The organism is Variovorax sp. GW821-FHT09D07 (assembly GCF_059416345.1).
The window spans coordinates 1-223398 of sequence record NZ_JBWKOY010000002.1 but is presented as its reverse complement, the minus strand read 5'-3'; the positions used below and the strand labels follow the sequence as shown (position 1 = coordinate 223398).

Annotated in this window: 224 protein-coding genes, 1 tRNA gene and 1 pseudogene (1 of these 226 only partly in view); 112 read left to right on the top strand and 114 right to left on the bottom strand. The window is 68.7% G+C overall.

Features of this window, described 5'->3' with window-relative positions:
- The 4 genes from AC07OX_RS07330 to trhA all read left to right on the top strand — a co-directional run.
- A protein-coding gene (locus AC07OX_RS07330) for an SURF1 family protein (protein WP_495260772.1) crosses the window boundary here: on the top strand, positions 1-38 show its 3' portion. Its footprint begins 787 nt before the window's first position; only the last 38 of its 825 coding nucleotides appear in the window; the start codon falls outside the window, past its left edge; it ends in the stop codon at positions 36-38.
- Entirely contained in the window at positions 22-1416 is a 1395-nt protein-coding gene (locus tag AC07OX_RS07325; protein ID WP_492685820.1) for an ATP-binding protein, read from the top strand. Before AC07OX_RS07330 ends, AC07OX_RS07325 begins: the two co-directional genes overlap by 17 nt.
- Positions 1413-1976, top strand: coding sequence for a response regulator transcription factor (locus AC07OX_RS07320; protein WP_062469084.1), 564 nt, complete (start codon positions 1413-1415; stop codon positions 1974-1976). Before AC07OX_RS07325 ends, AC07OX_RS07320 begins: the two co-directional genes overlap by 4 nt.
- 63 nt (positions 1977-2039) lie before the next feature.
- Entirely contained in the window at positions 2040-2747 is a 708-nt protein-coding gene (gene trhA, locus AC07OX_RS07315) for a PAQR family membrane homeostasis protein TrhA (protein ID WP_495260773.1), read from the top strand.
- A gap of 10 nt (positions 2748-2757) precedes the next feature.
- Here trhA and AC07OX_RS07310 read toward each other — a convergent pair whose 3' ends face one another.
- The 4 genes from AC07OX_RS07310 to AC07OX_RS07295 are packed head-to-tail and all read right to left on the bottom strand — an operon-like array spanning position 2758 to position 5270.
- Entirely contained in the window at positions 2758-2982 is a 225-nt protein-coding gene (locus AC07OX_RS07310) for a SlyX family protein (RefSeq protein ID WP_495260774.1), read from the bottom strand.
- 48 nt (positions 2983-3030) lie between these two features.
- On the bottom strand, positions 3031-3924 hold the full coding sequence (locus tag AC07OX_RS07305; protein WP_495260775.1) for an SDR family NAD(P)-dependent oxidoreductase: 894 nt from the start codon (positions 3922-3924) through the stop codon (positions 3031-3033).
- Between the two features lie 50 nt (positions 3925-3974).
- Positions 3975-4475 carry a DUF1097 domain-containing protein gene (locus AC07OX_RS07300; RefSeq protein WP_495260776.1) on the bottom strand — a complete coding sequence of 167 codons (501 nt, stop codon included), beginning with the start codon at positions 4473-4475 and terminating at the stop codon, positions 3975-3977.
- A 36-nt stretch (positions 4476-4511) separates the two neighbouring features.
- Positions 4512-5270 carry an SDR family oxidoreductase gene (locus AC07OX_RS07295; RefSeq protein ID WP_492694142.1) on the bottom strand — a complete coding sequence of 253 codons (759 nt, stop codon included), beginning with the start codon at positions 5268-5270 and terminating at the stop codon, positions 4512-4514.
- Between the two features lie 125 nt (positions 5271-5395).
- On the opposite strand from AC07OX_RS07295, the gene AC07OX_RS07290 reads away from it, so the two are divergent.
- Complete coding sequence (locus AC07OX_RS07290) at positions 5396-6295, top strand: LysR family transcriptional regulator (protein WP_492685815.1); 900 nt, start codon at positions 5396-5398, stop codon at positions 6293-6295.
- Between the two features lie 7 nt (positions 6296-6302).
- On the opposite strand, the gene AC07OX_RS07285 is transcribed toward AC07OX_RS07290, so the two are convergent.
- On the bottom strand, positions 6303-8258 hold the full coding sequence (locus AC07OX_RS07285; protein ID WP_495260777.1) for a bifunctional metallophosphatase/5'-nucleotidase: 1956 nt from the start codon (positions 8256-8258) through the stop codon (positions 6303-6305).
- Positions 8259-8333: 75 nt separating this feature from the next.
- Positions 8334-9878: an MFS transporter gene (locus AC07OX_RS07280; RefSeq protein ID WP_495260778.1), complete on the bottom strand. Its 1545-nt coding sequence runs from the start codon at positions 9876-9878 to the stop codon at positions 8334-8336.
- A gap of 125 nt (positions 9879-10003) precedes the next feature.
- Here AC07OX_RS07280 and AC07OX_RS07275 point away from each other — a divergent pair, with 125 nt between their 5' ends.
- The 3 genes from AC07OX_RS07275 to AC07OX_RS07265 are packed head-to-tail and all read left to right on the top strand — an operon-like array spanning position 10004 to position 11543.
- Positions 10004-10906 (top strand): LysR family transcriptional regulator, encoded by a 903-nt coding sequence (locus AC07OX_RS07275; protein WP_495260895.1) that lies wholly within the window; start codon positions 10004-10006, stop codon positions 10904-10906.
- 44 nt (positions 10907-10950) lie between these two features.
- Positions 10951-11223, top strand: coding sequence for a type II toxin-antitoxin system Phd/YefM family antitoxin (locus tag AC07OX_RS07270; protein WP_070061494.1), 273 nt, complete (start codon positions 10951-10953; stop codon positions 11221-11223).
- On the top strand, positions 11220-11543 hold the full coding sequence (locus AC07OX_RS07265; protein ID WP_495260779.1) for a type II toxin-antitoxin system RelE/ParE family toxin: 324 nt from the start codon (positions 11220-11222) through the stop codon (positions 11541-11543). Before AC07OX_RS07270 ends, AC07OX_RS07265 begins: the two co-directional genes overlap by 4 nt.
- A gap of 16 nt (positions 11544-11559) precedes the next feature.
- Here the strand turns inward: AC07OX_RS07265 and AC07OX_RS07260 are convergent, their stop codons facing one another.
- From AC07OX_RS07260 to selD, 3 genes are all read right to left on the bottom strand, one after another.
- Positions 11560-13026, bottom strand: a complete 1467-nt coding sequence (locus AC07OX_RS07260; RefSeq protein ID WP_495260780.1) for an AAA family ATPase — start codon at positions 13024-13026, stop codon at positions 11560-11562.
- 106 nt (positions 13027-13132) lie between these two features.
- Entirely contained in the window at positions 13133-15649 is a 2517-nt protein-coding gene (locus AC07OX_RS07255; RefSeq protein ID WP_495260781.1) for an ABC transporter permease, read from the bottom strand.
- 157 nt (positions 15650-15806) lie between these two features.
- Complete coding sequence (selD, locus tag AC07OX_RS07250) at positions 15807-16886, bottom strand: selenide, water dikinase SelD (protein WP_062469051.1); 1080 nt, start codon at positions 16884-16886, stop codon at positions 15807-15809.
- A gap of 111 nt (positions 16887-16997) precedes the next feature.
- Between selD and AC07OX_RS07245 the strand changes: the two genes are divergently transcribed.
- Genes AC07OX_RS07245 through mnmH form a run of 5 tightly spaced genes read left to right on the top strand, consistent with a single transcriptional unit; the run spans position 16998 to position 21429 of the window.
- Entirely contained in the window at positions 16998-17861 is an 864-nt protein-coding gene (locus AC07OX_RS07245; RefSeq protein WP_062469048.1) for a putative selenate ABC transporter substrate-binding protein, read from the top strand.
- Positions 17862-17874: 13 nt separating this feature from the next.
- On the top strand, positions 17875-18699 hold the full coding sequence (locus AC07OX_RS07240; protein ID WP_495260782.1) for a phosphonate ABC transporter ATP-binding protein: 825 nt from the start codon (positions 17875-17877) through the stop codon (positions 18697-18699).
- Positions 18696-19532, top strand: coding sequence for a PhnE/PtxC family ABC transporter permease (locus tag AC07OX_RS07235; protein WP_495260783.1), 837 nt, complete (start codon positions 18696-18698; stop codon positions 19530-19532). Before AC07OX_RS07240 ends, AC07OX_RS07235 begins: the two co-directional genes overlap by 4 nt.
- Positions 19529-20326, top strand: a complete 798-nt coding sequence (gene phnE / locus AC07OX_RS07230) for a phosphonate ABC transporter, permease protein PhnE (protein WP_495260784.1) — start codon at positions 19529-19531, stop codon at positions 20324-20326. Before AC07OX_RS07235 ends, phnE begins: the two co-directional genes overlap by 4 nt.
- A gap of 35 nt (positions 20327-20361) precedes the next feature.
- Entirely contained in the window at positions 20362-21429 is a 1068-nt protein-coding gene (gene mnmH / locus AC07OX_RS07225) for a tRNA 2-selenouridine(34) synthase MnmH (RefSeq protein WP_495260785.1), read from the top strand.
- Here mnmH and fdhD read toward each other — a convergent pair.
- From fdhD to modB, 6 genes are all read right to left on the bottom strand, one after another.
- On the bottom strand, positions 21366-22271 hold the full coding sequence (fdhD, locus tag AC07OX_RS07220; protein ID WP_495260786.1) for a formate dehydrogenase accessory sulfurtransferase FdhD: 906 nt from the start codon (positions 22269-22271) through the stop codon (positions 21366-21368). The two genes, mnmH and fdhD, sit on opposite strands and share 64 nt — an antisense overlap.
- A 19-nt stretch (positions 22272-22290) precedes the next feature.
- The gene (locus AC07OX_RS07215) at positions 22291-22581 is read right to left on the bottom strand and encodes a hypothetical protein (protein WP_495260787.1); all 291 of its coding nucleotides are present in this window, start codon (positions 22579-22581) and stop codon (positions 22291-22293) included.
- The gene (locus tag AC07OX_RS07210) at positions 22578-24920 is read right to left on the bottom strand and encodes an FdhF/YdeP family oxidoreductase (protein WP_495260788.1); all 2343 of its coding nucleotides are present in this window, start codon (positions 24918-24920) and stop codon (positions 22578-22580) included. The genes AC07OX_RS07215 and AC07OX_RS07210 overlap by 4 nt, the downstream gene beginning before the upstream one ends.
- A 92-nt stretch (positions 24921-25012) precedes the next feature.
- The gene (locus AC07OX_RS07205; protein WP_495260789.1) at positions 25013-25804 is read right to left on the bottom strand and encodes an ABC transporter ATP-binding protein; all 792 of its coding nucleotides are present in this window, start codon (positions 25802-25804) and stop codon (positions 25013-25015) included.
- Positions 25801-26550: a molybdate ABC transporter substrate-binding protein gene (gene modA / locus AC07OX_RS07200; protein WP_495260790.1), complete on the bottom strand. Its 750-nt coding sequence runs from the start codon at positions 26548-26550 to the stop codon at positions 25801-25803. The genes AC07OX_RS07205 and modA overlap by 4 nt, the downstream gene beginning before the upstream one ends.
- Before the next feature lie 28 nt (positions 26551-26578).
- On the bottom strand, positions 26579-27268 hold the full coding sequence (gene modB / locus AC07OX_RS07195) for a molybdate ABC transporter permease subunit (protein WP_070061481.1): 690 nt from the start codon (positions 27266-27268) through the stop codon (positions 26579-26581).
- 115 nt (positions 27269-27383) lie between these two features.
- On the opposite strand from modB, the gene AC07OX_RS07190 reads away from it, so the two are divergent.
- On the top strand, positions 27384-27623 hold the full coding sequence (locus AC07OX_RS07190) for a hypothetical protein (RefSeq protein WP_062478998.1): 240 nt from the start codon (positions 27384-27386) through the stop codon (positions 27621-27623).
- The gene (locus AC07OX_RS07185) at positions 27620-28303 is read left to right on the top strand and encodes a nitroreductase family protein (protein WP_495260791.1); all 684 of its coding nucleotides are present in this window, start codon (positions 27620-27622) and stop codon (positions 28301-28303) included. The genes AC07OX_RS07190 and AC07OX_RS07185 overlap by 4 nt, the downstream gene beginning before the upstream one ends.
- On the opposite strand, the gene tsaA is transcribed toward AC07OX_RS07185, so the two are convergent.
- The 4 genes from tsaA to apbC all read right to left on the bottom strand — a co-directional run bounded on the left by tsaA (position 28264) and on the right by apbC (position 31274).
- The gene (gene tsaA, locus AC07OX_RS07180) at positions 28264-28716 is read right to left on the bottom strand and encodes a tRNA (N6-threonylcarbamoyladenosine(37)-N6)-methyltransferase TrmO (protein WP_495260896.1); all 453 of its coding nucleotides are present in this window, start codon (positions 28714-28716) and stop codon (positions 28264-28266) included. The genes AC07OX_RS07185 and tsaA overlap by 40 nt on opposite strands.
- A gap of 39 nt (positions 28717-28755) precedes the next feature.
- On the bottom strand, positions 28756-29103 hold the full coding sequence (locus AC07OX_RS07175) for a winged helix-turn-helix domain-containing protein (RefSeq protein ID WP_062478989.1): 348 nt from the start codon (positions 29101-29103) through the stop codon (positions 28756-28758).
- 52 nt (positions 29104-29155) lie between these two features.
- Positions 29156-30106, bottom strand: coding sequence for a LysR family transcriptional regulator (locus AC07OX_RS07170; RefSeq protein ID WP_139700229.1), 951 nt, complete (start codon positions 30104-30106; stop codon positions 29156-29158).
- Between the two features lie 76 nt (positions 30107-30182).
- Positions 30183-31274, bottom strand: coding sequence for an iron-sulfur cluster carrier protein ApbC (gene apbC / locus AC07OX_RS07165; protein ID WP_062478984.1), 1092 nt, complete (start codon positions 31272-31274; stop codon positions 30183-30185).
- 107 nt (positions 31275-31381) lie between these two features.
- Here apbC and AC07OX_RS07160 point away from each other — a divergent pair, with 107 nt between their 5' ends.
- A complete protein-coding gene (locus AC07OX_RS07160) occupies positions 31382-32587 on the top strand; it encodes a patatin-like phospholipase family protein (protein WP_495260792.1) in 1206 nt (401 codons plus the stop codon).
- A gap of 31 nt (positions 32588-32618) precedes the next feature.
- On the opposite strand, the gene AC07OX_RS07155 is transcribed toward AC07OX_RS07160, so the two are convergent.
- The 3 genes and pseudogenes from AC07OX_RS07155 to AC07OX_RS07145 form a co-directional block, all read right to left on the bottom strand.
- Positions 32619-33824 carry a M20 family metallo-hydrolase gene (locus AC07OX_RS07155; RefSeq protein WP_495260897.1) on the bottom strand — a complete coding sequence of 402 codons (1206 nt, stop codon included), beginning with the start codon at positions 33822-33824 and terminating at the stop codon, positions 32619-32621.
- 66 nt (positions 33825-33890) lie between these two features.
- A pseudogene (locus AC07OX_RS07150) lies at positions 33891-35063 on the bottom strand (diaminopropionate ammonia-lyase); the annotation flags it as partial.
- A 28-nt stretch (positions 35064-35091) separates the two neighbouring features.
- Entirely contained in the window at positions 35092-36273 is a 1182-nt protein-coding gene (locus AC07OX_RS07145; RefSeq protein WP_495260793.1) for a M20 aminoacylase family protein, read from the bottom strand.
- An 88-nt stretch (positions 36274-36361) separates the two neighbouring features.
- Between AC07OX_RS07145 and AC07OX_RS07140 the strand changes: the two genes are divergently transcribed.
- On the top strand, positions 36362-36835 hold the full coding sequence (locus tag AC07OX_RS07140; protein ID WP_354343049.1) for an Lrp/AsnC family transcriptional regulator: 474 nt from the start codon (positions 36362-36364) through the stop codon (positions 36833-36835).
- A 6-nt stretch (positions 36836-36841) separates the two neighbouring features.
- On the opposite strand, the gene AC07OX_RS07135 is transcribed toward AC07OX_RS07140, so the two are convergent.
- The 4 genes from AC07OX_RS07135 to AC07OX_RS07120 form a co-directional block, all read right to left on the bottom strand.
- Entirely contained in the window at positions 36842-37297 is a 456-nt protein-coding gene (locus AC07OX_RS07135; protein WP_495260794.1) for a hypothetical protein, read from the bottom strand.
- A gap of 83 nt (positions 37298-37380) precedes the next feature.
- Positions 37381-38073: a YceH family protein gene (locus tag AC07OX_RS07130; RefSeq protein WP_495260795.1), complete on the bottom strand. Its 693-nt coding sequence runs from the start codon at positions 38071-38073 to the stop codon at positions 37381-37383.
- Between the two features lie 41 nt (positions 38074-38114).
- Entirely contained in the window at positions 38115-38840 is a 726-nt protein-coding gene (locus AC07OX_RS07125) for a phosphodiester glycosidase family protein (protein WP_495260796.1), read from the bottom strand.
- Between the two features lie 28 nt (positions 38841-38868).
- Positions 38869-39900, bottom strand: coding sequence for an isocitrate/isopropylmalate dehydrogenase family protein (locus AC07OX_RS07120; RefSeq protein WP_495260797.1), 1032 nt, complete (start codon positions 39898-39900; stop codon positions 38869-38871).
- A gap of 226 nt (positions 39901-40126) precedes the next feature.
- Here AC07OX_RS07120 and metG point away from each other — a divergent pair, with 226 nt between their 5' ends.
- On the top strand, positions 40127-42223 hold the full coding sequence (gene metG / locus AC07OX_RS07115; protein ID WP_495260798.1) for a methionine--tRNA ligase: 2097 nt from the start codon (positions 40127-40129) through the stop codon (positions 42221-42223).
- Positions 42224-42243: 20 nt separating this feature from the next.
- Here metG and AC07OX_RS07110 read toward each other — a convergent pair whose 3' ends face one another.
- Complete coding sequence (locus AC07OX_RS07110) at positions 42244-42915, bottom strand: GntR family transcriptional regulator (protein WP_062478945.1); 672 nt, start codon at positions 42913-42915, stop codon at positions 42244-42246.
- Positions 42916-42973: 58 nt separating this feature from the next.
- Here AC07OX_RS07110 and AC07OX_RS07105 point away from each other — a divergent pair, with 58 nt between their 5' ends.
- Genes AC07OX_RS07105 through AC07OX_RS07090 form a run of 4 tightly spaced genes read left to right on the top strand, consistent with a single transcriptional unit; the run spans position 42974 to position 46154 of the window.
- On the top strand, positions 42974-43729 hold the full coding sequence (locus AC07OX_RS07105; protein WP_495260799.1) for an enoyl-CoA hydratase/isomerase family protein: 756 nt from the start codon (positions 42974-42976) through the stop codon (positions 43727-43729).
- A 43-nt stretch (positions 43730-43772) separates the two neighbouring features.
- The gene (locus tag AC07OX_RS07100; RefSeq protein ID WP_062478940.1) at positions 43773-44747 is read left to right on the top strand and encodes a Bug family tripartite tricarboxylate transporter substrate binding protein; all 975 of its coding nucleotides are present in this window, start codon (positions 43773-43775) and stop codon (positions 44745-44747) included.
- Complete coding sequence (locus tag AC07OX_RS07095) at positions 44744-45943, top strand: CaiB/BaiF CoA transferase family protein (RefSeq protein ID WP_495260800.1); 1200 nt, start codon at positions 44744-44746, stop codon at positions 45941-45943. The genes AC07OX_RS07100 and AC07OX_RS07095 overlap by 4 nt, the downstream gene beginning before the upstream one ends.
- On the top strand, positions 45930-46154 hold the full coding sequence (locus AC07OX_RS07090) for a hypothetical protein (protein WP_495260801.1): 225 nt from the start codon (positions 45930-45932) through the stop codon (positions 46152-46154). Before AC07OX_RS07095 ends, AC07OX_RS07090 begins: the two co-directional genes overlap by 14 nt.
- A 7-nt stretch (positions 46155-46161) precedes the next feature.
- Here AC07OX_RS07090 and AC07OX_RS07085 read toward each other — a convergent pair whose 3' ends face one another.
- Positions 46162-47874, bottom strand: coding sequence for a hydrogenase maturation protein (locus tag AC07OX_RS07085; RefSeq protein WP_495260802.1), 1713 nt, complete (start codon positions 47872-47874; stop codon positions 46162-46164).
- Positions 47875-48007: 133 nt separating this feature from the next.
- On the opposite strand from AC07OX_RS07085, the gene AC07OX_RS07080 reads away from it, so the two are divergent.
- Positions 48008-49687 carry a SulP family inorganic anion transporter gene (locus tag AC07OX_RS07080; RefSeq protein ID WP_495260803.1) on the top strand — a complete coding sequence of 560 codons (1680 nt, stop codon included), beginning with the start codon at positions 48008-48010 and terminating at the stop codon, positions 49685-49687.
- Positions 49688-49690: 3 nt separating this feature from the next.
- On the opposite strand, the gene AC07OX_RS07075 is transcribed toward AC07OX_RS07080, so the two are convergent.
- A complete protein-coding gene (locus tag AC07OX_RS07075; RefSeq protein ID WP_095743942.1) occupies positions 49691-50194 on the bottom strand; it encodes an outer membrane protein assembly factor BamE in 504 nt (167 codons plus the stop codon).
- A 39-nt stretch (positions 50195-50233) separates the two neighbouring features.
- On the opposite strand from AC07OX_RS07075, the gene AC07OX_RS07070 reads away from it, so the two are divergent.
- The 7 genes from AC07OX_RS07070 to AC07OX_RS07040 all read left to right on the top strand — a co-directional run bounded on the left by AC07OX_RS07070 (position 50234) and on the right by AC07OX_RS07040 (position 55827).
- Positions 50234-50440 (top strand): DUF3460 family protein, encoded by a 207-nt coding sequence (locus AC07OX_RS07070; RefSeq protein WP_070061458.1) that lies wholly within the window; start codon positions 50234-50236, stop codon positions 50438-50440.
- Between the two features lie 68 nt (positions 50441-50508).
- Complete coding sequence (locus AC07OX_RS07065) at positions 50509-51345, top strand: segregation and condensation protein A (protein ID WP_056578351.1); 837 nt, start codon at positions 50509-50511, stop codon at positions 51343-51345.
- A 20-nt stretch (positions 51346-51365) separates the two neighbouring features.
- Positions 51366-52949, top strand: coding sequence for an L-aspartate oxidase (gene nadB / locus AC07OX_RS07060; RefSeq protein WP_495260804.1), 1584 nt, complete (start codon positions 51366-51368; stop codon positions 52947-52949).
- Positions 52950-53021: 72 nt separating this feature from the next.
- Complete coding sequence (gene panB / locus AC07OX_RS07055; RefSeq protein WP_307637121.1) at positions 53022-53927, top strand: 3-methyl-2-oxobutanoate hydroxymethyltransferase; 906 nt, start codon at positions 53022-53024, stop codon at positions 53925-53927.
- Positions 53928-53946: 19 nt separating this feature from the next.
- Positions 53947-54789: a pantoate--beta-alanine ligase gene (gene panC / locus AC07OX_RS07050; protein WP_495260805.1), complete on the top strand. Its 843-nt coding sequence runs from the start codon at positions 53947-53949 to the stop codon at positions 54787-54789.
- Positions 54786-55424, top strand: coding sequence for a 7-carboxy-7-deazaguanine synthase (gene queE / locus AC07OX_RS07045; protein WP_495260806.1), 639 nt, complete (start codon positions 54786-54788; stop codon positions 55422-55424). The genes panC and queE overlap by 4 nt, the downstream gene beginning before the upstream one ends.
- A gap of 40 nt (positions 55425-55464) precedes the next feature.
- The gene (locus tag AC07OX_RS07040; protein ID WP_495260807.1) at positions 55465-55827 is read left to right on the top strand and encodes a 6-carboxytetrahydropterin synthase; all 363 of its coding nucleotides are present in this window, start codon (positions 55465-55467) and stop codon (positions 55825-55827) included.
- Between the two features lie 116 nt (positions 55828-55943).
- On the opposite strand, the gene nadA is transcribed toward AC07OX_RS07040, so the two are convergent.
- The 6 genes from nadA to AC07OX_RS07010 all read right to left on the bottom strand — a co-directional run bounded on the left by nadA (position 55944) and on the right by AC07OX_RS07010 (position 60297).
- Entirely contained in the window at positions 55944-57059 is a 1116-nt protein-coding gene (nadA, locus tag AC07OX_RS07035) for a quinolinate synthase NadA (RefSeq protein ID WP_369631694.1), read from the bottom strand.
- 6 nt (positions 57060-57065) lie between these two features.
- Positions 57066-57944, bottom strand: coding sequence for a carboxylating nicotinate-nucleotide diphosphorylase (gene nadC / locus AC07OX_RS07030; RefSeq protein WP_495260808.1), 879 nt, complete (start codon positions 57942-57944; stop codon positions 57066-57068).
- 23 nt (positions 57945-57967) lie between these two features.
- Entirely contained in the window at positions 57968-59011 is a 1044-nt protein-coding gene (locus AC07OX_RS07025) for an NAD(P)H-dependent glycerol-3-phosphate dehydrogenase (protein WP_495260809.1), read from the bottom strand.
- A 28-nt stretch (positions 59012-59039) separates the two neighbouring features.
- Positions 59040-59504 (bottom strand): protein-export chaperone SecB, encoded by a 465-nt coding sequence (secB, locus tag AC07OX_RS07020; protein ID WP_056578332.1) that lies wholly within the window; start codon positions 59502-59504, stop codon positions 59040-59042.
- Positions 59505-59632: 128 nt separating this feature from the next.
- Positions 59633-59893, bottom strand: coding sequence for a glutaredoxin 3 (gene grxC, locus AC07OX_RS07015; RefSeq protein WP_062477087.1), 261 nt, complete (start codon positions 59891-59893; stop codon positions 59633-59635).
- Positions 59894-59913: 20 nt separating this feature from the next.
- Positions 59914-60297 carry a rhodanese-like domain-containing protein gene (locus AC07OX_RS07010; protein WP_370681259.1) on the bottom strand — a complete coding sequence of 128 codons (384 nt, stop codon included), beginning with the start codon at positions 60295-60297 and terminating at the stop codon, positions 59914-59916.
- Between the two features lie 105 nt (positions 60298-60402).
- Here AC07OX_RS07010 and gpmA point away from each other — a divergent pair, with 105 nt between their 5' ends.
- The 3 genes from gpmA (at position 60403) to AC07OX_RS06995 (ending at position 63559) form a co-directional block, all read left to right on the top strand.
- Positions 60403-61146, top strand: coding sequence for a 2,3-diphosphoglycerate-dependent phosphoglycerate mutase (gene gpmA, locus AC07OX_RS07005; protein WP_013543140.1), 744 nt, complete (start codon positions 60403-60405; stop codon positions 61144-61146).
- 123 nt (positions 61147-61269) lie between these two features.
- Positions 61270-62712: a S41 family peptidase gene (locus tag AC07OX_RS07000; protein ID WP_062477129.1), complete on the top strand. Its 1443-nt coding sequence runs from the start codon at positions 61270-61272 to the stop codon at positions 62710-62712.
- A gap of 82 nt (positions 62713-62794) precedes the next feature.
- The gene (locus AC07OX_RS06995) at positions 62795-63559 is read left to right on the top strand and encodes a HesA/MoeB/ThiF family protein (protein ID WP_495260810.1); all 765 of its coding nucleotides are present in this window, start codon (positions 62795-62797) and stop codon (positions 63557-63559) included.
- Positions 63560-63578: 19 nt separating this feature from the next.
- Here AC07OX_RS06995 and AC07OX_RS06990 read toward each other — a convergent pair whose 3' ends face one another.
- Positions 63579-65600: an AsmA family protein gene (locus AC07OX_RS06990; protein WP_495260811.1), complete on the bottom strand. Its 2022-nt coding sequence runs from the start codon at positions 65598-65600 to the stop codon at positions 63579-63581.
- Positions 65601-65857: 257 nt separating this feature from the next.
- Between AC07OX_RS06990 and AC07OX_RS06985 the strand changes: the two genes are divergently transcribed.
- Positions 65858-66262, top strand: coding sequence for a response regulator (locus AC07OX_RS06985; protein ID WP_062477080.1), 405 nt, complete (start codon positions 65858-65860; stop codon positions 66260-66262).
- Positions 66263-66269: 7 nt separating this feature from the next.
- Here the strand turns inward: AC07OX_RS06985 and AC07OX_RS06980 are convergent, their stop codons facing one another.
- Positions 66270-66902: a response regulator gene (locus AC07OX_RS06980; RefSeq protein WP_007837167.1), complete on the bottom strand. Its 633-nt coding sequence runs from the start codon at positions 66900-66902 to the stop codon at positions 66270-66272.
- A gap of 130 nt (positions 66903-67032) precedes the next feature.
- Here AC07OX_RS06980 and AC07OX_RS06975 point away from each other — a divergent pair, with 130 nt between their 5' ends.
- The 5 genes from AC07OX_RS06975 to AC07OX_RS06955 all read left to right on the top strand — a co-directional run bounded on the left by AC07OX_RS06975 (position 67033) and on the right by AC07OX_RS06955 (position 70133).
- Positions 67033-68403 (top strand): CHASE3 domain-containing protein, encoded by a 1371-nt coding sequence (locus AC07OX_RS06975; protein ID WP_495260812.1) that lies wholly within the window; start codon positions 67033-67035, stop codon positions 68401-68403.
- A gap of 204 nt (positions 68404-68607) precedes the next feature.
- Positions 68608-68772 (top strand): DUF1328 domain-containing protein, encoded by a 165-nt coding sequence (locus AC07OX_RS06970; RefSeq protein ID WP_070063586.1) that lies wholly within the window; start codon positions 68608-68610, stop codon positions 68770-68772.
- Between the two features lie 54 nt (positions 68773-68826).
- The gene (locus AC07OX_RS06965; protein ID WP_062477074.1) at positions 68827-69201 is read left to right on the top strand and encodes a hypothetical protein; all 375 of its coding nucleotides are present in this window, start codon (positions 68827-68829) and stop codon (positions 69199-69201) included.
- Between the two features lie 49 nt (positions 69202-69250).
- Positions 69251-69634, top strand: a complete 384-nt coding sequence (locus AC07OX_RS06960; protein ID WP_062477071.1) for a hypothetical protein — start codon at positions 69251-69253, stop codon at positions 69632-69634.
- Positions 69621-70133, top strand: coding sequence for a hypothetical protein (locus AC07OX_RS06955; protein ID WP_495260813.1), 513 nt, complete (start codon positions 69621-69623; stop codon positions 70131-70133). The genes AC07OX_RS06960 and AC07OX_RS06955 overlap by 14 nt, the downstream gene beginning before the upstream one ends.
- Positions 70134-70213: 80 nt before the next feature.
- On the opposite strand, the gene AC07OX_RS06950 is transcribed toward AC07OX_RS06955, so the two are convergent.
- From AC07OX_RS06950 to AC07OX_RS06865, 18 genes are all read right to left on the bottom strand, one after another.
- Entirely contained in the window at positions 70214-70708 is a 495-nt protein-coding gene (locus AC07OX_RS06950) for a BON domain-containing protein (protein WP_062477068.1), read from the bottom strand.
- Between the two features lie 135 nt (positions 70709-70843).
- On the bottom strand, positions 70844-71668 hold the full coding sequence (locus AC07OX_RS06945; protein ID WP_495260814.1) for a DUF429 domain-containing protein: 825 nt from the start codon (positions 71666-71668) through the stop codon (positions 70844-70846).
- Between the two features lie 13 nt (positions 71669-71681).
- On the bottom strand, positions 71682-72563 hold the full coding sequence (locus AC07OX_RS06940; protein WP_495260815.1) for a DMT family transporter: 882 nt from the start codon (positions 72561-72563) through the stop codon (positions 71682-71684).
- Positions 72564-72579: 16 nt separating this feature from the next.
- Positions 72580-73002 carry a BLUF domain-containing protein gene (locus AC07OX_RS06935; RefSeq protein ID WP_062477059.1) on the bottom strand — a complete coding sequence of 141 codons (423 nt, stop codon included), beginning with the start codon at positions 73000-73002 and terminating at the stop codon, positions 72580-72582.
- A 3-nt stretch (positions 73003-73005) separates the two neighbouring features.
- Entirely contained in the window at positions 73006-73737 is a 732-nt protein-coding gene (gene folE, locus AC07OX_RS06930) for a GTP cyclohydrolase I (RefSeq protein ID WP_062477056.1), read from the bottom strand.
- A 73-nt stretch (positions 73738-73810) separates the two neighbouring features.
- Positions 73811-74584 carry an endonuclease/exonuclease/phosphatase family protein gene (locus AC07OX_RS06925; protein WP_487847824.1) on the bottom strand — a complete coding sequence of 258 codons (774 nt, stop codon included), beginning with the start codon at positions 74582-74584 and terminating at the stop codon, positions 73811-73813.
- Complete coding sequence (gene nudB, locus AC07OX_RS06920; RefSeq protein WP_495260816.1) at positions 74581-75042, bottom strand: dihydroneopterin triphosphate diphosphatase; 462 nt, start codon at positions 75040-75042, stop codon at positions 74581-74583. Before nudB ends, AC07OX_RS06925 begins: the two co-directional genes overlap by 4 nt.
- 12 nt (positions 75043-75054) lie before the next feature.
- Positions 75055-75372 carry a CcdB family protein gene (locus tag AC07OX_RS06915; RefSeq protein ID WP_495260817.1) on the bottom strand — a complete coding sequence of 106 codons (318 nt, stop codon included), beginning with the start codon at positions 75370-75372 and terminating at the stop codon, positions 75055-75057.
- 6 nt (positions 75373-75378) lie between these two features.
- Positions 75379-75648 (bottom strand): type II toxin-antitoxin system prevent-host-death family antitoxin, encoded by a 270-nt coding sequence (locus AC07OX_RS06910; RefSeq protein ID WP_307584105.1) that lies wholly within the window; start codon positions 75646-75648, stop codon positions 75379-75381.
- 64 nt (positions 75649-75712) lie between these two features.
- Positions 75713-77521, bottom strand: a complete 1809-nt coding sequence (aspS, locus tag AC07OX_RS06905) for an aspartate--tRNA ligase (RefSeq protein WP_307696262.1) — start codon at positions 77519-77521, stop codon at positions 75713-75715.
- Between the two features lie 37 nt (positions 77522-77558).
- Complete coding sequence (locus AC07OX_RS06900; RefSeq protein WP_062477045.1) at positions 77559-78191, bottom strand: DUF502 domain-containing protein; 633 nt, start codon at positions 78189-78191, stop codon at positions 77559-77561.
- A 14-nt stretch (positions 78192-78205) separates the two neighbouring features.
- Entirely contained in the window at positions 78206-78547 is a 342-nt protein-coding gene (locus tag AC07OX_RS06895) for an FmdB family zinc ribbon protein (protein ID WP_062477042.1), read from the bottom strand.
- Positions 78548-78652: 105 nt separating this feature from the next.
- Positions 78653-80101, bottom strand: a complete 1449-nt coding sequence (locus tag AC07OX_RS06890; RefSeq protein ID WP_495260818.1) for a high affinity choline transporter 1 — start codon at positions 80099-80101, stop codon at positions 78653-78655.
- A 19-nt stretch (positions 80102-80120) separates the two neighbouring features.
- Entirely contained in the window at positions 80121-81686 is a 1566-nt protein-coding gene (gene ubiB / locus AC07OX_RS06885; RefSeq protein WP_062477035.1) for a ubiquinone biosynthesis regulatory protein kinase UbiB, read from the bottom strand.
- Positions 81683-82240 (bottom strand): ubiquinone biosynthesis accessory factor UbiJ, encoded by a 558-nt coding sequence (locus AC07OX_RS06880; protein WP_487847827.1) that lies wholly within the window; start codon positions 82238-82240, stop codon positions 81683-81685. The genes ubiB and AC07OX_RS06880 overlap by 4 nt, the downstream gene beginning before the upstream one ends.
- 57 nt (positions 82241-82297) lie before the next feature.
- A complete protein-coding gene (locus tag AC07OX_RS06875) occupies positions 82298-83302 on the bottom strand; it encodes a Tim44 domain-containing protein (protein ID WP_139700159.1) in 1005 nt (334 codons plus the stop codon).
- A 41-nt stretch (positions 83303-83343) separates the two neighbouring features.
- Positions 83344-84075, bottom strand: a complete 732-nt coding sequence (gene ubiE, locus AC07OX_RS06870) for a bifunctional demethylmenaquinone methyltransferase/2-methoxy-6-polyprenyl-1,4-benzoquinol methylase UbiE (protein WP_056578284.1) — start codon at positions 84073-84075, stop codon at positions 83344-83346.
- A 172-nt stretch (positions 84076-84247) separates the two neighbouring features.
- Positions 84248-84661, bottom strand: coding sequence for a gamma-butyrobetaine hydroxylase family protein (locus AC07OX_RS06865; RefSeq protein ID WP_062477026.1), 414 nt, complete (start codon positions 84659-84661; stop codon positions 84248-84250).
- A 105-nt stretch (positions 84662-84766) separates the two neighbouring features.
- On the opposite strand from AC07OX_RS06865, the gene AC07OX_RS06860 reads away from it, so the two are divergent.
- The gene (locus AC07OX_RS06860; RefSeq protein WP_495260819.1) at positions 84767-85558 is read left to right on the top strand and encodes a hypothetical protein; all 792 of its coding nucleotides are present in this window, start codon (positions 84767-84769) and stop codon (positions 85556-85558) included.
- Between the two features lie 15 nt (positions 85559-85573).
- On the opposite strand, the gene AC07OX_RS06855 is transcribed toward AC07OX_RS06860, so the two are convergent.
- From AC07OX_RS06855 to serA, 3 genes are all read right to left on the bottom strand, one after another.
- On the bottom strand, positions 85574-86011 hold the full coding sequence (locus AC07OX_RS06855; RefSeq protein ID WP_062474473.1) for an HIT family protein: 438 nt from the start codon (positions 86009-86011) through the stop codon (positions 85574-85576).
- Complete coding sequence (locus AC07OX_RS06850; RefSeq protein WP_495260820.1) at positions 86008-89886, bottom strand: DUF3683 domain-containing protein; 3879 nt, start codon at positions 89884-89886, stop codon at positions 86008-86010. The genes AC07OX_RS06855 and AC07OX_RS06850 overlap by 4 nt, the downstream gene beginning before the upstream one ends.
- 129 nt (positions 89887-90015) lie before the next feature.
- The gene (gene serA, locus AC07OX_RS06845; RefSeq protein WP_070063599.1) at positions 90016-91248 is read right to left on the bottom strand and encodes a phosphoglycerate dehydrogenase; all 1233 of its coding nucleotides are present in this window, start codon (positions 91246-91248) and stop codon (positions 90016-90018) included.
- 227 nt (positions 91249-91475) lie between these two features.
- Between serA and ugpB the strand changes: the two genes are divergently transcribed.
- The 6 genes from ugpB to AC07OX_RS06815 all read left to right on the top strand — a co-directional run bounded on the left by ugpB (position 91476) and on the right by AC07OX_RS06815 (position 99111).
- On the top strand, positions 91476-92786 hold the full coding sequence (gene ugpB, locus AC07OX_RS06840) for a sn-glycerol-3-phosphate ABC transporter substrate-binding protein UgpB (protein ID WP_159274955.1): 1311 nt from the start codon (positions 91476-91478) through the stop codon (positions 92784-92786).
- 98 nt (positions 92787-92884) lie between these two features.
- Complete coding sequence (gene ugpA, locus AC07OX_RS06835; RefSeq protein WP_062474481.1) at positions 92885-93766, top strand: sn-glycerol-3-phosphate ABC transporter permease UgpA; 882 nt, start codon at positions 92885-92887, stop codon at positions 93764-93766.
- 39 nt (positions 93767-93805) lie between these two features.
- Entirely contained in the window at positions 93806-94657 is an 852-nt protein-coding gene (gene ugpE / locus AC07OX_RS06830) for a sn-glycerol-3-phosphate ABC transporter permease UgpE (RefSeq protein ID WP_062474482.1), read from the top strand.
- Positions 94658-94797: 140 nt separating this feature from the next.
- A complete protein-coding gene (gene ugpC, locus AC07OX_RS06825; protein ID WP_062474484.1) occupies positions 94798-95805 on the top strand; it encodes a sn-glycerol-3-phosphate ABC transporter ATP-binding protein UgpC in 1008 nt (335 codons plus the stop codon).
- Between the two features lie 3 nt (positions 95806-95808).
- Positions 95809-96555: a glycerophosphodiester phosphodiesterase gene (ugpQ, locus tag AC07OX_RS06820; protein ID WP_495260821.1), complete on the top strand. Its 747-nt coding sequence runs from the start codon at positions 95809-95811 to the stop codon at positions 96553-96555.
- A gap of 51 nt (positions 96556-96606) precedes the next feature.
- Entirely contained in the window at positions 96607-99111 is a 2505-nt protein-coding gene (locus tag AC07OX_RS06815; RefSeq protein WP_495260822.1) for a DUF3772 domain-containing protein, read from the top strand.
- Between the two features lie 13 nt (positions 99112-99124).
- Here AC07OX_RS06815 and AC07OX_RS06810 read toward each other — a convergent pair whose 3' ends face one another.
- Positions 99125-99595, bottom strand: a complete 471-nt coding sequence (locus AC07OX_RS06810) for an Lrp/AsnC family transcriptional regulator (RefSeq protein WP_056578260.1) — start codon at positions 99593-99595, stop codon at positions 99125-99127.
- Positions 99596-99818: 223 nt separating this feature from the next.
- On the opposite strand from AC07OX_RS06810, the gene AC07OX_RS06805 reads away from it, so the two are divergent.
- The 4 genes from AC07OX_RS06805 (at position 99819) to AC07OX_RS06790 (ending at position 103085) form a co-directional block, all read left to right on the top strand.
- Positions 99819-100796, top strand: a complete 978-nt coding sequence (locus AC07OX_RS06805) for an ABC transporter substrate-binding protein (protein WP_172438392.1) — start codon at positions 99819-99821, stop codon at positions 100794-100796.
- An 80-nt stretch (positions 100797-100876) separates the two neighbouring features.
- The gene (locus AC07OX_RS06800) at positions 100877-101773 is read left to right on the top strand and encodes an ABC transporter permease (RefSeq protein WP_062474491.1); all 897 of its coding nucleotides are present in this window, start codon (positions 100877-100879) and stop codon (positions 101771-101773) included.
- On the top strand, positions 101773-102567 hold the full coding sequence (locus AC07OX_RS06795) for an ABC transporter ATP-binding protein (RefSeq protein WP_062474493.1): 795 nt from the start codon (positions 101773-101775) through the stop codon (positions 102565-102567). The genes AC07OX_RS06800 and AC07OX_RS06795 overlap by 1 nt, the downstream gene beginning before the upstream one ends.
- Complete coding sequence (locus tag AC07OX_RS06790) at positions 102567-103085, top strand: GNAT family N-acetyltransferase (RefSeq protein ID WP_495260823.1); 519 nt, start codon at positions 102567-102569, stop codon at positions 103083-103085. The genes AC07OX_RS06795 and AC07OX_RS06790 overlap by 1 nt, the downstream gene beginning before the upstream one ends.
- Before the next feature lie 7 nt (positions 103086-103092).
- On the opposite strand, the gene AC07OX_RS06785 is transcribed toward AC07OX_RS06790, so the two are convergent.
- The gene (locus AC07OX_RS06785) at positions 103093-103371 is read right to left on the bottom strand and encodes a hypothetical protein (protein WP_495260824.1); all 279 of its coding nucleotides are present in this window, start codon (positions 103369-103371) and stop codon (positions 103093-103095) included.
- Positions 103372-103482: 111 nt separating this feature from the next.
- On the opposite strand from AC07OX_RS06785, the gene hemA reads away from it, so the two are divergent.
- From hemA to paeA, 5 genes are all read left to right on the top strand, one after another.
- Positions 103483-104754, top strand: a complete 1272-nt coding sequence (hemA, locus tag AC07OX_RS06780; protein WP_487847834.1) for a glutamyl-tRNA reductase — start codon at positions 103483-103485, stop codon at positions 104752-104754.
- 105 nt (positions 104755-104859) lie between these two features.
- Positions 104860-105948: a peptide chain release factor 1 gene (prfA, locus tag AC07OX_RS06775; protein WP_492728664.1), complete on the top strand. Its 1089-nt coding sequence runs from the start codon at positions 104860-104862 to the stop codon at positions 105946-105948.
- Complete coding sequence (gene prmC / locus AC07OX_RS06770) at positions 105948-106796, top strand: peptide chain release factor N(5)-glutamine methyltransferase (RefSeq protein ID WP_495260825.1); 849 nt, start codon at positions 105948-105950, stop codon at positions 106794-106796. The genes prfA and prmC overlap by 1 nt, the downstream gene beginning before the upstream one ends.
- Positions 106797-106828: 32 nt before the next feature.
- Positions 106829-107158: a Grx4 family monothiol glutaredoxin gene (gene grxD / locus AC07OX_RS06765; protein WP_062474501.1), complete on the top strand. Its 330-nt coding sequence runs from the start codon at positions 106829-106831 to the stop codon at positions 107156-107158.
- 92 nt (positions 107159-107250) lie between these two features.
- Positions 107251-108570: a polyamine export protein PaeA gene (gene paeA, locus AC07OX_RS06760; RefSeq protein WP_062474502.1), complete on the top strand. Its 1320-nt coding sequence runs from the start codon at positions 107251-107253 to the stop codon at positions 108568-108570.
- Positions 108571-108586: 16 nt separating this feature from the next.
- Here the strand turns inward: paeA and AC07OX_RS06755 are convergent, their stop codons facing one another.
- Both AC07OX_RS06755 and AC07OX_RS06750 read right to left on the bottom strand, forming a co-directional pair.
- Positions 108587-109249 carry a lytic transglycosylase domain-containing protein gene (locus AC07OX_RS06755; RefSeq protein ID WP_495260826.1) on the bottom strand — a complete coding sequence of 221 codons (663 nt, stop codon included), beginning with the start codon at positions 109247-109249 and terminating at the stop codon, positions 108587-108589.
- A complete protein-coding gene (locus AC07OX_RS06750) occupies positions 109246-110991 on the bottom strand; it encodes a proline--tRNA ligase (protein WP_495260827.1) in 1746 nt (581 codons plus the stop codon). Before AC07OX_RS06750 ends, AC07OX_RS06755 begins: the two co-directional genes overlap by 4 nt.
- 135 nt (positions 110992-111126) lie before the next feature.
- Here AC07OX_RS06750 and AC07OX_RS06745 point away from each other — a divergent pair, with 135 nt between their 5' ends.
- Both AC07OX_RS06745 and AC07OX_RS06740 read left to right on the top strand, forming a co-directional pair.
- Positions 111127-111795, top strand: a complete 669-nt coding sequence (locus AC07OX_RS06745; RefSeq protein ID WP_062474507.1) for an RNA pyrophosphohydrolase — start codon at positions 111127-111129, stop codon at positions 111793-111795.
- Complete coding sequence (locus AC07OX_RS06740; protein WP_095949371.1) at positions 111743-112336, top strand: CNP1-like family protein; 594 nt, start codon at positions 111743-111745, stop codon at positions 112334-112336. The genes AC07OX_RS06745 and AC07OX_RS06740 overlap by 53 nt, the downstream gene beginning before the upstream one ends.
- A 34-nt stretch (positions 112337-112370) precedes the next feature.
- Here AC07OX_RS06740 and proB read toward each other — a convergent pair whose 3' ends face one another.
- The 4 genes from proB to rplU all read right to left on the bottom strand — a co-directional run bounded on the left by proB (position 112371) and on the right by rplU (position 115324).
- On the bottom strand, positions 112371-113510 hold the full coding sequence (gene proB, locus AC07OX_RS06735; RefSeq protein ID WP_062474510.1) for a glutamate 5-kinase: 1140 nt from the start codon (positions 113508-113510) through the stop codon (positions 112371-112373).
- Positions 113511-113590: 80 nt separating this feature from the next.
- The gene (gene cgtA, locus AC07OX_RS06730) at positions 113591-114667 is read right to left on the bottom strand and encodes an Obg family GTPase CgtA (RefSeq protein ID WP_307696280.1); all 1077 of its coding nucleotides are present in this window, start codon (positions 114665-114667) and stop codon (positions 113591-113593) included.
- A gap of 72 nt (positions 114668-114739) precedes the next feature.
- The gene (gene rpmA, locus AC07OX_RS06725; protein ID WP_013543198.1) at positions 114740-115000 is read right to left on the bottom strand and encodes a 50S ribosomal protein L27; all 261 of its coding nucleotides are present in this window, start codon (positions 114998-115000) and stop codon (positions 114740-114742) included.
- 12 nt (positions 115001-115012) lie between these two features.
- Complete coding sequence (gene rplU, locus AC07OX_RS06720; protein WP_062474515.1) at positions 115013-115324, bottom strand: 50S ribosomal protein L21; 312 nt, start codon at positions 115322-115324, stop codon at positions 115013-115015.
- A 182-nt stretch (positions 115325-115506) separates the two neighbouring features.
- On the opposite strand from rplU, the gene AC07OX_RS06715 reads away from it, so the two are divergent.
- From AC07OX_RS06715 to AC07OX_RS06670, 10 genes are all read left to right on the top strand, one after another.
- Complete coding sequence (locus AC07OX_RS06715) at positions 115507-116499, top strand: polyprenyl synthetase family protein (protein WP_070063612.1); 993 nt, start codon at positions 115507-115509, stop codon at positions 116497-116499.
- 52 nt (positions 116500-116551) lie between these two features.
- Positions 116552-116628, top strand: a tRNA-Pro gene (locus tag AC07OX_RS06710).
- A gap of 115 nt (positions 116629-116743) precedes the next feature.
- Positions 116744-118477 (top strand): type IV-A pilus assembly ATPase PilB, encoded by a 1734-nt coding sequence (gene pilB / locus AC07OX_RS06705; RefSeq protein ID WP_495260828.1) that lies wholly within the window; start codon positions 116744-116746, stop codon positions 118475-118477.
- Between the two features lie 26 nt (positions 118478-118503).
- Positions 118504-119733: a type II secretion system F family protein gene (locus tag AC07OX_RS06700; protein ID WP_495260829.1), complete on the top strand. Its 1230-nt coding sequence runs from the start codon at positions 118504-118506 to the stop codon at positions 119731-119733.
- Complete coding sequence (locus tag AC07OX_RS06695) at positions 119733-120698, top strand: prepilin peptidase (RefSeq protein ID WP_495260830.1); 966 nt, start codon at positions 119733-119735, stop codon at positions 120696-120698. The genes AC07OX_RS06700 and AC07OX_RS06695 overlap by 1 nt, the downstream gene beginning before the upstream one ends.
- A gap of 13 nt (positions 120699-120711) precedes the next feature.
- Entirely contained in the window at positions 120712-121323 is a 612-nt protein-coding gene (coaE, locus tag AC07OX_RS06690) for a dephospho-CoA kinase (protein WP_495260831.1), read from the top strand.
- A gap of 76 nt (positions 121324-121399) precedes the next feature.
- A complete protein-coding gene (locus AC07OX_RS06685; protein ID WP_495260832.1) occupies positions 121400-122893 on the top strand; it encodes an MBOAT family O-acyltransferase in 1494 nt (497 codons plus the stop codon).
- Positions 122894-122899: 6 nt separating this feature from the next.
- On the top strand, positions 122900-123931 hold the full coding sequence (locus AC07OX_RS06680; protein WP_062474527.1) for an alginate O-acetyltransferase AlgX-related protein: 1032 nt from the start codon (positions 122900-122902) through the stop codon (positions 123929-123931).
- 36 nt (positions 123932-123967) lie between these two features.
- A complete protein-coding gene (zapD, locus tag AC07OX_RS06675; protein WP_070063618.1) occupies positions 123968-124723 on the top strand; it encodes a cell division protein ZapD in 756 nt (251 codons plus the stop codon).
- 8 nt (positions 124724-124731) lie between these two features.
- Positions 124732-124941: a DNA gyrase inhibitor YacG gene (locus AC07OX_RS06670; protein ID WP_062474531.1), complete on the top strand. Its 210-nt coding sequence runs from the start codon at positions 124732-124734 to the stop codon at positions 124939-124941.
- Positions 124942-124984: 43 nt separating this feature from the next.
- Here the strand turns inward: AC07OX_RS06670 and AC07OX_RS06665 are convergent, their stop codons facing one another.
- From AC07OX_RS06665 to secA, 5 genes are read right to left on the bottom strand one after another with little or no spacing between them, the layout of a single operon-like run.
- The gene (locus AC07OX_RS06665) at positions 124985-126949 is read right to left on the bottom strand and encodes an acyltransferase family protein (protein WP_495260833.1); all 1965 of its coding nucleotides are present in this window, start codon (positions 126947-126949) and stop codon (positions 124985-124987) included.
- Between the two features lie 37 nt (positions 126950-126986).
- Positions 126987-127445, bottom strand: a complete 459-nt coding sequence (locus AC07OX_RS06660; protein WP_070063620.1) for an NUDIX domain-containing protein — start codon at positions 127443-127445, stop codon at positions 126987-126989.
- A complete protein-coding gene (locus tag AC07OX_RS06655) occupies positions 127442-128317 on the bottom strand; it encodes an ATP-binding protein (protein WP_062474537.1) in 876 nt (291 codons plus the stop codon). The genes AC07OX_RS06660 and AC07OX_RS06655 overlap by 4 nt, the downstream gene beginning before the upstream one ends.
- The gene (argJ, locus tag AC07OX_RS06650; RefSeq protein ID WP_495260834.1) at positions 128314-129543 is read right to left on the bottom strand and encodes a bifunctional glutamate N-acetyltransferase/amino-acid acetyltransferase ArgJ; all 1230 of its coding nucleotides are present in this window, start codon (positions 129541-129543) and stop codon (positions 128314-128316) included. Before argJ ends, AC07OX_RS06655 begins: the two co-directional genes overlap by 4 nt.
- Before the next feature lie 35 nt (positions 129544-129578).
- Entirely contained in the window at positions 129579-132365 is a 2787-nt protein-coding gene (gene secA / locus AC07OX_RS06645) for a preprotein translocase subunit SecA (RefSeq protein ID WP_495260835.1), read from the bottom strand.
- 204 nt (positions 132366-132569) lie between these two features.
- On the opposite strand from secA, the gene AC07OX_RS06640 reads away from it, so the two are divergent.
- Complete coding sequence (locus tag AC07OX_RS06640) at positions 132570-132878, top strand: DciA family protein (RefSeq protein ID WP_062474543.1); 309 nt, start codon at positions 132570-132572, stop codon at positions 132876-132878.
- A 21-nt stretch (positions 132879-132899) separates the two neighbouring features.
- Here AC07OX_RS06640 and AC07OX_RS06635 read toward each other — a convergent pair whose 3' ends face one another.
- The 4 genes from AC07OX_RS06635 to AC07OX_RS06620 form a co-directional block, all read right to left on the bottom strand.
- Positions 132900-134135: a pyridoxal-phosphate dependent enzyme gene (locus AC07OX_RS06635; RefSeq protein ID WP_495260836.1), complete on the bottom strand. Its 1236-nt coding sequence runs from the start codon at positions 134133-134135 to the stop codon at positions 132900-132902.
- Between the two features lie 104 nt (positions 134136-134239).
- Positions 134240-134932 (bottom strand): PA4824 family protein, encoded by a 693-nt coding sequence (locus AC07OX_RS06630; RefSeq protein WP_495260837.1) that lies wholly within the window; start codon positions 134930-134932, stop codon positions 134240-134242.
- A gap of 84 nt (positions 134933-135016) precedes the next feature.
- Entirely contained in the window at positions 135017-136048 is a 1032-nt protein-coding gene (locus AC07OX_RS06625) for a response regulator (protein ID WP_495260838.1), read from the bottom strand.
- Positions 136045-139671: a hybrid sensor histidine kinase/response regulator gene (locus AC07OX_RS06620; RefSeq protein WP_495260898.1), complete on the bottom strand. Its 3627-nt coding sequence runs from the start codon at positions 139669-139671 to the stop codon at positions 136045-136047. Before AC07OX_RS06620 ends, AC07OX_RS06625 begins: the two co-directional genes overlap by 4 nt.
- Positions 139672-139773: 102 nt before the next feature.
- Here AC07OX_RS06620 and AC07OX_RS06615 point away from each other — a divergent pair, with 102 nt between their 5' ends.
- From AC07OX_RS06615 to ureC, 4 genes are read left to right on the top strand one after another with little or no spacing between them, the layout of a single operon-like run.
- Positions 139774-140076 carry an urease subunit gamma gene (locus AC07OX_RS06615; RefSeq protein ID WP_062474548.1) on the top strand — a complete coding sequence of 101 codons (303 nt, stop codon included), beginning with the start codon at positions 139774-139776 and terminating at the stop codon, positions 140074-140076.
- A 29-nt stretch (positions 140077-140105) separates the two neighbouring features.
- Positions 140106-140702: a HupE/UreJ family protein gene (locus AC07OX_RS06610; protein ID WP_495260839.1), complete on the top strand. Its 597-nt coding sequence runs from the start codon at positions 140106-140108 to the stop codon at positions 140700-140702.
- Positions 140703-140709: 7 nt separating this feature from the next.
- Positions 140710-141015 carry an urease subunit beta gene (locus AC07OX_RS06605; RefSeq protein ID WP_495260840.1) on the top strand — a complete coding sequence of 102 codons (306 nt, stop codon included), beginning with the start codon at positions 140710-140712 and terminating at the stop codon, positions 141013-141015.
- 3 nt (positions 141016-141018) lie between these two features.
- The gene (gene ureC / locus AC07OX_RS06600) at positions 141019-142737 is read left to right on the top strand and encodes an urease subunit alpha (RefSeq protein ID WP_062482937.1); all 1719 of its coding nucleotides are present in this window, start codon (positions 141019-141021) and stop codon (positions 142735-142737) included.
- A gap of 30 nt (positions 142738-142767) precedes the next feature.
- Here ureC and AC07OX_RS06595 read toward each other — a convergent pair whose 3' ends face one another.
- The 4 genes from AC07OX_RS06595 to AC07OX_RS06580 form a co-directional block, all read right to left on the bottom strand.
- The gene (locus tag AC07OX_RS06595) at positions 142768-144168 is read right to left on the bottom strand and encodes an amidase (RefSeq protein WP_495260841.1); all 1401 of its coding nucleotides are present in this window, start codon (positions 144166-144168) and stop codon (positions 142768-142770) included.
- Between the two features lie 153 nt (positions 144169-144321).
- Entirely contained in the window at positions 144322-145260 is a 939-nt protein-coding gene (locus AC07OX_RS06590; protein ID WP_495260842.1) for an AraC-like ligand-binding domain-containing protein, read from the bottom strand.
- Between the two features lie 133 nt (positions 145261-145393).
- Entirely contained in the window at positions 145394-145798 is a 405-nt protein-coding gene (locus tag AC07OX_RS06585; RefSeq protein WP_495260843.1) for a type II toxin-antitoxin system death-on-curing family toxin, read from the bottom strand.
- Positions 145795-146022 carry an AbrB/MazE/SpoVT family DNA-binding domain-containing protein gene (locus tag AC07OX_RS06580; RefSeq protein ID WP_095743901.1) on the bottom strand — a complete coding sequence of 76 codons (228 nt, stop codon included), beginning with the start codon at positions 146020-146022 and terminating at the stop codon, positions 145795-145797. Before AC07OX_RS06580 ends, AC07OX_RS06585 begins: the two co-directional genes overlap by 4 nt.
- Before the next feature lie 71 nt (positions 146023-146093).
- On the opposite strand from AC07OX_RS06580, the gene ureE reads away from it, so the two are divergent.
- From ureE to ureG, 3 genes are all read left to right on the top strand, one after another.
- Entirely contained in the window at positions 146094-146699 is a 606-nt protein-coding gene (gene ureE, locus AC07OX_RS06575; RefSeq protein WP_495260844.1) for an urease accessory protein UreE, read from the top strand.
- 143 nt (positions 146700-146842) lie between these two features.
- A complete protein-coding gene (locus tag AC07OX_RS06570; RefSeq protein ID WP_495260845.1) occupies positions 146843-147514 on the top strand; it encodes an urease accessory protein UreF in 672 nt (223 codons plus the stop codon).
- Positions 147515-147535: 21 nt separating this feature from the next.
- Positions 147536-148186 carry an urease accessory protein UreG gene (gene ureG, locus AC07OX_RS06565; RefSeq protein WP_369644510.1) on the top strand — a complete coding sequence of 217 codons (651 nt, stop codon included), beginning with the start codon at positions 147536-147538 and terminating at the stop codon, positions 148184-148186.
- 27 nt (positions 148187-148213) lie between these two features.
- Here the strand turns inward: ureG and AC07OX_RS06560 are convergent, their stop codons facing one another.
- Positions 148214-149092 (bottom strand): pirin family protein, encoded by an 879-nt coding sequence (locus AC07OX_RS06560; protein ID WP_495260846.1) that lies wholly within the window; start codon positions 149090-149092, stop codon positions 148214-148216.
- Between the two features lie 149 nt (positions 149093-149241).
- Between AC07OX_RS06560 and AC07OX_RS06555 the strand changes: the two genes are divergently transcribed.
- Positions 149242-150198, top strand: coding sequence for a LysR family transcriptional regulator (locus tag AC07OX_RS06555; protein WP_139700107.1), 957 nt, complete (start codon positions 149242-149244; stop codon positions 150196-150198).
- Here AC07OX_RS06555 and AC07OX_RS06550 read toward each other — a convergent pair.
- From AC07OX_RS06550 to AC07OX_RS06540, 3 genes are all read right to left on the bottom strand, one after another.
- Positions 150187-150795, bottom strand: a complete 609-nt coding sequence (locus tag AC07OX_RS06550) for an ATP-binding protein (protein WP_495260847.1) — start codon at positions 150793-150795, stop codon at positions 150187-150189. The two genes, AC07OX_RS06555 and AC07OX_RS06550, sit on opposite strands and share 12 nt — an antisense overlap.
- 270 nt (positions 150796-151065) lie before the next feature.
- On the bottom strand, positions 151066-152226 hold the full coding sequence (locus AC07OX_RS06545) for a porin (protein ID WP_095743896.1): 1161 nt from the start codon (positions 152224-152226) through the stop codon (positions 151066-151068).
- Positions 152227-152384: 158 nt separating this feature from the next.
- Positions 152385-153392, bottom strand: a complete 1008-nt coding sequence (locus AC07OX_RS06540; RefSeq protein ID WP_495260848.1) for a bile acid:sodium symporter family protein — start codon at positions 153390-153392, stop codon at positions 152385-152387.
- A gap of 70 nt (positions 153393-153462) precedes the next feature.
- On the opposite strand from AC07OX_RS06540, the gene AC07OX_RS06535 reads away from it, so the two are divergent.
- A complete protein-coding gene (locus AC07OX_RS06535) occupies positions 153463-154389 on the top strand; it encodes a LysR family transcriptional regulator (RefSeq protein ID WP_495260849.1) in 927 nt (308 codons plus the stop codon).
- On the opposite strand, the gene AC07OX_RS06530 is transcribed toward AC07OX_RS06535, so the two are convergent.
- Complete coding sequence (locus tag AC07OX_RS06530) at positions 154349-154771, bottom strand: response regulator (RefSeq protein ID WP_495260850.1); 423 nt, start codon at positions 154769-154771, stop codon at positions 154349-154351. The genes AC07OX_RS06535 and AC07OX_RS06530 overlap by 41 nt on opposite strands.
- Before the next feature lie 110 nt (positions 154772-154881).
- Entirely contained in the window at positions 154882-155868 is a 987-nt protein-coding gene (locus tag AC07OX_RS06525; protein ID WP_495260851.1) for a quinone oxidoreductase family protein, read from the bottom strand.
- A 109-nt stretch (positions 155869-155977) separates the two neighbouring features.
- Between AC07OX_RS06525 and AC07OX_RS06520 the strand changes: the two genes are divergently transcribed.
- On the top strand, positions 155978-156889 hold the full coding sequence (locus AC07OX_RS06520; RefSeq protein ID WP_495260852.1) for a DMT family transporter: 912 nt from the start codon (positions 155978-155980) through the stop codon (positions 156887-156889).
- 19 nt (positions 156890-156908) lie between these two features.
- Here AC07OX_RS06520 and AC07OX_RS06515 read toward each other — a convergent pair whose 3' ends face one another.
- The 4 genes from AC07OX_RS06515 to AC07OX_RS06500 are packed head-to-tail and all read right to left on the bottom strand — an operon-like array spanning position 156909 to position 161316.
- Positions 156909-157700 (bottom strand): SDR family oxidoreductase, encoded by a 792-nt coding sequence (locus AC07OX_RS06515; protein ID WP_495260853.1) that lies wholly within the window; start codon positions 157698-157700, stop codon positions 156909-156911.
- A gap of 40 nt (positions 157701-157740) precedes the next feature.
- Positions 157741-158694 (bottom strand): DMT family transporter, encoded by a 954-nt coding sequence (locus AC07OX_RS06510; protein ID WP_070063637.1) that lies wholly within the window; start codon positions 158692-158694, stop codon positions 157741-157743.
- A gap of 21 nt (positions 158695-158715) precedes the next feature.
- On the bottom strand, positions 158716-160329 hold the full coding sequence (locus tag AC07OX_RS06505; RefSeq protein WP_495260854.1) for a gamma-glutamyltransferase family protein: 1614 nt from the start codon (positions 160327-160329) through the stop codon (positions 158716-158718).
- A 15-nt stretch (positions 160330-160344) separates the two neighbouring features.
- Positions 160345-161316, bottom strand: a complete 972-nt coding sequence (locus AC07OX_RS06500; protein ID WP_070063639.1) for a tripartite tricarboxylate transporter substrate binding protein — start codon at positions 161314-161316, stop codon at positions 160345-160347.
- Positions 161317-161679: 363 nt separating this feature from the next.
- Between AC07OX_RS06500 and AC07OX_RS06495 the strand changes: the two genes are divergently transcribed.
- Both AC07OX_RS06495 and AC07OX_RS06490 read left to right on the top strand, forming a co-directional pair.
- Positions 161680-162957 (top strand): porin, encoded by a 1278-nt coding sequence (locus AC07OX_RS06495; RefSeq protein ID WP_495260899.1) that lies wholly within the window; start codon positions 161680-161682, stop codon positions 162955-162957.
- Between the two features lie 32 nt (positions 162958-162989).
- Positions 162990-164327, top strand: a complete 1338-nt coding sequence (locus tag AC07OX_RS06490; protein WP_495260855.1) for an amidohydrolase — start codon at positions 162990-162992, stop codon at positions 164325-164327.
- 71 nt (positions 164328-164398) lie between these two features.
- Here the strand turns inward: AC07OX_RS06490 and AC07OX_RS06485 are convergent, their stop codons facing one another.
- From AC07OX_RS06485 to AC07OX_RS06455, 7 genes are all read right to left on the bottom strand, one after another.
- On the bottom strand, positions 164399-165910 hold the full coding sequence (locus tag AC07OX_RS06485; protein ID WP_062479412.1) for a tripartite tricarboxylate transporter permease: 1512 nt from the start codon (positions 165908-165910) through the stop codon (positions 164399-164401).
- Between the two features lie 18 nt (positions 165911-165928).
- On the bottom strand, positions 165929-166414 hold the full coding sequence (locus AC07OX_RS06480) for a tripartite tricarboxylate transporter TctB family protein (protein WP_062479410.1): 486 nt from the start codon (positions 166412-166414) through the stop codon (positions 165929-165931).
- Positions 166415-166631: 217 nt separating this feature from the next.
- Positions 166632-168422, bottom strand: coding sequence for a type IV pilus assembly ATPase TfpB (tfpB, locus tag AC07OX_RS06475; RefSeq protein WP_495260856.1), 1791 nt, complete (start codon positions 168420-168422; stop codon positions 166632-166634).
- A gap of 18 nt (positions 168423-168440) precedes the next feature.
- Positions 168441-169223, bottom strand: a complete 783-nt coding sequence (locus tag AC07OX_RS06470; protein WP_495260857.1) for a class I SAM-dependent methyltransferase — start codon at positions 169221-169223, stop codon at positions 168441-168443.
- A complete protein-coding gene (locus AC07OX_RS06465) occupies positions 169223-169765 on the bottom strand; it encodes a DNA-deoxyinosine glycosylase (protein WP_495260858.1) in 543 nt (180 codons plus the stop codon). The genes AC07OX_RS06470 and AC07OX_RS06465 overlap by 1 nt, the downstream gene beginning before the upstream one ends.
- A 105-nt stretch (positions 169766-169870) precedes the next feature.
- Positions 169871-170356, bottom strand: a complete 486-nt coding sequence (locus AC07OX_RS06460; RefSeq protein WP_062479399.1) for a hypothetical protein — start codon at positions 170354-170356, stop codon at positions 169871-169873.
- A gap of 130 nt (positions 170357-170486) precedes the next feature.
- Positions 170487-171347, bottom strand: a complete 861-nt coding sequence (locus tag AC07OX_RS06455; protein WP_495260859.1) for a TatD family hydrolase — start codon at positions 171345-171347, stop codon at positions 170487-170489.
- An 89-nt stretch (positions 171348-171436) separates the two neighbouring features.
- On the opposite strand from AC07OX_RS06455, the gene AC07OX_RS06450 reads away from it, so the two are divergent.
- From AC07OX_RS06450 to AC07OX_RS06435, 4 genes are read left to right on the top strand one after another with little or no spacing between them, the layout of a single operon-like run.
- Complete coding sequence (locus AC07OX_RS06450) at positions 171437-172435, top strand: S1C family serine protease (RefSeq protein WP_070063643.1); 999 nt, start codon at positions 171437-171439, stop codon at positions 172433-172435.
- Between the two features lie 20 nt (positions 172436-172455).
- Positions 172456-173481 (top strand): AAA family ATPase, encoded by a 1026-nt coding sequence (locus tag AC07OX_RS06445; protein ID WP_070063644.1) that lies wholly within the window; start codon positions 172456-172458, stop codon positions 173479-173481.
- Positions 173462-174457, top strand: a complete 996-nt coding sequence (locus AC07OX_RS06440) for a DUF58 domain-containing protein (protein ID WP_070063645.1) — start codon at positions 173462-173464, stop codon at positions 174455-174457. The genes AC07OX_RS06445 and AC07OX_RS06440 overlap by 20 nt, the downstream gene beginning before the upstream one ends.
- Positions 174454-175491: a VWA domain-containing protein gene (locus AC07OX_RS06435; RefSeq protein ID WP_062478619.1), complete on the top strand. Its 1038-nt coding sequence runs from the start codon at positions 174454-174456 to the stop codon at positions 175489-175491. Before AC07OX_RS06440 ends, AC07OX_RS06435 begins: the two co-directional genes overlap by 4 nt.
- On the opposite strand, the gene AC07OX_RS06430 is transcribed toward AC07OX_RS06435, so the two are convergent.
- The gene (locus AC07OX_RS06430; protein ID WP_062478622.1) at positions 175475-176110 is read right to left on the bottom strand and encodes a TetR/AcrR family transcriptional regulator; all 636 of its coding nucleotides are present in this window, start codon (positions 176108-176110) and stop codon (positions 175475-175477) included. The genes AC07OX_RS06435 and AC07OX_RS06430 overlap by 17 nt on opposite strands.
- A 71-nt stretch (positions 176111-176181) precedes the next feature.
- On the bottom strand, positions 176182-176784 hold the full coding sequence (locus tag AC07OX_RS06425) for a phenylacetic acid degradation protein PaaY (RefSeq protein ID WP_095743881.1): 603 nt from the start codon (positions 176782-176784) through the stop codon (positions 176182-176184).
- A gap of 150 nt (positions 176785-176934) precedes the next feature.
- Between AC07OX_RS06425 and AC07OX_RS06420 the strand changes: the two genes are divergently transcribed.
- The 15 genes from AC07OX_RS06420 to AC07OX_RS06350 all read left to right on the top strand — a co-directional run bounded on the left by AC07OX_RS06420 (position 176935) and on the right by AC07OX_RS06350 (position 191722).
- Entirely contained in the window at positions 176935-177738 is an 804-nt protein-coding gene (locus AC07OX_RS06420; protein ID WP_495260860.1) for an enoyl-CoA hydratase-related protein, read from the top strand.
- 1 nt (position 177739) lies between these two features.
- Complete coding sequence (gene paaI / locus AC07OX_RS06415) at positions 177740-178186, top strand: hydroxyphenylacetyl-CoA thioesterase PaaI (protein ID WP_062478628.1); 447 nt, start codon at positions 177740-177742, stop codon at positions 178184-178186.
- A gap of 14 nt (positions 178187-178200) precedes the next feature.
- Positions 178201-179511 (top strand): phenylacetate--CoA ligase PaaK, encoded by a 1311-nt coding sequence (gene paaK / locus AC07OX_RS06410; protein WP_495260861.1) that lies wholly within the window; start codon positions 178201-178203, stop codon positions 179509-179511.
- Between the two features lie 40 nt (positions 179512-179551).
- Positions 179552-180562 carry a 1,2-phenylacetyl-CoA epoxidase subunit PaaA gene (gene paaA / locus AC07OX_RS06405; protein ID WP_369631630.1) on the top strand — a complete coding sequence of 337 codons (1011 nt, stop codon included), beginning with the start codon at positions 179552-179554 and terminating at the stop codon, positions 180560-180562.
- Positions 180559-180855 (top strand): 1,2-phenylacetyl-CoA epoxidase subunit PaaB, encoded by a 297-nt coding sequence (gene paaB / locus AC07OX_RS06400; protein ID WP_062478634.1) that lies wholly within the window; start codon positions 180559-180561, stop codon positions 180853-180855. The genes paaA and paaB overlap by 4 nt, the downstream gene beginning before the upstream one ends.
- Before the next feature lie 14 nt (positions 180856-180869).
- Positions 180870-181649, top strand: coding sequence for a 1,2-phenylacetyl-CoA epoxidase subunit PaaC (gene paaC, locus AC07OX_RS06395; RefSeq protein ID WP_095949436.1), 780 nt, complete (start codon positions 180870-180872; stop codon positions 181647-181649).
- Entirely contained in the window at positions 181643-182173 is a 531-nt protein-coding gene (paaD, locus tag AC07OX_RS06390; protein ID WP_495260862.1) for a 1,2-phenylacetyl-CoA epoxidase subunit PaaD, read from the top strand. The genes paaC and paaD overlap by 7 nt, the downstream gene beginning before the upstream one ends.
- A 12-nt stretch (positions 182174-182185) precedes the next feature.
- The gene (paaE, locus tag AC07OX_RS06385) at positions 182186-183271 is read left to right on the top strand and encodes a 1,2-phenylacetyl-CoA epoxidase subunit PaaE (RefSeq protein ID WP_062478643.1); all 1086 of its coding nucleotides are present in this window, start codon (positions 182186-182188) and stop codon (positions 183269-183271) included.
- A gap of 53 nt (positions 183272-183324) precedes the next feature.
- On the top strand, positions 183325-184470 hold the full coding sequence (locus AC07OX_RS06380; RefSeq protein ID WP_487847869.1) for an ABC transporter substrate-binding protein: 1146 nt from the start codon (positions 183325-183327) through the stop codon (positions 184468-184470).
- A gap of 128 nt (positions 184471-184598) precedes the next feature.
- Positions 184599-185627, top strand: a complete 1029-nt coding sequence (locus tag AC07OX_RS06375; RefSeq protein WP_062478648.1) for a branched-chain amino acid ABC transporter permease — start codon at positions 184599-184601, stop codon at positions 185625-185627.
- Positions 185624-187525, top strand: a complete 1902-nt coding sequence (locus AC07OX_RS06370) for a branched-chain amino acid ABC transporter ATP-binding protein/permease (RefSeq protein WP_447741527.1) — start codon at positions 185624-185626, stop codon at positions 187523-187525. The genes AC07OX_RS06375 and AC07OX_RS06370 overlap by 4 nt, the downstream gene beginning before the upstream one ends.
- On the top strand, positions 187522-188253 hold the full coding sequence (locus AC07OX_RS06365) for an ABC transporter ATP-binding protein (protein WP_307584167.1): 732 nt from the start codon (positions 187522-187524) through the stop codon (positions 188251-188253). Before AC07OX_RS06370 ends, AC07OX_RS06365 begins: the two co-directional genes overlap by 4 nt.
- Positions 188254-188311: 58 nt before the next feature.
- Positions 188312-190363 (top strand): phenylacetic acid degradation bifunctional protein PaaZ, encoded by a 2052-nt coding sequence (paaZ, locus tag AC07OX_RS06360; RefSeq protein WP_495260863.1) that lies wholly within the window; start codon positions 188312-188314, stop codon positions 190361-190363.
- A 10-nt stretch (positions 190364-190373) separates the two neighbouring features.
- Positions 190374-191132: an SDR family NAD(P)-dependent oxidoreductase gene (locus tag AC07OX_RS06355; RefSeq protein ID WP_495260864.1), complete on the top strand. Its 759-nt coding sequence runs from the start codon at positions 190374-190376 to the stop codon at positions 191130-191132.
- Between the two features lie 29 nt (positions 191133-191161).
- Entirely contained in the window at positions 191162-191722 is a 561-nt protein-coding gene (locus tag AC07OX_RS06350; protein WP_095949416.1) for a methyltransferase family protein, read from the top strand.
- Here the strand turns inward: AC07OX_RS06350 and AC07OX_RS06345 are convergent.
- The 5 genes from AC07OX_RS06345 to AC07OX_RS06325 form a co-directional block, all read right to left on the bottom strand.
- A complete protein-coding gene (locus AC07OX_RS06345) occupies positions 191703-192122 on the bottom strand; it encodes a hypothetical protein (RefSeq protein WP_495260865.1) in 420 nt (139 codons plus the stop codon). The genes AC07OX_RS06350 and AC07OX_RS06345 overlap by 20 nt on opposite strands.
- Positions 192123-192127: 5 nt before the next feature.
- Entirely contained in the window at positions 192128-192736 is a 609-nt protein-coding gene (locus AC07OX_RS06340) for a flavin reductase family protein (protein WP_495260866.1), read from the bottom strand.
- 92 nt (positions 192737-192828) lie between these two features.
- On the bottom strand, positions 192829-193305 hold the full coding sequence (locus tag AC07OX_RS06335) for a hypothetical protein (RefSeq protein ID WP_062478668.1): 477 nt from the start codon (positions 193303-193305) through the stop codon (positions 192829-192831).
- Positions 193306-193352: 47 nt separating this feature from the next.
- Positions 193353-194078 carry a hypothetical protein gene (locus AC07OX_RS06330; RefSeq protein ID WP_095949419.1) on the bottom strand — a complete coding sequence of 242 codons (726 nt, stop codon included), beginning with the start codon at positions 194076-194078 and terminating at the stop codon, positions 193353-193355.
- 257 nt (positions 194079-194335) lie between these two features.
- A complete protein-coding gene (locus AC07OX_RS06325) occupies positions 194336-195295 on the bottom strand; it encodes an AraC-like ligand-binding domain-containing protein (RefSeq protein ID WP_095949420.1) in 960 nt (319 codons plus the stop codon).
- Positions 195296-195507: 212 nt separating this feature from the next.
- Between AC07OX_RS06325 and AC07OX_RS06320 the strand changes: the two genes are divergently transcribed.
- From AC07OX_RS06320 to AC07OX_RS06295, 6 genes are read left to right on the top strand one after another with little or no spacing between them, the layout of a single operon-like run.
- On the top strand, positions 195508-196698 hold the full coding sequence (locus AC07OX_RS06320) for an amino acid ABC transporter substrate-binding protein (RefSeq protein ID WP_159275014.1): 1191 nt from the start codon (positions 195508-195510) through the stop codon (positions 196696-196698).
- A gap of 4 nt (positions 196699-196702) precedes the next feature.
- Entirely contained in the window at positions 196703-197581 is an 879-nt protein-coding gene (locus tag AC07OX_RS06315) for a branched-chain amino acid ABC transporter permease (protein ID WP_487847876.1), read from the top strand.
- On the top strand, positions 197578-198510 hold the full coding sequence (locus AC07OX_RS06310; RefSeq protein ID WP_495260867.1) for a branched-chain amino acid ABC transporter permease: 933 nt from the start codon (positions 197578-197580) through the stop codon (positions 198508-198510). Before AC07OX_RS06315 ends, AC07OX_RS06310 begins: the two co-directional genes overlap by 4 nt.
- Entirely contained in the window at positions 198507-199256 is a 750-nt protein-coding gene (locus tag AC07OX_RS06305; protein ID WP_495260868.1) for an ABC transporter ATP-binding protein, read from the top strand. Before AC07OX_RS06310 ends, AC07OX_RS06305 begins: the two co-directional genes overlap by 4 nt.
- On the top strand, positions 199253-199963 hold the full coding sequence (locus tag AC07OX_RS06300; RefSeq protein WP_307584179.1) for an ABC transporter ATP-binding protein: 711 nt from the start codon (positions 199253-199255) through the stop codon (positions 199961-199963). Before AC07OX_RS06305 ends, AC07OX_RS06300 begins: the two co-directional genes overlap by 4 nt.
- Positions 199964-200001: 38 nt before the next feature.
- Positions 200002-201453 carry an aldehyde dehydrogenase gene (locus tag AC07OX_RS06295; RefSeq protein WP_495260869.1) on the top strand — a complete coding sequence of 484 codons (1452 nt, stop codon included), beginning with the start codon at positions 200002-200004 and terminating at the stop codon, positions 201451-201453.
- A gap of 49 nt (positions 201454-201502) precedes the next feature.
- Here AC07OX_RS06295 and AC07OX_RS06290 read toward each other — a convergent pair whose 3' ends face one another.
- The 4 genes from AC07OX_RS06290 to AC07OX_RS06275 all read right to left on the bottom strand — a co-directional run bounded on the left by AC07OX_RS06290 (position 201503) and on the right by AC07OX_RS06275 (position 209088).
- Positions 201503-202750, bottom strand: coding sequence for a hypothetical protein (locus AC07OX_RS06290; protein WP_495260870.1), 1248 nt, complete (start codon positions 202748-202750; stop codon positions 201503-201505).
- A gap of 9 nt (positions 202751-202759) precedes the next feature.
- Positions 202760-204913: a T6SS effector phospholipase Tle3 domain-containing protein gene (locus tag AC07OX_RS06285; protein WP_495260871.1), complete on the bottom strand. Its 2154-nt coding sequence runs from the start codon at positions 204911-204913 to the stop codon at positions 202760-202762.
- Complete coding sequence (locus AC07OX_RS06280; protein ID WP_495260872.1) at positions 204910-208086, bottom strand: type VI secretion system Vgr family protein; 3177 nt, start codon at positions 208084-208086, stop codon at positions 204910-204912. Before AC07OX_RS06280 ends, AC07OX_RS06285 begins: the two co-directional genes overlap by 4 nt.
- 123 nt (positions 208087-208209) lie before the next feature.
- Complete coding sequence (locus AC07OX_RS06275; protein ID WP_495260900.1) at positions 208210-209088, bottom strand: LysR family transcriptional regulator; 879 nt, start codon at positions 209086-209088, stop codon at positions 208210-208212.
- Between the two features lie 103 nt (positions 209089-209191).
- Here AC07OX_RS06275 and AC07OX_RS06270 point away from each other — a divergent pair, with 103 nt between their 5' ends.
- From AC07OX_RS06270 to AC07OX_RS06255, 4 genes are read left to right on the top strand one after another with little or no spacing between them, the layout of a single operon-like run.
- Positions 209192-209794 carry a DUF6306 domain-containing protein gene (locus tag AC07OX_RS06270; RefSeq protein ID WP_495260873.1) on the top strand — a complete coding sequence of 201 codons (603 nt, stop codon included), beginning with the start codon at positions 209192-209194 and terminating at the stop codon, positions 209792-209794.
- 57 nt (positions 209795-209851) lie between these two features.
- Positions 209852-210547 carry an RNA polymerase sigma factor gene (locus AC07OX_RS06265; RefSeq protein ID WP_495260874.1) on the top strand — a complete coding sequence of 232 codons (696 nt, stop codon included), beginning with the start codon at positions 209852-209854 and terminating at the stop codon, positions 210545-210547.
- Positions 210548-210584: 37 nt separating this feature from the next.
- Entirely contained in the window at positions 210585-211154 is a 570-nt protein-coding gene (locus AC07OX_RS06260) for a ferritin-like domain-containing protein (RefSeq protein WP_495260875.1), read from the top strand.
- A gap of 29 nt (positions 211155-211183) precedes the next feature.
- Positions 211184-211558 carry a c-type cytochrome gene (locus AC07OX_RS06255; RefSeq protein ID WP_495260901.1) on the top strand — a complete coding sequence of 125 codons (375 nt, stop codon included), beginning with the start codon at positions 211184-211186 and terminating at the stop codon, positions 211556-211558.
- Here the strand turns inward: AC07OX_RS06255 and AC07OX_RS06250 are convergent.
- Positions 211545-212858 carry an aminotransferase class V-fold PLP-dependent enzyme gene (locus tag AC07OX_RS06250; protein WP_495260876.1) on the bottom strand — a complete coding sequence of 438 codons (1314 nt, stop codon included), beginning with the start codon at positions 212856-212858 and terminating at the stop codon, positions 211545-211547. The genes AC07OX_RS06255 and AC07OX_RS06250 overlap by 14 nt on opposite strands.
- Positions 212859-212862: 4 nt before the next feature.
- On the bottom strand, positions 212863-213756 hold the full coding sequence (locus AC07OX_RS06245; RefSeq protein WP_495260877.1) for an amino acid ABC transporter substrate-binding protein: 894 nt from the start codon (positions 213754-213756) through the stop codon (positions 212863-212865).
- A 133-nt stretch (positions 213757-213889) separates the two neighbouring features.
- On the opposite strand from AC07OX_RS06245, the gene AC07OX_RS06240 reads away from it, so the two are divergent.
- The 3 genes from AC07OX_RS06240 (at position 213890) to AC07OX_RS06230 (ending at position 217913) form a co-directional block, all read left to right on the top strand.
- Entirely contained in the window at positions 213890-214828 is a 939-nt protein-coding gene (locus AC07OX_RS06240; RefSeq protein WP_369631599.1) for a LysR family transcriptional regulator, read from the top strand.
- Between the two features lie 274 nt (positions 214829-215102).
- Positions 215103-216635, top strand: a complete 1533-nt coding sequence (locus AC07OX_RS06235; RefSeq protein WP_495260878.1) for an FAD-binding oxidoreductase — start codon at positions 215103-215105, stop codon at positions 216633-216635.
- An 18-nt stretch (positions 216636-216653) separates the two neighbouring features.
- The gene (locus tag AC07OX_RS06230; RefSeq protein ID WP_495260879.1) at positions 216654-217913 is read left to right on the top strand and encodes a lactonase family protein; all 1260 of its coding nucleotides are present in this window, start codon (positions 216654-216656) and stop codon (positions 217911-217913) included.
- Between the two features lie 3 nt (positions 217914-217916).
- On the opposite strand, the gene AC07OX_RS06225 is transcribed toward AC07OX_RS06230, so the two are convergent.
- The 5 genes from AC07OX_RS06225 to AC07OX_RS06205 form a co-directional block, all read right to left on the bottom strand.
- Complete coding sequence (locus tag AC07OX_RS06225) at positions 217917-219386, bottom strand: N-acyl-D-amino-acid deacylase family protein (protein WP_495260880.1); 1470 nt, start codon at positions 219384-219386, stop codon at positions 217917-217919.
- Entirely contained in the window at positions 219383-220300 is a 918-nt protein-coding gene (locus tag AC07OX_RS06220; RefSeq protein WP_159279704.1) for a MurR/RpiR family transcriptional regulator, read from the bottom strand. Before AC07OX_RS06220 ends, AC07OX_RS06225 begins: the two co-directional genes overlap by 4 nt.
- Before the next feature lie 10 nt (positions 220301-220310).
- The gene (locus tag AC07OX_RS06215) at positions 220311-221618 is read right to left on the bottom strand and encodes an amino acid deaminase (RefSeq protein ID WP_495260881.1); all 1308 of its coding nucleotides are present in this window, start codon (positions 221616-221618) and stop codon (positions 220311-220313) included.
- On the bottom strand, positions 221615-222622 hold the full coding sequence (locus AC07OX_RS06210) for an ABC transporter ATP-binding protein (protein ID WP_495260882.1): 1008 nt from the start codon (positions 222620-222622) through the stop codon (positions 221615-221617). Before AC07OX_RS06210 ends, AC07OX_RS06215 begins: the two co-directional genes overlap by 4 nt.
- On the bottom strand, positions 222619-223398 hold a 780-nt coding region (locus AC07OX_RS06205), incomplete at its 5' end, for an ABC transporter ATP-binding protein (RefSeq protein ID WP_495260883.1). The genes AC07OX_RS06205 and AC07OX_RS06210, both read right to left, overlap by 4 nt.

Sequence of the window (223398 nt, the reverse complement as noted above, 5' to 3'; positions counted from 1 at the left end):
CCGCACGCCCCGACCCCGCCGATGCCCGCCGCGACTGACAAGCTCGTCGCGGTGGCCGGCGAGCTGCACGCCCCGCGCGCGGGCGTCGCGAGCCTGGACAACGCCATCGGCCACCAGAACATGCAGCAGCTGATCCAGCTGCGCTGGTTCGCCGTGGTCGGGCAGGTGGCCACCATCCTCGTGGTGCACTACGGCTTCGGCATCCGCCTGCCGTTGAACCACATGCTGCAGGTGCTCACCTGCCTCGCGCTGTTCAACATGGTGAGCCTGCTGCGCCTGCGCATCCACGGCCGCGTGACCAACGAAGAGCTGTTCGTCGCGCTGCTGGTCGACGTGGCCACGCTCACGGCCCAGCTGTACCTCAGCGGCGGCGCCACCAACCCCTTCGTCTTTCTGTACCTGCTGCAGGTGATCCTGGGCGCGGTGCTGCTCAAGGCCTGGTCGACCTGGACCATCGTGGTCATCACCGGCCTGTGCTTCGCGGGCCTGGCGCTGTTCTCGCGCCCGCTGCCGCTGCCGCTGGACCACGACCGCGGCCTGTGGAGCCCCTACGTGCAGGGCATGCTGGTGTGCTTTGCGCTCAACGCGGCGCTGCTGGTGGTCTTCATCACGCGCATCAGCCGCAACCTGCGCGTGCGCGACGCGCGGCTGGCCGACCTGCGCCAGCGCGCCTCCGAAGAAGAACACATCGTGCGCATGGGCCTCTTGGCCTCGGGCGCGGCGCACGAGCTGGGCACGCCGCTGGCCACGCTGGCCGTGATCCTGGGCGACTGGCGCCGGCTGCCGCACTTCAGCTCCGACCCCGAGCTGCTGCAGGAAGTGGCCGAGATGGAAGTGCAGATCCAGCGCTGCAAGAGCATCGTGAGCGGCATCCTGCTGTCGGCCGGCGAGACGCGCGGCGAGTCGTCCGAAGAGACCACGGTGCGCACCTTCCTGGACGACCTGGTCGAAGAATGGCGCACCACGCGCCCGGTCGAGGAGTTCGACTACGAGAACCTGTTCGGGCAGGACCTGCCCATGGTGTCCGACTCGGCCATCAAGCAGATGGTGTGCAACGTGCTCGACAACGCACTCGAGGCCTCGCCGCACTGGCTGCGCCTGGAAGCCACGCACGACGCCGACGCGCTCACCATCACCGTCACCGACGCGGGCCCCGGCTTCATGCCGGCCATCCTCGCGGAGTTCGGCAAGCCCTACCAGTCGAGCAAGGGCCGCCCCGGCGGCGGGCTGGGCCTGTTCCTGGTCGTGAACGTGGCGCGCACCCTGGGCGGACGCGTCGCCGTGCGCAACCGCCCCGAGGGCGGCGCCATCGTGACCATCACGCTGCCGCTGGCGGCCATCGTGCTCGAAGAGGACGACGAAGCAGCCGCCCCCCTCGCGGACAACGCCGCCCCCCAAGCCCCGAGCAGCCCATGACCCACACACCCGACACCGCCGAAGTCCGCCAGCTGCTCATCGTCGAGGACGACGAGGCCTTCGCGCGCACGCTCGCGCGCTCCTTCGAGCGGCGCGGCTACGTGGTGGTGCATGCGCGCAACCTCGAGGAGGTGGAAGCGCTGCTCGAGGAAGGCGACGGCCCCTCGCCCGGCTACGCCGTGGTCGACCTGAAGCTCAACGGCGAGGCCTCGGGCCTGGCCTGCGTGCAGATGCTGCACCGGCACGACGCCGAGATGCTGATCGTGGTGCTCACCGGCTTCGCGAGCATCGCCACCGCCGTCGAGGCCATCAAGCTCGGCGCCTGCCACTACCTGGCCAAGCCCTCGAACACCGACGACATCGAGGCCGCCTTCGGCCGCGCCGCCGGCACCACCGAGGTCGAACTGACCAACCGCTCCACCTCGATCAAGACGCTGGAGTGGGAGCGCATCCACGAGATGCTGGCCGAGACCGGCTTCAACATCTCGGAAACCGCGCGCCGGCTCGGCATGCATCGGCGCACATTGGCACGCAAACTCGGCAAACAGCAGGTCAAGTAACATGATCTGCCGGTTTCGCGAATTCTTGCGGAACCAACACCGATCCCGGAGGCTCTGTTCCTGATGACGAATAGCCCGCCGCTGCAGCTGCAGCCCGCCCGTTCCACCGATCTGCAGAAAAAGCAGGCGTCCGCCGCGCGCGACCAGACCGCGATGGAAGAGCTCTTCAACGCCCTGAGCCACGGCCTGGGCCTGTTGCTGGCGATCGCCTCGCTGCCGATCCTGGTCTACAGCGCCGCCCAGAAGGGCCAGGCCGCGGCCGTGGTGGGCGCGTCGCTCTTCGCGGGCACGGCCATCGTGCTGTACCTGATCTCCACGCTGTACCACGCGCTGCCCATCGGCCGCGCCAAGGCCTGGTTCAACCGGCTCGACCACGCGGCCATCTACCTGTTCATTGCGGGCAGCTACATGCCCTTCCTGTTCGGCGTGCTGCGCGGGCCCTGGGGCTGGGCGCTGTTCGGCGCCATCACCGCCGCCGCCGTGCTGGGCGTGAGCGCCAAGCTGTTCAATCGCCTACAGCACCCGCTGTGGTCCACCGGCCTGTACGTGGCGATGGGCTGGATGGCGCTGATGGCGGCGGTGCCGCTGTACGAGCGCATGTCATCGGCGGGGCTGGCCTGGCTCGTGGCCGGCGGGCTGTTCTATACGGCCGGGGCCGTGGTGTTCCTGTTCGACAACAAGGTGCGCTACGCGCATTCGGTGTGGCACCTGTTCGTGCTCGCGGGCAGCACCTGCCATTTCTTTGCCGTGCTCTGGCACGCGCACGGCTGAGCGATCTTCCTCAATAGTGGGGTGGGAGTTCGTCGCGCAGGTTGCGCGTCGCCCCGTCCTGCCCCGAGTTCTGGCTCTGCAGCCGCAGCTGCGCGACCTGCAGGATCAGGCTGTCGATCTGTTGCTGTTGCCGATAGATCGTCATGTTCAGCTGCTCGAGCAGGTCTTCGGCGTAGCTCGACTTGATCTCGAGGTCGTTCAGGCGCTCTGTCACGTCGTTCGGTGAATGTTCCATGCCGCTATTGGACAGGAAGAACCACCGCTTTTCTTGACAGCGCCCCGCTCAGCGCCGGACCTTCGCCTCGAGCAGGTCGCCCATGCCGATGCGCCGGGCGAAGTCGATGCGCACGCGCTCCGACACCTCGAAGACCTCGGCCGCACCGTCGCCCACGAAGTCGATCAGCGAACGCATCGGCCGCGTGCCGGCCGGCAGGCCCACGATGCGCACGATGTCATCGGCCACGGCCTGCGGATCGGCGTGCTCGGGCGTGAGGGCGGACAGGCGCTCGCCGATGCGGTCCATCACGCCGTCGTAGCGGCCGTAGGCGGCGGCAATGGCCGCATCGGAGGGCCTGCCCGCACTCGGAAAGTGATCGGTGCCCCGGGTGAACGCACCCGGCACGACGATCGAGGTCTCGATGCCGAAGCGCGCGATCTCGTAGGCCAGCGTCACCGCCAGCGAATCCATGGCCGCCTTGGCCGCGCCGTACGGGCCCATGAACGGCGGAAAGCCGCCCTTGGTGGTCGTGCTGCTGATCCACAGCATCAGCCCCGACTCCTGCTGGCGCAGGTACGGCAGCACCGCGCGGTTCACGCGCTGGGCGCCGAGCACGTTGGTGTCGAACACCCGGGCGATGTCTTCCGGCGTGAAAGCCTCGGTCGGCCCGACCACGAGATGGCCCGCGTTCTGCATCACCACATCGAGGCGGCCCTGCGCCTGGACGATGGTCGCCGCGGCAGCGTCGGCGGAGGCCTGCGACAGCACATCGAGTTCGAGCGGATGCAGCTGAAGCCCCTGGGCCGCGGCCAGCGCGCGCAGTTCGGCCGCGCGCGCCTCGTTGCGGCCTGCGATGTCGCGCATGGAGGCATAGACGATGTGGCCCGCTTCGGCGAGCGCCTGCGCGCTGAGCTTGCCGATGCCGGAGCCGGCGCCAGTGACGAGGATGACGGATTGCATGATGGAACGCCTTGAATGAAGGTGAGAGGGAAGAAAGGAAAGTCCGGTGGTCAGTGCACGCGGCGCTGCAGCAGGTGGGCCACCCACGCCGCCATCGATCCGAGTGCCGCCGCGCCGGCCAGCGTGGCGAACAGCGACAGCGAAGGGGGCTGGTGGACCGCGAAGAACGCGATCAGCCCGAGGAAGTAGCACAGCAGGTTGTTCAGTCGCGGCACGCTGCGCATCGACACCACGAGGAGCGCCACGAACAGCACCACCACCGGCAGCGCCGCGGCGCCCGCGATCGGGGCCAGCGCGGCGATGGCCAAGGCCGCACCCTTGCCGATCAGCAGGCCCAGGCTCACGCAGACGAGGTTGAACACGCCGTCGCGTGCGGTGACGCCGCGGGTGTAGAACGCCACCCAGCCGACGAACATCGCCCACACGGGCAGTTCGAGCACGAGCGCCATCGCCGAGGCGACGGCGGCCACCACCGCAGCGGCGGCCGTGAACGCCGTGTAGGCGAGGCTGAAGAAGCGCGGGGTGGCCGCGCGGGGTGAAGGCGGGTGCATGGTGCGTGCTCCGTGGATGTCGTGGGAAGCCACCGCTCAGGCCACGCCGCCATTGGCCCGCAGCACCTGCCCGTTGACCCATCCCGCGTCCGGCCCCGCCAGGAACGACACCACCGAGGCGATGTCTTCCGGCTGGCCCAGGCGCTGCAGCGGCGGCATCTGGGCGAAGGCCTGGATCTGCTCGTCGGTCTTGCCGTCCAGGAACAGCGAGGTCGCGACCGGCCCCGGCGCCACGGCGTTCACCGTGATGCGTCGGCCGCGCAGCTCCTTGGCGAAGACGTGCGTGAAGGCCTCGACCGCCGCCTTGGTGGCGTTGTAGATCGCGTAGCCCGGCATGTGCAGGGCGAGCGTGGTGCTCGAGAAGTTGACGATGCGCCCGCCCTCGGCGAGGCGGGTCGCGGCCTCGCGCAGGGTGTTGAAGGTGCCGCGCACGTTGATGTCGAAGGTCTGGTCGTACAGCGCGTCGCTGTGCGCGGCCAGCGGCGCGGTCTGGAGCACGCCAGCGTTGTTGACCAGCACGTCGACCGGGCCGAGCTGCGCTTCGACGGTGTCGAACATCGCGCGCACCGCGTCGGCGCTCGCCACGTCGGCCTGCACCGCGAGGGCGCGCGCGCCCGCGGCCTTCAGTTCGGCGACCAGCGCTTCGGCCGGCGCGGCGCCCGCGGCGTAGTTGACGGCAATGGCGAAACCGTCGGCGGCGAGCCGGCGGGCGATGGCGGCGCCGATGCCGCGCGAGGCGCCGGTGACGAGGGCGACGCGGGTGGGCAGCGAAGCAGAAGTGGCGGTGGTGTTCATGGCGCGAATCCTTGGGGTGGTGAGTGGATGAAGCGAATGGTCGGTCATTCCACCCAAAAGATAATCAGCACCCATTCGTCAATAAAATTCCATTTACTTAAACAATAGGCACGAAGGGCAACCCCATGGACCGCTTCCAGGAAATGCAGGCCTTCGTGCGCATCGCCGAACGCCAGAGCTTCACGCAGGCCTCGGACGACCTGCAGATTCCGCGCGCCACCCTCACCACGCTGATCCAGCGGCTCGAATCGCGCCTGGGCGCCCGGCTGCTCGAGCGCACCACGCGCACCGTGCGCCTCACGCAGGACGGCGAGGCCCACTACCAGCGCTGCGTGCGGCTGCTGGCGGACGTGGAAGAGGCCGAGGGCGCGTTCACCCACGCCGCGCCCCAGGGCCTGCTGCGCGTGAACCTGCAGGGCACGCTGGCGCGGCACTTCGTGGTGCCGGCGCTGCCCGCCTTCCTCGCCCGCCATCCGGGCCTGCAGCTGCACATCGGCGAGGACGACCGGCTGGTCGACCTGGTGCGCGAAGGCGTCGACTGCGTGCTGCGCGCCGGCCCGCTGCAGGACTCGTCGCTGGTCGCGCAGCGCGTGGCGCTGCTGCCGCAGGTGACGGTCGCGAGCCCCGGCTACCTCGCGGCGCACGGCGAGCCCGCCGACCTCGCGGCGCTGGCCTCGCACCGCGCGGTGCACTACGTGTCGAGCAGCACGGGCAAGGCGCTGCCGCTCGAGTTCACGGTCGACGGTCAGGTCCGGCCCGTGCAGCTGGCCGCCACCGTGTCGGTGACCGGCGCCGACCTTTACACGGGCGCCGCCGTCGTGGGCCTCGGGTTGGTGCAGGTGCCGCGCTACCGCGTGGCGGCCGAGCTGGCGGACGGGCGCCTGCAGGCGGTGCTTCCGGGCTTTGCGCCGCCGCCGATGCCGGTCTCTGTGCTGTATCCGCAGAACCGGCAGCTGTCGTCGCGCGTGCGCGTGTTCACGCAGTGGCTGCGCGGCCTCTTCGCAGAAGACACCGCGCAGGCCTGAGCACGACTCAAGGCGCCTTGTACGACTTGGTGCTGTACAGCTCGACCGGCAGCTTCTGCAACAGCGACAGGCCCGAGCCCACATCCTTGGGCTTGGACTCGATGTAGTTGAAGAACACATCGGCATCGAGCACGCCGATGTCCAGGCGCCGCGCCGCGGGCACGGCGGCCAGCGTCTTGTAGCCGTCGCCGCCGCTGGCGTTGAAGCTCAGCACGAACAGCTTGTAGGTCTTGTCCAGGTCGAGCGGGCCCCACACGCCGGTGCCGGGCGCGCGCACCTCGATGTTGCTGGCGCGCTGGCCGTTGGCCTGCGTGGCGTCGACGTCGAAGCGCAGGCCGCCGGTGTAGGGGTACGGGCCGGTGGAGCCGCCCGGGCCGTACACGGCCTGCAGGCCGTCTTCGAGCATGCCCTTGACCTCGCGGCCGGTGATGTCGAGGCGGAACAGCATGTTGCCGAAGGGCAGCACCTGGATCACGCTCGCCGCCGTGACGTTGCCCGGCACCAGCGGAATGCGCGCGCCGCCGCCGCTTTGCAGCGAGATGTCGGCGCCGCCGTACTTGCTGTGGCCGATCTCCAGGTAGGCCTGCGCTGCCATCTGCTGGATGTCGCCGCCGCGCAGGCTCACGCTGCCCAGCGCATTGCACGAGACGCTGGAGCGCGAGTAGTCGACGGTGCCCGTGCCGCCGGGCACGCGGCGCGAGCACAGCTCTTCGGTCACGGTGGCCACCAGCGTGGTGTTGAACACCGCCACCTTGTCCTTGAAGGGCTGCAGCACGGCGGTGGCCGTGGGGTCGGGCGTGGTCACGCGCAGGAAGCCGCTGGCCGCCACATCGGCCAGGAGGGCGCTGCGCTGGTTGGCATCGGCGGGCTTGCCGCCGACGCGGAAGTCGTCGCCGATCAGCACGTGCGGCGTGCCGCTGCAGGCCGTGACGTCGCCCTTCTCATCGAAGCTCACCTTCAGCTCGCCCACCACCTGGCTGTACTCCCAGGCGTGGACCAGGCAGACCTTCTTGCCGTCCTTGTCGGTCAGGGCCGTGGGGTAGGCGCCGGCCGGCGAGCCCACGCCGTAGCGGGTGAGCGCGTCGGGGCCGATGAGCGTGTGCGAGTCGCCGCCGACCACGACGTCGACGCCGCTCAGGCGCGACGCCACCTGCTTGTCGTATTCGTAACCGATGTGGCTCATGACGACGATCTTGTTCACGCCCTGGGCGCGCAGCAGGTCGATCTCGCGCTGGGCGGCGACGGTCTCGTCTTCGAAGGTGGTGTCGGGATCGGGGCTGGACGAGGCCTTGGTCTTGCCCGCGATGGTCAGGCCGACCAGGCCGATCTTCTCGCCGCCGCGCTCGAGCACAGCGGAGCGCTTCACGTAGCCGGGCGCCTTCGACGGATGCAGCGCCGATGGGGCGCCGAAGTTCACGTTGGCGCTGAGCACCGGCGTCTGGCAGCTGCCCTTGCGCAGCAGGTCGAGAAAGCCCTTCAGGCCGGTGTCGCCCTTGTCGAACTCGTGGTTGCCCAGCGTGAAGGCGTCGAAGCACACGGTGTTCATCAGCGCCGCGTCGGCCTCGCCGTCGGCGCCCGCGCGGTTGAAGTACAGGGTGCCGGTGAGCGCGTCGCCGGCATGCAGCTTCAGCACGTTCGGCGACTGCGCGGCCAGCGCCTGGATCGCCGCGGTGACGCGCGGAAAGCCCGCCGCATTGACCGTGACCGCCACCGGCGCGCCGCTGCCCGTGTTCAGCTGCAGTGTCTTGTCCTTGGCTTCGAGGTTGGAGTGGTGGTCGTCGATGTGCAGGATCGTGAGGTCGATCGCCTTGCCCTGCGGCGCCGGTGCAGGCGCAGGTGCCGGCGGCGCCACGGCGATCGGCGGGAACGCGACACCGCCGCCCCCACCGCCACCGCATGCGGCCATCACGCAGGCTGCAATCACCGTGGCAGCTGTTCCCACGACCCGTCGACTGTTGGTCATCACCATCTCGCACTCCGCTCCTGTTGATCGAGCGGGGATGCTGGCAACGGCGCATGACGTGTCCATGAAAGCACCTCATCGGGTGCGGGGTGAGGCGACTTGCGCGTTCTGACCGAGTGCTTCAGCGTGGCCTCGCGCGGACGCATCGCCGCGCAGGAATGCGAACACCACCACCGCCGTCAGCACCGTCACCCCGGCCAGCACGCACAGCAGCGTTCCGAACGCCGCGCCATACGCATGCAGCAGCGCCGCGCGATCCATGCCCGGCAGCAAGGCCAGCGCCTGCGCCAGGTCGCCCGTCGCCACGCGCTGCGCCGCCTGCGACACCGCCACGGACGAAGGCGACGATGCCTTCAGCTGCAGTGCCACCAGTGCCGTGAGCCCCGCCCCCACCAGCGCCAGCGCAATGCCCTCCCCCGCGACGCGCACCGTGTTGAAGATGCCCGACGCCATGCCCGCCCGCTCGCGCGGCACCACGCTCACGGCCAGGCCGTCCATCAGCCCCCAGGGCAGGCCGATGCCCGCGCCGATCAGCAGCAGCGGGCCCACGAGGCCGTGCAAGGGCGTGCCCGGCGCGCAGCGGGCGAGCCACACGAGCCCCGCCGCGCACACCAGCAGCCCCACCGCCGAGATCACGCCCGCAGAGAAGCGGTTCGCGAGCCACGCCGCCAGCGTCGGCACGATGAGGATCGGCCCCGACAGCGCGAACATGAAGCCGCCCGCCTCCAGCGCGCTGCGCCCTTCGAGCCCGATGAAGCGGATCGGCAGCAGCACCAGCAGCACGACAAAGCCGTAGGCCGGCGCCGCGGCCAGCAGCTGCACGCCGACGAAGCGCGGAAAGCGGAACAGCGACAGGTCGAGCATCGGATGCGCCACGCGCCGCTCGATGGCGATGAAAGCCGCGCCCATGGCCAGCGCGCCGGCCAGCGCCGCAAGCACCCACGGGCTGCCCCAACCGCTGTCGGGCGCCTGCAGCACGCCCAGCGTGAGCAGGCTCAGCGCGGCCGTGAAGCTGAGCGTGCCCGGCACGTCCAGCCCCCTCGCCTGCGGGTTGCGCGACTCGCGCATGCGCGGCGCGGCCAGGCCCAGCGCGACGAGGCTCACGGCGCCGGGGCTCAGCATCACGGCGTGCCAGCCGACGGTGTCGGCCAGCCAGCCCGAGAGGATCGATCCGCACGACAGCCCCACGCCGAACGAGGTGCCGATGAGGCTGAACGCCCGCAGCCGCGCCGGCCCGTCGAACACCTGCGCCAGCGCGGCCGTGCCCGCCGCGAAGGCCGCCGCCGAACCCAGCCCCTGCACGGCGCGCGCGAGGTCGAAGGCGACGATGCCCGGCGCCAGCGTCAGCAGCGCGCTGCTCAGCGCCACCACCGCCAGCCCCAGCAGGAAGACGCGCTTGCGCCCGTACGCATCGGCCAGCGCGCCGGCCGCCATCAGCGTGGCGCCGAAGCTCAGCATGAAGGCGTTGGTCACCCAGTTGAGCTGCACCGGCGTGCCGCCCAGCGCGTCGCGGATCGCGGGCAGCACCACGGCTGGGCCGGTGAAGCTCAGCGGCATGCCGAGCGCGGCCAGGCAGACGGCGGCGAGCAGCCAGGCCTTGTGGGAATCGGAGGAGGACATCGGGAGGGCTTTCACGCGGGAGAAGGAAAAGGGAAATGCGTGAAGCGAAGATAAAAAGGATTCAATGAAACGAAAATGGCCCCTCAGCTCCTCACACTGCCAACCCCAGGTTGCCAATCAAGCCCATGGACAGCTTCAGCGGACTCGAATCCTTCGTACGGGCGGCCGACCTGCAGAGCTTTGCGCGGGCGGGCCGCGACCTGGGCATCTCGGCCTCGGCCGTGGGCAAGAACGTCGCACGGCTCGAGACGCAGATGGGCGTGCGCCTGTTCCACCGCACCACGCGGCAGGTGCGGCTCACGGCCGAGGGCGCGATGTTCCATGAGCGCTGCCGCCGCATCCTCGACGAGCTCGGCGACGCGCGCGCCATGCTGCAGGACGCCGTCGCCACGCCGCGCGGCCGCTTGCGCGTGAGCCTGCCGACCATCGGCTACCGTTTTCTGCTGCCGATCCTGCCGGCGTTCAAGGCACGCTTTCCCGAGATCGAACTCGACCTCGACTTCAACGACCGGCTGGTCGACGTGGTGGCCGAGGGTGTCGACGTGGCTATCCGCAGCGGCGAGCTGGTCGATTCGCAGCTCGTGGCGCGCCGGCTCGGCCCGTTCAGCTTCGTGCTCGCGGCCTCGCCGGCCTACCTGGCACAACACGGCGTGCCACAGGTGCCGGCCGACCTCGCCCGCCACAGCTGCCTGCGCTACAAGTTCGTGACCGGCGGAAAGATCGAAGACTGGGACCTGCCCGGCCTGCCGCCCCAGCTGCCGCCGGGCCTGGTCTGCAACAACATGGAAGCCATGCTGGGCGCCGCCGTCGCGGGCCTGGGCATTGCGTACATGCCCGACTTCCTGGCGCGCGACGCACTGCGCCGCGGCGACCTGCAGCGCGTGCTGGCCGCGCACCTCGTGCGGCAGGGGCAGTTCTCGGCGCTGTGGCCGTCGAGCCGGCAGCTGTCGCCGAAGGTGCGGGCGTTCGTCGACTTCGCGAGTGAACACATGTTCAGGGACGATGGCGCAGAAACATCGAAAGACTGAATTCAGACCATAATCAGTCCGATCGACAACCGCAGGTGAGCCCCATGAATTTCTCCACGCAGGTCAAACCCATCAGCTATCTCAAGAGTCATGCCGCGGACATCGTGAAGACCCTCTCGGACACCCGCGAGCCGCTGGTCATCACACAGAACGGCGAGGCCAAGCTCGTGGTGATGGACGTCCGCTCTTTCGAAGAGCAGGAAGCGACCCTCGCGCTGCTGAAAGTGCTGGCACTCGGCAACCGCGAAATCGAACAGGGCCAGTTCCGTTCCGCGGACGATGTGTTCGCCGACCTGGACCAAGAAGACGCCCCATGAAGGTGGTGTTCCTGCGGTCCGCCGAAGCCGACCTGAAGGACCTGAGGCGCTACCTGCTCAAGAACTTCGGCGCGGACACCTGGGCGGCGAGCCACGCAAAGATCAAGCAATCCGTCGCAATGATCGCGGCCCATCCCCAAGCGGGCCGCATTCCCGAGGAACTGGAAGACCTGAACGCGGCCCAGTACCGGCAGGTCATCTCGGGCATGAACCGCATCATCTACGAGGTACGGCTGGACATCGCGTACATCCACGTCGTCTGCGACACGCGCAGGGACCTGAAGGGCCTGCTCATGCGGCGCCTGGTGGGCCCCACATGAGGTTTCCGGCGTACGCCTACGCCGCCGCTTCCACCAGCTGACGCTCTGCCTGTTCGCCGACGGTTTCGGCGGGTGCCTCGACAGGCGCGACAGGCTTCGCCTGGCTCAGCGCCAACGCCACCTGCAACGGATACAGCGTGCGCACATCGCCCTCGGCCTTGTTGCTCACCGTCGTGCCGGCGGCCTCGCTCATGCGGGCCGTGCGCACCGCGTCGAGCCGGTGGGTCGGCACCATGAACGGCGAGTGCGTCGTGTAGAGGATCTGGTTGGCGAAGTCGTGCTCCAGGTGCGCCAGCAGATCGGCCTGCGAATGCGCGTGCAGGTGCAGGCCGGGCTCGTCCAGCAGCAGGATCGCGTCGGCCGCGCCCTTCGTGTCCGCGAAGAACGCGACGTAGAACGAGAAGAACCACTGGAAGCCGCGGCTGCGTTCGTCGAGGTTCACTTCCACCTCATAGGCGGCGTTGGGGTCGGACACCAGCGTCTCCAGATGCTGCCCGTCGAGGTTGAAGCGGACCTTGAGTTCGCGGTCCTTCCACACGCGGCGGATTTCCGACGTGACGACAGAGCCGGCCCGGTTCACCAACTGATTGCGCGTCGCCAGGTCGTTCTTCGCCAGCAGGTCCTGCAGCTGCTGCGGGTCGAGCCCCGCCACCTGGCACAGCTTCTCGAAATTGCGCTCGCCCGCCGTGCGCTCGCCCCAGCCCTTGCGCGTGAGGTACTCGGCGATGTTCTGGCGGCCGGGCAGCGAGGCGTAGTCCTCGACGTAGATGAAGCGCGGCAGTTTCTCCAGCACCCAGGCGCGGGCGCGGGCCAGCGCGGGCTGGTCGTTGTCGATCGTGCGTGCCAGCTCTTCGAGCTCGGTCAGCATCTGCGCCTGCTTGTCGGCGATCTCCGCGCCGGCCGTGGCCAGCGCTTGGCGCAGCGCCTGCAGCGCCAGCAGCGCGCCGGCCGACCACTTGACGAAGTCGGGGCTCGGGATCATGGCGGCGTCGAAGGCGTCGGCCTCCTGTTCGAGCGGCGCCTTCAACTCGTCGGCGACCTTCTCGGCCGCGGCCTTCACGGCGGGCACGATCTTGCGCACCTTGGCCTTGATGTCGCTCACGTCGATCGACAGCGGGCCCAGGCCCTCGAAGCCGGTCGTGCGCGTGGCGCCGTAGCCGCGGCCGGCCGTGACCTGGCGCACGCCGGCCGCGCGCGGCAGGATGGCGGCGAGCGCCAGCTGTTCGGAGGCATCGAGGTCCCAGCGCGTGTGCACGACGGGGGTGTCGTCGGTGCATTCGTCCAGGCGGCGGTGCCGCGGAAAGTCCTTGATGGGGCTGAGTGCCGTGAGCCCGTCGGTCGGGTTCAGGCTGTGCAACGCGCGCAGCAGGTTCGACTTGCCGCTGTCATTTCGGCCGAGGATCGCTGTGATCTGGGAGGAATCGATGGAGCCACTGTCGTGGATCGAGCGATAGTTGGTGATCTGGAATGACGCCAAGCGCATGCAGGAATTTCTCTTCTGAATTGAATACGGGGCCGGGGAATGTATTGCATCCCCGGCCCCGTCCTGCCGATCGCGGAAGAAAAAAACTGTACGGGCCTGCGCAGCCCTACTCGGCCGCGCGGCGCAGCGTGTCGACCACCGGCCGGCGCAGCACATCGCGCAGGCCCCACCACCCCGCCGCCAGCGCGAGCACCGCGCCGGCCAGCGCGCCGGCCACCGGCACGAGCGGCGACGCGGTCCAGGTGAACTCGAACACGTAGCGCGCCAGCCCCCAGCCGATCACCGAAGCCACGATGCTCGCCAGGAAGCCCGCGAGCAGGCCGACGCCCACCAGCTCGGCGCGCTGCACCTGCCGCAGCAGGCTGGCGCGCGCGCCCACGGCGCGCATCACGGCGAACTCGCGCGCACGTTCCTCGCGCGTGGCGGTGACGGCGGCGAACAGCACCACCAGCCCGGCCGCCAGCGTGAAGCCGAACAAAAACTCGACCGCGCGCACCACCTGGTCGAGCACGCGCTGCACCTGGTTGATGGTGGCGCTCATGTCGACGTTGGTCACGTTGGGGAAGCTGCGCACCAGCGCGTTGTCGAAGCCGCGCGTCTCGGGCGCGCGGAAGGCGCCCATGTAGGTCACGGGCACGTCGGCCAGCGAGGCCACGGTGTACATCACGAAGAAGTTGGCGTGCAGCGAGCCCCAGTCGACCTTGCGCAGCGAGGTGATGCGCGCGTCGTTCTGCATGCCGCCGATGTCGAAGCGCAGGGTGTCGCCCAGCTTCAGGCCCAGCGTCTGGGCCAGGCCTTCTTCCACGCTCACCTCGTTCTTCGCCTCGGGCGTCCAGGCGCCGGCGGTGACACTGTTGTGCGCGGGCGCCTCGGTGCTGTTGCTCAGGTTGAACTCGCGGTCCACCAGGCGCTTGGCGCGGTCCTCGGTGTAGTCGTCGGGCGTCACGGGCTTGTCGTTGATCGCCACCAGCCGGCCGCGGATCATCGGGTACCAGTCGAACTTGGCGACGCCCGCGTCGCGCAGCGTCTTCTGGAACGCCTCGCTCTGCTCGGGCATCACGTTGATGACGAAGCGATTGGGCGCGTCGGGCGGCGTGGCCTTGCGCCAACTCGCCACGAGGTCGGTGCGCAGCAGCACCAGCAGCACCAGCGCCAGCAGGCCCACGGCCAGCGCGCTGACCTGCACCACGGCGTAGGCCGGGCGCGCCGAGATCTGCCGCGTGGCCAGCACCAGCCAGCGCGGCGCCGTGGTCTCGCTGACGCTGCGGCGCAGCACCTTCACGGCGAGCCAGCTCAGCAGCGCGAACACGGCCACGGCACCGGCAAAGCCGCCGACCGCAATGAGGCCCAGCTTGAGATCGCTGCTGGCCGCCATCAGCAGCGCCGCGAAGCCCGCCACGCCGATGCCCAACACGGCGAGCGATGCGGGCTTGAGCCCGCCCACGTCACGCCGGATCACGCGCAGCGGCGGCACGCGCGCCAGCTGCAGCACCGGCGGCAGGCCGAAGGCGAACAGCAGCGTGAGCCCCATGCCCAGGCCGAAGGCCACGGGCCACAGCGTGGCGGCGGGCAAGGCGGTCTCGACCAGCCCGGCCAGCAGCAGCACGAACACATAGTGGACGGCGAAGCCGATGGCCACGCCGATCGCGCTGGCCACGGTGCCGATCACGGCGAACTCGAAGGCGTAGGCCGCGGCGATGGTGCGCTGGCTCTGGCCCAGCACGCGCAGCATGGCGCAGTCGTCCAGGTGGCTGGCCGCGAAGCCACGTGCGGCCAGCGCCACGGCCACGGCCGACAGCAGCGCCGCGAGCAGCGCGACCAGGCTCAGGAATTTCTCGGCGCGGTCCAGCGTCTGGCGCATCTCGGGCCGGCCGCCTTCGAAGGAGTCGAGCCGCACGCCGCGCAGCTCGCCCTTCTTGATGGTGGCGTCGGCCCATTCGGTGAAGCGCTTCACGGCGGCATCGTCGCCCGCCACGGCGTAGCGGTAGCCCACGCGGCTGGCCGGCTGCACGAGGCCGGTGCGCGCCACGTCGGCCTGGTTGAGCATCACGCGCGGCGAAAAGCTCATGAAGCCCGCGCCCCGGTCGGGCTCGAGCGTGATCACGCGGCCCACGCGCAGGCCGGTGTCGCCCAGCAGCAGCGTGTCGCCGACCTTCAGGCCCAGCGAGTCGAGCAGCGAGGCATCGACCCAGACCTCGCCCGCCGCCGGCACGTCGCGCGTCACCGTGCCCGCGCCCTCGGCCGTGGTCGCCGTCTGCAGGTTGCCGCGCAGCGGGTAGCCCGGCGTCACGGCCTTCAGAGCCACGAGCTTGCTGGCGCCGCCCTGGGCGTCCTCGGCCCGCGCCATGGTGGGGAAGCCGAAGGTGCCGGTGCCCGCAAGGCCCAGCGACTTGGCCTGTGCGATGAAGGTCTCGGGCGTCGGGTTGTCGCTCACGACCACCGCGTCGCCGCCCAGCAGCTGGCGCGCGTCGCGCTGCAGCCCGCCCTGCAATCGGTCGGCGAAGAAGCCGACCGCCGTGAGCGCGGCCACGGCCAGCACCACGGCCACGATCAAGAGGCGCAGCTCGCCGGCGCGCAGGTCGCGCCAGAGCGTGCGCCAGCCAAGGCGAAGGGAAGCGTTCATGGCGCGAACGATAGCCGACGCCTACCGGCACCGGCGGACTCAAGGGTTATTGGAAAGGGCCGCCAGGTGTTGCCCGCTGCGCGGACCTGTCGCACGATGCGAAAAAACGAAGGAGCGCGTGTCGATGACGACCCCACCCGCCCGGCGGCGCCCCGGCTCAGGGCAACACGACGAGGCCCGGCGCGCCAGCTTCCACGCGGCCGATGACCGCCGCCTGCCCGAAGCCTTCGTTGCGGAAGATCTCCAGCACCGCCTCGACCGCCTCGGGCGCGCAGCTCACGAGCAGGCCGCCCGAGGTCTGCGGGTCGGTCATGAGCGCCTGCGCGGTGGCCGGCAGGCCTTCGTGCAACTGCACGTCGGCGCCGTAGCCCGCCCAGTTGCGGCCCGACGCGCCGGTGACCAGCCCGCCGCCGGCCATGGCGATCACGTTGTCGAGCAGCGGTACGCGCGACCATTCGACCACCGCCGCGAGCCCCGCGCCGCGCGCGAGTTCGAGCGCGTGGCCGGCCAGGCCGAAGCCGGTGACGTCGGTCAGCGCATGCACGCCGTCGAGCGCCGACAGCGCGATGCCGGGCGTGTTGAGCTTGGTCGTGTTCTCGATCAGCTGGCGGTAGCCGGCCTCGGACAGCTGCTGCTTCTTGAGCGCCGCCGACAGCACGCCCACGCCCAGCGGCTTGCCCAGCACCAGCACGTCGCCCGCCTGCGCATCGGCATTGCGCCGCACGCGCTTGGGGTGCACCAGCCCCATCGCGACCAGCCCGTAGATGGGCTCGACCGAATCGATGGTGTGGCCGCCCGCAATGGGAATGCCGGCCGCGCGGCACACGTCCTGCCCACCGCGCACGATCTCGGCGATGACCTCCACCGGCAGCTGGTTGATCGGCATGGCGACCAGCGCCAGCGCCATGATCGGGCGCCCGCCCATCGCGTAGACGTCGCTGATCGCGTTGGTCGCGGCGATGCGGCCGAACTCGTAGGGGTCGTCCACGATGGGCATGAAGAAATCGGTGGTGGCGATCAGCGCCTGCTCGTCGTTGAGCCGGTAGACTGCCGCGTCGTCGGCGGTCTCGATGCCGACCATGAGCTCGGGCGGAATCAGCCCGCCCGCATGGTTCTTGAGGATCTGCGACAGCACGCCCGGCGCGATCTTGCAGCCGCAGCCGCCCCCATGCGAGAAGCTGGTGAGCCGCAGCGGCGCCAACGGATTCAGGAGCTTGGAAGGTGCGGCTTCGATCATGGCAGCGGGTCGGTCGAATGGAACAAGCCGCGATTATCGAAGCCTGCACCGCCGTCTGCCCGAGTGCCCCGACACACCCTTTTCTTTTTCCACTGAACGCGTCATCACACCATGCAAACGAAACAAACCGTGTCCCGGCTCGCGCTCGCGCTGGCCCTGTCCCTCACCGCCGTGGGCGCCTTCGCCCAGGGCGTGCTGCGCGTGTCGGCCATTCCCGACGAGGCGCCCACCGAGCTGCAGCGCAAGTTCACGCCGCTGGGCGACTACCTGAAGAAGGAAACCGGCATGGACGTGCAGTTCACGCCCGTGACCGACTACGCCGCCGTGGTCGAAGGCCTGGCGACGAACAAGATCGACCTGGCCTGGCTGGGCGGCTTCACCTTCGTGCAGGCGCGCATCCGCACCAACGGCGGCGCGGTGCCGATCGTGCAGCGCGCGGAAGACGAGGTGTTCACCAGCAAGTTCATCGTGCCGATCGACAGCCCCGCCAAGACCCTGGCCGACCTGAAGGGCAAGACCTTCGCCTTCGGCGCGCCCTCGTCCACCTCGGGCAGCCTGATGCCGCGCTACTTCCTGCTGCAGGCCGGCATCAACCCCGAGAAGGACTTCAAGACCGTCGCGTTCTCGGGCGCGCACGACGCCACCGTGGCCTTCGTGGCCGCCTCGCGCGCCGAAGCGGGCGTGCTCAACGCCTCGGTGTGGGACAAGCTGGTCGAGGCCAAGAACCCCAACGCCGCCAAGGTGCGCGTGCTGGCCACCACGCCGACCTACTACGACTACAACTGGACCGTGCGCCCGGGCCTGGACGCCGCCGTGACGAAGAAGCTGACCGACGCCTTCCTGAAGCTGGACCCGGCCAACCCGGCGCACAAGGAGATCATGGCGCTGCAGCGCGCGAGCAAGTTCATTCCCACCAAGTCGTCGAACTACGACGGCATCGAGACGGCGGGCAAGTCGGCCGGCCTCATCAAGTGAGCGGAATGCGCGGATGAGTTTTTCGCTCGACAGCGCAGGCGTGGTGCACCCCAACGGCCAGCGCGCGCTGGCCGGGGTGACGCTGGCCGCGCGCGACGGCGAGCGCATCGCCGTCATCGGGCCTTCGGGCGCGGGCAAGACCACGCTGCTGCGCGTGCTCGGCGCGGCGCTGCGGCCCGGTGAAGGCCAGGTGCAGGCGTTGGGCCAGCACCCGTGGCGGCTGCCCGCCCGCGCGCTCAAGCAACTGCGCGCGCGCATCGGCACCGTGCACCAGGCACCGCCGATCGCGCCGCGCCTGCGCGTGGTCACGGCCGTGCTCGCGGGCCGGCTCGGCCAATGGTCGACGGCGCGTGCGCTGGGCTCGCTTTTCTATCCGTCCGACATCGCAGGCGCGCACGCGGCGCTGGCCCGGCTCGCGCTCGAAGACCGGCTGTTCGACCGCTGCGACCGCCTCTCGGGCGGCCAGCTGCAGCGCGTGGGCATCGCGCGCGTGCTGTACCAGCGCCCCGCGCTGCTGCTGGCGGACGAGCCGGTGTCGGCGCTCGACCCCACGCTGGCGCATGCGGCCGTGGGCCAGCTGGTCGCGCAGAGCGAATCGACCGGCGCCACGCTGGTCGCGTCGCTGCACGCGGTCGACCTGGCGCTGCGCTGGTTCCCGCGCATCGTGGGCATGCGCGACGGGCAGGTCGCCTTCGACCTGCCGTCCGCCGAGGTGACGCCGGCGCTGCTCGAAGCGCTCTATGCGAGCGAAGGCGGCGTGGCGACGCAAGGGCCGCTGCCTGTCGCGCCAGTGGCCGGCACCGCCGAGCCAGCCTTCCATCGACCGGACTGCCCGTGACGGCGACACTCGCCCGCCCCGCCCTGCGCGATCCGCATGCGGGCCGCCGCCTGGCCGGTTGGCTCGCGGCGCTGGCCGTCGCCTGGCCGGTGCTCGCGCTCTCCGAATTCAAGCCCTGGGCGCTGTTCGGCAGCGGCAACCTCGCGGTCATCGGCGGCTTTCTTGCCGGCTTCTTCCCGCCCGACAGCTCGCCGGCCTTTCTCGCGCTGCTCGCCAAGGCCACGCTCGAGACGCTGGCCATGGCCACGGCCGGCACGGCCATGGCGCTGCTGATCGGCGCGCCGCTGGGCTTCGTGACCACGCGCGCGCTCTCCATCTCTCGCATCGGACCCGGCCCTGGTCGGCTGCAGGCCGGCGTCGTCCGGCAGGCGGCGCGCTGGCTGCTGATGGTGCTGCGCGCCATTCCCGAGATCGTGTGGGCGCTGCTGTTCGTGCGCGCGCTCGGGCTCGGCCCCGCGGCCGGCGTGCTGGCGCTGGCCATCACCTACGGCGGCATGCTGGGCAAGGTCTACGCCGAGATCCTCGAATCGACCGACACGCGCCCCGCGCGCGCCCTGCTCGAAAGCGGCAGCGGCCGGCTCGCGGCGCTGTGCTACGGCCTGCTGCCGCACACGGCGCAGGAGCTGGCCTCGTACACCGTGTACCGCTGGGAATGCGCGGTGCGCGCCTCGGTGGTGATGGGCTTCGTGGGTGCGGGCGGCCTCGGGCAGCTCATGGACCAGTCGATGAAGATGCTCAACGGCGGCGAGGCCAGCAGCATCCTGCTGGTGTTCCTCGCGCTCGTGCTGCTGGCCGACATGCTGAGCAACGCGCTGCGAAAGCTCCTGGCATGACGACGCTGCCGCCACGCCCTCCTTTGTGCCTGCGCTGCTGGCTCGCCGTGGGGCTGATCGCCGCGGCCGTGGTCGCGAGCTTCGTCTACCTGGGCATCGACTACGGCGCGCTGGGCTCGGCCGAATCGCTCCGGCTCATGGGCGAGTTCATCGCCGAGTTCTTCCCGCCCGACGTGTCGCCCGAGTTCCTGGCCAAGGTCGGCCACGGCGCGCTGCAGACGCTGGCCGTGTCGGCGCTGGGCACCGTGCTGGCCGCCGTGGCGGGCGCCGTGCTCGCGCTGCCGGCCTCGGGACGCATCGGCGGGCCGCTGCGCCACGGCGCGCGCTTCGTGCTCAACTTCTTGCGCAGCGTGCCCGAGCTGGTGTGGGCCGCGCTGATGGTGCTGGCCGCCGGCATCGGGCCGTTCGCGGGGGCGCTGGCGCTGTCGCTGCACACGACCGGCGTGCTCGGCCGCCTCTTCGCCGAAGCGCTGGAGAACGCGCCGCGCGAGCCCGAGCAGGCGCTGGCGCTCTCGGGCGCCGGCCCGGTCGCTGCCTTCAGCTACGCCAGCCTGCCGATCGTGCTGCCGCAGTGGGTGGCCTACACGCTCTACCGCTGGGAAATGAACATCCGCATGGCGGCCGTGCTGGGCTTCGTGGGCGGCGGCGGGCTGGGCCAGCTGCTGTACTTCCACCTGTCGATCTTCCAGCAGCAGCAGGCGATGACGGTGCTGATCGCGATGTTCGTGCTGGTCACCTTTGTCGACTTGGCGAGTGCTCGCTTGCGAAAAGGCTTAGGTCCCGCCTACGCCTGAGTGGCCGACAATCGGGGCATGAGGTCCCTTCAGCCATGAGTCATCGCCAGCCCGTTCGGGTGGCGGACCGCCACGCCTTCGATTCGATCATCGACGCCCGCTCGCCCGCCGAGTTCGCGCTCGACCACATCCCCGGCGCCATCAACTGCCCGGTGCTCAACGACGAGGAGCGCCACATCGTCGGCACGGTCTACGTGCAGACCGGCGCCTTCGAGGCGCGCCGCATCGGTGGTGCGATGGTGGCGGCCAACATCGCGACGCACCTGCGCGACACGCTGGCCGACCGGCCCGAGAAGTGGAAGCCGCTGGTCTACTGCTGGCGCGGCGGCATGCGCAGCGGCTCGATGGTCACCTGGCTGCGGCTCGTGGGCTGGGACGCGCAGCAGCTCGCGGGCGGCTACAAAAGCTTTCGCCGGCACGTGATCTCGCAGCTCGACGCGCTGACGCCGCAGCTCGACCTGCGCGTGGTCTGCGGCGCCACCGGCAGCGCCAAGACGCGCGTGCTGCACGCGCTGGCCGAACGCGGCGCACAGGTGCTCGACCTCGAAGACTTCGCCAACCACAAGGGCTCGCTGCTCGGCGCGCTGCCGGGCGTGCCGCAGCCTTCGCAAAAGCACTTCGAGACGCGCATCGCGACCGTGCTCGAAGCCATCGACCTCTCGCGCCCGCTGTATGTCGAGGGCGAGAGCGTGCGCATCGGGCGGCTGTCGCTGCCGCTGTCGCTCGTGGCGCAGATGCGCGCCGCGCCGTGCATCGAGGTGGAAGCCACGCCCGAGGCGCGGCTGGCCTACCTGCTGCGCGACTACGCCTACCTGGGCGAAGACCGCGCGGCGCTCGCCGAGAAGATGGGCGTGCTCAAGGAACTGCAGGGCAAGGAAACGGTGACGCGCTGGCAGCAGTGGGCCCACGAGGCCGACCTGCCGCACCTGTTCGCCGAGCTGATGTCCTTGCACTACGACCCGCACTACCAGAAGTCGCAGGAGACGCACTTTCGCGCGTGGACGAAGCGCCAGCGCGTGGGGGCGACCGACCTCTCGGATCAGGGCATCGAGGCCGTGGCCGACGCGGTGCTGGCGCTCGGCGCACCGAGCCCGTCGGCGTAAAGCACGCCGCGCGGCGCGCGGCACAGCCCCCAGAAGCGCAGGCCGCTGAGCTCGGCCATGCGCACGCCCATCGCGGTCGGCGCCGAGATGGTCGCCATCGCCGCGATGCCCAGGCGCGCGCACTTGCGCACCAGTTCGTGGCTGCCGCGGCTGGACATCAGCACGAAGCCGGGCTCCTGCAGCCGATTCGCACGCGCCAGCGCGCCGAGCAGCTTGTCGAGCGCGTTGTGGCGGCCCACGTCTTCCATCAGGTCGGTGAGTTCGCCGTCGACCGTGGCCCAGGCCGCCGCGTGGATCGCGCCAGCTTCGGCGTTGAGCACCTGGCGCGGCGGCATGGCGGCGAAGGCGCGCAGCACGGTGGCCAGGTCGATGCGTTCGATCCAGTCGCGCGGCGGCACGCGCTGCGGCGACAGGTCGAGCCCCGCGAAACTTTCGACGCCGCACACGCCGCAGCCGGTGCGGCCCGCGAGGCTGCGGCGCCGGTCCTTCAGGCGTTCGAAGCTGCGCGTGGACACTTCGAGCTGCACCTCGATGCCGGGCATGCCTTCGGGCAGGCCCGCATCGAGGGCATCGACCGTTCGCACGTCGATGCCGCGGCAGTCGGCGGCGCTGTCGAGGATGCCTTCGCTCAGTGCAAAGCCCAGCGCGAAGGCTTCGAGATCTTGTGGCGTGGCCATCATCACCGCGTGCGAGACGCCGTTGAACACCAGCGCCACCGGCACCTCGGCGGCCAGCGTGTCGTCGCGCACCACGCCCTCCGGCGCGAGGCCGCGCTCGCCGAAGACGTGCACGGCATGCCGCGCGAGGGGCGGCAGGGCGTCGGGTTCGGGGGTGTTTTCCATGGCCGCGGCCATTGTCCGCTCAGTCTCGGCTGTCGTCAGCCGGCAGGCTCTCGACCACCGCGCGCCCGACGTCGGTGAGGTGCGCGACCCAGCGATCGTCCAGCTGCACCACGCGCACCCAGCCCGGTCCACGCACGCCGCCCAGTGCGGCATCGCCCATCAGCGTGAGCTGGCGCATGACCACGCTGGCGCCCTGCCCCAGCCGCTTGCCCAGGCGCGGCAGCGACATGCCGCCCTCGCCCGGGGCTTCGGCAAGCGCGCGCAGGATCGCGATGGAAAAAGCGTCAGCGTCGAACCCGGAATCGCTCATGCCGCCACGGCGTCGGCCTCCGCCGCGACCGGCGCCACATGCAGCGACAGCACCACGGGAATCGACTTGGAGGTCGGCGTGCCCGCGTTCTCGGCCACCGACGACAGCGGCACCAGCGGGTTCGTCTCGGGGTAGTAGGCCGCGAGATTGCCGCGCGGGATGTCGTAGGCGACCAGCTTGAAGCGGTCGGCGCGGCGCTCCTGCCCGTCGCTCCACACGGTCTGGATGTCGACCCAGTCGCCGTCCTTCATGCCGAGCTGGCGGATGTCGTCTTTGTGGATGAACACCACGCGACGCTGGCCGAACACGCCGCGGTAGCGGTCGTCCATGCCGTAGATGGTGGTGTTGTACTGGTCGTGCGAGCGCGTGGTGAGCAGCGTGAACACCAGCGTGTCGCGCTGCGACGCAAAGCGCGCGCGGGCCCGATGCGCGTGCGTGTCCAGCGGCACGGCGTGCGTGAAGAACACGGCCTTCTTCGACGCGGTGGCCCACACGCGCTCGCTCGCCGTGTTGCGCAGGCGAAAGCCGCCGGGGTGCGCCACGCGCGCGTTGAAGTCCTTGAAGTCGTCGAACACGGCTTCGATCTTGTCGCGGATGCGGGCGTAGTCTTCGACCAGCCAGAGCCACGGCGTCTTGCTGCGCGCGCCGATGGTGGCCGCTGCCAGGCGCGCCACGATGGCCGGCTCGGACAGCAGGTGCTCCGACGCGGGCGGGTTGATGCCCATCGAGATGTGGACCATGCTCATCGAGTCTTCGACCGTCACGCCCTGCGGGCCGTTCGCCTGCATGTCGATCTCGGTGCGGCCCAGGCACGGCAGGATGAGCGCCTCGCGTCCGTGGATGATGTGGCTGCGGTTGAGCTTGGTCGTCACGTGCACCGTGAGGTCGCACTGCTGCAGCGCCTTCCAGGTCTGGTAGGTGTCGGGCGTGGCAGCCGCGAAGTTGCCGCCCAGCGCGAAGAACACCTTGCCCTTGCCGTCGAGCATGAGCTGGATCGCCTCGACCGTGTCCACGCCGTTCTGGCGCGGCGGCTCGAAGCCGAACACCTGCTGCAGCCGGTCCAGCAGCGCGGCCGGCGGCTTTTCCCAGATGCCCATGGTGCGGTCGCCCTGCACGTTGCTGTGGCCGCGCACCGGGCAGGCGCCCGCGCCTTCGCGGCCCATGTGACCGCACAGCATGAGCCAGTTGCCGATCATCTGGATCGTGGCCACCGAATGCTGGTGCTGCGTGATGCCCATGCCCCAGCAGGCGATGACGCGCCTGGCGCCCAGGTACACGTCGGCCGCCGCGCGGATCTGCGCTTCGCTCAGGCCCGACTCCTGCACCAGCAGCGGCCACGATTCGGCGCGCAGGTCGTCGGCCAGCGCCTCGAAACCGAGGGTGTGCTCGGCGATGAATGCGTGGTCGAGCACCGAGGGCTCACCGCGCGCCACCGCCGCGTCTTCGCGTTCGACGACGTGCTTCATCATCCCCTTCACCGCCGCGAAGTCGCCGCCCACGCGCAACTGGAAGTAGTGCGTGCTGATCGGCGTGGAGCCCAGCGTGGCCATCTCGAGCTTGTCCTGCGGATCGGCAAAGCGCTCCAGCCCGCGCTCGCGCAGCGGGTTGAAGCTCACGATGCGCGCGCCGCGCTTGGACGCCGCGCGCAGCTCGCCGAGCATGCGCGGGTGGTTGGTGCCCGGGTTCTGGCCGAAGATGAAGATCGCGTCGGCCTTCTCGAAGTCTTCCAGCGTGACCGTGCCCTTGCCCACGCCCAGCTGCGGGCGCATGCCGCTGCCGCTGGGCTCGTGGCACATGTTCGAGCAGTCGGGGAAGTTGTTGGTGCCGTACTCGCGCACGAACAGCTGATACAGGAAGGCCGCCTCGTTGCTCGCGCGGCCCGAGGTGTAGAAGATGGCCTGGTTCGGGTCGGGCAGCGCGTTCAGGTGCTGCGCAATGCGCGCGAAGGCATCGTCCCAGTCGATGGGCACGTACTTGTCGCTGGCCACGTCGTAGGCCATGGGGTGCGTGAGGCGGCCCTGGTCTTCGAGCCAGAAGTCGCTCTGCTGGGCCAGCTCGGCCACGGTGTGCTTCGCGAACAGCTCCGGGCCCGCGCGCCGCGCGGTGGCCTCGGCGGCCACGGCCTTCACGCCGTTCTCGCAGAACTCGAAGGTCGAGGCATGGTTGCGGTCGGGCCAGGCGCAGCCGGGGCAGTCGAAGCCGTCGGGCTGATTGGCCGAGAGCAGCGTCTTCGCGCCCTTGACCGGAATGTCCTGCCGCAGCAGCGCATTCGTCACGCTGCGCAACGCACCCCAGCCACCGGCGGGGCCCTTGTAAAACTCGATCTTCTGCTCGCTCATGGCGGCAGTGTTGGCCTGCGGGGGCGTGGCGTCAAATTGAATCGGGACATGCGGCGATTCAAAATGGAAATGACGGGGGAAGAAAACGGCGCTCAGGCCCCGCGCGCGCCGCCCATCAGCAAACCCCTCAGCTTGCTGCGCAGCGGCGTCTCTTCCACCTCCTGCACCCCGGCAATCTCCCGCAGCGCAAAGTCGCGGCTGTCGGCGTTGTGCAGGTCGATCTCGCGCACCACCTGCCCGTCCTTGTAGACAAAAGCCACGTCGGCCAGGGCGAGCACGTCCTCGATGTCGTGCGTGATCATCAGGACCGGGATGCCCCATTGCTTGCGCACCTGCGCGAGCTCGTTGCGCAGCTCGGCGCGCAGCATGGGGTTGAGCGCGGCAAAGGGTTCGTCGAGCAGCAGCACCTGCGGCTCGCAGGCCAGCGCGCGCGCCAGGGCCACGCGCTGCTGCTGGCCGCCCGAGAGTTTCTGCGGCCGGCTGTCGGCCAGCGCGGCGAGGCCGAAGCTGGCCAGCAGCGCCTGCACGCGCTCGGCGTCGCGCGCCGGCAGCGTGCGCCGGTGCCACGCAGTGAGCCCGAAGGCCACGTTCTCGCGCACCGTGAGGTGCGGGAACAGCGCGTAGTTCTGGAACAGGTAGCCGATGCGGCGCGCCGGCGCGGGCACGTCGATGCGCTGCGCGGCGTCGTACAGCGTGCGGCCGTCGAGCCGCACATGGCCCGCCGACGGATGCAGCAGGCCGGCGATGGCCTGCAGGGTGAGCGACTTGCCGGCCCCCGAGGGGCCGTAGAGCGCGGCGAAGGGAACGTCGGTCTGGAAGCGCACGGCGAGGTCGAAGCGCCGGGCCCCGTCCTTCACCGTGAGCTGCAGATCGACATCGATCATGGCTTGCCGAAACCGTAGCGCGTGAGCACTTCTTGCGCGGCCGGTGTCGCGAGGAAGGCGATGAAGTCGCCGGCCAGCGCCTTCTGCTTGCTCTCGGCCACCACGGCGATCGGGTACGTCACGGGCGTGTGGCCGGTGGGCGTGAAGGCGACCTTGACCTTGTCGCCGGCCACGGCCGCGTCGGTGCGGTACACGAAGCCGGCCTCGACCTCGCCACGGCTCACGTAGTCGAGCACCTGGCGCACGCTGTCGGCCTGCACGAACTTGGGTTCGAGCGCGGTCCAGAGCTTGGCGTTGTCCAGCACCTGCTTGGTGTAGCGGCCGACCGGCACGGTGGCGGTCTTGCCGACGGCGATCTTCTTCACGTTCGCACCGCTCAGGTCCTGCAGCGACTTCAGGCCGACGGCGCCCTGCGCGGGTTCGACCAGCACGAGGCTGTTGGTGACGAAGTCCTTGCGGGTGGCGGTGTCGATGAGCTTCTGGTCGTTGCCGCGGTTCATGGTTTCCTGGTCGGCGCTGGCGAACACGTCGACCGGCGCGCCCTGCCCGATCTGCTGCAGCAGCACGCCCGAGGCGGCGAAGTTGAAGCGCACGGTGCTGCCCGCCTTGGCGGCTTCGAACTTGGGACCGATTTCCTTGAACGCGTCGGTCAGGCTCGCGGCGGCGGACACGGTGATCTGCTGCGCGGCGGCCGCAAACGGCAGGGCCAGGGCAAGCACGACGGACAAAAGACGCAGCGGACGCATGGGCACAGTCTCCTGGAAAAAGGGGGAATCAACGAAGCGAAAAGAAGCGGTTCGACACGACCAGCACGGCAATCGACAGCACCGACGTGACGACCACCAGCAGCAACGCCAGGTCGTCATGGCCGGCCTGCACGGCGTCGTAGATGGCCATCGACAGGGTCTGGGTCTGCTTGGGAATGGAGCCGGCCACCATCAGCGAGGCGCCGAACTCGCCCATGGCGCGCGCGAACGCGAGCAGCGTGCCGGCCAGGATGCCGGGCCAGGCCAGCGGCAATGTGACGCGCAGGAACACCGAAAACGGCGACTGGCGCAAGGTGCTCGCGGCGGCCTCGAGCGAGCGGTCGACGTTCGAGAACGCCGCGCTGGCCGACTTGAGCACCAGCGGCAGCGCCACCACGGCCGACGCCACCACGGCGCCGTGCCAGCTGAAGATGATGGTGTAGTCGAAGTGCTCGCGCAGCCAGGCGCCGAGCGGGCTGCGGCGCCCCGCCGCCACCAGGATGGCGTAGCCGATCACCGTGGGCGGCAGCACCAGCGGCAGCATGAACACGGCCTCGAGCACGCCCGAGCCGGTGAACTGCTTGCGTGCGAACACCCAGCCCAGCGCCACGCCCGCGACCAGCGCCAGCAAGGTCGCGACCGCCGCGACCTGCAGCGACAGGACCAGCGGCGACCAGTCGGTGGTGGCGATGAGCGAAGAAGTGGTCGTCGTGTTCATTGAGATACGGCGCAATTGTTACATGAGCGGCCTTCTGGTTCCCACGGGGATGCACGGATGCGCCGGTCTTCATATACTGGCGAATACAGCGTTGGAGACTTTGTCCATCCGCCCCATGCGCCTTTCCCCTCATGACACCGTTGTCCGCTCGACCTCCGGCAGGCCCGAGCTTCGCCATGTGACGCAGGTGCACGAATGGCGCATCGAGCGCACGCTGGACGCCGGCGGCTTCGTGCTGTCGATCATCGCGCCGGGCGGCGAGAGCCAGTCGTTCCTGGTGGCGCCGGGCGACGCGCAGGACATCGGCGAGGTGCTGCGCCGCAGCGCCGCGTGGACCGACCGGCGCGGGCCATGACAACGATGTGGCGCCACATGACGGGTGCGGAACGCATCCTCGAAGTCCTGCTGACACGGCGCTCGGTGTCGCCGCGGCGGCTGCAATCGCCCGGCCCCAACCCCGACGAACTCGACGCCATCCTTCAGGCCGGCCTGCGCGCGCCCGACCACGGCGGGCTGCATCCGTGGCGCGTGATCGAGTTCCGCCCGCAGAACCGCGAGGCGCTGGCCTGGTGCTTCGAACAGGAAAAGCTGCGCCGCGATCCGCTCGCCAGCCCGACCGACCTGCGGCGCGCCCGCGAGCACGCCACGCGTCCGCCGTTGCTGCTGGGCTTCGTGGTGTCGCCGCGCGAGCGCAGCAAGATCCCCGCGCGCGAACAGTGGCTGGGCGCCGGCGCGGCGCTGGGCAACCTGCTGGCCGCCGCGCACCAGCTGGGCTACGGCGCCATCGTGCTCAGCGGCGAGCGCTGCTTCGACGAGACGCTGGTGCGCCAGGTCGGCGTGCAGCCGGGCGAGCACCTGGCGGGTTTCATCAGCATGGGCACGATCCGCGAGGCGCCGCCGCAGGCGCGCGAGACGCTGTCGCAGGACGTGTGGTCGTGCTGGCAGGGCGACCTGCTGCCGGGCGCAGCCGGGGGCGATGCATCAACCGACGGCGATCAGTCCATCCTGCCGTCGGAGCGCGTGCGCGGCAGCTGATCGAGCCGCGCGCCGAACCAGCCCACGCGCTCGGTCTCGCGCACGTCGAAGCGCGGCACGTAGGGCTTGATGTCGAGCACGGGCGTGCCGTCGATCATGTCGTTGCCGCTGAAATGCAGCGTCGTGCCTTCCACCGCCGTGAGCCGCACGATCGACAGGCCCAGCCGGTTGGGCCGCGCGGGTGCGCGCGTGGCGAACACGCCGTGCGTGGCGTCGTCGAGAAAAGGCACCACCTCGAGCCGTTCGTGCGCGCAGCGGTGCAGGTGCGTCACGAGGATCAGGTAGTCAAAGCCTTCGATGTCGCGCAGCCCCGGCGCGAACTCGGCGAACACCTCCAGGCGCCCCACTTCGTCGGGCGCGCCGGCCGTCTGGATGGGCATGCCCGAGGTCTCGGTGAAGCGGCTGCGCACGATGCCGACCGGGCGAGACGACGGGGTCGATGTCGGCGGCGTTCATGGGGCCAGCAGGCGCGTGAGCGCGCGAACGTCCGCCGCCGTTGCGAGGCGCGCGGCATTCTCGATGGCGCGGTAGCGCTTCACGATGTCCTCGCCCACGGGCGTGAGCGCCGTGCCGCCGCCGCGCGAGCCGCCGGCGGCGGTGTTCACGGCCGGCGAGGCCAGCGTCTGGTTCATCTCGTCGATCAGCATCCACGCGCGGCGGTACGACATGCCGAGCAGGCGGGCCGCCGCCGAGATCGAGCCGGTCTCGGCCACGGCTTCGAGCACGGCGATCTTGCCGGGGCCGATGGCGATGGTGTCGTCCCGGTAGATGCGCAGGCGGAACTGGGCTTTGGATTTCATGATGGCGGGAAGGGTAAACCATCCGGGGTGCCGCGAGCACCCGTTGCCCGGGCTACGCGGCGTCGAGCGCGCCGCTGTGCTGGCGCGCCTGCGCCTGCCATTCGGGCGTCTGCAAGAAGGCCAGCGCCGCATCGAGCGCCCGCGCGGGCCGCACGCCCTCCTGCGTCATGAAGCCGATGGGCGTGCGCACCTCGGGCGCCACCAGCGGCAGCGCCTCCAGTTCGCGGTGGCTGCGCACGGCCGCCACCATGGCGCCGGGCAGCACGCTGCTGACGGTGCCCGCGCTCACGGCCAGCGCGAGCGTGAGCACCGAGTTGGTCTCGATGGCGGGCGCCACCGCGGCCACGCCGGCCTCGCGCAGGGCCTGGTCGATGATGGCGCGGTTGTGCATGTCGGGCGTGAGCAGGCACAGCGGCAGCTTGCCCGCTTCGGCCCAGGCGATGGGGCGGCCGATGCGCAGCCGGTCGGCCGAGGGCTTCTTGGCGCGCCGCAGCAGGAAGTAGTGTTCGATGCTCTGCGGCCAGGCCTTGAGCTTGACGCCCGGCAGGTGCATGCGCTCCGTGTAGCCCAACGCGAGGTCGACCGACAGATTTTCGAGGCCCGTTTCCAGCTCCTGCGAGCTCATGGAAAGCACGGCCGGCACGATGCCCGGATGGCGCTGCTGCAGCATCGCTGCAAAGCGCGACAGCATCGGGATCGCGGTGGGCACCGCGGCCATGCGCAGCCGCCCGCGCGGGTCGCCGGCTTCGCTGCGCAGCTCCTGCAGCAGCACCTCGTTGTCGCGCAGCATGCGCTGCGCCGTGGCCAGCACGCGCTCGCCTTCGTGCGTGAGGCCCACGTACACGCGGGAGCGCTTGACGATGACGACGCCGAACTCGCCCTCCAGCGCACGCAGCGCATTGGACAGGGCCGGCTGCGTGATGTGGCAGGCCTGCGCGGCGCGGCCGAAATGCTTGTGCTCGCTGAGTGCGACGAGGTAGCGCATCGAGGCGAGCAGGTTCATTGCGTGCGTCCTTTTTCTTCTTGCGGGCTCGCGTCCGGGGCGCCTGCGCAGGCCCTCGCCCTGCCCCGCCTCGGTCTCAGGTGTTCTTGCTGATCGAGATCGTCGGGAACTTCGCGGAAAAGTCCTTCGCCTTCTCCGCGATCCCCACCGCCACGCTGCGCGCCACGGCCTTGTAGAGCCCGGCCACCTCGCCGTCGGGGTCGGACACCACCGTGGGCGCCCCGCTGTCCGCCTGCAGCCGGATGTTGATGTCCAGCGGCAGCGCGCCCAGGTAGGCCATCTGGTACTCGGCCGCCATCTTCTTGCCGCCGTCGGCGCCGAAGATGTGCTCGGCATGGCCGCAGTTCGAGCAGATGTGCACCGCCATGTTCTCCACGATGCCCAGGATCGGCACGCCGACCTTCTCGAACATCTGGATGCCCTTGCGTGCGTCGAGCAGCGCGATGTCCTGCGGCGTGGTGACGATCACCGCGCCCGTCATCGGCACGCGCTGGCTCAGCGTGAGCTGGATGTCGCCGGTGCCCGGCGGCATGTCGACGATCAGGTAGTCGAGGTCTTTCCAGTTGGTCTGGCGCAGCAGCTGCTCGAGCGCCTGCGTGGCCATGGGGCCGCGCCAGATCATGGCCTGGTCGGCGTCGACCAGGAAGCCGATCGACATCACCTGCACGCCGTGGCGCTCCTTGGGCTCCATGTTCTTGCCGTCGATGCTCTCGGGGCGCCCGTCCAGGCCCATCATCATGGGCTGGCTCGGGCCGTAGATGTCGGCGTCGAGCAGGCCCACGCTGGCGCCCTCGGCGGCCAGCGCCAGCGCCAGGTTGGCGGCCGTGGTGCTCTTGCCCACGCCGCCCTTGCCCGAGGCCACCGCCACGATGTTGCGCACGTTGGGCATCAGCTGCACGCCGCGCTGCACCGCATGGCTGATGACCTTGGTGACGATGTTGACCGACACGTTCTCCACGCCCGGCACGGCCTTGGCCGCGGCCACCAGCGACTTGCGGATGGCCGCGTGCTGGCTCTTGGCGGGGTAGCCGAGTTCGAGGTCGAACGAGACATCGCCCTCGGCGATCTGCAGGTTTTTGAGCGAGCGGGTCGCTGCGAATTCTTTGCCGGTGTTAGGGTCCGTGACGCTCTTGAGTGCGTCCATGAGCCCGTCGGGGGTGAGTGCCATTGATCAAACTCCTGAATGGCGGGTAGTCTATTCCGCCCGCCAAGCCCGTACCGGGACGCGCTCATTTCCCGTCCGAAAAACGCCGAAGAAGAAAAGACACCGACGCAATGCCCGAGACAAGCCCCGCCACCGGCCTGCTGCTGACAGGCGGCGGCGCCCGCGCCGCCTACCAGGTCGGCGTGCTCGAAGCCATCGCCGAGATCCGGCGCGACGCCGTGGCGGCGGGTGCGGCCATCGGCGGCGGCAACCCGTTCCAGATCATCACCGGCACCTCGGCCGGCGCCATCAACGCCGCCGCGCTGGCCTGCGGCGCCGACGACTTCGACCGCGTGGTCGCGCACATCGCGCAGGTGTGGGGCGAGTTCCGTGCCGAACAGATCTACCGCGCCGACTCACTCTCGGTGCTCGGCAGCGGCGCGCGCTGGCGCATGCTGCTCGGCCTGGGGCGCTTCGCGGCCAACTGGATGCGCATCAAGCCGAAGTCGCTGCTCGACAACACGCCGCTGGCCGGCCTGCTGCAACGCCTGGTGCCGCTGGACCGCCTGCCGCAGCTCATGCAGCAGGGCCACGTGCAGGCGCTGGCGGTCACGGCGTCGAGCTACAGCTCGGGCGAGCACGTGACCTTCTTCGAGGCGGCCGTGCCGATGGAGCCCTGGGTGCGCTCGCAGCGCCTGTCGGTGCGCGACCGCATCACGCACGCGCACCTGATGGCCTCGTCGGCCATTCCCTTCGTGTTCCCGGCCACCGCGCTGCCGATGCCGCCGGGCCACACCGAGTACTTCGGCGACGGCTCGATGCGCCAGTCGGCGCCCATCGCGGCGGCGATCCACCTGGGCGCGCAACGCATCGTGGTGATCGGCGCGGGCCGCATGCACGAGCCGCGCGACGAGGATGCGCCCAACACCCACAGCGGCTACCCGACCATGGCGCAGATCGCCGGCCATGCGCTGTCGAGCATATTTCTGGATGCGCTGGCGGTCGACATCGAGCGCCTGCGCCGCATCAACCACACGCTGGGCCTGATTCCCGAAGAGGCGCGCGCAGCAAGTGCGCTGCGCCCGCTCGACCTGCTGGTGATCTCGCCGTCGGAGCGCATCGACATGATCGCGGCGCGCCACGTCGACGCGCTGCCGGGCGCCGTGCGGCACCTGCTGGGCGGCTCGAAGGTCGCGGCCGACGTGAAGGGCGGCGCGCTCGCCAGCTACCTGCTGTTCGAGTCGGCCTACACGCGCGAACTCATGGCACTGGGGCGCGCGGACGCGATGCGCCAGCGCGACGAGGTGCTGCGGTTCTTCGGGTGGGTGCCGAAATAGAGGCGCATGCGGCCGGCTGAGTTCGCGCCGCTCAGTCCGCCTCGTCCAACAGCCCCAGCACCACGTCCAGCAGCACGTTCGCGCCCTGCGCCAGGTCGGCGCTCGCCGTGTGCTCCTTCGGGTTGTGGCTGATGCCGCGCACGCTCGGCACGAAGACCATCGCGGCGGGCGCGATGCGCGCCATCATCTGCGCGTCGTGGCCCGCGCCCGAGGTCATGCGGCGGTGGCTCAGGCCGCGGGCGTGCGCGCTGGCCTCGACGAGGCGCACCAGCCGTTCATCGAACTGCACCGGCTCGAAGCGCGCCAGCGTGCGGGTTTCGATGGTCACGCCTTCGGTTGTTTCGAGCTGCCGCAGGTAGTCCGCCAACTCGCCCTCGGCGTCCTGCAGCGTCGCTTCATCGGTGTTGCGCAGGTCGACCGTGAGCGTGGCCCGTGCCGCGATCACGTTGATGAGATTGGGGTGCAGGTCGATCGCACCGACGGTCGCGACCTGGCTGCCGCCGTAGCGGCGCGCCAGCTCGCGCACGAACACCGCAATGGCGGCGGCGCAGTAGCCGGCGTCGTGGCGCAGGTGCATGGGCGTCGTGCCCGCATGGTTCGACTGGCCGGTGACGACGATCTCCTGCCATGAGATGCCCTGCAGGTCGGCCACCGCGCCGATGGTGACGCCTTCGGCCTCCAGCACCGGGCCTTGCTCGATGTGCAGTTCGACGAACGCATGCGGCACCAGCGCGCCGCAGGCCATGTCGCCCGCGTAGCCGATGCGCGCGAGCTCGTCGCCCAGCCGCGCGCCGTCGGTGGCGACGGTGTCGAGCGCCGCGTCGAGCGCGAGGCCGCCGGCATGCACCAGCGAGCCCATCATGTCGGGCATGAAGCGCACGCCCTCCTCGTTGGTGAAAGCCGCAACCACGAAGGGGCGCAGCGTCTGGCGCTGGCGTTCGTTGAGCCAGCGCACCACCTCCAGGCCGGCCAGCACGCCGTAGTTGCCGTCGTAGCGCCCGCCCGTGGCGACTGTGTCGATGTGGGAGCCGGTCATCACGGGTTGGGCGTCCGGCAGCTGGCCGGGGCGGATGCCGAAGATGTTGCCGATGCGGTCGATGCGCACGGTGAGGCCCAGGTCACGCATCCATTGCACGAGCCGGTCGCGGCCCGCGCGGTCGGCGTCGGTGAGCGCGATGCGGCAGACGCCGCCTTGTGCCGTCGCGCCGATGGCGGCGTGCGCGTCGATGCGCGCCATCAACGCGGCTTCGGCGATGCCTTCGCGTTGCAGCCATTGCGCCTGCGCCGCCACGACTTCTTCGCCCGTGCGGCCGGTCAGCGCGCGGTACACGCCGGGCGCGGTCGCGCCTTCGGTGCTGAACAGCAGCACGCGCGAGCTGGCGTCGAGGCCGGCGGCGCGCGCCAGTTCGGGGTCGGCCGCGAGCACCTGCAGCGCGGCGAGGCCGGCCGCGCCGGATTCGCCGACCAGCACCGGCACGTCGCCCGCCTCGCCGGTGGCGAAGGTGCGCATCGCGTGCTCGGCGTCGGCATCGGTGACGGTCATGAAGAGATCGACCGAAGGTTGCAGGAAACGCCACGCGAGCGGCGAGGTCTCGCCGCAGGCCAGCCCCGCCATCACCGAATCGACGCTGCCGGTGGCGCGGTCGGGCCGGCCGCTGCGCGCGCTCTGCAGCAGGCAGTCGGCCTGCTCGGGCTCGACGACGATCAGCGTCGGCCGCGCGGCGCCGTAGCGCTCCCAGACATGGCTGGCCACGCCGGCCGCGAGCCCGCCGACGCCGCCCTGCACGATGACGTGGGTGAAGGGGCACGGCGCGCCGGGCGCGGTGTTCTCGAGCAGCTCGTCGACGAGGATGCCGTAGCCCTGCATCACGTCGCGCGGAATCTCTTCGTAGCCTTCGTAGGAGGTGTCGGAGACGACCTCCCAGCCGTTCACCCGGGCCAGGCGCGCGGCCTCCTCGACCGAGGCGTCGTAGTTGCCCGCGATGCGCACGATCTCGGCGCCGAGCGCGGCGATGGGCGCCTCGCGCTCCTCGCTGACCTGCGCGTGCAGCACGATCACGCAGCGGCAGCCCATGCTCTGCGCGGCCGCGGCCAGTGCGCGGCCGTGGTTGCCGTCGGTCGCACTGATGACGACGAAGTCGCGCAGCGCCTCGGCGTGCCGGCCCGCGAACAAGTCGGCCGGTGTCCAGCCTCGCTCGGGCCAGCGGCGCAGCACGAGCCGCAGCAAGGCCACGGGCGCGCCCAGTACCTTGAAGCTGCCGAGCGCGGAGCGGCGCGATTCGTCCTTCACGACCACCTGCGCGACGCCCAGTTGTGCGGCGAGCCGGGGCAGCGGCCACGCCGGCGTCGGCTGCGGCGAGAGCCGGTCCCAGGTGGACAGCCACTGGCGGCTCTCGCGGCCGCGTGCGATGTTCATGATGGCCTGCAGGGCCGCGTCGTAGCCGCGCCGTTGCGCGTGGGGATTGGCGAAGAGCATGGGAAGAAAACCGGAAAAGAAGAATGGATCAGGCGGCGGTGCGCACGGGAAGCCGCTGGCACACGATTTCCGCGAAGTAGCGCGCGCCCGTCGTCAGCACCGCGTCGTTGAAGTCGTAGCGGCCGTTGTGCAGCGGCGTGCCGCCGGGCTCGCCCTCGGCGCCGTTGCCCAGGAAGACGAAGGCCCCCGGCACGGCGCGCAGGAAGGCGCCGAAGTCTTCCGAGATCATCATCGGCGCGACGTTCGCATCGACCTTCCCGGCGCCCACCACGGCCGTGGCGGCGGCCACCGCGGTCGGCACGCATTCGGCCCAGTTCACGGTGGGCGCGAACTCGTGCGTGTAGCTGAAGGTGCAGTCCGCGCCGTGCAGGCGGCAGAGGCCCTCGCTGATCTCGCGCATGCGCGTCTCGAGCATGCGCTGCACGGCCGGGTCGTAGCTGCGCGTGTCGCCCTTGATGACCACGTTCGACGGAATCGCGTTGCGGATGCCGTCGGTGATGAACTCGGTGCACGACACCACGGCCTGCGCGCCGGGGTCGAGCGTGCGCGAGACGATGGTCTGCAGCGCCAGCACGATCTGCGCGCCGATCACGATCGGGTCGATGCCCATGTGCGGCCGCGCGGCATGCGTGCCCCGGCCGTGGATGTGGATGACGAAGTTGTCCTCGCTCGCCATCAGGCCGCCCGTGCGCGTGGCGAAGGTGCCGGCGGGCAGGCCGGGCATGTTGTGCAGACCGTAGATCTCGTCGACCGGAAAGCGCTCGAACAGGCCGTCGTCCATCATGGCCCGGGCGCCACGGCCGTGCTCTTCGGCGGGCTGGAAAATGAAGCGCACGGTGCCGTCGAAATCGCACCGCTCGCGCAGCAGCTGCGCGGCGCCGAGCACCATCGCCATGTGGCCGTCGTGGCCGCAGGCGTGCATGCGCCCGGGCGTGGCGGAGGCGTAGGGCCGCTCGGTCGCCAGCTCGGTAATGGCGAGCGCGTCCATCTCGGCGCGCAGGCCGATCACGCCCGGCCCGCTGCCCACCGTGAGGCTGGCGACCAGCCCGGTGCCGCCGATGCCGGTGTGCACCTCGAGCCCCAGCGCCCGCAGCGCGTTGGCAATGAAGGCCGAGGTCTTCGCCTCCTCGAAGCCGGTCTCGGGCATCGCATGCAGCTGGTGCCGCCAGCCGGCCAGCTGGTCGCGCAGGGGTGCGTCTGGAAACTTCATGGCGAGATGCTATTGACAACGCAGCGGGACAGGTGCGCAAAATGAGCCGCTGCCACGCAATGTTTTTGCGTGGAACCTGCCCTTTCTCATGACACCTCTCGACGCCCTCGACCTGCGCCTGCTCGAACTGATCCAGGCCGACAGCCGCCTCTCGCAGGGCGAGCTGGGCGAGCGCATCCACCTGTCGACGGCGGCGGTGAACCGCCGGCTCAAGCGCCTGCGCGACGAGGGCGTGATCCAGCGCCACGGCGCCGTGCTGTCGCCCGCCGCGCTCGGGCACCCGCTCACCATCGTGGTCGAGGTCGAGGCCGAGAGCGAGCAGATCGAACGGCTCGACGCCATGAAGCAAAGCTTTCGCGACTGCCCGCAGGTGCAGCAGTGCTACTACGTGACGGGCGAGTGGGACTTCATCCTCGTGTGCGTGGTGCGCGACATGGCGCAGTACACCGCGCTCACCCGCCAGCTGTTTTTCCAGAGCAACAACGTCAAGCGCTTTCGCACGCTGGTGACGATGGACCCGGTGAAGGTGAGCCTGGATGTGCCGGTGTCGGCGGGGCCTTGAGCCTGCTCAGCGCGCCGACAGCATCGACCGCAGCATCAGCAGCACCGCGCCGACGATCGGTGCCAGCGCCAGCAACCGACCGGGTTCGAAGGCCAGCCCGGCGATGGCGCCGGTGAAGCAGCCAACCTTGATCCACATCGGCACCGCGCCCCAGCCGCGCCGGTGGGTCACGGCGAGCGCGATCAGGGCGACCCAGCCGATCGCGCCGCCAAGAACAGACAGCGTCCAGCTCAGCAGGTAGAACGCCGAGTCGGCGTCGCGGAACGCGAGCGCGGTGCCCAGGCCGCGCCAGGTGTGCCACCAGCCGTCGAACAGCAGGAAGCCGGTGGCCGAGGCGGCCCACCAGAAGAAGGCGTAGAGGCTGGCCACGCCGGCAAGGGCCGCCAGCCCGCCCAGCAGGCGCCGGGTGATGTCGTCGAAGGGCGCGGGGTCGCGCCAGGTGGCCGTTTGTCCGTGGTCCATGCTCGGAGCTCCATTGGTTCGCAATGGGTCCGACGGTAGGCAGCGAATGTGCGGGCTGGATGAAGCCTGTGTGAAGCGCGGTATCAGGCTGTCGGCGCGTCGGGCGCAATGCCCAGTTCCGCGCACACGCGCCCCAGCAGCGCCTTCAGCGACGCCACCTCGGTCTCGAGCCGCGCCACGTTGGCCTTGAGCGCCGCGACTTCGCCGAGCGAATCGCCGTGCGTGGCGAAGGCGCCGTCGCCCGAGGCGCCCGGCCCCGCCACCTCTTCCGCGGGCGGCCCGCTCAGCAGGTGCGCCCAGCGGCTTTCGCGCGCGCCCGGCAGGCGCGCCAGCTTCACCACCAGCGCGCCGGCCGGGCGTTCGGCGAGTTCGTTGAGGAAGCCCTCGACCGATGAGATGTCGGCGAAGTTGTGCATGCGGTCGCAGGCGATGCGCAGCTCGCCGGCCGTTTGCGGGCCGCGCAGCATCAGCACGGTGAGCAGGATCACCGACTGCGACGGAATGCGCAGCACGCGGTCGATGTTGTGCTCGTAGCGGAAGGCGCGCCCGCCGCTGGTCTCGGCCACGAGGCTGTAGCCCTTCAGGCTGTCGATGGCGGCCTGCACCTGCGACTCGCTGAGTTCGAGCACCGGGTTGCGGCTGGTCTTCTGGTTGCAGCCCGACACCAGCGAATTGAGCGTGAGCGGGTAGCTGTCGGGCACGGTGCGTTGCTTTTCGGCCAGCACACCGAGCACGCGGGTTTCAAGGAGGGACAGGACGGGCAGCGGTGTGGACATGGCTCTGGGAGAAAGGGCAGAAGTGAAAAGGCAACCGGGCCTCAGGGCGCCACCACGGCCAGCATCGGCCCGAGGTCGCGCACGAAGTCGTTGCGCTGCAGTGTCTTCGAATAGATCGCCGACACGGTGCCGTCGAGGTACAACGCGTCGCGGCAATGCAGGACGTCGCGCAAGTACAGCGCGAAGTCGTAAAAATTCACCGGCGTCTCGGAAAGGACGAAGACCGCGGTGGTGCCCGACACGCACACGCCGTTGCGGGTCTTGCGCGAATCCGAATTCGGAATGAGCGCCGGGTGCACCGCGCCGTGGCGCAGCAGCAGCGGGCCCGACTGGGTCGCCAGCTGTACGCCGCCTTTCGCGGCGATCGCCGGGTACTCCGACGCCTCGACGATGCGCGGCCCCTCGGCCGTCACCAGGAACACGCCGTTGGGCTTGCGAAAGAAATTGCCGACGCCGTCGGCCAGATTCAAAGGTGCTTCCTCGCGGCCTTCGCGCACCAGCAGGCCGACGGGGGCGAAGTCGGCGTGGTACATGCCGGCGTTCGCCGCGAACAGCAATTGCTTGTGGCGCGCCTTCAGCCAGGCCTCGAGCCGGTCGAAGCGCTTGAAGGCGGCGCCGGTGTCGTCGCTCAGGAACAGCGCAAGCTTGTCGGTGCGCAGGTCGACCTTGATGACGGTGTAGCGCGGCGGCGCGTCCACGGCGCCGGCGGCGGACCACGCCAGGCCGGCGAGCAGGAAGACCAGCGCAGGCAGCAGCAGTTTTTTCATGCGACGACCTGGGCTGCCCTTTTCTTGCTCAGCCGCCGTTGATGCGTGCGACCAGCGCCTTCGTGAAGGCCGCCGTGCCGGCGCTGCCGCCGAGGTCGCCGGTGCGCACGTTGTCCAGGTTGAGCGTCTGGTCGATGGCGGTGCGCAGGCGCGTGGCCAGCTCGGGCCGCTTGACGTGGTCGAGCATGAGCGCGGCCGCCAGCAGCAGCGCGGTCGGGTTGGCGATGCCCTTGCCGGCGATGTCGGGGGCCGAGCCGTGCACGGCCTCGAAGATCGCGGCGTTGGTGCCGATGTTGGCGCCGGGCGCCATGCCCAGGCCGCCGACCAGGCCGGCCACGAGATCCGAGAGGATGTCGCCGAACAGGTTGGTGGTCACCAGCATGTCGAACTGCCAGGGGTTGAGCACCAGCTTCATCGCGCAGGCGTCGATGATCACGGTGTCGAGCTCGAACTGGCCCTTGTACTTCTCTTCGTACAGGTCGAGGCCTGTCTCCAGGAAGATGCCGGTGAGCGCCTTCATGATGTTGGCCTTGTGCACCAGCGTGACCTTCTTGCGGCCGGTGGCCACGGCGGTGTCGAACGCGTATTCGAGGATGCGCCGGCTGCCCTTGCGGGTGTTGACGCCGGTGGCCATGGCCACGGCGTGCGGGTCGCCGTCGATGGGCACGTAGTGCTCGTGGCCGATGTACAGGCCCTCGAGGTTCTCGCGCACCACGGTCAGGTCGATGTTGTCGTAGCGCCCGCCCGGAATGATGGTGCGTGCGGGGCGCAGGTTGGCGTACAGCTGGAACTCCTCGCGCAGGCGCACGTTCGACGAGCGGTAACCGCCGCCCGAGGGGGTTTCGAGCGGGCCCTTGAGCGCAAGGCGGGTGCTGCGGATGCTGTCCAGCGTGGCCTTGGGCAGCGGGTCGCCCGAAGCCTTGACGCCGCCCAGGCCGGCGATCTGGGTGTCCCACACGAAAGGCGCCTTCAGCGCGTCGAGCGCCGCCAGGGTCGCGTCGACGATCTCGGGGCCGATGCCGTCGCCGGGGATGAGGGTTGCGGGGGTCGAGGTGGTCATCGGCGGCGGCTCACTTTCAGTAAAGAGGCTGCGAGCATACGTCGCACGGGCGACACCCCCGCGGCCTTCGGGGTCACTCCGGGTACCCCGCGGCCGAGGTGAGCAGCCCCATGGCGGCGGCCGCGGGACGGGCCGCCTAAAATGCCCGGTTCCCGGACGCGGCCCCTGGCCGCCTCCACGGGCCCCGCGCCCCTTCCGTTCGTCACTCCCGAAAGCGCCCTCCCCGATGTCCGCCCCGCGCAAGCTCTTCGTCACCACCGCCCTGCCGTATGCCAACGGCAAGTTCCACATCGGCCACATGATGGAATACATCCAGGCCGACATCTGGGTGCGGAACCAGCGAATGAATGGCGCCGACGTCAACTTCGTGTGCGCCGACGACGCGCACGGCGCGGCCATCACCATCGCGGCCGACAAGGCCGGCGTGACGCCGCAGGCCTTCGTGGCCGAGATCGCCGCGGGCCGCAAGCCCTACCTCGATGGCTACCACATCGCCTTCGACAACTGGCACTCGACCGACGCGCCCGAGAACCACCAGCTGGCGCAGGACATCTACCGCGACCTGCGCGCCAACGGCCTCATCGAGACCAAGAGCGTCGAGCAGTTCTACGACCCGGCCAAGGGCATGTTCCTGGCCGACCGCTTCATCAAGGGCGAGTGCCCCAACTGCCACTCGAAGGACCAGTACGGCGACAACTGCGAGGTGTGCGGCGCCGTGTACGCGCCCACCGAGCTGATCAACCCCTACTCGGCGCTGTCGGGCGCCAAGCCCGAGCTGCGCAGCTCGGAGCACTTCTTCTTCAAGCTGTCGGACCCGCGCTGCGAGGCCTACCTGAAGGAATGGACCGCCGCCCCTGGCCACGTGCAGCCCGAGGTGCAGAACAAGATCCGCGAGTGGCTCTACAAGGACGACGAAGGCAAGGGCGGCCTGGGCGACTGGGACATCAGCCGCGACGCGCCCTACTTCGGCATCGAGATCCCCGATGCGCCGGGCAAGTACTTCTACGTGTGGCTCGACGCGCCCGTGGGCTACCTGGCCTCGCTGAAGAACCTGCTGGACAAGCGCTGCATCGAACTGGGCGGCGACGGCATCTCGTACACCGAGTACATGGCCGACCCCGAGCTGGAGCAGGTGCACTTCATCGGCAAGGACATCATCACCTTCCACACGCTGTTCTGGCCCGCGATGCTGCATTTCAGCGGCCGCAAGGCGCCCAACGCCGTGTACGTGCACGGCCACCTGACGGTGAGCGGCGAGAAGATGAGCAAGAGCCGCGGCACCGGCATCGACCCGCTCAAGTACCTGTCGATCGGGCTCGACCCCGAGTGGCTGCGCTACTACATCGCCGCCAAGCTCAACGGCCGCAACGAGGACATCGACTTCAACCCCGACGACTTCGTGGCGCGCGTGAACAGCGACCTCGTGGGCAAGTACATCAACATCGCCAGCCGCGCGGCCGGCTTCATCGGCAAGCGCTTCGGCGGCCAGCTGGGTGCGGTGTCGGCCGACGGCGAAACGCTGTTGTCCACGCTGCGCGCTGCGGCCACGCAGGTGCAGTCGCTGTACGACGGCCGCGACTACGCCCGCGCGCTGCGCGAGGTGATGGCGCTGGCCGACAAGGTGAACGAGTACGTCGACCAGAACAAGCCCTGGGAACTGGCCAAGAAGGAAGGCGCCGAGGCGCGCCTGCACGACGTGTGCACGGTGTGTATCGAGGCCTTCCGCCTGCTCACGCTGTACCTCAAGCCCGTGCTGCCGGCGCTGGCCGTGAACGTCGAGGCCTTCCTGAAGATCGCGCCACTGACCTGGGCCGACGCCGCCCAGGCCCTGCCGGCCGGCCACGCCATCGGCGACTACAAGCACCTGATGCAGCGCGCCGACCCCAAGCAGGTCGACAAGCTGTTCGACGTGCCCGAAGCCGCCGCAGCCGCACCTGTCGCCGCGGAAGCGCAGGAGCTGCCCGGCGGCGAAGCCATCGCGCCGACCATCACCATCGACGACTTCGCGAAGATCGACCTGCGCATCGCGAAGATCGTGGCCTGCGAAAAGGTCGAGGGCTCGACCAAGCTGCTGCGCCTGACGCTCGACGCCGGCGAAGGCAAGACGCGCAACGTGTTCAGCGGCATCGCCTCGGCCTACCAGCCGGAGCAGCTCGTGGGCAAGCTCACGGTGCTGGTCGCCAACCTCGCGCCGCGCAAGATGAAGTTCGGCGTCAGCGAAGGCATGGTGCTGGCCGCGAGCCACGGCGACGAAAAGGCCCACCCGGGCATCCACGTGCTCGAGCCCTGGGCGGGCGCGACGCCGGGCATGCGCGTGCGCTGACCCGACCACGCAAAGAAGAACTAGCCGAACTTGTTGTTCAACACGAGGTCGGCGAACACCTTGCCGCCCACCGAGATGTGGTCGCGCATCGCCTCCGCGGCGTTGTCCGCGTGGCCTTTGAGAATCCACTCCACCACCCGTTCGTGCTCCCGCTGTGAAGCGGCGAGCCGGCCGGGCTTCTCGAACATCCGCCCGCGGTAGGCCGAGATGCGCAGCCGCACGGTCTGCGCCTGCTCCACGATGAAGGGGTTGCCGCTGGCGCGGTAGATCACGTCGTGCAGCGCGGCGTTGGCCTGCTGGTAGGCCTCGGCGTCGTCGGCCTGCGCCTGCGCGGCGGTGCCGGCCAGGGCACGCAGCAGCTCCTCGCGCAGCGCCGGGCCGATGCGCAGCGCGGCCAGCCGCGCCAGCACGCCTTCGAGCTCGCCGAGCGCTTCCATCATCGCCACCAGTTCGTTCGCCCGCAGCTGGCGCACGTAGATGCCGGTGCGCGGAACGATGTCGACCAACCCACGCGCGCTGAGCAGCAGCAGCGCCTCGCGCACCGGCGTGCGCGAGGTGTTGAAGCTCAGGGCCAGGGCCTTTTCGTCGATGGCCATGCCGGGCGACAGCACGCCGCCCAGGATGTCTTGTTCGAGCCGGGCGCGGATGCGGTCCTGCAGGCTGTGGGTGTCGAGGGTTTTCGCGGGTTGCATGGCGATCTGGATATTAGCTAACCTTACAGATATATCAATTCATCTGTTTGGTACATCAATGTCTCCCACCCTCGCGATCGACGGCCACGTGGCCTACCTGACGCTGCACCGTCCCCAGGCCGCCAACAAGCTCACGCCGGACGATCTTCCCGTGCTGATCCAGCATGTGGACACAGTGAACCGCACGCCCGAGGTGCTGGTGCTGGTCCTGCGCGCCGAGGGCAAGTACTTCTGCAGCGGATTTGATATATCAGAGGTGGCCACCCAGAGCCAGACCGAGGGCCGCAGCTTCGGCGAGATGGTCGATGTGTTCGAAAACTGCCGCGCCGTCACCATCGCGGCGGTGCACGGCGGCGTCTACGGCGGCGCGACCGACCTCGTGCTGGCCTGCGACTTCCGCGTGGGCGCCCGCAGCGCCGAAATGTTCATGCCCGCCGCGCGGCTCGGCCTGCACTACTACCAGAGCGGCATGGAGCGCTACGTGTCGCGGCTGGGGCTGGACACGGCCAAGCGCCTGTTCCTCACCGCCGAGAAGCTCGACGGCGCCGCCATGCGCGACTGCGGCTTTCTCACGCAGCTGGTCGACGACGCCGCCGCGCTCGACGCCGAGGTGCAGCGCCTGCACACCGTGCTCGCCGGCATGGCGCCGCTGGCGCTGCTGGGCATGAAGAAGCACCTGAACCAGATCGCGCGCGGCACCGCCGACGCTACCGAGATCTCGCGCGAGGTGCAGCGCACCGTCGCCTCAGAAGACCTCGCCGAGGGCGGCCGGGCCTGGCGCGAGAAGCGCACGCCGGTGTTCCAGGGCCGCTGAGCGCGCCCGCCCCTTCCCCACACAAGACCCAGGAGACAAACCCATGAAGCAAGAACTGCGAGCCCTCTCGTTCGCCGCCGCCGCGCTGCTGGCCTCGGCCGGCGCACTGGCCGACACCTACCCCTCGCGCCCGATCACGCTGCTGGTCGGCTTCCCCGCCGGCGGCGGCGCCGACACGGTGGCGCGCATCGTCGGCGACAAGCTGGGCAAGCTGCTCGGCCAGCCGATCGTCATCGACAACAAGCCGGGCGCCGGCACCACCATCGCGTCCGACCAGGTCGCGCGCGCCGCGCCCGACGGCTACACGCTGCTGCTGGGCAGCGCCAACCTCTACGGCAGCGACAAGCTGCTCTACAAGAGCGTGAAGTACGACGGTGCCAAGAGCTTCGTGCCGATCTCGCGCTGGAGCTCCGCGCCGATGCTGCTCGCCGTGAACAAGGACGTGAGCGCCAAGACCGTGCAGGCGCTGATCGCCGAAGCGCGGCAGAACCCCGGCAAGCTGGCGTACTCGTCCTCGGGCGCCGGCGTGGTGACGCACCTGGCGGGCCTGTCGTTCGAGAAGGCGGCCGGCGTGCAGATGCTGCACGTGCCGTACAAGGGCGGCGCGCCGTCGATCCAGGCCGTGGCCGCGGGCGACGTGCAGCTCACCTTCGGCACGCCGCCCTCGGTGCTGCCGATGGCGCAGGGCCAGAAGCTGCGCGTGCTGGCCGTCACCTCGGGCCAGCGCTCGCCGCTCTTTCCCGATGTGCCCAGCGTGGCCGAGGCCGGCGTGAAAGGCTACGACTACACCTTCTGGTTCGGCCTCTTCGGTCCGGCCGGCCTGCCGCCGGAGGTGGCGCAGAAGCTGTTCGACGCCAGCGTGGCAGCGCTGAACGACCCCGAGGTCAAGGCGCGGATGGAGAAGTCGGGCAACGAGTCGGCGCCGTCGAAGTCGCTGGCCGAATTCCGCGCCTGGGCCTTGGCCGAAGGCGCGAAGTCGAAGGAACTCACCGAGCGCTCGGGCGCGAGCGTCGAATGAGCCCGCACGCACCCAAGGCAGGCCCGCTGCAGGGCTTCACCGTCATCGACCTCACGCGCGTGCTCGCGGGCCCGTACTGCACGCTGCTGCTCGCCGACCTGGGCGCGCGCGTCATCAAGGTGGAACAACCCGGCCTGGGCGACGACGCGCGGCAGATCGGCCCCTTCGTCGAAGGCGACTCGGCCTACTTCATGTCGGTCAACCGCAACAAGGAGTCGATCGCGCTCGACCTGAAAGCGTCGGCCGACCGCGCGGTCTTCGAGCAGCTGCTGGCCACGGCCGACGTGCTGGTCGAGAACTTCCGGCCCGGCACGATGGAAAAGCTGGGCTACGGCTGGCCGACGCTGCATGCGCGCTTTCCGAAACTCGTGTTCACCTCGGTCTCGGGCTTCGGCCAGACCGGGCCCTACAGCAGGCGCCCCGCCTACGACATGGTGGTGCAGGCGATGGGCGGCATCATGAGCCTCACCGGCCACCCGGGCGCGCCGCCGACGCGCGTGGGCGTGTCGATCGGCGACCTCGGCGCCGGCCTGTACGCGGCCGTCGGCACGCAGGCCGCGCTGCTGCAGCGCGGGCGCACGGGCGTGGGCGACCGGGTCGACGTGGCCATGCTCGACTGCCAGGTCGCGCTGCTCGAGAACGCGATCTCGCGCATGGAGGCCGAAGGCCGCGCGCCGGGACCGATCGGTTCGCGGCATCCGTCGATCACGCCCTTCGACGTGTTCCGCGCGGCCGACGGCTGGTTCGTGATCGCGGCGGGCAACGACCCGCTGTTCCAGCGCCTGTGCACTGCGCTCGAGCTGCCCGCGCTCGCCGGGGACGCGCGCTTTGCCACCAACCCGGCGCGCTGCCAGCACCACGAGGCGCTGAAGCAGTTGCTCGAAGAGCGCCTGTCGACCGCGCCCTGCGCGCACTGGCAGGCGCTGCTGATGCAGCACAACATCCCCACCGGCGACTACAACGACGTGGCGGCGGTGGTGAACGACCCGCAGGTGCAGGCGCGCGAGATGCTGGTGCAGGTGCGCACGCAGGGCGGCCAGCCGCTCACGGTGGCGGGCAACCCGGTGCACGTCGGCGGGCTGCGTACGCAGGTGCGGCGGCAACCGCCACGGCTGGATCAGGACCGCGAGGCGATCCTGGCGTCACTCGCCCGATCCAGCGCTGCGGGTGCAGAATCCGCCCATGCAACGCAGTGACCGCCTCCGCCCCCTCGTCCTTTCCGCGCTCGGCCTCGCGGGTGCGCTGCTGCTGAGCGGCTGCGCGGTGGTCAGCGTCGCGAGCACCGCCGTGAGCGTGGGCGCCGGCGCAGTCGGCCTCGCGGTCGATGCCGCCATCGGCACCGCGCGCATCACCGGCAAGGTGGTGGGCGCGACGGCCGACGCGGTGATTCCCGACAGCAAGGACTGAGGGCCGTTCAGCGCGGCAAGCCGAGCGCCGCGAGGTGCGCAGGCGTGTGCTGCGCTTTTTCCTTGCGCACGAAGGCCGAGCGCAGCGTCGCGTGCGGCTCGGCCGGATCGAAGAAATTGCGCCGCATGTGCGCCAGCTCCTCGTCGCGGTACGCCTGCAGCGGCTTGACCGCTTCGTCGCGCACACGCGCCGCCTGCTTGTCCGCCAGGCGCGCGGCCAGGTCCGGCGATGCCGCCAGTTGCGCGGCCAGCCGGCCGACCTCGTCACCCAGCTCTTCCGGCGCGGCCTGCAGCACGCGCTGCGCCAGGCCCAGCGCCACCGCGCGCTTGGCGCTCACGGGCAGCGCCGACTGCGTCAGCCGCGCGGCCTCGTCGGCGCCCACGCGGCGCGGCAGGCTGTAGGTCCAGTATTCGGAGCCGTGCAGGCCCATGAGCTTGTAGTGCGGGTTGAGCACCACGCCGTCGCGGCACCACACCTCGTCGGCCGCGAGCGCGAGCATCACGCCGCCGGCCGCGGCATTGCCGCCCAGCGCGGCCACAGTGAGGCGGTCGGTGGTGGTGAGCACGGCCTCGACCAGGTCGTTCATCGCGTGGATGTTGGCCCACGACTCTTCGGCCGGATCGGCCGCCGCCTCGATCACGTTCAGATGGATGCCGTTGGAGAAGAAGTCGCGCAGCCCGCCGAGCACCAGCACCGAGGTCGGCCGGGTGCAGGCGAAGCGGTAGGCCGACAGCAGACGCCGGCATTGCGCGGTGCTCATGGCCCCGCCCGCGAACGAGAAGTTCAGCACGCCGACCGGCCCGTGCTCGCGGTAGCGGATGTCGGTCCACGTGCGGCGGCCGGCGGGCAACTCGAGCGGCGCGGCCACCTCGGGCAGGCCGGCGGGCAGCCGCGCGCCCAGTGCCTCGACGGCCGGCAGCTTGTAGCTCGGCAGGCCGGAACCCGGCTCACGCCAGGGCCGCAGCTGGGTGAGCCAGACCGCGCCGTCGACGGTGGCGCGGCAGACGGCGCCGGCGCGGGTGGCGATCAGTTCGCCGGGCGTGCCGCGCAGCTCGTCCTCGGCATGGCCGCCGTGCAGGTACCACGCCGCGCCCAGCAGCTCGTCGAGCACGCCGGGCTGCGAATCGGCCGCGCGCAGCTGCCGCAGCACCGATTCGGTGGTCTGCGTGGCCCAGTCGATGCGGCGCTCGGCCTGCTTCATGAAGGGCCGCCAGCCGGCGGCGAGGTCGGCCGCCTTCTGCCGCTTCGGCTTGTAGGTGCCCGAGGCGAAACGCTCGACGGCCAGCAGCACGGCGTCGACGGCGGCATCGGCCACCTCGCCGCGGTAGAGGTCGCTCTTGCCTGCCTGCGGCGGCACCTTCAGCGGCGACCAGGCCCAGACATCGCCCGCGTCCATCTCGGCCACCGCCTCGAGCACGGTGACGCCCCAGCTGTCGACGCCGCCTTGCAGCGTCCGGTCGAGCGAGGACGGGCCCCGGTCGCCGGGCGGGCCCGGATGCACGATCAGGCAGGTGTGGGCGCGCCAGACATCCTCGGGAATCGCCGTGGTCAGCATCGGCGCGATGACGAGCGCGGGCGCGTGCTGGCGCACCGCCTCGCGCAAGGCCTCGTCGTCGCCGAGCGCCAGCACGATGCCCGCGGTGTGGCCCCGGTCCTGGAGCTCGGCCAGCACGCGCTGCGTGAGGCTGTTGAACGCGCTCGCGACGAGCAGGATGTGCATGGCGACCTCATTGACGTTTGTTTCAAAACGTCAAAAATGTATCTGCCAGCCTCGCCGCCGATAAGCTGACTGAAAGTACTCACCGCCGGGAAATCGCCGGGCCGCCGCGACGGCCGGGCCACAATGACCGCACATGTCGTCGCCGCTGAACCTCACCCGCTTTCGCCCCCGCCTGCTGGACACGATGGCCGGCTACGACCGGGGGCGGTTCCTGGGAGACCTCGGCGCGGGCGCCACGGTAGGCATCGTCGCGCTGCCGTTGGCCATGGCCTTCGCCATCGCCTCGGGGCTCAAGCCCGAGGCCGGCATCTGGACGGCGATCATCGCGGGCTTCCTGATCTCGCTGCTGGGCGGCTCGGCCGTGCAGATCGGCGGCCCGGCGGGCGCGTTCATCGTGATCGTCTACGGCATCGTCGAGCGCTACGGCGTGGCCAACCTGCTGATCGCCACTGCCTGCGCGGGCGTGCTGCTGTTCATGGCGGGGCTGTTCGGGCTCGGGCGGCTGGTGCGCTTCGTGCCGCTGTCGATCGTGGTGGGCTTCACCAACGGCATCGCGGTGCTGATCCTGCTGTCGCAGCTCAAGGACTTGCTCGGCCTCACGGTGGAGCGCATGCCAGCCGACGTGTTCTCGCAGCTGCACGCGATGGCGCTGCGGCTGGACACCTTCAACCCGCATGCCTTCGCGCTCGGGCTGGCCTGCGTGCTCGGCCTGCTGGCGTGGTCGCGGCTGTTTCGCGGCGACTCGGCGCTGGCGCGCGCGGTGCAGCGCGTGGGCGGGCGGTGGGTGCAGACGCGACCGGTGCAGATCGTCGGGCGCATCCCGGGGCCGATCGTCGCGCTGGTGTCGCTCACGCTGGTGTCGTGGGGCTTCGCGCTGCCGGTGGAGACCATCGGCACGCGCTTCGGCGGCATTCCCGAGGGCGTGCCGGCCTTCGCGCTGCCCGATTTCTCGTGGGAGACCGTCAAGCAGCTGGTGACGCCGACGCTGACCATCGCGCTGCTCGGCGCCATCGAGTCGCTGCTGTGTGCGCGCGTGGCCGACCAGGTCAGCGGCCAGCCGCGCCACGACCCGAACCAGGAGCTGATGGCGCAGGGCATCGCCAACCTGGTCACGCCCTTCTTCGGCGGCATGCCGGCCACGGGCACCATCGCGCGCACCGTGACCAACATCCGCTCCGGCGGCAGTTCGCCCATTGCGGGCATCGTGCATGCGGTCACGCTGCTGGTCGTGGTGCTGCTGGCGGCGCCGCTGGCGCGCCATGTGCCGCTCGCGGTGCTGGCGGGCATCCTGGTGTTCGTGGGGCTGAACATGGGCGAATGGCGCGAGTTCACGCCCGGCCAGCTGCGCCACTTCAGCCGCCACTACCGCCTGCTGATGCTCGGCACCTTCTTCCTCACGGTGGTGTTCGACCTCACGGTGGCGGTGCAGGTGGGCATCGTGCTGGCGTGTGCGCTCTTCATCCGGCGCATGAGCGGGCTGTTCAGCGTCGAGCTGGTGACGCTGCAACCGCCGGTGCTCACCTACCGGCTGTACGGCGCCATGTTCTTCGGCGCGGCGGCCAAGCTCGACGAAGCAGTGAACGCCGCGGAGCGCGCACCGCGCGGCATGACGGTGGTGCTGGACGCCACGCACCTGATCTACATCGATGCCACCGGCGTCGATGCGCTGCGGCAGTTGCACCGCGCGGTGCTGGCGCGCGACGGGCTGCTGCGCATCGAGTCGCTGCAGCCGCAGCCGCTCGAGGTGCTGGAGCGCTCGGGCTTCGCCGAGGAATTGACGACGGGCCAGCCCGGCGCGTCGCACGGCGCGTAGCTGTCAGGGCGCCTCGGTGCCCCGATCAGGCGACGACCCGCTGCGCACCACGCGCTGGTCGTCGTTCAGCGTGGCGGTGAAGACCATCGACGAATTCGGTGGCTGCACCCAGCGCCATTCCCATTCGGTCTCGCGCTTGAGCGCATAGGGCGTGACCTTGGCCGGCTTGCCCAGCAGCTTGCGCAGGTCTTCCATCATCATGCCGGGCTGCACCTTGGCGAAGTTCTCGGGCGTGAGCACCTGGCGCAGCGCGCTCATCTTGCCGTCGGCGCCGATGGTGATCATGTAGTTCTTCTGGCCCTGCGGCTGGCGGTTGAACTCCAGCACGCGGCCGTTGGGCACGTCCCAGATGTTCTCGGGTTCGCCGAAACGCGCGCGCACGTCGGCCTCGGTCGAGACGCCCTCTTCGAGCTCGCTGATGCGCTGCGGATCGCAGCCCGCGAGCCCGATCAGCGCTGCCAGCAGTCCTGCCACGAGGCCGATCCGGCCCTTCTGAAATCGTTGCATGCCGTCCCCGGTAAAATTCGAGCGATAAAGGTCCAGTCTATGTCCATCTTCCGCCGCCCCCACTACACCTCCGAGATCACGAACTTCATCGAGGAGATGAAGCAAAAGAAGCCGACGCTGGAATCCGAACAGCGCGCCGGCCGCGCCCTGCTGTGGGACAAGCACCTCGACCGCAGCCTGCTCGAGGAGTACAGCGAAGCGCGCGTGCCGATGCAGCCGTACGTCTACCAGACCCAACCCAAGTGAATGGTGCCCACCCGGCATCCCGCCGCCCAGCCTGCGCGCACAGCTATTAAGTTGATAGCAACCTCCTCATGAGCGCAGACGAGGACAACGGCACGATCGTGGCCAGCATGCCCGAGGTCGTCGACCAGGTCGCCCTGGCCCGGCTCTACGGCGAGCCGCTGTTCGCGATGCCGAAGGACCTGTACATCCCGCCCGAGGCGCTGCAGGTCTTCCTTGAGGCCTTCGAGGGCCCGCTGGACCTGTTGCTGTACCTGATCCGCAAGCAGAACTTCAACATCCTCGACATCCCGATGGCCGGGCTCACGCGGCAGTACCTGAGCTACGTCGACGAAATTCGCCAGACCAACCTCGAGCTCGCGGCCGAGTACCTGCTGATGGCCGCGATGCTGATCGAGATCAAGTCGCGCATGCTGCTGCCGCCCAAGAAGGTGGCCGACGGCGAAGAGGCCGAAGACCCGCGCGCCGAGCTGGTTCGCCGGCTCATGGAGTACGAGCAGACCAAGCTGCAGGCCGCCGCCATCAGCGCGCTGCCGACCTACGGGCGCGACTTCTGGAAGGCCCAGGTCTACATCGAGCAGTCGATCAAGCCGCGCTTTCCCGACGTCGACGTGGTCGAGCTGCGCGACGCCTGGGCCGACATCATGAAGCGCGCCAAGCTCGTGCAGCACCACAAGATCTCGCGCGAAGAACTCAATGTGCGCGAGCACATGAGCATCGTGCTGCGCCACCTGCAGGGCCAGCGCTTCGTCGAGTTCGAGAAGCTCTTCGACGTCTCGCGCGGCGTGCCGGTGCTGATCGTCACCTTCATCGCGATGCTCGAGCTTGCGAAGGAGACGCTGATCGACATCACGCAGGCCGAAGCCTTCGCCCCTATTTACGTCCGGCTGGCCTACTCGCCGGCCTGACCCAACCGGTTCCCACGCCTGTGACTTCCGCCGTTCGCGACTTCGACGTCCTCATTGTCGGCAGCGGCCTCGCAGGCCTCTCCGCCGCGCTGCACCTGGCCCCCACGCACCGCGTGGCCGTGCTCACCAAGCGCGCGCTGAACGACGGCTCCAGCGCCTGGGCCCAGGGCGGCATCGCGGCCGTGCTGGCGGCGGGCGACAGCTTCGACGCCCACGTGGAAGACACGCTGGTGGCCGGCGCCGGCCTGTGCGACCCCGAGGCCACGCGCTTCGTGGTCGAGGGCGCGCCGCAGGCCATCGGCTGGCTGCGCGAACTGGGCGTGCCCTTCTCGGAAGAAGGTGGCGACCTGCACCTGACGCGCGAAGGCGGCCACAGCCAGCGCCGCATCGTGCACGTGACCGACGCCACCGGCGCGGCCGTGCAGCAGGTGCTGATCGAGCGCGTGCGCCGCACGCCCAACATCACGCTGTTCGAACACCACACGCTGGTCGACCTGGTCACCGGCACCAAGCTCGGGTTGACCGATCCGTCGTGCCAGGGCCTGTACGCGCTGGACGACGAGACCGACGAGGTGCTGGCCTTCCGCGCGCCGCACACCATCCTGGCCACGGGCGGCGCGGGCAAGGTGTACCTGTACACCACCAACCCCGACACCGCCACCGGCGACGGCATTGCCGCCGCCTGGCGCGCGGGCTGCCGGGTGTCGAACCTGGAGTTCATCCAGTTCCACCCGACCTGCCTGTACCACCCGCACGCCAAGTCGTTCCTGATCAGCGAGGCGGTGCGCGGCGAAGGCGGCCTGCTCAAGTTGCCCGACGGCACGCGCTTCATGCCCAAGCACGACGAACGCGCCGAACTCGCGCCGCGCGACGTGGTGGCGCGCGCCATCGACTTCGAGATGAAGAAGCACGGCCTCGACTGCGTGTACCTCGACATCTCGCACCAGCCGCCCGCGTTCCTGAAAGAACACTTCCCCAACATCCTGGCGCGCTGCCTGGAGCTGGGCATCGACATCACGCGCGAGCCGATTCCCGTGGTGCCCGCCGCGCACTACACCTGCGGCGGCGTGCTCAGCGACCTGGCCGGTCGCACCGACATCCCGGGCCTGTACGCCATCGGCGAAACCGCCTGCACCGGCCTGCACGGTGCCAACCGGCTGGCCAGCAACTCGCTGGTCGAGTGCATGGTGTTCGCACGCGCCGCGGCCGACGCCATTGCGCAGGCGCCGTCGCGCGATCGCGCCGCGCTGCCCGCCTGGGACGAAAGCCGCGTCACCGACGCCGACGAAGCCGTGGTCATCTCCCACAACTGGGACGAACTGCGCCGCTTCATGTGGGACTACGTCGGCATCGTGCGCACCAACAAGCGCCTGGAGCGTGCGAGCCATCGCATCGCGCTGCTGCAGGCCGAGATCCAGGAGTTCTACGCGAACTTCCACGTCACGCGCGACCTGCTCGAACTGCGCAACCTGGTGCAGGTGGCCGAGCTGATCGTGCGTTCCGCGCAGGCCCGCCACGAGAGCCGTGGCCTGCATTTCAGTCGCGATTACCCTTCGCTGGCCGAGCCCACCGCACCCACCGTGCTGGTGCCGCCGGTCGACTGAGCCCACCCTTCGTCACCTTTCGATCACCCTCAGGATGCCCGGCCACCGACGCCCGCAGGGAGAAAGCCAACCATGTCGAACACCCCTACCCCACCCACCCCACCGTCCGAAGCCCCGGCCGCCACGCCCTACGGCACGCTGCCGCCCGCCTCGCCCCTGGCGCAGCGCAAGCCCGTGAGCCTGCCGCGGCTGGCCGACATGCACGCGCGCGGCGAGAAGATCGCCATGCTCACCGCCTACGACGCCACCTTCGCGGCCATGGCCGACGCGGCCGGCATCGACTGCCTGCTGGTCGGCGACTCGCTGGGCATGGTCTGCCAGGGACTGAACAGCACCGTGGGCGTGAGCCTGGAGGCCATGCGCTATCACACCGACAGCGTCTCGCGCGGCCTGCGCCGCGTGCAGGGCACGACCTGGCTCATCGCCGACCTGCCCTTCGGCAGTTACCAGGAGTCGCGCGAGCAGGCCCTGGCCAGCGCCACCGTGCTGATGCAGGCCGGCGCGCACATGGTCAAGCTCGAAGGCGGTGGCTGGACCACCGAAACGGTGCGCTTCCTGGTCGAGCGCGGCATTCCCGTGTGCGCCCACCTGGGCCTGACACCGCAGACCGTGCATGCACTCGGCGGCTACCGCGTGCAGGGCAAGGGCGACACCGCCGGCGCGCTGCTCAAGCAGCAGGCCCACGCGCTGCAGGACGCGGGCGCCGCCATGCTGGTGCTCGAGATGGTGCCGGCCGCGCTGGCCGCCGAACTCACGGCCGAGCTGACCCGCTGCGCCACCATCGGCATCGGCGCCGGCAAGGGCACCGCGGGCCAGGTGCTCGTGCTGCACGACATGCTGGGCATCAACCTCGGGAAGATGCCGAAGTTCGTGCGCAACTTCATGGCCGACGCGCCGGGCGTGCTGCCCGCGCTGCAGGCCTACGTGCAGGCCGTGAAGAACGGCAGCTTCCCCGACGACCGCCTCCACGCCTGGTAAGCCCAGAAGGACACCGACCATGTACATCGCCAAGACCATCGACGAACTGCGCCAGCACCTGTCTTCCAGCCAGCGCCCCGCCTTCGTGCCCACCATGGGCAACCTGCACGAGGGCCACCTCGCGCTCGTGCGCCAGGCCAAGCCGCTGGGCGACGCCACCGTGGCGAGCATCTTCGTGAACCGCCTGCAGTTCCTGCCGCACGAAGACTTCGACACCTACCCGCGCACCTGGGACAGCGACTGCGAGAAGCTGCGCGCCGCCGGCTGCGACGTGCTGTTCGCGCCCGACGAGAAGGCGCTCTACCCCGAGCCCCAGACCTGCAAGGTGCACCCCGACCCGGCGCTGGCCGACCTGCTCGAAGGGCACTTCCGCCCCGGCTTCTTCATCGGCGTGTGCACGGTGGTGATGAAGCTGTTCCAGTGCGTGCAGCCGCGCGTGACCGTGTTCGGCAAGAAGGACTACCAGCAGCTCATGATGATCCGCCACATGGTGCGGCAGTTCGCGCTGCCCATCGAGATCGTCGGCGGCGAGACCTTCCGCGCCGACGACGGCCTGGCGCTCTCCTCGCGCAACGGCTACCTGAGCGCCACCGAGCGCGCCGAGGCCGTGCAGCTGTCGAAGGCGCTGCGGGCCATGGCCGAGGCCGTGCGCGCCGGCGAGCGCGACGTGGCCGCCCTCGAGGCGCGCGCCATGCAGTCGCTCGCGCAGCGCGGCTGGCAGCCCGACTACCTGGTGCTGCGCCGCCGCGCCGACCTGCAGGCGCCGCAGGCCGGCGATGCGCTCGTGGCCCTGGCCGCCGCGCGGCTGGGCAGCACGCGGCTCATCGACAACCTCGAAATCGACACGCCGCTCGCTTCATGACTTACAGCGTCAAGGAAATTTTCTATACCTTGCAGGGCGAAGGCGGCCAGGCCGGCATGCCGGCCGTGTTCTGCCGCTTCGCCGGCTGCAACCTCTGGACCGGCCGCGAGGAAGACCGCGACACGGCCGTCTGCCGTTTCTGCGACACCGACTTCGTCGGCACCGACGGCACGCTGGGCGGCAAGTTCAAGAGCGCCGAGCAACTCGCCGACACCATCGCCGCGCAATGGCCCGCCGGCGACACCACGCACCGGCTGGTCGTGCTCACGGGCGGCGAGCCGCTGCTGCAGGTCGATGCGGCGCTGGTCGACGCGCTGCACGCGCGGCACTTCCGCATCGCGGTCGAGAGCAACGGCACGGTCGCCGCGCCCGCCGGCATCGACTGGCTGTGCATCAGCCCCAAGGCCGGAGCGCCGTGGGTGCAGCAGCGCGGCCAGGAACTGAAGCTGGTGTGGCCGCAGGCCGGCATCGACCTCGATGCGATGGCGCGCACGGGCGAATTCACGCACCGCTTCCTGCAGCCGATGGACGGGCCCGACCGGCTCGCCAACACCGAGCTGTGCATCGCCGAATGCATGAAGCAGCCGGTGTGGCGCCTGAGCGTGCAGACCCACAAGATCACGGGCATCCGCTGACGCGGCGGCCCCTTTTTAGTTTCGAGTTTCTTTTTTGACGATGCGCTTCACCATCAGCCAACGCTTCTTCTTCGACGCCGCCCACACGCTCAAACGCGAGATCGAGGTCGAAGGCAGCCGCCGTATTCACGGCCACACGTACCACGCGGAGGTGTGGCTGGCAGGCGAGCGCGACCCGGTGACGGGCATGGTGATCGACCTGGGCCTGCTGCGCCGCCGGCTCGAAGACGTGCGCGAGCAGCTCGACCACCACCTGCTGGACGACGTGCCGGAGCTGCATCCGCCGACGCTGGAGAACCTGTGCGTGTTCATTGCGGAGGCGCTGCCGGATCTGCGGGCGTCGCTGGCGCGCGTGCGCGTGTGGCGCGAGGCGCTGGGCGATTCCTGCACGGTGGAGTTCTAGGTTTTTCTCCCTCCCCGCTGGGGGAGGGCCGAGGTGGGGGCACGCGGCGTATCCATCGGACGCTCTGCCTGCCCCCATCCCCACCTTCCCCCAGCGGGGGAAGGAGCAAGACAGGATCAGGCGGCGCCGATGCCGGCGACCAGGCTGCCCGGCGCCTGGCCGTTCTTCAGCCCGGCGGTGAACGCCAGCATGCGGTCGATCGGCACGCGCGCGCGCACGCCGAGTGCCGGATCGACGTGGATCTCGCCCGCGCCGGTCTCCAGCGCGTTCGCCAGTTCGACCAGCCCGTTCATCGCCATCCACGGGCAGTGCGCGCAGCTCTTGCAGGTGCCGCCGTTGCCCGCCGTGGGCGCTTCGATGAAGGTCTTGCCGGGATTCAGCGTGCGCAGCTTGTGCAGCATGCCGGTGTCGGTCGCGACGATGAACTCGGTCGCGTCGAAGCGCTGCGCCGCGTTCAGGATGGCCGAGGTGGAGCCCACCGCGTGCGCCAGCGCGATCACGTCCGAGGGCGACTCGGGGTGCACCAGCACCTTGGCCTTCGGGTGTTCCTTCATGAGCAGCTCGAGTTCGAGCGCCTTGAATTCGTCGTGCACGATGCAGGCGCCGTTCCAGCTGACCATGTCGGCGCCGGTCTGGCGGCGGATGTAGTCGCCCAGGTGGCGGTCGGGGCCCCAGAGGATCTTCTGGCCGGCCGCATGCAATGCGTTCACCACGTCGAGCGCGCAGCTGGAGGTGACGAGCCAGTCGGCGCGCGCCTTCACGGCCGCGCTGGTGTTGGCGTAGACCACCACGGTGCGGTCGGGATGCTCGTCGCAGAAGGCGCTGAAGGCGTCGACCGGGCAGCCCAGGTCGAGCGAGCAGTTGGCGTCCAGGTCGGGCATCAGCACGCGCTTTTCGGGCGAGAGGATCTTCGAGGTCTCGCCCATGAAGCGCACGCCCGACACCACCAGCGTGGTGGCGGCGTGGTCACGGCCGAAGCGCGCCATCTCGAGCGAATCGCTCACGATGCCGCCGGTTTCCTCGGCCAAATCTTGCAGGTCAGGGTGCACGTAGAAGTGCGACACCATCACCGCATTGCGCTCGCGCAGCAGGCGGCGAATGCGCTCCTTCAGCGCAACGCGCTCGTCGGGCGAAGGCTCGGGGGGCACGCGGGCCCAGGCGTGGCGCGTGTCGCAGACCGCGCCTTGCGCGGGCTGTTCGTAGTCGACATCGATGACGGAAGCGGTCGTCATGGCGGTTCAGTGGGTCAGGAAGCGCATCGAGTAGTCGATGGCCTTCACGTCCTTGGTCAACGCGCCGATCGAGATCCGGTCGACACCGGTCTCGGCCAGGGCGCGCAGGCCGTCGAGCGTGACGCCGCCCGAGATCTCGAGCACGGCCTTGCGGTCCTCGCCCACGGCGTCGTTCAGGCGCACGGCCTCGCGCAGCGTGGGCAGGTCCATGTTGTCGAGCAGCACCATGCGGGCGCCGGCGTCCAGCGCTTCCTGCAGTTGGGCCAGGGTCTCGACCTCGACCTCGACAAAGGCGGCCTGCGCGGCCACGGGCGCCACCGCGCGCAGGGCGGCGGCCACGCCACCGGCCGCGGCGATGTGGTTTTCCTTGATGAGCACCGCGTCGTACAGGCCGATGCGGTGGTTCAGCCCGCCGCCCGTGCGCACCGCGTACTTCTGCGCCAGGCGCAGGCCCGGCAGGGTCTTGCGGGTGTCGACGATGCGGGCACGGGTGCCCTTCACGGCGTCGGCGTACAGCGCGGTCTTGGTGGCGACCGCACTCAGCAGCTGCAGGAAGTTGAGCGCGGTGCGCTCGGCCGTCAGCAGCGCGCGGGCGCCGCCTTCGATTTCGAGCACGGGCTGGTCGGCGGCGCAGCGCTGGCCCTCGCCGCACAGCCAGGTGATGCGCGCCTGCGGGTCGAGCCGCCGCACGGTGGCCTCGACCCAGGGCGCGCCGCACACCACGGCAGTTTCGCGCGCGAGCACGCGGGCGTGGGCGGTGCGGGAGGCGTCGACCAGCGAGGCGGTCAGGTCGCCGTCGGCGACGTCTTCCTGCAGGGCGCGGGCGACGTCGGACTCGGCCAGCGCGGCGACGGCCGACGCCGAGAAATCAAAGCGAGGGCTCATGTCTCTGGAATCTCTAATCTTCTTCAGGAGGAATGGCGCGAGGCCGGGCCGGCGGGCTGCTGCTGCACCGACTCGGGCACCGGGTCGCGCCCGGTCAGCGCCGCGACGGCGTCGCGCGGGCTCACCTGGCCGTCGAGCAGCGCGACCACGCCTTCGGCGATGGGCATCTCGATGCCCAGGCCGCGCGCGCGCTGCACCACGGTGCGTGCGCAGTACACGCCCTCGGCCACGTGGCCCAGCGAATCGACGGCCTGCGCGAGCGTGCGGCCCTGGGCCAGCAGCAGCCCGACCTTGCGGTTGCGCGACAGGTCGCCGGTGGCGGTCAGCACGAGGTCGCCCAGGCCCGACAGGCCCATGAAGGTGTCGGCGCGGGCGCCGAGCGCCAGGCCGAAGCGGGTCATTTCAGCCAGGCCGCGGGTGATCAGCGCCGCGCGGGCGTTGAGCCCGAGCGCGAGGCCGTCGCACAGCCCGGTGGCGATGGCGAGCACGTTCTTCACGGCGCCGCCGACTTCGACACCGACGATGTCGTCGTTGGCGTACACGCGCAGGGCCGGGCCGTGGAAGGCGTCGACCAGCGCATCGCGCACGCCGGCGTGCGGGCTGGCGGCCACCAGCGCGGTCGGGCGCCCTTCGGCGACCTCCTGCGCAAAGCTGGGGCCGCTGAGCACGCCCGCCTTCAATTCAGGGGCGACCTGGGCCCAAATCTCGTGGGCGAGCAGGCCGTAGGTGGTGGGAGAGGCATCGAGCGCGGGCTCGACGCCCTTGCACAGCCACGCCACCTGGGCGCTGGTGCCGCGCAAGGCGATCAGCTGTTCGCGCAGCGCGGCCATGGGCGTGGCGACGATGACGAGGTCGGCCCCGGCCTGCGCCTGGGCGATGTCGCCCGCGCGCACGGCCAGCGAGGCCGGCAGGGCCAGCCCGGGAAGGTAGCGGGTGTTTTCACGCGCGGCCGACATGGCGTCGGCCTGGGCGGCGTCGCGCGCCCACAGCGTGACCTCGTGGCGGGCCGCCGCGTTGACTGCGACGGCCGTGCCCCAGGCACCGGCGCCATGAACGCAGATCTTCATCGTGCGCTGGCGGCGTCGTGCGGCCGGTTTACTGGGCCAGGGTGGGGGCAGCCTGGCCGGCGGCCTGGGCTTGCTGCTGCTCGTACATGGCCTGGAAGTTGATTTCGGCCAGGTGCACGGGCGGGAAGCCGCCGCGCTGGATCACGTCGGCGACGTTGCCGCGCAGGTACGGGTAGACGATCTGCGGGCAGGCGATGCCCAGGATCGGACCCATCTGGTCTTCCGGCAGGTTGCGGATCTCGAAGATGCCGGCTTGCTTGGCTTCGACCAGGAACACGGTGCGGTCTTCGATCTTGGTCTGCACGGTGGCCGACACGGTGATCTCGAAGATGCCGTCGGCCACGGGCTGGGCGTCCACGCCGAGCTGGATGTCGACGGTGGGTTGCGTCTGCTCCAGCAGGATCGCGGGCGAGTTGGGTTGTTCGAGCGACAGGTCCTTGAGGTAGACGCGCTGGATCTGGAACACGGGATCTTGGGCTTGCTGGTCGGCCATGGCTGAACTTTCGAGGATCAAAACAATGCCCGCCGGGGAGAGGGTCCCGCAGCGGGCTGCAGATGAGGGAACAAACGATTATCGCCCGACGGCCCGCGCACTTTCGTGACGCCCGGCCGCGTGGGACTTCAGGCGCCTTGCAGCAGCGGGACCAGGCCGCCGCGGCTGTCCAGGGCCATGAGGTCGTCGCAGCCGCCCACGTGGGTGTCGCCGATGAAGATCTGCGGCACCGTGCGGCGCTGGGTGATCTCCATCATGGTGGTGCGGGCTTGCGGGTCGGTGTCGATGCGGATCTCTTCGATCTGCTCGACGCCCTTGGCCTTGAGGATCTGCTTTGCACGCGTGCAGTACGGGCAGACGGCGGTGGTGTACATCTTGACGGCTTGCATGCGCTCTACCTTGGGGGAAATCAGGCTTTTTCAACCGGCAGGTTGGCCTCTTTCCAGGCCTTCAGCCCGCCAGCGACGGCTTGGGCCTGCTCGTAGCCGAGCTTCTTGGCCGTGGCCACGGCGCGCTGGGCGCGGGCGCCGGTGGCGCACACCAGGAGCAGCGGCACGTTCTTGTTCTTGACCGTGCTGGCCAGCTTCTCGTCCAGCAGGTTCAAGGGCACGTTCTTGGCGCCGATCATGTGGCCGGTCGCGAATTCTTCGGGTTCGCGCACGTCGACCAGCACCGCGCGTTCGCGGTTGATAAGCTGCACGGCGCCCTGGGCCGTGAGCGTGCCGCCGCCCGCACCCCGGAGCATCGGCCAGGCCAGCATGCCGCCCGAGGTGAGCGCCATCAGGATCAGCATCCAGTTCGCGGTGACGAATTCGATCAATTTCACGGGGGTTCCTTGGATGGCAAACCCGGGATTTTAGAATGCTGGTTTTCCCACGCGCTGCCAAAGGCCTCCGACATGCACAAACTGGTACTGATCCGCCACGGCGAATCGACCTGGAACCTCGAAAACCGCTTCACCGGCTGGACCGACGTCGACCTGACCGAAACCGGCGTCGAGCAGGCCAAGCAGGCCGGCCGGCTGCTCAAGGCCGAGGGCTACGACTTCGACGTGGCCTACACCAGCGTGCTCAAGCGCGCCACCCGCACCCTCTGGCACACGCTCGACGAACTCGACCGCACCTGGCTGCCCGTGGTGCACTCCTGGCGCCTCAACGAGCGCCACTACGGCGGCCTGCAGGGCCTGAACAAGGCCGAAACGGCCAAGAAGTACGGTGACGAGCAGGTGCTGGTCTGGCGCCGCAGCTACAGCACCCCGCCGCCGCCGCTGGAAGCCGACGACCCGCGCAGCGAGCGCTCCGACGTGCGCTACGCCAAGCTGTCGCCCGAGCAGATTCCGCTGACCGAATGCCTGAAGGACACGGTGGCGCGCGTGCTGCCGTTCTGGAACGAGTCGATGGCCCCGGCCATCCGCACCGGCCGCCGCCTGGTCGTGGCCGCGCACGGCAACTCGATCCGCGCGCTGGTGAAGTACCTGGACGGCATCTCGGACGACGCCATCGTCGGCCTGAACATCCCGAACGGCATCCCGCTCGTGTACGAGCTGGACGACGACCTCAAGCCCCTGCGCCACTACTACCTGGGCGATGCCGCGGCCGCCGAAAAGGCCGCCGCCGCGGTGGCTTCGCAGGGCAAGGGCTGAAGACGTAAGCAAAAGAAGAAAACCCCGCCTGCCGGTTCCTCCGTGGAACCCCGGCAGGCAATTTGCTTCCAAGCTGTGTATATTGGTTCGACAGCCGTCGACATACAGGACATTTCACTCATGATGGGCCAGAAACTGAAGATCACCGGCTGGGTCGCCGCCGGCGCCGTTGCTGGCGTCCTGACCACCGTCTCGCTGCAGACGGTCGCGCGGGGTTCGCTCGCGCCGCTCCCGCTCGAGGAATTGCAGCAGCTCGCGGCCGTCTTCGGGATGGTCAAGAGCGACTATGTCGAGGCGGTCGACGAGAAGAAACTCATCTCGGACGCCATCTCGGGCATGGTCGCCGGGCTCGATCCGCACTCGCAGTACTTCGACAAGAAGTCCTTCAAGGAATTCCGCGAGGGCACCACGGGCCGCTTCGTCGGCGTGGGCATCGAGATCTCGCAGGAAGACGGCCTCATCAAGGTCGTCTCCCCCATCGAGGGCTCGCCCGCCTTCCGCGCCGGCCTGAAGCCGAACGACCTGATCACCAAGATCGACGACACCGCCGTGCGCGGCCTGTCGCTCAATGAAGCCGTCAAGCGCATGCGCGGCGAGGCCAACACCAAGGTGCTGCTGACCATCTTCCGCAAGGACGAGAGCCGCACCTTCCCGGTCACGATCACGCGCGAGGAAATCCGTACCCAGTCGGTGCGCGGCAAGATGATCGAACCGGGCTACGGCTGGATCCGCCTGTCGCAGTTCCAGGAGCGCACGGTCGACGACTTCGTCAAGAAGATCGAGGAGCTCTACAAGGAAGACCCGAACCTCAAGGGCCTGGTGCTCGACCTGCGCAACGACCCGGGCGGCCTGCTCGACGCGGCGGTGGCGGTGTCGGCGGCCTTCCTGCCCGAGAACGTCACGGTGGTCACCACCGACGGCCAGCTGGCCGAAAGCAAGTCGATCTACAAGGCGGCGCCCGAGTACTACCAGCGCCGCTCGGGCAGCGACCCGCTGCGCAACCTGCCGGCAGCGCTCAAGAACGTGCCGCTGGTGGTGCTGGTGAACGAAGGCTCGGCCTCGGCCAGCGAGATCGTGGCCGGCGCACTGCAGGACCACAAGCGCGCCACCATCATGGGCAGCCAGACCTTCGGCAAGGGCTCGGTGCAGACCGTGCGCCCGCTCGGCCCCGACACGGGCCTGAAGATCACCACCGCGCGCTACTACACGCCCAGCGGCACCTCGATCCAGGCCAAGGGCATCGTGCCCAACGTGCTGGTCGACGAAAGCGCCGAGGGCAGCCCCTTCGCCGCCCTGCGCATGCGCGAGGCCGACCTCGAGAAGCACCTGGCCAGCGGCCAGGGCCCCGAGGTCAAGGACCCCGAGCGTGAAAAGGCCCGCGACGAAGCCCGCAAGCGCCTCGAGGAAGAAGCCAAGAAGCCGCCGCAGGACCGCAAGGTGCCCGAGTTCGGCACCGACAAGGACTTCCCGCTGGTGCAGGCGCTCAACCGCCTGAAGGGCCAGCCGGTGCTGGTCAGCAAGACGCAGGTCATCGTCGACAACAAGGACGAGAAGAAGGAAAACTGATCCCGGCGAGCGGGCCGCACGCACCGTGCGGTTCGCGCCACCGGCGTTTTCCCCTCCCCCGCAAAGGCCCAGGCAGGCGCGCATGGACGATCACGACCTGCTGCGCTATTCGCGGCACATCCTCCTCGAAGAATTCGGCATCGACGGCCAGGCGCGCGTCAGCGCCGGCCGGGTGCTCGTCATCGGTGCCGGCGGGCTGGGCTCGCCGGTGGCCCTGTACCTCGCGGCAGCGGGGGTCGGCCACATCGTGCTGGTCGACGACGACGAGGTCGATCTCACCAACCTCCAGCGGCAGGTTGCCCACACCCATGCGCGGGTGGGCCAGTCCAAGGTCGCATCCGCCGCGCAGGCCATGCGCGACATCAACCCCGACATCGCCATCGAAACCCACGCCATGCGCGCCGACGAGGCGCTGCTGTCGCAGCTGGTGGCCGCGGCCGACGTGGTGGTCGACTGCTGCGACAACTTCGCCACCCGGCAGGCCGTGAACCGCGCCTGCGTGGCGCACGCCAAGCCGCTGGTGGCGGGCGCGGCGATCCGCTTCGATGGGCAACTGAGCGTGTACGACACCCGCGACGCCGCCTGCCCCTGCTACGCCTGCCTGTTCCCGCCCGAGGCCAGCTTCGAGGAAACCCGCTGCGCGGTGCTCGGCGTGTTCGGCCCGGTCGTCGGCACCATCGGCACGCTGCAGGCCAGCGAGGCACTCAAGCTGCTGGCGGGCATCGGCCCGTCGCTGGCGGGCAAGCTGCTGATGTTCGACGGGCGCAGCACCGGTTTCGACACGCTGCGCGTCTCGCGCGACCCGCACTGCAGCGTCTGCGCGCAGCGGCCCCAGGCCAGCGCCTGAGCGCCCACCCTCTCCTGCCTTAAGGCTGGCGAGCCCCCTTGGCCCGCGCGGCACCGCGCGACGCCGCCCCGGCCGTGGGCCGGTTCGCCACCGCCAGCACGCCCGTGCAGTCGGCGTTCTCGCCGGGCCCGGTCTCGATGGTCGCGGCCAGCGCCAGCAGCGGGTTGATGGCGCCGAGCGCCAGCGCTGCGAGGCCACGGCCGGCCAGCGGCCCGATCTCGACGCCGCCCTTGGGTGCGCCGAAGGTGCCGCTCACGACCAGCGGCGTGCGCAGCGACAGGAAGCTCGCGCTCTTGGGCTCGGGCCGGATCACGAAGTCGAGCGACTCGGTCGCGAGGTTGGCCTGGCCGGTGGCGGTGAAAACGGCGTTGGTGGTGTCCAGCACCAGCGTGCGCCCGCTCATCACGCCCTTGTTCACGTCGAAGGCCAGCGCCGCGCAGCGCAGCTCGACGTCGCGGTCGCCGCGCAGCAGGAACTTCAGGATGTCGCCGCCCACCAGCGTCGCGAACACGGGCATCAGGTTGCCGAACTGGCCGCGGCCCGACAGCACCGCCATGTCGCCCGACGCGCCGCCGAGCCAGCTGGCCACCGAATTGCCGGCGCCCGACAGGTTGATGCGCCCGTCGAGCCGACCGACGCTGTTGCCCGAGTTCTCGAGCTTGGGAATCAGCCGGGCCAGCCGCAGGCCGCGCACGTCGAGCGAGGCGCGGATGTCGGCCGGCGTCTTGGTGGCGTCGATGCGGATCGCGCCCACGAGCTTGCCGTTGGCCACGCCCAGGTCGAGCGGGTCGAGCGACAGCACGCCGTCGGTCAGCCGGATCTTGACGCTGCCGCGGTCCAGCGGCACCTCGCGCACGTTGCGGATGCGCTCGGCCGTGTAGGCCACGTCGGCGTTCATGGCGTGCAGCCGCGCGAAGTCGAAGGGGTTGGTCGGCAGCACCTTGCCGCCGGGCGGTCGCTTGGGCTGGGCCGAGGCGACGGGCGCCACGCCCTCCACCGCGTTGGCCGAACGCGCCGTGGGCGGCAGGCCGATCAGCGGGCCGAGGTCGTCCATGTCCATGACACGCGAGCGCAGCGTGCCCGACAGGCGCGGCACCTTGCCGGCCTGGTCGAAGGCCATGTCGCCGCCGATGTCCGACAGGCCCAGCCGGCCGTTGAGCCCCGCGGCCTCCCAGAGCTTGCCGCGCTTGCGCAGCCCGCCGCTCAGCGCATAGGGCGGGGTCTGCGGCAGCACGATGCCGGTCAGCGGGTACAGCGCACTCAGCGTCTGGCCCTTGACCTGGAACGTGGCGTCGATGCCGTCGAAGCCCGCGAGCTGGGCCACGGTGCCGCTGGCCTTCAGCTTCGTCTGGCCGGCGGCGGCATTGATCTCGAGCGGGAACGGCGGCGCGCCCGCGGCGTTGATCTGCAGCACGTTGCCGGTGCGCCCGTCGGCCGTGAGCGGCTGGCCTTTGTAGCGGCCCTTGATGCGGTAGTGCAGCGGCAGCTCGCCGCGGTTGCTGTCGTAGTCCAGGTCGGCGTGCACGTCGACGCCCAGGTGCGTGGCCAGGAAGTCGACGGCGCCCTTGTCGACCTGGATCAGGCCGATGGTGGGCACGGTGCCGGTGTCGGAGGTGTCCTTGCCGAAGGCCCAGGTGCGGCGCCCGTCGGGTTCCATCTGCAGGCCGACGGTGGGCGCGGTCAGCGCCAGGCTCGGAATGACCACCCGCTTGTCGATCAGCGGCCACAGGCGGATCTCGAAGCTCGCGCGCTCGGCCTTCACCAGGTAGGGATCGCGCGCCCAGTCGGGGTTGGCGAACTCGATGCCGTCGAAGTGGATGGTGGCGGCTTTCCAGCCCAGGTCCACGTCGAGCCGGCGGGTGATCTCGAACTTGCGCCCGGTCTTCTCGCTCACGAAGCGGTTGAGCGGCTCGCGCAGCGTGTCCCACGGAAAGAAGGCCACGAGGAGCGCGAACGCGGTCAGCAGGACGGCGACCAGCAACACGAAGGCCGCCAGCAGCTTCTGCCAGCGCGGCCGGGTGCGAAGGGATTGGGTTGCCATGGTCGATTCTTACCCGGATGCGCGCCCGAACCGGGTCGGCGGCGGGCCGCAGACCCCGTGCGGCTTGGCCTACGAGCGGGCGCGAGGCGGCGTGGAGACAGCCGCCTGCACATGCGTCAGAACCCGCCTACAACGCGCGGCCCTTGAACCCTGCATGATCCGCTGCGGGAAAGCCTCAATGTCCATGGGCAGGCTCTCTCCTCCGCAGGGCGCTTGGACACGAGCACCTGCCCACCTCAGAGGAAGCGCGGTTCGGCATGGATTCCAGATTGCAGACCTACGTTGTCGAAGACAACCCCACGATCCGTGAAAACCTCATCGGCACTCTGGAAGAGCTCACCTGCACCACGGTCGTGGGCTTTGCGGAAACCGAGCAGCACGCGCGCGACTGGCTGCACGACCATGCCGACGAGTGGCACCTGGCCATCGTCGATCTCTTTCTCAAACAGGGGAGTGGCCTGGGCATCCTTCAGGCCTGCCAGTCGCGCAAGCCCGGCCAGAAGGTGGTGGTGCTTAGCAACTATGCGACGCCCGACATCCGGCGCCGCTGCGCCGAGTTCGGGGTCGACGCGGTGTTCGACAAGTCGAACGAGATCGACGCACTGGTCGACTTCTGCATCCGCCAGGCCGCCGCGCTGCGGTCCGCACCCGGCGATGCCTAGGCGCAGCTCAATCGATGAGCTTGTTCTTCAGCGCGTAGTAGGTCAGGTCGCTGTTGGAGGACAGGTTCATCTTCTCCATCAGCCGCGTGCGGTAGGTGCTCACCGTCTTCACCGACAGCGACAGCGTCTTGGCGATGTCGCCGGCGGTCTCGCCCTTGGCCAGCTTCAGGAACACCTGGAACTCGCGCTCCGAGAGCTGCTCGTGCGGCGCGGCGTCGTCCTTGCGGTCGAGCTGGCGGGCCAGCAGTTCGGCCACGGCGGGCGTGATGTAGCGCCGGCCCAGCGAAATGGTGCGAATGGCGTTCACGATCTCGATCGGATCGCATTCCTTGTTGAGGTAGCCGCTGGCGCCCTGACGGATCAGGTTCATCGCGTAGTGCTCCTCGGGGTAGCCGCTGAGGATCAGGATGCCCACGTCCGGCGCCTTGGCGCGGATCATGGCGAGTGCATCGATACCACTTTGTCCCGGCATGGAGAGATCCATCACCAGCACGTCCAGTTCGGTGGTGCGTACCAGCTCGATGGCTTCACGGCCGCTCGCTGCCTCGCCCGCCACGCGCAGGTCCACGTGCTCGGAGAAGAACTGCCGGAGGCCCGATCGCACGATGGCGTGGTCGTCCACAATTCCAATTTTGATCATCTGTTACTTTCGTCGTTGTGCCGCAGCTTTGGAAGCCGCAGCATGCCGGTCCCTGATTGTTATCAATTATTCACGAAGTTGCATTGAATGCGACCCTAAGGGTGTCATGCACTGGTTAGCCCCCCAAAAAATGGCCGTGAGCCTCTTGCTCGCGGCGCTGGCCGCACTGGCCCTCGTGGGCATCAACGAGGCAGGATACCGGCAATCGAGCCGCGCCCTGGCGGACATCGACGAGGCGCAGCAGATCCGCGGCACGCTCAACCAGATCCTGCAGAACATGCTGGACGCCGAAACCGGCCAGCGCGGCTTCCTGCTCACGGGCGAAGCCGCCTACCGCCAGCCCTACGACATCGCGGTCAAGCAGGTGGACGGCAACCTGGCCACGCTGCGCCAGCTGTACGCCGAACGCCCGGCCGAGCGCACCCAGCTGTCCGAGCTGTCCAAGCACGTGCTGCGCAAGATCGCCGAGATGGACATGAGCGTGCGGCTGCGCCACGAGGGCAACGAGGACGCCTGGAAGTTCGTCATGACCACCGACGTCGGCCGTGAGGAGATGGAAGCCATCCGCGCCACCGCCAACGAGCTGGTGAAGACCAGCAACGCGACGCTGCAGGCCGGCCAGCTGCAGGTGATGAAGTCGCTGCAGCTGGCGCGCGTCGGCACCGGCATCGTGGCGCTCGCGGCGCTGATCGCCTTCTTCCTGTACCTGCGCCAGACGCACGCGCTGCGCTCGGTGGGCGAGCGCCAGCAGGAGGCGCTGCAACGCGAACGCAACGCCCTAGAAGACGAGGTGCGCGAGCGCACCGCCTCGCTGGCCGAACTCGCCACCCACCTGCAGGACGTGCGCGAGACCGAGCGCGGCTACCTGGCGCGCGAGCTGCACGACGAGCTGGGCTCGCTGCTCACGGCCGCCAAGCTCGACGTGGCGCGGCTGAAGTCGCGGCTGGCCGACTCGCCCGACGCCATTCAGCGGCTGCAGCATCTGACCGAGCTGCTCAACAGCGGCATCGCACTCAAGCGCCGCATCATCGAGGACCTGCGGCCTTCGTCGCTCTCCAACCTCGGGCTGGTCGCCTCGCTGGAAATCCTGGGGCGCGAGTTCGGAGAGCGATCGGGGCTGGAGATCGAGATGGCGCTGGAGCCCGTGACCATGGACGAGTCGCGCCAGCTCACGATCTACCGCATGGTGCAGGAGAGCCTGACCAACATCGGCAAGTACGCCGAGGCGAGCGAAGCCACCATCGTGCTGAAGAACTACGCCAACCACGTGATCGTGGAAGTGGCCGACAACGGCAAGGGTTTCGACGCGCAGCGCATGCGCCCGTCGACGCACGGCCTGGCGGGCATGCGCCACCGGGTCGAGGCGGCGCGTGGCAAGCTCACCATCACCTCGGCCCCCGGGCAAGGCACGCGGCTCACCGCGATGCTGCCGGTGGTGAAGCCGGCGCCGCAGGCCGGCACGCCGGCGAGCCCCGACACCCCCGCGCCGCGCAGCGCCTGACGCAGGCGCTGGCATTTCTTCACGCCCCGGGCCTGCGGCGACTCGGTCGCCTCCTACGCACCCCCGCCCCGGTCGCTGACAGGGCCGATGCGGCCCTGCCCTTAAGGTGGGTCCCGTGTCATCCGGCACCGGGCCGCGTCTTCAGCGATGCGCCCGGATGCATGGTTTCAAACCACAAAGAGGGAAGCCTCGAAGGAGTTCCGCATGCTGCACTACGCCGTGGTATTTCTGGTCATCGCACTCATCGCTGCCGTGTTCGGCTTCGGTGGCATTGCCGCCAGCGCGGTGGGGATCGCCAAGGTCCTTTTCATCATCTTTGCCGTGCTCGCCATCGCCAGCTTCCTGGCCGGCTTGCTACGACGCAAGTAGCGTAGTTACGATCCATAGGCTCCCGCATTTCATCTTCCCGGAAAGGACTCTCCCATGAACACGACCAAGACCCCTTCGCAACTCGCCGACGACGTGCGCCAGACCGCCCAGGAAGCGGCCGAAACCACCCGCGCCTACGCTCAGAACGCGGTGAATGCGGCGGGCGAAAAGGTCCGCGAACTGCGCCGCGACGCCGAACCGGGTGTCGAGCAGTTGGCCGCACGCGTGCAGCAAGCCGTGCAACGCGGCCTCGACGCCGCCTCGACCACCAGCGCCCGCGCGCACCGCCGCATCGAACAGGCCGCCGACGTGACGGGCCGCTACATCTCCGACCAGCCCGTGCGCTCGGTGCTGCTGGCCGCCGCTGCCGGCGCCGCCATCACGGCGCTGATCGTGCTGGCCAGCCGCCGCAACCGCGACGACTACTGATCCGTTGCATCGCCACTGAACGACCGACCCCGCCCGACCACCCTCGCACATGCTTCATCCGATCTTCTCGACGGTGCTCGGGCATCCGGAGCTCATTGCCGATCACATCGCCAACTACGCCGCCCTTGTCCGGCAGGAGAGTGCCGTGGCGGGACGCGGCCTGGTTGCCCGACTGGTCGCGGGCGTCCTGGCCGTGGCCACCGCCGTGCTCGCCCTCGGGCTGATCGGCGTGGCCGTGCTGCTCGGCGTGCTACACGGCAGCTTCCACTGGGTGCTGGTGGCCGTGCCTGCCGTGGCGGTGGTGATCGCGGCGATCTGCACCTGGATCGCCACCCGCCCGAGTCCGAACTACGGCTTCGACGATCTGCGCGCCCAGCTGGCCGCGGACCTCGACGCGCTGCATGCCGCCGGAGCCCGCCATGAGCAGCCCTGATCCCCGCCGCCCTGCCGCACCGCAACTCACGCCGCAACAGCGGCTGGCCCTGTCGCGTCGCGCGCTCGTGCGGCAACTGAACGGCGGCGAGCCGGACGCACCGGCGCCGCATCGCGCCTTTGCCGCCAGTGACGCCGACGACAATCTTGAATACGCACACACCGACGCGGGTGATGCGCCGCCCGCCTCGCCGGGGCGCCGCCACAACGTCTGGAGCGCGATGGCGCGCGGCGTGGTGCAGCGCTGGTGGCGCCGCCATCCCGCGCACGCGGCCGGCCAGCTGGCCCGCCCCCTGCTCGAACACTACGCCCGCACCGAGCCCGTCAAGCTCATGGCCGCCGCGGCCGCCACGGGCTCGCTGCTGGTGCTCGTGCGGCCCTGGCGGCTGCTCTCGGCCACGGCCGTGATCGCGGCGGTGCTCAAGACCTCCGACGTGGCCGATCTGGTCAACACGCTGCTGCAGAAGCCTGCGCGTCCGCCTCGGCAAGACCCGCCCTGACGTCACGCCAACGCGTGGCATGCAGACAAGAAAAAGCCCGGTCGAACCGGGCTTTTTGCTGGGCGCGGCGGAAGGGCCGGTCAGCCCTTCACTTCGAGCTGGTTGTTCACCGACTTCACGCCCTGCACGGCCTTGGCGATCTCCTCGGCGCGCGACTTGGCGGCGGCCGTCGGTGCCGGGCCCTTGAGGCTCACGGCGCCGCCCTTGGTGTCGACGTCGATCTTGATCGCGCTCAGGTCCGGGTCCTTGGCCAGGCCGGCCGAGACCGAGGCGGTGATCGCGGCGTCGTCGACCGTGGCGGTCACGGCGGCGGTGGCGTCCTTGGCGGCTTCCTTCACATCGGCGGTGGCGCCGGCCATGCCGGTCTTGGCGTCGGCCGCGGCCTGTTCGGTCTTGGCCTTGGCATCGGAGGCCGCCTGCTCGGTCTTGGCGACGGCGCTGTCGAGCTTCTCACCGGCGGTCTGGTTGCCCGGCTTGTCGCAGGCGGCCAGGGTCAGCGCGGCGCCGGCTGCGAGCACGGCGAGCCAGGTGCGCGAGGTGGCAAAGGGAGCGAGGGAACGGTTCGACGTTGTCATGGGAAATCCTCCTGCGGTCGGAATGGGTGCATGGACCGGCTTGGTCCACGCCAGTCAATCTAGTCCCCACCGCCCGCGCCCGGGTGTCGCCGCAGGCCCGAAGCGCTGTAGGACAAGCAAGCGACGGCAGGCGGCTCAGGCGCTGACGATCCAGCCTTCGAGCGGGTCCATGGCCCCCGGCAATCCATAGCCCGGCCCGGGGCTATCGGCGCGCTGGCGGGCCCAAGCGGCCTGCAGCAGGCACAGCACGGCGTCGAGTTCATCGCCCTTAGCGTCGGCGCGCAGCCCGTCGCGCTGCGCGGCCGTGAGTTGGAGGCGCAGGCCGAGCCGCGTGCGCCCGGCTTCCAGCGCGGCCAGCAGGTCGGTGCGCGCGGCCTCGCGTTCGGGCGACTGGCGCGCGAGGTCGTCGCTCTTGTAGCTGCGCCGGCCGATCAGCTCGCGGGCCAGCAGGCCGGGATACGCCTCCAGCGCGATGCGCTCCTTGTGGGTGCCCGCGTGCAGGCCCGGCAAGGTGGCGCCGGCCGCGAGCAGGCGCGGCACGCCAGCGTGCAGCATGTAGGCGACGGGCGGGTTCACCCACTTCATCGACGGGCTCGAGCCCGCCGGCGCATCGGTCGCACGGTGCGCGAACTTGCCGCCGACCGGACGCGCCGCGCAGAAGGCGGCGAAGGTGTCGCGGATCTCGGCGCGGCTCAGGCCGGCGTAGTGGGCGATCAGCGCGTCCCACGCGGTCGGCCACTGCAAGTGCTCGATCAATTCGCGCGGCAGGCCGAAGGGAAAGTCGAAACCGCCGACCCAGGCGGGCGTGCTGCTGTCGAGCCACTGGCCCCAGGCGTCGAGCGTGGCGAAGCGGTGCAGGCTGGTCAGCGTGACGGCGTCCGGGCCGGCCATCTCACCGACGGCCACGACGATGGGTTTGCGGGCGGTCGGTGCGCTCGAGAAATCGCAGCCGAAGAGCATCGCCCGCCTTCGGTCAACCCAGTGCGAGCGCGATCACGCCGGCCGCGATGAACAGCGCACCCAGCAACCGCAGCATGCGGTCGCCTTCGCGCAGCAGGTGCCCGCCGATCAGCGCGGCGAACAGCATCGACACCTCGCGCGCCGGCGCGACGTGCGAGATGGGCGCCTGCTGCACCGCGTACAGCACCAGCACGTACGAGATGGGGCTGATCGCCGCCACCAGCAGCGCGTACTTCCACTGCTCACGCCACATGCGCGCGGTGGTCGCGCGGTCCTGCAGCGCGGCGGGCAGCAGCAGCACGAGGCGCACGAAGTTGCTCATGTAGTCGAGCAGGATCGGCGACATCGCGAGGAACTTGACGGCGTAGCTGTCGGTGACCGTGTAGGCCGCGATGAAGGCGCCGGTCAACACGCCGTAGCGCATGCCCTTTTGCACGCGCTCGCGCTGCACCGGGTCATGCTTCTTGTGAAAAAGGCGCGGGCCGCCGGCCACCAGGAACACGCCGAGCACCACGCCGAAGATGCCGGCCACGCCGACGAGGCTGATCTTCTCGCCCAGGAACAGGATCGCGACCAGCGACGACAGCAGCGGCCCCGAGCCGCGCGCCAGCGGGTAGACCACCGTGAGATCGGACTTGCGGTAGCCGCGCAGCAGCACGACGTAGTAGAAGACGTGCAGCACGCCGCTCAGCACGATGAAGGCCCACTCCTTCGTGCCCCAGGTCGGCACGACGCTCCAGCCGAGCGTGATGCCCACGGGCGCCCACACCACGGCCATGAACACGCCGCTCTGGAACGCGAAGCGCGAATCGCCGTTCGCCTTCTTGGCGGCGATGTTCCAGCTGGCGTGGATGACTCCAGCCAGCAGGATCAGTGCGAAAGCGGAAAGGGGCACCCCGGTCGAACCGGGATCAGTGGCGGCCGACGATGGCCGCGGTGGCCATCAGTTCTTCGAGCAGCGCGAGCGAGACCTTGCCCGAGACCTTGTACGGGTCGAGCTCGGGCTTCTCGGAGTACTTCAGCAGCGTCGAGGCGTTGAGCTTGGAGAGGTTGACCTGCCCCATCGTCCAGCCGCCGAAACGGCGCTCGGAGATTTCTTCGTAGTGCAGCAGCACCACGTCCTTGTGGCGCGGATCGCGCTGGATGTGGCCGTAGAGATCGCTGATGGCGTCGCGCCCGCCCTCGATCGCCTGCAGGAAGGTGCCGGCGCCGTAGCAGAGGATGCCGGTGATGCCGCAGGCCGGATTGTGCGTGCGCGATTTCGCGAGGATCGCCTCGATGGCCTCGGGGCTGGTATCGACGGCGCGACTGGCATAGAGAAGTCGGACCAGCATGGCTCAGCTCTTTCGTGGCAGGAGGGAGAGGAATTCGCGACGCAGGCTCGGGTCTTTCAGGAACACGCCGCGCATGACGGAGTTGATCATCTTGCTGTCCATTTCCTTCACGCCGCGCCAAGCCATGCAGAAGTGCTCGGCCTCCATGACCAGCGCCAGGCCGTCGGGCTGCGTCTTTTCCTGGATCAGGTCGGCCAGCTGCACCACGGCTTCTTCCTGGATCTGCGGACGGCCCATGACCCATTCGGCCAGGCGCGCGTACTTCGACAGGCCGATCACGTTCGTGTGCTCGTTGGGCATCACGCCGATCCACAGCTTGCCGATGATCGGGCAGAAGTGGTGCGAGCAGGCGCTGCGCACGGTGATCGGGCCGACGATCATCAGCTCGTTCAGGTGCTCGGCGTTGGGAAACTCGGTGAGCGGAGGTGCCGGCACGTAGCGGCCGCGAAACACCTCGTTGAGGTACATCTTGGCCACGCGGCGCGCGGTGTTGTCGGTGTTGTGGTCGTTCTCGACGTCGATGACCAGGCTCTCGAGCACGCCCTTCATCTTGACCTCGACCTCGTCGAGCAGCGACTCCAGTTCGCCCGGCTGGATGAACTCGGCGATGTTGTCGTTGGCGTTGAAACGCTTGCGCGCTGCATTCAGTCGCTCGCGGATCTTGACGGAGACGGGGGTGCCCTCGTCATCGTCTTTTCGATCGGGAAGCGGTTCGACGTCGGTTTTCCTCAGCATGGCGGGGATCGTACCAGTGAATGGCCCCAGGGGATTCGGGCTGCAACGCCCGCCCCTTCTCGGAGCAATGCTATCAATTAGGTAGCGCGAAGTCGGCTACCAGCGGAAGGTGGTCGGACATGCGGGCCCAGATGGGACCCCGCGGCACGTTGCAGGCCAGCGGTTCGAGCTGGCGGCCGTAGACGAAATCGAGCTGCGTCACGGGCAGGCGCGACGGGTATGTGAGCGTGCGCGGGCCGCGCAGGTCACTGGTGTCGCGCAGGCCCATGGCGTTCATGGCGTAGCGCATGCGCGCGCCCCAGTCGTTGAAATCGCCGGCCACCACCACGGCCTCGTCGGCCGGCACCTCGCGCTCGATGAACTCGCGCAGCCGGGCCACCTGCCGCACGCGACTGCCCTTGATGAGCCCCAGGTGCACCACGATGGCGTGCACCCGGCGCCCTTCCACGTCGATCACGGCATGCAGCAGGCCGCGCTGCTCGAAGCGGTGGTCGGAGATGTCCTGGTGGCCGGTGCGGATCACCGGCCAGCGCGTGAGCAGCGCGTTGCCGTGCTCGCCATGGCGCGTGACGGCGTTGGTCTCGTAGACGGCCGTGTAGCCCTCGGGCGCCAGAAAGTCGGCCTGCGGCAGCTCGGGCCAGCGCGGAAAGCGTGCAGCGGCCTGGCGGTTCATCTTGCGCACTTCCTGCAGGCAGACGATGTCGGCATCGAGCTGCTCGATGGCATGGCCCAGGTTGTGGATTTCGAGCCGACGCGCCGGCCCGATCCCCTGCACACCCTTGTGGATGTTGTAGGTCGCGACCCGGAGGTTCTGCGTTGCTGCTGCTGCGGCGGCCGGTGGGTTCATCGCGCAAATTCTGGCAGCAACAGAATGGCTTCGGCGTTCGACGGGGAAAAGCAGGCGTCCGCCGCCTCGTGGTACGGCAGCCATTGCCAGTCGGTGTGCTCGCGCGGATCGAGCCGGGGTGTCAGGCGCTCGGGCACGCACAGGCCGAACAGGTGCTCGGTGTTGTGGGTGATGCCGGGTTCGTAGCGCGCGCGCCAGCCGGGGTAGATCTCGTAGACGTTGCGCAGCTGCCAATCGACCAGTTGCGACGCCAGCGGCGTGCCCTCGCCGCACTGAATGCCGGTTTCCTCGGCGACCTCGCGGGCGGCCGTGAGCGCCAACGGCTCGTCGAGGGCGTCCTTGCTGCCGGTGACCGATTGCCAGAACTCGTGGGCGTCGGCGCGCCGGATCAGCAGCACGTCGAGCGCGGGCGTGTGGATCACGACCAGCACCGATTCGGGGATCTTGAAGGGCTTCACAGCAGTGTTCGGTCAGACGCCGCTGATGATCGCGTCGAGCGCAGCCACCAGGTCATTCGAAGCGATGCGCACATTGCCTTTCGCGGTACCCAGATCCTTCACCCGAAAGGGCGCGGTCATCTGGGGCAGCGCAAAGAAGGTCTCGCCGTCCCATTGGACCGGCGGACACAGCCGGCGCGGCGCCTTGGCCGGCAGGTACTTCTGGGTGGTCAGCGGCATGACCAAGCGCGTCGGCAACACGCCGAGCAGGTCGCTTTGCATGTCGACGCACCACGGAAATGCAGCGCGCTGGGCCTTGTCGGGATTGGCGTAGATATCGAATTGCGCCACGGGTGCCTACCAGGGGCGAAAGTTTTCGCCGAAGACACCGTGCGTCTCGACCAGCTCGTTCTGCGCGGCAATCCAGTCCTTGTATTCCTCGTTGAACTCACGCTTGCGCTGCGCCATCGACTTCTGCTTCTCCAGCGCCTCGAGTTCCGCAAAACGCGCCGCAGAAACAAGAACGACCGCCACGCGGTCGTTCTTCATCACATGCACCGGCTCGCGCTCGGCCTGGCTGAGGTAGTAGCCGAATCGGTTCTTGGCTTCGGTGGCAGTGATCTGCATGGTTGGCTCCGGGGAGTGATTAGCCATTTTAGCCAATCACCCTGCCCGTGCCTACCGGCCGGCCTCAGGCTGCCGCTTGCGGCGTGTTGCGCAGCTTGATGTGCAGTTCGCGCAGCTGCTTCTCGTCGACCGGGCTCGGCGCCTGCGTCAGCAGGTCTTGCGCGCGCTGGGTCTTGGGGAAGGCGATCACGTCGCGGATCGACTCGGCGCCGGTCATGAGCATGACGAGGCGGTCCAGGCCGATGGCGATGCCGCCGTGCGGCGGGGCGCCGTACTGCAGAGCGTCCAGCAGGAAGCCGAACTTGAGCTGCGCGTCTTCGGCGCTGATCTTGAGCGCGCGGAACACCTTGCTCTGCACTTCCTCGCGGTGGATACGCACCGAACCGCCGCCCATCTCGATGCCGTTGAGCACCATGTCGTAGGCCTTGGCGATGCACTTCTCGGGCGCGGTGTCCATGAGGTCTTCATGGCCGTCCTTCGGTGCGGTGAACGGGTGGTGCACGGCGCTCCAGCGCTGGCCTTCCTCGTCGAACTCGAACATCGGGAAGTCGACCACCCACAGCGGTGCCCAACGGTCGTCGAACAGGCCGGCCTTCTTGCCGAAGGCGCTGTGGCCGATCTTCACGCGCAGCGCGCCGATGGCGTCGTTGACGACCTTTTCCTTGTCGGCGCCGAAGAACAGGATGTCGCCGTTGCGCGCGCCCGTGCGGGCGATGATCTCGGCCAGCGTGGCGTCGTCCAGGTTCTTGACGATCGGGCTTTGCAGGCCGTCGCGGCCGGCGGCGGCGTCGTTGACCTTGATGTAGGCCAGGCCCTTGGCGCCGTAGATCTTCACGAACTCCTGGTACGCATCGATCTCGCCGCGCGACAGGCCGCCCTCGGCACCGCCGCCGGGCACGCGCAGCGCGACCACGCGGCCGCCGGCCATGGTGGCGGCGTTGGAGAACACCTTGAACTCGACGCGCTTCATCAGCTCCGTGAGTTCGGTGAACTCGAGCTTCACGCGCAGGTCAGGCTTGTCCGAGCCGTACTTGAACATCGCGTCGGCGTAGCTCATGGTCGGGAACACCGGCAGGTCGATGTCCGCGGCGTTGCGGAACACGTTGCGGATCATGCCTTCGAACATCTCGCGGATTTCCTCTTCGGCGAGGAAGGAGGTCTCGATGTCGATCTGCGTGAATTCAGGCTGGCGGTCGGCGCGCAGGTCTTCGTCGCGGAAGCACTTCACGATCTGGTAGTAGCGGTCGTAGCCGGCCACCATCAGCAGCTGCTTGAACAGCTGGGGCGACTGCGGCAGCGCGAAGAAGCTGCCGTCGTGCACGCGGCTGGGCACGAGGTAGTCGCGCGCGCCTTCGGGCGTGGACTTGCCGAGCATCGGCGTCTCGATGTCGATGAAGCCGTTGGCATCGAGGAACTTGCGCGTTTCCATCGTCACCTTGTAGCGCAGCATCATGTTGCGCTGCATGGCCGGGCGGCGCAGGTCGAGCACGCGGTGCGTGAGGCGGGTGGTTTCCGACAGGTTGTCGTCGTCCAGCAGGAACGGGGGCGTGACCGAGGGGTTCAGCACCTTCAGTTCGTGGCACAGCACTTCGATCTTGCCGCTCTTGAGGCTGTCGTTGGTCGTGCCTTCGGGGCGCGCGCGCACCAGGCCGGTGATCTGCACGCAGAACTCGTTGCGCAGGTTCTCGGCCACGGCGAAGGTCGAGGCGCGGTCGGGGTCGCACACCACCTGCACGTAGCCTTCGCGGTCGCGCACGTCGATGAAGATCACGCCGCCGTGGTCGCGGCGACGGTTGACCCACCCGCACAGGGTGACGGTCTGGCCCAACAGGGCTTCGGTCACAAGACCGCAATAGTGAGTACGCATGGCCATAGAGATGACTTCCGGCGCCGTCGTGGCGCGTTCGTTTTTATGAGTTGGATGGCTTGATCGCCACCGAGGAGGGGCCGCCTGGAACGACCACGCCCATCGAGACGATGTACTTGAGCGCTTCGTCCACGCTCATCTTCAGTTCGACGCAGTCACTGCGCTTGAGCATGACGAAGTAGCCGCCCGTGGGGTTGGGCGTGGTCGGCACGTAGACGCTGAGGAATTCCTCGCTGCCCAGGTACTCGGCCACCTCGTTGCCCGGCGCGCCGGTCACGAAGGCAATGGTCCACACGCTCTCGCGCGGCCACTGGATCAGCACTGCCGTGCGGAATGCGTTGCCGTTCTCGGAGAACAGCGTGTCCGACACCTGCTTGACGCTCGAGTAGATCGAGCGCACGACCGGAATGCGGCGCACCACAGCGTCGCCCCAGCCGAGCAGGCGCTTGCCGACGAAGTTGCTCGCAATGGCACCGACCACCAGCAGGATGGCCAGCGTGAGCAGCACACCGAGCCCGCGGATGTTGTTGTCGTAGAGCCAGCGCTGCCATGCGCCCGGCAGCACCCACAGCGTCTGGTCGAGCGTGTCGATGATCCACTTCAGCACCGCCAGGGTGATGAACAGCGGAACGATCACCAGCAAGCCGGAGAACAACCATTTGCGCAGGGCGGACATGGGAGAGGGTTCCGTCAGTCGCCGCTCTTGGCGGCAGCCGTTGCAGCGGGGGCCGGCGCGGGAGCGGGCGCCGGTGCGGGGCTGGAGGCGGGGGACGAAGAAGAAGCATCGGCCGACTTGGCACCGTCGCCGGACGCAGCGGGCGCTGTGGCGGCCTCGGACTTCTTGCCGCCGCCCTCGCGGAAGTCGGTCACGTACCAGCCCGAGCCCTTGAGCTGGAAGCCGGCGGCCGTGACCTGCTTTTCAAACGCGCTCGCACCGCATTCCGGGCACACCGAGAGCGGCGTGTCCGACATCTTCTGCAGAACGTCCTTGGCAAAGCCGCAGGAACTGCACTTGTAGGCGTAAATGGGCATGGGAAATCGGGGTGGGAATGAGCGACGCAGCTGCCGCTCGCAAAGCCCTCGATTATAGGGGCGCCCCCGCCCGCAGGGGCCGTGGGGGCGCGGCCCAGCCCGCCGTCAGGCCGGCTCGGTCGCCAGGAGGCGGTGCGGCGTGTGAGTGTTCGCTATCCATTGCGGCAGCAGCGAGCCGATGACCATGCCCGCGAACGAGGACAGCACGCCCGCCAGCTGGGCCGGGAAGGCGGTACCCCAGGGCATCGCCATGAACAGCAGCCAGACGCCGATGCCCCCCACGATCGAGGCGATGGCGCCCTGGGTGGTGGCGCGGCGCCAGTACAGGCCGCACACCAGCGGCACGAAGGCCCCCACCAGCGGCACCTGGTAGGCGCCCGAGACCAGTTCGTAGATCGGCGTGCCCTGCATGCGGATCGCGTAGGCCAGCACGGCGGCGCTGAACAGCAGCACCGTGATGCGCATGGTCATCAGGTTCTCGCGGTCGGTGCCGGCGGGACGGAACTGGCGCCAGATGTTCTCGGTGAAGGTGACGCTGGGCGCCAGCAGCGTGGCCGAAGCGGTCGACTTGATGGCCGACAGCAGCGCACCGAAGAACAGCACCTGCATCACGAAGGGCATCTTCTGCAGCACCAGCGTGGGCAGCACCTTCTGCGGATCTTCCTTCAGCAGCACGGCCACCTCCTCCGGCATGATCAGCAGCGCGCTGGCCACGAGGAACATCGGCACGAAGGCGAACAGGATGTAGGCCACGCCGCCGATCACCGGGCCGCGGGTCGCGGCCTTGACGCTGTTGGCCGACATCACGCGCTGGAACACGTCCTGCTGCGGAATGGAGCCCAGCATCATCGTGATGGCCGCGGCAAAGAAGAACACCATGTCGTGCCAGTTGGGCTCGGGCCAGAACTTGAAGAGGTCCTTGCTGACCGCGAAGGCCACCACCTTGTCGGCGCCGCCGGCCATGTCGCCCGCGAACATCGCGATGACCGCGAGGCCGACGACCAGGATGATCATCTGGATGAAGTCGGTCACAGCCACCGACCACATGCCGCCGAACAGCGTGTAGGCCAGGATCGAGACCACGCCGATCACCATGCCCACCGGGATGCTGATGGCGCCGGCCGACAGCACGTTGAACACCAGCCCCAGCGCCGTGACCTGCGCCGACACCCAGCCCAGGTAGCTCAGCATGATGATCAGCGAGCAGGCCACTTCCACGCTGCGGCCGTAGCGCTCGCGGTAGTAGTCGCTGATGGTCAAGAGCGTCATGCGGTACAGCTTGCCCGCGAAGAACAGGCCCACCAGGATCAGGCAGGTGCCCGCGCCGAACGGGTCTTCGACCACGCCGCTCAGGCCGCCCTCGATGAACTTGGCCGGGATGCCGAGCACCGTCTCGGACCCGAACCAGGTCGCGAAGGTGGTCGTGATGATCATGAACAGCGGCAGGTGCCGCCCCGCGATCGCGAAGTCGGTGGTGTTCTTCACCCGTTTGGCCGCATACAGGCCGATGGCGATGGTGACCAGCAGATAGACGATGACCAGCGTCAACAACACGGCGAAACTCCTCCAGCCTCTAGAACAAACGCACGCGCACCAGCACTTGCATGGCGAGCAACCCCAGGACGAATCCGATGCCGCCATAGAGGATGGCCTGCAGCAGCCGGTTGGTGCGCTTCTGCGCGGCCAGCAGCTCCTGCAACTCGCGGCGGTGATCGGGCGGCCGATTTTCCAGGAAATCGTGCAGCAAACGCGGCAATTGCGGCAGCAATTTCGCGTAGCGCGGCGCCTCGGCCCGCAGCTGCTGGAACAGCTTCTTCGGCCCGATCTGGTCGATCATCCACTTCTCGAGGAAGGGCTTGGCCGTGGCCCAGAGGTCGAGCTCGGGGTCGATGCTGCGGCCCAGGCCCTCGATGTTCAGCAGGGTCTTCTGCAGCAGCACCAGCTGCGGCTGGATCTCGACGTGGAAGCGGCGCGAGGTCTGGAACAGGCGCATCAGCACCATGCCCAGCGAAATTTCCTTCAGCGGCCGGTCGAAGTACGGCTCGCACACGGTGCGGATCGCCGCCTCGAGCTCGTCGATGCGCGTGCCCTGCGGCACCCAGCCGCTCTCCAGGTGCAGCTCGGCCACGCGCTTGTAGTCGCGCCGGAAGAAGGCCGCGAAGTTCTGCGCGAGGTACTCCTTGTCGGACTCGGTGAGCGTGCCGATGATGCCGAAGTCGAGCGAGATGTAGCGCCCGAAAGTCTCGGGCGCCAGGCTCACCTGGATGTTGCCCGGGTGCATGTCGGCATGGAAGAAGCCGTCGCGAAACACCTGCGTGAAGAAGATCGTCACGCCGTCGCGCGCGAGCTTCGGAATGTCGACGCCGGCGGCGCGCAGCTTGTCGATCTGCGCAATGGGCACGCCGTTCATGCGCTCCATCACGATCACCTCGGGGTGGCAGAAGTCCCAGAACATCTCGGGGATCAGCACCAGGTCGAGCGAGGCCATGTTGCGGCGCAGCTGCGCAGCGTTGGCAGCCTCGCGCACGAGGTCGAGCTCGTCGTGCAGGTACTTGTCGAACTCGCCGACCACCTCGCGCGGCTTCAGGCGCTTGCCGTCGGGCGAGAGCTTCTCGATCCAGCCGGCCATCATGGCCATGAGGGCCAGGTCCTTCTCGATCACGCCGCGCATGTTGGGGCGCAGCACCTTCACCGCCACGTCGCGGATCTCGCCCTGGTTGGTGCGGATGGTCGCGAAGTGCACCTGCGCGATCGAGGCGCTGGCGATGGGCGTTTCGTCGAACTGCACGAACACGTCGCTCACCGGGCGGCGGAAGGCGCGCTCGATGGTCGCGACCGCCACCGCCGAGGGGAACGGCGGCACGCGGTCCTGCAGGAAGGCGAGCTCGTCGGCGATGTCGGGCGGCAGCAGGTCGCGCCGCGTGGACAGCACCTGGCCGAACTTCACGAAGATGGGGCCCAGCCGCTCCAGCGCCTCGCGCAGGCGCTGGCCGCGCGGCGCGTCGAGGTTGCGTCCGATGGAGACGATGCGTGCCACCACGCGCAGCCAGGGCTTCTGGAAGCTCGTGAGCACGAGCTCGTCCAGGCCATAGCGCAGTGCGACCCAGACGATGAACAGGCCGCGATAGAAGCGACTCATTCGGCGTGGCCCGCCGCACCGCCGGCACGGGCCGAGCGGTCGCCGACGAACTGGCGCAGCGCGCCCACCACGCGGCGCACGCCGTTGCCCAGCGTGTGCGCAGGCACGTCACCGATCACGCGGGCCAGATCGTCCTCGACGTCCCAGCGCACGTGGTCGACCAGCCAGTTGACCTCGGCTGCGAGTTGCACGTCGCCGACGATCTGCACGGAAGGCTTGTCGCCGCGCAGCGTGGCGCGGGCGATGTCGAAGGGAGAGTCATCGATCACGGTGAGCGTGAGTTCGGGCGTAGAGCCGGCAGGTGCCAGGTCGAGCAGGCCGGCCGGCGTGGCCACCAGCTCCATCGTCACGAAGCGCCACTGGAAGCGCACCACCCTGCCCTGCTGGCGCAGCAGCCGCTGCTGCCCTTCGGGTTCCTGCTGCAGCACGTGGTTCAGGAACAGGACCGCGCGGTGCTGGATCTCGTGGACGGCCCAGGCCGGCGGTTGCAGGCGTTCGCCGATGCGGTTGAACAGGTCGCCGAGCAAAGAAAAAGGGGACGATGGTGTAGCCATGGTCCCCATTATCCCGTCAGTGCTACGGCCGGGTGACGGCCGTGGCTCAGGTTTTTGTCACTGCAGCGCTTGCACGCCTGCGACGAGCCAGCCGGCGCTGCCGGTCTTGGTCATGTTCCAGACTTCGCGGAACGGGGCCGGGCCCGCCGAGGCGTCTTCGCGGATCATGCCGGAGAACTCCACGCTCGCCATGTAGGCGTCGGGCAGCTCTTCGATGCCCAGCAGCTTGGCGTCGAGCATCACGACCTCGGTCTTGTTGAGCGCACCGCCCGTGTGGCTGGCGCGATCGGCCAGCTGCGTGCGGATCTCCTCGACCATGCTGTCGGTCATCATGGAACGCAGCATCGACACGTCGGCGCGGTCCCAGGCGTCTTGCAGGGTCACGAAGTTGCGCTTGGCGGCGGTGAGGAAGCCGTCGGCATCGAAGCCCGCGGGGATGCCCCAGGACTGCGAACCGGCCAGTGCCGAACCTATCATGCTGCCGCCGGCTGCGGCACCCGCGGCCGAGAGGCTGCTGCCGTGCGATGCCGGTGCGGCATCGAACGCCGTGGCGTTGCGCTCCCACGGCCGTGCCGAGGCGTCGTTGCCGACGTTGGCCGGGCTGTACTGTGCCGGTGCGCGTGCATCGGCGGGGCTGCCGGCGCCCTGGAAGGCGAAAGCACCCTGGCGGTTGGCGTTGCCCGACGACGCGGCCGAGCGCGCCTTGAAGATGCGCCACACCGCGAGCGCAGCGAAAGCCAGCAGCGCGATCAGCAGGATGTTGGCGAAGCCGGCACCCAGGCCCAGCGAATTCGCGAGCCATGCCAGGCCCAGGCCGGCAGCGAGACCGCCGAGCATCGCGCCCCACGGACGCTTCGGTGCAGCGGCGGCGGGCGTTGCGGGCTTGGGCGCCGCATTGGTCGCGTTCTGCTGCGCGGGGGCCGCGGGCTGCGTGGCCTGGCGCTGCGTCACGTTGGACGACTGGCGACCGACGGACTTGCCGCCACCCATGCGAGCAGCTTCCGCCTGAACGCTCACCAGCACCAGTGCTGCTGCCAAGAACAAAGAACCCAAACTCTTCATGCCGTCTCCTCTTGAGCGAAAAATTCGCGTCGTCATCGTGATCAACACTTGATTCCAACATGGAGGGCAGCAATTCCCCCCGTCATGTTGTGATAGTCCACATGTCCGAAACCGCCCTCTTTCATGAGGGTCTTGAGCTCCTCTTGCGAGGGATGCATCCGGATCGATTCGGCCAAGTAGCGGTAGCTCGCATCGTCGCCGGCCACGAGCTTGCCCAGGCGCGGCAGCACGTTGAACGAATACCAGTCGTAGGCCTTCGTGAGCGGCTTGGCGACCTTCGAGAACTCGAGCACCAGCAGCTTGCCGCGCGGCTTGAGCACGCGGTTCATCTCCTTGAGGGCAACGTCCTTGTGCGTCATGTTGCGCAGGCCGAAGGCCACGGTGACCACGTCGAAGTGGTCGTCGGGAAAGGGCAGCTTCTCGGCGTCGCAGACCGTGGTGGGCAGCACCACGCCGGCGTCGAGCAGGCGGTTGCGGCCGGTGCGCAGCATGGCTTCGTTGATGTCGGTGTGGACCACCTGACCCGTGGCGCCGACCTTCTTCGAGAAGGCGAGCGCGAGGTCGCCGGTGCCGCCCGCGATGTCGAGCACGCGCGAGCCTTCGCCCACGTTCGCGACCATCACGGTGTAGGCCTTCCAGGCCCGGTGCAGGCCGGCCGACATCAGGTCGTTCATGATGTCGTAGCGCGAGGCCACCGAGTCGAAGACGCCGCGAACGCGTTGTGCCTTCTCGCTTTCGTCGACTTTCTCGAAGCCGAAGTGGGTTGTACTCATGCGCTGGATGTTAGGCCGGAAGGCATTCCTTCAAGGCGACGACCCCGCGGGCACGGCGGACATTTGTTGCTTTTTCCTCCAACGGAGGGCCGCCGCAACGCGCGTCTTTGCTATCTGTAAGGCTATCTTTTCAATAGCAACAGGGTATGTTTACCCTCGGTTCCGACGGCTCTCAGTGGCTGCTGCAGGCGTGGCCGCCCTTGTCGGCCATCGGGGCGTCGCGGTCCACGCCGGCTGCGGCCAGGCGCCGCTCGTAGTCAGCCCACAGTTCGGCCTGCCGGGCGCCCAGGTCATAGAGCAGGCTCCAGGTGTAGATGCCGGAGTTGTGGCCGTCGCTGAAGGCCGGCTGCACGGCGTAGTTGCCGACCGGCTCGAGCCCGACCAGGTCGACGTCGCGCTTGCCGGTCTGCAGCACCTCCTGCCCCGGGCCGTGGCCCTGCACCTCGGCCGACGGCGAGTAGATGCGCATCAGCTCGAAGGGGATGCGGAAGGTGGCGCCGTCCGAGAAGCCGACCTCGAGCACGCGCGATTGGCCATGCACGGTGATCGATTGGGGTGTCGGCGCGCCGGCTTGCAAACCTGCCATGGGGAATCCGTTCGGAAGAAGAGAAAAGAGAAAAGGGAGAGGACTCGCGCAGTATGCCGCGCGCTGCGCGCCAGCGTGTCGGCCGCCTGCGCTTAGCATCGCTGCATGCCGTCACGCACACGCTCTCCCCTCCTCCTGTCGCGTCCGAACCGGGCCGCCCTCGTCCTCTGCGCCGCGCTCGCGGGCGCCGCCCTCGCCCCACCCGCCCATGCCTTCTGGGGCCTGATCGGCAAGGCGGCAGGCAAGGCTGCAACCGCCGGCAAGGCGGCCGGCGTGGCGGGCAAGGGCGCGGCGGTCGGCGCCGGTGCAGTGGCGGCCGAAGGCGCGACCGGCGTGGCCGCCAAGGGCGCGATGGCGCTGGGCGACGACGCCGCGCATGCCGCCCAGGCCGGCTCGCGCGGCTTCGGCGGCGCGCATGAACTGAGCACCGTGAACGCCGCGCTGCCACCCGAGGTCGCGGCCTACCTTGCCAAGCCGGCGAAGGAGCTCACGCCCAAGGACACGTCGTTCATGATGGACAGCTACCGGCAGATGGTCGAGCGCACCGGCAAGAGCGGCGACTTCACCGCCGTCGAGCGCATGCCGACCTCGGCGGGCACCGCACGCACGCTGCCCGCGGAGCCGGTCAAGGCTGCAGCAACACCGCAGTCGACGAGCACTGCAGCAACCGCGTCACCCGGCAGCTCGGGCGCACTGCCCTTCCACGCGGTGCGCCTGCTGGCCCACGCCGCACATGCGGGTAACAAGAGCGCGCAGGCCGAGCTCGATCGCGTGTGCAGGGATGGCAGCGTGGCCTCGAAGCGCTTCTCGAAGGAAACGCGCGCCACGCCGGAATTCAAACAGGCCTGCGCGGACCGCAAGGCAGGCAGCGCGACGCGCACCGCCGCGGCCAACTAAGAAGAAGCGAAGGCCTCAGGCCAGCGACGCGAGCCGGCGGACCATGTCGGCCTCCGCCTGCGGCAGCAGCGCCTGCACGGCGGCCAGCCGCTCGGCTGGCGCGGTCCGTTGCACGGCAGCCCAGACCGAACCGGGGAAATGGCTGTCCCAGTCGAAGCGCGCAATCACGTGCCAGTGCAGGTGCGCCACCATGTTGCCGAGCGCGGCGATGTTGAGCTTGGTGGGCGCCAGCGCGTCGCGCAGGCATTGCTCCACGCGCACCACGGCCTCCATGCACAGCACGCGGTCGGCCGCGTCGAGGTCGGAGAACTCCGCCGCATGGTCGCGCCACACCACGCGGTAGAAGGCCGGAAAGCCTTCTTCCTGCGCATGGATGACGCGCAGCTTCGCGCCTTCGAACACGACACGCCCGCCGGGCGCATCGCACAGCGGGCAACCCGCCACCGCCGTCATACGAGCACCCGCTCGATGCCGCCCTGGTTGGCGGCCGCCACGTAGTTCGGCATCCAGTCGTCGCCGAGCAGCTTGTTGGCCATCTCGACCACGATGTAGTCGGCTTCGAGCAGGCCGTTGTTCAGGTCGTTGCCGTAGCGCGAGAGGCCTTGCAGGCAGCTCGGGCAGCTGGTGAGGATCTTCACGTTGTCGGTCGCGCCGACGTTGCCGCTCTCGCGCAGCGCGGCCTCGCCCTTCTTCAGCTCTTCTTCCTTGCGGAAGCGGATCTGCGTCGAGATGTCGGGCCGCGACACGCCCAGCGTGCCCGACTCGCCGCAGCAGCGGTCGTTCTTGAGCACGTTGTCGCCGACCAGCGCCTTCACGGTCTTCATCGGGTCCTGCTGCTTCATCGGCGAATGGCAGGGGTCGTGGTACAGGTAGCCGCCACCGCCCGCATCGGCCAGGGTGATGCCCTTTTCGAGCAGGTACTCGTGGATGTCGATGATCCGGCAGCCCGGGAAGATCTTGTCGAACTGGTAGCCCTGCAACTGGTCGTAGCAGGTGCCGCAGCTCACCACCACCGTCTTGATGTCGAGGTAGTTGAGCGTGTTGGCGACGCGGTGGAAGAGCACGCGGTTGTCCGTGATCATCTTCTCGGCCTTGTCGAACTGGCCGCTGCCGCGCTGCGGGTAGCCGCAGCACAGGTAGCCCGGCGGCAACACCGTCTGCACGCCCGCATGCCAGAGCATCGCCTGCGTGGCCAGGCCGACCTGCGAGAACAGCCGCTCCGAGCCGCAGCCCGGGAAGTAGAAGACCGCCTCGGTTTCCGAGCTGGTCGTCTTCGGGTTGCGGATGATCGGCACGTAGTCCGCATCTTCGATGTCGAGCAGCGCGCGTGCCGTCTTCTTCGGCAGGTTGCCCGGCATCTTCTTGTTGATGAAGTGGATCACCTGCTCCTTGATGGGCGCAGGCCCCAGCGTGGCCGGCGGCGCGCCGGTCTGCTTCTTCGCAAGGCCGCGCAGCAGGTCGTTGGCCATGCGCTGCGCCTTGAAGCCGATGCCCACCATGCCCGCGCGCACCGCCTTGATGGTCTGCGGGTTGGTCGCGTTCAGGAAGAACATCGCGGCCGCGTTGCCGGGGCGGAAGCTCTTCTGGCCCATCTTGCGCAGCAGGTTGCGCATGTTCATCGACACATCGCCGAAGTCGATCTTCACGGGACACGGCGTGAGGCACTTGTGGCACACGGTGCAGTGGTCGGCCACGTCCTCGAACTCTTCCCAGTGCTTGATGCTGATGCCGCGCCGCGTCTGCTCCTCGTAAAGGAAGGCCTCGACCAGCAGCGAGGTCGCGAGGATCTTGTTGCGCGGGCTGTAGAGCAGGTTGGCGCGCGGCACGTGCGTGGCGCACACCGGCTTGCACTTGCCGCAGCGCAGGCAGTCCTTCACGCTGTCGGCGATGGCGCCGATGTCGCTCTGCTGCATGATCAGCGACTCGTGCCCCATGAGGCCGAAGCTCGGCGTGTAGGCGTTGGTCAGGTCGGCGTGCAGGGTCTGCGCTTGCCCGGCGGGCGCGCGCAGCAGCTTGCCCTTGTTGAAGCGGCCCTCGGGGTCGACCCGGGCCTTGTACTCGGTGAAGGGGCGCAGCTCTTCATCGGTGAGGAACTCGAGCTTGGTGATACCGATGCCGTGCTCGCCGGAGATCACGCCGTCGAGGCTGCGTGCCAGCGCCATGATGCGCACCACCGCGGCATGCGCGGTCTGCAGCATCTCGTAGTTGTCGCTGTTGACGGGCAGGTTGGTGTGCACGTTGCCGTCGCCCGCGTGCATGTGCAGCGCGACCCACACGCGGCCCTTGAGCACCTGCTTGTGGATGGCGGTGCACTCGGCCAGGATCGGCCCGAACTCGGCGCCCGAAAAAATCTCCTGCAGCGGCTGGCGCAGCTGGGTCTTCCAGCTCGCGCGCAGCGTGTGGTCCTGCAGCTGCGGGAACAGCGTGTCGACGTTCTCGAGCCAGCCGGCCCACAGCGCGCGCACCTCGTGCACCAGCGCCACGGCCTGTGCCACGCGGTCTTCCAGCAGCTCGGCCGCGGGAATCTCGTGCGCGTCGTCGGTCTTGCCCAGCGGCAGGTTGCCGCGCGTGAGGAAGGCTTCGAGCGCGTCGGTGAGCGCCAGCTTGTTCTGCAGCGACAGCTCGATGTTGATGCGCTCGATGCCGTCGCTGTACTCGGCCATGCGCGGCAGTGGGATCACCACGTCTTCGTTGATCTTGAAGGCGTTGGTGTGCTTGCTGATGGCGGCCGTGCGCTTGCGGTCGAGCCAGAATTTCTTGCGTGCCTCGGGGCTGATGGCAATGAAGCCTTCGCCGCTGCGCGAGTTGGCGATGCGCACCACCTCGGAGGTGACACGCGCCACCGCGTCGGCGTCGTCGCCGGCGATGTCGCCGAACAGCACCATCTTGGGCAGGCCGCCGTGCTTCTTCGACTTGGTGGCGTAGCCCACGGCCTTGAGGTAGCGGTCGTCCAGGTGCTCGAGGCCGGCCAGCAGCACGCCCGAGCGCTTCTGCTCGGCGAACATGAAGTCCTTGATCTCGACGATGCTGGGCACGGCGTCCTTGGCGTTGCCGAAGAACTCGAGGCACACGGTGCGCGTGTGCGCCGGCATCTTGTGCACCACCCAGCGGCAGCTGGTGATGAGGCCGTCGCAGCCTTCTTTCTGGATGCCCGGCAGGCCCGAGAGGAACTTGTCGGTCACGTCCTTGCCCAGGCCTTCCTTGCGGAAGGTGCGGCCCGGGATGTCGAGGCGCTCGGTGCGCAGTTTCGTCTTGCCGTCGGCGGCGTAGTACTGCAGCTCGAACACGGCGCTCTCGGCGTCGTGGATCTTGCCCAGGTTGTGGCCGATGCGGGTCACTTCGAGCCATTCGGCCTGCGGCGTGACCATGCGCCACGAGGCGAGGTTGTCCAGCGCCGTGCCCCAGAGCACGGCCTTCTTGCCGCCGGCGTTCATGGCGACGTTGCCGCCGACGCACGAGGCCTCGGCGGAGGTCGGGTCGACCGCGAACACGAAGCCCGCGCGCTCGGCCGCGTCGGCCACGCGCTGCGTGACCACGCCGGCCTCGGTCCAGATGGTGGGCACGGGGTGGTCGAGGCCGGGCATCGACACGTGCTCGACCTCGGTCATGGCCTCGAGCTTCTCGGTGTTGATGACCACGCTCTTCCAGGTCAGCGGGATCGCTCCGCCGGTGTAGCCGGTGCCGCCCCCGCGCGGAATGATGGTCAGGCCCAGCTCGATGCAGCCCTTGACCAAAAGCGCCATCTCGGCCTCGGTGTCCGGGCACAGCACGACGAAGGGGTACTCGACGCGCCAGTCGGTGGCGTCGGTCACGTGCGACACCCGCGAGAGGCCGTCGAACTTGATGTTGTCCTTGGCCGTGAGCCGGCCCAGCACGCGGGTGGCCTTGCGGCGCAGCGCGGCGACGTCGCGGAAGGTGTCGTCGAAAGCGGCGACGGCCTGGCTGACCAGGCCGGTGAGCTCGCCCACCAGCTGGTCGCGCGGCAGGTCGCTGTCGGGGGTGCGGCGCTTCTGCACCTCGCCCAGGCGGTGGCGCAGGGCGTCGACCAGCTGGCCGCGGCGGCGCGGGTTGTCGAGCAGGTCGTCGACGAGGTAGGGGTTGCGCTGCACCACCCAGATGTCGCCCAGCACCTCGTAGAGCATGCGCGCCGATCGGCCGGTGCGGCGCTCGGCGCGCAAGGTCTGCAGCAGGTCCCAGCCGCGTTCGCCCAGGAGGCGAATCACGATCTCCCGGTCGGAGAAGCTGGTGTAGTTGTAAGGGATCTCGCGCAGTCGTACAGGCTCTGCGGCCTGTGACAACAGCGTATTCAACGCGGTCGGAGCATTCATCGGGTGGGGCCCTTGGCCAGGCGCTGCGCGCCCATGTAGCCGGGGGGTCGATTTTAGGGCAGGCCCCGGGGGCTTTGCCGTGCCCGGCCGCTATTCCCTATCGCGGGACCCGCACGGGCCCCGGCGGGCTCAGAACAGCACGCGGCTGCGGATCGTCCCGCCCACCTTCGCCAGCTTTTCCAGCGCCAGGTCGGACGAGGCGGCGTCGATGTCCATCACGACGTAGCCGATCTTCTCGTTGGTCTGCAGGAACTGGGACGAGATGTTGATGTTGTTGTCCGAGAAGATCTTGTTGATCTCGGACAGCACGCCCGGCACGTTGCGGTGGATGTGCAGCAGGCGGTGCTTGCCCGGGTGCGCCGGCAGCGCCACCTCGGGGAAGTTGACCGACGAGGTCGAGGTGCCGTTGTCGCTGTACTTGACCAGCTTCTCGGCCACCTCGAGCCCGATGTTGGCCTGCGCCTCCATGGTCGAGCCGCCGATGTGCGGCGTGAGAATCACGTTGTCCAGCCCGCGCAGCGGCGACTGGAACTCGTCCTTGTTGGTGCGCGGCTCGACCGGGAACACGTCGATGGCGGCGCCCAGCAGCTTCTTGCTCTTCAGGGCCTCGGCCAGCGGCTCGATCTCGACCACGGTGCCGCGCGAGGCGTTCAGCAAAATGGCGCCCGGCTTCATGGCGGCGATCTCGGCCGCGCCGATCATCCATTGCGTGGCCTGGGTCTCGGGCACGTGCAGGGTCACGATGTCGCTCTGGCCCAGCAGCTGGTGCAGCTCTCGCACCTGGCGGGCGTTGCCCAGCGGCAGCTTGGTGACCACGTCGTAGAAGGCCACGTGCATGCCCAGCGCCTCGGCCAGCACCGAGAGCTGCGCGCCGATGGAGCCGTAGCCCACGATGCCCAGCGTCTTGCCGCGGATCTCGAAGGCGTTCTCGGCCGACTTGAGCCAGCCGCCGCGGTGCGCCACGGCGCTTTTCTCGGGCACGCCGCGCAGCAGCAGGATGGCTTCGGCCAGCACCAGCTCGGCCACCGAGCGGGTGTTGGAATACGGCGCGTTGAACACGGCCACGCCGTGTTCGCGGGCGGCTTCGAGGTCGACCTGGTTGGTGCCGATGCAGAAGCACCCGGCGGCCACCAGCTTGTGCGCGGCGGCGAACACCTCGGCCGTCAGCTGGGTGCGCGAGCGGATGCCCACGAAGTGCACGTCGGCGATCTTGGCCTTGAGTTCGGCGTCGGGCAGCGCACCCGGCAGCGACTCGATGTTGGTGTAGCCGGCGGCGCGCAGCACCTCCACGGCCGAGGGGTGGATGCCTTCGAGCAAAAGGAACTTGATCCTGCTTTTGTCGAGGGAGGTTTTGCTGCTCATGACGTACTCAAGGAAGCCCCGGCCATGGCGACAAGCTAGGCCAAAAAAGGGAGGGCGATGCTAGCATGGTGCAGCGCAGCATGAGGCCCGCAACCCGCACCGGGCTTGACGCCAAAGGGGTTTCCCCGATTGGAGGAACCCTTCGGTCCGTGCCCCAATGTGACGCGGCTGTGTCACGCACATGCCCTAGCATTCGCGCTTTCCATTTTTTCCCTTCAGGAGTCTTCATGCGATTCAAGACGCTCGCGTTGGCATCGGCGCTGGCCGCCACGCTGTTCAATGCAGCCCAGGCCCAGACCGAGATCCAGTGGTGGCATTCCATGACCGCCGTCAACAACGAGTGGGTCAACGACCTGGCCAAGCAGTTCAACGAGAGCCAGAAGGAATACAAGATCGTGCCGACCTTCAAGGGCACGTACGACGAATCGATGACGGCCTCCATCGCGGCCTTCCGCTCGGGCAACGCACCGCACATCCTGCAGGTGTTCGAAGTGGGCACCGCCACCATGATGGCCAGCAAGGGCGCCGTCATTCCGGTCGGCCAGGTCATGAAGGACGCGGGCGAGAAGTTCGACCCGGCCGCCTACATCCCCGCCGTGGCCGGTTACTACACCGCCCCCAACGGCCAGATGCTGAGCTTCCCGTTCAACAGCTCGACCACCATCTTCTATTTCAACAAGGACGCCTTCAAGGCGGCCGGCCTGCCCACCGACAAGGCCCCCGCCACCTGGCCCGAAGTGGTCGCCGCCGCCGCCAAGCTCAAGGCCAGCGGCCACAAGTGCCCGTTCACCACGGCCTGGCAGAACTGGACGCAGGTCGAGAGCTTCTCGGCCTGGCACAACGTGGAGTTCGCCAGCAAGGCCAACGGCCTGCAGGGCCTGGACGCGCGCCTGAAGGTGAATTCGCCGCTGCACCAGCGCCACATCGAGAACCTGGCCAGCATGTCCAAGCAGGGCCTGTTCATCTACAAGGGCCGCGGCAACGTGCCTGAAGCCTCGTTCGTGTCGGGCGAGTGCGCCATGATCAACACCTCGTCGGGCTTCTACGGCAACGTGGCCAAGAACGCCAAGTTCGCCTACGGCCTGGCACCCCTGCCCTACTACCCGGACGTGCCGGGCGCACCGCAGAACACCGTGATCGGTGGCGCCAGCCTGTGGGTCATGTCGGGCAAGAAGGCCGCCGAGTACAAGGGCGTGGCCAAGTTCTTCAGCTTCATCTCGACGCCTGAAGTGCAGTCCGCCAGCCACAAGCGCACCGGCTACCTGCCGGTGACCACCGCCTCGTACAAGCTCACCGAAGAATCGGGCTTCTACAAGCAGAACCCCGGCACCGACGTGGCCGTGACGCAGATGATCCGCAAGGTCACCGACAAGAGCCGCGGCATCCGCCTGGGCAACTACGTGCAGATCCGCGCCATCGAGGACGAAGAGCTCGAACAGGTCTGGGGCGGCAAGAAGACCGCCAAGGAAGCCCTCGACGCCATCGTGACCCGCGGCAACGAGCAGCTCGAACGCTTCCAAAAGGCGAACAAAAGCTAACGATTGAAGATCCGGGCTCCGTGTCCGGCTAATATCGCCCGCCCCCGCACGCCCTTCTTCCAGGGTGCGCCGGGCGGGATTTTTTATGTAGGGGCTTCATGGAAAAACGCGTTTTCTTTCGCTCGGGCTGGTTGCCCTGGCTGCTGCTGACACCGCAGATGGCGGTGATCCTCGTGTTTTTCTTCTGGCCGGCCGGCCAGGCGCTGTTGCAGTCGCTGCAGCAGCAGGACGCGTTCGGCACGTCGGTCGAGTTCGTCGGGTTCGACAACTTCCGCCACCTGTTCGACGACCCGGCCTATGCCGAGTCGTTCAAGACCACCGCGCTGTTCTCGGTGCTGGTGGCCGGCATCGGCATCAGCCTGTCGCTGATGCTGGCCGTGTTCGCCGACCGCATCGTGCGCGGCGGCATGTTCTACAAGACCATGCTGATCCTGCCGTACGCCGTGGCGCCCGCCGTGGCGGCCGTGCTGTGGGTCTTCATGTTCTCGCCCTCCCTGGGCGTGGTGGCCTATGCCCTGGGCAAGATCGGCATCAACTGGAACCACCTGCTCGACTCGGGCCACGCCATGACGCTGATCGTGATGGCCTCGGTGTGGAAGCAGATCTCGTACAACTTCCTGTTCTTCCTGGCCGGCCTGCAGTCCATTCCGAAGTCGCTGATCGAGGCCGCGGCCATCGACGGCGCGCGCCCGTGGCGCCGCTTCTGGACCGTGCAGTTCCCGCTGCTGTCGCCCACCACCTTCTTCCTGCTGGTGATCAACGTGGTCTACGCCTTCTTCGACACCTTCGCGATCGTCGATGCGGCCACGCAGGGCGGCCCGGGCAAGGACACGACCATCCTGGTCTACAAGGTCTACCACGACGGCTTCAAGGGCCTGGACCTGGGCGGCTCGGCCGCGCAGTCGGTGGTGCTGATGGTGATCGTGGTGGCGCTGACCGTCATCCAGTTCCGCTACGTCGAGAAGAAAGTGCAGTACTGATGAAGCAACAAGAACAAATCGAATCCGGCGGAGCGCAGCATGGTTGAAAAACGCGGCACGCAGGGCATCCTGGCCCACGTCATCATGATCCTGGGCGTGTTCATCGTCGCCTTCCCGCTCTACCTGGCGTTCGTGGCGTCCACGCACACGGCGCAGGAGATCGTGCAGGCGCCGATGCCCCTGACACCCGGCTCGAACATCGTCGACAGCTACAAGGGCGCGCTGTTCGGGCGCGAGAGCAGCGCAGGCTCCAACGCCCCGGTGGCGCACATGATGTGGGTGAGCTTCGTGACGGCCATGGTCATCGCCATCGGCAAGATCACCATCTCGCTGCTGTCGGCCTTCGCCATCGTGTACTTCCGCTTCCCGTTCAAGAAGATCTGCTTCTGGGCCATTTTCGTGACGCTGATGCTGCCGGTGGAGGTGCGCATCCTGCCCACCTACAAGGTGCTGTCCGACCTGAACATGCTGAACACCTACGCGGGCCTGACGGTGCCGCTGATCGCGTCGGCCACGGCCACCTTCCTGTTCCGCCAGTTCTTCCTCACGGTGCCCGACGAGCTCACCGAAGCGTCGCGCATGGATGGCGCGAGCCCCATGCGCTTCTTCTTCGACGTGCTGCTGCCGCTGTCCAAGACCTCGATCGCGGCGCTGTTCGTGATCCAGTTCATCTACGGCTGGAACCAGTACCTGTGGCCGCTGCTGGCGACCACGAGCGAAGACATGTACCCCGTGGTGGTCGGCATCAAGCGGATGATTGCCGGCGGCGACGGACAGAACGAATGGAACGTCGTGATGGCCACCGCCATCCTGGCGATGCTGCCGCCCGCGCTGGTGGTGATCCTGATGCAAAAGTGGTTCGTCAAGGGCCTTGTAGATACCGAGAAATAGGCTCGCCCCCAGGCTTCGCGCACTTCGTGTCGCTTCGCCAACCCCCTACCGGGGGCACCACCAGCGGCCCGGCAAAGCCGGTTCCGCGGTGGTTCTGGAAATAACAGTGCCTCGAGATAGAGGTCGAAATCGAGAAGAACATGGCTGCACTTTCCCTACGCAACGTCATCAAGCGCTACGGCCACGGGCCGAAAGCCAACCAGGTCATCCACGGCGTGAGCGCCGAGATCGCCGACCATGAATTCATCGTCATCGTCGGCCCCTCGGGCTGCGGCAAATCGACGCTGCTGCGCATGGTCGCGGGCCTGGAGGAAATCTCCGCCGGCGAAATCTGCATCGGCGGCAAGGTGGTGAACCAGCTCGAACCCTCCGAACGCGACATCGCCATGGTGTTCCAGAACTACGCGCTGTACCCGCACATGAGCGTGTTCGCGAACATGGCCTACGGCCTGAAGATCGCCAAGGTGCCGACGGCCGAGATCAAGGTGCGCGTCGACAAGGCCGCCAAGATCCTCGAGCTGGGCCACCTGCTCGAGCGCAAGCCGCGCGAACTCTCGGGCGGCCAGCGCCAGCGCGTGGCCATGGGCCGCGCCATCGTGCGCCAGCCGCAGGTGTTCCTGTTCGACGAGCCGCTGTCGAACCTGGACGCCAAGCTGCGTGCCCAGACCCGTCTCGAGATCCAGAAGCTGCACCGCGAGCTGGGCATCACCTCGCTGTTCGTCACGCACGACCAGGTCGAGGCCATGACGCTGGCGCAGCGCATCATCGTGATGAACGGCGGCGTGATGGACCAGTTCGCCACGCCCGAAGAGGTGTACTCCAGGCCCGCCACCACCTTCGTGGCGAGCTTCATCGGCTCGCCGCCGATGAACCTGCTCAAGCACGCACCGGGCGTGCGCCCGGGCCAGATCCTGGGCATCCGCCCCGAGCACATGAAGCTCGACGAAAGCGGCTGGACCGTGCAGGTCGAGCAGGTCGAACTGCTGGGCGCCGAGCGCCTGGTGTATGGCCGCATCGGCGAGGAGCAGATCATCATGCGCACCGACGAAGGCGACCACCCGCCGGTGGCCGGCGACACGGTGAAGATCGCGGCGCGCGAAGACAAGCTGCACTGGTTCGACGCCGGCTCCGGCAAGCGCGCCGACTGAGCGATGGCCGAACGCAGCCCCTGGCCCTACCCCCGCTGGGTCGCGCACCGCGGCGCCGGCAAGCTGGCGCCCGAGAACACGCTCGCGGCCTTCCGCTTCGGCGCCTCGCACGGCTACCGCATGTTCGAGTGCGACGCCAAGCTCAGCGCCGACGGCGTGGTGTTCCTGATGCACGACGCCACGCTGGAGCGCACCACCAACGGCCACGGCATCGGCGGCCAGCAGACGTGGAGCGCGCTGTCGCAGCTCGACGCGGGCGGCTGGCATTCGCGCGCCTTCGCGGGCGAGCCGCTGCCCACGCTGGAGAACCTGGCGCGCTTCTGCCGCGCCAACGAGCTGCTGCTGAACATCGAGATCAAGCCCACGCCCGGCACCGAACGCGAGACCGGCGAGGTGGTGGCGCGCGAAGCCGCGCGCCTGTGGCAGGGTGCGGCCGTGCCGCCGCTGCTCACCTCGTTCCAGGTCGATGCGCTGAAGGGCGCACAGGCCGTGGCGCCCGAACTGCCGCGCGGCCTGCTGCTCGACACGCTATGGAACGGCTGGCTCGACACCGCATCGAGCCTGGGTTGCCAGGCCATCGTCTGCAACCACGCGCTGTGGGACGCCACCACCGTGGCGCAGGTGCATGGCGCGGGCCTGCGCTCGCTGAGCTACACGGTGAACGACGACTGGGCCGCGCAGCGGCTCATCGACCTGGGTACCGACGGCATCATCACCGACCGGGTGGACCTGTTCAGCCCCGCGGGCTGACGCTGCATTTCTTACCCGTTCTTACGTCATGGCGGCTTCTATGATGCGGCCATGAATCGGACCTCTCGCCTGGCGGGCCTGTGCCTTCCCGCCCTCCTGGCTCTGTGGGCCCTGCTGACGTGCGGCGGCGCCTTCGCGCAGCCGGACGCCAGCATGAACGCAGGCAACGGCAACCCCAACAACAGCGCCAACACCGCGGCGGCCGCCACCCCGCCCCCCACCATCGCCGAACTGCGCGCGCAGTTCGCCCGCATCGCGCCTTCGGGCAAGGGCAACGCCAGTGTCGTTCCGGGCGCCGAAGACGACGCACGCAAGCAGCTCGCGCAGATCAACGAGATCGGCGTGCAGGCCGACAAGTTCGTCGCCGCCCGCACCGGCGAACTGGCCGACCTGAACGCGCGCCTCGGCGAACTCGGCAACCCGCCCGCCGCCGGCGCCACCGAAGACCCCAACATCACGCGCCAGCGCGCGCAGCTGACCAAGGAGCGCAACGCGCTCGACGCGGACATCCGCCTGGCCAAGCTGCTGGCGATCGACGTGCGCCAGCGCGGCACCGACGTGGTGTCGCAGCGGCGCCAGCAGTTCGAGGCCGAACTCACCAGCCGCGCCGCCTCGCCGCTCAGCGGCGAGTTCTGGGACGACCTGCGCGAGGCCTGGCCCGACGACTTCGAACGGCTGCAGGCGATCGGGGCGGCGCTCGGCGATGGCTTCGATCAGGCGCTGCAGCCCGAAAGCCGCACGCCGGTGATCGCCTCGTTCATCGGCGCGCTGCTGCTCGCCTGGCTCGGCGTCTGGGCCGCCGAGCGCGGGCTGGCGCGCCTGGCCACGCGCGTGCTGCCGGCCGGGCGGCTGCGCCGCTCGCTGCTGGTGATCGCCATCGTCGCCACGCACGTGCTGCTGGTCGCCGTGGCCGCGCACGGCGTCGTCGAAGTGCTCAAGGCCCACGCGATGTGGGACGCGCAGGCGCGCAAGGCGCTGCAATCGGCGGCGCAGACGCTGACCTTCATGGCCTTCATCATCGGCCTGGGGCGCGGGCTGCTGGCCACGGGGCGACCGTCGTGGCGCCTGCCGGCGATTCCCGACCTCACGGCGCAGCGCCTGTCGGCGCTGCCGTGGCTGGTGGCGCTGGTGGCCGCGCTGGCGTGGACGCCGGCCGAGATCAACGCGCTCATCGACGCCAGCTTTGCCGCCGTGGTCACGACGCACGTGGCGACGGCGCTGCTGCTCACCGCGCTGGTGGGCACTGTCGTGTACCGCCTGAAGGCGCTGCGCGCCGACGCGCCCGACGCCGGCCTGCCGGAACGGCCGATGTGGGTCGGGGTGCTGGTGGCGCTGATCGTGGTGCTGGTGATCGCGATCTGGGTGCTGGTGGCCTTCGGCTACGTGGCGCTGGCAAGCTTCCTGGCCTCGCAGCTCACCTGGAGCGGCATCGTCGCGGCGGCCTTTTACGTGCTGTTCAAGTTCGCCGACGACCTGTTCATGGCCGTGGTGTCCTCGCGCAGCGCCTCCGGCCAGCGGCTGCAGAAGAGCTTCGGCTTGGCGCCGCAGACGCTCGACCAGGCGGCCACGGTGCTCTCGGGCCTGAGCCGCGTGGCGCTGTTCTTCTACATGCTGGTGGCGCTGGCCGCGCCGCTGGGCACGGGCCCGGGCGAGGTGTTCCAGCGCGGCGGCAAGCTCGGCACCGGCGTGAAGGTGGGCGAATTCCAGCTGGTGCCGGGCGCGATCCTCAGCGCCGTGGCGGTGGCGGTGATCGGCTTCATCGTGCTGCGGGTGTTCAAGCGCTGGCTCTCGCGCAGCTACCTGCCGAGCACGCAGTTCGAGCCCGGCATGCAGAGTTCGATCACCACGCTGCTGGGCTACGTGGGCGGCATCCTGGTGGTGGCGTTCTCGCTGTCGGCGCTGGGCATCGGCATCGAGCGCATCGCGTGGGTGGCGAGCGCGCTGTCGGTGGGCATCGGCTTCGGCCTGCAGGCCATCGTGCAGAACTTCATCTCGGGGCTGATCCTGCTGGCTGAGCAGCCGGTGAAGGTGGGCGACTGGGTGGTGCTGGGCACCACCGAGGGCGACGTGCGGCGCATCAACGTGCGCGCCACCGAGATCCAGCTGGGCGACCGCTCGACGCTGATCGTGCCGAACTCGGAGTTCATCACCAAGACCGTGCGCAACATGACGCTGGCCAACGCCGAGGGCCGCGTGCTGATCCGCCTGCCGATGCCTCTGACCACCGACGCGCAGCGCGTGCGCGAGCTGATCCTCGAGGCCTGCCGCGCGCACGAGGGCGTGCTGGAAACACCGGCGCCCTCGCTCACGCTCGAAGGCATCGAGAACGGGCTGCTGATCTTCCAGGCCATCGCTTACGTGCCGAGCCCTCGGCTGGCGGGCGGCGTGCGCAGCGACCTGCTGTTCACGATCCTCGACGCGCTCAAGCAGGCCGACCTGCCGCTGGCCACGCCCACGACGCTGGTGATGGCGGCGCCCGCGCCGGTGCTGTCCGCCGAGCCGTCGCCGGCACCGGCCACGCCGGCATCTCCGCTGCCGGGCACCACCAGCACCTGAAGCGCCCGCTGCCCTATTCGAGCGGCAGCGCCCCGGTGCACTTGATCTCGTTCAGGCACACGCTGGAGCGCACCGCCGACACGCCCGGCATGTGCATCAGCGTGTGCATGAGGAACTGCGACAGCGCCTCCAGGTCGCGCGCGACCACCTTGAGCACGTAGTCGAAGTCGCCCGTCACCGAGTAGCACTCCAGGATCTGCCGCATGTCGGCGATCAGGTCCTGGAACTTGGGCAGCTCGTCGACGTGGCCGCGCGCCATCGTGACGTGGATGAAGGCGATCACGCCCAGCCCGATGTGGCGCGCGTTGAGCCGCGCGGCGTAGCCGCTGATCAGCCCCAGTTCCTCGAGCCGCCGGTGGCGCCGCAGGCACTGCGCGGGCGACAACTGGGCCACCTCGGCCAGGTCCAGGTTGGACGCGCGGCCGTGCGCCTGGAGGTGGTCCAGAATCCGCCGATCGGTCCGGTCGAGTTCGATGATCTGCAATTTCGTCTCCCCATACGCATCAATGATGCAATTATGTTTCCTAAAGCGGGGAAAGCCCGAGGCATTCATGCACCTTAATTGTGCAAAGTACGATCTAGACTTCGACGCGCCCGGACGGCGTTGCGCCACGCCGGGCCGCTGAATTGCGCGCCCTGGTGCTTTGCCGGTGCCTTGCCGGCGGCTTCGAACGCACCCACCCCTTTCCCCACCCGGAGACCCTTACGTGAAAAACGCTTTGCTTCGCACCCCCTTCAGCGCCGTGGCCCTGGCCCTCGGCGTGCTCGCCGCCGCACCGGCCCTGGCCGCCGACAAATCGGTCGCCGTGACCGCCATCGTCGAGCACCCGGCGCTGGACGCCGTGCGCGACGGCGTGAAGGAAGAGCTGAAGGCCGCCGGCTACGAAGCGGGCAAGAACCTCAAGTTCACCTACCAGAGCGCCCAGGGCAACGTGGGCACCGCCGCCCAGATCGCCCGCAAGTACGTGGGCGATGCGCCCGACGTGATCGTCGCCATCGCCACGCCGTCGGCGCAGGCGACCGTGGCCGCCACCAAGACCATTCCCGTCGTGTACTCGGCCATCACCGACCCGGTGGCCGCCAAGCTGGTGAAGAACTGGGAGCCCTCGGGCACCAACGTGACGGGCGTGTCCGACCTGTCGCCGCTCGAAAAGCACATCGACCTGATCAAGAAGGTCGTGCCCACGGCCAAGCGCGTCGGCGTGATCTACAGCCCCGGCGAAGCCAACTCGGTGGCCATCGTCGAGTCGCTCAAGAAGGCCGCCTCGGCCGCCGGCATGACGGTGGTCGAAGCCGCCGCCGCGCGCACGGTCGACGTGCCCACCGCCGCCCAGAGCCTGGTCGGCAAGGCCGACGTGATCTACACGCCCACCGACAACAACGTGGTCTCGGCCTTCGAGGGCATCGTGAAGGTGGCCCAGCAGGCCAAGCTGCCCGTGGTGGCCGCCGACACCGCCACCGTCGAGCGCGGCGCCGTGGCCGCACTGGGCCTGAACTACACCGACATCGGCCGCCAGACCGGCAAGATCGTGGTGCGCATCCTCAAGGGCGAGAAGCCCGGCACCATCGCCTCGCAGACCAGCACCAACTTCGAGCTGGTGGTGAACCCCGGCGCGGCCAAGCTGCAGGGCGTGACCCTGTCGGACGCGCTGCTGAAGTCGGCGAAGGTCGTCAGCACCAAGTAAACGCCGCCCCGGCGGGCCTTCCGCTCCCGGCGCAGGCCGGGTGCCGGGGCCCGCCGACTGCGCTCCCGCCGGAAGCCCCCATGTCCCTCATTGCTTCGCTGGGCGCCATCGAGATCGGTCTGATTTTCGGACTGGTCGCGCTGGGCGTCTTCATGTCGTTTCGCATCATCAACTTTCCCGACCTCACGGTGGACGGCAGCTTTCCGCTGGGCGCCGCCGTGGCCGCGACGCTGATCGTCGCGGGCTGGAACCCCGCCGCCGCCACGGCCGTGGCCTGCGTGGCCGGTGCCGCCTCGGGCTGGCTCACGGCCTGGCTCAACGTCAAGCTGAAGATCATGCAGCTGCTCGCGAGCATCCTGGTGATGATCGCGCTGTACTCCATCAACCTGCGCGTGATGGGCAAGCCCAACGTGGCGCTCATCACCGAACCCACGGTGTTCAGCATGGTCAGCTTCGGCGGCATGCCCGAGCAGTGGGCCAAGCCGCTGCTGCTGCTGATCATCGTGATCGCCGCGAAGATCGTCGTCGACCTGTTCTTTGCCTCCGAAGCGGGCCTGGCGATGCGCGCCACCGGCGGCAACGCGCGCATGGCGCGGGCCCAGGGCATCTCGACCGACTTCCAGACCATGGCGGGCCTGGCGCTGTCCAATGCGCTGGTGGCGCTGGCCGGTGCGCTGTTCGCGCAGAGCCAGGGCACGGCCGACATCTCGATGGGCGTGGGCACGATCGTGATCGGCCTGGCCGCCGTGATCATCGGCGAGACCCTGCTGCCCGCGCGCAGCATGGTCATCACCACGCTGGCCTGCGTGCTGGGCGCGCTGCTGTACCGCTTCTTCATCGCGATGGCGCTGAACACCGACTTCATGGGCCTGCAGGCGCAGGACCTGAACCTGGTCACCGCCGTGCTGGTGGCGTTCGCGCTGCTGGTGCCCGCCTACAAGCGCAAGCTGGGCGGACTCTTCAAGGGGAAGAACTGATGCTGCGCGCCCAACAACTCGAAATCACCTTCAACCCGGGCACGCCGATCGAGAACCGCGTGCTGCGCGGCCTGAGCCTGGACATTCCGACCGGCCAGTTCGTCACCGTGATCGGCTCCAACGGCGCGGGCAAGTCGACGTTCCTCAATGCGATCAGCGGCGACCTGATGGTCGACAAGGGCCGCATCGACATCGACGGCAAGGACGTGACGCGCCTGAACGCCTGGCAGCGCTCGGGCATGGTGGCCCGCGTGTTCCAGGACCCGATGGCCGGCACCTGCGAGGCGTTGACCATCGAGGAGAACATGGCGTTGGCGTGGAAGCGCGGCGAGCGCAGGGGCTTCGGCTTCTCGCTCAACCGCAACCTGCGCGAGCTGTTCCGCGAAAAACTGTCGATCCTGAAGCTGGGCCTGGAAAACCGCCTGGCCGACCGCATCGGCCTGCTCTCGGGCGGCCAGCGCCAGGCCGTGAGCCTGCTGATGGCCTCGCTGCGGCCCTCGCGCATCCTGCTGCTCGACGAGCACACGGCCGCGCTCGACCCGAAGACCGCCGCCTTCGTGCTGGAGCTGACGGCCAAGATCGTCGAAGGCAGCCAGCTCACCGCGATGATGGTCACGCACAGCATGCGCCAGGCGCTGGACTACGGCACGCGCACCGTGATGCTGCACGAAGGCCAGGTGATCCTCGACGTGGCCGGCGACCAGCGCGCGGGCCTGGACGTGCCCGACCTGCTGCGCATGTTCGAGCAGACGCGCGGCGAGAAGCTGGACGACGACAAGCTGCTGCTGGCCTGATGGACGCGGTGCCTTCCCTTCTCCTCGTGCGCGACATGCGCGCGGACGACCTCGAAGCCGTGCTGGCGATCCAGCTCGCCTGCTACGGCGCGGGGTTCGTGGAGGACGGCGTGCTCATCGCGCGGCGGCTGGCGGCCTCGCCGCACACCGGCTGGGTGGCCGAGCACGGCGGTGCCGTGCGGGCCTACCTGGCGGCGTACCCCTCGCAGCGCGGCAAGCTCACACCGTTGCACGGCGACTTCGAGGTGGCGCCCGACGCCGACGCGCTGTACCTGCACGACCTGGCCGTGCACCCTGAGGCCTCGGGGCTGGGCCTGGGGCCGCGCCTCGTGCGCCATGCCTGGGCGCACGCGCTGCGCGCGGGCTGGCAGCATTCGACGCTGGTGTCGGTGCAGGCTTCGGTCGGGTTCTGGGAGCGCCAGGGTTATGCGGCCACGCTGCCGGCCGATGACCTGCAGCAGGCCCGGCTGGCGACCTACCCCGGGCACTCGGTCTACATGGCCCGCCGGCTGGACTGAGGCCGGCTCAGCGGCCCCAGCCGCGCATCGCAAGCCACTGCACGGTGCCGCAGACCACCGCCAGTGCGGCATAGGTGGCCATCGAGCCGTCGCGTCCCGTGAGGATCAGGCCGGCCAGCGAGGTCAGCAGGCCGGCCCCGAAGGTGATCGCCCATTGCTTCCACCAGCGCGGAATGCCGGTGCGCGGACCGCCAAGAAAGCGCCCGACCGCCACCAGCACCAAGGCGATGAAGGCCGCCGGTGCCGCAAAATTAAGCAGGTGATTGACGAGGTCCAGCAGGTCCATGAGGGGCTGTGAGTGAGCGCAAGGCCATGTGGCGGCGCATATGGCTGTCATAGGGAAAGCCATTTGCCCCTCGGCAAACCTCGCCCGGCTGCTGATTTTATAATCATGGACATGTCAGTCTGGGCTCTCGGCTTGAACCACACGACCGCGCCGCTCGATCTGCGCGGTCGTTTCGCGTTCGCGCTCGACCAGATCGCCCCGACGCTGCACAGCCTGCGCAGTTCTTTTGGCAGCAGCAGCCACCCGCAGGTCGAGGCCGCGATCATCTCGACCTGCAACCGCACCGAGATTTACTGCGCCTCCGAGCACATCGCGCTCGACCACACCTTCGGCTGGCTGGCCCAGAGCGGCGGCGTGGCCCCCGCCCTGCTGCGCTCGCACGCCTACACCCTGCACGACGACGAAGCCGCGCGCCATGCCTTCCGCGTGGCCAGCGGGCTCGACTCCATGGTGCTCGGCGAGGCTCAGATCCTCGGCCAGATGAAAGACGCCGTGCGCGCGGCCGAAACCGCCGGCGCGCTCGGCAGCACGCTCAACCAGCTGTTCCAGCGCTCGTTCGCGGTCGCGAAAGAAGTGCGCACCGCCACCGAGATCGGCGCCCATTCGATCAGCATGGCCGCCGCCGCCGTGCGCCTGGCCGGCCAGCTGTTCGAAGACCTGCGCAAGACCCGCGTGCTGTTCGTCGGCGCGGGCGAAATGATCGACCTCGCGGCCACGCACTTCGCGGCCAAGGAGCCCAAGGCCATCGCCATCGCCAACCGCACGCTGGAGCGCGGCGAAAAGCTCGCTTCGCGCTTCGGCGGCGAAGCCATGCGGCTGGCCGACCTGCCGGCCCGGCTGGCCGAGTTCGACATCGTCATCAGCTGCACCGCCAGCACGCTGCCGATCATCGGCCTGGGCGCCGTGGAGCGCGCGCTCAAGGCGCGCAAGCACCGCCCGATGTTCATGGTCGACCTGGCCGTGCCGCGCGACATCGAACCCGAGGTGAAGGCCCTCGAAGACATCTACCTGTACACCGTGGACGACCTCGCCCAGGTCGTGCAGCAGGGCCAGGCCAACCGCCAGGCCGCCGTGGCGCAGGCCGAGGTCATCATCGACGCCGGCGTGCAGAGCTTCATGCACTGGCTGGGCCAGCGCGGCACCGTGCCGCTGATCCAGCAGCTCAACGCGCAGGCCGACGAATGGCGTGCCGCCGAGATGGCCCGTGCGCGCAAGCTGCTCGCCAAGGGCGAATCGATTGATGTCGTGCTCGAAGCCATGTCGCGCGGCCTCACGCAGAAGATGATGCACGGCGCCATGGCCGAGCTGCACGCGGGCGATGCCGCCTCGCGCGAACAGACGGCGCAGACGCTGTCGCGCCTGTTCCTGCGCAAAGAGCGTTAGCGACGACGCGCGTCGATGGCTCGCCCGCCGCGCGGGCCGCGCTTTTCATGCGCCCTGCCGCTGCACTGCGGCGTTCCTCTCCCCCTTTTTCGAGCCCCTTCCGTCGTGAAATCCTTTCTGCGCCACCAACTCGAACGCTACGCCCAACGCCTGGGCGAGCTCGACTTCCTGCTCTCGCGCGAAGACATCATGAGCGACATGGCGCAGTACCGCACCATCTCGCGCGAGCACGCCGAGGTCACGCAGATCGCCGGCCGCTACGAGCGCTTCAAGCAGCGCGAGGCCGACATCGCGGGCGCGAAGGAAATGCTCGACGACCCCGACATGGCCGAGATGGCCAGGGAAGAAATCGCCGGCGCCGAGGCCGAGTTGGTGCAGCTCGAAGACGAGCTGCAGCGCCTGCTGCTGCCCAAAGACCCCGACGATGCGCGCAACGCCTTCATGGAAATCCGCGCCGGCACGGGCGGCGACGAATCGGCGCTGTTCGCGGGCGACCTGCTGCGCATGTACACGCGCTACTGCGAGCGCGCCGGCTGGCGCTGCGAGGTGGTGAGCGAAAGCGAGAGCGAGCTCGGGGGCTACAAGGAAGTGGTGATCCGCATCGTCGGCGACGACGTGTTCGGCCACCTGCGCTTCGAATCGGGCGGCCACCGCGTGCAGCGCGTGCCGGCCACCGAGACGCAAGGCCGCATCCACACCAGCGCCTGCACGGTCGCCGTGCTGGCCGAGCCCGACGAGACCGTGGCGGTGCAGATCAACCCGGCCGACCTGCGCATCGACACCTACCGCGCCAGCGGCGCCGGCGGCCAGCACATCAACAAGACCGATTCGGCCGTGCGCATCACGCACATCCCGACCGGCATCGTGGCCGAGTGCCAGGACGACCGCAGCCAACACCGCAACAAGGCCAAGGCGCTGCAGGTGCTGTCGGCGCGCATCCAGGAGAAGGAACGCAGCGAGCGCGCCGCCAAGGACGCCGCCATGCGCAAGGGCCTGATCGGCAGCGGCGACCGCTCGGACCGCATCCGCACCTACAACTTCCCGCAGGGCCGGCTCACCGACCACCGCATCAACCTCACGCTCTACAAGCTGCTGGCCATCATGGAAGGCGACCTGGGCGACGTGCTCGAGGCGCTGCGGGCCGCGCGCGAGGCCGAGCAGCTGGCCGAACTCGAATCGAGCCTGCCCGCGTGATGACCGACACCACCGCACCGTCCACCGTAGCGCAGGCGCTGGCCGCGGCCGTGGCCCTGGGCATCGATCGCCTGGACGCCCAGCTGCTGCTGCTGCATGCGCTGGGCCGCCCCGTGGACGACCGCGCCTGGCTGCTCGCGCACGACACCGACCCGTTTCCCGGCGAAGCCTGGCCCGCGTTCGCGCGCCAGCTGTCGCGCCGCACGGCGGGCGAGCCGGTCGCCTACCTGCTGGGCGAGAAGGAATTCCACGGCCTGCAGCTGCAGGTCGATGCCCGCGTGCTGGTGCCGCGCCCCGACACCGAAACGCTGGTCGAGTGGGCCCTGGCCTGCCTCGATGGCCGCACGGCCCCACGCGTGCTCGACCTCGGCACGGGCAGCGGCGCGATCGCGCTGGCGCTGCAGCATGCGCGCCCCGATGCGCAGGTCGACGCGGTCGACGCCAGCGCCGATGCGCTCGCGGTCGCCCGGGCCAATGCGCAGCGCCTGGGCCTGCCCGTGCGCTTCACCGAATCGAGCTGGCTCGACGGCGCCGCCGACGGCTACGCGGTCATCGCCAGCAACCCGCCGTACATCGCCGCCGGCGACCCACACCTGCCCGCGCTGCGCCACGAGCCGACCCGCGCGCTGGTCGCGGGCGCCGACGGCCTGGACGACATCCGTCAGATCGTGCGCGACGCGCCCGCCCACCTGGCCGAAGGCGGCTGGCTGCTGCTGGAGCACGGCCACGACCAGGCCGAGGCCGTGCGCCAGTTGCTGGCCACCCGCGGCTTTGCCGAGGTGCAAAGCCGTGACGACCTCGCCGGCATCGCGCGCTGCTCCGGCGGCATCTGGCGCACGGTGAAATAATCCCCCCAGCCCACTTTTCTTCAGGAGTCCCCATGTCCGACGCTCAACAACGCATCGACGACCTCGTCAAGTCCAACGAACTCGTGCTCTTCATGAAGGGCAACGCCAGCTTCCCGATGTGCGGTTTCTCGGGCCGCGCCATCCAGATCCTCAAGGCCGTGGGCGTCGACACCAAGACGCTCAAGACCGTCAACGTGCTCGAAGACGACGGCATTCGCCAGGGCATCAAGGAATACAGCAACTGGCCCACCATCCCCCAGCTCTACGTGAAGGGCGAATTCGTGGGCGGCTCGGACATCATGATGGAGATGTACGAGTCGGGCGAGCTGCAGCAGGTGATCGGCGGCGGCGCGTCCGCCTGAGCTTTCCGCTCCCCGTTTGACGGGTGCCGCGCCCCGCGCGCACCCGAACCCGGTGCCAGTCATGGCACCATGGCGGTCTACGACGTGCCGCCATGACCCTCACCCAAAGCCTGCTCATCATCGCGCTGCTGATCGCGATGAGCGCCTTCTTCTCCCTCGCCGAAATCTGCCTGGCCGCCTCGCGCCGCCTGCGTCTACGCCAGATGGCCGACGAGGGCGACCCGCGCGCTGAAAAGGTGCTGCGCGTGCAGGAACAGCCGGGCCATTACTTCACCGTGGTGCAGATCGGCCTGAACGCCGTGGCCATCCTCGGCGGCGTGGTGGGCGAAGGCTCGCTGAGCCCCTATTTCGCCCGCTTCTTCGAGAACTGGCTCAGCGTGGAGGTGGCGGCCAACATCGCCTTCCTGTGCTCGTTCGTGATCGTGATCGCGGTGTTCCTGGTGTTCGCCGACCTGTTCCCCAAGCGCCTGGGCATGAGCGCGCCCGAACGGCTCGCGGTGCGCATCGTCGGGCCGATGCTGCTGCTGATCACCGCCTTCAAGCCGCTGGTGTGGTTCTTCACGCGCGCGACCGACCTGCTGTTCAAGGTGCTGGGCATGCCGATGGCGCGCGACGACAAGATCACCTCGGCCGACATCCTGGCCATGACCGAAGCCGGCGCGCAGGCCGGCGTGCTGGCGGCGCGCGAGCAGCAGGTGATCGCCAACGTGTTCGAGCTGGACACGCGCCTCGTCAGCAGCGTGATGACGGCGCGCGAGAGCATCGCCTGGTTCCTGCACGACGACCCCGAGTCGGTGCTGCGCGCGCGCATCGTGGCCGAGCCCTATTCCGCCTACCCGGTGTGCGACGGCGACATCGACCACGTGCTGGGCTACGTGGACGCCAAGGACATGTTCCAGCGCGTGCTCAGCGGCCAGCCGCTGGCCTTCGACCAGGGCCTGACGCTGCACAAGGCGCTGGTGATTCCCGACCGGCTCTCGCTCACCGAGGTGCTCGAGCAGTTCCAGCAGGCGCACGAAGACTTCGCGATCATCGTCAACGAGTACAGCCTGGTGGTGGGCGTGATCACGCTCAACGACGTGATGAGCACGGTGATGGGCGACCTGGTGTCGACCTCGACGCCCGAGGAAGAGCAGATCGTGAAGCGCGACGAAAACTCCTGGCTGATCGACGGCATCACGCCCATCCAGGACGTGCAGCGCGCGCTGCACATCGACGAGTTGCCGCACGCCGAGGAATACGAGACGCTGGCGGGCTTCCTGATGGTGATGCTGCGCCGCGTGCCCAAGCGCACGGACAGCGTGACCTGGGGCGGCTACACCTTCGAGGTGATGGACGTCGACAGCTACCGCATCGACCAGGTGATGGTCACCAAGGGCTCGGCGACCGCCAAGGCCGTGGTCGCCGACTGAGCAACCGCGGCTGCCTTCAGGCCGCCGAGCGGTCCCGGTCGACGTACGCCCACAGCCGCTGGTTCGCGAACACCGCGTTCGGGTACGGCGCGCGGCCCCGGCTGCCGTTGTAGCGGCCCAGCGTCATGAACAGGTCGCCCTTCTCGCGGTCGAGGTAGTGGCGCAGGATCACGCAGCCGAAACGCAGGTTGGTCTGCATGTGGAACAGCTTGGCCGAGTCGCTGTCGCCGATCACGCGGGTCCAGAAGGGCATCACCTGCATGTAGCCGCGCGCGCCCGCACTCGACACGGCGAACTTGCGGAAGTTGCTCTCGACCTGGATCAGCCCGAGCACCAGGCTCACGTCGAGCCCCGAGCGCTTGGCCTCGTACCAGACGGTCTGCAGGAACTCGATGCGCGTGGCCGGGTCGGCGACCTTCTTGCGCAGGCGCTCGCTCATCTCGCCGAGCCACCGCAGGTACGCGAGGCGGGCCTCGGTGTCGGCGAACTGCGGCACCGGCGGCGCCTTGTTGTGGATGGCCGAACTCAGCGCGGTGCGCACCGAGTCGATCAGCGGCTCTTCGATCTGCGCACCGGCCCAGGCCGTTTGCGGCAGCGACAGAACCGTCAGGGCGCCTGCCGCAGCGCTGCCCACACCTAACAGGCAGCTGCGTCGCGAAAGGCCCCCTGCCACGCTCATGCCGCGAGCTTGCCGGCGATGAAGTCGGCGATGCCGGCGGCGGGCACCTTGGTGGCGGCGGTGTCGCGCCGGCCCTGGTACTCGAGCTGGCCTTCCTTGAGGCCGCGGTCGGAGATGACCACGCGGTGCGGCACGCCGATCAGCTCCCAGTCGGCGAACATCGCGCCCGGGCGCTCGCCGCGGTCGTCGAGCAGCACGTCGACGCCCTTGGCCAGCAGTTCTTCGTAGAGCGCTTCGGCCGCGACCTTGACCTCGGGGCTGCGGTCCATGCCGATCGGGCAGACCACCACCGTGAACGGTGCCAGCGCGTCGGGCCAGATGATGCCGCGCTCGTCGTGGTTCTGTTCGATGGCGGCGGCCGGCAGGCGTGTGATGCCGATGCCGTAGCAGCCCATCTCGAGGAACTGCGGCTTGCCGCCTTCGTCGAGGTAGGTGGCGTTCATGTCCTTGCTGTACTTGGTGCCGAGCACGAAGACGTGGCCCACCTCGATGCCGCGCTCGATGGCCAGCACGCCCTTGCCGTCGGGCGAGGCGTCGCCCGCGACCACGTTGCGCAGGTCGGCCACCAGGTCGGGCTCGGGCAGGTCGCGGCCCCAGTTGACGCCGGTCATGTGAAAGTCGATCTCGTTGGCGCCGGTGATCCAGTCGGCCAGCACGGCGGCTTCGCGGTCGGCGACGAGCTTGACGGGCTTCTTGAGGTTCAGCGGGCCGAGGTAGCCCGGCTTGCAGCCGAAGTGCTCGTCGATCTCGGCGGTGGTGGCGAAGCGGAAGCCCTTGTCCAGGCCAGGCAGCTTGCTGACCTTGATCTCGTTCATGTCGTGGTCGCCGCGCAGCAGCAGCAGCCAGATCTGCGCGCCCTTGATGTTGCCGGCGTCGTCGAGGATGTCGGTGGCCAGCACCAGCGACTTGACCGTGGTGGCCAACGGCACGCCGAGCAGCTCGGCCACGTCGGCGCAAGTGCTCTTGCCGGGCGTGGGCGTCTTCTCGAGCGCGTTGGCGGCGGCGGGACGCGGACCGGCCGGGGCCAGCGCCTCGGCCTTTTCCATGTTGGCGGCGTAGGTGCTGTCGGGGCAGTAGACGATGGCGTCTTCGCCGGTGGCGGCGATCACCTGGAACTCTTCGCTCAGGTCGCCGCCGATGGCGCCGCTGTCGGCCGCCACGGCGCGGTAGCGCAGGCCGAAGCGGTCGAAGATGTTGCGGTAGGCCTGGGCCATCACCTGGTAGCTGGCCTTGGCCGCGTCGAGGTCGCGGTCGAAGCTGTAGGCGTCCTTCATGATGAACTCGCGCCCGCGCATCAGGCCGAAGCGCGGACGGCGCTCGTCGCGGAACTTGGTCTGGATCTGGTAGAAATTCTTCGGCAGCTGCTTGTAGCTGCGGATTTCCTGGCGCGCGATGTCGGTCACCACCTCTTCGCTGGTCGGCTGGATCACGAAGTCGCGGTCGTGGCGATCCTTGATGCGCAAGAGCTCGGGGCCCATCTTCTCGAAGCGCCCGGTCTCCTGCCAGAACTCGGCCGGCTGCACCACGGGCATCGTGAGCTCGACGGCGCCGGCGCGGTTCATTTCCTCGCGCACGATGGCTTCGACCTTGCGGATCACGCGCAGGCCCATGGGCATGTACGTGTAGATGCCCGTGCCGAGCTTCTTGATCATGCCGGCCCGCATCATGAGGCGGTGGCTCGCGACCTCGGCGTCAGCGGGCGCTTCCTTCAGGGTGGAGACAAAGAATCGGGAAGCTTTCATCGGGATCGCGCAGGTGGGTTCGAAGTGAGGAGGGAGACAGGCACCCCGGAGAGACCCTGAGAGCCCGGAACCGGTCGCTTGCCGAGTGCAACCCGGCATGCATAATCGACTCAGTTCAAAAATTGGGGTTTGATTATGCTCGACCGGGACGGCTTCAGGCCCAACGTCGGCATCATCCTGCTCAACCAGAGAAACCAGGTTTTCTGGGGCAAGCGCATACGCACGCATTCCTGGCAGTTTCCGCAAGGCGGCATCGACCGTGGCGAAAGTCCCGAGCAAGCCATGTTCCGGGAACTGCACGAGGAAGTCGGGCTCCACCCGGAGCATGTGCGCATCGTGGCCCGTACCCGCGACTGGTTGCGCTACGAGGTGCCGGATCGGTTCATCCGCCGTGACGCACGGGGCCACTACAAAGGCCAGAAGCAGATCTGGTATCTGCTGCAACTTGTCGGCCACGACTGGGATCTCAACCTGCGTGCCACCGACCATCCCGAATTCGACGCCTGGCGCTGGCATGACTACTGGGTCCCGCTCGACGTGGTCGTCGAGTTCAAGCGCGGCGTCTACGAGATGGCGCTTACCGAGCTTGCTCGCTACCTGCCCCGGCAGGATTTCCGCAACCGCTTCCTGCGCAGCAACGTGCGCGCCCGAGAATTCGAGCGCCACACGCTGGACCATGGAGCGCCCGCGGGCCTCGATCTGCCGCCCGGCGGCAGCTTCGACCCGCATCCCGACATTCCTTCTGCGAGCGATGAACCTCCTCCCAAGAACAGCGCGCCTTCTTCTTTCCCGACGCCACGCTGAGCGTGCGCTCGTCATCGCCTGCGTCAGCCTGCTGGCCGCCTGCGCCTCCCGCGGCTACGACACCGACAACCCCGACTGGGCCCAGGCCGGCATGCCACCGGCGCCCAAGAGCACCGAGCAGGACAAGGAGTGGGAAGAAACTGCGGTGCCGCCGCCGCCCGCCTTCAGCGAAAGCCGTCTGCTGCCGATCGCGATGCCGCCCTACATGACGCTGAAGTTCGGCGTTGATCCGAACACCATCGCCATCACGAAGGACGGCATCGTGCGCTACGTGGTGGTGGCGCAGAACCGGGCCGGTGGCGCCGTCAATGCGTTCTACGAAGGCGTGCGCTGCTCGACGGCGGAGATGAAGAGCTATGCCCGTTACAACAACGGCGCCTGGCAGGAAACGAAGTCGCCCGAGTGGAAGCGCGTGAGGGACATGAACTCCAGCTACGTGCCGGCGCTGGCGTCGCAGGGCCTGTGCCGGGGCAACGCGCCGCGCAGCTCGGTCAACGAGATGGTGCAGAACATCCGCAATCCGCTGCGCGAACTGCCGTGAACCGGCGGCGGGGCATGGCGCCCCGCCTTGGCGATCAACCGGGCATCAGCACCATGTTGTCGCGGTGCACCATCTCCGGCTCGGCCGCGTAACCCAGCAGCCGCTCGAACTCGGCGGAAGGCTTGCGGCACAGCAACCGGGCCTCCACGCTCGAATAGTTGGCCAGCCCACGGGCCAGTTCGACGCCGTCGACGTCGCGCACCGCGATCACGTCGCCGCGCGAGAACTCCCCCGACACGCCCGTCATGCCGATCGGCAACAGGCTCTTGCCTTCGCCGCGCACCTTCGCAGCCGCACCGGCATCGACGATGACGGCGCCACGCAGTTGCAGGTGATCGGCCATCCAGCGCTTGCGTGCCTGGTGCTTGGCGGTCTGCGCCACCAGCAGCGTGCCGATGGATTCGCCGCGCGTGAGCCGCAGCAGCGCGTCGGCTTCGCGGCCCCAGGCGATGACCGTGGAAGCACCGGAGCCCGCCGCGCGCTTGGCCGCGAGGATCTTGGTGATCATGCCGCCGCGCCCGATGCTCGAGCCGGCGCCGCCTGCCATGGCTTCGAGCGCCGGATCGCCTGCGGCAGCTTCGTGCACGAATTTCGCGTCGGGGTCCTTGCGCGGGTCGGCCGTGTACAGGCCCTTCTGGTCGGTCAGGATGATCAGCGCATCGGCCTCGACCAGGTTGGCGACCAGCGCGCCGAGCGTGTCGTTGTCGCCGAACTTGATCTCGTCGTTGACCACCGTGTCGTTCTCGTTGATCACCGGCACCACGCCCAGGCGCAGCAGCGTGACCAGGGTCGAGCGTGCATTGAGGTAGCGCTCGCGGTCCGCGAGGTCGGCATGCGTCAGCAGCACCTGCGCGCTGCCGATCTGGTTCTCGCGCAGCTTGGTCTCGTACATCTGGGCCAGGCCCATCTGCCCGACGGCCGCCGCAGCCTGAAGCTCGTGCACTTCGTGCGGACGGGTCTTCCAGCCCAGGCGCTTCATGCCCTCGGCGATCGCGCCGCTCGACACCATGACCACTTCGCGTCCGTCGCGCACCAGCTCGGCCAGTTGCCGGCACCACTCGCCGATGGCACCTTCGTCGAGGCCGCGCCCCTCGTTGGTCACGAGGCTGGAGCCCACCTTGACGACGATACGGCGGGCATCCCGCAAGGCAGTGGAACCGGAATTCGAGGTCATGAAGAAAGAAGGCGTGTTTCAGGAATGCAGCCTGCGCTGCTTGCTATCCATTTTGCAGCACCGGGGGCGCCGCGACGCCCTCAGTTTTCTTCGGGCGGCAGCGGAACGAAGCGCGGATCGACCACGACGGTTTCGTGCTCGGCCACCTGCTGCGCCTTGACCTGCTGGTACACAGCCTTGATCAGGTGCTCGCAGCCTTCGCGCGTGAGCGCCGAGATCTCGAAGACCGGGCCCTTGAAGCGCAGCCGCTTGACGAAGTCCTTGACCAGTGCCGCGCGCTCGTCGCCAGGCACCATGTCGAGCTTGTTCAGCACCAACCAGCGCGGCTTGTCGTAGAGCGCGGCATCGTACTTCTTCAATTCGCCCACGATGGCCTTGGCCTGGGCGACCGGGTCAACGGCATCATCGAACGGTGCCATGTCGACCACGTGCAGCAGCAGGCGCGTGCGCTGCAAGTGCCGCAGGAACAGGTGACCGAGGCCGGCGCCTTCGGACGCACCTTCGATCAGGCCGGGCAGGTCGGCGACCACGAAGCTTTGCTCCGGACCTACGCGCACCACACCCAGGTTGGGGTGCAGTGTCGTGAAGGGGTAGTCCGCGATACGGGGACGCGCATTCGAGATGGCGCTGATCAGGGTCGACTTGCCCGCGTTGGGCATGCCCAGCAGGCCCACATCGGCCAGCACCTTGAGCTCGAGCTTGAGGCTCTTCTTCTCGCCGGGCCAGCCGGGCGTCTTCTGGCGCGGCGCACGGTTGATCGCGCTCTTGAAGCGCATGTTGCCGAAACCGCCGTCACCGCCCTTGGCGATCGTGACGACCTCGCCTTCCGTCAGCATCTCGTACAGAACCTCGCCGGTTTCGGCGTCGGTGATGATCGTGCCGACCGGCATCCGGAGCACGATGTCATCGCCCGCGGCGCCGAACATGTCGGAGCCCATGCCGTGCTCGCCGCGCTTGGCTTCATGCCGGCGCGAGTAGCGGAAATCGACCAGGGTGTTGAGGTTCGAGTCGGCCACCGCGAACACGTGGCCGCCACGGCCGCCGTCGCCGCCATTGGGGCCGCCGAACTCTTTGTACTTCTCATGACGGAACGACACGCAGCCGTTGCCGCCATCGCCCGCGGCGATGTCGATGAAGGCTTCGTCGACGAACTTCATGGGATGTCCAGTTTACAAATGAAGAAGCCCCGGCAATGCGGGGCCTCGGAAAGATCGAAGTGACTGCGGGGCTTAGGCCGCGGGCGTCACGTTGACCATGTGCTTGTTCAGCGCACCCTTGTGACCGAACGACACGTGGCCGTCGACCAGGGCGAAGAGCGTGTGGTCCTTGCCCACGCCGACGTTCACGCCGGGGTGGAACTGGGTGCCGCGCTGGCGCACGATGATCGAGCCTGCGCTGATCAGTTCGCCGCCGAAGGCCTTCACGCCGAGCATCTTGGGCTTGGAATCGCGCCCGTTTCGCGTGGAGCCGCCGCCTTTTTTCTGTGCCATGGAATGTGCTCCTTAGCCGGCGATCGCGCCGATTTGCAGTTCGGTGAACTGCTGGCGATGGCCTTGACGTTTTTGATAGTGCTTGCGACGGCGCATCTTGAAGATGCGAACCTTGTCGTGCAGGCCGTGCGACAGCACCGTGACTGTCACCGTTGCGCCGGACACCAGGGGCGTGCCAACCTTGATTTCAGCGCCGTTTCCGACAGCCAGAACCTGGTCGATCACGATTTCCTGGCCTACGTCCGCAGCAATCTGTTCTACTTTAATTTTCTCGCCGGAAGCAACGCGATACTGCTTGCCGCCGGTTTTTATGACCGCGTACATGTAAACCTCTTAGAAATGAGTCTCCGCAGCGAATTCCGCAGAGCCCAAGATTATAGCGCGGTTTGCGAACACTCACCACCCCGACGCTGAGACGCTCCAGGGAATCGTGCACGGCTCCCTATAATTCCCGCGTTCCGGCCCCCAGGGCCGCCCTCATCCTCGCAGCGCCCCGCGCCTTCGCTTTGCCAGTTCCCGCCGCCGACACCTCCCCCACCGCCACCGTGCTGGACCTGATTGCCGGCGACATGGTCGAAGTCGACCGTGTGATCGCCCAACGCCTGAACACCGGCGTTCCGCTGGTCAGCCAGGTTTCGCAATACATCATCTCGGCCGGCGGCAAGCGGCTGCGGCCGGCGCTGCTGCTGCTCATGGCAGGCGCGCTCGGCTACACCGGCGAACAGCGCTTCAACTTGGCGGCCGTGGTGGAGTTCATCCACACCGCCACGCTGCTGCATGACGACGTGGTCGACGAATCGACCCTGCGCCGGGGCCGCGCCACCGCCAACGAATCCTTCGGCAACCCCGCCAGCGTGCTGGTGGGCGACTTCCTGTATTCGCGCGCTTTCCAGATGATGTTGGATGCAAACAACATGCGCATCATGCAGATCCTGGCCGAAGCGACCAACGTGATCGCGGAAGGCGAAGTGCTGCAACTGATGAACATGCACGACGCCTCTCTGGACGAAGCGGCGTACCTGCGCGTGATCCGCTCCAAGACCGCCAAGCTCTTCGAGGCGAGCACCCGGTTGGCGGCCGTGCTGGCCGGCACCACGCCCGAAGTCGAAGAAGCCTGCGCCACTTACGGACAAGCACTGGGCACCGCCTTTCAAGTGATCGACGACGTACTCGACTACGCGGGCGACGCCCAGGAAACCGGAAAGAACGTCGGCGACGACCTGCGCGAAGGCAAGACGACCTTGCCGCTGATCTTCGCCATGCAGCGCGGCACCCCCGAACAGAGCGCGCTGGTGCGCGCCGCCATCGAGGCCGGCGACACTGCCCAGCTCGGAAAAATCGTCGAGATCGTTCGCGAAACGGGCGCACTGGAAGCCTCGCGTGCAGCGGCCGCGGCAGAGGCCGAGCGCGCAATTCATGCATTGCGCGACCTTCCGTCGAATTTGCACGCTTCAGGTTTGCTACAATTAGCGGCTCAGTTGCTTGAGCGACGTGCCTGAAACACCTCCACAGAGTTGGTATCTAGGACGAGTTCTTTTTCTTGCAACCAATCGGGGTGTAGCTTAGCCTGGTAGAGCGCTACGTTCGGGACGTAGAGGCCGGAGGTTCGAATCCTCTCACCCCGACCAGTTTTTCTCGACTGGTCCAGTTAATGTCAGCCCCTGTTGCTGTGTAACGATTTACAGCACAGGCGTGTTCAGCGATGATCGTGAAGCACTTTTTCACATCTTTTGCATTCGCTGAATGGCCGCTGCCGAAATTCCCGTTAAAGAAACTACGCAGATCGCCCTTCCCGGCTTGGCGCGCGCCCTCGTGTCGGCCGGCAAGCTCGCGGCGAAGACAGCCGAAGACATCTATCAGAAGTCGCTGAGCGGCCGCACCAGCTTCATCGCCGAGCTGACCGGCACCGGTGCCGTCTCGGCCGCGGACCTCGCCCACACCCTCTCAAGCGCCTTCGGCGCCCCGTTGCTCGACCTCGATGCCATCGATCACCAGCGCCTGCCCAAGGACCTGCTCGATCCGAAGCTCTGCCATGCGTACCGCATCGTCGTTCTCAGCAAGCGCAACAACCGCCTGATCGTCGCGACGGCCGACCCGTCGGACCAGCAAGCCGCGGAGAAAATCAAGTTCGCGTCGCAGATGGGCGTGGACTGGGTCATCGCGGAGTACGACAAGCTCTCGCGCATGATCGAAGCCGCCGCAGCCAGCGCTGCGGAAACGATCAACAGCATCGTCGGCACCGAGTTCGAGTTCGACGACGTCACGGCCGACACCTCGGGCGACGCCAACGAACAGGCCATCGCCGAGGTCGAAGACGCACCCGTGGTGCGCTTCCTGCACAAGATGCTGCTCGACGCCGTGAGCATGCGGGCCTCGGACATCCACTTCGAGCCCTACGAACATCATTACCGGGTGCGCTTTCGGGTCGACGGCGAGCTGCGCGAAATCGCCAGCCCGCCCACGGTCATCAAGGACAAGCTGGCCTCGCGCATCAAGGTCATTTCGCGGCTCGACATCTCGGAAAAACGCGTGCCGCAAGACGGCCGCATGAAGCTCAAGATCGGCCCCGACCGCGTGATCGACTTCCGCGTGAGCACGCTGCCCACCCTGTTCGGCGAGAAGATCGTTGTGCGCATCCTGGACCCGAGCAGCGCGCGCATGGGCATCGACGCCCTGGGCTACGACGCCGACGAGAAAGAACGACTCCTCCACGCCATCAGCCGCCCCTACGGCATGGTGCTGGTGACCGGCCCCACGGGCTCGGGCAAGACCGTGTCGCTCTACACCTGCCTGAACCTGCTGAATCAGCCGGGCGTCAACATCGCAACGGCGGAAGACCCGTCGGAAATCAACCTGCCCGGCGTCAACCAGGTCAACGTCAACGAGAAGGCCGGCCTCACTTTCGCGGCCGCGCTGCGTGCCTTCCTGCGGCAGGATCCCGACATCATCATGGTCGGCGAAATCCGCGACCTCGAAACCGCCGATATCTCGATCAAGGCCGCACAAACCGGTCACCTGGTGCTGTCGACGCTGCACACCAACGACGCCCCGACCACACTCACGCGCATGCGCAACATGGGCATCGCGCCGTTCAACATCGCGTCGAGCGTGATCCTGATCACCGCGCAACGCCTCGCGCGCCGGCTGTGCATGCTGTGCCGCGCGCCGATCGACATCCCGCGCGAAGCCCTGCTCGATGCCGGCTTCAAAGAGGAAGACATCAACGGCACCTGGAAGCCCTACCGCCCGGTCGGCTGCGCCGCCTGCAGCGGCGGCTACAAGGGCCGGGTCGGCATCTACCAGGTGATGCCGATTTCGGAAGCCATCCAGGAAATCATCCTGCGCGACGGCAGTGCGCTGGACATCGCGAACCAATCCGAAGCCGAAGGCGTGCGCTCGCTGCGCCAGTCCGGCCTTCGCAAAGTCATGCAGGGTCTCACTTCACTCGAAGAAGTCGTCGCCTGCACCAACCTATAACGAACACACTGAACACCGGAGATCGAATGGCAACAGTGGCATCCTCCCGCTCCCAGGTCACGCACAAGGAATTCGTCTTCGAATGGGAAGGCAAGGACCGCAACGGCAAGCTGGTGCGCGGCGAGCTTCGCGCCGCCGGGGAGAACCAGGTGCAGGCGGCCTTGCGTCGCCAGGGCGTGCTGGCCTCCAAGATCAAAAAGCGCCGCATGCGCTCGGGCAAGGCGATCAAGCCCAAGGACATCGCGATCTTCACGCGCCAGCTCGCGACCATGATGAAGGCGGGCGTACCGCTGCTGCAGGCCTTCGACATCGTCGGGCGCGGCAACGCGAACCCGAGCGTCGCCAAGCTGCTGAACGACATCCGCAGCGACGTCGAGACCGGCACCTCGCTGTCGGCTGCTTTTCGCAAGTTTCCGAAGTACTTCGATAATCTCTATTGCAACCTCGTGGAAGCCGGGGAAGCGGCCGGTATTCTGGAGGAGTTGCTGGATCGTCTCGCGACGTACATGGAGAAAACCGAAGCGATCAAGTCGAAGATCAAGTCGGCGTTGATGTACCCAACCTCAGTGGTCGTCGTAGCCTTCATTGTGGTGGCGATCATCATGATCTTCGTGATTCCCGCCTTCAAGCAAGTGTTCACTTCATTCGGCGCCGACCTACCCGCACCGACGCTGATTGTGATGGCCATCAGCGAGTACTTCGTTTCTTACTGGTGGCTGATCTTTGGAGTCATCGGCGGCGGGACTTACTTCTTCCTGCAGGCCTGGAAACGCAACGAACGCGTCCAAAAATTCATGGACCGTCTGCTGCTGCGCCTCCCGATCTTCGGCACGCTGATAGAGAAATCCTGCATCGCCCGCTGGACCCGCACGCTCGCCACCATGTTCGCAGCCGGCGTACCGCTGGTGGAGGCGCTCGACTCCGTGGGCGGCGCATCGGGCAACTCGGTCTACGGCGATGCCACCGCCAAGATCCAGCAGGAGGTCTCGACCGGCACCAGCCTGACGACGGCCATGACCAACGTCAATCTGTTCCCCTCGATGGTGATCCAGATGACCGCCATCGGCGAGGAATCAGGCTCGATCGATCACATGCTCGGCAAGGCCGCCGACTTCTACGAGTCCGAAGTCGACGACATGGTCGCCGGCCTCTCCAGCCTGATGGAGCCCATCATCATCGTGTTCCTGGGCGCCATCATCGGCGGCATCGTTGTGTCGATGTACCTGCCCATCTTCAAGCTCGGCCAGGTCGTCTGATGCTGGTGTCGCAAGGGTTCGACACCGCATTGGCCGGTGTGCTGGGGCTATTGATCGGCAGTTTCCTCAACGTGGTGATCTACCGCACCCCGGTCATGATGTACCGGGGCTGGCTGAGCGATGCGGTCGCCAATCTCATGTCGTCGAAGGACATGCCGTCGCTCTGGTCGCTGGTCTTCGGTCCGAAGGCCGTGCCGCCCGCAGGGCTCGAGGCGGCCGCCGACAAGGCCGCCGAAGCGCTCGAGAAACTCCCGCCCTTCGACCTCACGCGCCCCGCCTCACGCTGCGGCGCGTGCGGCCACAAGATCCGTTGGTACCAGAACATCCCCGTGCTCAGTTACCTCGTGCTGCGTGGCCGGTGTGCCAGCTGCAAGACCTCGATCAGCCCCCGCTACCCGCTCGTCGAGCTGATCACGGGCGCGCTGTTCGCCCTGTGTGCACACCGCTTCGGCATCACCCCCACGGGCGCGCTCTGGGCAGCCTTCGGCGCCATGCTGATCTGCCAGTTCCTCATCGACTTCGACACCCAGTTCCTGCCCGATGCATTGAACTACCCACTGCTTTGGCTGGGCCTGGTCGGTGCCGCCATGGGCTGGACGGGCGTCAGCCTGAACACCGCGGTCTGGGGTGCCGTGTTCGGCTACCTGAGCCTGTGGCTTGTGTACCATGCCTACCGCCTGGCCACAGGCAAGGAAGGCATGGGACATGGGGACTTCAAACTGCTCGCCGCTCTGGGCGCCTGGCTCGGCGCCGACTACCTCATTGCAATCATCCTCGTCTCGTCGGTGGTGGGCGCCGTGATCGGCCTCACGCTGCGCTTCGCCGGCAAGCTGGCCCACAAGGACATTCCCATCGCCTTCGGCCCCTTCCTGGCCGGCGCCGGCCTGATCTGCCTCATGGCCGGTCCCGCCGTCGTCAAGCAGTGGATTCCCTTCGCCTTCCCTTTCGGGGCCCTGGCCCTTTGAGAACGACAGCGGCATGGCGGTGAAGCGCATCGGCCTGACCGGCGGCATCGGCAGCGGCAAGAGCACGGTCGCGTCGCTGCTGGTGGCCGAAGGGGCCGTGCTGGTCGATACCGACGCCATCGCCCGCCGCATCGCACAGCCCGGCGGCATGGCGATGCCCGCCATCGAGGCCGCATTCGGCGCCTCGGTCATCGCGCCCGACGGCGGCCTCGACCGGGCCGCCATGCGCCAGCTGGTGTTCGCCGACGCGGGCGCCAAGGCCCGTCTCGAAGCGATCCTGCATCCGCTGATCGGCACCGAAACGCAACGCCAGGCAGCCGCCGCCGGCGACGACGCCGTCGTCGTGTTCGACGTCCCCCTGCTGGTCGAATCCGGCCGCTGGCGCGCCCTCGTGGACCGCGTGCTGGTGGTCGATGCCCGCGAAGACACGCAACTGCAGCGCGTGGTCGCCCGCTCGGGATGGGAGCCCGAAGCCGTGCGCGCCGTGATCGCCCAGCAGGCGCCGCGCAAGGCGCGCCGGGCCGCCGCCGACGCCGTGATTTACAACGAGTGGTTGACGCTCGCGGAACTGGGCACCGAGGTGCGGGGTCTCTGGAAGCTGTGGGCTGCGGCCACCACGCGATAATCCGAGACCAGCCGCCCCGGCGGCTCTATAACGATTACGACAAAAAGGCGCTCGCCCCTGCAGTGCCCTCCCCGAGATGCTTTTCAACTCGTATCCCTTCATTTTTGTCTATTTCCCGCTGGTCCTGATCGGGTTCTTCCTGATCGGCAAGCGCAACGCCCGCGCCGCCGCCGGCTTCCTCGGACTGGCCTCGCTGTTCTTCTACGGTTGGTGGAGCGTGCAGGCCCTGCCGCTGCTGCTGGGTTCCATCTGCGTCAACTACTGGTTCGGCCTGCAGCTGACGCCCGCGCCGGGGCGCAACGACCGCAAGCGCAAGGCGCTGCTGATCGCCTCGCTGGTGATCAACCTGGGCGTGCTGGCCGTCTTCAAATACGCCAACTTCTTCCTGGAAAACGTCGATGCGGGGCTGGTCGCCGCGGGTCTCACGCCGATCGATCTGGTGCACATCGTGCTGCCGATCGGCATCTCGTTCTATACCTTCACGCAGATCGCCTTCCTGGTCGACTGCTGGCAGGGCAAGGTGCACGAGCGCAGCTTCATCCACTACGTGCTGTTCGTCACCTACTTCCCGCACCTGATCGCGGGCCCGGTGCTTCACCACGCGCAGATGATGCCGCAGTTCGCGAACCCCGCGACCTACCGGATGGACCCGAACAAGGTCGCCATCGGCCTGACGATCTTCGTCTTCGGCCTCGCCAAGAAACTGCTGATCGCCGACCCCATGGGGCAGTACGCCGACTTGATGTTCAACGGCGTTCACAAGGGCATCGAGCCCACGCTGTACACCGCGTGGTTCGGCGCGCTGGCCTACACGCTGCAGATCTACTTCGACTTCTCGGGCTACTCGGACATGGCCGTGGGCCTCTCGATGTGCCTGGGCGTGCAGCTGCCGCTCAACTTCCGCTCGCCCTACAAGTCGACCAACATCATCGAGTTCTGGCGCCGCTGGCACATCTCGCTGTCGACCTTCCTGCGCGACTACCTCTACGTGCCGCTGGGCGGCAACCGCAAGGGCCCGGCGCGGCGCTACCTGAACCTGTTCCTCACGATGCTGCTGGGCGGCCTGTGGCACGGCGCGGCCTGGACCTTCGTGGTCTGGGGCGCGATGCACGGCGCGTTCCTGATGGTCAACCACCTCTGGAACGCCAAGGTCCGCCGCAACGCCACCCCGGGGCGCACCGCGCGCGTGCTGGGCTGGCTGCTGACCTTCCTGTGCGTGGTGGCGGCCTGGATCGTCTTCCGCGCCGACGGCATGAACACGGCCATGTCCATCTACAAGGGCATGCTGGGCCTGCACGGCGCGCCGGTCTCGGCGTTCAGCGAGTTCGGCAAGGTGCCGTTCCGCAAGCCGGAGTTCTTCCAGCTCATGCTGGTGGCGATCGTCATCTGCCTGACACTGCCGCCGACCATCACCCTGGAGCGCTGGATTCCCCATCCGAAGTCGATGGCCGGCCGCCCGGTGATGGCCCGCCTGTCGACCGTGGTGCTCGCCATCGGTACCTTCGCACTGTTCGCGTGGTGCGTTTCGAAGCTGGGCGGCTACAGCCCCTTCCTCTATTTCCAATTCTGATTCGACATGACGACGACCACGACGCCCGCGAAAGTCTGGCTGCGGTTCTTCCTCTTCGGCTACTTCGTCCTGATGGCCCTGTGGATCATTTCGCTCACCAGCCCGGTGCCCTACGGCGACCTCACGCGCATCGGACGCCTGTCCGAGCGCGAGTTCGGCTGGCGCGACCCGCCGCCCAAGGTCGATCCGGTCTACCTCGCCAGCACGCCCATCGAACAGGCGGACGTGATGGTCGTCGGCGACAGCTTCTCCATGACGCACCGCTGGCAGTCCGTGCTCGCCAAGGCCGGCTACCGGGTCTCGACCTCGTACTGGGGCCAGTACGGCGAATCGCTGTGCGGCGACTTCAGCCAGTGGGTCCACGACTCCGGCTTCAAGGGCAAGCTGGTCATCATCGAAAGCGTGGAGCGCCTGCTGGACATGCGCATGCGCTACAGCGAGCGCTGCAAGGACGGCAAGACCATCTTCCCCTACAGCGCCAAGGCCGAGCCCCTCATCGAACCCGACGAGACCGTGCCCGCCTTCGCGCCCAACTGGGAAGTGCAGTACATGACCGGCGTCGTGACCTACTACCACACGTGGAAGGCCAAGAACTCGCCGGTAGACACCTATTTCGATCGTGACACCTGGGTAAGGAAAGTCCCCGACGGTTGCAAATTCTTCTCGCATCGCCAGTGCGACCGGATGCCCTTCTTCCAGGAAGACGAGGACAATGGCCCGTTGACCTCCGACACGCTGGCGCGAATGAAGAACTTCACCGCTGCGCACAGCACCATCCCGCTCCTGTGGATGGTGGTGCCCAACAAGACCACGGTCTACCTCAAGCCCGATTTCTCGAAGGACTTCGAAAGCGGCTTCCGCGACGCGAAGCTGGGCCCCGACCTTTACGCCTTCACCCGCGAAAAGCACACGCAGATCCGCGACTTCTACTTCTCGAACGACACGCACATGTCCATGCACGGACAGCTCGCACTCGGCGAGCGCATGCTGGCCGCGGTGCGCGAAGTGATGCCCACACCCCCTTCCAAATCGCCCTGAAGTTATGATTCCGCGACAGGAAACCGACAAATACGCGTGATCCTCTACGAGTACCCCTTCAACGAGCGCATCCGCACGTACCTGAGGCTGGAGCATCTGTTCCGTCGCCTCGGGGAACTGGTGCCCTCGGAATCGCCGCTTTCGCACCACTACGCCCTGGTCACGATCTTCGAGATCATGGACGTGGCGGCGCGCGCCGACCTCAAGGCCGACGTTCTGCGCGACCTCGACAAGCACAAGAACGTCTTCAACAGCTACCGGGGCAATCCGGCCATCGCCGAGACGGTGCTGAACCAGGTGGTCGACCAGCTTGAACGCAACTTCAGCGCGCTCAACGGCGTGGCCGGCAAGGCGGGACAGGCACTCACCGAGAACGAGTGGCTCATGAGCATCCGCAGCCGCGCCGGCATTCCGGGCGGCACCTGCGAGTTCGACCTGCCCGCCTACTACGCGTGGCAGCACCGCACGCCGGCCAGCCGCCGCGCCGACCTGGAGCGCTGGTCGAACACGCTGTCGCCGCTGGCCTCGTCAATCTACCTGCTGCTCAAGCTGCTGCGCGACGCCGACGTGCCCTACAAGGTGATCGCCACCCACGGGCAGTTCCAGCAGAACCTGCCGCAGGGACGCAGCTTCCAGCTGCTGCGGCTGCGCATCGATCCCAAGCTGGGCCTGGTCCCGGAAATCAGCGGCAACCGCCTCATGGTCTCGGTGCGGCTCATGCGGCACGAGGCCGACGACCGCCTGCACCCGAGCACGGAAGACACCCCCTTCGAACTGACCCTCTGCGCGTGAGGCCCGGTGTGAGCAAGAAGAAAGAAGACGAACGCATCGTCCGCTGCCCGACCTGCGGCGGCGACAGCATTTATGCGGAGCGCAACCCGTTCCGGCCGTTCTGCAGCGCACGCTGCAAGGGCATCGACTTCGGCGCCTGGGCCACCGAGGAATTCAGGATGCCGGCGGAGACACCGCCCGACGAAGAGCCTTTCGGCGATCCCAAACTGCAGCAATAGATTGGCTGCACGCCACCGCAGCCCAGCCAGGGCTGCGGGGCCGTCAGTTGGCTGCCGCGGGCTGCACGCCCTCTTCCAGGAACACCTTGTCCAGGTAGGTCGCGAACTGCCGCGTGAACGCGGGCCGCAGGTGGCCGTGGTCCTTGTAGGCCGGCGCACCGTCAGGCATCGTCCGCGGGCACTGGCCGTCCTTGCACAGGGCGCCCAGCACGTCGATCGCCTCCGCGCCGCTGGCGGCCGCGATCTGCAGAAGCCGCTGGTTGAGCTTCACCTGGTCGGCGAGCACGGGCGCGGTCGGCGAATTGCCCACCACCGACAGCGTGCGCAGCCGGCTGCCCTCGATCATGCGGCGGGGTTCGAAGTCGTCACCCAGCGCGTTGTCGAGCAGCAGATAGACCTTTTTCTTCTGCTTGACCAGCTCGGTCACCCACGCCTGCAGCGCCACCAGCGAGGGCTCGATGCCAGCGCGGTCGCCGCGGGTCAGGGAGAGCGACGCGCCGTTCGCGCGCAGCACATAGTCCAGCGGGAAGTCGCCCGTGAAGTAGCAGTTCCAGCAGCTGCCGATCAGCACGGTGTCGATCTGCGGGTCGCGTGCCATCGCCATCCACTGGTCGCGGGCCGGGCCGCAGCCGGGGTTCTGTTCGGCGAAGACGTTCGGAATGGCCGGGCACGCGCCGTAGGTGAAGAAGTACGTGGTCGCCATGCGCTCGGGCGCAAGGCGTGCCAGCTCCGCGGCGCGGGGGCCGTATTCGATGACGTGGCTGTCGCCGATCAGCAGCACCTTGCGGGCGCCGTTGCCGATGCGATTCACCGCGTAGGGTCCGAAGTTCTCCGAGGAAAAGCCGGCGTAGTAGTCGCCGTCCACCGTCGCGTCGGTCACCTTCTGCAGCAGCTCGCTGTTGTGGCGTGCGGGCAAACCGTTGAGCACCGCCACGCCGGCCACGGCCACGAAGGCGCCGGTGCCCACGAGCGTGCGCAGCATGCCCGCGCCCAGGCGGGCCCGCGTGAACCGTTCGATGAAGCGATAGGTCAGCCAGGCCAGCAGCACGCTGGTCACCACCATCGTCACGCGCGTGCCCACCGACGGCTCCGCGCCCTTGACGATCCGCGCGTACACCAGGAGCGGCCAGTGCCACAGGTACAGCGGATAGCTGATCAGGCCGATCCACACCATTGCGCGGTTCGACAGGAAATACTTGTTCAGCACGCCCGTCGGGCCGGCCGCGATGCAGCTCACCGCGCCCAGCGTCGGCAGCAACGCCCACCAGCCGGGGAAGGCCTTGTCGCTGCGGATCATCACGAGGCCCAGCACGATCAGGCCCACGCCCAGCACCGACTGCACATGGCTGCGCCAGACGCTGGGCGCCGACGGCTTCATCCGCATGCAGGCCAGGATGCCGCCCACCATCAGTTCCCAGAAGCGCGAAGCCGGCGAATAGAAGGCCGCCGTACGGAACGGATGGATCGTCGTCACGTTGATGAGGAACGACACCACCGCCAGCACCCACAACACGCGCACGATCGGCCAGCGCCGGCGCCAGGCCAGCCCGAGCAGCAGCGGCCAGAAAATGTAGAACTGTTCTTCGATGCCCAGCGACCACAGGTGCAGCAGCGGCTTGGTCTCGGCGGCCGTGTCGAAGTAGCCGGCCTCGCTCCAGAAGACGAAGTTGGCCACGAAGCCCACGCCGCCCAGCGCCTGCTTGCCCAGTTCGACGAATTCCTTGTTGAGCAGCACGTACCAGCCGAAGGCCAGCACGCCCGCCAGCATCAGCATCAGTGCCGGGAAGATCCGGCGGATGCGCCGTGCATAGAAGTCGCGGTAGCTGAAATCGCCGGCCGCGTGGCTCTGCATGATGATCGTCGTGATCAGGAAGCCCGAGATCACGAAGAAGATGTCGACGCCGATGAAGCCGCCAGGCAGCAGCTTCGGGAACGCGTGGAAGATGACGACCGAGGCCACGGCCACGGCGCGCAGGCCGTCGATGTCGGCACGGTACTTGGGATGCATATCTCTTACTTCTGGACCACGGTCGTGCCGTGCGTCGTCAGGCGACGGTCGACACCGCCTCGGCGGCCGACGCGGGCAGGCCGCGTTCCTCGACCAGCCACGCCAGCACCGGCAGCGCGCCCGGCAGCACCGGCGCCACGTCGAGCGGCAGTTGCTGCCATGCCATGGCCTGGCTTTCGCGCATTTCGAACTCGCCGGTCCAGTCCGTCACCTTGCACCAGTGCAGGCGCACCAGCGCATGCGGGTAGTCGTGCTCCGTGACCTTCCAGACCTCGGCGCCGCCGATGGTGATGCCCAGTTCTTCCTGCAGCTCGCGGCGCAGGGCTTCCTCGACCGTTTCACCGGCCTCGATCTTGCCGCCCGGGAACTCCCAGTAGCCCGCGTAGGCCTTGCCTTCGGGGCGCGTGGTGAGCAGCAGCGCCTCGTCGGCCAGACGGATCAGCACGCCGACGGCCACTTCGGTGTGCTTGCGCGCCGATGTCACAGCCTCGCTCACGCGCCGGCCCGCCCTGCGTAGTCGCGCGCGAACTGGTAGGCCACGCGGCCGCTGCGCGAGCCGCGCTCCAGCGCCCACACGAGCGCCTCGGGCCGCGCCGCCGCGATGGCCGCGTCGTCGACGCCGAACGACGAGAGCCACTGGCCCACGATCGTCAGGTATTCGTTCTGGCTGAAGGGATAGAAGCTCACCCATAGGCCGAAGCGCTCCGACAGCGAGATCTTCTCTTCGATCACCTCGCCCGGATGCACCTCGCCGTCGTCCGTGTGCTTGTACGTGAGGTTGTCCTTCATGTACTCGGGCAGCAGGTGGCGCCGGTTGCTGGTGGCGTAGATCAGCACGTTGGGCGTCGAGGCGGCAATCGATCCGTCGAGGATCGACTTGAGCGCCTTGTAGCCCGGCTCGCCCTCGTCGAAGCTCAGGTCGTCGCTGAAGACGATGAACTTCTCGGGACGCTGCGACACCACCTCGACGATGTCGGGCAGGTCGGTGAGCTCGGCCTTGTCGACCTCGATCAGGCGCAGGCCCTGGGGCGCGTAGGCCTGCAGGCAGGCGCGGATCAGCGACGACTTGCCCGTGCCACGTGCGCCGGTCAGCAGCACGTTGTTGGCCGGCTTGCCTTCGACGAACTGGCGCGTGTTGCGCTCGATCTTTTCCTTCTGGACGTCGATTTCCCTCAGCGAATCGAGCGCCATCGTGGCCACGTGCTTCACGGGCTCCAGCACGCCATGGCCGGAGCTGCGGCGGCGGTAGCGCCACGCAATGGAGGCGCTCCAGTCGGTCGGCGCGGCCAGCGGCTGCGGCAGGATCGATTCGATGCGGCCGATGAGTTGCTCGGCGCGTTCGATGAGCTTCTGGAACTGCTCGTTCATGACCGGTAGTCGGCGTTGATGGTCACGTATTCGTGGCTGAAGTCGCAGGTCCAGACGGTGTCGCTGGCGGTGCCGCGGCCCAGGCCGATGCGCACGGTGATCTCGCTCTGCTTCATCACGCGCTGGCCGTCTTCCTCGCGGTACGACGGATTGCGCCCGCCCTTCACCGCCACGTGCACGTCGTCCAGGAACAGGTCGATGCCGGTCTGGTCGAGGTCGGCAATGCCGGCATAGCCGACGGCCGCCAGGATGCGGCCCAGGTTCGGGTCGCTGGCGAAGAAGGCGGTCTTGACCAGCGGCGAATGCGCCACGGCGTAGGCCACCTGGCGGCACTCGGCCCCGTCCTTGCCGCCTTCGACCTGGATGGTGATGAACTTGGTCGCGCCTTCGCCGTCGCGCACGATGGCCTGCGCCAGCAGGCGGGCCACGTCGCGCATCGCGGCCACGAGCGCCTGGCCGTCGGTCGAGTCGAGCGAGGTGATGGTCGCGTGCGCGGCCTTCTGCGTGGCGATGACCACGAAGGAGTCGTTGGTCGAGGTGTCGCCGTCGATGGTCACGCGGTTGAACGAGGCGTCGGCCAGCTGCGTGGCCAGCGGCTGGATCAGCGCCGGGTCGATCTTCGCGTCGGTCGCCATGAAGCCGAGCATGGTCGCCATGTTCGGGCGGATCATGCCGGCGCCCTTGCTGATGCCGGTGATCGTGACCGTGGCGCCGCCGATCTGCACCTGGCGGCTGAACGCCTTGGGGATCGTGTCGGTGGTCATGATGCCTTCGGCGGCACGGCCCCAGTTGTTCTCCGACGCGTCAGCCAGCGCGGCCGGCAGGCCGGCTTCGATGCGGTCCACGGGCAGCGGCTCCATGATCACGCCGGTCGAGAACGGCAGGATCTGTTCGGGCGCGAGTTCCAGGTGGCGCGCCAGCGCAATGCAGGTGGAGCGCGTGCGCATCAGGCCGTCTTCGCCGGTGCCGGCGTTGGCGTTGCCGGTGTTGATCACCATCGCGCGGATGCCGTAGTTGGCCTTCAGGTGATCGCGGCAGACCTGCACCGGGGCGGCGCAGAAGCGGTTCTGCGTGAACACGCCGCCGACCGCCGAGCCTTCGTCGATCAGCACGACGGTCAGGTCCTTGCGGTTGGCCTTGCGCACGCCGGCTTCGGCCACGCCGATGCGGACGCCGGGCACCGCGAACAGCGCGGCGGGATCGGGAGCGGACAGGTTCACGGGCATGGGATTTCTCTCAATGAAAGGTGCGGGACTTCAGCTCAGCTCAGCTTGCCGTGGCACGCCTTGTACTTCTTGCCGCTGCCGCAGGGGCAGGGGTCGTTGCGGCCGACGCGCGCAAAGGCGGCGGCTTCGGCGCTCAGCGCGCCGGTGCCGACAGCCGCCAGGCGGCGCTGGTTCTCTTCGTCGACGCGCACCTCGACCTCGCCGGTCTCGGTGGGCGCGGTGTAGGTGATGTTCGAGACGTTCTCGCCGCGGCTTTCCATTTCCTCGGCCGCCTGCTCGAGCTGTTCGCCCGACTGCACGCGCACCGTCATGAGCTGGCGCGTGACTTCGTTCTTGACCGAGTCGAGCAGCTGGCCGAAGAGCTCGAAGGCCTCGCGCTTGTATTCCTGCTTGGGCTGCTTCTGCGCATAGCCGCGCAGGTGGATGCCCTGGCGCAGGTAGTCGAGCGAGGCCAGGTGTTCGCGCCAGTGGGTGTCGATGCTCTGCAGCAGCACCATGCGTTCGAACTGGGTGAAGTTCTCCTGGCCGATCAGCGTGACCTTGGCGTCGAAGCTCTCGTTGGCGTAGGCCACGATCTTCTCGACCACTTCCTCGTCGGAGATGGCCTCGGACGCCTCGACCTGCTGCTTGAGTGGCATGTCGATGCCCCACTCGCTGAACAGGCTCTTCTCGAGGCTGTCGAGGTCCCACTGCTCTTCGACCGATTCGCGCGGCACGTACTGGCGCGCGAGGTCGGTGAAGCAGCCTTCGCGCAACGCGGCGATCTGCGCCGTGAGGTCGGCCGCGTCGAGGATGTCGTTGCGCTGCTGGTAGATCACCTTGCGCTGGTCGTTCGACACGTCGTCGTACTCGAGCAGCTGCTTGCGGATGTCGAAGTTGCGCGCCTCGACCTTGCGCTGCGCGCTCTCGATGCTGCGCGTGACGATGCCGGCCTCGATGGCTTCGCCGTCGGGCATCTTCAGGCGGTCCATGATCGCCTTCACGCGGTCGCCCGCGAAGATGCGCATCAGCGGATCGTCCAGGCTCAGGTAGAAGCGCGAGGAGCCCGGGTCGCCCTGGCGGCCCGAACGGCCGCGCAGCTGGTTGTCGATGCGGCGCGACTCATGGCGTTCGGTGGCAATGATGCGCAGGCCGCCCAGCGACTTCACGAACTCGTGGTCCTTGGTCCACTCGGCGCGCACGTGGGCGATGTCGGCCTGCTTGGTGGCTTCGTCGCGGCCTTCGTCGGCCTCGATCGCCTCGATCATCTTCTCGATGTTGCCGCCCAGCACGATGTCGGTGCCGCGGCCGGCCATGTTGGTCGCGATGGTGATCATCTTCGTGCGACCGGCCTGCGCCACGATGTCGGCTTCGCGGGCGTGCTGCTTGGCGTTGAGCACCTGGTGCGGCAGGCCTGCCTTCTCGAGCAGGGCATCGATGATTTCGGAGTTCTCGATCGACGAGGTGCCCACCAGCACCGGCTGGCCGCGCTCGTAGCACTCGCGGATGTCCTGGATCGCCGCTTCGTATTTCTCGCGCGTGGTCTTGTAGACGCGGTCGAGCTGGTCGTCGCGCTTGCTGATGCGGTTCGGCGGAATGATCGTGGTCTCGAGACCGTAGATTTCCTGGAACTCGTAGGCCTCGGTGTCGGCCGTGCCGGTCATGCCGGCCAGCTTGCCGTACAGGCGGAAGTAGTTCTGGAAGGTGATCGAGGCCAGGGTCTGGTTCTCGGCCTGGATCTCGACGCCTTCCTTGGCTTCCACGGCCTGGTGCAGGCCGTCGCTCCAGCGGCGACCGCTCATGAGGCGGCCGGTGAATTCGTCGACGATGACCACTTCGCCCTGCTGCACCACGTAGTGCTGGTCGCGGTGGTACAGGTGGCGGGCACGCAGCGCGGCATTCAGGTGATGCATCAGCGTGATGTTGGCCGGGTCGTACAGCGACGCGCCTTCGGGAATCAGCTTGAGCTCGCCCAGGATGCGCTCGGCGTTCTCGTGGCCGTCTTCGGTCAGGAACACCTGGTGGGTCTTCTCGTCGACCGTGAAGTCGCCGGGCACCGTGACGCCCTCGCCCGTGCGCGGATCGGCTTCGCCTTCCTGCTTCTTGAGCAGCGGCACCACCTTGTTGATCGCCAGGTACAGGTCGGTGTGGTCTTCGGCCTGGCCGCTGATGATCAGCGGCGTGCGGGCCTCGTCGATCAGGATGGAGTCCACCTCGTCGACGATCGCGAAGTTCAGGCCGCGCTGCACCCGGTCGCCGGGCTCGTAGACCATGTTGTCGCGCAGGTAGTCGAAGCCGTACTCGTTGTTCGTGCCGTACGTGATGTCGCTGCCGTAGGCAGCCTGCTTTTCCTCGCGCGGCATCTGCGGCAGGTTGATGCCCACCGACAGGCCCAGGAAGTTGTACAGGCGGCCCATCCAGGTCGCGTCGCGGTTGGCCAGGTAGTCGTTCACCGTGACCACGTGCACGCCCTTGCCGGACAGCGCGTTCAGGTACACGGGCAGCGTGGCGGTCAGCGTCTTGCCTTCGCCGGTACGCATTTCGGAGATCTTGCCGTTGTGCAGCGCCATGCCGCCGAGCAGCTGGACGTCGAAGTGGCGCATCTTCATGACGCGCTTGGAGCCTTCGCGCACGGTGGCGAAGGCTTCGGGCAACAGGTCGTCGAGCGACTCGCCCTTGGCGATGCGGTCCTTGAATTCCTGCGTCTTGGCGCGCAGCGCGTCGTCGCTGAGCTTTTCGAATTCGGGTTCGAGCGCATTGATGCGCGTCACCGTCTTGCGATACTGCTTGAGGAGCCGGTCGTTGCGACTGCCGAAGATCTGGGTCAGGAAGTTGGTTGCCATGGGCGTGGAGAGGGGCGGGCACCTGACACGACAGGCACTGCGACCGGATTCCCTAAGATATGGTGAAAGCAGTTGGGCGCACCTTCTTCGAATGCAAGCTTCGCAAGTCTCGAAGTCGGATGGCCCCGTTCCGGAACAAACGCCGACGCACGCGTCGGCAAACCGGGCATTTTAGCTGTCTTGTTTCTAACCCCTGGATTACCCATGTATCGCCGACTGCCCCCCGCCATTTCACTGCACGATGCTGCGGCAGGCGCCCCCACCCTGGGGAGCCTGATGGCGCGCGCGCGGGACACGGCCGAGCGGCTGAAGGCCATCGAAGGGTTGATTCCACCGGCCATGCGCGCGGCCATCCAGCCGGGGCCGGCCGAGGGCGACGTGTGGTGTCTGCTGGTCAAGGGCAGCGCCGCAGCCGCCAAGCTGCGGCAGCTGTCGCCGATGCTGGTCACGCGGCTGAAGAACCGGGGCTGGGACGTCGCGACGATCCGCATCAAGGTGCACACGGGGCGCTGAGCCCCGGGATGGCACACCGCCTCAGGCGGTCACGGCGCGGTCGGGCCAGCTCGGGTCGCTCGACGCGTCGGAGGTCAGCACCATCACGACATGCGCATCGGCCGCGATGGTTTCGGCCTCGCGCAGTTGCCGCACGGCCCCCAGGCCCGCCGCTGCCGCGAGTTCGGCACTCACGCCGGCCGCAGTAAGCAGCCGCCGCGCCGCGCGGGCTTCGTCGTCGCCCACCACCACGGCACCGCCGCCGCTGGCCGTGGCGGCCTGCCATTGCAAATAAGTGACCGTCGCGCCCGCGCTCGACAGCTGCGCCGTGCGACCGGGGTAGCTGCCGTTGAGCGCCCCGCCGCCGAGCACGCGCGACAGCCGCGGGAAGGGCTCGACCAGCCACATCCGCGGCAGCCGCGCGATGCGCCCCGCCGCCAGCAACTCGCGAAAACCGGCGTAGATGCCCCAGGCCATGTCGCCGCGCCCGGTCGGCACCACGACGTGGTCGGGCAGGCCGCCGTCCTTCAGGCACTCTTCGGCGATGGCCTTGTAGCCCTCCACGCCCAAGGGTGCGCTGCCCAGCGCCGGCAGGCGGTAGTTGGACAGCGCGAAATACCCCGGGTACTGCGAGCGCTCGCGCACGAAGCCCCAGCGGCCGGTGTTGTCGGCGAACACATAGCGCCGTGCGCCCAGCGCGTCGAGCTGGCGGGCGTAGGTGGCGGGCATCGCCTCGTAGGAGGCCACCTCGCAACCGAGCCCCGCGGCCCAGGCGTAGTGCGCCGCCGACACCGCCGTGTTGCCCGAGGAGGCGAGCACCAGCGTGTGGGCGCCGGCGTCCAGCGCCTGCGCCACGCCCATCGCGGTCAGCCGGTCTTTCGGCGAGCCGGTCGGGTTGCGCGATTCGTCCTTGATGCTCAGGCGCGCGATGTCGAACTGCCGCGCGAGCTCGGGCATGTCGTGCTGCGGCGTGTTGCCCTCGCCGAGCGAAAAGCCCTGCACGTACGGCATCGGCACCACGTCCGGGCCGCCGGGCCGGTAGCTGGCGCGCAGCCCGACGTGAAAGCCGGCCTGCCGGCAGGCCGGGCAGCCGTCGTTGGCGAGCGTGACCGGGTACAGCGCGTCGCAGCGCAGGCACTGCAGCCCCTGCAGGCGCGGATTGCACTGCGGCGTGAACGAGCGGCCGAGCACCCCGGCCGGCCGGCCCGGCAGGAAGGTCTGCGCAGGGCTCTCCGGCGGCGCGGTGAACTTGAAGTCCAGAACGGGCGATGGGGTCACGGATCGTTGACTCGTTAATAAATGTGACGGAATCTTATTCAAAATCAACGAAATCCACGACACGGGAGTTCATCCCATTGCAGTGGATTTCAGATTTCCTTCACTTATTTCCACGTGAATTCGTGGTTCAGCCCGATCACCACGCCGCGCACGCCCTGCGGCCCGGTGCGCGAGGTGCTGATGTCGACGCTGATCAGCGGCGTCAGGCTGAAGCGGCCGCCCACGCGCGAGGTCCACAGGCCCCCGGCCCGGTGGCGCTCGGCGATCAGCGACACGGCGTCGTTCAGCACCCACTCCACGGCCAGGCCGCCGCGCGGCGTGCGCGCGCCGGTGCCCAGCGCCCAATCGGCGCCCAGGTTGGCATGAATCTGCAGGCTGGCCGTGGGCCGCCAGGTCAGCGGCACCACCAACTGGCCGCCCCAGCGACCGCCGCGCCGCAGGTCGGCCACCGCGCCCATCGACACGGCGGCGCTGAAAGGCGCGTCGGCGGCCGTCCCGGCAAAGGTCCATTTGAGTTGCGGGCCGCCCGTGACCGAATGCACGCCCTGCGCCGAGAGCCGGTCGAAGTTCAGCCCCAGCTCGACCGGCCCGACCCGGCAGGCCGGCCCGACATGGAAACCCGTCGTGACCGGCCCGGCGCCGCTGCGGCCCCACCAGGTCTCGTACTGGCACTGGCCGGGGTCGAGCGTGCCGGCGTCGTCGACATCGAAGTGGCCGGCGGCCTGTGCGCCCAGGCCCGGCAACGCCGCGCATGCGGCAAGGAGCAGGCGTGCGGTGCGCGTGTTGTTGTTCTTCATTTCGTGCTTCCCTCGGAGAGCCCTGCCTCATTCTAGGAAGCCGGAAAGTCCGCGCCATGACGCGGCAACGCCATCCCCCACCCTTCAGAGTTCGAACTGCGGCTGCAGCTCGCGGATGCGCTTGATCGCCACGCCCGCGGCGGCCGTGCGCGTCTCGACGCCCAGCTTCACGTACACGCGCTCCAGGTGCTTCTTGGCGGTGGCCGGGCTGCTGCCGAGGATCTCGCCGATGTCCTTGTTGGTCTTGCCCTTGACCACCCAGTACAGCACCTCGGCCTCGCGCGCCGTGAGCTTCAGGCTCAGGCTCATGGCCTCGATCACGGCGGTGTCGGACACCTCGCGCATGACGATCATCCATTCGTCGCCGGCGTCGTCCTCGCCGGTCTGGCGGTGCAGCCGCAGGCTCAGGCTGCGCGCGCCCTGCGCGATGACCAGGGCCGGCGGCTCGATGCCGCGCGCGCGGGCGTCGGGCGCGTGCTGGCGCAGCCAGCCAAGCACGGCCGGCGGCGTCTCGGGCGCCTGCGTTTCGCAGTAGCGCGCCAGCAGGTCGCGCGCCAGCGCCGTCTGCCAGATCAGCCGCCCCTCGGGCAGGCGCACCGTGATGCTTGCGTAGCCGAAGGCGTCGAGCGCGTTGCGCGCCTGCCCGGCCTGGTGCGCCTCCTGCCGTGCGCGGCGCGCGCCCTGCAGGTGCACGTTCATGCGCGCCAGCACTTCCTTGGGCTTGATGGGCTTGGTGACGTAGTCGACGCCGCCCGCCTCGAGCGCGGCCACGAGGTGCTCGGTTTCGGTGAGGCCGGTCATGAACACGATGGGAATGTGCGCGGTGGCCGCGTCGGCCTTGAGCCGGCGCGCCACCTCGAAGCCGTCGATGCCCGGCATCATCGCGTCGAGCAGCACGATGTCGGGGCGCGCCTGCGCGGCGCGCTGCAGCGCCTGCTCGCCGTTGGTGGCGATGAGCACGGTGTAGCCCGATTCGTCGAGCGCGTCGTGCAGCACGGCGAGGTTGTCGGGCACGTCGTCGACGATCAGCACCAGGTCGCCGTGGGCGCCCTGCTGCTCGCGCAGCGTGCGGGCGAGCGGTGAAGCGGGCAGGGTCGGTGGAGACAAGAGAGTCATGCGGCGCCCTCCGCGGCTTCGGCCAGCGCGCGGCCCATGGCCTCGAACTGGAACTGGCGGGCCAGCGCGCGCTGGGCCTCGGTCCACGCGGCGCACTCGGGCTGCGCGGCGTCGATGTCGTCGAGCTGGTTCATGATGCCCCGGAAGTAGCCCAGGCCCACGGCCTCGTCGAGCGCACGCAGGCGTGCCAGCGACGGCGGCTGCATCGCGCGCGGCGCGGCCACGGCGGGCGCGGGCCGCGCGGCGGTGTCGGTCCACTGCAGGGCGAGCCGGCGCTCCAGCCAGTCGAGCAGTTCGGTGTGGCGCACAGGCTTGACGAAGAAATCTTCGGGCGCAATGCCCACGTCGTTGTCCAGGCCCTTGTCGAAGGCGTTGGCCGAGACGATGGCCACCGACGCGTCGGCCAGCCCCAGCTTGCGCGCACGGCGGATGGTCTCCCAGCCGTCGATGCCGGGCATCGCGAGGTCGACGAACATGGCGTCGGGCCGGTAGCCGGCGGCGATGAGGTCCAGCGCGTCGTGCCCGCTGGCCGCGCTGCGCAGCTCGAAGCCCAGCGGCGCGAGCACATGGCCCAGCAGCTCGCGGTCGGCCTCCTCGTTGTCGACCACCAGCAGGCGCCGGCGCGCGCCCTCGTAGCCGCGCCGCGCGCGCGGTGCCGGCGCAATGCGCGCACTGCCCGCCACCGCCTCGTGCACGCGCGGCAGGAACAGCCGCACGCAGAACAGCGAGCCCTCGCCCGGCGTGCTGCGCACCTTCATCTCGCCGCCCATCAGGTCGGTCAGCATCTTCGCGATGGTCAGGCCCAGGCCCGCGCCCGGCGCCGACGACACCGCCGCGTGGCCGCGCGCAAAGGGCTCGAAGATGCGCTCGATGTCGGTGTCCGTCATGCCCGGCCCGGTGTCCTCGATCTCGATGGCGGCGAACTCGCGCGCGTAGGAAATGCGCAAGGTCACCTGCCCCGCCGCCGTGAACTTGATCGCGTTGCCCAGCAGGTTGATGAGGATCTGGCTCACACGTTTTTCGTCGGCGCGCACCACGTCGGGCAGCGCACCGGCCGCCTCGAAGCGAAAGCTCAGGCCCTTCTCGGCCGCCTGCAGCTCGAACATGTCGGCCAGCTCGCGCATCGCGTCGGCAAAGCGCATCGGCCGCGCGTCCAGCGTCAGCTTGCCGGCCTCGATGTGGGCGATGGCCAGCGTGCCCTCGATGAGCGACAGCAGGTGCTCGCCGCCGCGCTTGATCACGGCCACCGCCTGCTGGCGGTGCGGCGGTACCGAGTGGTCTTCGCCCATGAGCTGCGCATAGCCCAGGATGCTGTTGAGCGGCGTGCGCAGCTCGTGGCTGATGGCGCTGATGTAACGGCTCTTGGCCTGGTTCGCGAGGTCCGCCGCGCGCCGCGCCTGGTCGGCCGCGAGCTTGGCGTGCTCGGCGATCTCGCGGGCTTCTTCAGCGCTCTGCTTGGCGTCCTGCAGCGCGCGGTCGGTCTCGCGGTGCAGCGCAATCTCGCGCACCAGCAGGTGGGTCTGGCGGTTCGATTCTTCCTGCGCCACCTTGCGGCTCTGGTGCGCCAGCACGAGCCACCACGCGACGATGCCCGCGATGACAAGCAGCGCCATGTAGGCCTTGAGAAAACCCGAGCGCAGCGACGCCTGCTGCACCGCGACCAGCGCCCCGGCCACGTCGGCCTGCGCCGCCAGCGCGAGCGCGCCTTCGCTCAGGGCCCGCAGCTCCTGCTGGTAGAGCACGCCGAACACCACGGCCAGCAGCGGCACGATGACCAGCATCAGCAGCAGGAAGTGCCCGAGCCCCGTGTCGAGGTAGCGCCAGCTGCGGCGCGGCAGCAGCCAGCGCAGCACTGCGGACCACTGCGCCGACAGGCTCGCGTGCGGCTTGCACAGGTCGCCGCAGCGCGCGTCGAGCGTGCAGCACAGCGAGCAGATCGCGCCCTGGTAGGCCGGGCAGTGCGCCATGTCGGGGCCTTCGTACTCGCGCTCGCAGATCACGCAGTGCTGCACCTTCAATCGCTGGTAGCTGCCGCCGTCGTCCGACGAGGGTTCGACCCGCGCCCAACGCACCTTGCGCCCGCCCGCGGCCGGCGCGAACAGCACCGAGCCGCCGGCGTCGGATGTGCGCGCCAGGTAGTACTTGCCACCCGTGGCCCACGCCAGCAGCGGCGACGCGACCAGCGCCGTGCCGAGCGCAATCAGCGCCGAGAAGGCCTGCGCCAGCGGCCCGAACACGCCCAGGTGCGCCGTGATCGACAGCACCGACGCCAGCGCCATCGCGCCCACGCCCACCGGGTTGATGTCCCACAGGTGCGCGCGCTTGAACTCGATGCCCGGCGGCGACAGCCCCAGCGGCTTGTTGACGACCAGGTCGGCCACCACGGCCATCATCCAGGCGATGGCGATGTTGGCGAACAGGCCCAGCACATCGCCCAGCGCCTCGAACACGTTCATCTCCATCAGCATGAAGGCGATGAGCGCGTTGAACACCACCCACACCACGCGCCCCGGGTGGCTGTGCGCCACGCGCGAGAAGAAATTGCTCCAGGCCAGCGAACCCGCGTAGGCGTTCGTCACGTTGATCTTCAGCTGCGAGACCACCACGAACAGCGCCGTGGCCGCCACCGCCCAGCCGTAGTTCGGAAACACGTACTCGTAGGCCGCCAGGTACATCTGGTTCGGATCGACCGCGCGCTCCACCGGCACCATGTGCGTGATCGCCAGGTAGGCCAGCGCCGCCCCGCCCAGCATCTTGACCACGCCCAGCACCACCCAGCCCGGCCCGCCCGCCAGCACCCCGGCCCACCAGCGGCGCGCCGTGCCCGCGGTGCGCGCGGGCATGAAGCGCAGGTAGTCGGCCTGCTCGCCCATCTGCGTGATGAGCGCGATGCCGACCGTCAGCGCAGCACCGAACAGGTGCAGGTTGAATCCTTGTGCGCCCGACTTCGCCCCGCCGTAGTGCGTGATGCCCGCGAACGCACCAGGATCGCGCACCAGCACGAAGACAAAGGGCACCACCAGCATCAGCAGCCACAGCGGCTGCGTCCACAGCTGCAGCCGGCTGATCACCGACACCCCGTGCGTGACCAGCGGAATCACCACCAGCGCACACACCAGGTAGCCCCACACCGGCGGAATGCCCAGCGCCAGCTCGAGCGCATAGGCCATCACGGCCGCCTCGAGCGCGAAGAAGATGAAGGTGAAGCTCGCGTAGATCAGCGAGGTGAGCGTGGAGCCGATGTAGCCGAAGCCCGCGCCGCGCGTGAGCAAATCCATGTCGACGCCGTAGCGCGCCGCGTACACGCTGATCGGCAGCCCCGCCAGGAAGATGATGAGCCCCGTGACCAGGATCGCCCAGAAGGCGTTGGCGAAGCCGTACTGCACCAGCAGCGTGGCGCCGACCGCCTCCAGCACCAGGAACGAGGCCGCCCCGAAGGCCGTGTTGGCCACCCGCCATTCGGACCATTTGCGAAAGCGCTGCGGCGTGTAGCGCAGCGCGTAGTCCTCCAGCGTTTCGCTCGCGACCCAGCTGTTGTAGTCGCGCCGCACCTTGACGATGCGCTGGGGAGCGTCGTCGGTCAGAAGAGGTGGGTCGGCGGAATTCACACCGTTTCGGTGCAGCTTCCGTGCCACCGGGTACGGCATTTGGCGAACAGGGCACGACTGTTGCAAAGCCACAGCCTTGCCCATAATCACCGACCGCCACCCGACCCCACCCCCGCCATGGAACTGACCCCGCGCGAAAAAGACAAGCTGCTGATCTTCACGGCCGCGCTGCTGGCCGAACGCCGCAAGGCGCGCGGGCTCAAGCTCAACTACCCGGAAGCCGTCGCGCTGATCACCGCCGCCGTGATGGAAGGTGCCCGCGACGGCAAGAGCGTCGCCGAGTTGATGAGCGAAGGCCGCAGCGTGCTCACCCGCGCCGACGTGATGGACGGCATCGCCGAGATGATTCCCGACATCCAGGTCGAGGCCAGTTTTCCCGACGGCACCAAGCTCGTGACCGTTCACCAGCCGATCGTCTGAACCTCCGCCACAAGAAGAAAGACCTTTTCATGCGCTTCGCAAAGACTTCTGCCCTGCTCGTCACCCTTCTGCTGCCGCTGGCCGCCAGCGCCCACACGGGCGTCGATGGCGGCGTGCACCACGGTTTCGTCACTGGCTTCATGCACCCGCTCACCGGCGCGGACCACCTCGCGGCGATGGTCGCGGTCGGCCTGTGGAGCGCGTTGGTCGCGCGCCGCGCCTGGCCCGACCTGCTGTGGGCGCCGCTGGCCTTTGCGGGCATGCTGCTCGCGGGCGCGCTGGCCGGGCTGGCCGGCGTGCAGCTGCCGGCCGTCGAACCGATGATCGCCGCCTCGCTGCTGGTGCTGGGCCTGCTGGTCGCCACGCGCGTGCACCTGCCGGCCGGCGTCGCCATGGCCGTGGTGGGCCTGTTCGCCGTCTTCCACGGCGTGGCGCACGGCCACGAACTGGCGGGCGAGCACGGCGCGGCCCTCACGCTGGCCGGCATGGTCAGCGCCACGCTGCTGCTGCACGCGGCCGGCATCGCGCTAGGCTGGGCGCTGCGCCATGCCAACGCCTGGCTGCCGCGCGTGGCCGGTGCCGCCGTCGTCGCCCTGGGTGCCACGCTGCTGGCCCAGGCGGTCTGAGGCGGCCATGACGCCCGGCGAACTCCTCACCGACGGCGGCGAGCACACGCTCAACCCCGGCCGCCGCGCCCTCACGCTGGTGGTGCGCAACACGGCCGACCGGCCGATCCAGGTCGGCTCGCACTACCACTTTGCCGAGACCAACGGCGCCCTCGACTTCGACCGCGCCGCCGCGCGCGGCATGCGGCTGAACATCGCCTCGGGCGCCGCGGTGCGCTTCGAGCCGGGCCAGCAACGCACGGTCGAGCTGGTCGACTTCTCGGGCGATCGCATCGTCTACGGCTTTCGCGGCCTGGTTCAAGGAAAGCTCTAAAACATGGCCACCATCGGGCGACGCGCCTACGCAGAAATCTTCGGCCCCACCGTGGGCGACCGGGTTCGTCTTGCGGACACCGACCTGCTGATCGAGGTCGAAGCCGACTACACGCTGCGCGCCGGCGGCTACGGCGAAGAGGTGAAGTTCGGCGGCGGCAAGACGATCCGCGACGGCATGGCGCAGTCGCAGCGCACGCGCGCGCAGGGCGCCGTCGACACGGTGATGACCAACGCCCTCATCCTCGACCACTGGGGCATCGTGAAGGCCGACATCGGCCTGAAGGATGGCCGCATCGCCGCCATCGGCAAGGCCGGCAACCCCGACGTGCAACCGGGCGTGGACATCGTCATCGGCCCAGGCACCGAGATCATCAGCTGCGAGGGCACCATCGTCACCGCGGGCGGCATCGACAGCCACATCCACTTCATCTGCCCGCAGCAGATCGAGGAAGCGCTGGCTTCGGGCGTGACGACCATGCTCGGCGGCGGCACCGGCCCGGCCACCGGCACCTTCGCGACCACGGCCACGCCCGGCCCGTGGCACATCGAACGCATGCTGCAGGCGGCCGACGCGTTCCCGATGAACCTGGGTTTCCTCGGCAAGGGCAACGCCAGCTTGCCCGACGCGCTGCACGAGCAGATCGAGGCCGGCGTCATGGGCCTGAAGCTGCACGAAGACTGGGGCACCACGCCTTCGGCCATCAGCAACTGCCTGGACGTGGCCGACGCCACCGACACGCAGGTGGCGATCCACAGCGACACGCTGAACGAATCGGGCTTCGTCGAGAACACCATCGCCGCCGTGGGCGGGCGCGCCATCTGCGCCTTCCACACCGAGGGCGCGGGCGGCGGCCATGCGCCCGACATCCTGCGCGTGGTGGGCGAGGCGAACTTTCTGCCCTCGTCGACCAACCCGACGATGCCCTACACCGTGAACACGCTCGACGAGCACGTCGACATGCTCATGGTGTGCCACCACCTCGATGCCGGCATCGCCGAAGACCTGGCCTTTGCCGAATCGCGCATCCGCAAGGAAACCATCGCCGCCGAGGACGTGCTGCACGACCTGGGCGCGATCAGCATGTTCAGCTCCGACAGCCAGGCCATGGGCCGCGTCGGCGAGGTCGTCATCCGCACCTGGCAGACCGCGCACAAGATGAAGCAGCAGCGCGGCACGCTGCCCGAGGACAGCGAACGCAACGACAACTTCCGCGCGCGGCGCTACGTGGCCAAGTACACGATCAACCCGGCCCTCGCGCACGGCATCGCGCACGAGGTGGGCTCCATCGAAGTCGGCAAATGGGCCGACCTCGTGGTCTGGAAGCCGGCCTTCTTCGGCGTGAAGCCCTTCACCATCATCAAGGGCGGCACCATCGCGATGGCCGCAATGGGCGACCCCAGCGCGTCCATCCCCACGCCGCAGCCGGTGCACTTCCGGCCGATGTTCGGCGCCTACGGCGGCTCGCTCGCCAAGAGCTCGCTGACCTTCGTCTCGCAGGCCGGGCTGGCCGCGGGCATCAAGGAGCGCTACGGCCTGAGCAAGCACCTGAGCGCGGTGAAGAACATCCGCAACGTGCGCAAGCAGGACCTGATCCACAACGGCTACACGCCGAAGATGGAGATCGACGCGCAGACCTACGCCGTGCGCGCCGACGGCCAGCTGCTGACCTGCGAGCCGGCCAAGGTGCTGCCGATGGCGCAGCGCTACTTCCTGTTCTGAACGAAGCCGCGACGCGGCTTCTGCGGTGACTCACACAGCCGGGTGCCGGCGGTGCCAGTCCGTCGCGCGCTGGAACGCCCAGCCCGCGCGCACCAGCAGGTCTTCGCCGAAGTGCGGCGCCACGAACTGGAAGGCCACCGGCACGCCCGCCTCGGTGGCGCCGCCCGGCAAGGTGAGCGTGGGGCTGCCCGTGAGGTCGAACGGGCAGGTGTAGCGCAGCATGCCCGCCAGCAGCTCCGGGTCCACGCCGAGCTGACCGGCGCGTTCGAGCGTCGGTGCCGCGAAGGGAATGGCCGGGATCAGCAGCAGGTCGACCTGCTCGAAGAACGTGCGCACGCGGCCCGTGAAATCGGCGCGGCGCAGCAGCAGCTTCTGGTAGTCGGTGGCACTTTGCGAAAGCCCGAGATCGATCAGCCCCGAGAGGCCCGGGCCGTACTCATCGCGCCGCGACGGGTACGTGGCCTCGTGCGCCACGGCGGTCTCGACCGCGCACAGCGGCGACCAGTCGAGCACGGCCTGCGCCGTGTCGGGAAACACCACTTCGCGCACCGAAGCGCCCAGCGATTCGACCGTGCGGATGGCAGCGGCGAGCGTGGCGCGCGTGGGTGCGTCCACGCGGTCCAGCGTCCACGCAGGGTCGATGCCCACGCGCAGGCCGGCCAGGCCGCGCGTCATCGTCGCCAGGTAGTCGGGCACCGGCAGCGTGCTGGCCGTGGGGTCGCGCGGGTCGGCACCGGCGATGGCCGCCAGCATCGCACCCGCATCGGCGGCGCTGCGCGTCATCGGGCCGATGTGGTCGAGCGAGGCGGCGAGTTCGAAGGCGCCGTGGCGGCTCACCCGCCCCCACGTCGGCTTCAGTCCGGTGATGCCGTTGGCCGCCGACGGAAAGCGGATCGATCCGCCCGTGTCGGTGCCCAGCGCGCCGAAGCACAGCCCCGCCGCCGTGGCCACGCCCGAGCCGCTGGACGACACGCCGGGCCACAGTGTGGCGTCCCACGGATTGACCGGCGACGCGATCTGCGGATGGTGGTCGGCAAAGGCGCCTTCGGTCTGCTGCAGCTTGCCCAAGATCACCGCGCCGGCTTCGCGCAGGCGGTGCACCACGGTCGCATCTTCCGTCGGGCGGAACGCTTTGTGGATCGTCATGCCGTGCGCGCTCGGCACGCCCTCGGTCCACAGCAGGTCCTTCACGGCCAGCGGCACGCCGTGCAGCGGTCCGCGCGCGCGGCCGGCGGCGATCTCGGTGTCGGCGCGGCGCGCCTCGTCGAGCGCCTGCGCGTCCATGCGCGTCGCGTAGCTGCGCAAGCGGCCGTCGACGGCCTCGATGCGCGCGAGCATGGCGCGCGTGACTTCTTCCGACGAGCGTTCGCGCGACTGGATCTGCCGGCCGACCTCCAGCAGTTCGAGATGATGCAATTCCTTGTCCGCCATGACTGACTCCCGCGTGTGTAGGGTTGAGAAAGAAGGTCCGAATCCAAGTGGCAGAACCTGCCACCCCGGGCGAACCTTATCGGCGCGCGGCGGCCCGCGCTGGTCTCTTTCGGACATGCACTTGTGCTGGGGCGGACACCCCGCGCGCGGCGCTCAGCGCGGCTTCAGCAGCGTGTGCGGCGCGCAGCCGTAGGCCTTGCGGAAGACCCGGCTGAAATGCGACAGGTCGGAAAACCCGTGCTGGAACGCGACGTCGGTCACGCTGTGTGCGCGCCCGCCCATCAGCGCGTCGCGGCTGGCCGCCAGGCGCGCCTGCCAGACCGCCCCCATCGCCGTGGCGCCCTGGCGCGCGAACGCCCGCGCCACCGTGCGCGCCGAGACGTGGTGCGCCTGCGCCAGCGCATCGAGCGAGAGCGCCGGGTCGTCCAAGTGGCGTTCGATGTAGGCCGTCATGCGCGCATGCAGGCCGCGCTCGGCGCCGACGTCGCCAGCCATGTCCTGCTGCAGTTCGAGCGTCACGGCCAGCAGGTCGATGAGCGCGCCGCCGAAGCGTTCGGCGGCGGCGGAATGCGGCTGCGCAAAGGCCGGGTTCGCCGTCTCCCGCAGCATCGCGTGCAGCGGCGCCGCGCCGGGGCGGTCCGCGGCGATGGTGCGGGCGGTGAAGTCTTCAGCCTTCGCGAAGCGCCGCAGCAGCAGCCGGCGCGGCATGCGCGCCAGGTAGACCGAGCGCGCGTCCAGCGTGCATTCGAACGGCCGGCCGGCGTCGTAGAGCAGCATGTCGCCGCTGCGCAGCCGCCCCTGCCGCCCGCCTTGCACCAAGGTGCCCTCGCCCTCCTGCACGAACGCCAGCCACAGGTCGTCCAGCGGATGCCGGCGCAGGTGGGGCGCGTCGCGCGACCAGTGATGCATCGGCGCCGACATGCGGTTGACGCTGACCGCGCCCACCTCGCGCACGTCGAGCCGCCCTTCGAACGGCTCGGCCGTCATCGCGCGGCTGGCCGCGGGAATGCAGTGGCGGCACACGACGTCGTGCCAGTAGTCGAAACGCAGCGGGGTGGCGACGTCGGTCGTCAGGTAGGCCAGGCTGTTCATGACGCGGATGCTGGGGCGGATGGGGCGCGCAGGCAAGTCCTTCGCGGGGCCCGGTACTTGCTAAGGAAGGAGGAACCCTTGTTGCACCGTGCCCATGCCTGCGTTTTCACTCACCCGCGCCGCGCGCGCCGCTTCAGCCGTTGCGTGGTGCCAGGTGCTCGCGAATCCACTGGGCGAGTGCGTCTTCGTCCAGCCCGCCTTCGGCGAGCTTCAGCGTGATGAGCACACAGTCGTGGTCGGACGCAAGCAGCTCGAAGCCATTGAGGTCGAGGAACACTTCCATTGCGACAAAAGCGGTTCGCTTGTTGCCGTCGGTGAAGGGGTGGTTGCGCGCGATGCCGAAGGCATAGGCGGCGGCCAGCGTGGCCGCATCGGGCGATTCGTACAGCGCGCGGTTCTGCGGCCGGCCCATGGCCGAGGCCAGAAGGCCCTCGTCGCGCACGCCTGCGGGCCCGCCGTGCTCGGCCAGCTGCTCTTCATGCACCGCATGGATCAACTGCAGGCTGAGCCAGACCCAGGCCTGGTTGGCCGCGCTCACTTCGCCAGCTCGCGCAGCACGTTGCGCCGCTTCTTCATGACGCGCCGAGCCGCCTCCATCTGGCGTTCGAAGGCGTCGTCGTACGGCGTGAGCGTGAAGCCGCCACCCGCGGCCTGCGTGAGGTAGACCGTGTCGCCCTTGCCAACCTTCATGCTGGCCAGCACCTCCTTGGGCAGGATGACGCCGACCGAGTTGCCGATCTGGGTCAGTTTGAGTGCGGACATGGCGGACTCCCACGAGCAAAAGTTATAACAAGCGTTATATTATTCCGCCTCATCTGGAGTCGCAACCCGCCATGCTCACCGCCAACAAACTCATGCCCCAGGGCCGCGGTCTCGCGCCCGTGCTGCTCAAGCGTGCCGCCACCATCGAACTCGATTGGGACGTGCGCCAGAAAAGCCGTTTCGACGCCACCGACTCGCAGGGCCGACAGATCGGCATCTTCCTGCCGCGCGGCACCGCGGTGCGCGGCGGCGACGTGCTGGTCGCGGAAGACGGCTCGCTGGTGCGCGTGATCGCGGCGCCGCAGCCGGTGCTGCGCATCACGCACTGCACCGCCCACGGCACGCCCTTCGACCTGACGCGCGCGGCCTACCACCTGGGCAACCGGCATGTGCCGATCGAGCTCAAGCCCGACCACCTGAAGATCGAACCCGACCACGTGCTGGCCGACATGCTGCGCTCGATGCACCTGATCGTCGTCGCCGTCGAGGAAGCCTTCGAGCCCGAAGGCGGCGCGTACGGCGCGCAAGGGCATTCGCATGGTGGCCACGGCCATGATCACAGCCACGACCACGGGCACTCGCACAGCAGCGGCCCGAAGCCCCTCGTGCTCGCCCCCGAACTGCTCGACGACGATCACGGCCACGGTCACGACCATTCCCACGGCCACTCGCATTGAAATGACCCACCGCCCTTCCCGTGCGCAGGACACTGGGTGCTTCCCGCAGCGAAATCAAGGAGGAGGGGCGAAGCCCCGGGGGACATTCGCGGAGGGAAGTACCCGGTGGCCTGCGCACGCGCCCTGAACCACCGCGCTGAAGAATGCCAAACCCCCACAGCCTCCTACAGCTCATCTGGCTAGCCTCCCCCGCCCTGCCGGTCGGCGGCTTCTCGTATTCCGAAGGCGTCGAGGCCGCAGTCGAATGGGCCGGCATCAACTCCGAAGCCAGCGCCACCGAGTGGCTCTCCGACCAGCTGCACCTGAGCTTCGCGCGCGGCGATCTCGCCCTGGCCGCCCAGGCGATCACCGCCTGGCGCGCGAACGACGCGCAGCGCATCCGCACCCTCAACGACTGGGTGCTGCACACCCGCGAATCCGCTGAGTTCTTCCTGCAGACCGAGCAGATGGGCCGCTCCTTCGTCGAGTGGCTCAAGCTGCACCATGCCGACACGGTCGAGGTCTTCGCCGGCCTGCCCGCGACCTACCCCGTGGCCTTCGCGTTCGCGGCCAGCCGCACCGAAGCCACCGTGCAGGACGGCTGCCTGGCCTTCGCCTTCGGCTGGGCCGAGAACATGGTGGCCGCCGCCGTCAAGGCCGTGCCGCTGGGCCAGAGCGCGGGCCAGCGCATCCTGGCGCGGCTGGCGAACGAAATCCCTGCGGCCGTCGAGCGCGCGATGGCCCTGGGCGACGACGAGCGCCAGGCCTTCGCGCCCCTGCTGGCGGTGTTGTCGGCCCGCCATGAAACACAATATTCCCGCCTCTTCCGAAGCTGACCGAACCGGACCTTTTCGCCCATGACCTCCGCCCTGCACCACATCCCGAACCGCACCAAGAAGCTCCCGCCGCTGCGCGTGGGCATCGGCGGCCCCGTCGGCTCGGGCAAGACCACCCTGCTCGAAATGCTCTGCAAGGCGATGCGCGACAAGTACGACTTGGTCGCCATCACCAACGACATCTACACCAAGGAAGACCAGCGCCTGCTCACCGTGGCCGGCGCGTTGCCGGCCGAGCGCATCATGGGCGTGGAAACCGGCGGCTGCCCGCACACCGCGATCCGCGAAGACGCGTCGATCAACCTCGAGGCCATCGACCGCATGCTCGAAGACTTTCCCGACGCCGACATCGTGTTCGTCGAATCGGGCGGCGACAACCTCGCGGCCACCTTCAGCCCCGAGCTGTCGGACCTCACGATCTACGTGATCGACGTGGCGGCCGGCGAGAAGATTCCGCGCAAGGGCGGCCCCGGCATCACCAAGAGCGACCTGTTCGTGATCAACAAGACCGACCTCGCACCCTACGTGGGCGCCAACCTCGACGTGATGGAGCAGGACACCCAGCGCATGCGCCGCCAACGCCCCTACGTGATGACCAACCTCAAGACGCTCACGGGCGTCGCCGAGGTGGTCGCCTTCATCGAGGCCCGGGGCATGCTCACCGCCGCCTGATTCTTCAACCAGGGCGGCGGCGGCCGCTCAGTGCGCCACGGCCTCCGGCATCTGCCCGAACTTCCCGCTGCCGAAGTCCTTCATCGCTTGCACGATCTCGTCGCGCGTGTTCATCACGAACGGGCCGTGGCCGACGATGGGCTCGTCGATCGGCTCGCCGCTGAGCAGCAGCACCACCGCGTCGTTGTTGGCGTCCAGCGTGAGCGCATCGCCCGCGCGGTCGAGCAGCACCATCTGCGCGTCGCGCACGACCGTCTCGCCGTTCACCTGCACCGTGCCGCGCAGCACCACCACCGCGGCCGTGTGGCCTTCGGGCACCGGCAGCGTCACCTGCGCGCCCTGGTTCAGGCGCAGGTCCCACACGTCGATGGGCGTGAAGGTGCGCGCCGGCCCCTTGTGGCCGAGGTAGTCGCCCGCGATCACGCGCACGCTGCCCGCGCCTTCGGGCAGCGGCACCGACGGAATCTGCGCATCCACGATGGCCTGGTAGCCGGGCGTGGCCATCTTGTCCCGGGCGGGCAGGTTGACCCACAGCTGCACCATCTCGAGCTCGCCGCCGTCGCGCGTGAACGCTTCGGAATGGAACTCCTCGTGCAGGATGCCCGCGCCGGCGGTCATCCACTGCACGTCACCGGGGCCGATGGTGCCGCCCTGCCCCGTCGAGTCGCGGTGCGACACCTCGCCCTTGTAGACGATGGTCACGGTCTCGAAGCCGCGGTGCGGGTGCTGGCCCACGCCGCGCGGCTGATCGGTCGGGGTGAACCGGGCCGGGCCGGCGTAGTCCAGCAGCAGGAAGGGGCTGGCGTGGCGGCCCAGCGTGTCGTAGCTGAACAGCGAGCGCACGGGAAAACCGTCGCCCACCCAGTGCGGGCGCGGTGCGCTGTAGGTGCCGAGGATCTTCTTCATGGTCTGTGTTCCTTTCCATCTGGCGGCTCGCCCGGAACGGGAAAGCCATGGATCAAGGATGGGGCCGCAACGATGCTTTGAGTAGATGCCAGAATTCGCCCTCATCGTTCCATCTGGCGAACGATCAACGGCACGGAGGGCCCCCAGCCATGCGCGACCTGAACGATCTCTACTACTACGCCCAGGTGGTCGACCACGGCGGTTTTGCCCCGGCCGGCCGCGCGCTCAGCGTGCCCAAGTCGAGCCTGAGCCGGCGCATCGCGCTGCTCGAGGAGCGGCTGGGCGTGCGCCTGATCCAGCGTTCCACGCGCCGCTTCAGCGTCACCGACATCGGCCGCCAGTACTACGAGCATTGCGTGGCCATGCTGGTCGAGGCCGACGCCGCGCAGGAGGCCATCGACCGCCTGCAGGCCCAGCCGCAGGGGCTGGTGCGGCTGTCGTGCCCGCCGGCGCTGGTGTACTACCAGGTGGCCGAAATGCTCGCCCGCTTCATGACCGAGTGCCCGCGCGTGACCGTGCAGCTCGAGAGCACCAACCGCCGCGTCGACGTGATCCGCGAAGGCTTCGACCTCGCGCTGCGCGTGCGCTTTCCGCCGCTCGAAGACACCGACCTCGTGATGAAGGTGCTGGGCCACAGCACGCAGCGGCTGGTGGCCCACCCGCGCCTGCTCGAAGGCCTGACGGCGCCGGCCAGCCCCGCCGACATCGGCCTGCTGCCCAGCCTGGACCTCGGCCCGGCCCAGCCGCACCACACCTGGTCGCTCGAAGGCCCCGACGGCGCGAGCGCCGAGGTGCGCCACCAGCCCCGCCTGGTGACCGACGACATGGCCGCGCTGCGCCATGCCGCCCTGCAGGGCGTGGGCGTGGCCAAGATGCCGACGATGATGGTGCGCGACGACCTGCAGGCCGGCCGCCTCGTCGACGCGCTGCCGCAATGGGCGCCGCGCAGCGGCATCGTGCATGCGGTGTTCCCCTCGCGCCGCGGCCTGCTGCCGTCGGTGCGCAAGCTGGTGGACTTCCTGGCGGTGGAGTACGAGGCGCTCGAGGCCCTTGAACTTTCGGGCGTATCGGCCGCGTCGGCGCCGACGCGCACCTCAGTCGACTGATCCAGCGGCCACCGCCGGCGCGTACAGCGGCAGGCGCAGCGTCAGCCCGAGCACGCCGCCATCGTCCGGCGCGGAATAGATGCGCCCGCCGTGGCGCCCCGCGATGCGCTCGCAGATGCGCGCGCTGGCCAGCGAGGCGGCGTCGAGTGCGTCGAAGAAGCGCGCCAGCGGTGGGCGTTCGCTGTCTGCGTCGAGGTCGCGCCAGTGAACGACGGCCTGCGTGCCTTCGATGCGCGCGCGCACCTGCAGCGTCGCGCCCGCCGCCATCACGCGCGCGGCATGCGCGGCCACCTTGGCCAGCAGCTCGCGCAGCTCCGACGGAATGCCGAAGACCGGCACCGCCTCCGCGGGCAGGTCCACATCGAGGCGCAGCGCCGTTGCATCGCCCGGCTCGGCGCCGAGCAACGGCCGCAGGTCCTGCACGCGGCTGTCGGCCAGTTGCTGGCGCTGCTGCGTGCGGGCCTGCCGCGCAAGGCCACGGGCGTGCACGGCCGCGCGGGCGTTGGCGACGAACAGTGCGCCCATCAGCGCGAGCACGCCGGCCAGGCCAAGGCCGATGAGCGTGGCGATGACCAGGCCGAGTGAACTGCCGTACATGGTCGGCGCTCCCTCAGCGCGGTTCGGGAAAGGCCGGCCGCGCGCAGCCGCTCGGGGCCCCGCAGCGTGGCGGGGGGCCTTCGCGAAATCCCGGCGGTGGCCCGGGCGGAAAAAGAGGGGGCGGCAGAACGATGCAGCCCGACAGGCCGAGCGCTGCCAGCACGCCCGCGAGGTGATGAATCCGGATCATGTGAATCGATGCGTTGCTTGTTCGACGGCAGGGAGCGTTCGCATGCGCCGGCAGCGCCGCCGCACGCGAAGGCAGGCCGATCAGAACGCGTGGCGAATGCCGAAGTCGTAGCCCGTCGACGAACGCGGCAGGCCCGTGTAGCCCACGCCCGTGCTGCCGTAGCCCGTGGTGCTGGCGGCCGTGAGGCTGCCCGTGTAGTTCGCGTCGTTGCGGTTGCTCACGCGCGCCACGGTGGCGTACAGCGCGGTGCGCTTGGACAGGTTGTGCACATAGCCGATCGCGAGCTTGTTCGCGCGCGGGTCGTCGCCCGTGACGCCGACCGCGCCTTCGTTGTAGCGCACGGTCGAGTACGACGCGCGGATCAGGCCCGCGCCCACCGGCATGCTCGCGCCGATCAGGTAGCCGTTGTAGCTGTCGTGGCTGTTGCCCAGTGCCGCGAGGTCGAACTTGTTCTTCACGTTCGACAGCTCGCCGAACAGCTTGACCGGGCCGAAGTCGTACGACGCGCCGAGGTTGATGGTCTGCACCTTGCGCGTGAGCGTGGTGGTGTCGGCCGCGACGTTCTGGCCCACCGCCAGCGCGATGTCCAGCGGACCGTTCGCATAGCCGAAACGCCCGCCCACATAGCGCCCGGCGCTGCTGCTGGTGGCGGCCGTGGTGTCGGTGGCGCTGGTCTTCGTGTTCTCGTTCAGGCTGTACTGCAGCTGGCCATAGAAGCCGCCGAGGTTGGGCGGCAGGAAGTAGCCGACCATGTTGCTGGCGCGCACGTAGTTCGTGTTGCCGAGCGCGGTGCTGCCGCTGACCGTGTTGATCACGCTCGAGCCCGAGCCGTTGGTGCCGAACGGGTCGAACACCGTGTCGTTCCAGAACGTGGCCGTGTAGTCGCGGCCCAGCCGCACTTCGCCGAAGCCGCCCGACAGGCTGACGGTGGAACGGCGGTTGAAGTTGGCGATGCCGGTGGCGCCGTCGTCGTTGCTGATCGGCGCCTCGAGCCAGAAGCTGGCGGCGAGCCCGCCGCCCAGGTCTTCCGTGCCGCGAAAGCCGATGCGGCTGGAGTTGTAGCCCGAGTTGGCCAGGCTCCATTGGCTCTGCTTGCTGGTGGTGCCCGTGACAGGGTTGCGCGAGGTGGCGCTCTGGTAGCTCACGCCGGCATCGACGACGCCGAACAGGGTGACCGACGATTGGGCAGAGGCCAGGCCGGTGACGGCCAGCGCGGCGAGTGCCGTGAGGGATTTCTTCATTCAGGTTTCTCCGGGGTTTTCAGCTGCTCTTCATCGAGCCGCTGACCGGATGGTCCTGTTCAAAATTGGAGGAATCTGGTGGACGCCAGCCCTCCCCTCGCGGGTGTTGTTTTGCGTTCACGCGCCAGCCGGTGCGTGAACGCCCTGCGCCGGGCAGGCTACTCGGCCGTGCGAAGCGCAGGCGCCGGGGCTGGCGCCGCGCGCCGCGCATAGCGCTGCGCCAGCACCGCGCACACCATCAGCTGCATCTGGTGGAACAGCATCAGCGGCAGCACGATCGCGCCGACGGCGTGCGAGGCGAACAGCACCTTGGCCATCGGAATCCCGCTCGCCAGGCTCTTCTTGGAGCCGCAGAAGACGATGGTGATCTCGTCTTCGATGTTGAAGCCGAAACGCCGCGCCATGAACGTCGTGAGACCCAGCGCCAGCGCCAGCAACACGCCGCACACCAGCAGCAGCCCCAACAGCGCACTCACGGGAATCTGCTTCCAGAGCCCTTCGATCACCGCCGCGCTGAAGGCCGTGTAGACCACCAGCAGGATCGAGCCCTGGTCCACGAACTTCAGCACCGCGGCGCGCTTCTGGATCCACTTGCCGATCAGCGGACGCGACAGGTGACCGATCACGAACGGCACCAGCAGCTGCAGCAGGATGCGCCCGATCGCGTCGAGCGACGACGACGACGCCACCGCACCGCCTTCAGGCAAGACCACCAGGCTCACCAGCACCGGCGTGATGAACACGCCCAGCAGCGTCGAAGCCGAAGCACTGCAGATGGCGGCCGGCATGTTGCCGCGCGCCATCGCCGTGAACGCAATCGCCGACTGCACCGTGGCGGGCAGCACGCACAGGAACAGCACGCCCGTGTACAGCTGCGGCGTCACCAGCGGCCCCAGCACAGGCCGCAGCGCGAGCCCCAGCGCCGGAAACAGGATGAAGGTGCAGGCGAACACCAGCAGGTGCAGCCGCCAATGCGTGATGCCCGCGAGGATCGCCTCGCGCGACAGCTTGGCGCCGTGCAGGAAGAACAGCAGCCCGATCGCGACCGTGGTCAGGCCCTCGAAGAAATGGGCCACGCGGCCGCTGGCGGGCAGCAGGCTGGCCAGGGTGACGACCACGACGAGCGCGATCGTGAAGTTGTCGGGGAGAAAGCGTGAACGTGCCATGCCCCGCATTGGACCTTCCGCCCATTCAAAAGAGAAATGGATTTATCGGATGGATATATGATTTGAGCGCATGAACGTCACGCTGCGCCAACTCCGCGTCTTCCGCTCGGTGGCCGAGGGCCGCAACTTCAGCCGCGCCGGCGACCAGGTGGGGCTGAGCCAGCCGGCGGTGAGCCGGTCGATCTCGGAGCTCGAGGCCCAGCTCGGCCTCAAGCTGCTGGACCGCACCACGCGCGAGGTGGTGCTGACCGAAGCCGGCCACTCGTTCGCGGCCCGGCTCGACCGCGTGCTCGACGAACTTGACCAGACCCTGCAGGACGTGGCCGGCCTGGCCAGCGCGCGCGGCGGCAAGGTGCGCGTGGCCAGCAGCCCCACGCTCTCGGCCAACCTCATGCCCGACTGCATCGCGGCCTGCGCGGTGCAGGCGCCGGGCATCCAGTTTTTGCTGCTCGACCGCATCCAGCAGGACGTGCTGGACAGCGTGCGCAGCGGCGAGGTCGACTTCGGCGTGGTGATCGAGCCCTCCGAGGCCGACGACCTGCACTGCGAGTCGATCCTCAACGACCCCTTCATGGTGGTCACGCTGCCCGGCCACCGGCTGACGGAAAAGAAGGCCTCGGTGAACTGGTCGGCGCTCGACGGCCAGCCGCTGGTGCTGCTCGACCACGCCTCGGGCAGCCGGCGCCTCATCGACCAGGCACTGGAGCGGCACGGCGCGCGCTGCGACGTGAAACAGCAGCTGGGCCATGCGACCACGGTGTTCCGCATGGTCGAGGCCGGCATCGGCATCAGCGTGATGCCGGACCTGTCGCTGCCGCCCGAAGGGCTGGCGCGGCTGGTGGTGCGCCCGCTGGTGCCGAACGTGCAGCGCGCGATCATGCTGATCCGGCGCCGCAACCGCGAGCTGTCGCCGCTGGCGCAGCGGGTCTGGCGCATGGTGCGCGAGACGGCGGCGCTCAGTGAGACGCCCGCGGCCCCGCCGACGAAGGCGCGCTGAAGAAGCGCTCCTGCCGCTGGCGCACGCAGAAGTCGATCAGCTCCTCGACCTCGGTGGCCTTGTCGAACACCGCGTCGGCGCCGAGCTGCGCGCACTTGCGGCGCGTCTCGGGCGTGGCGTGGTTGCTGAGCACCACCATCTTCTGTTTCGGATCGCGGTTGCGGCAGGCCTCGAGCACGCTGAAGCCGGTGCCGTCGCCCAGGAACAGGTCGACGATGGCCAGGTCCCACAGCGCCGGGTTGCGCGTGAGCCAGCGCGTGCCCTCAGCCTCCGACTCGGCCTGGCCGACCGGATCGATGCGCGCCATCTCGCGCAGCGTGCCCGCCAGGCTGGCGCGCTGGGCGGGGTTGTCTTCGACGATGAAAGCGCGGACGGTGGTCATGACGGGCTCTGCAAAGGGACAAATGCAGGCTACAAATTGCGCCCGCCACAAGTCGAAGGTGTGACACCCCACCGCGCGTAGGACATCACCCGCCGGCCACCCGCCCGGACTCAGAGCGTGAGGATGGTGCAGCCCGTGGTCTTGCGCGCCTCGAGGTCGCGGTGCGCCTGCTGCACGTCGGCCAGGGCGTAGCGCTGGTCGATCGGGATCTTCACCGCGCCGCTTTGCACCACGGCGAACAGGTCGTCGGCCATGGCTTGCGTGCGCTCGCGCGTGGCGATGTGCGTGAACAGCGTCGGGCGCGTCACGTAGAGCGAGCCCTTCGAGGCCAGCAGGCCGAGGTTGACCGGCGGCACCGGGCCCGAGCCGTTGCCGAAGATCGCCAGCAGGCCGAAGGGGCGCAGGCTGTCGACGGAGCCTTCGAAGGTGTCCTTGCCCACCGAGTCGTACACCACCTTCACGCCCTGGCCGCCGGTGATCTCCTTCACGCGCGCCGCGAAGTTCTCGGTGCTGTAGTTGATGGCGTGCGCCGCGCCGTGCGCCAGCGCGAGCTTGCACTTGGCATCGCTGCCGGCCGTGCCGATGAGCTGCAGGCCGAGCGCCTTGGCCCACTGGCAGGCGATGAGGCCGACACCGCCGGCCGCCGCATGGAACAGCACGAAGTCGCCGGGCTGCAGGCCTTCGGCGGGCAGCGTCTTCTTCAGCAGGTACTGCGCGGTGAGGCCCTTGAGCATCATGGCCGCGCCGGTCTCGAAGGAGATGTCGTCGGGCAGCTTGCACACGCACTTGGCAGGCATCACGCGCAGCTCGCAATAGGCGCCGGGCGGTTGGCTCGCGTAGGCGGCGCGGTCGCCGGCCTTCAGGTGCGTCACGCCCTCGCCCACCGCCTCGACGATGCCCGAGGCTTCCATGCCCAGCTGCAGCGGCATCTGGAACGGGTACAGGCCGGTGCGCTGGTAGGTGTCGATGAAGTTCAGGCCCACGGCCTTGTGGCGGATGCGGATCTCGCCGGGGCCGGGCTCGCCCACCTCGACCTCGACGACCTTCAGTTCCTCGGGACCGCCGTGGCGGTCGATACGGACGGCTTTGCTCAACATCGTTGCTGTCTCCACGCAGGGGAAAAAAGAATGGGACGGGCATCGTGCCACGTTTGGCCATTTCTCGACGGGCCACGGACACTGCGCGGGCCCGGTAGAGTCGGCGGCCATGTCGTCCGCATCGCACCACCGCCTCACGCCTCTCACCGCCCTTCTGCTTACCGTGCCGCCGCTGCTGTGGGCCGGCAATGCGGTGGTCGGCCGGCTGGTGCGCGCGCTGGTGTCGCCGCTGACGCTGAACTTCGTGCGCTGGGTGATCGCGTTCGTGCTGCTGCTGCCGCTGGCGGCCTGGGTGCTGCGCCGCGACAGCCCGCTGTGGGCGCACTGGAAGCGCTACGCATTGCTGGGCCTGCTGGGCATCGGCCTGTACAACGCCTTCCAGTACCTGGCGCTGCAGACCTCCACGCCGATCAACGTCACGCTGGTGGGCTCCAGCCTGCCCCTGTGGATGCTGGCCGTGGGCACGCTGTGCTTCGGCGCGCGCATCAGCCGGCGCGCGCTGGGCGGCGCGCTGCTGTCGATGCTCGGCGTGCTGCTGGTGCTCAGCCGTGGCGAGTGGCAACAGCTGCTGGCGCTGCGGCTGGTGCCGGGCGACCTCTACATGATCGCGGGCACCATCGCCTGGGCCTTCTACAGCTGGCTGCTGGCGCGCACGCACGAGCCCGTCAATGTGCGCAGCGACTGGGCCGCCTTCCTGATGGCGCAATTGGTGTTCGGTGTGGTGTGGTCGGGCGCGCTGGCCGCCGGCGAATGGACGCTGACCGACGCCCACATCGACCTGGGCTGGCCGCTCGTGAGCGCGATGCTGTTCATCGGCATCGGCCCGGCCGTGCTGGCCTACCGCTGCTGGGGTACCGGCGTGCAACGCGCGGGCCCGCAGGCGGCGAGCATCTTCATGAACCTCACGCCGCTGTTCGCGGCCGTGCTGTCGGCGGCCTTCCTCGGCGAGGCGCCGTACTGGTACCACGGCGCCGCCTTCGTGCTGATCGTCGGCGGGATCGTGGTGTCGTCGCGGCGCTGAACGCGCGCCGCTGCGTCGGTCAGTAAGTGCCCGGGTAGGCGCCGCCGTCGGCCAATACGTTTTGCCCGGTCATGTAGCCGGCTTGCACGCTGCACAGGAACGCGCAGATCGCGCCGAACTCCGCCGGGTTGCCGAAGCGCTTGGCCGGAATGTTCTTCTTGCGCGCTTCCCACACGGTGTCGAAATCCTGGCCCGACTTCTGCGCCGCGCCGGCCATCGTGCCCTTGAGGCGGTCGGTCTCGAAGGAGCCCGGCAGCAGGTTGTTGATGGTCACGCCCTGCGCCGCCACCGAGGTGCGCGCCACGCCGGCCACGAAGCCCGTGAGGCCGCTGCGCGCGCCGTTCGACAGGCCCAGGATGTCGATCGGCGACTTCACCGAGCTCGACGTGATGTTGACGATGCGACCGAAGCCGCGCTTGGCCATGCCGTCCACCGTGGCCTTGATGAGCTCGATGGGCGTGAGCATGTTGGCGTCGACCGCCTTGATCCACGCCTCGCGGTCCCAGTTGCGGAAGTCGCCGGGCGGCGGGCCGCCGGCGTTGGTGACGACGATGTCGAAGTCGTGGCCCAGCGCGAACACGGCCGCGCGGCCGGCTTCGGTGGTGATGTCGGCCGCCACCTGTTTGACGAAGGGGCCCGACGGCCCGGCCGCTGCCACCAGCTGCTTCGCGGCCGCATCGAGCGCCTCGGCGCCGCGCGCCACGATCACCACGTTGACGCCCTCGCGCACCAGCGCCTCGGCGCAGCCGTAGCCCAACCCCTTGCTCGCGCCGCACACCAGTGCGGTCCTGCCTGCAATGCCCAGATCCATGTGTTTGCTCCAGTCGATCGATCGATCGATGCTGCAGGGGCTACCGCCCCTTGCGTGTGAAAACGAAGATGCCCGCGATGACGAGCACCGTGCCGGCCGCGATCCACGCGGTGAACGGCTCACCCAGTATGACCACCCCCATGAGGATGGTCGACAGGGGTCCGATCATGCCGGTTTGCGCCGCAATGGCGGGGCCGATGCGCTCGATGGCCATCATCACCATGAGGACAGGCACAGCCGTGCACAGCGTGGCGTTGAGCACCGACAGCCAGATCACCTCGGGTGCCACCGCCATCGCCGCGCTCATGGGCCGCGTGAGCACGAACTGCAGGATGCACAGCACGCAGGCCACGGTGGTCGCGAGCCCCACGAGCCGCAGCGACCCGAGCCGCTTAACGAACTCGCCGCTGTACACGAGGTAGCCCGCATAGCTCACCGCGCTCAGGAACACGAGGAATGCACCCCATGCCGCCGCGCCGCCGCCCTTGCCGTCGCCGCCGGTCCACAGCTCGTGGCCGAACACCAGCAGCACGCCGGCGTAGCTCACGACCATGCCGAACACCTGCGGGCGCGTCGGGCGGCGCCTGTACAGCAGCCAGCCGAAGAACAGCACCAGCGTGGGGTTGAGGTAAAGAATCAGCCGCTCGAAGCTGGCCGAGATGTAGGCCAGCCCGGCAAAGTCGAGAAAGCTCGCGAGGTAGTAGCCCGAGAAACCGAGCCCGAGGATGCCGAGCCAGTCGCGCGTCGTGAGCGCGGGCTTGCCGCGCCCGGCCCACCACGCCATCAGCGCGAACAGCGGCAGCGCGAAGAGCATGCGCAGCATGATGAGCGTGATGGCGTCGACGCCGTAGCGGTACGCCAGCTTGACGATGATGGCTTTGCCGCTGAACGCGATGGCGCCCAGCGTGGCAAGGACGAGGCCGGTGGCGTAGCCCTTGCGGGCGGCCTCGTGTCCGTGCGGGGGAATGCCGACCGATGCGGCTGTCTTGTTCATCCCCCGATCATCCCTTGATCCTCAGTAGCCTGCAGCGAGGCCGTCGCGGCGCGGGTCGCTTGCGGCCACGTAGCCTTCGACCGAAGGCTCGCCCGCGCGCCAGATGAACTGGCCGGCGCCGAAGTCCTGGTACGAGTCGTTGATCACCTCGAGGTGGTGGCCCAGGTCGCGCAGGCCCTGCAACGTATTGGCATTCATCGCGGCCTCGACATTGATCTCGAGCCCCGCGTTGAAGCGCCAGCGCGGCGCATCGCACGCGGCCTGCGGGTTCTGGCCGTAGTCGAGCATGCGCACCAGCGTCTGCATGTGGCCCTGCGGCTGCATGTTGCCGCCCATCACGCCGAAGCTCATCACCGGCTGGCCGTCCTTGGTGAGGAAGGCCGGGATGATGGTGTGGAACGGGCGCTTGCCCGGCGCCACCACGTTCGGGCTCTCGGCCTTGAGGCTGAAGCCGTGGCCGCGGTTCTGCAGGCTGATGCCGAACTCGGGCTCCACGCAGCCCGAGCCGAAGCCCATGTAGTTGCTCTGGATGAAGCTCACCATCATGCCGCTCTCGTCCGCCGCGGTGAGGTAGATGGTGCCGCCCTTGACCGGGTTGCCGGCCTTGAAGTCCTGCGCCTTGTTCACGTCGATGAGTCTCGCACGCGAAGCCAGGTAGGCGTCATCGAGCATTTGCGCGGGGGTCACCGTCATCGACGATGGCTCCGACACGTAGCGGTACACGTCGGCGAAGGCCAGCTTCATGGCTTCGATCTGCAGGTGCTGCGACTGCACCGAGTCGACCGGCAGCGAGGCGATGTCGAACTTCTCGAGGATGCCCAGCGAGATCAGCGCCGCGATGCCCTGGCCGTTCGGCGGGATCTCGTGCAGCGTGTGGCCGCGGTAGTCGCGCGAGATGGGCTTGACCCACTCGGGCTGGTAGGCCGCCATGTCGGCCACGGTGAGCGCGCCGCCCTGTTCTTGCGAGAACTTGGCGATGGCCTCGGCGATCTCGCCGTTGTAGTAGGCCTCGCCCTTGGTGCGGGCAATCGCCTTGAGCGCGCGGGCCGCCGCGGTGAAGCGGAACAGCTCGCCGACCTCGGGCGCGCGGCCCCAGGGCAGGAAGGCCTGCGCGAAGCCGGGCTGCGACTGCAGGATCGGCGTGGCCGCCGCCCACTTGCCCTGCACCACCGGCGGCACGAGGTAGCCGCGCTCGGCGATGTCGATGGCGGGCGCCATCAGGTCGGCGAACGGCAGCTTGCCGAAACGCTCGCTCATCGCGACCCAGCCGCGCACCGCGCCCGGCACCGTGACCGAGTCGATGCCACGCATCGGCGGCGTGGCGGCGTCGGCACCGTATTTGGCCTTGAAGTATTCGGGCGTCCAGGCCTTCGGCGCGGGGCCCGAGGCGTTGAGGCCGTGCAGTTCCTTGCCGTCCCACAGGATGCAGAAGGCGTCGCTGCCCAGGCCGTTGCTCACGGGCTCGACCAGCGTCATCACGGCGGCCGTGGCAATGGCCGCATCGACCGCGTTGCCGCCCTGCTGAAGAATGCGCAGGCCGGCTTGTGCAGCCAGCGGGTGCGACGTGGCGACCACGTTGCGTGCAAACACCGGCAGGCGGGTCGAGAGGTAGGGATTGTTGAAGTCGAAGTTCATGTCGGCGTGCTCTCGTTAGTCATTCGTGATCTTGCGATCGACGACGATCTTTTTCCACTTGGCGGCGTCAGTCGCCACCATCTTTGCGAACTGCTCGGGCGTGCCCGCGTTCGCCGGCTCGATGCCCAGGCGGGCGAGCTTGTCCTTCAGTTCCGGATCGGCCAGCGCCTCGTTGGCGGCCTTGTTCACGCGCGCCACGATGTCGGCCGGCAGCCCTTTCGGGCCGTAGAAGCCGAACCAGGTGGTCGACTCGAAGCCGGGCAGCGTGTCAGCGATGGGCGGCAGCTCGGGCGCGAGCGGGCTGCGCTTGAGCGAGGTCACGCCCAGCGCGCGCAGGCGGCCGTCGCGCACGTGCGGCATGCCGGTGGGCAGCGAATCGAACAGCACGTCGACCTTGCCGCTGATGAGGTCGGGCACCGCCAGCGCCGTGCCGCGGTAGGGAATGTGCGTGACGAACACGCCGGCCTGCGCCTTGAACAGCTCCGCCGTGAGCTGCACGATGGTGCCGTTGCCGCTCGATGCGTAGTTGAGCTTGCCGGGGTTCTTCTTGGCGTTGTCGATCCATTCGCGCACCGTCTTGGCGGGCGTGTTGACCGGCACCAGCATGATGCTCGGCGCGTCGCCCACGTGGGCGATGGGCGTGAAGTCGCGCACCGTGTCGTAGGGCAGCTTGGGCGTGATGGCCGGGCCGATGGCATGCGTGCTCGTGGTCGCGAGCAGCAGCGTGTAGCCGTCGGGCGGCGCCTTGGCCGCGAGGTCGGAACCGATCGCACCGCCGGCGCCGGGCTTGTTGTCGACCACCAGCGTGGCGCCGAGTTTCTCGCCCATCTTCTGGCCCAGCGTGCGGGCAAAGAGGTCGGTGGCGCCGGCCGCCGGGAACGGCACGATCAGGCGGATGGGCCGGTTCGGGTAGTTCTGGGCCAGTGCGGGCACCGCGGCCAGCACCAGCGCAGCCGCGGCAAGCGCGGCGCGGGTGGTTCGTTTCATGGAATTCATTGTGTCCGAGGTGGTGTGTCGGGAGCGCGCCTTGTCCGACGTGGCCGCAGGATTGGACACGCGGGGCATTGAAAAGGGAAATGGATTTATCGGATAGATATATGAATCCGGCGCATCAATGTGGCCACGGCCATTCCCTCGGCCATCACGCGGCACACGGCCTTGCGCCCGACCATCAGAAATAGCGATGGGGTCGCATCAGCAAACGGTATTTCCTCCCGGGCGCCCTGCCGTCCGATAGTCGCGCCAGTCCACTCGACACAGAAGTGGCGCACAGGAGACCTCCCCTTGACCTTTCCTTCCTTCGAGGGCGCCGATGCCGGTGCCCTCTGCTTCAGCTCGCGCGTTCTTCGCGTGAAGCGGCACCCGCTCGGCCTGGCCCTGCTGGCGCTGGCCGGCGCGGCCTCGGCGCAGTCCTCGGTGACGCTGTTCGGCGTCATGGATGCGGGCGTCAGCCATTTCGAGACCGTCAGCGAGTACCGCCCGGCGTTCGATCCGCGGCGCCCTGCCGCCGCCCTGCTGGCCGCGGCCGTGCCGCGGGTGACGCAAAGCCAGACCACGCTGTCGCGCGGCGGCTACCGCGGCAGCAGCCTGGGTTTTCGGGGCACGGAAGACCTGGGCGGCGGCCTGGCGGCGAGCTTCTGGCTGGAGTCGAACATCAGCAACGACGACGGCAAGACGGGCCTGGCCTCCTTCGCCAAGCGTTCGACGCTGAGCCTGTCGGGCGGCTTCGGCGAGCTGCGGCTGGGCCGCGACTACACGCCGATCTTTCGCAACGACTCGCTGGCCGACCCCTTCGCCGTGCAGGGCGCGGGCCTGTCGGTGATCGCGCGCGTCAACAGCGCCTCGTCCACGCTCCTGGGCGGCGCACCGGCCGGCGTGGCGGCCGGCGACAACTACGCGCGCGCCAGCAACAGCATCGGCTACTTCCTGCCGCCGGACCTCGGCGGCTTCCACGGGCAGTTCCAGTACGCGTTGCCCGAGAACGTCCGCTACAGCCCGGACGTGACGCCGACGAACGCGCGTGGGCGCTACCTGGGCGGGCGCTTCGGCTACGCCAAGGGGCCGCTCAACGTGGCGCTGGCGTTCGGTGAAGACAACAAGGACCGCCTGCCCTCGGGCGCCGCGGCCCGGCCGCCCGTCGACGCCGGCGGCGAGGACCGGCTGAAAACCCTCAGCCTGAGCGCCACCTACGACTTCGGCCCCGTCAAGCTGCTGGGCGAACTGTCGCAACTGCGGCACCGTCGCGCGCAGACACAGCCGTGGATGCAGGATCGCACCGACAAATACAACGGCTACCTGGTGGGCGCCACGGTGCCCGTGGGCCCGGGACTCCTCCGCGCCTCTTTCGGTCGCGTCAGCTACAAGGCCGGCGCCACCGGCCTGCCGGGAGACACCGCACAAGGCGCCAGCGCCAGCCAATGGGCGCTGGGCTACGTGCACCACCTGTCCCGCCGCACGGCGCTGTACGCCACGTTCGCGCGCGTTCGCATCCGGGACGGCCAGAACGACAAGGCGATCGGCGCCGTGACGAGCGCCAGCGACGCGCCCTATCCGGGCTACCTGGCCGCCAGTGGCTGGCGCCCGCGCAGCGCCACGGGCTACGACTTCGGCATCCGCCACATCTTCTGATCCTCGTTTTCATGCGCCCCTGCATTCATTCCATGTTGACCCACACCTCCACCTTTGCCCTTCGTTCCCTGGCCGTGGCCGTCCTCCTCGCCTTCGGCGCGGGCGCGCAGGCCCAGCCCGCCGCATCGCCGCAGGCGTCGGCGATCCCGCCGCTCGTCGATGCGATGTACCCCCGGCTCGACGCTCTCTACAAGGACCTGCACGCCCACCCCGAGCTTGCTTTCAAGGAAACGCGCACCGCCGCCCTGCTCGCCGCCGAGATGCGCGCCATCGGCTTCGAGGTGACCGAGAAGGTCGGCGGCACCGGCGTCGTGGCGCTGTATCGCAACGGCCCCGGGCCGGTCGTGATGGTGCGCACCGACATGGACGGCCTCCCGATGGAAGAGAAGACCGGCCTGCCTTACGCCAGTCAGGCCCGCACCGACTGGGGCGGGCGCGACAGCTTCGTGGCCCACAGCTGCGGCCACGACATCCACATGGCCAGCTGGCTCGGCACCGCGCGCGCGCTGGTCGCGCTCAAGGACCAATGGAAAGGCACGCTGATGTTCATCGGCCAGCCCGCCGAAGAAACCGTCTCGGGCGCCAAGGCGATGCTCGCGGACGGCCTGTTCACGCGCTTTCCCAAGCCCGACGCCGCGTTCGCGCTGCACACGGCGCCCACGCCCCACGGCGCCATCGGCTACGGCATCGGCATCAGCAGTTCCAACTCCGACGCCCTGGAAATCGTCTTCAAGGGACGCGGCGGCCACGGCTCGCGGCCGCACACCACCATCGACCCGATCGTGATCGCCGCGCGCTTCGTCACCGACGTGCAGGCCGTGGTGAGCCGCGAGAAAGACCCGGCCGAATTCGGTGTCGTGACCATCGGCGCCATCCAGGGCGGCACCGCCGGCAACATCATTCCCGACACGGTCACGCTGCGCGGCACCATCCGCTCGTACAAGCCGCAGGTGCGCGAGCAGCTGCTGGCCGGCGTGCGCCGCATGGCCATGGTCGCCGCCGCGACGGGCGGCGCGCCCGAACCCGTGGTCAAGCTGGTGCCGGGCGGAGAAGCGCTGGTCAACGACGAAGCGGTCGTGACGCGCGCGGCCACCGCGCTCAAGCAGGCGCTGGGCCCGGCGCAGGTCGTTCAATCCACGGTGCCCTCGACGGGCAGCGAAGACTTCTCGGCCTTCATCAACGCCGGCGTGCCGTCGATGTACTTCACTGTCGGCGTGCTCGATGCGCGGGACATCGCGGCCTCCGCCCAACCCGGCGGCAAGCCGCTGGCCCGCAACCATTCGCCCTTCTTCGCACCAGTGCCCGAGCCGTCGATCAAGACCGGCGTGCACGCGATGACCGTGGCGGTGCTCAGCGCGCTGGGCAAATAGGGACGACGGCATCCCCCAAAGAAAAACGGCGCCCGAGGGCGCCGTTTGTGCGTTCAGAGAAAGCCCGTCGATCAGTCTTCGACGAAGGCCTCTTCGCGCTTCGATTTCACGGCCGGCAGCAGCACGATGATGAGCAGCAGGGCCGCGGCCGCCAGCAGGCTGGCCGAGATCGGACGCGTCACGAACACGCTCCAGTCGCCACGCGACAGCAGCAGCGAACGGCGCAGGTTCTCTTCCATCATCGGGCCCAGGATGAAGCCCAGCAGCAGCGGCGCAGGCTCGCAACCCAGCTTGAAGAAGGTGTAGCCCACCAGACCGAAGATGCCCACCATCCAGATGTCGAAGGTGTTGTTGTTGGTCGAGTACACACCGATCGCGCAGAACAGCACGATCGCCGGGAACAGGAACTTGTAGGGCACCGACAGCAGCTTGATCCACATGCCGATCAGCGGCAGGTTCAGCACGATCAGCATCGCATTGCCCAGCCACATCGAGGCGATCAGGCCCCAGAACAGCTCGGGGTTGCTGGTCATCACCTGCGGGCCCGGCTGGATGTTGTGGATGGTCATCGCGCCCACCATCAGCGCCATCACGGCGTTGGGCGGAATGCCCAGCGTCAGCAGCGGAATGAAGGAGGTCTGCGCGCCGGCGTTGTTGGCCGACTCGGGAGCCGCCACGCCGCGGATGTTGCCCTTGCCGAAGGGCACTTCGCCCGGCTTCAGCTTGGTCTTCTTCTCGATCGTGTAGGCCGCGAAAGCTGCCAGCAGCGCACCGCCGCCAGGCAGGATGCCCAGGGCCGAACCCAGCGCGGTGCCGCGCAGCACGGCAGGCACCATGCGCTTGAAGTCTTCCTTGGTCGGGAACAGGCCCGAGACCTTGGCGGTGAACACTTCGCGCTCGTCGTCCGGACGCGAGAGGTTGGCAATGATTTCGCCATAGCCGAACACGCCCATGGCGATGGCCACGAAGCCGATGCCGTCGGTGAGTTCAGGGATGTCGAAGCTGTAGCGTGCGACACCCGAGTTCACGTCGGTACCGACCAGGCCCATCAGCAGGCCCAGCACGATCATCGCGATCGCCTTGAGCAGCGAGCCCGATGCCAGCACCACGGCGCCGATCAGGCCCAGGATCATCAGCGAGAAGTATTCGGCGGGGCCGAACTTGAAGGCCAGCTCGGTCAGCGGCGGTGCGAAGGCGGCAAGAATCAGCGTGCCGACGCAACCCGCGAAGAACGAGCCCAGACCGGCCGCAGCGAGCGCCGGACCTGCACGGCCCTTGCGCGCCATCTGGTAGCCGTCGATCACGGTCACCACCGACGACGATTCGCCCGGCAGGTTCACCAGAATCGCGGTGGTCGAGCCACCGTACTGTGCGCCGTAATAAATACCGGCCAGCATGATCAGCGCCGACACGGGCGGCAGTGCGTACGTGGCGGGCAGCAGCATCGCGATGGTCGCGACCGGGCCGATGCCCGGGAGCACGCCGATCAGCGTGCCCAGAATGCAGCCGACCAGGCAGTACAGCAGGTTCGTGAAGGTAAAGGCAACGCCAAAACCCATTGAGAGGTGTTCAAACAGTTCCATGTGAGCAGCTTTCTTCTCTCAACCGATGAAGGTCGGCCAGACCTGGATCTGCAGCTTCAGCGCCCAGATGAATGCAACGTAGCTGCCGATGGCCAGAACGGTGGCCAGGATCAGCACGGTGGGCAACTTGAACTCGTGGCCCGCGAGGCTGGCGATGATCACGAGCGCGTAGATCGCGATGATCATGCCCATGGCCGGCACGCCGATGCTCGGCAGGCCGCCCAGCAACACGCCGAAGGCGAGGTTGGCGCCCAGGATGAACACCACTTGCTTCCAGGCCCACTTGCCGATTTTTTCGCCATCGGTCGTTTCAACGGTGAGCCCGCTGAACATGATGCCCAGGCCGATCAGCGCCATCAGGATGCCCAGCATGAGCGGGAAGTAACCCGGACCCATGCGGGCGCCGCTGCCCACGCTGTAGGTGGTGGCGCCCCATGCGAACGCCACGCCCACGACGGTGAACATCAGTCCCGAGAAAAAGTCTTTCTGACTTTTGATTTTCACGAACAGTCTCCTCGAACAATTTCGATGCGGGATTGTCGAGTCAGCCTCCGGTCAGGCCGATGTGGATTCCACTAACCGAAGGACTAGGGATAACCCGAAATGACTCATGGGATCCCTTCAAGAAACACCGCGGAACCGGCTTTGCCGGGCCGCTGGTGTTGCCCCCGGCGAGGGGGTTGGCGTAGCGACACGAAGTGCGCGAAGCCTGGGGGAGGACCTATTCCAGCGGAGGCGTGGCGCTGAGCACTTCTTCGATGGTCGTCACGCCCTCGGCCACGCGCAGCGCGCCGGCCAGGCGCAGCGGCCGCATGCCGTCGATCACGGCCTGGCGTCGCAGGCCCGTGAGGTTGGGCTCCTTGGTGACCTGGTCCTTGAACGGCTCGGTCACGCTCAGCAGTTCGTACAGGCCCATGCGGCCCATGTAGCCGGTCATGCGGCAATCGACGCAGCCCACGGGCTTGTAGGCGCGCACGGGGCCGGTGATCTGCCACGGCTTGACGATGGCCTCGAGGCTCTCGCGCGTGACCGCGTCGTCGGGCTGCTTGCAATGCGGGCACAGCGTGCGCACGAGGCGCTGCGCGAGCACGCCCAGCATCACGGCGGTGATGAGGTACGAGGGCACGCCCAGTTCCATCATCCGCGTGATGGCGCTGGGCGCATCGTTGGTGTGCAGCGTGCTGAACACGAGGTGGCCGGTGAGCGCGGCCTGCACCGCCATCTCGGCGGTGGCGAGGTCGCGGATTTCGCCGACCATGATGATGTCCGGGTCCTGCCGCATCAGCGCGCGCAGGCCCTCGGTGAAGCCGAAGTCGAGCTGCGGCTGCACCTGCGTCTGGTTGAACGAAGGCTCGATCATTTCGATCGGGTCTTCGACCGTGCTCACGTTGACCTCTTCGGTCGCCACGCGCTTGAGCGTGGAGTACAGCGTGGTGGTCTTGCCCGAACCCGTGGGCCCGGTCACCAGGATGATGCCGTTGGGCCGCGTGACGAGCTGCTCCCAGCGCTGCGCGTCGTGCTGCGCGAAGCCCAGCGCGTCGAGGTCCTTCACCGCGGTGTCGGGGTCGAAGATGCGCATCACCATCTTCTCGCCGAAGGCGGTCGGCAAGGTCGACAGGCGCATTTCGATTTCGTCGCCGCGCATGTTGCGGGTCTTGATGCGGCCGTCGAGCGGGCGGCGTTTTTCGACCACGTCCATGCGGCCCAGCAGCTTGATGCGCGCGACCATCGCGTTCATCACGCCCATGGGCATCTGGTAGGCGGGGTGCAGGATGCCGTCGATGCGAAAACGGATCACGCCCTGCTCGCGGCGCGGCTCCAGGTGGATGTCGCTGGCGCGCTGGTCGAAGGCGTACTGCCACAGCCAGTCGACCACCTGCACCACACTCTGGTCATTCGCGTCGAGCTGCTTGGTGCTCTTGCCCAGCTCGACCAGTTGCTCGAAGCTCGCGCCGCCGGTGTTGCCGCCGGCCTTCTGCGCGGCGCGCACCGACTTGGCGAGCGCGAAGAACTCGGCCGTGTAGCGCTGGATGTCCGACGGGTTGGCCACCACGCGGCGCACGGTGCGCTTGGACTGGCGCTCGACCTCGGCGATCCAGTCGGTGAGGAAGGGCTCGGCCGTGGCCACCACCACCTCGTTCGGCAGCACCTGCACCGGCAGCACCTTGTGACGCTCGGCGTAGCCGGCGCTCATGGTGTCGGCCACCTTGCCCACATCGACCTTGAGCGGATCGATGCGCAAGTAGCTCAGGCCGGCGCGGCCGGCCAGCCACTGCGTGAGCGCCTCGAGGTCGAGCGGCTTGCCGTCGGCCTCGCGCGTCATGGCCACGTTGGCCAGGCGCACCAGCGGCGCCTGCCGGCTCTCGGCCTGAGCGCAGCGCGCGATGGTGCGCTTGGCCTCCATCGGCGAGATCACGCCGTCGGTGGCGAGCCATTCGATCAGGCGACGCAGGTCGAGCGGACCTTCGTGGCGGGCAGCAGAGGCGGAAGCGGCGGCGGGTACAGCGCTCATGAACCGGAGGTCAGGTGATCAGGTGGTGAGGGAAAGCGTCATCGGCTTGAACACCCGCAGCCATTTCGGCGCGGGCAGGCCCCAGCGAGTCTGGATGGTTTGGGCGCGCTCGGCAAGCACCTCGCGCTTCGGGCGCGACGCTGCGCGCTGGGCCAGCACCACCGTGTTGCCTTCGCGCGTCGGCTTGAAGGCCCAGACCGCGTCGGCGCCGAAAGCGGCGGCGATTTTCTCGAGGCTGCGCTCGTAGCTCGAGGAGCGGCCGAACAGGTTGACCGTCATGCAGCCGTCTTCGGTGAGCAGCGCGCGGCAGTCGGCATAGAAGTCCTCGCTGTCGAGCACCGGCGCGGCGGCCTCGTGGTCGTACAGGTCGACCTGCAGCGCGTCGACCGTGCCCTGCCATTCGGGCTTGCGGATTTCCTCGGCCGCGTCGGCGATCACCACGCGCAGCTTCAGGTCGTCGGCCGGCAGCTTGAACCAGCCGCGGCAGGCCGACACCACCTGCGGGTTCAGCTCGACCGCGGTGGTGCGCATGCGCAGCGTCTTGCGGCTGAACTTGGTGAGCGTGGCCGCGCCCAGGCCCAGCTGCATCGCGTGGCGGTTGCCCACGCCCTTGCTGTCGACGAACAGCAGCCAGGCCATCATGCGCTGCACGTACTCGAGCTCGATCTCGAAGGGCGCGTCGAGCTTCATCGAGCCCTGGACCCATTCGGTGCCCAGGTGCAGGTAGCGGATGTCGCCCCAGTCGGAAAAATTGACTTCGGGCAGGACGAGGGTTTTCTTGGAAAAAGCGGAAGAAGCCATCAGAGAAGGTGGTGGGCAACGAAGACCTCGCGCCAGGCCGCGAGCTTGCGCTCGAAGGACCACGACGCGTTGGCGGGGCTGGTGGAGGGCAACGAATACACCGGCACCCCAAGGGTGCGCGTGTGGCGTGCGTGCTTGAAGCTCTCGCCGCCGTTGTGGGCGATGGCGGCGAGCTTCGGCAGTTGCAGGCCGGCGATGTCGTTCACGACCGGCGAGCGGATCGCGGTGTCGAGGCTGCCCTCGCGCTCGCAGGCGCCGTACACGTCCCACACGCCGAGGCCGCGATCGAGCAGCCAGTCGCAGCGCGCGCGGTAGCTGTCTGCGCCCGTCGGAAGCAGGGGGTCGGGCCAGAGGGCTTGCAAGATCTTCCAGAACTGATTTTGGGGATGCGCATAGTACTGCTGCCGCTCGAGCGACTTGACGCCCGGGAAGCTGCCGAGGATGAGCACGCGTGTGTTCGGCGAGACGATGGGCGCGAGGCCGGTCAGCACCATGCCGGCACTGTCGGCAACGGTCGGGGACGGGACGGCGGTCGGTTTCATGGGCGGTATCTTGGCATTGCCGCGCGGTGTGCCCGAACGCCCATGAAAAAACCCGCCGAAGCGGGTTCTTTCGTCAAGCACGGGCCGAAGCCCGGTGCATGGAAGTTACGGCTTCTTGGCCGCTTCGTTCTCGGCCGTGCCCGGCACCTTCTCGCCGATCGCCTTGCCGGCGCTGCGCATGCCGTCGGCCGTCTTGTGGCCGGCCGTTTCCACCGCGTCGCCGGTCTTCACGGCCGCCTTCTTGGTGGCGGTGGTGGCCTTCTTGGTGGTGTTCTTGGTTGCGTTCCAAGCCTTCTTGGTGCCGCGCTCGGTGGCGTTGGCTGCCTTCTTGGTGCCGCTCTTGGTGGCATCCCAGGCCTTCTCGGCGCCGCTTTCGGTGGCGTTCACGGCCTTCTTGGTCGTGCTCTTGGTGGCGTCCCAGGCCTTCTCGGTGCCGCGTGCGGTCGCATCGACGGCGTCCTTGCCGGCTTCCTTCACCTTCTCGGTGGTCGTGGGCTCGGCCGCGGTGGTCTGCGCGATGGCCGACACACCGATGGAGGCCAGCGCCAGTGCGAGCGCGACGGGCAGGGTACGAACAAAAGATGTGGTCATGAAAGACTCCTTTTTTGAGTGAAGTGCGGAGTGACGACAGTGCCACTGGACAACCAACGTCACTTCGAACTTCAAGGATGACAGCAAAAAGGGCCCAACGACCTGCGCTGGCGCAACTCGGGAACTTGGCCTACGCGGCGGGCGGACGCCCCTCCGACACGTTCAGCAGACTTTGGAGCTTCGGCAGGGCTGCCACCGCATTGCGCGTGGTGTTTTCGGCCAGCGACGCGATGTCGATGCCCCGCAGCTGCGCGACCACTTCGGCGATGCGCGGCAGCTCGCCGGGCTCGTTGCGGCCCTGCGCTTCGCCCGCCCCGCGCTGCGCCTGCGTGCGGTACAGCCAGTGCGGCTGGATGTCGGGCGCGTCGGTTTCCATCACCAGCGCGTCCATCGGCAGGGTGGCCGCGAGGCGGCGCAGCTGCAGCGCGCGCTCGAAGGTCACGGCGCCGCCGAAGCCCAGCTTGAGGCCGATCTCGATGCAGGCCTGCGCCTGCTGCTCGCTGCCGTTGAATGCGTGGGCGATGCCGTGCCACGGCCGCCCTCCCGCGGTCTGGCGCAGATGCTTGAGCACCTTGTCGACCGAGCGCCGCACATGGATGAGCACGGGCAACCCGTGCTTGCGCGCCAGTTGCAACTGAGTGTGAAAGAAGCGTTCCTGTCTATCGGCGTCCAGGCCTTCGACGAAGTAGTCGAGCCCGATCTCGCCGACCGCCACCAGGCGCGGATCGTCGCGCCGCGCGTGCAGCTCGTCGTCGAGCGTCTGCAGGTCCGCATCGCTCGCCTGCCCCGTGCACAGCGGGTGGATGCCCAGCGCGTAGGCGTCGCCCTGCGCGTGCGCCAGCGCGCGCACGGTGGCGAAGTTGAAGGCCGCCACCGCCGGAATGACGCACAGCACTACGCCCTGCGCCGCCGCGCGGGCGCGGATGACGGGCATCTCGGCACCGAATTCGGGCGCATCGAGGTGACAGTGGGTATCGACAAACGCAGCCATCGCGCGATGATGCCCGAAGGGATGCACAGGCGCGGAAAGCGTGCTACTGTGAACTCCTTCACGCGTCCTTTTTTGCCGGAGGTGCTCCGATGCGCAGGCCCGCTTTCTACAGCCGCTCGCCCCGCACGCTGCCGCCGGCCGCAGCACCGGCGGCCGGGTCGCCGGCGGATGCCGCGGCTGTGGCCGAGGCCGACGCCGTGCAAGCCCCACCGCCTCGCGCACGCTGGCAGCCCGGCCGCCGCGCCTTCGCGCTGCTCACCGTCAGCTGCATCGCCATCGCCGCCGGCGGCGCCTTCTGGGCACCGCGCCAGGGCGCCAAGGCGCTCACGCAGAAAGACATCGACGCCGCCGTGCTGCGCACGCTGCAGACCGCCACCCTGCCCTCGCCCGCGGCCAAGGCCGCCGACATCGTGCGGCCCTCGGTGGTGCGCGTGGTCGGCTACGGCCCCGAGAAGGCCACGCCCGAAGCCAAGACCCAGAAGCGCGGCCGCAACATGGCCAAGGGCAAGCCGCCCGAAGCGCCCGCCGACGGCGGCACGCCGGGCGAGGTCGAGCGCGGCGTGGGCACGGGCGTGGTGATCGTCGACAAGGGCGTGATCCTCACCAACCTGCACGTGGTCGCCGGCGCCGAGAAGATCAAGGTCACCTTCGCCGACGGGCTCGAAGCGGTGGCCGTCATCACCGGCGTGCAGCCCGAGAACGACCTGGCGGTGCTGCAGGCCCAGAAGATCCCCGACGACCTGATCCCCGCCGTGATGCGCTCCACCGCCGACCTGCGCTCCGGCGACCAGGTGGCGGCCGTGGGCTTTCCGTTCGGTATCGGGCCTTCGGTGTCGGCCGGTGTGGTGTCGGGCCTGAAGCGCTCCTTCCGTTCGCCCGAGGGCAAGCAGGAGCTGGGTAACCTGATCCAGTTCGACGCCGCCGCCAACCCCGGCAACTCGGGCGGCCCGCTCATCAACATGGACGGCGAGGTGCTGGGCATCGTCACCGCCATCCTCAACCCGACGCAGCAGCGCACCTTCATCGGCATCGGCTTCGCGGTGCCGATCGAGAACGCCGCTTCGGCGGCCGGCTCGCCGCCTTTCTGATTTCTTCGAAAGCCCTTCGCATGAGCACAGAAAACCCGACCTCGTCGACCTTTGCAACCGCCCCCGCCACCGCCGAGCTGATGGAGCAGATCCTCTACGAGGTGAAGCGCGTGGTCGTGGGGCAGGACCGTTTTCTCGAGCGCGTGATGGTCGCGATGCTCGCGGGCGGGCACCTGCTGGTCGAGGGCGTGCCGGGGCTGGCCAAGACGCTCACCATCAAGACGCTGGCCGACACCGTGCGCGGCCAGTTCAAGCGCATCCAGTTCACGCCCGACCTGGTGCCGGCCGACCTCGTGGGCACGCGCATCTACAACCAGAAGACGGGCGAGTTCAGCACCTCGCTGGGCCCGGTGTTCGCCAACCTGCTTTTGGCCGACGAAATCAACCGCGCGCCAGCCAAGGTGCAGAGCGCGCTGCTCGAGGTGATGCAGGAGCGCCAGGTCACCATCGCCGGCGAGACGCACAAGGTGCCGCGCCCCTTTCTCGTGATGGCCACGCAGAACCCCATCGAGACCGAGGGCACCTACCCGCTGCCCGAGGCGCAGGTCGACCGCTTCATGATGAAGGTGATGGTCGACTACCCGAGCGACGAGGAAGAGTTCGTGATCGTGCAGCGCGTGATCGGCCCGCCCGTCTCGGCCACGCCGGTCGCCACCACCGAACAGCTGGCCGAGCTGCAGGCCGAGGCGCGGCGCGTGTACGTCGACCCCTCGCTGATCCAGTACGCCGTGAAGCTCGTGTCGGCCACGCGCACGCCCGAGAAGCACGGCCTGAAGGACCTGCGCCGCTTCATCACCTTCGGCGCCAGCCCGCGCGCCAGCATCAGCCTGACCGAAGGCGCGCGCGCCCTGGCGCTGCTGCGCGGCCGCAGCTACGCGCTGCCCGAAGACATGAGCGCACTGGTGCCCGACGTGCTGCGCCACCGCGTGACGCTGTCCTACGAAGGCCTGTCCGAAGGGCTCACGCCCGACGGGCTGATCGAGAAGATCATGAAGGCCGTTCCCGCTCCCCCCAAACCTCTGGAACATGAAAAGCTGGTGGCGTAAGGCCCCCGAGGCCGCGAACGACGACCGGCTCGCGATCGAAGCCGGCGGGGCCGAACGCGCGCTGCGCAGGCTCGAATGGACCGTGATCCGCCGCCTCGACGGCCTGCTGCAGGGCGACTACCGCACACTCATGCGCGGCACCGGCCTGGACCTGGCCGACCTGCGCGAGTACCAGCACCACGACGACGTGCGCCACATCGACTGGAACGTCACCGCGCGGCTGCAGACGCCGCACGTGCGCGTGTTCACCGAAGACCGCGAGATGGCCGCGTGGTTCGTGCTCGACCTGAGCCGCTCGGTCGATTTCGGCTCGGGCCTGAAAGCCAAGCGCGAGATCTCGGCCGGCTTCGTCGGCGTGCTCGCGCGGCTGCTCACGCGGCACGGCAACCGGGTCGGCGCACTGGTCTACGGCCGCGACCTCGAGGCCGTGATCCCGCCGCGCACCGGCCGCCGCCATGTGCTGCACCTGCTGCACGCGATGGAAAAGCGCGCGAACCAGGCCGAGGCCGCGCCCGCGCAGAAGGGCATGACGCGCCTGGCCGACCTGCTGACCTCCGCCGCTTCGCTCATGCCGCGCCGCTCCACCGTGTTCGTGGTGTCCGACTTTCTCAGCGAGCCCGGCTGGGAGCGCCCGCTGGGCCAGCTGGTGCAGCGGCACGAAGTGATTGCCGTGCGCCTGTTCGATCCGCTCGAGCTCGAGCTGCCCGACCTCGGCCTGGTGCCGCTGCGCGACGCCGAGACTGGCGAGCAGCTGTGGGTCGACACCCATGACGCGGGGTTCCGCAAACGCTTCGCGCGGCTGGCCGCCGAGCGCGAGACCACCCTGCGCGAGTCGCTGGCCCGGGCCGGCGTCGACGCCCTCGAACTCTCGACCAATGACGATCTGGTCGAAGCCATCGTGCGATTCGCGGACCTGCGCAAGCGCCGGGTCCGCGGCGTCGCGGCGGGTGGCGGGAAGGCGGTGGTGGCGGCATGACATTCCTCTGGCCTCAATTCCTCTGGCTGCTGGCGGCCTTGCCGCTGCTGGTGCTCCTGTATGTCTGGCTGATCCGCCGCAAGAAGAAGATGGCGGTGCGCTACGCCAGCCTGTCGATCGTGCGCGAGGCCATGGGCCCGGGCCAGAGCCTGCGGCGCCACATCCCGCCGCTGCTGTTCCTGGTGGCCATCACCGCGATGCTGGTGGCGGCGGCGCGGCCGATGGCGGTGGTGGTGCTGCCGTCGAACCAGCAGACCATCATCCTGGCGATGGACGTGTCGGGCAGCATGCGCGCGGCCGACGTGCAGCCCAACCGGCTGGTCGCGGCACAGGAGGCGGCCAAGAGCTTCATCAAGGACCTGCCGCGCCACGTGAAGGTGGGCATCGTCGCCTTCGCGGGCAGCGCGCAGGTAGCGCAGTTGCCCACCACCAACCACGACGACCTCGTGACGGCCATCGACAGCTTCCAGCTGCAGCGCGCCACGGCCACGGGCAACGCCATCGTGGTGTCGCTGGCCACGCTGTTCCCCGACGCGGGCATCGACATCTCGCAGTTCAGCGCGCCCAGCCGCCAGCGCGGCATCCCGATCGACCAGAACGAGAAGCAGCTCAAGGAATTCACGCCCGTGGCGCCCGGCTCGTTCACCTCGGCCGCGATCATCATGCTGACCGACGGCCAGCGCACCACCGGCGTCGACCCGCTGGACGCCGCCAAGGCCGCGGCCGACCGCGGCGTGCGCATCTACACGGTGGGCGTGGGCACGGTCGACGGCGAAACCATCGGCTTCGAAGGCTGGTCGATGCGCGTGCGGCTGGACGAAGAAACGCTCAAGGCCATCGCCAACAAGACCAGCGCCGAGTACTTCTACGCCGGCACCGCGAGCGACCTGAAGAAGGTCTACGAGACGCTGAGCTCCAAGCTCACCGTGGAGAAGAAGGAAACCGAGATCTCCGCACTGTTCGCCCTGGGCGCCGCGGTGCTCACGCTGCTGTCGGCGGGGCTGTCGCTGCTCTGGTTCAACCGGATTCTTTAGCGCTCTGCGAGGGTGGAGCGGGTGGCAGCTTCACCGCCCCCACGCCGCCCAGGAACAGGTCGGCCACGATCGGCGCGATGGCCGCGTGGTCGAGCCGGCCGCCGGGCTTCATCCAGGTGAACATCCAGTTGATCATGCCGAACAGCAGCATGGTCAGCGGCTTGGCGAGCTCGTCGCTCGGCGCGCCGGGGCGCAGCGCCGACACGGCGCGCGCAAAGCCGGCGACCACGGCGCGCTCCTGGTCGAGCACGCGCTCGCGGTCCTCGTCCTCGAGAAAGCGCACGTCGTCGGTCAGCACGCGGTGCGCGTCCTGCGCGCCGGCGTACTCCTCGACGATGCGATAGATGAAGCGGCGCAGCCGCTCCTCGTCGGTGGACGGCTGGGCCTCTTCCTCGGCCACCAGCGCCGCCAGCTTCGAGACGTGCGTCTCGGCGATGCTGATGAGCAGGCTGCTCTTGTCCTTGTAGTAGTGGTAGAGCGTGGCCTTCGACAGGTTGCAGGCCTCGGCGACCTGGTTCATCGAGGTCGCGGGGTAGCCGCGGCGGGCGAACAGCTGGGCGGCCTGCGCGAGGATCAGTTCGCGCTGGTCGTCGTAGGTGGCGGATCTTCCACGCGGCATCGGGTCTTCTTCCTGGGTTGTCTGTCGGTTGCTGGCGTGCAGCAGGCTCGATCTTGCATGAAGCCGCAGGGCTATCCGCGGCGGGTGGCGATCAGGGATTTCACGTCGGTGGCGGGCAGGCGCGGGCGGTCTTTTTCCACCTCGGCGAGCGGCGCCACCTCGTGCAGGCTGGCCAGGCTGCGCACCGTCAGCGCCTGGTAGGTCTGCGTGCCTTCGAGCTTCCAGGCGATCTCTTCGTCGCTGAGTTCGCGCCGCACCTTGGCCGGGATACCCGCCGCGAGCGAGCGCGCGGGCACCTTCATACCGGCGGGCACGAAGGCGCAGGCCGCGACGATGGCTTTCTCGCCCACCTCGGCCTCGTCCATCACCACCGCGTTCATGCCCACCAGCGCGTCGCGCCGCACGATGCAGCTGTGCAGGATCGCGCCGTGGCCGATGTGGCCGTTGACCTCCACCACCGTGTCGTTGTCGGGAAAGCCGTGGATGCAGCAGTGGTCCTGCACGTTGGAGCCCTCCTGCAAGACGATGCGGCCGAAGTCGCCGCGCAGGCTGGCGCAGGGGCCGACATAACAGTTGGGGCCGACGATCACGTCGCCGATCAGCACGGCCGTGGGATGCACGTAGGCGCTCGGGTCGACGACAGGAATCACGCCGTCGATGGAATAGCTGGGCATTCGGTCTCCTTGTTTTTTCGCAGGCCTCAGGGTTTGCCCTGAAGGCACCCCGCTTGTGCCGGAATCGAGGTCGATCCTAAAATCAACCGAACGGTCGGTCAATAGTGTTTACGCACCGAACCGTCCCCACAAAGGATGAAAGAGACACGCATGACTGAGCCTTTGGTACTCATCAGCGACAGCGGCGCCGTCCGCACGCTGAGCCTGAACCGCCCCGCGGCGCTCAACAGCTTCACGACCGGGCTGCACGCCGAGTTGCTGGCCGCGCTCGAAGCCGCTGCCGCCGACAGCAGCGTGCGCTGCGTGGTGCTCACCGGTGCCGGCCGCGCCTTCTGCGCGGGGCAGGACCTGGCCGACCCGTCGGTCGCGCCCGACCCCACGCCGGGTGCCGCGCCCAAGGACCTGGGCCACGTCATCTCCACCTACTACGGCCCGCTGGTCGGGCGCCTGCGCTCGATGCCGGTGCCCGTGGTTGCCGCCGTCAACGGCGTGGCGGCCGGCGCGGGCGCCAACCTCGCGCTGTGCTGCGACCTCGTCGTGGCCGGCCGCTCGGCCAGCTTCATCCAGGCCTTCACCAAGATCGGCCTCGTGCCCGACACCGGCGGCACCTGGCTGCTGCCGCGCCTCGTGGGCCCGGCGCGCGCGCTGGGCATCGCGATGCTGGGCGACAAGCTGCCCGCCGAGGAAGCCGCGCGCATCGGCCTCATCTGGCAGTGCGTGGACGACGCGGCCCTGGCCGACACCGCCGCCGCGCTGGCGGCGCGCCTGGCCGGCATGCCCACGCGCGCGCTGGTCGCCACCCGCGAAGCGATGGCCGCCGCGCAAAACCTCGACCTGGGCGCGGCACTTGCCGAAGAAGCGCGCATCCAACGCGAGATGGGCAATGCCGACGACTACCGCGAAGGTGTCGAGGCTTTCCGCGCCAAGCGCGCCCCGGTGTTCAAGGACCGCTGAGATGACCGACGCTTCCCGCACCCCGCAACAGACCGCCGAGTACGTGCGCGACGGCATGTTCGCGAACGACAACGCCAGCAAGGGCCTGGGCATGCGCATCGTGGAGGTCGGCCCCGGCCAGGCCACGCTCGAGATGCGCGTGCGCCCCGACATGCTCAACGGCCACGCCATCTGCCACGGCGGCTTCATGGCCACGCTGGCCGACTCCACCTTCGCCTTCGCCTGCAACTCGTACAACGAGCTGACCGTGGCCTCGGGCTTCGCCATCGACTTCCTCGCGCCGGCGCGCGAGGGCGACGTGCTCACCGCGCGCTGCTTCGAAGTCTCCAAGGCCGGGCGCACCGGCGTGTACGACACCGAAATCACCAACCAGCGCGGCGAGCGCATCGCGATGTTCCGCGGTCGCTCCTACACCGCCAAGGGCCGGCCGGCCGTCCCGGCCGCTTGAGGAGACACAACACCATGACCGTGAAACGCCCCGCCCCCGGCGACCTCGACCCGATCGAAACCGCCAGCCGCGACGAGATCGCCGCCCTGCAGCTCACGCGCCTGCGCGCCACGCTGCGCAACGCGTATGACAACGTGCCGCACTACCGCCAGGCCTTCGATGCCAAGGGCGTGCACCCCGACGACCTGAAGTCGCTGGCCGACCTGTCGAAATTCCCGTTCACGGTGAAGACCGACCTGCGCGACAACTACCCCTTCGGCATGTTCGCCGTGCCGCGCACGCAGGTGGCGCGCATCCACGCGTCGTCGGGCACCACCGGCAAGCCGACCGTGGTGGGCTACACCAAGAACGACATCGACACCTGGGCCGACCTGGTCGCGCGCTCGATCCGCGCAGCGGGCGGACGGCCCGGCGACATGATCCACGTCGCCTACGGCTACGGCCTCTTCACCGGCGGCCTCGGCGCGCACTACGGCGCCGAGCGCGCGGGCTGCACCGTCATCCCGATGTCGGGCGGCCAGACCGAGAAGCAGGTGCAGCTCATCCAGGACTTCAAGCCCGACATCATCATGGTCACGCCCAGCTACATGCAGGTGATCATCGAGCAGTTCGAGCGCCAGGGTCTCGATGCCAAAGACAGCTCGCTCAAGGTCGGCATCTTCGGCGCCGAGCCGTGGACCGAAGCCATGCGCCGCGACATCGAGACCCGTGCCGGCATCGATGCCGTCGACATCTACGGCCTCTCCGAAGTGATGGGCCCGGGCGTGGCCAGCGAATGCGTCGAGAGCAAGGACGGCCCGGTGATCTGGGAAGACCACTTCTACCCCGAGATCATCGACCCCGAAACGGGCGAGCTGAAGGCCGACGGCGAAGAAGGCGAACTGGTCTTCACCTCGCTGAGCAAGGAGGCCATGCCGATCGTGCGCTACCGCACGCGCGACCTCACGCGCCTGCTGCCGCCCACCTCGCGCGCGTTCCGCCGCATGGGCAAGATCGTCGGGCGCAGCGACGACATGATGATCATCCGCGGCGTGAACGTCTTCCCCACGCAGGTGGAAGAGATCGTGCTCGCGCACAGCGCCCTCACCGGCCTGTACCAGGTGCGCGTGAGCCGCGAAGGCCTGCTCGACCAGGTCGAGGTGCACTGCGAACTCACACCGCACGAAGCCGCCGCGGCCGACCGCAACGCCATCTCCGAGTGGGTGCAGCACCGCGTGAAGACGCTCATCGGCATCTCCACCCGCGTGGTCGTGCACGGCCCCGACGAAATGGAACGCACGCAGACCGGCAAGGCCCGGCGCGTCGTCGACACGCGCCCGCGCTGAGCGCCCGCGCCCCCACACACCGCACCGAAAGGACACGCACATGTACACCCAGGCCATGGACACGATGGGCAAGGACGCAGGCGACGGCAAGCAGAAGGCCGTGCGCTCCGCCGACGAGTTGCGTCTCGAGGAACGCTTCGACGCGCGCATCGACGCCGGCGACTTCATCGAGGCGAAAGACTGGATGCCCGAGCACTACCGCAAGACGCTGGTGCGCCAGATCAGCCAGCACGCGCATTCGGAAATCGTCGGCATGCTGCCCGAGGGCAACTGGATCAGCCGCGCACCCACGCTCAAGCGCAAGGCCATCCTGCTGGCCAAGGTGCAGGACGAAGGCGGCCACGGCCTGTACCTGTACGCCGCCGCCGAAACGCTGGGCACCTCGCGCGACCAGATGTTCGACGCGTTGCACACGGGCAAGGCCAAGTACAGCTCGATCTTCAACTACCCCACGCTCAGCTGGGCCGACATGGGCACCATCGGCTGGTTGGTCGACGGCGCGGCCATCATGAACCAGGTGCCGATCTGCCGCTGCTCGTACGCACCGTATGCGCGCGCCATGATCCGCATCTGCCGCGAGGAGAGCTTTCACCAGCGCCAGGGCTACGAGTCGCTGCTGACCATGATGACCCACGGCACCGACGCGCAAAAAGCCATGGTGCAGGACGCCGTCAACCGCTGGTGGTGGCCCTCGATCATGATGTTCGGCCCGCCCGACGACCAGTCGCCCAACTCGGCGCAGTCGATGCGCTGGGGCATCAAGCGCTTCAGCAACGACGAGCTGCGCCAGAAGTTCATCGACGCCACCGTCGAGCAGGCCGCGATCCTCGGTGTGACGCTGCCCGACCCCGACCTGAAGTGGAACGAAGAACGCCAGGCGCACGACTTCGGCGTCATCGACTGGAGCGAATTCTGGCGCGTGATCGCCGGCGACGGCCCCTGCAACCGCGAACGCCTGCAGGCCCGCGTGGACGCCTGGGACGACGGCGCCTGGGTGCGCGAAGCCGCGATGGCCCACGCCAACAAACAACCGATGAAGGAAGCAGCATGAGCACCGAAGTGAAGCAAGAGTGGCCCCTGTGGGAAGTGTTCGTGCGCAGCAAGGCCGGCCTGGACCACAAGCACTGCGGCAGCCTGCACGCGGCCGACCCCAAGATGGCGATCCAGATGGCGCGCGACGTCTACACGCGCCGCCAGGAAGGCAGCAGCATCTGGGTGGTGCGCTCCGACCAGATCGTGGCCAGCGACCCGGGCGACAAGGACATGTTCTTCGACCCGGCCGAAGACAAGGTGTACCGCCACCCCACCTTCTACGCGCTGCCCAAGTCCGTGGACCACATGTGAGCGAGCGGCACGCCATGCAAGCCTCGATCGAACTGAACCGCACGCCCGCCGTGCACTACCTGCTGCGCATCGGCGACACCTGCCTGGTGCTCGCGCAGCGCCTGGGCGAATGGTGCGGCCACGCACCGGTGCTCGAAGAAGACATCGCGATGGCCAACATCGCGCTCGACCTCGTCGGCCAGGCCCGCGCGGTGCTCACGCACGCCGGCCAGCTCGAGGGCGCCGGCCGCGCGCACGACGAAGACCAGCTCGCCTACCTGCGCGACGAGCGCGACTACTTCAACCTCACGCTGGTCGAGCTGCCGCGCGGCGACTTCGCCTTTGCCGTGCTGCGCAACACCATGGTCGCCACGCTGCTCAAGCTGCTGTGGCAACGCCTGGCCGCGTCGAGCGACGCCGAGGTGGCCGCCATCGCCGGCAAGGCACTGAAGGAAGCGCGCTACCACCAGCAGCACTCGGCCGACTGGGTCGTGCGCCTGGGCGACGGCACCGACGAATCGCGCCGCCGCACCGAGAAGGCGCTCAAGCAGCTGTGGCTCTACGTGCCCGAGCTGTTCGACAGCGACGACGTCGATGCGCAGGCCAGCGCCAGCGGCCTCGGCCCGGCCTGGAGCGAACTGCGCGAACCGTGGCTGGCCGAGATGCAGCAGGTGCTCGACGCCGCCGGCCTCGCCATGCCGAAGGAAGCCGCGTTCCGCAGCACCGGCAAGCACGGCGTGCACAGCGAGCACATGGGCTACATCCTGGCCGAGATGCAGCACCTGCAGCGCAGCTTCCCCGGGGGCGTGTGGTGACGAACGCCCTGGCGTCGCGCATTGATGCGGCGTGGGCCGTGCTCCATTCGGTGCCCGACCCCGAGGTGCCCGCCGTGTCGGTCTGCGACCTGGGCATCGTGCGCGAGGTGATCGAGCACGACGACGGCCTGGAGATCGTGCTCACGCCGACCTACTCCGGCTGCCCCGCGACCGAAGCCATCGAGCACGACGTGCTGGCCGCCATCGAGAACGCAGGCCTGGGCCGTGCGCGCGCCACGCTGCGCCGCGCACCCGCCTGGACCAGCGACTGGATCAGCGACGCAGGCCGCGACAAGCTCAAGACCTACGGCATCGCGCCGCCCGCGCACCTCACGCCCGAAATGGCGGCCAACACCGCCATGCCGATCAAGCTCTTCGGCCGCATGGCCGGCGAGCGCATCGCCTGCCCGCGCTGCGCCAGCGAGCGCACCGAGCGCCTCTCGGCCTTCGGCTCCACCGCCTGCAAGGCCCTGTACCGCTGCATGGCCTGCCGCGAACCCTTCGAACATTTCAAGCCTATCTGAGGCACGCCCACGATGAGCACCCTCTTCCACCCCCTGCGCGTGAAGGCCATCGAGCCCGACACGCACGAGGCCGTCATCGTCTCGTTCGAGGTGCCGCCCGCGCTGCGCGAAGTCTTCGGCTTCACGCAGGGCCAGTACCTCACGCTGCGCCATGACATCGACGGCCAGGACCTGCGCCGTTCCTATTCGATCTGCGCCGGCCTCGACGACGGCGAGCTGCGCGTCGGCGTGCGCAAGGTGCGCGGCGGCGTGTTCTCCAACTGGATCAACGCCCACCTGCAACCCGGCGACAGCCTGCAGGTGATGGCGCCGCAAGGCCGCTTCTTCGTGCCCATCGAGCCCGAGGCCGCGCGCCACCACGTCGGCATCGCCGGCGGCAGCGGCATCACGCCGATCCTGTCGATCATGAAGACCGTGCTGGCACGCGAGCCCAAGAGCCGCTTCACGCTGATCTACGGCAACCGCCAGCTGCAGTCCACGATGTTCAAGGAAGAGATCGAGGACCTGAAGAACCGCTACATGACGCGGCTCGTGCTGCAGCACGTGTTCTCCGACGAGCACACCGATTCGCCGCTGGGCTTCGGCGTGATGAACCGCGAGAAGATCGGCGAGTTCCTGGCCTCGGTGGTGCCCGCCGCGCAGATCGACCACGTGTACGTGTGCGGCCCGTTCCAGATGAACGACGAGGCCGAGGCCGCGCTGCTCGCCGCGGGCGTGCCCGAGGATCGCATCCACATCGAGCGCTTCGGCGTCGCGCTGCCTTCGGCCAGCCAGGTCGGCGCGGTGGTGCACGAGGCACAGCCGGGCGACGCCAAGCAGGCGCGCGTGACCATCGTGCGCGACGGCCTGCAGCGCGAGATCACCTACACCGAGGGCCAGCCCAGCATCCTCGATGCGGCGTCGGCGGCCGGACTCGAGGTGCCGTTCTCGTGCACCTCGGGCGTGTGCGGCACCTGCCGCGCGAAGTGCGTGGACGGGGAAGTCCGCATGGAAAGAAACTTCGCCCTCGACAAGAATGAGGTGGCCGCGGGATTCGTGCTGACCTGCCAGGCCCACCCCCTGACCGAACGCGTCACGCTGTCCTTCGACGAGCGTTGAACGCACGGCTTTTCCCTCGGCCTTTCCCCTTTCAACCCGGAGACAAACCAACCATGAAATTCTTCAAGCCCCTGCTGATCGCCGCCCTGTGCGCCACGGCCCTCTCGGCCTGGGCCGACGTCAATGTCGGCGTGACCATCTCGGCCACCGGGCCGGCGGCGTCGCTCGGCATCCCCGAGAAGAACACCATCGCGCTGATGCCCAAGACCATCGGCGGGCAGAAGATCAACTACATCGTGCTGGACGATGCCTCCGACACCACGGCCGCCGTGAACAACACGCGCAAGCTGATCGCCGAGAACAAGGTCGACGTGATCCTGGGCTCGACCACCACGCCGGCCTCGCTCGCGATGATCGACGTGGCCAGCGAGGCACAGACGCCGATGATCTCGGTGGCCGCCTCGGCCCGCATCATCGAGCCGATGGACGCCAAGAAGAAGTGGGTCTTCAAGACGCCGCAGAACGACATCATGATGTCGCTGGCCATCGCCGAGCACATGGCCGCCAACGGCGTGAAGACGGTCGGCTTTATCGGTTTCTCCGACGCGTACGGCGAAGGCTGGGCGCAGGAATTCGCGAAAGCCGCCGACCTGAAGAAGATCAAGATCGTGGCCAACGAACGCTATGCGCGCTCCGACACCTCGGTCACCGGCCAGGCACTGAAGCTCATGTCGGCCAAGCCCGACGCGGTGCTGGTCGCCGGCTCCGGCACGCCGGCCGCGCTGCCGCAGAAGACGCTCAAGGAGCGCGGCTACACCGGCAAGATGTACCAGACGCACGGCGTGGCCAACGCCGACTTCCTGCGCGTGGGCGGCAAGGACGTCGACGGCACCTTCCTGCCGGCCGGCCCCGTGCTCGTGGCCGACCAGCTGCCCGCCAGCAACCCGGTGAAGAAGTCTGCGCTCGCCTACGTCGCCGCCTATGAAGCCGCCTACGGCAAGGGCACGGTCTCGACCTTCGGCGCGCACGCCTGGGACGCGGGCCTGCTGATGAGCTCGGCCGTGCCGGTCGCGCTGAAGAAGGCCCAGCCGGGCACGCCCGAGTTCCGCGCTGCCCTGCGCGATGCGCTCGAGCAGACCAAGGACGTGTCGGGCGCGCACGGCGTGTTCAACATGACGGCTGCTGACCACCTGGGCCTGGACCAGCGCGCCCGCGTGATGGTCAAGATCGAAAACGGCGCCTGGAAGTACCAGCCTTAAGCCATCCAGGCTTCGCGCCCTGCGTGTCGCCTCTCCCACCCCCGACCGGGGGCAACACCTGAGGTCCGGCACAGCCGGTGCCTCGGTGTTCTTGATCTGAATCACGGGCCCCGCCCGAAGGTTTTCATATGGACTTGCAGATTGCCCTGTTGCTGGGGCAGGACGGCATCGTGAACGGCGCGGTCTACGGACTGATGGCGCTCGCGCTGGTGCTGGTGTTTTCGGTCACGCGCGTGATCTTCATTCCGCAGGGCGAGTTCGTCGCCTTCGGTGCGCTCTCGATGGCGGCGCTGCAGGGCGGGCGCACGCCGGCCACGCTGTGGCTGCTGGTGGCGTTGGGCGTCATGGCGCTGGCCGTGGAAGTGTGGCGCTGGAAGCGCGGCGCGACCATCGACTGGCGCTCGGCCTTCACCTGGTGCGTGGCCTTCCCGGCGATCGCCGCGGTGCTGGTGCTGGGCCTCAAGCCCACGTCGATGACGATGCAGGCGGTGACCACGCTGGTGCTGATCGCGCCGCTGGGCCCGCTGCTCTATCGCCTGGCGTACCGCCCGCTGGCCGATGCCACGGTGCTGATGCTGCTGATCGTCTCGGTCGCGCTGCACGGCGTGCTGGTCGGCCTGGGCCTGTTCTTCTTCGGTGCCGAAGGTTCGCGCACCACGCCGTTCTCGGACGTGCGCTTCGATATCGGCGGCATCCCCGTGAGCGGGCAGTCGCTCGTGGTGGTGGGCGTCACGCTGCTCTTGGTGATTGCGATGTTCTGGTTCTTCGGCCGCTCCATGGTCGGCAAGGCGCTGCGCGCCACCGCCATCAACCGCGTGGGCGCGCGGCTCTCGGGCATTCCCACCGAGCTGTCGGGCGACCTGAGCTTTGCGCTCGCGGCGCTCATCGGCGCGGTGTCGGGCCTGCTGATCGCACCGATCACCACGGTCTACTACGACACCGGTTTTCTCATCGGCCTGAAGGGCTTCGTGGCCGCCATCGTCGGCGGGCTCGCGAGCTACCCGCTGGCGCTCGCGGGCGCGTTGCTGGTCGGCCTGCTGGAGGCTTTCTCTTCGTTCTGGGCCAGCGCGTACAAGGAAGTGCTGGTGTTCACGTTGATCATTCCGGTGCTGTGGTGGCGTTCGCTGCGCAGCCACCACGTGGAGGACGAGGAATGAGCGCGCCGTCGACTTCATCTTCGCCCGCCACCGCCGCGCACGCGGGCCGTCCGCTGGTCACGCCGCGCACGCTCACGCTGGCGTGCATCGTGGCGCTCGCGCTGGCCTGGGGCTGGCTGCCCGACTTCACCGTCGCGGTGCTCAGCAACATCGGCCTGTATGCGCTGGTGGCCGCCGGGCTGGTCATGCTGACCGGCGTGGGCGGCATGACCTCCTTCGGCCAGGCCGCGTTCGTCGGCATGGGCGCCTATGCCACCGCGTGGATCTGCACCTCGCCCACGGCCGCGGGCTGGCTGGGCGGCATCGCGGGTTCGGCGCTGGTGCCTTGGCTCGGCCTGCTGCTCGGCCTGGTGCTGACCTTCGCGCTGGCCTGGGCGCTCGGCGCGGTCACGCTCAAGCTGTCGGGCCACTACCTGCCGCTGTGCACCATCGCCTGGGGCCTGAGCCTGTACTTCCTGCTCGGCAACATGGAGTTCCTGGGCGGCCAGACCGGCATCACGGGCGTGCCGCCGCTGGTGGTGGCGGGCATCTCGCTGGCCTCGCCGCGCGCACTCGGCGTGGTGATCTGGGCCGTGCTGCTGCTGGCGCTGTGGGCGCTGCACAACCTGCTCGACTCGCGCGAAGGCCGCGCCATCCGCGCGCTCAAGGGCGGCCGGCTCATGGCCGAGTCGATGGGCGTCGACACGGCGCGCCACCGCATCAAGCTGTTCGTGCTGGCCGCGCTGCTGGCGGCGGTGTCGGGCTGGCTCTACGCGCACATGCAGCGCTTCGTGAACCCCACGCCCTTCAACCTGAACATCGGCATCGAGATGCTGTTCATGGCGGTGGTCGGCGGCGCAGGCCACCTGTGGGGCGCGGTGCTCGGCGCCACGCTGATCACGCTGCTCAAAGAGAAGCTGCAGGACATCCTGCCCGCGCTGCTGGGCACCAGCGGCAACTTCGAGGTGGTGGTGTTCGGCCTGCTGATGCTGTTCGTGCTGCAGCGCTTTGCCGACGGCCTGTGGCCCACGCTGGCGCGGCTCGTGAGCCGCTGGGTGCGGCCGGTGGCCAAGGCACCCGCCGCCAACGCAGCAGCACCGGCGGCGCAGCTCGCGCAGCGCGTGCTGCCGGCGGCGGGCACGATGCTGTTGCAGGCCGATGCGGTCAGCAAGCGCTTCGGCGGCCTCATCGCCAACAACGACATCTCGATGACGCTGAAGGCCGGCGAGATCCACGCGCTGATCGGCCCGAACGGTGCCGGCAAGAGCACCTTCTTCAACATGATCTCGGGCGTGGACGACCCCAGTTCGGGCCAAGTGCGGCTCGAAGGCGACGCCATGTCGGGCCGCCCCTCGCGCGCCTTCGCGGCGCGCGGCCTGGGCCGTACCTTCCAGCACGTGCGCCTGCTGGGCCAGCGCAGCGTGGTCGAGAACGTGGCGCTCGGCGCCCACCTGCGCGCCAAACGCGGCTGGCTCGCGGCGATGCTGCGGCTGGACCGCGCCGAAGAGGCCGCGCTGATGGCCGAAGCCCGCAAGCAGATCGAGCGCTGCGGCCTGGGCGCGCACGCCGACACACCGGCCGCCTCGCTCTCGCTGGGGCAGCAGCGTGTGGTCGAGATCGCACGCGCGCTCGCCGGCCAGCCCTCGGTGCTGCTGCTGGACGAACCCGCCGCCGGCCTGCGCCATCTTGAAAAGCGCGCGCTCTCCGAGCTGCTGGGCCAGCTGCGTGCCGAAGGCCTGGGCATCCTCGTGGTGGAGCACGACATGGAGTTCGTGATGAACCTCGCCGACCGCATCACCGTGCTCGAGTTCGGCACCGTGATCGCCACCGGCACGCCGGCCGAAGTGCAGGCCAACCCGCGCGTGCTCGAGGCCTACCTGGGCGGCGCCGACGACGAACTGCTGGAAGACGCCCGATGAGCCATCCCATTCTTCAACTGGAAGACTTCTGCGTCGCCTACCGCACTGTCGAGGCGGTGCACAGCGTGCGCCTGCACGTGAACGAAGGCGAGATCGTCACCGTGATCGGCCCCAACGGCGCCGGCAAGACCACGTTGCTGTGCGCGGCCATGGGCCTGCTGGTGTCGAGCGGCAAGCTGTCGCTCGATGGCGAGCGCATCGCACGCCCGGGCGTCGAGACCATGGTGGCGCGCGGCGTGGCGCTGGTGCCCGAGCGGCGCGAGCTGTTCGGCGAGATGTCGGTCGAAGACAACCTGCTGCTCGGCGGCTTCTACCAGTGGCGCAAGGGCCAGCGCGACCAGCGCGCGCGCATGGACGAGATCTTCGAGATCTTTCCGCGCCTGAAGGAGCGCCGTCCGCAGATGGCCTCCACGCTCTCCGGCGGCGAGCGCCAGATGCTGGCCATCGGCCGCGCGCTCATGGCGCGCCCGCGCCTGCTGATGCTCGACGAGCCTTCGCTGGGCCTGGCCCCGCTGGTGGTGCGCGAGGTGCTGCGCGTGGTGTCGCAGCTGCGCAAGCACGGCGTGTCGGTGCTGCTGGTGGAACAGAACGCCCGCGCCGCACTGCAGGTGGCCGACCGCGCCTATGTGCTCGAAATGGGCGCCGTGGCGCTCGAAGGCAATGCCGGCGATCTGCTGCACGACCAGCGAATCATCGATACCTACCTGGGCATCGGCAACAAGAAATGACCCCCGCGCAGCGCGCGCTCCGCGCCGCTGCGCCTTCCCTCTTCAAAGGACACGCGCCATGACCACCCTTCAAAGCTACATCGCCGGCCGCTGGATCGGCCAGGAAGCCGCGCAATCGCTGCGCAGCGCCGTCAACGGCCAGGCCGTGGCGAGCACGCACGCCGAGGCCATCGACTTCGCCGAGGCGCTGGCGCACGCGCGCCGCGTCGGCATCCCCGCGCTCATGAAGCTCGACTTCCAGCAGCGCGCCGAGCGCTTGAAGGCGCTGGCCAAATACCTGGCCGCGAACAAGGAAGCGCTGTATGCCGTGTCGGCCCACACGGGCGCCACGCGCGCCGACGGCTGGATCGACATCGAAGGCGGCGCCGGCACGCTGAGCGCCTACGCCAGCATTGGCACCAACGAACTGCCCTCGGGCAACCTCGTGCACGAAGGCCCGGCCTTCCCGCTGGGCAAGAAGGGCGGCTTCGCGGGCACGCACATCCTGGTGCCGCGCGGCGGCGTGGCGGTGCACATCAACGCCTTCAACTTCCCGGTGTGGGGCCTGCTCGAGAAGTTCGCGCCCAGCTTCCTGGCGGGCATGCCCTGCATCGGCAAGCCGGCCACGGCCACCAGCTACCTCACCGAGGCGCTGATGAAGCTCATCGTGCAGTCGGGCATCCTGCCCGAGGGCAGCCTGCAGCTCGTGATCGGCAGCACGGGCGACCTGCTCGACCGCCTCGAAGGCCCCGACGTGGTCACCTTCACCGGCTCGGCCGACACCGCCGCGAAGCTGCGCGTGAACGCGAACCTGGTGCGCCAGTCGATCCCGTTCAACGCCGAGGCCGACTCGCTGAACTGCGCGATCCTCGCGCCCGACGTGACGCCCGACGACGAAGAGTTCGATCTCTTCGTGAAGGAAGTGGCGCGCGAGATGACCATCAAGGCCGGCCAGAAATGCACGGCCATCCGCCGCGCGATCGTGCCGCGCCAGCACCTCGATGCGGTGGCCGAGAAGCTGCGCGCCCGCCTGGCCAAGACCGTCATCGGCGACCCCTCGCGCGAAGACGTGCGCATGGGCGCCCTCGCCTCGCGCGACCAGCAGGCCGACGTGGCCGAGCGCGTCGCCACGCTGCTGCAGGGCGCGGAGCTGGTGTACGGCGAACGCGACGGCTTCGCGCCCGTGGGCGACGGCGTGAGCGAAGGCGCGTTCTTCGCGCCCACGCTGCTCTTGAGCCGCAAGCCGCTCGAACACGATGCGGCGCACGACGTCGAGGCCTTCGGCCCCGTCAGCACGCTCATGCCCTACGACGGCATCGACGAAGCGCTGGCGCTGGCCGCGCGCGGCAAGGGCAGCCTCGTGGGCACGCTGGTCACGCGCGACCCGGCCATCGCCGCCAAAGCCATCCCGGTCGCTGCCGCCTGGCACGGCCGCCTGCTGGTGCTCGACCGCGAGGCCGCCGCCGAATCGACCGGCCACGGCTCGCCGCTGCCGGTGCTCAAGCACGGCGGCCCGGGCCGCGCGGGCGGCGGCGAAGAGCTCGGCGGCCTGCGCGCCGTGAAGCACTACCTGCAACGCGCCGCGCTGCAGGGCTCGCCCACCATGCTCGCGGCCGTGACCGGCGAGCACGTGCGCGGCGCCGCGCTGCACGAGAGCGAGGTGCACCCCTTCCGCCGCTACTTCGAGGAACTGCGCATCGGCGACTCGCTGCTCACGCACCGCCGCACGGTGGGCGAGGCCGACATCGTCGCCTTCGGCGGCATCTCGGGCGACTACTTCTACATGCACTTCGACGAAGAGGCGGCCAAGGCCTCGCCCTTCGGCAAGCGCATCGCGCACGGCTACTTCGTGCTGTCGGCGGCCGCGGGCTTGTTCGTGTCGCCCTCGCCCGGCCCGGTGCTGGCCAACTACGGCCTGGACACGCTGCGCTTCGTCAAGCCCGTGGGCATCGGCGACACCATCCAGGCGCGCCTGACCTGCAAGCGCAAGATCGACCGCAACAAGAAGGACGCGAGCGGCCAGGGCCAGGGCGTGGTGGCCTGGGACGTGGAGGTGACCAACCAGCTCGGCGAGCTGGTCGCGAGCTACGATATCCTGACGCTCGTCTCCAAGAAACCCACCACCACCTAAGCTCCACCTGATGTTCGATCTCACAGGCAAAGTCGCGCTCGTCACCGGCGGCAACGGCGGCATCGGTCTCGGCATGGCACAGGGCCTCGCCAAGGCCGGCGCCCGCGTCATCATCGCGGCGCGCAATGCGCAGAAGTCGGCCGCCGCGGTCGAATCGCTGAAGGCCCTGGGCAGCGACAGCTTCGCGCTCGCGCTCGACGTGACCGACGAAGCCTCGGTGCAGCAGGCCTTCGACGAGGTCGCCGCGCGCTGCGGCCGGCTCGACATCCTCGTGAACAACGCCGGCACCACGGTGCGCAAGCCGGTCGACCAGCTCGCGCTGGCCGAGTGGCACCAGGTGATGGACACCAACCTCACCAGCGCCTTCCTGTGCAGCCGCGCCGCGCACCCGCACCTCAAGAAGGCGGGCGGCGGCAAGATCATCAACATCGGCTCGATGATGTCGATCTTCGGCGCGCCCTACGCGCCGGCCTACGCCGCGAGCAAGGCCGGCATCGTGCAGCTCACCAAGTCGACCGCGCTCTCGTGGGCGGCCGACCAGATCCAGGTCAACGCCATCCTGCCGGGCTGGTTCGAGACCGAGCTGACCGACGGCGCGCGCACCCAGATCCCGGGCCTGTACGAGCGCGTGAAGGCGCGCGCCGCGGCCGGCCGCTGGGGCCAGCCTTCGGACATCGCAGGCGCCGCCGTGTTCCTGGCCAGCGCCGCCTCCGACTACGTGACCGGCACCGCCATCCCGGTCGACGGCGGGTTTTCGATCTCCGGCTGAGGCTTGCGGGCCGTGTAAATTCGGCCGCCATGCTCCTCTGGTTCCAGCTCTTTCTTTTCGTCGCCGGCACGGCCGCGCTGCTGTACGTGTCGCGCGGGCCGCTGAGCCAGCCCGGCTCGCACGGCTTCTACCGCTTCTTCGCGTGGGAATGCATGCTGGTGCTGATCGTGCTGAACCTGCCGGTGTGGCATGTCGATCCGCTCTCGTTCACGCAGTTGCTCTCGTGCGTGCTGCTGGCGCTGTCGATCTGGCTGCCGATCCACGCGGTGCGGCTGCTCAAGGCGCAGGGCAAGCCGAGCGAGGCGCGCAACGACGACCCGGCCCTGTACGGCTTTGAAAAGACCTCGGCGCTGGTGACCACCGGCGCCTTCCGCTACATCCGCCACCCGATGTACACGGCGCTGATGCTGCTGGCCTGGGGCGCGTTCCTCAAGCAGTTCACCTGGCTCACGCTGGCGCTGGTGCTGATGGCCACGCTGTTCCTGTTCCTGACGGCGCTGCGCGACGAGAAGGAATGCCTCGCGCATTTCGGCGACGACTACCGCGCGTACATGCGCGGCACGCGGCGCTTCATTCCTTTCGTGCTGTAGCGCCGGGCGCTTCGGGCGCGCCCTCTTCTTTCCTCGCGCCCCACCAGGCGGAAAGCACCAGCCCGCCCTTGCGCACCAGCAGCACCGCCATGACCACGAGCACGGCCCGCGACGCCACGTAGCCCGCGATACCGAGCACCGTGGACGGCAGCGGCTTGGACGCCCAGAAGATGACCCAGGTCGCCAGCCCGGCCATCGCCAGCCCGCCGACGACCAGCATCACGCCACCCACCATCCACGTGAGGATCGCCAGCCGCGCGGCCAGGCCGGTCAGGCGGTCGGCGCCGGGCCAGTCGCGCCAGGTCCACAGCGCGGCCAAGCCCAGCGACCCCATCATGGCCGCCAGCAGGCCCATGAGGCTGTAGCCGACGACGGTGATGATCTGGTTCAGGTCCGGCATGCAGGCTACGGCGCCAGGCGCGGCAGCGCCTTCGCATCGACCGCCTCGCCATCGACGATGAAGTGCCCGCCCGCCACATGGTGCAGCGTGCGCAGCTCGTCGTGTCCTTCGAAATGCCAGCGCCCTTCGGAGAACGCGCGCGCATCGGCCTGCGCCGCGATCACCTCGCCCAGGAACAGGTCGTAGCGCTGCTGGATCGGCGGCTCGGGCAGCAGCCGGCATTCGAGCCAAGCCGCGCAGCCCTCGAGCAGCGGCGTGCCGGTGGCGTCGCCCGCGAAGGTCGAGAGGCCGTAGGCGGCGAACTTGTCGCTGCCGTCGCGCTCGGCGATCTCGCGGCCCGAGCTGTTGCCCAGCGCCTCGGTCAGGTCGAGCTGCGCGCGCGTGGGCACCTGCAGCGCAAAGGTGCCCGCGCCTTCGAGCAGCACGCGCGTCCAGGTGCTCTTGTCGAGCACCACCGCCACCTTGGGCGGATCGAAGTCCAGCGGCATGGCCCAGGCCGCGGCCATGATGTTGCGCCGGCCGTCGTGCGCGGCGCTCACGAGGACGGTGGGTCCGTGGTTCAGGAGACGGTAGGCCTTGTTCAGCGGAACCGGCCGGCGGTGAGAGGCATTCATGCGCGTGGGGCTCGCGCAGGCGAGCCCGGAGGATGGCGGCCCGCCAGCCTACCAGCAGGCGCCGGGCGGCTCAAACGCGCGGTTGTTGCCCGTCACGCCGCGTAGGCGTCGCACAGCGCGAGGTACTCGTCGCCCGAAATCTCCAGCGCCGTCGCGCGGCGCAGCACGCGGGCCTTCGGCTTGGGCAGGTCGGTCTTGATCTGGATCTGCTTGCCGATGGGAATGCCCATGTAGTCCTGGTTGACCCAGGTGTTCTCGACGATGTTGTGCCACGGCAGCAGCAGGCCGTTCTCGAAGGTCAGGCCCTGGCGGCCGATGACGAAGGCGGGCGTTGCGATATTGGCCAGCGTGCGGATGCACTTGACCGCCAGCCACGCGGCCAGCAGGCCGAAGCCCGCCGCGATGAGGATGCCGATGTTCTTGTCCTGCGCGCGGATGCACAGCACGGCCAACACGACCGCCACCACCACCCAGAGCGTGGCACCGGCGATCAGCCGCGTGCGGGAGTAGAAGACGGGGCGGTCCTGGCGGGTTTTTTCCTGTTGGCTGGCGGAGCTGTAGATTTCCATTTTGTGAGTCGCTGTACTTTGGAGATTGAAGAAAGAAAAAGAAGGGCTCAGGCCGACGGCAGGCGTTGCATGAGGCAGCTCATCAGCACCGGCTCGTTGTCGATCTTCGAGCGATCGATCTTGCGGGTCTTGCCGTTGGCGACGATGAGCAGGTGCTCGTCGACGTCCATCGCTTCGGCATCGGACTGCGTGCGGATGGTGTCGATGCTCGACCACGCGATGAGCTGACCCTTGTGCACCAGCCCTTCGGCATTCAGTGCCAGCGCGCCGAAGGGCACGGTGTCGCCCGCATGCAGGCGCCGCTCCACGTCGTGTCGCAGCACCTCGCCGACGGCCTCTTCCACTTCGGCGACGAGCGCATACGGGTCGTCCCACAGGTCGAGCCGCAGGCGCAGCGTCTGGCCGTCGCGGGTGGTGAGCAGCAGGTGGTTGCGGTTGTGGCGATGGCGCAGCCGCGTCACGTCGGCGAAGGCAACGGTCTGCGTGCCCAGCTGCAGGCCGTGCGCGGTCAGCGTCAGCACCTGCGGGGTGCGCAGCCACGCGAAGAAGTCGCTGCCCTTCCAGCAGATCAGGTAGATCGCCGCCGGAATCGCCAGCACCAGCACGAAGAAGGCGCCCTTGTAGCGCACGAAGTCCGGCGTGATGAGGTACGGAAGGATGTAGATCTTGGCCGGCACCAGCACCATGGCGCAGAAGACATAGATCGCGGCCAGGCCGGCCAGCACACAGTAGAACGCGTAGCGCGGAAAGATGCGGTCGTGACGAAGGGGCATGTGAAGCAAGTACCCAATGCGTCGACAACGGGCGTGATGGCGTGGAGCTGAATTGCGCGCACGACCATACCAGCGGGAAGCGTCGCTCTCGAGGCTTCGCATGCGTTAACGCATCTTTTTTTTGAGCCGAGAACGCCCGCCGCGAAACCAGTTAACCGAGAAGATTTAAGTTTGATGCCTGCTTCGACACAAGCGCTGCTTAAGCATTCATGGCAACTCTGCAAGCAACGCGCGGTGTGCGATGCGCACCCGCGCAATCAGCGCTGCAACGTCGCCTGCCGCCTGAACTCGCTCGGGCTGCCGCCCGTGTGCGCGCGGAACACGCGGCTGAAGTGCGAGAGGTTGCCGAAGCCCGCGCCCAGCGCGATGTCGGTGATGGAGCGCGCGGCGTTCGCGGGGTCGATCAGGTCGCGGATGCTGGCCGCCAGCCGCTGGTGCTGGATGTAGCCGGTGAGCGTGTCGTCGTCGCCCGCGAAGGCCTGGTGCAGCAGGCGCTTGCTGCAACGCAGGGCCAGCGCCATACCGTCGATCGACAGCGCCGGGTCGCGCAGGTTCTGCGCCACGTGGCGGTGGATGCGGTCTTTCAGTGCCTCGCGCTGGGTCTGGGCGGTGCTGCGACCCGCCAGCTCCATGAGCGACAGGCGCACCAGCTGGATCAGCAGCTCGCCCGCGCCGCGCGCGGCGGCCTCGCTCATGTGGGGCAGCTCCAGGTAGGTGTTGCGCATGGTCTCCAGCGCCACGCGCGAGATGCCGCTGTCGCCGCCGATGCGCCGCGCCACGAGGTCGCCCAGCGGCAGCGCGGGCGAGGCGATCTGGTCTTTCGGCAGCATCACGATGAGGTGGTCGCTGCGCTCGGGGTTGGCCACGGTGTAGTCGAGCGTGGTGTCGTACAGCGTCCAGCCGCCCGCGCGCACCGCCGCCGCGCGCCCGCGCTGCGTGACCTCGGCCGAGCCCTGCCAGGGCGCGACGATCTTCAGGTAGGGCGCATCGCTCAGGCGCGCCATCTGCGGGGTGCGCAGCACGCGATGCCGGTTCGCCTCGAGCCGCGTGAGGATCACGTCGCCCGCGTGCGAGGACGCGAGGTGGCCGTCGAAATCGCTGTCGCCATACAGGTCGGAGCCGAGGCCGCCGAAGTGGCGCCACACCCACTCGCACCACAGCGGCCCGCGTTCCTTCGGCGGGATGGCGTCGGTGGACAGGAGCAGGGACGCGGTCATGGGGCGAAAGCAGTGAAGACGAAAGATTGCAGCACGGCAGCGGGATGCCGCGCATTGTGGAGTGCCCGCAAAGCCCTCGCCTTTGCGGGTTAACCACTAGGCGCCTGCACGCTGCGTCAAGTGCTTTGTGCGCGGCAGGCACAGCGGCAAAGGGCGTGCGTTTCTACGATCCCGGTCAGCGGGCGCATACCGACGCCCGGAAGGAGACCTCCATGCTTCACCCCACCCGCCGCCACTGGATCCAGGGCACGGCCACCGCGCTGGGCGCGGCCGCCGTCGCGCCGCAGCTGTTCGCGCAAAGCGCGCCCGTTCGCATCGGCTACGCCATCGCCCGCACCGGCCCCTGGGCCGCGGGCGCGCAGGTGAGCCAGGAACCCAACTACCTGCTGTGGGCCGAGCAGGTCAACGCCGCGGGCGGCCTGTCGGTGAAGGGCACGAAGCGGCCCATCGAGCTCATCGGCTACGACGACCGCAGCGAGACCGAGACCTGCGTGCGCACGTTTGAAAAGCTCATGGGCAGCGACAAGGTCGACCTCGTGCTGCCGCCCTGGGGGTCGGGTGCCAACTTCGCGGTCGCACCGCTGGCCAACCGCTTCGGCTACCCGCTGCTGGCGCCCACCGCCCTGTCGCGCAAGCTGATCGACATGCGCCTGCCCTTCTTCTTCTCGCTGCTGCAACAGCCCGACAAGATGATGGGCGCGCTGGTCGACATGCTGGTGGCGCAGAACGTGAAGACGATCACCATCGTCTACATGGACGACCTGTTCGGGCTGGAGAACTTCGCGGCACTGAACAACGCGCTGAAGAAGACGCAGATCCAGGTGCTCGACCGCAAGAGCTACCCGCTCGGCGTGAAAGACCTCGCGCCCGTGCTGCGCACCATGAAGGACCTGAACCCCGACGCCTTCATCGGCATCACCTACCCGCCGGACACCATCCTGGCGAGCCGGCAGGCGCGCGAGGTGGGCTTCAATCCGAAGTACTTCTACGCCTCGGTGGGCACTGCTTTCCAGCTCTACAAGAACGTGATGGCCGCCAACACCGAGGGCGTGATCGGCATGGGCTCGTGGAACGGCAAGACCAGCCCCGAGGCCAAGGCCTACTTCGATGCGCACACGAAGAAGTTCGGCAAGGAACCCGACCGCTGGGCCAGCGGCCATGCGTGGGCCGGCCTGCAGATCCTGCAGCAGGCGGTAGAAAAGGTGGGCCTCGATCGCAAGGCGCTGCGCGAGCAGATCGCGAAGAACGAGTTCAAGACCATCCTCGGGCCGATCCGCTTCGAGGGCAGCGAGAACGCGTCGATTCCCGGCACCGTGTCGCAGTGGCAGGGCAGCGACTTCGAAGTGGTGTGGCCCAAAGACCGCGCCACCGCGCAACTGATGCCGAAGCCGGCCTGGAAATAACAGCGTGTCGTTCTCTGGATGGGCCGAGCTCCTGGCCGGCGGATTGATCACGGGCGGCATCTACGCGCTGGTGGCCATCGGACTGAACCTGCAGTACGGGCTGATGCGCATCATGAACATCTCGCACGGCGAGTTTTTGATGCTCGGCGCCTTTCTCACCTGGTGGGCGCACACGGCGCTGGGCATCTCGCCGCTGGTGTTCATGCCGGTGGCCTTCGTGCTGCTGATGGCATTGGGCATGGCGGTGCACTGGTTGTGCTTCCGGCAGGTGGCGGCGCGCGCGCCGAACGTCGACGTGTTCGAGGCGCGCAGCCTGATGGTCGGCTTCGGCCTGATGTTCTTCGTGCAAAACACCGCCCTGCTTGTGTGGGGCGGCGACCTGCGCGGCTACGACTACCTGGCCGAACCGGTGCAGCTGGGCGAAATGCGCTTCACCGCCAACAAGCTCGTGCTGTTCGGCGTGGCGCTGGCGCTGAGCCTCGTGCTCATCGCGCTGCTCAAGCTCACGCTGCTGGGCAAGGCGGTGCGCGCGCTGATGCAGTCGCCCACCGGCGCGCAGCTGGTGGGCATCAACACCAGGCGGCTGCACCCGCTGATGTTCGGCATCGGCCTGGGCCTGTCCGGGGTGGCCGGTGCGCTGCTGTCGATGACCTACGAGATCTCGCCCTCGATGGGCGAGCCCTACACCGTGACGGCGCTGATCGTCATCACCCTCGGCGGCTTCGGCAGCATCGCGGGCAGCCTCGTCGGCGGCCTGCTGCTGGGCGTGGTCGAAGCGCTGGGCATGCACTACACGAGCCCCTCGCTCAAGATGCTGCTGTCGTACGCCGTGTTCATCGGCGTGCTGATCTGGCGGCCCAACGGACTGTTCTCCAGAAGATGAATTCCCTTTTTCAAAACAAACCGTGGTGGGTGCTTTGCATCGGCCTCGCGCTGGCGGCCGCCGTGCCGTGGGTCGCCAGCGAGTTCATCGCCTCGGTCGCGCTCGGCTGCCTGATGTACATCGCGCTGGCCACGAGCTGGTCGCTGTTCTGCGGTGCCACGCGCTACCTTTCGCTCGCCACTTCGGCCTTCTTCGGCCTGGGCGCGTATGCGAGCGCGACGCTGCTCGAGGTGCTGCCCTGGCCGCTGGTCATTGTGAGCGGCGCGGCCATCGCGAGCGCGGTGGCGGTGCTGATGGGTGCGGCCGTGCTGCACCTGCGCGGCACCTACTTCGCCGTGCTGACCTTCGGCATGACCGAGCTGATCCGCCATGCCGTCACCTTCGTGGAGAAGCAGGTCTCTGGCACCGTGGGCCGCGTGCTGACGGTGGTGCCGTCGAACGAGATGGTGTACCTCACGGTGCTGGCGATTGCGGGCGCGGCCATTGCCGCAGCGTTGCTCGTGAAGCGCAGCCGCTTCGGCCTGGCGCTGGCCGGCATCGGCGCCGACGAGCAGCGCGCGCAGACGCTGGGCGTGGACACGCGCCGCGTGAAGATCGCCGGCTTCGCACTCACCGCCGCCTTCGCCGGTGCGGTGGGCGCGGCGATGGCCGTGCGCTGGACCTACATCGAGCCTGCGGCCGTGTTCAGCCCCTTCATCGGTTTCCAGACCGTGCTGATCGCGATGATCGGCGGGGCCGTCAGCATCGGCGGGCCGGTGGCCGCGGCCATCGTGTTCAGCCTGCTGTCGGAGACGCTGCGGCTGCAGCTGCCCTACGGCTACATGATGGTGCTGGGACTGCTGCTGATCCTGTGCGTGATGTACCTGCCCAACGGCCTCGCGTCGCTGTGGCAACGCAAGGCGGCGGCATTGCGGAGGCATGCACCATGAAGGCCACGCCGCTTCTCGAAGCCCGCGACCTCACGGTGCGCTTCGGCGGGCTCACCGCCGTCGACGCCGTGAACGCCACGCTGCATGCGGGCGAGCTGGTCGGCATCATCGGCCCCAACGGCGCGGGCAAGACGACCTTCTTCAACGCGATCTCGGGCGTGGTCATGCCCACGTCGGGCCGGCTGCTGGTGGAAGGCGATGTCGACCTGACACGGCGCGGCCCGCACCTGTACGCCGCCCACGGCATCGCACGCACCTTCCAGACGCCGCGCGTGATGGCCGACATGACGCTCGAGGACAACGTGCGCTTCGGCATGCAGTTCGCGGGGCGGCGCCGCGCACCCATCGCGGGCCTGGGCAGCGCCGGCGAGATCCTCGACATGCTGGGCCTGGGCGGCCTTGCCACGCAGATCGCGGCCGACGTCACGCCCTCGCAGCAGCGGCTGCTCGAGATCGGCATGGCGCTGGGCACGCGGCCGCGCGTGCTGCTGCTGGACGAGGTGGCGGCCGGCCTCACCGAGGCCGAGGTCGATGCCATGGCGCGGCGCATCCGCCGCCTGCGCGACGACCACGGCCTCGCCGTCGTGTGGATCGAACATGCCGTGACCACGCTGCTGAAGTACGTCGAGCGCGTGCTGGTGCTGCACCAGGGCCGCAAGATCGCCGACGGCACGCCGGCCGAGGTCGTGCGCAATGCCGAGGTGATCGAGGCCTACCTGGGCGACGAGATGGAGGCCACGGCATGAGCGGCACGCAACTCACTGTGCGCGGTCTTGCGGCCGGCTACCACGGCTTCCAGGTCATCCAGGGCCTGGACCTCGACGTGACGCCCGGCGTCACCGTCGTGCTCGGGCCCAACGGCGCGGGCAAGACCACGCTGCTCAAGGCGCTCGCGGGGCTGCTGCCACGCACGGGCGAGGCGGTGCTCGACGGTGCGGCGCTGCCGTCCGCCGATGCCACCGCCTGCGTGCGGCGCGGCCTGGCACTGGTGGCCGAGGGCCGCCAGCTGTTCCCGCAGATGACCGTCACCGAGAACCTCGAACTCGGCGGCTGGCTCATTCCTGCGCGGCTGCGCGCCGAACGCCTCGCGCGCGCCTTCGACGACTTTCCGCGTTTGAAGGAACGCGCCACGCAGCTCGCCGGCACCATGAGCGGCGGCGAGCAGCAGATGGTCGCCGTGGCGCGCGCCCTGATGAGCGGGCCGCGCCTGCTGATGCTCGACGAGCCCTCGCTCGGCCTGGCGCCGCGCATGGTCGACGAGCTGCTCGCCATCGTGCGCCGCATCGCCGACCAGGGCGTGACCGTGCTGATGGTCGAGCAGAACGTGCGCAAGGCTTTGCAGGCCGCCGACCGCGGCTACGTGCTCGAACGCGGGCGCGTCGTCGCCTCGGGCGAAGCGCAGGCGCTGCTGCATTCCGACGCCGTGCGCCAGGCCTACCTGGGCGTGGCCTGAACACCCCTCTTCCTCTTTCTTTCTTGCAAAGGACACCCATGACCGACATCTCCATGCTCATCGACGGCGAACGCCGCGCGGCCACCGGCGGCGCCACCTTCGAGCGCCGCAACCCGCTGGACGGCGGCATCGCGACGCGCGCCCCTGCGGCCACGCCCGCCGACGCGGTCGCCGCCGTCGACGCCGCGCAGCGCGCCTTCGTCACCTGGTCGCAGACCGGCCCCAACGAGCGCCGCGCCTTGCTGCTCAAGGCCGCGCACGCGCTCGAAGCGCGCGCCGACGCCTTCGTGCAGGCCATGGCGCGCGAGACCGGCGCCTCGGCGCTGTGGGCCGGCTTCAACGTGCACCTGGCAGCCGGCATCCTCACCGAGGCCGCGTCGCTCACCACGCAGATCGCGGGTGAGGTCATTCCGTCCGACGTGCCCGGCAGCCTCGCCATGGGCGTGCGGCAGGCGGCCGGCGTGGTGCTGGGCATCGCGCCCTGGAATGCCCCCGTGATCCTGGCCACGCGCGCCATCGCCACGCCGCTGGCCTGCGGCAACACCGTCGTGCTCAAGGGCTCCGAACTGTGCCCCGAGACGCATGCCCTCATCATCGAAGCGCTGGCCGAAGCTGGCCTGCCCAAGGGCACCGTCAACTTCGTGACCAACGCGCCGGCCGACGCGGGCGCCGTGGTCGAGGCCATGATCGCGCACCCGGCGGTGCGGCGCGTCAACTTCACCGGCTCCACGCGCGTGGGCCGCCTCATCGCGCAGACCTGCGCCACGTACCTGAAACCTGCCGTGCTCGAACTCGGCGGCAAGGCGCCCTTCGTGGTGCTCGACGACGCCGACATCGACGCGGCCGTGGACGGTGCGATCTTCGGCGCCTTTGCCAACTCGGGCCAGATCTGCATGTCGACCGAACGCCTCGTGGTCGACAACGCCGTCGCCGACGAGTTCGTCTCGAAGTTCGCCGCCCGCGCACAGGCCTTGCCGCTCGGCGACCCGCGCGAAGGCCCGGTCGTGTTGGGCTCGGTCGTCGACATGAGCACCGTGACGCGCTGCAACGCGCTGATCGACGACGCCCTCGCCAAGGGCGCCGTGCTCGTGTGCGGCGGCAAGGCGCAGAACACGCTGATGCCCGCCACCGTGCTCGACCACGTCACGCCCGCGATGGCCATCTACCGCGAGGAATCGTTCGGGCCGGTGAAGGCGGTCGTGCGGGTGAACGGCGTGGAAGAGGCGGTGGCGGTGGCCAACGACAACGAGTTCGGCCTGTCGTCAGCGGTGTTCGGCCGCGACGTGGCGCGTGCGTGGAACGTGGCGCAGCGCATCGAGGCGGGGATCTGCCATGTCAACGGGCCGACGGTGCACGACGAGGCGCAGATGCCGTTCGGGGGGGTGAAGGCGTCGGGGTACGGGCGGTTTGGGGGGCGGGCGGGCGTCGAGGCGTTCACGGAGCTGCGGTGGATTACGGTGCAGACGACGGCGCGGCACTATCCGTTCTGACAGGCGCAGCAACGTCTGTCAGAACCGAGAGGATGCCCCGCGGGAAGACTCAGATGTCTTTCTTCCCATCCAACCGCTTGCCCCACCACGGTCGATTGAATTGGCTGAAGGTGGTCGCATAGCGGAACTCCTGGCGCTCCGGCAGCGGCGTGTGATTGGGCGGCGGCAGCACCACGATCGCGCGCGCGGAGCCAGGGTCTTGCGTGCTCACGTACATCACGGGGTGGTTGCGCCGATGGGCCGCATAGCTGGCCATCAGCAAAGAGAAACTGACGGTGTTGGCGCCCAGGTCTCCCAGCAGCGACACCATGTCCACGTTCTGTTCGACATCGTCGAAGTCATCGATATCGATCTTCAGGTCATGAAGGGCACGGGTGAGCAGAACCAGTCGTGCCGTCGCGTCCTTGGTGCCGCGTCCCGCGTCGCGCACCCAGGTCCCGATCTGCTTGGGTGCAATGCCTGCATTGGCAGCGGCTTGCTCAATCGCCGCGCGATAGGCCATGGATGCCTTGGTGTCGCCCTTGGCTTCAGGCTTCATGTCGTCGATCGACACTTGAGCGGGTGCATACCAGTTGACCAACGGCGTGCGACCAGTAGCGAAACCCGGATTGGCCAGCATCAGGAGGACCGCGGCTTCGTTGGGTTGCTCGTCCTTCGGCGCATTTGGCGCGTCGGCCGAAGCCATCCACATGCCCTTGCCAGGGACTTGGCGGATGTAGTCAAGAGAAGCCAGGAGGCCCGGCCAGCCATCGGCACTCGGAACCAGCGCAAGGTCGGGCTGAGACTCGCCTCCAAAGTACCCGTAGCCTGAGGTCCAGAAGTCGTTGACTTGCGCCGGCGTTGCGTAGCGCGGCTCAAAGCTCGAGACGATCTTCAGCCCGTTCATCTTGATCCCGTTCCAGAGGAAAAAGTGAAAACCGTCGTAGGTCGTTCGGTTGTAGTTGCTGACGGGAAGAGTGAACGCGGCGCAAGTTTCCCTGGTCAGGACATAGACGAAATGCGAGCGCTTTGTCGTGCCGCCGGTTCCGTCGACCGGGGCCCATACCTTCTTCGGGGGCACGCCCCGCGGTCCCGGATCAAGGAAGCCTGGCAGATTGAATGCCAGTGGATAGCCGCGTTGCGTCAGCGGCGAGATCAGGTTGGCTCCGATCAGTTGCGCCACAGGCTGAACGGCAACGGAGGCAGAAGGAAGCACGGATGCAGCGGCGACCGCCTCGCCCCCATTCTTGCGCCATCCCAGGGCGGAAAGTAGTCCCATCACGGCTCCCTTGGTCAGAAGTGTTCGACGTTGCTGCATGGAATGCCCTCAATACAGGAAGCCCAACGGAGGGCCTTCGCGTTCATCCTTGATTCCATCGGCGTAGGTTCGCATGTGCTCGATGTCGTAGTACTCATGAAGTGTTTTTTTGGATTTTTTCTTGTCTGGTTCGGTTGGGACTTCGTACTTTCCTTCTGCGTAGTACGAAAAGAAATTGTTGGGCTCCTGCTCCAACTTGTCCGGAATAAACCGCCAATGCGCAATCTTCCGGAACCTCACCCAATCCTCTGGACTCAGCCAGCAATTCCCCACCGCCACGTCATACGCAAGCACACACCGCGCATGCTCGGCATTGGTGAGGATGGTCGAGTGGTCCGTTGCGTTGGGGTTCTCGTTGATCATCCTCTGACGGTCTTTGTGTTCGTCTTCGTCTGTCTTGATATCGCCTTGCGCGCGGTGCATGCGAACGCGCGCATTGTGTTCATAGATCAGCTCGCCCTGACTTTGTGCATCGCCCTTGCCCTGCCCGCCATACAGCGTTCCAGTTTCGGGGTTCGCAGCATTCAGGGCATCGCGCGAACCGTCCTTGCCTTGGTCGAAGTCTCCGACGGTTCCGTAGCGAACGCTTTGCGGCATGACGGGCTTGCGCAAGTAAGGCGCAGAGACCGGCACGGCATAGCCCTTGTCCGGCATGGCGCTGGCACTGATGCCGCCCATGGCGCGGGTGATCACGTAGAACAGCGGTGACGCCAGCCACGACACCATCCGACTGGGCAAGGTCTGCGAGGGATTGAAGTCCAGCGAGTACTTCACATGCTCGGGCTCCGGCACCCAGAACTTCTTGGGGTCGTGGTTGTCCTCGTGATACCGGTAGGTGCGCCCCCAGGCCTTGTCGCCGACCTGCAGCGGCTTGCCATCGCGCCGGGCTTGGGCCCACACCCGCTGGAACATGGTGCCCGCCGGGCTCGGCTCCTTCGCACCTTCGGGCATGACTGTCGCGTCGACCTTCTTGAGGGTCGCAAGATCGAGGCCCTTCCAGCCGATGCCCTGAACCGGACTTGCCGAGATGACCTGGTCGTGCGGGTTGCAATAGAGAAAGATCTTTCCTCGGTTGTCCCGGTCCTTGGACAGGTCTTCCGGCGGGTCGACCCAGAAGGCACCCAGCTCCCACAGCGGCTTTCCGCTTTCCTTGTCCTTCAGGCCGAGCCAGGCATTGATCTCTTCGCGCTTCTGTTCCGCCGCGGCCCGGGCCTCGACCAACGCGATGAAATTCTTCAGGGTCGCGACGCGCGCCTCGGGCGTCACGGCGCCCTTCTTCCCGGCGTGGCTGCGTTGGCTCCGGTTGACGACCTTGTCCATGAAGTTGATCCCGGTCGAATAGGGCGGGTTGCACATGACATAGGTGTCGGCAATGGCCTTGCCACCCGATTCCTTGTCGTTGCTCCCCAGGAATGCAGCGCCCAGCGACACCATGTTGCCCTGGCTGTGGCAGACCACGGTGATCGGGCAGTCGGGTTGTGCCTTGCGGATGGCCTTGATGAGTTCCTTCAACCGGTGCGCCGCATGTGCGAAGTAGGCACGCGGAGGCGACGCGTAGATCTCGCGCCCTTCGACAGGCAGCATGTTGGTGTAGATCCACCAGAACGCGCGGTCGTTCAGCCCCAGCCCCCACATGTCGGCCAAGGTGGCCGTGCCGTTCTGAAACGGGCCACCGCCCCAGGCGTCGAACTCGTCGAGAAAGATGCGCTCCTGCCAATACTCGGCGTTGTCCTGTTCGTTGGTGCCGTCTTTCGCCGCAGCCTTGAAGCCCCAGCGAAAACGGATCACCGGCGAGCGTGCCTCGCTGCTTTCGTCGATGTACGACTTCGTGCTGAGACTCTGGTCCAGTCTGCCATCGGGTTGAACCTCGGGCTTGTATCGCACGGCCGCCAGCGTCGAGCTGGCAGCCGCGCCCTCGACCCAGCCCAGGCGCTCCATCAGGCCCTGGCACAACCCCGCCTCGGTCTGCTCGTACCACTCGCCCGTGGAATTCACGCCGTGCACGAGGATGATCACACCCGGAATCGGTGACTTGGCCAGCAACTCCTGTCGCGGGTCGAAGCTCTTTCCGGTCGACACGCGATCGTCGTTGGCGAGCACGTAGTTCTCTGCACTGACCGGCGCTCCCTGCGCAGGCGCTGCGTTTGTCGATTTGTCTGTCATGCGTGTCGTGTCCGGAGGAATTCGATCTTCATCGTCTCGAAGCCATCGAAATCGGTGATCGCGGTTTCGCCCTTGTCGTTGGAAACCCCTTCAATGACCAGGCCGTTGGCACGGGTGATCCTGTACCTTTGTTTCGGTATGGGATGACCATCGATCTCGCGCACGAGAACAAAGGAGCGATGGCTGCCGCCCGACTTCGGAAAAGCTGGCAGGTCTGCCCCCAGGCTCGTCGGCCCAGCCAACTTCCGCTGCACCGAGTGATAAGTGATCTTCCCCGGACACTCGAACGTGATGTCCCCATCCTGCAGCGTGATCGACGCGCCCTGCGCCGTCGCGATGCGGATCTTCTTCTTGGCCGCGAACTCCACCGTCTGGTCGGTGCTGGCGATCTTCAGCGCTTCCTTGGCCTGCACGCGCAGTTCGTCGTGCTGCGCCTGGAAGTCCAGGTCGTCGTTGCCCGCGATGACCGACAGGCCCGTGTCCGCATCGGCCTTCTGCGCCCCGGCCAGCACGCCGATGGCCTGGCCGCTGTGCACGCGCAGCACGTCGGCCAGCGCCAGGTTGATGTCGCCGCCGCTGGCCAGCGTGGCGGTCTCGCCGCTGACGACCTGCAGCTGCTGGCCTGCCACCATCGCCAGCCCGCCGCGCGCGGCCAGTGCGATCACGGCATCGCTCGTGTGCGGCACCTTGCCTTCGCCCGTGGCGATGGCCTTGTCTGCGGCATCGGCGTAGGCGGCATCGAGCGCATCGGCCGCCACCATGCCGCTGGTGGTGCGCTCCATCGCGGCGTACGGGGCGCGTTCCCTGTCCAGCTGCGATTCGTCGGCCTTGCCGGCTCCGATGTGCCCGGCCAGCTGCACGGTCTCGTGGGTCCTGGCCGCATCGCTCAGAGCCTGACCCAGCTGCTGCACCTGCTTGAGCAGCGCCATGCCGGCGGCGAAGTCGCCCACGGGCTCCAGCTTCTGGCCGCCTGCGCCGTGGTAGGTGCTCAGCAAGACGCCCTTGCCGCCGCGCAGGGCGGCATAGCCGTCGGTGCGCAGCTCCAGCCCCTGGCCTCGGAAGCTGCCGCGGAAGTTGTCGGCCTGGTGGATGAGGTGGCCCAGGTTCAGCTGGCTGTGGGCGGTGCTGGCGTGCAGCTGCACACGCAGCTGCTGGTTCGAATCGTCGAACACCAGCTGGCTGAAGCCCTCGCCGCCGAACTCCTTGGTCTTGAAGCCGCTCAGGGCCGCGGCATTGCGGTGGCCCTTGTCGTCGGCGCTGGCGCCATGCCAGGGTGGGGCATGGCCCGCAGCCAGGTTGGCCTGAGCGCTGGGCGAGGCGTTGCTGGCCTGGGCGAAGACGTCGTTGCTGTCGTTGCTGCCCTGTTCGCTGTTCTCACCGGCGCGCGATGCGCCGCCGGGCGTGGGGGCGATGCCGCCGTCGCCGCGGCCGTTGTACAGCGCCCCGACGATGACGGGCTGGTCCACATCCAGGTCGACGAACTTGACCAGCACTTCCTGGCCGATGCGCGGCAGCCACTGCCAGCCCATGCCGGGGCCGGCCTGGCGCTGGGCCACGCGGATCCAGCGGGTGCTGCGGTTGTCCTGGGCGTTGTCACCGTTGCTGTTGTCGCTGGCGTTGTTCTGCCAGTGGAAGCGCACGCGCACGTCGCCGCGGTCGTTGCAGTACAGCTCGTCGGCGCCATTGGGCGAGGTCTCGCCAGCGGGGCCGACCACGATGGCGCTGTGCACGCCGCTGGCCGTGGGCCTGGCGTGCAGGCGGGCACCGTCGGCCGCCGCCAGGGCCGGGCGCCAGGGGCGAGGGGCGTGCACGCCGGAGAAGCTGTTGGCGTAGCCCTGGGCCTGCGCGGTGGCCAGGCTCTGGGGCTGCGGGTAGAGGTTGTTGTCGTTGCTCGTTGCCACTGCTGCAGACACCAGCCCGAACACATCGGCCTCGGCCGTCACGGGAGCGCAGGGCTGGTCGAACACCAGGTGTTCCGTCAGCGCACCCAGCTGCGCCGCAATCGACGCGGCCGTGTCCTTGGGCAGGTTGTTGATGCCCACGTGTTCGACGGTGTCCAGCAGCAGCGCAGGCCTGGCCTGCAAGCCCAGCGCGGGCGCGTCGTCGATCTCGAGGCGCGTGCCCGCGCGCAAGGTGCGCACGGTGCTGTGGCCCAGCATCAGGTCGGCGCGGCATTCGGCCGCTTCCATCATCAATGCCGCGTAGCGCTCGACGGTGCGGTTGGTGTCCCAGCCGCGGCTGCGGTCGTTCAGGCCGAGCACGTCGTCGTATTCCAGGCGCGGGGCGTTCTTGCCGCCGACCGGAAAGCGCGCCGGGGCGCTGCCTGTGAGCTGGCGCTTGCCGTCGACGTTCCAGGCGCTCAGGTGCACCTGGGCCACCGACTGGCGCATGCGGCGCACCAAGGCCTGCACGGCGTCGCTGCGCTCCTGGGAGCTCTTGCGGTGAAAGCGAACGGGCGAGCCCGCATCGGCGGGCTGGGTGTCGTTCGACGCAAAGATCACGAGCTTGTGGCCGGTCGGGGCCTGGGCGTCTTCCTCGATGCGCCAGGCCAGGCCTTCTTCGGCCAGCAGGCGCGAGAAGAAGTCGTAGTCGCTCTCGCGGTACTGGGTGCAGTAGGTGCGAACGGGGGCGTCGGCCAGGAAGCTGTTCACTTCGGAGGAGAAGGCCCAGCTGCCGGCCTCGGCGTACGGGGCGAGCACGCGCTCGATGATGTCTGCCACGCTGCGCTGCTGGAAGACCTGGCTGCGGCCCTGCTGGGTGGCCAGCCAGAGCCAGGGTACGAGCGTGAGGCGGTAGCGCGCCAGGCCGCCGTCGGCGCCGAGTGACTCGACGGCGCGGATCAGGCCGGTGCGTCGGCCCACGGAGCCGTCGGCCAGCACAGTGACCAGTGTCAGCGGTTGATCGATCAGCGATGAAAGCGCCAGGTCCGCGCGCAAACTCAGGCACACGATGCGCAGCTCGAACAGCTGTGACACCGCCTCGCGTTGCACCCAGCCCTCCACGCGCAGGGCGTCGATGCTCTCGCGTGCGGCAGACGACGACGATGAAGCAGCACTCGGCGCTTCGAGGCGATACAGCCGCGCCGTCTGGCTCAGCTCGGCCCACAGGGCACTGCGGTCAGCGGATGGTGACGACGAACGCATGCGCAAGGGCACGCTGCCGTGGTTGGACATGAAACTCCCCGAACTTATTTTTCTTCCCCGCGTTGCGCGGGGTGGCATGCGTCCGATTGTCGGAGTCCCGGTGGCCCGAGCGTAAGTACCTGAAAGTAGCACCCGGCGATGCAGGACGGCGCCTCAGTCCGGCAAATGCACGCCGCTGTCCCGGCGCCCTTCTTCCTCTGCCGCCACCAGTCGCAACCCGGCGCGCACGCGCGCCAGCGTCTCGTTCTCGCGCTGCGGCGCATACACGGCGTGGGCCGAGTGCGAGAACTCCGGCGCGCCCTCCACCATCCGCAGCCGGCCGTCGGCCAGGAAGGGCCGCGCGACGCCGATGCGGAAGTAGCCCGCGCCGCCCACGGCGAGCAGGTAGGTGAGCGCCAGCGGCCCGAGCGAGATCGACACCGGCGCATGGGCCAGCTCCGGAAACGCGGCCTCATGGTTGGCCGCGAAGGCCGGGCCCCAGTCGACCGACACGTAGCGCGTGCGGTCGAGCCGGCCTTCGGGGTCGGTGGTGACCATCACCAGCCGCTCCTCGGCCAGCAGCTCGGCCACGAGGCCGGGGCGCTGCGGCGGGTTGTAGAGCACGGCCAGGTCGAGCGCGCCGCCCTGCACGGCGTCGAGCAGGCGCTGCGCGCTGTCGACCTCGGCGCGCAGCGCGATCTCGGGGCAGACGCGGTGCATCCAGATCAGCCAGTCGGCCAGCAGCGGATGCCACAGGCTGGGCTCGCTGCCCACGCTCACGCCCTCCTCGATCCCCGGCGGCAGCGCCACATGCTGGCGTGCGCGCTCCCACACCTGCACCAGCGTGGTCGCGTGGGCCACGAAGCGCTCGCCCGACGTGGTGAGCCGCGCGCCGGCCTTGTTGCGCACGAACAGACGCCGTCCGAGCTGGTCTTCGAGCAGGCGGATGCGCGCGCTGACGGCGGTCTGCGTCAGGTGCAGCCGCTCGGCCGCGGCCACGAAGCTGCCGGTGGCCGCGACTTCGAGAAAGGTCCGGGCGAGGCCGATGTCCATCGGATTCATATTAGTTTTTTTGCACTCATTTGCAATGAACATTCATTGGCTTGGGGAGAAGCATCGGTTCACCATGAGCGCACGACTTCAGGAGCCCCGCCCCATGCGTCCCCTGCCGCCCATGCCCCACGCCTGCCCACCTGACGATGCCGCTGCGCCCTTCGCTGACACGCCCGCCGCGCTGCGCGCGCAGGGGCTGCGCTTTCCCGAGCGGGTGGAGGTGTCCTCGCCGGTCTGCTACGCCGACGAACTGGACGCGGCCTACCGCGAAGCCGGCGACCGCGACGCACTGCTCGCCGCGCTGAACGAACTGCTCGAAGCCGAGCGCGCCGGCGCGCGCATCACGCTGCGCAGCGCCGCCGAGACCGCCGACCCCGCGCTGCAGCGCCTGGTGACCGACATCCACCGCGACGAGGTGCGCTGGTGCGGCGTGCTGATCGACGCGATCCAGTCGCTGGCCGCCACGCCCAGCACGCGCACCGGCGCCTTCTACGAGCGCGCGATGGCAGTGCCGGAACTGGGCGCGCGCCTGGCGCTGCTCAACCGCGGCCAGGGCTGGGTGGTGCGCAAGCTGCAGGCGCTGCTGCCGCGCATCGTCGACGCGCACATCCACGGCGAGCTGACGGCCATGCTGGTGTCGCACCAGCAGAACATCGCGCGCGTGAGCGCGCAACAGGCCCCGCACGGGCCGCAGGAAGGCGCCTGAGAAAGTTGCAACACGGCGCGGGGATGCGCCATCCAATGGGCAGAAGGAACTCATCGCATGCCGCCCACCGCCCTGCCCCTGACAGCCGATGCCGACGCGAACGCGCCCGACGCCGACCTGGCCGCACGCGCCGCGCAGGGCGACACGCAGGCCTTCGCGCGCATCATGCGGCGCCACAACCAGCTGCTGTTTCGCACCGCGCGCAGCATCCTGCACAGCGACGCCGACACCGAAGACGCGCTGCAGGACGCCTACCTGCGCGCCTGGCGCGCCATCGGCGGCTTCCGTGACGAAGCAAAGCTCTCGACCTGGCTGGTGCGCATCGTCATCAACGAGGCGCTGGGCCGCCTGCGCCGCCGCGGCGCGCAGGTGATTCCGCTCGACGGCGGCGTGGCTTCGGAGGATGACGACGACGCCCCCGACACCCAGCTCGCCGACGACCCCGACCGCCAACCGGAGCGCCTCGCCATGCGGGAAGACCTTCGCCGACTCATGGAGCGCCGCATCGACCGGCTGCCCGACGCCTACCGCACCGTGTTCGTGCTGCGCGCGGTGCAGGAACTCAGCGTCGGCGAAACCGCCGAGGCGCTGCAGCTGCCCGAGGCCACGGTGCGGTTGCGCTTCTTCCGCGCCCGCAGCCTGCTGCGCGAGAGCCTGTCGCGCGACATCGACCTGGCGACGGGCGACGCCTTCGCGTTCGACGGCACGCGCTGCGACCGCATCGTGGCGCGCGTGCTGGCGGCACTGCCCTGATGCTTTCCCACAACCACCACCCCGAGGAGACCTCGCCATGTCCTTTTTCCTGATGCCCACCCCGGCCGCCGCGCGGCGTGCCTTTCTCGGCCACTCCGGCCTGATGCTGTCGGGCGCCGCCGTGGCGCTGCTGGCGGGGCGCGACGCGCTCGCCGCGAAGAGCGGCGGTGCCACCGGCAACGACGTGCAGATCCTCAACACCGCGCTCGGCGCCGAGCTCGAAGCGATCGCGGCCTACCAGCTCGGTGCGGAAAGCAAGCTGCTCGAGAAGCCCGTGCTCGACCTCGCCGTGACCTTCCAGGGCCACCACAAGGAGCATGCGGACCTGCTGGCCAAGACCATCTCCAAGCTCGGCGGCAAGGCCGTCGCGGCCAAGGCGCGCTACGACTTCCCGGTGGAACAGCTCAAGTCGCAGGCCGACGTGCTGCGCTTTGCGGCCAAGCTTGAGCAAGGTGCCGTGAGCGCCTACCTGGGCGCGGTGCCGTTGTTCGGCAACCGCGAGCTGTCGAAGGCCGCGGCCAGCATCCTCGGCGACGAGGCGATGCACTGGGCCGTGCTGCGCCAGGCGCTCGGCGAGGCGCCGGTGCCTTCGGCGTTCGTGTCGTGAGCCGTGCGGCGCGTGGGCTCGCAGCGGGCCTGCTGGCCGCATGGGCCTGTGCGAATGCCGCAACGCCCGACGCGGTGCGCGGCGAGCAGGTCTACGCGCGCTGCCAGGCCTGCCACGCGCTGGCCACCGACCGGGTCGGGCCGCGCCACTGCGGCCTGTTCGGCCGGCTCGCCGGCAGCGTGCCGGGCTTCGCGTACTCGGAGGCGATGAAGAAGTCGCGCATCGTGTGGAACGACAAGACACTCGACCGCTTCCTCAGCGCCCCGCTCGCGATGGTGCCGGGCAGCAGCATGACCTACGACGGCGTGCCCGACCCGCGGGACCGCGCCGACCTGCTCGCCTACCTGCGGCAGGCGAACGACACGCCGGCCTGCGCGGCGCTGGCGCGGCCTACGCCGCGCTGACTGCGGGCGTGAAAGCGCCCGCGATCTCGCGCGTCACGCGCAGGAAAGCTTCCATCTCACCCACCGTGTGGCAGTGCAGCGGCGACACGCGCACGGTGCCTTCGAGCCCGAAGGATTCGAGCATCCGCTTCGAGTAGATGCTGCTGGCCACGCGCTCGTACACGGTGACGCCGCGCTGGCCGTACTCGACCACGGCCTGCGTGCAATCCAGGCCATCGAAGCCGATGCCCAGGATCAGGTCGCGCTGCGTGAGGTCTTCATGGTCGAGGAACACCTGCACGCCGTCGAGCGCGCGCAGGCCCGGCGTCTGCGCGGTACCGTCGAGCAGCGTCGCCAGCAGCGCGCGCTCGTGCAGCTCGATGCGCTCGATGCCCGCCACGAAGCGCGCCCGGCGGTCGGTCGCATCGGTGAAGTGGCCGCCGAGCCAGCCCACGTAGTCGACGATTTCGGTGAGCACCGCGAACTGCCACGGCGCCGAGCTGCCCAGCTCCCAGTGGCCGGGCTTCTTGCCGGCCAGCTTGTGGTGCGGCAGCGCGGCCGCGCGCTCCGACATCCACGAGAAGCCCGAGCCGCGGCAGCCGAAAAACTTGTAGGGCGCGAGGTTGATGCCGTCCACCGGCGTCTGCTGCAGGTCGATGACGCCGTGCGGCGCGTGCTGCACGGCATCGACGAGGATGTACAGGTCGGGCTTGATCTCGCGCGCGCGCCGCACGATGGCCGCCATGTCGAGCTTGGCGCCCGAGATGTTCGACGCATGGATCACGTTGAGCACGCAGGTGTTCTCGTCGACCAGCCCCACGATGGCGTCCACGTCGACGCCGCCGGTGACGGGGTTGCTCTTCGCCACGCGCAGCTCGCGCCCGAGCCGTTCGGCATACAGGCGCATGGCATCGAAGGCCGAGGGGTGCTCGAGCGCGGTCGTGACCATGTTCGTGCCCGGCACGTTCTCGGCCACCGCGCGCACCATGTCGAACATCGCGCCCGAGGCGGTGAGCGAGGGGTACACGCTGCCGCCCGTGGCATTGAGGATGGTGCGCAGGTCGTCGGCGCCGCGCGCCTGCATGGCCTGCAGCTCCACGGCGGTGGCGTGGATGCGCTCGGCGTTGTCGGGAATGGCGTCGACCAGCGCGAAGCGCTCGACCGCGGCCTTGAGCCGGAACGAGCCGCCGGCGTTGTCGAAGTACAGGCGCTCGCGGCCGTGGTGGTCGCGTTCGATGCCCAGGAAGCGCTCGCGCACCTGGCGCATCAGCGCATCGGAAAGGAGCTCGCCTCGGGGCAGGTCCGCACGTGTGGCTGCCATGGTGTCAGACGCCCTTGTTGTTGGGGTTCTTGTAGATCTCGCGCACCGCGTCCGTCATCGGGAAGTTCAGGTTCGCGTTGCGCGGCGGGATCGGCGAGAGGAACCACTTGGTGTACAGCTGCTCGATGGCGCCCGACTTCATGAGGCCGTTGACGGTCTCGTCGACCAGCGCCTTGAACTCGGGGTCATCCTTGCGCAGCATGATGCCGTAGGGCTCCTGGCGCAGCGACTCCTTGAGGATCTTGTAGTCGCCCGGATTGGTGGAACTGGCGATCATGCCGGCCAGCTGCACATCGTCGAGCACGTAGGCATCGGCGCGGCCCGTGGACAGCAGCAGGAAGCCGTCGGAGGTGTCCTTGCCCGCAATCTCGTTCACCTCGATGGTGCCGCTCTTGCGCGCGCCGCGCAGCAGCTGGATCGAGGTGCTGCCCGAGACGGTGGCCACGTTCTTGCCGTTGAGGTCGGGCAGCGCGTTGATGCCCGAGCTCTTCTTCACGGCGGCCGTGATGTTGGTGACGAAGTGGCTGGGCGCAAAGTCGACCTGCGCCTGGCGCTGCGTGGTGTTGGTGGTGGTCGCGCAGTCGAGGTCCACGGTGCCGTTCTGCAGCAGTGGGATGCGGTTGGTCGAGTTGAGCATGGTGTAGCGCACCTCGATCTTCGGCAGGCCCAGCTTGGCCTTCACCGCATCGACGATCTTCAGGCAGATGTCGTTGGTGAAGCCGATGGGCGCGCTGTCGGCACTGAGCTTGTACGAGAACGGGATCTGGCTGTCGCGCGCGCCGATCTGGATCGTGCCGCTGTCCTTGATCTTGCGCAGCGTGCCGGTGTCCTGTGCGCTGGCGGCGCCGCAGGCGAAGACGAGGGCGAGTGCCGAAGCAAGAGGCAGTTTGAAGTCCATGGTGTGTTCCTTGGGTTGCAATGACGGTGGCCTGGCGCGCATCTTCTGCGTCCCGATGAATTTCTAAAAGCGATTTTTTGTGATCGAATCGCATGAAGAAAAGCGTTCTTTTGTTCAGGAGCCGCCCGCCGTGATGACCTTCAAGCAACTCGAAGCCCTGTACTGGATCGCCCGGCTGGGCGGCTTCGCGCAGGCGGCCAACCAGCTGCACACCTCGCAGTCGGCCATTTCCAAGCGCGTGCACGAGCTGGAGCAGCTGTTCGACACCGAGCTGTTCGACCGCAGCCAGCGCACGGCGCGCCTCACCGAAAAAGGCGAGGAGATGTTCGTGCTCGCCAGGAAGCTGCTCGACCAGCGCGACGCCGCCGTCGAGCAGTTCGGCAAGCCCGGCGTGGTGGAGCGGCGCATCCGCCTGGGCGTGACCGAGCTCACCGCCATGACGTGGCTGCCGCGCCTGGTCGGCCTGATCCAGCAGCACTACCCCAAGGTGATCCTCGAACCCGACGTGGACGACAGCCTGCAGCTGCGCGACAAGCTGCTGGCCGACGAGCTCGACGTGGTCATCGTGCCCCACACCTTCGCCGACTCGCGCATGCAAAGCAAGGTCATCGGCCGGGTGAAGAGCGCGTGGATGTGCAAGCCCGGCGTGATTCCCTCGACCGCGGCCACCGGCACCGTGCGCCTGCACGACCTGGCGCGCCACCGCATGCTGGTGCAGGGCAACAACTCGGGCACCGGCCGCGCCTACGACGCATGGATGAAGGACCAGGGCGTGCAGCCCGCCAACGCGATCGTGGTGAGCAACCTCGTGGCGCTCACGGGCCTCACCGTGTCGGGCCTGGGCGTGAGCTACCTGCCGCGCGAATGCCTCGCGCCGCTGGTCGACGCCGGCATGCTCGAGGTGCTCGACGTGACGCCCGCGCTGCCCGTGGTGCGCTACGTGGCCATGCACAAGGGCGAGCACCGCAGCGCGCTCACGTCGTCGATCGTGATGCTGGCGCAGGCGTGCTGCGACTTCACGCGGATGTTCCAGGCGCAGCCGGAAGACGAGGCCGCGGCAGGCGCACGCTGAGATCGCGGGCACCTTCTGCGCGCCCTTTTTTGCGCGCCGAATGCGGTGTCCGTGACGCGAAACCCACATGCTTTCGAGGGGGTGCGACGCGCTCGAAATTGACGGCAAGATGAGCGCCATCGCGCGGCATTCAGCACGACCCGCTGGAGATAAGACATAACGCTTCCATTTCCGGCCGGCCTTGCAAATGAATACCCGCGCGTAAGACACGTCCCAGGTTTCGCGTCCTTCTTTTGTCTTATCGCCGTCGCACGGCGTCCTTCAGAAAGTGCCCATGACCATCACCGTGACACGCCAGGATCCGCGCTACAACACCCTGAAGAAAGGCTTCAACCTGCGATGGCCTTCCGTTGAGTCGGATGCGGCATCGCGCATCGAGCTGGTGGAGAACGCGGACGATGCCGCCGCCGCGCTGCAGCGCATCGTCGATGCGGGCCGGCGGCCCACGGTGCGCAGCGGCGGGCATTGCTATGAAGACTTCGTCTCCAACAACCCCGGCGGTGCGATCCTCGACCTGAGCCTGCTCACGCAGGCCAGTGCCGAGCGCAAGGGCGACGGCCGCTACCGCGTCGCACCCGGCACGCAGAACTGGAACGGCTACCTCGATCTGTACAAGCAGCACAACGTCACGCTGCCCGGCGGCTCCTGCTATTCGGTGGGCGCGGGCGGGCACATCTGCGGCGGCGGCTACGGCCTGCTCTCGCGCCTGCAGGGCCTCACGGTCGACTGGCTTTCGGCGGTGGACATCCTCACGGTCGATGCGCGCGGCAAGGTGGTGCCGCGCACCGTGGACGCGACGCGCGACCCGGAGCTGTTCCGTGCCTGCCGCGGGGCGGGCGGCGGCAACTTCGGCGCGATCACCAGCTACGTGTTCGACACCCTGCCGACCGCGCCGCGCGAGGTGGCGCTCGCGGTGGTCGCGTTCGACTGGGCCAGCATGACGCCCGCGCGCTTCGCCCAGCTGCTCGCCATCTACGGCGACTACTGGGCCACGCGCGGCACCTCGCCCGACACCTGGGGCATGTTCTCGCTGCTCAAGCTCACGCACCGCTCGTCGGGCCAGATCGTGATGCTCACGCAGTTCTGCAACCCCGACGGCACCTGCAACGACCTCACGGTGCTCCACGACTTTCTCGACCGGTTTCGCGCCTGCACGCCCGTGCCGCTGAAGGGCCGCACGCCCGGCGTGGGCCCGGCGCCGCGGCAAGACACGGGGCAGCTGCTGTGTTCCAAGCCGCACACCGTGACGCGCTACGACTGGCTCACGGCCACGCAGTACCTCAACGGCTCGGGCGAGAACCAGCGCGGCAAGTACAAGTCGGCCTACATGAAGCGCAACTTCACCGCCCGCGAGGCGCAGCGCATCTACACGCACCTCACGCGCACGATGCCCGGCATCGACCTGAGCCAGTCGCTGGTGCAGGTCGACTCCTATGGCGGGGCGATCAACAAGCCCGAGCGCATCGACGACACCGCCGTGCCGCAGCGCGCGTCGATCATGAAGCTGCAGTACCAGACCTACTGGCGCAGCGCGGCGGACGATGCGGGCCACCTGCGCTGGATCGGCGATTTCTACCGCGACGTGTACGGCACGCCCGACGTGCCCGAGCGCTTTGCCGGCACGCCTTACCCCGGCGAGCGCTACGAGGGCTGCTACATCAACTACCCGGACAACGACATGCTGGCGCACCCGTTCTGGCCGCAGCTGTACTACGGGGACCAGGGGCTCTACGCCTTCCTTCGGAAAGTGAAGCGGCGCTACGACCCGAACAACATCTTTCACCACGCCATGTCGGTGCGGCCCTGAACGAGAGGAAGAATTTCCATGCCACACAGCCCCAACCGCTTCGGTCAGGACCGCCGCGCCGTCATGCAGTGGATCGGCGGCGCCTCCGCGCTCGGCGCGCTGACGCCGATGGTCCCCGCCGGCGCGCAGACGCCCGACACCGGCGCGGCCGCTACCACCGCCAGCACCGCGCCCGCGCCCCGCTTCGCCTACGTCGGCACCTACACCAGCGACGCGCCGGGCGGCACCGCCGGCGGCCCGGCATCGAAGGGCATCTACGTGCTCGCGATCCGGGACGGCAGCTGGACGCCGGTGCAGACCGTCGCGAGCGCGAACCCCTCGTTCCTCGCGGTGCACCCGAGCCGGCGCTTCCTCTACGCGATCAACGAGATCGACACCTACCAGGGCCTGCCCACCGGCACGGCCGAGGCCTATGCGATCGATGCGAACGACGGGCGCCTGACGCTGCTCAACCGCCAGCCGCTCTCGCTCTCGGGCGTGGTCCCCGCGCACCTGGCCGTGTCGCCCGACGGCCGCGCGCTGGCCGTGGCGCTGTACGGCGGCGGTGCTTACAACGTGCTGCCCATCGAGGCGGACGGCAAGCTCGGCAAGGTCTCGGGCATCGAGAAGGAAACCGGCACCGGCACCGACGCGCAGCGGCAGGAATCGCCACATCCGCACATGGTGCTGTTCGACGGCACGGGCCAGCGCCTGCTCGCCACCGACCTGGGCACCGACCGCATCAACGCGTTCACGCTCGCCGACGGCCAGCTGGCCCTGCTCGGCCGCACGGCCGTCGCGCCCGGCAGCGGCCCGCGCCACCTGGCACTGCATCCGTCGCAGCGCTTCCTGTACGTGGTGAACGAACTCGACGCCACGGTCGCGGGCTTCGGCTACGACGCGGCGAGCGGCAAGGTCGGGGAACAGCGCCAGCGCGTCTCGACCGTGCCCGAGGGCTACACCGGCCAGAAGAACGCGGCGGCGCTGGTGATGCATCCGTCGGGGCAGTTTCTCTACGCGAGCAACCGCCGCTTGAAGTCGGACCACCCGATGGCCGACAGCATCGCCGCGTTCCGCATCGACCCGAGCAACGGCGCACTGACACCGCTGCAGCACTGGGGCGAAGGCCTGCGCTTTCCGCGTGCGCTGGCGATGGCGCCGGGCGGCAGCCACCTCTACGCGCTCAGCCAGAAGGGCGACACCCTCTTGCGTCTGCGCATCGATCCGGCCAGCGGCAGGCTGGACCAGCCGGTGCAGGTGGCGCAGGTGCCCGTGCCCGTCTGCCTGGTGTTTGCTTGATCCCTAGCGTCCGCGCGTGAGCATCCGCCCCGCGCGCGCCAGCACCTTCGCTTCGCCCTCGCCACCACGGTAGGCCAGCACCCCGTTCACGAACACGCGCTCGACGCCGAGGCTCACGCCGTGCGGCTTGTCGTAGGTCGCGGTGTCGGTGATGGTCTCGGGGTCGAACACGACCACATCGGCCATGGTGCCGACACGCAGCAGGCCGCGATCGGCGATGCGCAGGTTGCGCGCCGTCATGCCCGTCATCTTGTGCACCGCCTGCTCCAGCGTGAAGAGCTTGCGCTGACGCCAGTAGCGCGCGAACACGCGCGGAAACGCGCCCCACAGCCGCGGGTGCGGATGGCGGTCGTGCGGCAGGCCGTCGCTGCCGATCATGGTGAGCGGGTGCGCAATGACGCGCTCCACGTCTTCTTCCTGCATCTGGAAATAGCAGGCGCCGCCGGGCTTCAGGCGCAGGCAGGCCTCCTGCTCGGTGGTGCCCCACTCACGCGCGATGTCGGAGATCAGGCGGCCGGTCATCTCGGGGTGCGGGTCGGACCAGGTCAGCAGCACGTCGATCACGCCGTCGACCAGGTCTTCGCGCAGCACGGTGGAGCCGGCCACGTAGGGGTAGACGTCCATCGCGATCTCCTGGCGCTGCGACAGCGCCTCGATCAGCGGCAGCGTCTCCTTCGTGCGGCCCCAGTTCGCGGGACCGGCGCACTTGTGGTGCGAGATGACCAGCGGCACGCCCGCGCTGAAGGCCGTGTCGCCGGCCTCGTGCAGCGCCTCGATGATCTGCTGCATCTCGCTGCGCAGGTGCGTGGCGTAGACGCCGCCATGGCGCGCCACGACGCGCGCGAGCGCGGTGACCTCTTCAGCCGGTGCAGCAAAGGCCTCTTCGTAAAACAGGCCCGACGACATGCCGTGCGCGCCCGCGGCCATGCAGTCGTCGAGCAGCGCTTCCATGCGCGCGAGTTCATCGCCATCGGCGGGCCGGTCCAGCGCCTGCATCGCCGCGAAGCGCAGCGTGGTGTGGCCCACGAGGGCTGCCACGTTGAGTGCTGGCTGCACCGCATCGACCGCCGCACGGTACTCGGCCATGGTCGCGTGCTTGAACGAATCCGCGCCCAACAGCGTGAGCGGCGGCTTCGATTGCGGCGTGCGGTACGGCGCCAGCGAGATGCCGCAGTTGCCCGTGACCACCGTCGTGATGCCCTGCGACACCTTGGGCAGGCACAGCGGATCGCGCAGCACGATGGCGTCGTCGTGCGTGTGCGCGTCGATGAAGCCGGGCGCGATCACCTTGCCGCGGCAATCGATCACGTCGACGTCGGCGATGTTCAACCCTGCAGGCAGCCGCGTGCGCAGGCCGTCGCCCAGCGCCAGGATGCGGTCGCCCTGCAGCAGCACGTCGCCGGGCCACGAAGGGCCGCCCGAGCCGTCGACCACGAGGCCGGCTTCGAGCAGCACGGCTGGGGTGTCGCTCATGGTTCGCTGTCTCCCTTTTTCGTGTTGATGCCGCCGCCGTCCCAGCTTTGCAGCGGGTGCGTGGTGGCGTCGATGCCGTGGCGCTGGAAGGCCTCGCGCGCGCGCTGCAGGCGCTGCACGGCGGGCTCGCCGCGGCGCTGCGCCACCAGCACGGTGAGGATCTCGATGACCGTGAGGTGCGTGAGGTAGGCGTCGATGCCCACGTGCATCACGGCATCGTCGGGCACCGACAGGCCGATGAGGAAGTCGGCCTTGGCCGCGAGCGCCGTGCCCGGCCGCGTGATGGCGACCACCTGGGCGCCCTGCCCGCGTGCGATGTCGACCGCGTCGAGCAGCGAGGGCATGCCGCCCACGTGCGAGATGGCGATGACCACGCCACCCGGACGCTGCGCCGCGCCGGCCACCTGCTGCAGGTGGTAGTCGGCCCAGGCGTTGGCCGACAGGCCGAGGCGGAACAGCCGCGCCTGCAGGTCGTTGGCCATGAACCACGAGGTGGCGCCCGCACCGTACAGGTCGACGTGCGGCGCGGCCGCGATGGCGCGCACGGCGCCGTCGAGCACCTGCATGTCGAGCTGGCCGCGCACGCCCGAGACCGAGGCCGCGGCGCTGCGCGCGATCTTGCCGACCACCTCGTCGGCGGCGTCTTCGATGTTGACGCGGCGGTGCAGCGGCGAACCGCCAAGCGCCAGCTCCTGCGCGAGCGCGAGCTTGAACTCGCGCAGCCCGGCAAAGCCGAGGTCACGGCAGGTGCGCATGATGGTGGGCACCGAGCTGCGCGAGCGCTCGGCCAGCTGCTCGAAGCTCTCTTCGAGCGCGCGGTCGGGGTCTTCGAGGATCAGGTCGAGGATCGCGCGCCGCGTGGCCGGCGCGTCGCTGCGCGCCTCGGCGATCCTCTGGAGCAATGAGGGCGTCATCGGTGCGTTTTCAGAAGTGCATGGCGACGGCGTCGCTCACGCGGTAGTCGTTCTCGACCACGGGCATCCAGTGCCATTTGTCGAAGGTGGTGCAAGGGTGCGAGATGCCCAGGCCCACGCGGTCGCCGACCTTGGGTGCATCGGCCTCTTCGCTCGCGTCCCAGCGCAGGTAGGCGTGCTGGTCATTCAGCGCCGTGATCTTCCAGCCGGCGGGCACGCCCTGCGGCTGCAACGCGCCGCGTGCGGCGCGTGCGATCGGCACGGGCATCGACAGGTCGAAGGAGATGTCGCGCTTGCCGACCGACAGGATCGCCAGGCCGGGCTCGGGCCGCGACTGCACATTGGCCCAGACTTCCATCGCCGGCGTCAGGCCCTCGCCGCATTCGCAACCCAGGCGTTCGTCGACCACGCTCACCATGCGCTTGTAGAAGCCGTGGTCGTGCGTGACGTAGCAGCCCGAGCGCAGCAGGCCGCGCACCGGCGCACCCAGCGCGGGCTTCAAGCGCCCGGCCACGAGGTCGAAGATCGCCGAGCCGCCGGCCGAGACCAGCACTTCGTCGGTCTCGAACAGCTTGTGCGTGTCGCAGTGGCGCGCCACGGCCTCGACGCGGTCCATCAGCGTGGTGGCGTAGGCCGTGTCGGGCCCGCTCTCGCCCGTGGCGCCCTGCCCTTCATAGGTCTCGATGCCCACGAGCTTGGCCGCGTCGCTCGCGCGCACCCGCGTGGCGAGCGCAATGGCTTCGTCGTGCGTGCGGCAGCCGGTGCGTGCACCCTGCACGCCGATCTCGAGCATGACCTCGAAAGGCACGCTCGCGGGGTTGCGCTTCGACCAGTCTTCGATCAGCGCCAGCTGCGCGACCGAGTCGACCAGGAACACGACACGCAGGTCCGCGTGGTCGGCCAGCAGCAGCTGGATGCCGGCCAGGTCTTCATCGCTCACGACCTGGTTGGCGATCAGCGTGCGGCGCGCGCCAGCAGCCACGCCCACGGCCAGCTGCGTGACGGTGGCAAAGGTCAGGCCCCAGGCGCCGGCGTCGAGCTGGCGCTGGAACAGCTGCGGCGACATGGTGGTCTTGCCGTGCGGTGCGAGGTCGATGCCCCATTCGCGCACGCGCGATTGCATCCACGCCAGGTTGTGCTCCAGCGCCTCGCGCTTGAGCACGGCCAGCGGCAGCGGCAGGTCGCCGGCCAGCACGTTCCAGCCGGCGGCGCCGACTTCGCTGCGCAGGCGCGGCGGCTGGGTGCGCGGGTAGCCCTTGAAACGGTCGCTCAGCAGCGGGTCGATGAAGTCGTGTGTCGAGGAAGAAATGTCGGTCATGGTCGTGCAACGGCGATGTGGGAGAGCAGTTCTTTGCGGATGCAGGCGCTGTAGTGTGCGGGGGAAACCTCATCCAGGCTGGGCACCGTCTGCGCACAGGCCTCGATGGCATGCGGGCAGCGCGTGCGGAACACGCAGCCCGAGGGCGGCGAGATCGGGCTGGGAATGTCGCCCTTGAGCGCAATGCGCTCGGTCGCCATCTCAGGATCGGGCTTCGGGCTCGCGGCCAGCAGCGCCTGGGTGTAGGGGTGCGAGGGGTTCGCGAACAGCTCCTCGGTGGTGGCCACTTCCATCACCTTGCCCAGGTACAGCACCACCACGCGGTCGCACAGGTACTCGACCACGTCGAGGTCGTGCGAGATGAAGAGCATGGTCAGGCCCAGGCGCTCGCGCAGGTCCGCCAGCAGGTTGATGACCTGCGATTGAATCGACACGTCGAGGGCAGACAGCGGCTCGTCGGCCACGATGAACTCGGGCTCCACGGCCAGCGCGCGCGCCACGCCGATGCGCTGGCGTTGGCCGCCCGAGAACTCGTGCGGGAAGCGGCTCGCATGCTCGGGGCGCAGGCCCACGGTCTCCAGCAGCTCGGCGATGCGCTTGTCACGCGCGGCGGCGCCTTTGTGCAGGCCGTGCGTGGACAGCGCCTCGCCCAGGATGGCGCTGATGCGCATCTTCGGGTTCAGGCTGGCGTACGGGTCCTGGAAGATGATCTGCAGCTTGCTGCGCAGCTTGCGCATGCGCTCGCCCGAGAGCTCGCCGATGTCGTCGCCGCGGTACAGCACATGGCCCTCGGTGCGCTCGACCAGGCGCAGCACGGTGCGCCCGATGGTGCTCTTGCCCGAGCCCGATTCGCCGACCAGGCCGAGGGTCTCGCCGGGCTGGATTGCGAAGGACACGTCGTCCACCGCGCGCACGGGGCGCTCGCTGCTGCCGAAGTATTTCTTGAGGCCGCGGACTTCGATGAGAGGCGAGGAAGAAGGGGAAGAAACAGAGATAGCGGTCATGCGACCCTCGCGAGTTGGGCATCGGGCTGCACGCGCACGCAGCGCGCCTGGCGGTCTTGCCGGATGTCGATCAGCGGCGGCATCGCGTCCTTGCAGCTCGCCAGCGCTTGGTCGCAGCGCGGCTCGAAGGCGCAACCGGGCGGCGGGGCCAATGGGCTCGACACCTGGCCGCGAATCGCGAAAAGCCGCTTGGGCTTGGGCTGGCCCGGCTGGCGCGCCTTGCCCGGTAGGCAGGCCAGCAGGCCCTGCGTATACGGATGCTCGGGCTGCGCAAAGAGTGGCCGCACGGGCGCACGCTCGACCACGCGGCCCGAGTACATGACCACCACGTCGTCGGCATGGTGCGCCACCACGCCCAGGTTGTGCGTGATGAACAGGATGCTCATGCCGGTCTCAGCCTGCAGCCGGCGCATCAACTCCAGGATCTGCGCCTGGATGGTCACGTCCAGCGCGGTGGTGGGCTCGTCGGCAATCAGCAGCGTCGGGTCGCAGGCCATCGCGAGCGCGATCATCACGCGCTGGCGCATGCCACCCGACAGCTGGTGCGGGTACTCGTGGATGCGTTGGGCCGCAGCCGGAATCTCCACCAGCTCCAGCATGCGCAGCGCATGGGCCAAGGCCGCCTTGCGATCGAGCCCCTTGTGCAGGCGCACGCTCTCGGCAATCTGCTCGCCGATGGTGAACACCGGGTTCAGGCTCGTCATCGGCTCCTGGAAGATCATCGACAGCTGGTTGCCGCGCAGCGAGCGCATCTCGCGCTCGCCGATCTGCAGCAG

Coding starts and splice junctions, on each gene's coding strand:
- AC07OX_RS07325 (WP_492685820.1), top strand. CDS start 22: ATGCCCGCCGCGACTGACAAGCTCGTCGCGGTGGCCGGCGAGCTGCAC.
- AC07OX_RS07320 (WP_062469084.1), top strand. CDS start 1,413: ATGACCCACACACCCGACACCGCCGAAGTCCGCCAGCTGCTCATCGTC.
- trhA (WP_495260773.1), top strand. CDS start 2,040: ATGACGAATAGCCCGCCGCTGCAGCTGCAGCCCGCCCGTTCCACCGAT.
- AC07OX_RS07310 (WP_495260774.1), bottom strand. CDS start 2,982: ATGGAACATTCACCGAACGACGTGACAGAGCGCCTGAACGACCTCGAG.
- AC07OX_RS07305 (WP_495260775.1), bottom strand. CDS start 3,924: ATGCAATCCGTCATCCTCGTCACTGGCGCCGGCTCCGGCATCGGCAAG.
- AC07OX_RS07300 (WP_495260776.1), bottom strand. CDS start 4,475: ATGCACCCGCCTTCACCCCGCGCGGCCACCCCGCGCTTCTTCAGCCTC.
- AC07OX_RS07295 (WP_492694142.1), bottom strand. CDS start 5,270: ATGAACACCACCGCCACTTCTGCTTCGCTGCCCACCCGCGTCGCCCTC.
- AC07OX_RS07290 (WP_492685815.1), top strand. CDS start 5,396: ATGGACCGCTTCCAGGAAATGCAGGCCTTCGTGCGCATCGCCGAACGC.
- AC07OX_RS07285 (WP_495260777.1), bottom strand. CDS start 8,258: ATGACCAACAGTCGACGGGTCGTGGGAACAGCTGCCACGGTGATTGCA.
- AC07OX_RS07280 (WP_495260778.1), bottom strand. CDS start 9,878: ATGTCCTCCTCCGATTCCCACAAGGCCTGGCTGCTCGCCGCCGTCTGC.
- AC07OX_RS07275 (WP_495260895.1), top strand. CDS start 10,004: ATGGACAGCTTCAGCGGACTCGAATCCTTCGTACGGGCGGCCGACCTG.
- AC07OX_RS07270 (WP_070061494.1), top strand. CDS start 10,951: ATGAATTTCTCCACGCAGGTCAAACCCATCAGCTATCTCAAGAGTCAT.
- AC07OX_RS07265 (WP_495260779.1), top strand. CDS start 11,220: ATGAAGGTGGTGTTCCTGCGGTCCGCCGAAGCCGACCTGAAGGACCTG.
- AC07OX_RS07260 (WP_495260780.1), bottom strand. CDS start 13,026: ATGCGCTTGGCGTCATTCCAGATCACCAACTATCGCTCGATCCACGAC.
- AC07OX_RS07255 (WP_495260781.1), bottom strand. CDS start 15,649: ATGAACGCTTCCCTTCGCCTTGGCTGGCGCACGCTCTGGCGCGACCTG.
- selD (WP_062469051.1), bottom strand. CDS start 16,886: ATGATCGAAGCCGCACCTTCCAAGCTCCTGAATCCGTTGGCGCCGCTG.
- AC07OX_RS07245 (WP_062469048.1), top strand. CDS start 16,998: ATGCAAACGAAACAAACCGTGTCCCGGCTCGCGCTCGCGCTGGCCCTG.
- AC07OX_RS07240 (WP_495260782.1), top strand. CDS start 17,875: ATGAGTTTTTCGCTCGACAGCGCAGGCGTGGTGCACCCCAACGGCCAG.
- phnE (WP_495260784.1), top strand. CDS start 19,529: ATGACGACGCTGCCGCCACGCCCTCCTTTGTGCCTGCGCTGCTGGCTC.
- mnmH (WP_495260785.1), top strand. CDS start 20,362: ATGAGTCATCGCCAGCCCGTTCGGGTGGCGGACCGCCACGCCTTCGAT.
- fdhD (WP_495260786.1), bottom strand. CDS start 22,271: ATGGAAAACACCCCCGAACCCGACGCCCTGCCGCCCCTCGCGCGGCAT.
- AC07OX_RS07215 (WP_495260787.1), bottom strand. CDS start 22,581: ATGAGCGATTCCGGGTTCGACGCTGACGCTTTTTCCATCGCGATCCTG.
- AC07OX_RS07210 (WP_495260788.1), bottom strand. CDS start 24,920: ATGAGCGAGCAGAAGATCGAGTTTTACAAGGGCCCCGCCGGTGGCTGG.
- AC07OX_RS07205 (WP_495260789.1), bottom strand. CDS start 25,804: ATGATCGATGTCGATCTGCAGCTCACGGTGAAGGACGGGGCCCGGCGC.
- modA (WP_495260790.1), bottom strand. CDS start 26,550: ATGCGTCCGCTGCGTCTTTTGTCCGTCGTGCTTGCCCTGGCCCTGCCG.
- modB (WP_070061481.1), bottom strand. CDS start 27,268: ATGAACACGACGACCACTTCTTCGCTCATCGCCACCACCGACTGGTCG.
- AC07OX_RS07190 (WP_062478998.1), top strand. CDS start 27,384: ATGCGCCTTTCCCCTCATGACACCGTTGTCCGCTCGACCTCCGGCAGG.
- AC07OX_RS07185 (WP_495260791.1), top strand. CDS start 27,620: ATGACAACGATGTGGCGCCACATGACGGGTGCGGAACGCATCCTCGAA.
- AC07OX_RS07175 (WP_062478989.1), bottom strand. CDS start 29,103: ATGAAATCCAAAGCCCAGTTCCGCCTGCGCATCTACCGGGACGACACC.
- AC07OX_RS07170 (WP_139700229.1), bottom strand. CDS start 30,106: ATGAACCTGCTCGCCTCGATGCGCTACCTCGTCGCACTCAGCGAGCAC.
- apbC (WP_062478984.1), bottom strand. CDS start 31,274: ATGGCACTCACCCCCGACGGGCTCATGGACGCACTCAAGAGCGTCACG.
- AC07OX_RS07160 (WP_495260792.1), top strand. CDS start 31,382: ATGCCCGAGACAAGCCCCGCCACCGGCCTGCTGCTGACAGGCGGCGGC.
- AC07OX_RS07155 (WP_495260897.1), bottom strand. CDS start 33,824: ATGGCGCGCATCGACGCGCACGCCGCCATCGGCGCGACGGCACAAGGC.
- AC07OX_RS07145 (WP_495260793.1), bottom strand. CDS start 36,273: ATGAAGTTTCCAGACGCACCCCTGCGCGACCAGCTGGCCGGCTGGCGG.
- AC07OX_RS07140 (WP_354343049.1), top strand. CDS start 36,362: ATGACACCTCTCGACGCCCTCGACCTGCGCCTGCTCGAACTGATCCAG.
- AC07OX_RS07135 (WP_495260794.1), bottom strand. CDS start 37,297: ATGGACCACGGACAAACGGCCACCTGGCGCGACCCCGCGCCCTTCGAC.
- AC07OX_RS07130 (WP_495260795.1), bottom strand. CDS start 38,073: ATGTCCACACCGCTGCCCGTCCTGTCCCTCCTTGAAACCCGCGTGCTC.
- AC07OX_RS07125 (WP_495260796.1), bottom strand. CDS start 38,840: ATGAAAAAACTGCTGCTGCCTGCGCTGGTCTTCCTGCTCGCCGGCCTG.
- AC07OX_RS07120 (WP_495260797.1), bottom strand. CDS start 39,900: ATGACCACCTCGACCCCCGCAACCCTCATCCCCGGCGACGGCATCGGC.
- metG (WP_495260798.1), top strand. CDS start 40,127: ATGTCCGCCCCGCGCAAGCTCTTCGTCACCACCGCCCTGCCGTATGCC.
- AC07OX_RS07110 (WP_062478945.1), bottom strand. CDS start 42,915: ATGCAACCCGCGAAAACCCTCGACACCCACAGCCTGCAGGACCGCATC.
- AC07OX_RS07105 (WP_495260799.1), top strand. CDS start 42,974: ATGTCTCCCACCCTCGCGATCGACGGCCACGTGGCCTACCTGACGCTG.
- AC07OX_RS07100 (WP_062478940.1), top strand. CDS start 43,773: ATGAAGCAAGAACTGCGAGCCCTCTCGTTCGCCGCCGCCGCGCTGCTG.
- AC07OX_RS07095 (WP_495260800.1), top strand. CDS start 44,744: ATGAGCCCGCACGCACCCAAGGCAGGCCCGCTGCAGGGCTTCACCGTC.
- AC07OX_RS07090 (WP_495260801.1), top strand. CDS start 45,930: ATGCAACGCAGTGACCGCCTCCGCCCCCTCGTCCTTTCCGCGCTCGGC.
- AC07OX_RS07085 (WP_495260802.1), bottom strand. CDS start 47,874: ATGCACATCCTGCTCGTCGCGAGCGCGTTCAACAGCCTCACGCAGCGC.
- AC07OX_RS07080 (WP_495260803.1), top strand. CDS start 48,008: ATGTCGTCGCCGCTGAACCTCACCCGCTTTCGCCCCCGCCTGCTGGAC.
- AC07OX_RS07075 (WP_095743942.1), bottom strand. CDS start 50,194: ATGCAACGATTTCAGAAGGGCCGGATCGGCCTCGTGGCAGGACTGCTG.
- AC07OX_RS07070 (WP_070061458.1), top strand. CDS start 50,234: ATGTCCATCTTCCGCCGCCCCCACTACACCTCCGAGATCACGAACTTC.
- AC07OX_RS07065 (WP_056578351.1), top strand. CDS start 50,509: ATGAGCGCAGACGAGGACAACGGCACGATCGTGGCCAGCATGCCCGAG.
- panB (WP_307637121.1), top strand. CDS start 53,022: ATGTCGAACACCCCTACCCCACCCACCCCACCGTCCGAAGCCCCGGCC.
- panC (WP_495260805.1), top strand. CDS start 53,947: ATGTACATCGCCAAGACCATCGACGAACTGCGCCAGCACCTGTCTTCC.
- queE (WP_495260806.1), top strand. CDS start 54,786: ATGACTTACAGCGTCAAGGAAATTTTCTATACCTTGCAGGGCGAAGGC.
- AC07OX_RS07040 (WP_495260807.1), top strand. CDS start 55,465: ATGCGCTTCACCATCAGCCAACGCTTCTTCTTCGACGCCGCCCACACG.
- nadA (WP_369631694.1), bottom strand. CDS start 57,059: ATGACGACCGCTTCCGTCATCGATGTCGACTACGAACAGCCCGCGCAA.
- nadC (WP_495260808.1), bottom strand. CDS start 57,944: ATGAGCCCTCGCTTTGATTTCTCGGCGTCGGCCGTCGCCGCGCTGGCC.
- AC07OX_RS07025 (WP_495260809.1), bottom strand. CDS start 59,011: ATGAAGATCTGCGTTCATGGCGCCGGTGCCTGGGGCACGGCCGTCGCA.
- secB (WP_056578332.1), bottom strand. CDS start 59,504: ATGGCCGACCAGCAAGCCCAAGATCCCGTGTTCCAGATCCAGCGCGTC.
- grxC (WP_062477087.1), bottom strand. CDS start 59,893: ATGCAAGCCGTCAAGATGTACACCACCGCCGTCTGCCCGTACTGCACG.
- AC07OX_RS07010 (WP_370681259.1), bottom strand. CDS start 60,297: ATGCTGATCCTGATGGCGCTCACCTCGGGCGGCATGCTGGCCTGGCCG.
- gpmA (WP_013543140.1), top strand. CDS start 60,403: ATGCACAAACTGGTACTGATCCGCCACGGCGAATCGACCTGGAACCTC.
- AC07OX_RS07000 (WP_062477129.1), top strand. CDS start 61,270: ATGGGCCAGAAACTGAAGATCACCGGCTGGGTCGCCGCCGGCGCCGTT.
- AC07OX_RS06995 (WP_495260810.1), top strand. CDS start 62,795: ATGGACGATCACGACCTGCTGCGCTATTCGCGGCACATCCTCCTCGAA.
- AC07OX_RS06990 (WP_495260811.1), bottom strand. CDS start 65,600: ATGGCAACCCAATCCCTTCGCACCCGGCCGCGCTGGCAGAAGCTGCTG.
- AC07OX_RS06985 (WP_062477080.1), top strand. CDS start 65,858: ATGGATTCCAGATTGCAGACCTACGTTGTCGAAGACAACCCCACGATC.
- AC07OX_RS06980 (WP_007837167.1), bottom strand. CDS start 66,902: ATGATCAAAATTGGAATTGTGGACGACCACGCCATCGTGCGATCGGGC.
- AC07OX_RS06975 (WP_495260812.1), top strand. CDS start 67,033: ATGGCCGTGAGCCTCTTGCTCGCGGCGCTGGCCGCACTGGCCCTCGTG.
- AC07OX_RS06970 (WP_070063586.1), top strand. CDS start 68,608: ATGCTGCACTACGCCGTGGTATTTCTGGTCATCGCACTCATCGCTGCC.
- AC07OX_RS06965 (WP_062477074.1), top strand. CDS start 68,827: ATGAACACGACCAAGACCCCTTCGCAACTCGCCGACGACGTGCGCCAG.
- AC07OX_RS06960 (WP_062477071.1), top strand. CDS start 69,251: ATGCTTCATCCGATCTTCTCGACGGTGCTCGGGCATCCGGAGCTCATT.
- AC07OX_RS06955 (WP_495260813.1), top strand. CDS start 69,621: ATGAGCAGCCCTGATCCCCGCCGCCCTGCCGCACCGCAACTCACGCCG.
- AC07OX_RS06950 (WP_062477068.1), bottom strand. CDS start 70,708: ATGACAACGTCGAACCGTTCCCTCGCTCCCTTTGCCACCTCGCGCACC.
- AC07OX_RS06945 (WP_495260814.1), bottom strand. CDS start 71,668: ATGCTCTTCGGCTGCGATTTCTCGAGCGCACCGACCGCCCGCAAACCC.
- AC07OX_RS06935 (WP_062477059.1), bottom strand. CDS start 73,002: ATGCTGGTCCGACTTCTCTATGCCAGTCGCGCCGTCGATACCAGCCCC.
- folE (WP_062477056.1), bottom strand. CDS start 73,737: ATGCTGAGGAAAACCGACGTCGAACCGCTTCCCGATCGAAAAGACGAT.
- AC07OX_RS06925 (WP_487847824.1), bottom strand. CDS start 74,584: ATGAACCCACCGGCCGCCGCAGCAGCAGCAACGCAGAACCTCCGGGTC.
- AC07OX_RS06910 (WP_307584105.1), bottom strand. CDS start 75,648: ATGCAGATCACTGCCACCGAAGCCAAGAACCGATTCGGCTACTACCTC.
- aspS (WP_307696262.1), bottom strand. CDS start 77,521: ATGGCCATGCGTACTCACTATTGCGGTCTTGTGACCGAAGCCCTGTTG.
- AC07OX_RS06900 (WP_062477045.1), bottom strand. CDS start 78,191: ATGTCCGCCCTGCGCAAATGGTTGTTCTCCGGCTTGCTGGTGATCGTT.
- AC07OX_RS06895 (WP_062477042.1), bottom strand. CDS start 78,547: ATGCCCATTTACGCCTACAAGTGCAGTTCCTGCGGCTTTGCCAAGGAC.
- ubiB (WP_062477035.1), bottom strand. CDS start 81,686: ATGAGTCGCTTCTATCGCGGCCTGTTCATCGTCTGGGTCGCACTGCGC.
- AC07OX_RS06880 (WP_487847827.1), bottom strand. CDS start 82,240: ATGGCTACACCATCGTCCCCTTTTTCTTTGCTCGGCGACCTGTTCAAC.
- AC07OX_RS06875 (WP_139700159.1), bottom strand. CDS start 83,302: ATGAAGAGTTTGGGTTCTTTGTTCTTGGCAGCAGCACTGGTGCTGGTG.
- ubiE (WP_056578284.1), bottom strand. CDS start 84,075: ATGAGTACAACCCACTTCGGCTTCGAGAAAGTCGACGAAAGCGAGAAG.
- AC07OX_RS06865 (WP_062477026.1), bottom strand. CDS start 84,661: ATGGCAGGTTTGCAAGCCGGCGCGCCGACACCCCAATCGATCACCGTG.
- AC07OX_RS06860 (WP_495260819.1), top strand. CDS start 84,767: ATGCCGTCACGCACACGCTCTCCCCTCCTCCTGTCGCGTCCGAACCGG.
- AC07OX_RS06855 (WP_062474473.1), bottom strand. CDS start 86,011: ATGACGGCGGTGGCGGGTTGCCCGCTGTGCGATGCGCCCGGCGGGCGT.
- AC07OX_RS06850 (WP_495260820.1), bottom strand. CDS start 89,886: ATGAATGCTCCGACCGCGTTGAATACGCTGTTGTCACAGGCCGCAGAG.
- serA (WP_070063599.1), bottom strand. CDS start 91,248: ATGAGCAGCAAAACCTCCCTCGACAAAAGCAGGATCAAGTTCCTTTTG.
- ugpB (WP_159274955.1), top strand. CDS start 91,476: ATGCGATTCAAGACGCTCGCGTTGGCATCGGCGCTGGCCGCCACGCTG.
- ugpA (WP_062474481.1), top strand. CDS start 92,885: ATGGAAAAACGCGTTTTCTTTCGCTCGGGCTGGTTGCCCTGGCTGCTG.
- ugpE (WP_062474482.1), top strand. CDS start 93,806: ATGGTTGAAAAACGCGGCACGCAGGGCATCCTGGCCCACGTCATCATG.
- ugpC (WP_062474484.1), top strand. CDS start 94,798: ATGGCTGCACTTTCCCTACGCAACGTCATCAAGCGCTACGGCCACGGG.
- ugpQ (WP_495260821.1), top strand. CDS start 95,809: ATGGCCGAACGCAGCCCCTGGCCCTACCCCCGCTGGGTCGCGCACCGC.
- AC07OX_RS06815 (WP_495260822.1), top strand. CDS start 96,607: ATGAATCGGACCTCTCGCCTGGCGGGCCTGTGCCTTCCCGCCCTCCTG.
- AC07OX_RS06800 (WP_062474491.1), top strand. CDS start 100,877: ATGTCCCTCATTGCTTCGCTGGGCGCCATCGAGATCGGTCTGATTTTC.
- AC07OX_RS06795 (WP_062474493.1), top strand. CDS start 101,773: ATGCTGCGCGCCCAACAACTCGAAATCACCTTCAACCCGGGCACGCCG.
- AC07OX_RS06790 (WP_495260823.1), top strand. CDS start 102,567: ATGGACGCGGTGCCTTCCCTTCTCCTCGTGCGCGACATGCGCGCGGAC.
- AC07OX_RS06785 (WP_495260824.1), bottom strand. CDS start 103,371: ATGGACCTGCTGGACCTCGTCAATCACCTGCTTAATTTTGCGGCACCG.
- hemA (WP_487847834.1), top strand. CDS start 103,483: ATGTCAGTCTGGGCTCTCGGCTTGAACCACACGACCGCGCCGCTCGAT.
- prmC (WP_495260825.1), top strand. CDS start 105,948: ATGACCGACACCACCGCACCGTCCACCGTAGCGCAGGCGCTGGCCGCG.
- grxD (WP_062474501.1), top strand. CDS start 106,829: ATGTCCGACGCTCAACAACGCATCGACGACCTCGTCAAGTCCAACGAA.
- paeA (WP_062474502.1), top strand. CDS start 107,251: ATGACCCTCACCCAAAGCCTGCTCATCATCGCGCTGCTGATCGCGATG.
- AC07OX_RS06755 (WP_495260826.1), bottom strand. CDS start 109,249: ATGAGCGTGGCAGGGGGCCTTTCGCGACGCAGCTGCCTGTTAGGTGTG.
- AC07OX_RS06750 (WP_495260827.1), bottom strand. CDS start 110,991: ATGAAAGCTTCCCGATTCTTTGTCTCCACCCTGAAGGAAGCGCCCGCT.
- AC07OX_RS06745 (WP_062474507.1), top strand. CDS start 111,127: ATGCTCGACCGGGACGGCTTCAGGCCCAACGTCGGCATCATCCTGCTC.
- AC07OX_RS06740 (WP_095949371.1), top strand. CDS start 111,743: ATGAACCTCCTCCCAAGAACAGCGCGCCTTCTTCTTTCCCGACGCCAC.
- proB (WP_062474510.1), bottom strand. CDS start 113,510: ATGACCTCGAATTCCGGTTCCACTGCCTTGCGGGATGCCCGCCGTATC.
- cgtA (WP_307696280.1), bottom strand. CDS start 114,667: ATGAAGTTCGTCGACGAAGCCTTCATCGACATCGCCGCGGGCGATGGC.
- rpmA (WP_013543198.1), bottom strand. CDS start 115,000: ATGGCACAGAAAAAAGGCGGCGGCTCCACGCGAAACGGGCGCGATTCC.
- rplU (WP_062474515.1), bottom strand. CDS start 115,324: ATGTACGCGGTCATAAAAACCGGCGGCAAGCAGTATCGCGTTGCTTCC.
- pilB (WP_495260828.1), top strand. CDS start 116,744: ATGGCCGCTGCCGAAATTCCCGTTAAAGAAACTACGCAGATCGCCCTT.
- AC07OX_RS06700 (WP_495260829.1), top strand. CDS start 118,504: ATGGCAACAGTGGCATCCTCCCGCTCCCAGGTCACGCACAAGGAATTC.
- AC07OX_RS06695 (WP_495260830.1), top strand. CDS start 119,733: ATGCTGGTGTCGCAAGGGTTCGACACCGCATTGGCCGGTGTGCTGGGG.
- coaE (WP_495260831.1), top strand. CDS start 120,712: ATGGCGGTGAAGCGCATCGGCCTGACCGGCGGCATCGGCAGCGGCAAG.
- AC07OX_RS06685 (WP_495260832.1), top strand. CDS start 121,400: ATGCTTTTCAACTCGTATCCCTTCATTTTTGTCTATTTCCCGCTGGTC.
- AC07OX_RS06680 (WP_062474527.1), top strand. CDS start 122,900: ATGACGACGACCACGACGCCCGCGAAAGTCTGGCTGCGGTTCTTCCTC.
- AC07OX_RS06665 (WP_495260833.1), bottom strand. CDS start 126,949: ATGCATCCCAAGTACCGTGCCGACATCGACGGCCTGCGCGCCGTGGCC.
- AC07OX_RS06655 (WP_062474537.1), bottom strand. CDS start 128,317: ATGAACGAGCAGTTCCAGAAGCTCATCGAACGCGCCGAGCAACTCATC.
- argJ (WP_495260834.1), bottom strand. CDS start 129,543: ATGCCCGTGAACCTGTCCGCTCCCGATCCCGCCGCGCTGTTCGCGGTG.
- secA (WP_495260835.1), bottom strand. CDS start 132,365: ATGGCAACCAACTTCCTGACCCAGATCTTCGGCAGTCGCAACGACCGG.
- AC07OX_RS06640 (WP_062474543.1), top strand. CDS start 132,570: ATGTATCGCCGACTGCCCCCCGCCATTTCACTGCACGATGCTGCGGCA.
- AC07OX_RS06630 (WP_495260837.1), bottom strand. CDS start 134,932: ATGAAGAACAACAACACGCGCACCGCACGCCTGCTCCTTGCCGCATGC.
- AC07OX_RS06625 (WP_495260838.1), bottom strand. CDS start 136,048: ATGACTCTCTTGTCTCCACCGACCCTGCCCGCTTCACCGCTCGCCCGC.
- AC07OX_RS06615 (WP_062474548.1), top strand. CDS start 139,774: ATGGAACTGACCCCGCGCGAAAAAGACAAGCTGCTGATCTTCACGGCC.
- AC07OX_RS06610 (WP_495260839.1), top strand. CDS start 140,106: ATGCGCTTCGCAAAGACTTCTGCCCTGCTCGTCACCCTTCTGCTGCCG.
- AC07OX_RS06605 (WP_495260840.1), top strand. CDS start 140,710: ATGACGCCCGGCGAACTCCTCACCGACGGCGGCGAGCACACGCTCAAC.
- ureC (WP_062482937.1), top strand. CDS start 141,019: ATGGCCACCATCGGGCGACGCGCCTACGCAGAAATCTTCGGCCCCACC.
- AC07OX_RS06595 (WP_495260841.1), bottom strand. CDS start 144,168: ATGGCGGACAAGGAATTGCATCATCTCGAACTGCTGGAGGTCGGCCGG.
- AC07OX_RS06590 (WP_495260842.1), bottom strand. CDS start 145,260: ATGAACAGCCTGGCCTACCTGACGACCGACGTCGCCACCCCGCTGCGT.
- AC07OX_RS06580 (WP_095743901.1), bottom strand. CDS start 146,022: ATGTCCGCACTCAAACTGACCCAGATCGGCAACTCGGTCGGCGTCATC.
- ureE (WP_495260844.1), top strand. CDS start 146,094: ATGCTCACCGCCAACAAACTCATGCCCCAGGGCCGCGGTCTCGCGCCC.
- AC07OX_RS06570 (WP_495260845.1), top strand. CDS start 146,843: ATGCCAAACCCCCACAGCCTCCTACAGCTCATCTGGCTAGCCTCCCCC.
- ureG (WP_369644510.1), top strand. CDS start 147,536: ATGACCTCCGCCCTGCACCACATCCCGAACCGCACCAAGAAGCTCCCG.
- AC07OX_RS06560 (WP_495260846.1), bottom strand. CDS start 149,092: ATGAAGAAGATCCTCGGCACCTACAGCGCACCGCGCCCGCACTGGGTG.
- AC07OX_RS06555 (WP_139700107.1), top strand. CDS start 149,242: ATGCGCGACCTGAACGATCTCTACTACTACGCCCAGGTGGTCGACCAC.
- AC07OX_RS06550 (WP_495260847.1), bottom strand. CDS start 150,795: ATGTACGGCAGTTCACTCGGCCTGGTCATCGCCACGCTCATCGGCCTT.
- AC07OX_RS06545 (WP_095743896.1), bottom strand. CDS start 152,226: ATGAAGAAATCCCTCACGGCACTCGCCGCGCTGGCCGTCACCGGCCTG.
- AC07OX_RS06540 (WP_495260848.1), bottom strand. CDS start 153,392: ATGGCACGTTCACGCTTTCTCCCCGACAACTTCACGATCGCGCTCGTC.
- AC07OX_RS06535 (WP_495260849.1), top strand. CDS start 153,463: ATGAACGTCACGCTGCGCCAACTCCGCGTCTTCCGCTCGGTGGCCGAG.
- AC07OX_RS06530 (WP_495260850.1), bottom strand. CDS start 154,771: ATGACCACCGTCCGCGCTTTCATCGTCGAAGACAACCCCGCCCAGCGC.
- AC07OX_RS06525 (WP_495260851.1), bottom strand. CDS start 155,868: ATGTTGAGCAAAGCCGTCCGTATCGACCGCCACGGCGGTCCCGAGGAA.
- AC07OX_RS06520 (WP_495260852.1), top strand. CDS start 155,978: ATGTCGTCCGCATCGCACCACCGCCTCACGCCTCTCACCGCCCTTCTG.
- AC07OX_RS06515 (WP_495260853.1), bottom strand. CDS start 157,700: ATGGATCTGGGCATTGCAGGCAGGACCGCACTGGTGTGCGGCGCGAGC.
- AC07OX_RS06510 (WP_070063637.1), bottom strand. CDS start 158,694: ATGAACAAGACAGCCGCATCGGTCGGCATTCCCCCGCACGGACACGAG.
- AC07OX_RS06505 (WP_495260854.1), bottom strand. CDS start 160,329: ATGAACTTCGACTTCAACAATCCCTACCTCTCGACCCGCCTGCCGGTG.
- AC07OX_RS06500 (WP_070063639.1), bottom strand. CDS start 161,316: ATGAAACGAACCACCCGCGCCGCGCTTGCCGCGGCTGCGCTGGTGCTG.
- AC07OX_RS06490 (WP_495260855.1), top strand. CDS start 162,990: ATGTTGACCCACACCTCCACCTTTGCCCTTCGTTCCCTGGCCGTGGCC.
- AC07OX_RS06485 (WP_062479412.1), bottom strand. CDS start 165,910: ATGGAACTGTTTGAACACCTCTCAATGGGTTTTGGCGTTGCCTTTACC.
- tfpB (WP_495260856.1), bottom strand. CDS start 168,422: ATGAGCGCTGTACCCGCCGCCGCTTCCGCCTCTGCTGCCCGCCACGAA.
- AC07OX_RS06470 (WP_495260857.1), bottom strand. CDS start 169,223: ATGGCTTCTTCCGCTTTTTCCAAGAAAACCCTCGTCCTGCCCGAAGTC.
- AC07OX_RS06465 (WP_495260858.1), bottom strand. CDS start 169,765: ATGAAACCGACCGCCGTCCCGTCCCCGACCGTTGCCGACAGTGCCGGC.
- AC07OX_RS06460 (WP_062479399.1), bottom strand. CDS start 170,356: ATGACCACATCTTTTGTTCGTACCCTGCCCGTCGCGCTCGCACTGGCG.
- AC07OX_RS06455 (WP_495260859.1), bottom strand. CDS start 171,347: ATGGCTGCGTTTGTCGATACCCACTGTCACCTCGATGCGCCCGAATTC.
- AC07OX_RS06450 (WP_070063643.1), top strand. CDS start 171,437: ATGCGCAGGCCCGCTTTCTACAGCCGCTCGCCCCGCACGCTGCCGCCG.
- AC07OX_RS06445 (WP_070063644.1), top strand. CDS start 172,456: ATGAGCACAGAAAACCCGACCTCGTCGACCTTTGCAACCGCCCCCGCC.
- AC07OX_RS06440 (WP_070063645.1), top strand. CDS start 173,462: ATGAAAAGCTGGTGGCGTAAGGCCCCCGAGGCCGCGAACGACGACCGG.
- AC07OX_RS06435 (WP_062478619.1), top strand. CDS start 174,454: ATGACATTCCTCTGGCCTCAATTCCTCTGGCTGCTGGCGGCCTTGCCG.
- AC07OX_RS06430 (WP_062478622.1), bottom strand. CDS start 176,110: ATGCCGCGTGGAAGATCCGCCACCTACGACGACCAGCGCGAACTGATC.
- AC07OX_RS06425 (WP_095743881.1), bottom strand. CDS start 176,784: ATGCCCAGCTATTCCATCGACGGCGTGATTCCTGTCGTCGACCCGAGC.
- AC07OX_RS06420 (WP_495260860.1), top strand. CDS start 176,935: ATGACTGAGCCTTTGGTACTCATCAGCGACAGCGGCGCCGTCCGCACG.
- paaI (WP_062478628.1), top strand. CDS start 177,740: ATGACCGACGCTTCCCGCACCCCGCAACAGACCGCCGAGTACGTGCGC.
- paaK (WP_495260861.1), top strand. CDS start 178,201: ATGACCGTGAAACGCCCCGCCCCCGGCGACCTCGACCCGATCGAAACC.
- paaA (WP_369631630.1), top strand. CDS start 179,552: ATGTACACCCAGGCCATGGACACGATGGGCAAGGACGCAGGCGACGGC.
- paaB (WP_062478634.1), top strand. CDS start 180,559: ATGAGCACCGAAGTGAAGCAAGAGTGGCCCCTGTGGGAAGTGTTCGTG.
- paaC (WP_095949436.1), top strand. CDS start 180,870: ATGCAAGCCTCGATCGAACTGAACCGCACGCCCGCCGTGCACTACCTG.
- paaE (WP_062478643.1), top strand. CDS start 182,186: ATGAGCACCCTCTTCCACCCCCTGCGCGTGAAGGCCATCGAGCCCGAC.
- AC07OX_RS06380 (WP_487847869.1), top strand. CDS start 183,325: ATGAAATTCTTCAAGCCCCTGCTGATCGCCGCCCTGTGCGCCACGGCC.
- AC07OX_RS06375 (WP_062478648.1), top strand. CDS start 184,599: ATGGACTTGCAGATTGCCCTGTTGCTGGGGCAGGACGGCATCGTGAAC.
- AC07OX_RS06370 (WP_447741527.1), top strand. CDS start 185,624: ATGAGCGCGCCGTCGACTTCATCTTCGCCCGCCACCGCCGCGCACGCG.
- AC07OX_RS06365 (WP_307584167.1), top strand. CDS start 187,522: ATGAGCCATCCCATTCTTCAACTGGAAGACTTCTGCGTCGCCTACCGC.
- paaZ (WP_495260863.1), top strand. CDS start 188,312: ATGACCACCCTTCAAAGCTACATCGCCGGCCGCTGGATCGGCCAGGAA.
- AC07OX_RS06355 (WP_495260864.1), top strand. CDS start 190,374: ATGTTCGATCTCACAGGCAAAGTCGCGCTCGTCACCGGCGGCAACGGC.
- AC07OX_RS06350 (WP_095949416.1), top strand. CDS start 191,162: ATGCTCCTCTGGTTCCAGCTCTTTCTTTTCGTCGCCGGCACGGCCGCG.
- AC07OX_RS06345 (WP_495260865.1), bottom strand. CDS start 192,122: ATGCCGGACCTGAACCAGATCATCACCGTCGTCGGCTACAGCCTCATG.
- AC07OX_RS06340 (WP_495260866.1), bottom strand. CDS start 192,736: ATGAATGCCTCTCACCGCCGGCCGGTTCCGCTGAACAAGGCCTACCGT.
- AC07OX_RS06335 (WP_062478668.1), bottom strand. CDS start 193,305: ATGGAAATCTACAGCTCCGCCAGCCAACAGGAAAAAACCCGCCAGGAC.
- AC07OX_RS06330 (WP_095949419.1), bottom strand. CDS start 194,078: ATGCCCCTTCGTCACGACCGCATCTTTCCGCGCTACGCGTTCTACTGT.
- AC07OX_RS06325 (WP_095949420.1), bottom strand. CDS start 195,295: ATGACCGCGTCCCTGCTCCTGTCCACCGACGCCATCCCGCCGAAGGAA.
- AC07OX_RS06320 (WP_159275014.1), top strand. CDS start 195,508: ATGCTTCACCCCACCCGCCGCCACTGGATCCAGGGCACGGCCACCGCG.
- AC07OX_RS06310 (WP_495260867.1), top strand. CDS start 197,578: ATGAATTCCCTTTTTCAAAACAAACCGTGGTGGGTGCTTTGCATCGGC.
- AC07OX_RS06305 (WP_495260868.1), top strand. CDS start 198,507: ATGAAGGCCACGCCGCTTCTCGAAGCCCGCGACCTCACGGTGCGCTTC.
- AC07OX_RS06300 (WP_307584179.1), top strand. CDS start 199,253: ATGAGCGGCACGCAACTCACTGTGCGCGGTCTTGCGGCCGGCTACCAC.
- AC07OX_RS06295 (WP_495260869.1), top strand. CDS start 200,002: ATGACCGACATCTCCATGCTCATCGACGGCGAACGCCGCGCGGCCACC.
- AC07OX_RS06290 (WP_495260870.1), bottom strand. CDS start 202,750: ATGCAGCAACGTCGAACACTTCTGACCAAGGGAGCCGTGATGGGACTA.
- AC07OX_RS06285 (WP_495260871.1), bottom strand. CDS start 204,913: ATGACAGACAAATCGACAAACGCAGCGCCTGCGCAGGGAGCGCCGGTC.
- AC07OX_RS06280 (WP_495260872.1), bottom strand. CDS start 208,086: ATGTCCAACCACGGCAGCGTGCCCTTGCGCATGCGTTCGTCGTCACCA.
- AC07OX_RS06275 (WP_495260900.1), bottom strand. CDS start 209,088: ATGGACATCGGCCTCGCCCGGACCTTTCTCGAAGTCGCGGCCACCGGC.
- AC07OX_RS06270 (WP_495260873.1), top strand. CDS start 209,192: ATGCGTCCCCTGCCGCCCATGCCCCACGCCTGCCCACCTGACGATGCC.
- AC07OX_RS06265 (WP_495260874.1), top strand. CDS start 209,852: ATGCCGCCCACCGCCCTGCCCCTGACAGCCGATGCCGACGCGAACGCG.
- AC07OX_RS06260 (WP_495260875.1), top strand. CDS start 210,585: ATGTCCTTTTTCCTGATGCCCACCCCGGCCGCCGCGCGGCGTGCCTTT.
- AC07OX_RS06250 (WP_495260876.1), bottom strand. CDS start 212,858: ATGGCAGCCACACGTGCGGACCTGCCCCGAGGCGAGCTCCTTTCCGAT.
- AC07OX_RS06245 (WP_495260877.1), bottom strand. CDS start 213,756: ATGGACTTCAAACTGCCTCTTGCTTCGGCACTCGCCCTCGTCTTCGCC.
- AC07OX_RS06240 (WP_369631599.1), top strand. CDS start 213,890: ATGACCTTCAAGCAACTCGAAGCCCTGTACTGGATCGCCCGGCTGGGC.
- AC07OX_RS06235 (WP_495260878.1), top strand. CDS start 215,103: ATGACCATCACCGTGACACGCCAGGATCCGCGCTACAACACCCTGAAG.
- AC07OX_RS06230 (WP_495260879.1), top strand. CDS start 216,654: ATGCCACACAGCCCCAACCGCTTCGGTCAGGACCGCCGCGCCGTCATG.
- AC07OX_RS06225 (WP_495260880.1), bottom strand. CDS start 219,386: ATGAGCGACACCCCAGCCGTGCTGCTCGAAGCCGGCCTCGTGGTCGAC.
- AC07OX_RS06220 (WP_159279704.1), bottom strand. CDS start 220,300: ATGACGCCCTCATTGCTCCAGAGGATCGCCGAGGCGCGCAGCGACGCG.
- AC07OX_RS06215 (WP_495260881.1), bottom strand. CDS start 221,618: ATGACCGACATTTCTTCCTCGACACACGACTTCATCGACCCGCTGCTG.
- AC07OX_RS06210 (WP_495260882.1), bottom strand. CDS start 222,622: ATGACCGCTATCTCTGTTTCTTCCCCTTCTTCCTCGCCTCTCATCGAA.